This is a genomic window from Pantoea sp. GCM10028869, assembly GCF_042666835.1.
Lineage (GTDB): Bacteria > Pseudomonadota > Gammaproteobacteria > Enterobacterales > Enterobacteriaceae > Pantoea > Pantoea leporis.
This window is the reverse complement of sequence record NZ_JBHTGO010000007.1, coordinates 1-230,686: the sequence shown is the minus strand read 5'-3', so window position 1 is coordinate 230,686 and position 230,686 is coordinate 1. Positions and strand designations below refer to the sequence as shown.

Genomic DNA, 230,686 nt, shown 5'->3' with positions numbered 1-230,686 from the left:
TGGTCCGTCTGCCAGGCTTGCCAGATCATAAAAGACACGAACAGAAAAGCGATGAGAAAGAGATTGCGTTGCGAATCCATCGTTAATGTTCTCTGGTATCAAAGGTTTTTGGCGGCACAGGATCGTCACCACCCGGGTTCAAAGGGTGGCATTTTAATACGCGTTTTATCGTCAACCAACTGCCTTTTACAACGCCAAAGCGGCGCAAGGCCTCAATCCCATACTGCGAACAGGTGGGATGGAACCGGCAATGAGGTCCCAGCAGTGGGCTGATGGCGCGTTGATAAACGCGTATCAGGGCAATCAGGAGCCGCGAGCCAGGCGACAGTGACGACGCCATAGTTTCTCCAACGCTTCCGTCAGCGCACGGTTATCCAGGTCAGCAATCCCTTTTTTAGCCACGATCACAAAATCCATTGCAGGGAGCTCATGTTGACGCAGACGAAAGCTTTCGCGGGTCAATCGCTTGATCCGGTTGCGTTCATGGGCGCGTTTTACATGTTTTTTTGCGACGGTGAGACCGATGCGGGGATGCCCCAGCGCGTTAAGTCGGCCGAGTATGGTGATTTGCGGCGTACCGGCTCGTTGTGGCTGCTGGAAGACGAAAGTGAAATGAGTGGGAGTTAACAAACGTAACTCCCTGGGAAATGCGAGCTTAACCACGAGGGTTAGCTTTATTACTTAGAAACGGTCAGACGAGAACGGCCTTTAGCACGACGACGTGCCAGAACCTGACGACCATTTTTTGTTGCCATACGAGCACGGAAACCGTGTGAACGGTTGCGCTTCAGTACGGACGGTTGAAAAGTGCGTTTCATGGCGATTTCTACCTAAACTTGAAAATTTTCACTGGGTGACGCGTTTTCGGGCCAGTAAATCGACCAACGCCTCAATGTGTCTTTAATAAAGAGGCGGGATTGTAATAATTGTACAGTCCAGAGTCAATTCACTTCGCTGGTCGCGGCACCTGGAAACCCAGATACAGCCCGCTGATTCCGGGCATCAAGGCTTCACGCAATAATGCCGGGTGGGGAATTATACGGGCTGTGGGTTAAAGCGCAAGGATCGCGCAGGATCTTCTTGCGATCAGTTTGCAGATTTGCTGCACGGAAACGAGAGCTTGCCAGAAAAATTAACGCTTTCAGCCACATTAACGCTGGCTTTTTTCGCAGAAAGCGTAAACTCATTATCACTTCAGTAGCCTGTGGATAAATTGGATCAAAACTGTGTAGAAAGGGAAGATCTCTGTGCAGCTTTACGTTATGATCCGCCCTTCCGCTGACGATCCTCGCTGCGATCGCCGGGGAAGACTACCGCGAATAGCGGTCGCAGGCGCTTTCCAACCGTCTGTGTCTAAAAATTACGTTTCTATTTATTAGCGCCTAAAATTCTTATCGATTTTGTACGAGTGGAGTCCGCCGTGTCACTTACGCTTTGGCAACAGTGTCTTGCCCGTTTGCAGGATGAGCTTCCTGCCACCGAATTCAGCATGTGGATTCGTCCGCTGCAAGCTGAATTAAACGACAATACGCTGACCTTGTATGCACCAAATCGGTTTGTACTCGACTGGGTTAGAGATAAATATCTCAATAGTATCAATGGGCTGCTGAATGAATTCTGCGGTGCAAATGTGCCGTTACTGCGTTTCGAAGTCGGTACGCGCCCTGCAGCACAGGTCACCACTAACCAACCGGCGATGGCCAGTTACAATGCGCCCGCGCCGATCGAAAATCGTCCGGCACCCGCGCAAATTTTGCGTCCAAGTTGGGATTCCGTTCCCGCACCGGCCGATGTGACTTACCGCTCCAATGTGAATAACCGTCATAACTTCGACAACTTCGTTGAAGGTAAATCGAACCAGCTGGCGCGCGCGGCGGCACGTCAGGTGGCGGATAATCCTGGCGGCGCTTATAACCCACTGTTCCTTTATGGCGGCACCGGCCTGGGTAAAACTCACCTGTTGCACGCGGTGGGTAACGGCATTATTGCGCGCAAGCCCAATGCCAAAGTGGTGTACATGCACTCTGAGCGTTTTGTGCAGGACATGGTTAAAGCCTTGCAGAACAACGCCATTGAAGAGTTTAAGCGTTACTACCGCTCGGTTGATGCGCTGCTGATCGATGACATTCAATTCTTTGCTAATAAAGAGCGCTCGCAGGAAGAGTTCTTCCATACCTTCAACGCGCTGCTGGAAGGCAATCAACAGATCATCCTGACCTCGGATCGCTATCCAAAAGAGATCAACGGCGTCGAAGATCGCCTGAAATCACGTTTTGGTTGGGGATTAACTGTGGCGATCGAGCCGCCTGAACTGGAAACGCGTGTCGCGATCCTGATGAAGAAAGCCGATGAAAACGATATTCGCCTGCCGGGTGAAGTCGCCTTCTTTATTGCTAAGCGTTTGCGTTCTAATGTCCGCGAGCTGGAAGGCGCGCTGAACCGCGTGATTGCCAACGCGAACTTTACCGGTCGCGCGATTACCATCGATTTCGTGCGCGAAGCGCTGCGCGATCTGCTGGCGCTGCAGGAAAAGCTGGTCACCATCGATAATATTCAGAAAACGGTGGCCGAGTATTACAAAATTAAAGTGGCGGATTTGCTGTCGAAACGCCGTTCGCGTTCGGTAGCGCGTCCGCGCCAGATGGCGATGGCGATGGCGAAAGAGCTCACCAATCACAGCTTGCCGGAGATTGGCGATGCGTTTGGTGGTCGCGACCATACCACCGTGCTTCACGCTTGCCGTAAAATTGAGCAGCTGCGTGAAGAAAGCCACGACATTAAAGAAGATTTCTCTAACCTCATTCGAACACTATCTTCCTGACGCATATGAAATTTATTGTAGAACGTGAGCAGTTACTGAAGCCACTGCAACAGGTTAGCGGCCCACTTGGCGGACGCCCGACGCTGCCAATCCTCGGAAATTTACTGCTGCAAGTAAGCGAAGGCTCGCTGCGCTTGACCGGTACCGATCTGGAAATGGAAATGGTAGCCCGTGTTGCGCTGACGCAGCCACACGAGCCGGGCGCCACCACGGTTCCTGCGCGTAAATTCCTCGATATTTGCCGCGGTTTGCCGGAAGGCGCTGAAATCAGCCTGACGCTGGAAGGCGACAGAATGCTGGTGCGTTCTGGCCGCAGCCGTTTCTCGCTGTCAACGCTGCCCGCCAGCGACTTCCCGAATCTGGATGACTGGCAGAGCGAGGTGGAATTCACCTTGCCGCAGGCGACGCTAAAACGCCTGATTGAAGCCACGCAGTTCTCAATGGCGCATCAGGATGTGCGTTATTACCTCAACGGTATGCTGTTCGAAACCGAAGGCGAAGAGTTGCGTACCGTCGCTACCGATGGTCACCGCCTTGCCGTATGCTCCATGCCGATTGGTCAGGCGCTGCCAAACCATTCGGTGATCGTGCCGCGTAAAGGGGTGATTGAGTTGATGCGTTTGCTCGACGGTGGCGAAACGCCGCTGCAGGTGCAAATCGGCAGCAGCAACATCCGCGCACACGTTGGCGACTTTATCTTTACGTCGAAGCTGGTTGATGGCCGTTTCCCGGATTATCGCCGCGTATTGCCGAAGAATCCCGACAAAGCGCTGGAAGCTGGCTGTGATATTTTAAAACAGGCGTTTGCGCGTGCGGCGATTCTCTCGAATGAGAAATTCCGCGGTGTTCGCATCTATATCACCGAAAATCAGCTTAAAATCACGGCGAATAACCCAGAGCAGGAAGAAGCGGAAGAGATGCTGGATGTCTCTTACAACGGCACCGATCTGGAGATTGGCTTCAACGTCAGTTACGTGCTGGATGTGTTGAATGCGCTCAAGTGCGAGAACGTGCGTTTGCTGCTGACTGATGGCGTATCGAGCGTGCAGATTGAGGATGTGGCCAGTCCGGCTGCAGCCTACGTCGTGATGCCAATGCGTTTATAAATATCGGCCTGGCTTACTTGCCATTCTGGTCCCGGGCAGTGCTCGCCCTTGGTCACATACTTCAGTATGCTCCCAAGTTCTGCGCGCTGGCCGTAACCAGACTGGCTGCGCCGCCGACGGCCTGGATCTCAAATGTTAGGTAAAATCCCCTTCTCGCTGGATTCGTTATGGCTTTAACCCGCCTCCTGATTAAAGATTTTCGCAATATCGAGCAGGCCGATCTGGCTTTGGCGCCGGGGTTTAATTTCCTTGTCGGTGCCAACGGCAGCGGTAAAACCAGCGTGCTGGAGGCGATTTACACGCTGGGGCACGGTCGTGCATTTCGCAGTTTGCAAGCGGGCCGCGTGATTCGTCACGATCAGGACGCCTTTGTGCTGCACGGCCGCATTGAAGGCAGCGAACGTGAAATGTCGGTCGGTCTGACCAAGAATCGCGCTGGCGACAGCAAAGTGCGTATTGATGGCAGCGATGGTCACAAAGTCGCCGAGTTGGCGCAGCTGCTGCCGATGCAACTGATTACGCCGGAAGGATTTACCCTGCTCAATGGCGGTCCAAAATACCGTCGAGCCTACATCGATTGGGGCTGCTTTCACGCCTCGCCTGGTTTTTTCCATGCCTGGAGCAATTTGCGTCGCCTGCTGAAACAGCGCAATGCGGCGCTGCGTCAGGTCTCGCGCTATAGCCAGATTCGTCCGTGGGATCAGGAACTGGTGCCGCTGGCCGAGCAAATCAGCGCCTGGCGCGCCGAATACAGCGCGGCGATTTCCCGCGAGATCATCGCCACCTGCGGTCAGTTTTTACCGGAGTTTGCGTTGACGTTCTCTTTCCAGCGCGGCTGGGATAAAGAGAGCGACTACGCCGAACTGCTGGAACGCAATTTCGAGCGCGACCGCGCGCTCACGTATACCGCCAGCGGCCCGCATAAAGCCGATTTTCGCATTCGTGCTGAGGGCACGCCGGTGGAAGATTTACTCTCACGCGGCCAGTTAAAACTGCTGATGTGCGCGCTGCGCTTAGCGCAGGGCGAATACCTTACGCGCAGCAGCGGACAACGCTGTTTGTATTTGATTGATGACTTTGCCTCAGAGCTGGATGACACCCGTCGTCGGCTGTTAGCTGAACGCCTAAAAGCCACGCAGGCTCAAGTATTTGTCAGCGCCATTGGTGTCGAGCATGTAATCGACATGAGTGATGAAAAGGGCAAGATGTTCCGCGTGGAACAGGGTAAAATAGTGGTTCAACCTGAAGATTAAATGAGCGAGAAACGTTGATGTCGAATTCTTATGACTCCTCAAGTATCAAAGTCCTGAAAGGGCTTGATGCGGTACGCAAACGCCCGGGTATGTACATCGGCGATACGGATGACGGCACCGGTCTGCATCACATGGTATTCGAAGTCGTGGATAACGCAATCGACGAAGCGCTCGCCGGTCACTGTAGTGATATTACCGTTACTATTCATGCAGATAACTCTGTCTCGGTGCAAGATGATGGTCGTGGTATTCCTACCGGCATTCACCCGGAAGAGGGCGTCTCTGCTGCTGAAGTGATCATGACCGTCCTGCACGCAGGCGGTAAATTTGATGATAACTCATATAAAGTTTCCGGTGGTCTGCACGGCGTTGGCGTTTCAGTCGTAAACGCCCTGTCACAGAAGCTGGAGCTGACCATTCGCCGTGAAGGCAAAGTGCATCAGCAGGTTTATCAGCACGGTGTGCCGCAGGCACCGCTGGCGGTGTCCGGTGATACCGATGCAACCGGTACTCGCGTGCGTTTCTGGCCGAGCTACGAAACCTTCACCAATGTGATTGAGTTTGAGTACGAAATCCTGGCGAAACGCCTGCGTGAACTGTCGTTCCTGAACTCTGGCGTTTCGATTCGTCTGGAAGACAAACGCGACGGCAAGAACGATCACTTCCACTACGAAGGCGGCATCAAGGCGTTCGTAGAGTATCTCAACAAGAACAAAACCCCGATTCACCCAACGGTGTTCTACTTCTCGACGGAGAAAGATGGCATTGGCGTGGAAGTGGCGCTGCAGTGGAACGATGGTTTCCAGGAAAACATCTACTGCTTCACCAACAACATTCCACAGCGCGACGGCGGTACGCACCTGGCGGGCTTCCGTGCGGCAATGACGCGTACGCTGAATGCCTACATGGATAAAGAAGGCTACAGCAAAAAAGCCAAAGTCAGTGCGACCGGTGACGATGCGCGTGAAGGCCTGATTGCAGTGGTTTCCGTGAAAGTGCCGGATCCGAAATTCTCTTCTCAGACCAAAGATAAGCTGGTCTCTTCAGAGGTGAAATCGGCGGTTGAGCAGCAGATGAACGAACTGCTGGCGGAATACCTGCTGGAAAACCCGTCTGACGCGAAAATCGTGGTTGGCAAAATCATCGATGCGGCGCGTGCGCGTGAAGCTGCCCGCCGTGCTCGTGAGATGACGCGCCGCAAAGGCGCGCTGGATTTGGCCGGTCTGCCGGGCAAACTGGCCGACTGTCAGGAGCGCGATCCGGCGCTGTCTGAAATCTACCTGGTGGAGGGTGACTCTGCAGGCGGATCAGCCAAACAGGGGCGTAACCGTAAGAATCAGGCGATTCTGCCGCTGAAGGGTAAAATCCTGAACGTGGAGAAAGCGCGTTTCGACAAGATGCTCGCTTCGCAGGAAGTTGCCACGCTGATCACCGCGCTGGGCTGTGGTATCGGCCGTGACGAATACAATCCGGACAAACTGCGTTATCACAGCATCATCATCATGACCGATGCGGACGTCGACGGCTCGCACATTCGTACGCTGCTGTTGACCTTCTTCTACCGTCAGATGCCAGAAATCGTGGAACGTGGTCACGTCTATATTGCGCAGCCGCCGCTGTACAAAGTGAAGAAAGGCAAGCAAGAACAGTATATTAAAGACGACGAAGCGATGGATCAGTATCAGATTTCCATCGCCCTCGACGGCGCAACGCTGCACACCAACGCCAGCGCACCGGCGTTAGGTGGCCAGCCGCTGGAAACGCTGGTGGCGGATTTCAACGGCACGCAGCGCATGATCAAACGTATGGAGCGCCGTTTCCCTACGGCTCTGCTGCGCGGCCTGATCTACCATCCGACCTTAAGCGACCTCAGTGATGAAGCCGCTGTGAAAGGCTGGATCGACGGTTTAGTGGCGTATCTGACTGAGCGTGAAGCGCACGGCAGCAGCTATCTGGCCCATGTCCGCGCCAACCATGAGCAGAAGTTTGAACCGGTGCTGCGTGTGCGCACGCACGGCGTTGATACCGATTATCCGCTGGATAGCGAATTCATTGATGGACCGGAATACCGCAAAATCTGTGCGCTGGGCGAGCAGCTGCGCGGCCTGATCGAAGAAGATGCCTATATCGAACGTGGCGAACGTCGTCAGCCGGTCACCAGCTTCGAGCAGGCGATTGAGTGGCTGGTGAAAGAGTCGCGTCGCGGTCTGTCAGTCCAGCGTTATAAAGGTTTGGGTGAGATGAACCCAGAGCAGCTGTGGGAAACCACCATGGATCCCGATAGCCGCCGCATGTTGCGCGTGACCATCAAGGATGCGATTGCTGCCGATCAGCTGTTCACCACCTTGATGGGCGATGCGGTAGAACCGCGCCGCGCCTTCATCGAAGAGAATGCGCTGAAAGCCGCCAACATCGATATCTAATCGACACGGCAACACGTAAAAACCCTTCCCTGGTGGAAGGGTTTTTTGTTTTCCGCCCGGCAAAACGCGCAAAGCCCGCTGCGGTAAAAAATCTGAATGGGGCGCGAAACTGGTCAATGTGAGCTGAATCGCGCTAGCATTGATCAAAACCCTGACTCAATGAGGACGTTATGGCTATAAAACTGGTTGCAATCGATATGGACGGCACGCTGCTCAATCCGCAGCACGAGATCACGCCTGCCGTTAAATCGGCCATTGAACGCGCGCATAAAAAAGGTGTGATGGTGGTGCTCACCACCGGCCGTCCGTTTGTCGGTATTCAGCGCTATCTGATGGAGCTGAATCTGGTTGATGAAGGCCAATATTGCATCAGCTATAACGGTGCGCTGGTGCATCGCGCTAATGATGGCGAGTGCGTCGCGGAAATCACCTTGGGTTTTGACGACTATCTGTATATCGAACAGCTGGCGCGCGATCTTGGCGTCCACTTCCAGGCCTTCGATAAATCTTTCCTCTATACGCCGAACAAAGACATCAGTGAGTTCACCATCCACGAAGCGAGCCTGACCGGCATTCCGCTGCGCTATCGTTCTGTGGAAGAGATGGATCGCGCCACGCGTTTCCCTAAGCTGATGATGATCGATAAGCCCGATCTGCTGGATTCTGCCATTCAGCGCTTGCCGCAGCAGGCGCGTGACAACTACACCATTCTCAAAAGCGCACCTTATTACCTCGAAATCCTCGATGCCCGCGTGAATAAAGGACAAGGCGTGAAAATGTTGGCTGAGAAGCTCGGCCTGGCGCGTGAAGAGGTGATGGCGATTGGCGATCAGGAAAACGATCTGGCGATGATTGAGTATGCAGGAACCGGCGTAGCAATGGGCAATGCGATTGATTCCGTGAAGAAAATCGCGCAGTTCATTACCAAAACCAACATGGAACACGGCGTAGCGCACGCCATTGAAGAGCTGGTGCTGTAAACCCTCGTTATTCCTCGTCACGCTGTTTTTAGGTCGCCATACATGGCGACACTTCAAATCTCACCAAGCCTTCATAAGGTCGCCATTTATGGCGACCTTATCGCGTTATGACACATGACTTGTCTATTTTGTGATCCGCATTGTAGTACAACTTGTATTAATGGTACTACAATCGACAACGCAGGTCAGGGCGGCCGTTAGGCTTCGCCAGGCGAAAGCAGTAATCTGATGCGTACCTGTCTTTCACTGAATGGAACATCATGACGCAAGAACAACTAAGCAAAACAGAGCGCATCATCCTGACGCTGGGTGAAGAGATTGTGGCCGGCAAGTTTGTGCCGGGCGCGGCGTTACCCGCGGAAGCTGAGCTGTGTGAACGCTTCGGCACCTCGCGCAATATCATCCGCGAAGTGTTTCGCTCGCTGATGGCGAAACGCTTGATGGAGATGAAACGCTATCGCGGCGCGTTCGTCACGCCGCGCAATCACTGGAACTATCTGGATAGCGACGTATTGCAGTGGGCGCTGGCGCACGATCAGGACCCGCGTCTGATTGCCGCCATGAACGAAGTGCGTGTGCTGGTCGAGCCGCAGATTGCACGCTGGTCTGCCGAGCGCGCTACCTCAAGCGATCTGGCTGCGATTGAACTGGCGTACAACGACATGGTGGCCAACCATCTCAATCGTGATGCCTTTAATGAAGCGGATATCCGCTATCACGAAGCGGTGCTGAATTCGGTACACAATCCGGTGCTGCAGCAACTCAACGTGGCGATCAGCCAGCTGCAAAAAGCGGTGTTCGCGCAAACCTACATGGCGGACGAAGGCAACATGCCGCGTACGCTTGCCGAACATAAAGCGCTGTTTGATGCCATTCGTCATCAGGATGGCGATGCTGCCGAGCAGGCGGCGAAAGCGATGATTGCCAGCTCAACGGCGCGACTCAAGGAGATTATGTGACCAGCTATATCGCGATTGATTGGGGCTCAACCAACCTGCGCGCCTGGCATTATCAAGCCGGCGTTTGCATCGATGAACGTCGTTCGGAAGCCGGCGTCACGCGCCTGGGCGATCGCACGCCAGCCGAAGTGTTTGCCAGCGTCACCGCAGGTTGGCCAGTCGATGACGTGCCGGTGGTGATGGCGGGCATGGTAGGCAGCAATGCCGGCTGGCTGTCGGTGCCCTATCTCTCCTGTCCGGTGGCGCTGGGTGACATCGCTAGCCGCCTGACGCGCGTCGAGGATAAAGCGTGGATCGTGCCGGGATTGAGCGTCGAACGTGCCGACAATTATAACGTGATGCGCGGTGAAGAGACGCAGCTGCTTGGCGCGCTGGAGCTGCAATCTGCGCCGCTCTATGTGATGCCAGGCACGCACGCCAAATGGGTGCAGATGGAACAGGATCGCGTGCTGGCTTTTCGCACCGTGATGACCGGCGAACTGCATCATCTGCTGCTCAAACAGTCGCTGGTTGGCGCAGGTTTACCCGAACAGCAAGAGAACGCGGCGGCTTTCCGCGCAGGTGTGCAAGTCGGCAGCAACGATGCCTCGATTCTGGCGCGCCTGTTTGAAGTGCGTGCTTCACACGTACTCGGCGCGCGCGATCGCCGCCATATCAGCGACTTTCTTTCAGGCTTGCTGATTGGTCACGAAGTGGCGCTGATGACGCAACAGGCCGACGCCGCAAGCCAACCGATCACCATTATTGCCGGTAGTGCGCTGGCGCAACGTTATCAGCAGGCGCTGCAGTTTATCGGCATGGATTCAGTCACGCTGGAAGGCGATCGTGCTTTCCAGCACGGAATAAGGAGTATTGCGAATGTCCTGGCAAACTAAAGTCCCGCTGATCGCCATTCTGCGCGGCATTACGCCGGATGAAGCCGAAGCGCATGTCGGCGCGCTGATTGAAGCGGGTTTCGATGCGATTGAAATCCCGCTCAACTCACCGGAGTGGGCGAAAAGCATCGGCGCGATGGTGAAAACCTTCGGCGATAAAGCGCTGATTGGTGCCGGTACGGTGCTGAATCCGGCGCAGGTTGATGAGCTGGCGACGCTGAACAGCAAATTGGTCGTCACGCCGAATACCGATGCTGCGGTGATCCGCCAGGCGGTCGCCAAAGGGATGATCGTTGCCGCCGGTTGCGCTACCGCGACAGAAGCGTTCACCGCCTTACAGGCCGGTGCGCAGGCGCTGAAAATTTTCCCATCGTCAGCCTTTGGTCCGGGCTACATCAAAGCGCTGAAAGCGGTGCTGCCGCCAGAGGTGCCGGTGTTTGCCGTGGGCGGCGTGACGCCGGAAAACCTGCATGAATTTATGGCCGCAGGCTGCATTGGCGCGGGCTTAGGCAGCGATCTCTATCGCGCCGGTCAACCGCTGTCACGCACTGTGGAACAAGCTCGCGCATTTATTGCTGCATATAAGGACGCTGTACGATGAAAATTACCAAACTGACCACTTACCGCCTGCCGCCGCGCTGGATGTTCCTGAAAATCGAAACTGACGAAGGCATCGTTGGCTGGGGCGAACCGGTGATTGAAGGCCGCGCGCGCAGCGTGGAAGCGGCGGTGCATGAGCTGTCGGAATACCTGATTGGTCAGGATCCGGCGCGCATCAACGACTTATGGCAGGTGATGTATCGCGGCGGCTTCTATCGCGGCGGCCCGATCCTGATGAGCGCCATCGCCGGTATCGATCAGGCGTTGTGGGATATCAAAGGCAAAGCGCTCGGCGTGCCGGTTTATCAACTGCTTGGCGGATTAGTACGTGACAGCATTAAAGCCTACAGCTGGGTGGGCGGCGATCGTCCGGCCGACGTGATTGATGGCATTAAGAAACTGCGCACCATCGGTTTTGATACCTTCAAACTCAACGGCTGCGAAGAGATGGGCATTATCGATAACGCGCGCAAAGTCGATGAGGCGGTGAATACCGTAGCGCAAATTCGTGAAGCCTTCGGTAAAGAGATTGAATTTGGCCTCGATTTCCACGGCCGCGTCAGTGCGCCAATGGCAAAAGTGCTGATTAAAGAGCTGGAGCCGTATCGCCCGCTGTTTATCGAAGAGCCGGTGCTGGCGGAGCAGGCGGAATATTATCCGCGTCTGGCGGCGCAGACTCATATTCCGATCGCCGCTGGCGAACGCATGTTCTCGCGCTTCGAGTTCAAACGCGTGCTGGAAGCGGGTGGACTGGCGATTCTGCAACCGGATCTGTCACACGCGGGCGGTATCACCGAGTGCTACAAAATTGCCGCGATGGCCGAATCTTACGATGTGGCGCTGGCGCCTCACTGTCCGCTCGGCCCAATTGCGCTGGCTGCGTGCCTGCACGTTGACTTCGTGTCACGCAATGCGGTGTTCCAGGAACAGAGCATGGGCATTCACTATAATCAGGGCGCTGAACTGCTCGATTATGTGATCAATAAAGACGATTTCAAAATGGATGACGGTCATTTCTATCCGTTAAATAAACCGGGCCTCGGCGTGGAAATTAACGAAGAGCTGGTGATTGAACGCAGTAAAAATGCTCCTGACTGGCGTAATCCATTATGGCGATTCCCGGACGGTTCAGTCGCTGAATGGTAAATACCCGTCATAATTCAAGCTGCAGATGCGTTGGCTGCGCTCATTCACCCCAGTCACTTACTAGTGTAAGCTCCGGGGGATTCATTCGTTTGCCGCCTTTCTGCAACTCGAATTCTTTAGGGTATTAAATTTTATTAAATCTCGATAATTATATGCCGGTGAAATAAGGCATAGGGCTGCGTTCAGCCTGTTTCCCGGCACAGCTTATTTACCGCTGACGTGGTTTTACCTTTGATATCGCTACCCTATATTTGCCGGGGCGTGCTCTGTCGTGCCCAAACGGCAAAACCGATTACGGAGAAACACCATGGATCTCTCTGCTGTTCACGCCAAACCGACGCGCCGTCGTTATATCACGCTGCTGATGATATTTATTACGGTGGTCATTTGTTATGTCGATCGCGCTAATTTAGCCGTCGCTTCCGCGCATATTCAGGAAGAGTTCGGTATTACTAAAGCGCAAATGGGTTATGTATTTTCAGCCTTTGCCTGGTTATATACGTTATGCCAGATTCCCGGCGGCTGGTTCCTCGATCGCGTGGGTTCACGCTTAACCTATTTTATTGCCATCTTTGGCTGGTCGGTTGCGACGTTATTGCAGGGTTTTGCCACCGGCTTATTATCATTAATTGGTCTGCGTGCGATTACCGGCATATTTGAAGCGCCGGCTTTCCCGACCAATAACCGGCTGGTGACCAGCTGGTTCCCGGAGCAGGAGCGCGCTTCCGCCGTCGGCTTCTACACGTCCGGTCAGTTTGTTGGTCTGGCGTTCCTCACGCCCTTGCTGATCTGGATTCAGGAACTGCTGAGCTGGCATTGGGTATTTATTATTACCGGCGGCATCGGCATCATCTGGTCGTTCATCTGGATTAAGTTCTATCAGGCACCCAGCCAGAGCCGAGGCATCAATAAAGCCGAGCTGGATTACATCCGTGAAGGTGGCGCGATGGTGGATGGCGATGCGCCGAGCGAAAAGAAAGCCCGCACCAAACTTACCGCCGCCGACTGGAAACTGGTGTTCCACCGCAAGCTGTGCGGCGTCTATCTTGGCCAGTTCGCCGTCACATCCACGCTGTGGTTCTTCCTGACCTGGTTCCCGAACTATCTGACGCAGGAAAAACACATCGCGGCGCTCACCGCGGGCTTCATGACCACCGTGCCCTTCCTCGCGGCATTCGTTGGCGTGATTCTCTCGGGTATCGTCGCCGATCGTCTGGTGCGCAGTGGTCGTTCGCTGGGCTTTGCGCGCAAAACGCCGATCATCTGCGGTCTGCTGATCTCCACCTGCATCATGGGCGCGAACTACACCAACGATCCGATATGGATTATGACGCTGATGGCGATCGCCTTCTTCGGCAACGGCTTCGCCTCAATTACCTGGTCGCTGGTCTCCTCGCTGGCACCGGTGCGCCTGATTGGTTTGACCGGCGGCATGTTCAACTTTGTTGGCGGCTTGGGTGGCATCACCGTGCCGCTGGTGGTGGGTTATCTGGCGCAGGACTACGGCTTTGCACCGGCGCTGGTGTATATCTCGGCGGTGGCGCTGATTGGCGCGCTCTCCTACATCCTGCTGGTCGGTGATGTAAAACGCGTAGGTGAATAAATTCGCGCGATGAATCGCGCCGCTACAAATACGGGCACAATCCGTAGCGGCGCCGTTCATTGCGCAATCAACCGCGGCGAAATTGCTGCTTCTCACTGCAGAATCACGTAATTTATCCGGCAACTGTTAGATGGAAGGTTGCCTCATGTCAGAAAAACAAATCACCTTTGCCGCGCGTCATCATCAACTTACCAACATCAACGTCTGGACCGGCGACAGCCAGTGGCTGGTATTTGATGTGCGACCTTCCGGCGCCTCTTTTACCAGCCTGACTATCGAGCGCGTCAACGTGGCGAGCGGTGCCGTTGAAGTGTTGTATCAGGCTCGCGATGGCGCGCACGTTGGCGTGGTCACCGTCAGTTCGGATTTGCCGCCGCGTTACGTTTGCATTCATGGTCCGGAACATCCGGATGCGCACTGGCGCTACGATTTTCATCACCGACGCGGCGTGATCGTGCAGCATGGCATCGCTGAGAACCTCGATGCCTGCGATATCACCGCGCCTTACACGCCTGGCGCGCTGCGCGGTGGCTCGCATGTCCACGTATTCAGCCCGGATGGTTCGCGCCTGAGCTTTACCTACAACGATCATGTGATGCATGAAAAGGATGCCGGCGAAGACCTGCGTAACGTCGGCGTGGCCGTGCCGCTGCATCCGGTGTGTCCGCCTAAACAGCATCCGCGTGAATATGAGGGCAGCCATTATTGCGTGCTGGTTAGCCAGACGCAGCGCGATCCTCAGCCGGGCAGCGACCAGATTGACCGCGCCTATGAAGAGTGCTGGATCGGGAATCAAGGCTATCAGAAAGCGGATGGCAGCTGGCAGCGCTGGGCCATCGCCTTTATCGGTGATACGCGCGCCGCCAACGGCGACAAAGTGCCGGAAGTGTTTGTGGTGGATCTGCCCGCCGCGTTAGCCGATTACGCCAAAGCGGGCGCTTCGCCCTTACAGGGCACGGCGGATAAATTGCCTGCGCCGCCAGCTGGCGTGCAGCAGCGACGCATCACGCACACCCATGGCCTGGCACTGCAACCGCGCCACTGGCTGCGCGCCTCCGCGGATGGCAGCGCCATCGCCTTTTTGCTGGCGGACGAACAGGGCGTGATTCAGCTGTGGACGGTTTCACCGAATGGCGGCCAGCCACGCCAGGTGACGCAGCTGGCGAGCAGCATTCAGTCGGCCTTTAGCTGGCATCCACAAGGCGGCGCGATATGCTTTATCTGTGATAACAGTGTGATGCGCTGTGAAATGGCGACGGGAGCCTGTACGCGCTTAACGCCACGCAGCGATCATGCGCCATCCGGTGATGCAGTGGTCTGGTCGCCGGATGGAGAAAAGATCGCTTATATGCGGGAAGTGGACGGCTGGCGGCAGCTGTTTTGCGTCAGTGCGGCTGCGCGGGCATAGACGCGGCGGTCGCCAGGCTGGCTTGCGTGCCGGCCATTTTTTCGCTCTGCATCACGCGCTCGTGAATCGAATCCTTACTTTTATCGTCGTCAGAACGGAAGTAATCCCACGGCAGCAGCACGGTGTCCATCACCGCTGAGAACGGGAGATCGATCAGCGCCAGCGGCTTGATCGCCCAGCTGGTGTTGTCGTCAGTGATCATCTCTGCGCTGGCGCGCGTGCCGGGATAGTAGCCCTGACTGGCGCCAGTGTGAGACATAACGCTGGAGCAACCTGAAGTAACAAAGGTACTGCAAACCAGCACAGCTGTGAGTGGAAAGCGTTTCATCATATTCATCATCATCATCCCTTCAGTCATGGCATGGCCCTGGCTGGAGTGTGTCACCTGACGTTAAGCAAAGCTCTGTGGCTGCGTCTTGGATCTCAGGCGATTGGTCCCCTGAGTGTATGTCATATCGTCAGATTTGCTGTAAAAAAATACGCATCAGCCCTTGAAAGCGACCAGGCTGCACCCACTTTTAAGGAACGGTCTTGTTGCTGTTGCCGGAAGGGACAGCAACGGACTGCACAACCTGTCCATGGTGGAAGGTTGCCTAAACTTGCTGAATATCAGGAGTCTTATTATGCGTAACTTTGATCTCACCCCACTTTATCGTTCTGCCATTGGTTTCGATCGCCTGTTTAACCTGCTTGAGTCCAACCAAAACCAGGCCAATGGTGGCTACCCTCCGTATAACGTTGAGCTGGTGGATGAGAATTTCTACCGTATCACCATTGCCGTGGCGGGCTTTGCCCAGAGCGAGTTAGATATCACCTCGCATGACAACGTGCTGGTGGTGCGCGGCGCACATCCTGAAGAGCAGCCGGAGCGTAAATACCTGTATCAGGGTATCGCCGAGCGCAACTTCGAGCGCAAATTCCAGCTGGCCGATCACATCACGGTGCGCGATGCGCGTCTGGAAAATGGTCTGCTGAGCATCGATCTGATTCGCATTGTCCCGGAAGAGGCGAAACCGCGTCGTATCGAAATTCTGTAATCAGGATGTGAGTTAAAAAAACGCCGCTGAAAAGCGGCGTTTTTGTTTAGGTGCGTACCAATAATCGCTGACTGACCATGCCGCCAAACACATTCACCAGCAGGCCGAGGATGATCACTGAAACGCCGATCATCTGCTGAATCGACAAGGTTTCACCGAGGATCAGCGCCGCGCTGAGAATCCCCACCACCGGCACCAGCAGCGACAGCGGTGCCACGCGCCAGGTTTCATAGCGGCTCAGCAAATTACCCCATATCGCGTAGCCGACAATGGTGGCGATAAAGGCGAGATAGATCAGCGCCAACACCGTTTGCAGTGAAATGTGCAGCAGGCTGGTGATAATCGCCGCTTCGCCATCAAACAGCCATGAGCAGGCAAAGAACGGCACGATCGGCACCAGCGCACTCCACACCACCAGCGACATCACCGGCACTTTGCGGTTACGCAAAATGATTTTGTTGGTGATATTGCCGAGGCCCCACGACAGCGCCGCAGCCAGCGTCAGCATCATGGTAGTGAGCGTAATGCCCGCTGTGGTTTGGCCTGCCATGCCTGCGGTTGCCAGCATAAACATGCCGAGCGTCGCCACCAAAATGCCGACGATATGATTCCAGCGTAACTTCTCCGCCAGGAACAGCGCCCCCAACAGCAGCGTGAAGAAGGCCTGCGCCTGTAACACCAGCGACGCCAATCCTGCCGGCATGCCCAGCTTGATGGCGAGGAACAGAAAGGCGAACTGGCCAAAGCTGATGGTCATGCCGTAGACGATCAGCCAGCGCAGCGGAATCGCCGGACGCTTCACAAACAAGATCGCCGGAAACGCCACCAGGCTAAACCGCAATCCCGCCAGTAAAAAAGGCGGCATATCCTGCAGGCCCAGCTTAATCACCACAAAATTCACGCCCCACGCCACCACAACCAGCAGGGCTAACAACATATCTTTCACTGACATACACAGTCCTTACTGCCGCGATCAGGCGGTTGCCGTCACCGGTGTTGCGATCTCGGCACAACATTCATCACCGACAACCTTAAAGAAATCATCCACCTGTAAAGCCACGGAGCGATCCAGCGCCCCTGCGTTAAACCATAGCGTGCCGACGTCGCGCAGGCGCACATCGACGCGCAGCGCCAGCCGATCATCAAAACTAAACGGCGGCACCGCGCCCATCACGCACTGGGTTAACTCCTGCGCTTTCTCTGGCGCCGCAAAGCTCGACTTCTTGCCGCCAATGGCGCGTGCGGCGCTCTTGAAGTTGATCTTGCAGTCGCCCGGCACAATCGCCAGCAGATAGCGCGCATCCGCGCCATCCGGCATCGTCACTTCCAGCACCATCGCTTTGGCCGCCTGATTGAGATCGTTACCGCGAATCTCGCTAATCAGGTCGGTCTGGCCGATGGCTTCATGCTCCACCACGCGATAACGCGCCTGATGGTGATCCAGCAGGGCCGCTACTTTTTCATAGGTATTCATGTTCGTCTCCTCGTCGAAAACCTGGCGTTAACTCCAGGCGATGGCGTGTTTCATTTTTTTGTCGGTCAGGCCAAAGAAGAAGCCCATGGTGATGCGCGTGTCGCCTTCCACGCGATCAATTTCGTGATAAAACGCCGGATTAAACAGATAGATATCGCCACTGCGCGGTGAGAACTCGCATACCTCGCTGTGTTCGATGACGCCGGTTTGATAACCCAGTTCGCCCGGCGTTTTGTACCATTCATCCACCGGCTGCCACTTCTTGTTGAAGATGCGCAGCGCGCCGCCGGCGTTGCACTCTTGCAAACAAACCACGCAACTCAGCTGGTGCAAGATGCGGGTCACCGCCAATCCGCTGCCGGCGGCATCGCGCACGATGTTGTCGTTATGCAGGGGATTGGCGACGCCGTCAGCGTGGAAGCGCACAATCGAACCGGCGTAATCGCCCAGCTCGGGTTCGTTGGCGGTTTGCAGGCTTTCCAGGCGCAGCGCGTGCTGCACCCAGTTGTAGATCTGATCGCGCAGGCAGTGCAGCGACGACGGCAGCGCGTGCTGAATATCGCGCAGCTCGGTGAAGTAGTTTTCCGGCGCGGCGGTGTGCTTCGCCAGATAAGGGCCGAGCGTGGTCAGCGCGCCGTTTGGATAGTGCGATACCCGCACCTGTTCGCGGCACTGCTGCAAATCCTCCACTACCGCTGCGCGCACGTCCGGCTTGAGGAAGTTACGTAACACCAGCAGCGGCACGCGCGCCGTCACGATGTCATCCAGCCAGGTGCTCTCCACAAACATGTTTGGATGAATAACGCGGATCTGATTGAAAATCGCCATGTTGATCACTCCCCAATTGGAAATTCATGAAGTTCATGGTTGTTCATACGACGCCATTCAGACGCCGTGCCCAGTGCTGAAATAGGTTCAGAAGAGATGAAAGTGGTGTCGTTTTTCTGTAAGCGGTGCAGCGTGAAATAGTTGGGATAGGGCGTGTCGTCGGGATGCCATTGCCACGCCCAGGCTTTATCGCGGGTGACAAAAATGGCGTTGGCCGAACTGCCGCCCGGCGCGACCTGCGCCATCTTGTCGCGCAGATAATCGCGGGTGAAATCGGCGGGCGTGGCGCGATCCACCATATATTCGAGATACTCCGCGGAATCGAAACGCGACTCCGCCATGCCCAATTGCTGATAAACGGTGGGCAAAAAACCGTTATGCATCATGTACCACTGCGTGTCGCCGCTGGTGCGCCACAGCGGATGGGAAAATTCGATACCGTGATTTTTGCTCAGCGTGGCGTGGCGCACATGTACCGCCAGAAAGCGGCCGCGCAGGCGATCAACATCAATGGTCGGCAGCGCATCGGCGAACGTGCCGGTGCCGTGCAGCGTGCGAATGTGCCCTTGCTCCAGCCATAAACAGCCCCAACCGTTAGGATGCTGTTTAATCGGACCTTCGTGCGTGGCGGTTTCGCCGCAGCTCATGGCACGCGCGGCGTCCAGCACTGCGGCGGCATCAAATTGGCCGTGCGCCACAATCATTCTGCACATAGTAAATCTCTCCGAATGGTGAGCGATGAGGCCTCAAGGATCTGATGGAACACCGCCAGAATGTCGTCGCGGCTGGTCGCTGCGAGGCGCAAGGTGGCGAGAATGCCGGCGTGGCGGGTTAAATCGGCATACAGCGAAGAGCGTGGCGAAACTGCCAGCGCGGGCAGATTGAGCGGCGGCAACAGCTGACCGCGCTGATGCTGTGCGATCCAGCGCTCAGCCGCGTCATACTGCAGGCGCTGACGCAAACGCACGCGGCCCACCGCCTGCGGCTGCGCCGGAAAATGCAGCGGCGGCATGCCGTGACCGGCTTCGATGTGGAACGCCACTTCCGCCCAGTTGATGCCGGTGACTTCCTGCACCAGATTCACCACGCCCATGCCGGAAAGGCGGAAGCCCATTTCAAGGAAATGCGGTTCGCCGTTGACCAAAATGAAGTCGATGTGAAATGCGCCCTGACGATAGCCGAAGGTTTCGCAGCAGAAGCTCATCAGGCTGCTAAAGCTGGCGGGCAGTTGCTGCGCGGCGACCGCTACATGGCCGGATTCGTAAAAACTGACGCAGTCGTCGGCATCGCTATGGTGTTCGATCACCTTTTGGCAGCAGGTCAGCGCCACCGCATGGCCGTTCGCCACCACGCCTTGCAGCGAATACTCATCGCCCGCCAGCCAGCTCTCCACGATAAAACCGCTGAAGCCGCGCCCGCCGTAATTCATGGTGTCGACCAGCTTGCCGATCACCGCATCAAGCTGGCTGGCCTGTTTCACCAGCCAGACGCCAAGACCGCCGCCGCCGTCAACCGGCTTGATCACGCAGGGATAGAGCAACGCGTCTCGCGCATCCCGAATGCTGAGCGGCGAGGCAAAAAAGCGAAACTCCGGCTGCGGAAAGCGCTGCCAGGCTTTGCGCAACGCCATACGCTGCGCGTACTTATCCGGCGGAATAAAGCTGGCACCAGCGTCGGGCCCCGCCAGCAGTTCGCGTACGCGACCGGCGCTGGCGTTGTAAGCTTCAAAGCCCGCCAGCACCACGTGAGGATGCTCCATCAACCCGGCATGCAAACAGGCTTGCAGTACATCCCACGGATTTTCCGGGCGATCGAGCCGCACAATCAGATCGAACGGCAACGGAATGCTCAGCGATTGGTAATCGACGAAATCGCCCATCTCCGCCAGCACGGTAAAGTAGCCCTCGCGTTTGGCCACCGCGCAGTAAGGATTTTGTCCGTCGCGGGTGGCCCCAATCTGCAGGAAAATCTTTCTCATCGCGTTGCCTTACCGGGTTAACGCCCGGAGATCACTTCAGTGACGACGTCGTGCATGACCCCGTTATTCACCTGAATCACTGCTTTGTGCGGGTCAAAACGCAGCACGCGCGAAAGCGCATCGCCGCGCTGATCGTCCAGCAGTGAACTCACCTGCTTGCTACGCCAGCAGTGACGCATCTGCGCCACGGTCAAACCAGAGCGTTGCTCCAGCTGCTGCGCCAGCCCCAGGTCGTCGCTTTCGCCGCGCAGCAAGGCGCGCACCGCCGCTTCGTCCGGCGCATCGACTAGCTGCTGCAGCCAGCTTTTCAGCTGATTGCCTTCGGCGATAAACGGCGAATAGATCATGCAAACCAGTTGGGTTTCATTGAGGCCAAATGCCTGTTCGGCGAACTGCGCGGCACGCTGGCGGGCGCGCTTAATCGCTTCATCGTCCTGATAACGTGCCGCCATCTCATCAATCAGCTGCGGCGGGAAATCTTTTTTCACCATCAGCCCGAGCGCAAAGCGCACATATTCGCGAATGCCTTCGGCGTAGCTGCGCTGCAACAGCGTCTCCGCACGCAGACCGCGAATATGTGCCATTAACGTCGGGTTACCGCAGTCCGATTCGGAGAAGCTGAACATCAGTTCATCAAAGCGGAAATGCATAAATTCAGTCAGCAGCGCCCAGTGCGCGCCCGCTTCATAGGCGGTGTCCTGATAGATATTGAAGAACAGCGGATCGCGTTCCAGCTGCCAGGTAATGCGGTGCGCGGGCGTCACCTGATCGGCACCGTAGATATTGGCGAAATAGCGCTCGGCCACGCCATCCAGCGTCTGCAGGAAGCCGCTAAAGCCGCGCGATTTATCCGCCACCGGAGCCGCAAACAGCCGTGAAAGGTGGCGCGCCCACGCCAGATAAGCGGTTTGCTCCTGCGGCGAATCGCCGGTGATGATCACATCAACGCCGCCGTCGTAATGCGCCGCCAGGCCAAACGAGTTCACCATGCTGAGATTACAGGCGTTACAAAACGTCGAGCGCGCATCGGCGCGGAAGCGATGGCCATTCATCAGCACATCGTTGCGATTCTGCTGGCGCACGCTGTCTGGCATCGGTAAATGGCGATCGAAGTGGCGGATTTGCAAGCCGTCAGTCACCAGACATTCGGTAAAGTCATCATCGTGGATGTGCAACGCGCGATACACGCGATCGATATTCTCCATTACGCTGTCGTTCATTGCCGCATGGCGGTTGGTGCTAATGCGCAGCTGAAAGGTGCTGCCATGTTGCTGCCAGATCAGCCCCTGAATGTAGCGCACGTACGCCACCATATAGCTGCTGTCTTTGCCGCCGCCGTAGGCCAGCAGCACGCGGTTATTCTCCGGGTGAGTGGCATCCGGGAGCGCGGCAAGTAAACGGCGTGAACAGTGTTGCGCGGAATCAATAATCGTGGGGGTGAGATATCCACTAATCTCTCGCATCAGGGTGGACAGATTATTCATTTTTCACTTCATCCTTTGGCTAAAAAGTCGCTGCTGCCGTGCTGGCGGCATCAGACGGGAAATGGGCCACGAAGGTGCTACGGAATGAATGCCTTAAAGACGATTGCGCGGGTTATCAATTAACTAATGCAGCCTAAAGTACTTTGAATGTAATCTGGTGAAAACGCACAGATCCGGACGAAATAGGGTGGAACAGATGGCGGGTGAAACGGAACAGGGCAGTCGTTACCGTCAAATCGCAGAGCAGATAAAACAAGCCATTCACAGCGGCTCGCTGCCGCCCGACAGCCGTTTACCGTCGGTGCGCACGCTGGCGACGCAGTACAGCGTCAGCATGACCACCGCGCTGAAAACATTACGCACGCTTGAGGATGAGCACTATGCGGTGGCGCGTCCCAAGTCCGGTTTTTTTGTCGCCCCGCGGCCTGTTAATAAAACCTTTCCCACGGTCATCAACGAGCAAGCGCGCGAAGTGGCGCCGCTCGACGAGCAGACCGAGCTGCATCTGGCGATGCTCGGCTCAGACTGCCGCGTGCGGCTGGATCTGGCCAACGGCGACCTTTCACTCTATCCGGTGAAGAAGATTGGTTTGCTGATGCGCCAGATGGGTTACAGCAAACCGGCGCTGCTGGGGAATACTGTGAAAGGCACCGGCTACGCGCCGCTGAAAAATGAAATTGCACGCCGCGCGGTGGATTATGGCTGCAATATCAATGCGGATGACATCCTGATCACCAACGGCTGCATCGAAGCGATTTCGCTGGCGCTACGCGCCACCACGCGGCCAGGCGATATCGTTGCGGTGGAATCGCCGTGCTATTTCGTGTTGCTGCAGATGCTGCATAACCTCAATCTGCGGGTGATTGAGGTGGAAGCCGGGCCGGAAGGTTACGTTAATGTGGAGAAACTCACGTCACTGTTCCAGCGCAAAGCGGTGCAGGCGTATCTCACCATCAACAACATCAATAATCCGCTCGGCAAAAGCATTCCCAACGAGCAGAAAGCCTATATCGCGCGTCAGGCCGACGAGAACGATGTGGTGATCATTGAGGATGATATCTTCGGTGATACCGCGTTTGGCGAGCGTCGTCCGTTTCCAATGCGTGCCTTCAGCCCGAACGCTATTTTGTGCAGCGGCTTCTCGAAAACCGTCGCGCCGGGCATTCGCATTGGCTGGGTGCACAGCAGCAACTACATGCGCAAAATCGCCTCGCTGAAATACACCACCAGCATGGGCACGTCGGTGTTGTCGCAAGCAGCGATTGCCGAACTGCTGCGCAGCGGCGGCTATGATGCGCATCTGCGTAAGCTACGGCGCGAGTTAAAGAATCAAATTCAGCATATGCGTCAGGCGGTGCTGCGCTACTTCCCGCCGGGCACGCGGGTGTCTGATCCTGAAGGCGGCTATGTGTTATGGGTAGAAATGCCGATCGGTGCGCTGAATGTGCGCGCGCTGTTTCTCAAGGCGCGCAACGCGGGTATCGGCATCGCGCCGGGCCATATTTTCGCTACCGATCACCGCTACGATCACTGTTTTCGACTCAATGCCGGTTTTGGCTGGAATGCCGAAGTGGAGCAGGCGATTCAGCAGCTGGCGCAGTGGTGCCAGCTATCTATAACGCAGGGATAGCGCAATAGATTGCGCCGCTACGGAATGTGCACACAATCGTAGCGGCGCGATTCATCGCGCGACGTTGAAGCTTTAATTCTTAAACGCGGCTTCCAGCTCTTCCGCCAATATCTGCACCGCGCGCTCAATCTTCTCTGCATCCGGCACATAGTTCATGCGCATGCATTGATGGGTGTGCGGCCATTCGTGCTCCAAACCGGGGAAGAAGAAGTGGCCGGGCACCATCAGCACGCCACGCGCTTTCAGGCGCTGATACAGCGTTTCGGTGCTGATCGGCAGATCGCGGAACCACAGCCAGAGGAAAATCGCGCCTTCGGGTTTATGAATCAGGCAGCGATCTTCCGGCAAATAGCGGCGCAGAATCGCAATCGTCTCGCTGACTTTGGCCTGATAGAACGGCTTAATCACCTCTTGCGACAGCCGCAGCAGATCCCCGCGTACGATCATCTCATTGGCAATCGCAGGACCGATGCTGCCCGGCGCCAGGCTGATAATGCCGTTCATGTTACCAATGGCGGTGATAGTGCTCTCATCGGCGACGATAATGCCGCAACGTGCGCCGGGCAGGCCGAGTTTCGACAGGCTCATGCACAGAATGGTATTGGGATTCCACAGCGGGCGCGCTTCGCTAAAGATGATGCCGGGGAACGGCACGCCGTACGCGTTATCAATCAGCAGCGGTACGCCGTGCTGCTGCGCCAGCGCATCCAGCTGCAGCAGTTCATCATCGGTGATCACGTTGCCGGTTGGGTTGGTCGGGCGCGATACGCAGATCAGGCCGACATCGTCATTCAGCGGCAGATGATCGAAATCGACGTGATATTTGAACTGGCCTTCCGGCAGCAGCTCAATGTTTGGCTTGGCGGAGACAAACAGATCTTCTTCCAGACCGGCATCGGCGTAGCCGAGATATTCCGGTGCCAGCGGGAACAGCACGCGCTTTTTGCTGCCGTCGGCGCGACGTCCGGCGAACAGGTTGAAGAGATAGAAGAACGCGCTCTGGCTGCCGTTGGTCAGCGCGATGTTTTGCGCGGTTAATGGCCAGCCAAGTTCTTCACGCAGCATCTTCGCCAGCGCATCCAGCAGCAGCGCTTTGCCGCGCGGACCATCGTAGTTGCACAGCGCTTCGCTCAGTTTGCCGTCCTGATGCATCTGCATCAGCAACTGGTTGAAATAGTCATTCATCGCCGGGATCTGCGCCGGATTACCGCCGCCAAGCATGATGGTGCCGGGCGTGCGCAGGCCTTCACCCATGTCTTCCATCAGACGTGAGATGCCGGAGTTTTGAGTAAATTTGTCGCCGAACTGAGAAAAGGACATAGGAAGTTAAAACGTTGTGAAATCGAATGGGGAACCACCATAGCGCCCGCCGCTGGCAGGCGCAATGGGTAAAGCGGCCGCTTAGCCTTGGATCTGCGAGTTAACGCAGTTTTTCTCGACTTTGCCGCTCAGGGCGGCGATCAGGTTATCTACCGCGTCGCGCGCCATGCCGTAACGGGTTTCATGGGTGGCGGAACCGATGTGCGGCAGCGCGACCACGTTCGGTAGCGTCAAAATTTCGGCATCGGCAGGCACCGGCTCAACTTCGAACACATCCAGACCGGCGGCGTGGATAGTGCCGTCTTTCAGCGCCGCCGTCAGCGCCTGCTCATCGACCACCGGACCGCGACCGGCGTTGATCAGAATTGCGCTTGGCTTCATCAACTTGAGCTGCGCCGCGCCAATCATATGGTGCGTCTGTTCGGTTAGCGGCAGGCTGATGCAGACAAAATCACTCTCTTTCAGCAAGGTTTCCAGATCGCAGGCACGCGCACCAAAGCGGGTTTCCGCCTCTTCATGCTGACGACGCGCGTTGTAGAGAATGTTCATGCCGAAGCCAAAGTGCGCACGCTGCGCCAGCGCCAGGCCGATGCGGCCCATGCCGAGAATGCCGAGAGTTTTGTGGTGCACATCAATGCCGAAATGATCCGGTCCGATGCTCTTTTTCCACTCGCCGTTTTTGACCCACTTATCCAGCTCGGTCACGCGACGTGCGGTGCTCAGAACCAGCGCCATCATGGTATCGGCGACAGTCTCGGTCAGCACGGTTGGTGTGTGCATCAGCAGCACTTTGCGTTGATTCAGCGCATCAACGTTGAAGTTATCGTAACCCACCGACACGGTGGAGCAGGCGCGCAGCGCGGGCATTTTTGCCAGCAGCTCGCCATCCACTTTGCCGCCAGAGCCGAGCAAACCTTGCGCCTGTTCGAACTGTGCCGCGTGCTTTTCGATAGTTTCCGGGGAAATGTCATGCACTTCAGTGACGGTGAAATGGGCATCCAGTTTGGTGCGCAGGTCATCTGGCAGGCTCTTATAAAGAATCACAGCAGGTTTCATCTTTTGCTCCCTTTAAAATGTAGGGGAGGCTTTAAGGCCTCCCGAATCGATTACGCGTGCTTCGCCCCGTGAACGGGCGGCGGCGTTTTGTTCTGGGCTGGTTTGACGATCAACGTCAGCCAAACCGAAGCCAGCAGCGCAGCACCCATGAAAATGTAGGAGGCGGCAGGCGAACCGGTCGCGCCATTAAGATAGCCTACAATCCACGATCCGACGAAGGAACCCAGTGCGCCCATGCTGTTGATTAATGCCATCGCACCACCGGCGACGTTGCGCGGCAACATCTCCGGAATGATGGCGAAGAACGGACCGTAAGGCGCATACATCGCCCCACCGGCAATTACCAGCAGCGTATACGACAGCCAGAAGTTGCTGGAGCCCACCAGGTACGAACCGAGGAACGCCAGCGCGCCAATCAGCAGCAGCGGCCAGACAAACAGTTTACGGTTCTGAGTTTTATCCGACGCCCACGACACCACGATCATCGCAATGGTCGCCACCAGATACGGCACCGCAGACAGCCAACCGGCTTCCACCATGCCCATCTGCGAACCGTTACGCAGAATGGACGGCAGCCACAGCACGAAACCGTACACGCCGATGCTCCAGGCAAAATATTGCAGGCACAGCAGGATCACGTTGCGATTACGGAACGCTTCACCGTAGTTACGTACCGCTTTAATCCCTTCCTGCTCTTTTTGCAGCTGCGCCTGCAGCGCGGCTTTCTCGCTTTCGCTCATCCATTTGGCCTGGGCAGGTTTGTCCTGCACCAGGAACCACCAGGCCACCGCCCAGATCACTGCCGGGATGCCTTCAATGATAAACATCTCGCGCCAGCCAAAGGACTCAATCAGATAGCCGGAAACCACCGACATCCACAGCACCGTCACCGGATTACCGAGGATCAGGAAGGTATTGGCGCGCGAACGTTCGGATTTGGTAAACCAGTTGCTGATATAGATCAGCATCGCCGGCATTACCGCCGCTTCCACCACGCCGAGCACAAAGCGGATCGCCGCCAGCATCGGAATGTTGCTGACCACGCCGGTCAGCGAGGCGCAGCCGCCCCATAAAATCAGGCACCAGAAAATCAGCTTCTTCACGCTGCGACGTTCGGCGTACAGCGCGCCGGGGATCTGGAAGAAGAAGTAGCCGAGGAAGAACAGGGCGCCCAGCAGCGATGACATGCCTTTGGTGATGCCGAGATCGTCATTTATCCCTGCGGCAGAGGCGAAGCTGAAGTTCGCCCGGTCCAGATACGCCAGACTGTAGGTGATAAACACGATGGGCATGATAAACCACCAGCGTTTTGGCGCGATTGTCTGCGATTTCATGGGTGACTCCTCTGGTTGAGGTGGACGCATTCAGTGGATGCGCCTCGCGATATTGTTGTAGTGGGTACAGCTATTTGGTTTCGTACGGACCCGTAGCGGCGCAATTTATTGCGCTTCTGGCAGCGAAGCCGCTGCGAAAAGCGCGCGATGCATCGCGCCGCTACGGGATTGTGCTGTTATCAGTAATCGCCCAATGCCGCGCGCGTCGGCAGGCCTTCGCTGTCGCCAGCGACCTGAATCGCCAGCGAACCGATCTTATTACCGCGCAGAATCGCCTGCGGCAGGGATTTTCCTTCCAGCAAAGCGCTGATCAGCCCAACCGCAAAGCCGTCGCCGGCACCCACGGTATCGACCACATTCTCGACGCGAATCGGTGCGACCTGGCCTTGCTGGCCGTCGGCGGTTTTGTACCAGGCGCCGTCGCTACCGGTTTTGATCACCACCGCTTTCACCCCTTTATCGAGGTAGAAATCGGCGATGGCTTCCGGCTGGCGGTAGCCGGTGAGAATCAAACCCTCTTTCTCGCCCGGCAGCACCCAATCGGCGTATTCCGCCAGATGATTGAGTTGCTTGCGCATCTCCTCTTCGCTGCGCCATAACACCGGACGCAGATTAGGATCGAAGGAGATGGTTTTGCCCCGCGCGCGCATCTCTTTTGCCGCGTGTTGCGCCAGGGCAAGCGAGCTGTCAGAGATTGCCGCCGCCACGCCGCTTAAATGCAGATGGCGCGCGCTGCCAAAGTAGTCGTCGTTGAAATCGTCGGGCGACAGATGGCTGGCGGCGGAGCCTTTGCGGAAATATTCGACTTCCGGATCGGAGCCGTCATCGACGCGGGATTTGAGCTGGAAGCCGGTGCGATAGCGCGCGTCCGTGGTGACGCAGCGGTGATCGACGCCCTCTTTTTCCAGCTGTTGCAGTGTGAAGCGACCAAAACTGTCGTCGCCGACGCGGCTCACCCAACCGACCTGCAAACCGAGGCGCGCCAGGCCAATCGCCACGTTGAGTTCGGCCCCAGCAATGCGTTTGACGAAGCCTTCTGCTGCGGCGAGATCGCCGGTTTGCTGGGCGATAAACATCGCCATCGCTTCACCAATCGTCACCACATCCAGCGTTTTTTGCGTCATCATCGGCTCCTTACGCTGCACGCAGCAGGTCAACGTAATGGCGCGTGACCGCCAGCAAATCCCCGCCTTCCAGCGGGAATTCGATGCCGCGCGGTGCGTCGGTTGGCAGCGCGTTCAGCAGCGTGCGCCAGCTATCGTCGGCCTGATCCAGCGCGATCGCGCGGAAAGTAGCGCCGTGTGGCACCGCCGCTTTAACGTGGATGTAGCTAACGTAGCGACTGAGTTGCGCGGCGGCCTGCAAACCGTCTTCGCCGGTCCACTGCCAGTTGCCCATATCGAAGGTCATATCCAGCGGCAATGCGGCATCGCAAGCCTGATGGAAGAAGCGCAGCATCGGCGCCAGTTTGCTGTCTGGCGTTTGATCGTTCTCAACCACCAGCGTCACCGTTGATGCTTTAAGTACATCGAGCAGCGCGCGCGCATCAAGTTCAACGAAATGGCCAAGCGCCACTTTCAGGCGCTGAGCGCCGATTTGTTCGGCTTCCTGCAGGAACTGCGCCAGACGCGGATTCAGCGCACCATCATCCAGCCACAACGCTTCCGGCACGGAATAACTGGCGCTCAGCTGATGCTGGGAAATCGCATTGCCCAGCGCATGCAGCAGGCAGAGTTCATTTTCGTTGAACAGCTCGCGACGAATTTCGACGCCATCCGCGCCGGCCTGTTTGATCAGCGGCAACAGCGCGGCCTGGCCACCCAATTCCGCTACTTTCTGCGCGCCGTATGCGGCAGTTACAACAATAATTTCTGGTTTCATCACGTTTCTCCGGGCATGACCACATCCCATTCGTTATAAAAAAACTAAATGGAACCGGTTCCAAAGGAAAGGCGCAGACCGTGAAATTATGATCATGCTCACGAAGTGAGCCATAAAAGGCCGGCTTAGCGCAGCGGCTGGCTGGAGCCGCGCACAATCAGTTCGCCGGAGAAGAGCTGTTCGCTGACCGATTGCTCGCTGCCCTCAATGCGCGCGATAACCTGCTCCAGCGCGGCGTAACCAATCTGCCAGGTGGGCTGCTTCAAGGTGGTGATGCCGACGCCCGCCAGCGCCGCCCATTCCAGTTCGTCAAAGCCCAGCAGGCCAATCGCTTCGCCCCAGCGCAGCGCAAGGCGCTGCAGCGCGCGCGCCACTTGCAAGGTCAGCGCGCCGTTGGCGGCGATCACCGCACAGCGTTTGTCGGGATGGCGCTGGTGGAATTCCCGCAGCTGTTTTTCCAGCGCGTCGGGCTGATGCAGCGCTACCTCGGCATTCTCTGCCGCAATCTCTGGCGCGTTTTTTACCGTGTCGTAGAAGGCGCGCAGACGTTCACGGCGCGTATTAACGCTGCCGAGCGGCTCGCTAAGGAAGAGCAGGGCTTGATAGCCGTTATCCAGCAAATGTTGGGTCGCAACCGTGGAGGCTTCAACGTTGTTGAGCCCCACCATATCGCAGGCGAAATCGGGGATTTTCCGGTCAATCAATACCATCGGCAGCATCGACTGTTGCAGGCGATTGAGCACTTCTTCATGCATGCCCACGGCATTAACCACAATGCCTTCCACCTGATAGCTGCTAAGCAGTTGCAGGTAATGTTGTTCGAGATCGACTTCGTTGTTGGTGTTACACATCAGCAGGGTAAAGCCCTGCGCACGACACGCCGCTTCGATGCCGCTCAGCACGTCAACCGAGTAAGGATTGGTGATGTCGGCAATGATCAGGCCAATCAAACGCGTGCGGCCGCGTTTCAGTCCGCGCGCCATCTGGCTGGGACGATAGTTGAGTTCGGCGATGGCCTGTTCGATACGGGCTTTGAGATCGGGCGAGAGCAGATTCACTTCGCCATTCAGATAGCGGGAAACGCTGGTTTTACCGGTTTTTGCCGTACGGGCAACGTCACTGATTGTGGCTCGTGGCTGCCTGGTTTTCATTGCTTACACCTGCTGAAAAGAAACAGGCGAAGACTAACACAGCTCGCGCCAGGCGCAATCATTGCGCGTCAGAAGTGAGTCGCAGCACCGGCTGCCAGAGCGTTTGCAGATCGCCAGGCGGCACATCATCGAGCAGTTGCAGCACCATTTCGGCGATGCGCTCGCCAATGTGCTGCTGCGATGATTGCAGAATGGTGTTCACTGGCTGATCGACAATCGAATCGGGCGGCAATCCATCATACACATACAGCGGAATCGCCTGCGCGCCCTTGAGGCGGGCCGCCTGCTGCAGCGCAATCGCGGCACCTTCACCCAGCGTGCTGCAATCGGTGATGATCGCCTGCGGCGCGTCGCCTTGTGCCAGCCAGGCATTGGTTTGCTGATAGCCGGAGCGGCGCGTGGCGGGTAGCGCGGCCATCAGGGATTGATCGACCGGCGCCTGATGCCGAATCAGCGCATCAATAAATCCCTGACGGCGATCGAGGATGTACGTTGCCGTTTCGTTACTGCCGAGATAGGCCAGACGCGGCCATCCTTGTTGCAGGCAGTGTTCTGCCGCCAGGAAGGTACCGGCGTGATTATCGTAATCGATCCACGCGTACGGCAGCGGCAGCTCGCTGCGGCCGAGCGTCAGGAAGCGGAAACCCTTCTGCTGCAAGCGTTGCAGTCGCGCATCCTGCGGCAGGGTGTGGGTTAAAATCAGCGCATCGATGGCGCCGCTGCGCAGCATGCGGATCAGCTTACGCTGTTGCCCTTGCGGTTTGTCAGGCAGCAACAACAAATCAATATCGTGCTGGGCGAGGCGTTGATCGAGCATCAGCAGCATTTGGCTGTAATAGCTGTCATTGAGCGAGGCGTGGCTGATGGGAAAGAGCAGACCGACCGCATTGGCGCGCCCGGTTTTCAGGCGGCGGGCAGCGTCGTTGGGGCGATAGCCGCGCGCATTCGCTTCGTCTTCAATGCGTTTACGCGTGACGGCCGCTACATCGTCATAGCCATTTAGCGCCCGGCTCACGGTAGTAACAGAGAGGCCAAGGGTAGCGGCGATGGCTTTGAGTGACATGATAGCGTCCCACTGATCAATTTTTGATCACACTAGCATAAAGGAAAAGGCGGCTCTATCGGTTACGAATTTTTTAGCTTTTTCTAACAAAGATGGTGTCAAAAGAGGCGAAAAAATGTGACAAAAGCCGATCTGTTCGTGCAGATCGGCTCTTTACTTTTAGCCCAGCGGGCTGAGGGTGATCTCAACGCGACGGTTCTGCGCTTTACCGTCTTCGGTGCTGTTGCTGGCAACCGGATTATCCGGGCCTAAACCCTGGGTGCGCAGACGGTTTTGCGCCACGCCTTGCAGAATCAGACCGCTGGCCACGCTGTCGGCGCGCTGCTGTGACAGGCGCATATTCAGCGCGCGCGTGCCGGTACTATCGGTGTAGCCCACCACATTCACGGCGGTTTTTGGATACTCTTTCAGCACCATCGCCACGCCGGTCAGGGTGTTGGCGCCCGCCGGTTTCAGGTTGCTGCTGTTGGAATCAAAGGTGACGTTATTCGGCATGTTGAGCACGATGTTGTCGCCCTGACGCGTCACGCTGACGCCGGTGCCGCGCATTTTGTCGCGCAGTTTCGCTTCCTGCACATCCATGTAATAACCCGCGCCGCCGCCCAGTGCGGCACCGGATGCTGCACCAATCAGCGCACCTTTACCGCGATCTTTCTTCGACGACGACAGCACGCCCACGCCCGCACCCAGCACCGCGCCCAAACCGGCGCCGATACCCGATTTGCCCGCCTGCGATTCGCCGGTATAGGGATTGGTGGTACAACCCGACAGCGCGAGGCTGCCGCTCAGTAACAAGGTCAGCGCCAAAATACGCTTATTCATGAAAAACCCCTCACAGATTTAAACGGGGAAAAGCCCCAAAACGGCACTATTATGCCGTTCAATTATGGGGAAATGCGTGAGGGTCAGTCTTAATTTGTAAACTTTTGCTTTAAAGATTATCAGGATGGCAAAAACAGCTGGTTTGATGATCATTAATTAAGCCGCAGGCCTGTAGAAATGAGTGGCAGGTTGTGGGGCCGACGAATTTAAAACCACGCTTCTTAAGTGCTTTCGACAGCGCAATCGCGGGCTCGGAGGTCGTTGGCGCGTCTTTGTAATTCGCGTATCGGTGCAAAATCGGCGTATGGTCGACAAAAGACCAGATAAAGCGTGAAAACTCCTCTCCGGTGGCTTCCAGCGCTAGAAAGGCACGCGCATTGTTGATGATCGCTTCCAGCTTGCCGCGATGGCGAATCAGTCCCGCATTTTGCATCAACCGTGCCATGTCGCTTTCATCCATCAACGCCACGGCTGCGGGATCAAATTCATGGAACGCGCGGCGGTAGTTTTCGCGTTTTTTCAGTACCGTAATCCATGAAAGTCCGGCCTGTTGGCCTTCAAGACAGACCATTTCAAATAAGACTCGCTTATCGGTTTGCGGCACGCCCCACTCTTTATCGTGGTACGCCAGATACAGTGGATCCTCAGTTACCCAGCCACAACGTTGCATTGCATCACTCCCTTAGCCTATGAAATAGCGGTAGTTCCCTTGACGAATGGCAAAAGCGATTAATAGTTATACAAGGGGCGCCGATATAGATCTTATAAAACCTAAACGCCCATCTCTTCCCGGCTCGTCAGGAGTCCTTCATGTTGCAGAAAAGTCAGCGGACAGGCCAGCATATAATCGCGCTGGCTTTTGGCAGTGTATGGCTATTTTTTCTGGCCGGGAATACCTATGCCTTTGATCAATCGAGCCAGAATAGCGCACCCGATTACAACGCCATACTTGCTGAAAAAATTTCCAGTAATCACCTGATGTTGACAGAAAACCCCGATGCAAACCTGTTTGACGCCGCGCTTAACTCGCCAAATGACTACGCGCTGGTGATGCACAGTGAAACCGCCAGCGTCGGCGCTACGCCTTTTGTTAATCGCTACTCTGCCGGCTGGTCGATGCCGATGAGTAAAGCGGTGAGCACCGGGCCGGTGGCGCAGTTTGCGGTAGATGATTCGACTTTGAGCTGTCCGAAGTGCGCAGGAGTGGATAGCAACAACGCCGAGCACATTGCCTCCGTTGGCTGGCGCGTGGATTCTAGCTTTAGTGGGATATCGCCGTGGGCGCAGGTAAGTTACAGCCATCTGGTAAATGAAGAGTTGCCATCGCCCACCCGCGAACGAGCCGAGGATATCAACGGACGGGAAAATAATTGGGTGGATGTCAGCGTCGGCGCAAATATGCCGCTGGGGCAAAATATGGCGGCCTTTGCTTCTTTTGCGCAAACCGGCGCAGTGACCAGCGGTGAGCAGTTTATTTATAGCCTGGGCGTCAGCGCCAGCTTCTAATCGGCATAAAAAGAGAAGTGACAAAACCTGAGGTCCATATACTAAGCGCGCTAATCATTACTTTGGTCACAATATGCGCAACAATATTATTCTTATTAGCCGTGAAGTTACGGCCTTTCTCATCAGTGGATTGGTACTCGTTTTCTGTATGGCGATGGTCTACATCGACGTCAACTGGATGAACGATGCCCTGCACGAAACCTCCTTCACCGAAATCACCCAGGAGCTGATGCTCTTGCTCATCGCCACCTTCTATTTCCTCTCGGCCTGGCAGCGGCCATCACAACGCAGCGTGCTGATCCTGGTCGGCGGTTTTTACAGCTGCATGCTGATTCGTGAGATGGACTTCCTGTTCGATTTCATCAGGCACGGCGCATGGCTGTGGTTTGCGCTGGCGACGACGGCGGCCTGTCTGGCGATGGCCTTCCGCCAGCCGCGCCAAATCCTGCCCGGGCTGGCGTCGCTGGTTCAGCATCGCAGCTGGCAGATGATGGCCGCAGGTTTACTGGCTATTTTGGTGTTTTCGCGCCTGTTTGGCATGCATCAGCTGTGGGAACATCTGATGCTCGATGGTTATAACCGCGTGGTAAAAAACATGGCGGAAGAGGGCAGCGAGATGTTTGGCTACAGCCTGTGCCTGATCGCATCGGCTCGCTATCTTTGGCAAACCCGGCCGCAGCCTGTCGCGGTTCGGGTGCCGCACGCGTCACGCCATGTGGATCGCGCCGAACCGCTGACGATGCCACGCTAATCGCTGCGACCTTTTTGACGATCACTTGTCCTAAAACAGGTACACTTACCGCATAACGCCGGGCTGAATTTGCCGCCCGGCGCACCATGCTGGTTAACGTCAGGTTTCTTCATGTCAGTCAAAATCTTATCTTCAACGTTGGTGGGGCTGGATGGCTTCTGCCATGACCCGCTCGCCGTGCTGCAGCAGGCCGATAACGGCACGCTGGCGGTGCTGCATAACAATACGCCGGCGTTTTATGCGCTCACGCCGCAGCGTCTGGCGCAGCTGCTGGCGCTGGAAGCCGCCGCGCAGCAGCCCAATGATGTCACGCTGGATGAGAGTCTGTTTCAGACCGAAAGCGCGCCCATCGCCACGCCGGTGGGCAAGTTCGCGATGTATGAAGGCTGGCAGCCCGATAGCGATTTTCAGCGTCAGGCCGCCATCTGGGGCGTGGCGTTGAGTGAACCGGTTACCGCCGCCGAGCTGGCCACGTTTGTGGCGTACTGGCAGGCGGAAGGCCGTTTGTTCCATCATGTGCAGTGGCAGCAGAAGTTAGCGCGCAGCGTGCAGATGAATCGCGCCGCCAATGGCGGACAGCCAAAGCGCGATCTCACGCAAATCAGCAATACTGATTACGATATTCCCGATGGATTCCGAGGTGAGTAATGAAAACGCCGAACGATCTTTTTAGTCGCCTGAAAAAGATGATGCCGTCCGAAGTGCAGCCGAAATTCAAAAGCGGCGCGGAGCTGCTGGCCTGGAACCAGGAACAGGGCCGCTTGCGCTCGGAAGCGATTGTGCGAGAAAACCGCGCGATGAAAATGCAGCGCATCATGGGGCGCTCGGGCATCCGCGAGCTGCACATGAACTGCTCGTTCGACAACTATCGCGTGGAAAATGATGGGCAGCGCAAAGCGCTGGCCATGGCGCGCGAATACGCCGCCGGATTTGAAAACAGCATCTCCAGTTTTGTTTTTTCCGGTCGTCCCGGCACCGGTAAAAACCACCTTGCCGCAGCGATTGGTAACGATCTGATTATTCGCGGTAAAAGCGTGCTGATTGTGACCGTGGCCGACTTGATGTCGAGCATGAAGGGCACTTTCAGCGGCGGCAGCGATTTAACTGAAGAGCGCCTGCTGCACGATCTCAGCCATGTGGATCTGCTGGTGATCGATGAGATCGGCATGCAGAGTGAATCGCGCTATGAAAAAGTGATCATCAATCAGATTGTTGATCGCCGCTCATCGTCGAAACGCCCAACGGGCATGTTATCGAACCTCGATCCCGCCGGCATGAATTCGCTGCTGGGTGAACGCGTGATGGACCGTATGCGCCTCGGCAACAGCTTGTGGGTGCGCTTTGACTGGGAAAGTTATCGCAGCCGTGTGCGCGGTGATGAGTATTGAGGAGTGCTATGAAAGCAGCCGGTAAAGGTCCAGCACTACTTCGCCTGAACAACCTGAAGCGGGTGATGATGCAACTGCGCACCACCCGCATCACCTCCCGCCAGGATCTGGCTTTAGCGCTCGAGCTGAGCAAAAACACCGTTTCACTGATTGTCGATGATTTGCTGGAAGCCGGGCTGATCAATGAGCTCGGCCCGGTTAGCGTGGCGTCAGCAGGACGACCGAAAATCGAAATCTCGTTGCGCGCCGAAAAGCTGAAAAGCGCGGGCATCATGGTGGAGCGCCAGGCAATTCACTGGCGCGTGTGCGACTATTTCTCGCAGGTGATTGCCGAGCAAACCTGGCGCACCGAAACCAGCGATCCCGAGCAGTTGCTGCATGAGCTGGTGGAAGTGTGCCAGACCTTGCACGCGGCGCATCCCGAGCTGCTCGGCGTGGCGATTGGTTTCCCTGGCATCATCGATCCGCATCGCGGCTGGGTGCATTTTTCCGCGCATCTGGGCTGGCAGGATGTGGATGTGATGACCATCCTCAGCCACGAGATGCCGCTGCCGCTGCGCATCATGAATAACGTCAAAGCGGCGGCGCTGCTTTCGGTGCAGCAACTCGAACTGAATAAGTCGCAAAGCCATTTCTATCTGCGAATTTCTGAAGGATTAGGCGGCGCGCTGGTGGAACACGGCGAAGTGTTTACCGGCAGCAGCTGGACGGCGGGCGAGATCGGCCATCTTATCGTGCAACCCAACGGCGAACGCTGTAGCTGCGGTCGCTTAGGTTGTCTGGAAACGCTGGTGAGCAAACCGGCCATTCAGCAGCAGCTGGCAAAACGCAAACCGGGCCTGCGCTGGCAGAATGGCGAGAGCGAACCGGAAATCCTGAAAGAGGTGATGACGCAGGCGGGCACCCACTTGGGCAACGCGTTGAGTCAGGTGATGCAGCTGGTGAATCCGGCCAGCATCATTATTGATGGGCCGTGGAATGCGCAGCCAGCGTTTGTGCAGGCGGTGCAGCAGGCGGCGCAGGCCGGCGCGCTGGCCTTTACCTTCGCCCATACCGCGCTGCATTTCCTGCCGCTGCGTATCGATCCGGCCAACGGCTTAGCGCTGGCGGTGATTGAGCAGTACGAACGCCTGAGTTAACAAGGGCGCCATAAAGGGCGCCCTGCAGATCCCTATCCTTACCGATTAATGCCGTGGAATATCAAATGATTCGCTCGCCTTCACGGTGGACGTCGTCTCAGGCAACTCTGCTTCGACGTTAAATTTACGCAGCACCAGCGCATGAATCTTCTCAAGCGACACGCCGGCCGTTTCTGGCAGATAGCGGAAGGTGAAGAAGTACATACCCAGCGAGAAGATTGCGAACAGCAACAGTGGGAAGCCACCGTGGAACATATCCAGCAGCATCGGGCTGCTGTTCATGATCGGGAAGGTGCTGCTGATAACAAAGTTGGCCATCGACATCGCGCAGATGGAAATCCCCACGCAAATCGAACGAATCTCGGTTGGGAACACTTCGCCCAGCACCGTCCAGACGATCTGCCCCCACGTCATACCGAAGAAAATCATGTAAGCGAACAGGCCAATAACCGCCAGCATACCCGGCAAGTGGTAATAGAAGGCGATGAAGGAGTAGGTCAGGCACACGCAAGAGGTGATTGCGCCCAGCAGCAGCAGCTTACGACGACCGACTTTATCGATCAGCATCATCCCCGCCAGCACGCCAATAAACTGACAAATCGACAGCCAGAAGGTTTGCAGCAGCGCTGAGTCAGTGCTGCCCGCGACGTTTTTCAGCAAGGTTGGCCCAAAGTACTGAATGACGTTGATACCGCTGATCTGGTTACCCACCGCCAAACCGATGCCGACAATCAGCAATGGAATGGTGGTTTTATCCAGACGCAGACGCGATTTGTGCTGCTGCGCGGTTTTATCAGAAAACGAATGTTTGATTTCGTTGAACACGCTCTCGGCATGTTCGCGGTTAGAGATTTTGGTCAGCGTATCCAGCGCTTCATCGTACTTGCCTTTCAGCACGTTCCAGCGCGGTGATTCCGGGATAAAGGCGATGAACAAAATAAACAGCGCGCACGGCACCAGCGCGGTGGCGAGGATGTAGCGCCAGCCCATGTTGATCATCACATCCGGCAAGGTGGATTTGGTGATGAAGTAGTTGGTCAGCAACACTACCGATTGTCCGCCGACGCAGCACACCGCATAGAGCGCGGTGGTACGGCCACGAAACTTCGAAGGCGACAGCTCGGCCAGATAGATAGGCGAAATTACCGACGCCAGGCCAATCGCTAATCCGCCAATCATGCGGAAGATGACGAACACGGTGAAGTTATGCGCCAGCGCCGTGCCGATCACCGAAACGGTAAACAGCAGGGCGGTGATGGCGAGGGATTTTTTACGTCCCAGCTTGTCACTGAGGCGCGGTGCCATAAAGCAGCCGATCAAACTGCCGAGCAGGATATTGGAAACGGCCCAGCCGGTTTCAGCGGGCGTTAACTGGAAATATTCACTTAAGGGTTCGATTGCACCGGAGATAATGGAAGAGTCATATCCCATCAGCAGACCGCCGAATGCCGCGACAGTACAGCAGAGAATGACATACTTCATGTTGTAGCGTTTTTGCCTGGTATCCATTGTTATAGCCCCTTGTCTCTACGGCCTGAACGTTACTTGTCCAGAAAGAGGGTGGTGTAGGTTTCGATGTTCAACTTTTATTCACGCGAGGTCTTCGTGTTGGAATATATGTTCTAAATGATGGTATTTGGATCATTTTTTCCGAAAAGTGTGAAGGGGGTGGCGAAAATTGCCGAATAAGTCGTCAGGGGTATGCTTATAGCCCAATGAAATGATAGGTTTTTCATCAATTCACTTTGTAAGGGCATTGCAAAATTTGCTTTTTATTGGAATTTTCATTCTGTTAAATACGCGGGTTTACCGAGTTTATTTCACCCGACGGAGCGCACGGGTGCGTTTCATTTTTTAACAGGCAACGGGCATAATACGTTGATTATCAGCCCCTCTTTGCGGACGCCGTAATGAAAACGCAGCGCATCACTCTGGACGATATTGCTACCCTGGCGGGCGTCACCAAAATGACGGTAAGTCGCTATCTGCGCACGCCGGAAAAGGTCAAAACGGAAACGGCGGAGAAAATCGCCAGCGTGATTGCCGAAATTGGCTACGTCGCGGATAGCGAAAATGTCGCAGCGACCAAACAGAACCCACCGCGCATCGGCGTGTTAATTCCTTCTTTTAATAATCAAATCTTTGCCGACTTGCTGGCGGGCATTGAATCGGTGACCAGCGCGCACGGTTATCAAACGCTGGTGGTCAATTACGACTACAACGCCCAGCGTGAAGAGGAGCAGATCGCCACGGTGCTGGCCTTTAACATCAAAGGGCTGATCCTGACCGAATCTGTGCACACCGTGCGCGCAGAAAAATACCTAAACGCCGCCAACATTCCGGTGGCGGAAGTGATGGGGCTGACCGAGGCGCGTGGACGCATCAATGTGGGCTTCGACAACTATCGCGCCGGCTACGACATGACGGCGATGCTGCTGGCCAGCGGCAAACAGCGCGTTATCTATTTTGGTTCGATGTCCGATCGCCGTGATGAGCAACGCTACGCCGGTTATCGCGATGCGGTTGAAGCGGCCGGGTTGCCTGCGGGCCGGATTGTGCCGAACAAGGTCTCTTCGGTATCGATTGGCACCGGCATGATGACGCTGGCGCGCCAGCTCTATCCGGAGATGGATGCGATTCTTTGTACCAATGACGATCTGGCGGTTGGCGTGCTGCAGGAGTGTCAGGCGGCGCGCATTGCCGTGCCACAAGCGATGGCGATTGCCGGTTTTCACGGGCTGGAAATTGGTCAGGCAACCACGCCACGCTTAGCTAGCGTGATCACGCCGCGCTTTGAGATGGGAAAAGTGGCGACGGAGATCATCCTGAAAAAGATCAACCAGCAGCCCACCATCGAGCAGGTCGACCTGCATTATCGCCTTTCAATGGGCGCGACCATTTAAATCACGGCGCATAGCGCAGATGAAGCAGCGGAAAAGGATTTCCCTGACCATCCAGCGGCGAGCGGCCGGTGATGACAAATCCCTCTCGTTTTGACAACTATCGAACTGGATGTGGCGCAGCCATAAATTGGCGAGTTATCGTTATTTATTGGCTTTTGCCCATCACATAGCCAGCTAACGTCTTCTTATAATGCTTATCAGTTAATCGCTGACACCGAAATTTCAGAGCGCACTGATCGTAGCGGCGCAATTTATTGCGCGATAAATCGCGCCGCTACGGGATGTGCGACGATTTATCGGTATCACGGTATTCATTTCGACATCAGGAGGAAAGATGGATTTGCACGCCGCCTTTATGCAACAACTGATGCTCTGGATTGAGGACAACATTGAGCAGAAACTCATTCTGGAAACCGTGGCGCGCCGCGCCGGATATTCGCAGTGGCATCTGCAGCGACTGTTTCGCAGTTACACCGGCGTCGCGCTGGGTACCTATATTCGCGAGCGCAAGTTAACGGCTTCGGTGATTGCGCTGTTGAACAGCAATATGCCGCTGATGGATATCGCCATCAAATATGGCTTCGACTCGCAGCAAACTTACTGCCGCACCTTCCGCCGCATGTTCGACCTGCCGCCAGGCGCGTTCCGTCGCAAATATCAGCACAGTTTGCCGGACATTGACGGGCCCGCTAGTTTGCTGTTTTTGCATCCGCAGAGTCGGCTGGCGGCGTAAAGTATTTGCCGGGCGTTGAGCCAAACGCGCTGCGAAAAGCGCTGATATAGCTGCTAACACTGTCGAATCCGACCTGCCACGCCACTTGCTGCACACTTTTGCCCGCCGCCAATCCTTCCAGTGATTTGAGTAAACGTGAAACCTGGCGATAGCGCGTCAAGCTCATGCCGACCGCGCTGGCCCAATGACGGCTCAGACTGCGCGGGCTGAGTCCCGCCCAGCGCGCCAGTTCGGGCCCGGTACGCGTATCGGCGGGGTCGTCCATTAACAGGCGCGCAATCTGCAGCAAGCGCGGTTCCGCCGGCAGCGGTAACGTCAATGGATGTTCGGTCGATTCATACAACTCATCCAGGAACACCTCGCACAGGCGATGGTAGCGCGCGCTGCCCCAGTGATCGGGCGATAAGGTTGCCAGCCTTTCCGCCAGCGGCTCCAGCACCGACGGGCAGGAAAGCAGGACGGGATGATCCGGCAAGGGCGCGGCCAGCGCATCGTCCACCAATACTGTCCAGCCAAGCACCGGGCCCGGCCCGATGATCGCATGTTCAAAGTAGGGCGGAATCCAGCCCACCAGTCGCGGCGGATTGGCGAAAATACCGGACGGCGTTTTCACCGTCATCAACCCCTGCTTCAAACAGAAGAGTTGCCCCGCAGCGTGGCGATGGGTGAAGGTTTCACGGTCCAGCTGTTTCGCTAACGCAGCGGCAATCACTTTCGGCGCATCCGGCTGCAGCAGGCGCTGACGCAGCTCAGCCTGACGCGGATTGCCGGAAAAAGTCAGAGTATCGGTTGGATGGATTAGCATGCCTGGCTCCACAATGCGATGAAGGAGCAAAGTGGCGGAGATAGGTGGGGAAGTAAAGCGTAGGTGTGTATAAGTTGGGAGGGCCTTCCTAAACTTCCTTTCTATTGAACTTGTAACTAAAACTTACAGGTTACGCTTTGTTCACACTCACCTTTATTTTGCAGTTTTAGAGTGCCATGTGATGGATTGAGACGAAATCCTGAGAGATTACTGACCAAATGCGTCTACAGTTAACCTATCCACCTTCCTTCACTAAGCCTCTGACACCATGAGCCTTTCTCTGATGCATTACCTTCGCGCGCGTCTGCGTTTGCTGATTTCGATTGTGGCTGGCGTGGCCTGTTATTTCTTCCTGCCTGCGCACCTGGGCATGTTGCAGCGTCTGCTGATTGGCTGGAACGTGCTGGCATGGCTCTATCTCGCTTTTCTGTGGCTGCGCATGCTAGGCACCGAGGCCAAAGATATTCCGCATATTGCTAAAATCGAGGATGAAAGCGCGACGCTGGTGTTGAGTATGGTAACGCTCACCTGCCTGGTCAGCATTCTGGCGATTCTGATGGAACTCACCACGCTGAAGAGCCTGACGGGAACGCCGCGCGTGCTGCATCTGCTGCTGACCGCGGCAACCTTGGTGGTTTCCTGGGCGCTGCTTCCGACGTCATTCGCCATGCATTACGCGCATCATCACTATCTGCGGCGCAGCAAGGATGTCACGCCGATGATCTTTCCTGAAAAGCCCGAACAGCCGGGATACTGGGATTTTCTCTACTTCTCTTTCACCATCGCGGTAGCTTCGCAAACCGCCGATGTGGCAACGGGCACCACGGATATGCGGCAAATCGCTCTGTTACAGTCGGTGATTTCGTTTGTATTCAATCTGGCGATTTTGGGATTGTCGGTGAATGTGGGGGCGGGGTTATTGAGTTAACGGGGATGAACGGGAAGTGGCGGAAGATCACAGGAGTCGAACCTGCCCAGGACCGCTGGCGGCCCCAACCGGATTTGAAATCCGGCCGCCTCACCGGAGACGACGATCTTCCTTTGAAGATGCCGCAGGAGTATAGCGACAATCGCGGCGGAATTCTTGATCTCAGCCGTGCGTCACAGCACGTTTTCACCGTGAAGTTGCCGATACTCCTTCGGCGTATTGGCGTAACTCTTTTTAAACACCGAATAGAAATATTGCAGCGACGGGTAACCACACATTTGTGAGATCTCATTGATGCTCAGCGAAGAACACGCCAGCAGCTCGCGTGCTTTCTCCAGTTTTTCGCGGTGAATCATGGCGTGAATGGTGTCGCCGGTTTCATCACGGAAGCGTTTTTCCAGATTCGATCTTGAGATGCCGATGGCATCCAGCACCTGTTCAACCTTAATACCTTTGCAGGCGTTAAAGCGGATGTAATGCATCGCCTGAATCACTGCGGGATCGTGCAAGGAGCGGAAATCGGTGGAGCGGCGCGCAATAACTTTCACCGGTGGAACCAGAATTCGTTGCAGTTGCAGAGGCTGATTATCCAGCAGGCGATGCAGCAGTTTTGCCGCCTGATAACCCATCTGGCGTGAACCCTGCGCCACGGACGAGAGCGCCACGCGCGACAGATAACGCGTCAGTTCCTCGTTATCAATCCCGATCACCGTGAGCTTCTCCGGCACCGGAATTTTGAGGTATTCACAGGCCTGCAGCAGATGGCGCGCACGGGCATCGGTGACGGCGATGATGCCGGTTTGCTGCGGCAGGGTTTGCAGCCAGTCAGCCAGACGGTTTTGAGCGTGCTGCCAATTTTCCGGCGCGGTTTCCATGCCCTGATAGACCACGCCTTGATAACGCTCGCGCGCCACCAGCTGGCGAAACGCATGTTCACGCTCTTGCGCCCAGCGTTTGCCGCTGGCTGCGGGCAAGCCATAGAATGCAAAGCGGTTCACGCCTTTCTCTTTCAAATGCAAAAAGGCGCTCTCGACCAGCGCGGCGTTGTCGGTGGCGATGTAATGCACCGGCGGATAGTCCTGCGGCTGATGGTACGATCCGCCAACGCCAACTATCGGCACCGACACGTTCGCCAGCAGTTTTTCAATCGAGGGATCGTCGTAATCCGCGATAACCCCGTCGCCCAGCCATTCACGGATATTGTCGATGCGGCAACGAAAATCCTCTTCAATGAAAATGTCCCAATCCGTTTGTGATGCCTGTAAATACTCACCGACGCCCTCAACCACCTGGCGGTCATAGACCTTATTGGCGTTGAACAGCAACGTAATGCGATAGCGTTTCTCATGCATCGTGGCGCACTCTCCTAAATCGACAGCACCTTGCATAGCATGGCACGACGGACAGCAGAAAGAATTTGCGCCACAATGTGATCCCCCACGCGATTACACCCGGCGGCGCGTCGCGGTATCCATCCACACCGCCAGCAGCAGAATGGCGCCCTTGACGATGTACTGCCAAAAGGTCGGGACATCCATCATGCTCATGCCGTTATCCAGCGACGCCATGATAAAGGCGCCGATGACCGCGCCCGCCACCGAGCCAACGCCGCCCGCCAGGCTGGTGCCGCCAATCACACAGGCGGCGATAGCATCCAGCTCGGCAATGTTGCCTGCCGAAGGCGAACCCGCGCCAAGGCGTGAGCTCAGGATCAGGCCAGCAATCGCCACCATCACGCCATTGATGGCGAAAACCGCCAGCTTGGTGCGGGCCACATTAATGCCGGAAAGGCGCGCGGCATCCAGGTTGCCACCGATGGCATAAATCCGGCGACCAAAGGCCGTGCGCGTCGCCATAAACATGCCGCCGAGCAGCAGCAGCGCCAGCAGCAAGACCGGCGTTGGCACGCCGCGATAATCGTTGAGCAGCCAGATCGCGCCCAGTACCAGAATGGCGGTGACGACCTGTCGCACCAGCGCACCGCTGACGGAAGTTTGCGCCAGACCAAGCTGTTGGCGACGCAGACGCAAGCGCCATTGCCAGAGGATAAACAGCGCCAGGCCAGCAAAGCCGAAGCCAAATCCGATCCCGCCAGGCAGATAGCTTTGGCCAATCTGCGACATCGCCGGGCTGGTAGGCGCTACCGTGGTGCCATCGGTGATGCCGACCAGAATGCCGCGAAACGCCAGCATCCCCGCCAGTGTGACAATAAACGACGGAACTTTGCGATAAGCCACCCACCAGCCGTTCCAGGTGCCGAGCAGCAAACCCATCACCAAAGTCACGACGATGGTGAGCGGTAGCGGCCAACCGAGCCAGACGTCAAAGATAGCTGCAGCACCGCCGAGCAACCCCATCATCGAACCCACCGAGAGATCGATCTCCGCAGAGATAATGACGAACACCATGCCGACCGCAAGAATGCCGGTGATGGCGGTCTGGCGCAGCAGGTTGGAAACATTACGTGCGCTGAGCCAGGCACCGTCGGTGGTCCAGGTGAAGAACAGGGCGATTAGCACAATTGCCCCCAGCATCACCAGCACCTGCAGATTTGGCAGCGAGAATTTACCTGGCGCACCTTTACCCGGCGTAGTGAGGCCGCGTTGCGTACTTTCGGTCTTAAACATAGTGTTCACTCCGCAGGGCGGCTTCCATCACCTGCTCCTGAGTCAGGTTATCGTTAATCAGATCGGCTTTGATTTTGCCTTCATGCATCACCAAAACCCGATCGCTCAGGCCCAGCACTTCGGGCAACTCAGACGAAATGACAATCACGGCAATCCCTTGCTGCACTAGCGAATTGATCAGCAGATAGATTTCCTGGCGCGCGCCCACATCAATGCCGCGTGTAGGCTCATCAAGAATTAAGATTTTTGGATTGAGCAGCAGGCATTTAGCGAGGATCGCTTTCTGTTGATTGCCGCCGCTCAGGCGACTAATCGGCAGTTCCGCCGACGAGGTTTTCACCCGCAGGCGCGCAATGGCCTGATTAATTGCCTGTTGTTCCTGCGCGTCATCCAGCAGCGAAAGTCGGGGGCTAAATTGGTCCAGCGCGGCTAGCGTGATGTTTTTGCCCACGCCCATTAGCGGCACGATGCCATCCTTTTTGCGATCTTCCGGCACCATCGCGATGCCGTGCGCGATGGCGGCGCGGCAGTCCTTGATACGGACTTTCTTGCCGTTAATATGAATATCGCCCTGCCAGCGTCCCGGCCAAACGCCAAACAGACACTGCACGGTTTCGGTTCGCCCGGCACCAACCAGCCCGGCAATGCCAAGAATTTCGCCGCGCTTCAGGCTAAAAGAGACGTTATCCACCCGGCGGATATGGCGGTTGATGGGATGCCACGCCGTGAGGTTCTCTACCTGCAACAGGGTTTCGCCAATCTCGTGTGGGCTATGCGGATAGAGCGCCGTCAGCTCGCGCCCGACCATCATGGTGATGATGTCATCCTCACTCAGCCCGGCGGCCGCGCGGGTCGCGATATGCTGACCGTCGCGGATCACGCAGACGGTGTCCGAAATCGCTTTTACCTCGTTGAGTTTGTGCGAAATGTAGATGCAGGCGATGCCATGTTCGCGCAGGTTTTTGATGATGCTAAGCAGCACCTCCGTTTCCTGTTCGGTGAGCGAAGAGGTGGGTTCGTCGAGGATCAGCAGGCGCACCTGTTTATTCAAGGCGCGTGCAATCTCCACCAGCTGTTGCTGGCCTAATCCCAGTTCGCCGACGCGCGTATCCGGCGATACCTGCAGCTTGACCCGCTCCAGCAGCTGCTGGCAACGCAACGTCATGGTTTCGTCATCCACCATGCCGAAACGTCCCAGCTCTGCGCCGAGGAAAATGTTCTCCATCACCGTCAGCTGCCGCACCAGCGCCAGCTCTTGATGGATGATCACGATCCCTTTGCGTTCGGTATCACGAATGGTCTGCGCCTGAATCTCGTCGCCCGCAAAATGGATACTGCCTTCAAAGTCACCGTGCGGATACAGCCCGCACAGGATCTTCATCAGGGTCGATTTCCCCGAGCCGTTTTCGCCGCACAGCGACATCACTTCACCGGCTTCCAGCTGCAGGCTCACGTCATCCAGAGCTTTCACCGCGCCGAAACGCTTGGTGATATGGTTCATTTCCAGCAACATCGGCCTCTCTCCTTTACGGGCTCGCGCCTCAGAGTTCGCTCTGCTTGTGGAAGCCGTCTTTGACTACCGTGCTTTCAATGTTGTCTTTGTTCACCGGAATAGGATTCAGCAGGCGCGATGGCACATCTTTCAGGCCATTATTCAGCTTGCTGTTGCTGGCGGGTTGTTTGTCGTCACCGAGTTCCACCGCGATTTTGGCTGCTTCAGTCGCCAGTTCGGTGATGGGTTTGTAAACCGTCATGGTTTGCGTGCCGTTCATAATGCGTTTGATGGCGGCAAGATCGGCATCCTGGCCGGAGATCGCAACTTTGCCGGAAAGTCCCTGCGCGCTTAATGCCTGAATCGCACCGCCTGCGGTGGCATCATTCGACGCCACAACGGCATCAATGTGGTTGCTGTTTGCCGTTAAGGCGTTCTCCATTATTTTCAGCGCATTTTCCGGCAGCCACGCATCAACCCACTGATCGCCGACCACTTTAATGCTGCCATTATCAATATAAGGTTTTAACACTTTCATCTGACCGGCACGGAACAGGCGCGCGTTATTATCCACCGGCGAGCCACCCATCAGGAAGTAATTACCTTTTGGTACTTGCTTCACAATACTTTCGGCCTGTAATTCGCCCACTTTTTCATTATCAAAGGAGATATAAAAATCAATATCGGCGTTATTTATCATGCGGTCATACGCCAGCACTTTAATGCCTTCACGTTTCGCTTCTGCCACCACGTTACTTAAAACCTGGCCGTTATAAGGAATGATGACCAATACATCGACGCCGCGATTAATCATATTTTCAATTTGCGACATCTGCGTTTCTTCGTTGCCGTTGGCCGATTGCACAAACACTTTGGCGCCCAGTGATTCGGCTTGTTTAACAAAGATATCGCGATCTTTTTGCCAGCGTTCCAGACGTAAATCATCAATAGCCATACCGATTTTGACTTCTTTAGCGCTACCCGCGTGACTAAACAGGGCCAGAGCCGCGCAGGCGGCCAACAGTGATTTTTTCATGTTCATGGTATTAATCCTGTAGGTTGAGGCTGTTGTCGTTGTAAGGCTGATAACCAGGCCGATGAATTGTTGCCCTGAGTTTCAGATGACATCAATTACTGATTTTTATCCGGCTATTACGTTTTTTGGTTTATTTGCGATTTTATGAGCGCGATCGATATTTCAACGCTTTCAGAAAAAACGACGTGAGAGAGGCTGAATGAAAATAACGACATTATTTTGCGAGCTGGCGCACAAATAATAATTATCTTACGTTGAGTGTTAAATATCGTAATTGAGCAGCAGTAAATTACATCATCACAATAACCGCTCAAAGCTGACCATTCGGGTCCTCATGCTAAGGAGCTAACTATGCACGCCTATTTCGACCAGCTTGATCGCGTTCGTTATGAAGGGAGTAATACCCGCAATCCTCTGGCGTTTCGTCATTACAACCCGGACGAGGTGATTCTCGGTAAAACCATGGCGGAGCATCTGCGCTTTGCAGCCTGTTACTGGCATACCTTCTGCTGGAACGGCGCGGATATGTTTGGCGTTGGCGCGTTTGATCGTCCGTGGCAGAAGCCGGGTGATGCGCTTGAGCTGGCGAAGCAAAAGGCCGATGTCGCCTTTGAGTTCTTCCATAAACTGAATGTGCCTTATTACTGCTTCCACGATGTGGATGTCTCACCGGAAGGGGATTCGCTGAAAAGCTATCGTGAAAACTTCGCGGTGATGACCGATAAATTACTGGAAAAACAGCAGGAAACCGGCGTGAAACTGCTGTGGGGAACCGCCAACTGCTTTACCCATCCGCGTTACGGTGCGGGTGCGGCGACCAATCCGGATCCGGAAATTTTTGCCTGGGCCGCCAGCCAGGTGTGCAGCGCCATGCAGGCCACGCAAACTCTGGGCGGCGAGAACTATGTGCTGTGGGGCGGGCGTGAAGGGTATGAAACCCTGCTGAATACCGACCTGCGTCAGGAGCGCGAGCAGATTGGCCGGTTTATGCAGATGGTGGTGGAGCACAAACATAAGATCGGTTTCCACGGCATGTTGCTGATTGAACCCAAGCCACAGGAGCCGACGAAACATCAGTATGACTATGATGTCGCGACAGTTTATGGCTTCCTGAAGCAGTTCGGGCTGGAGAAAGAGATCAAAGTGAATGTGGAAGCCAACCATGCGACGCTGGCGGGTCACTCTTTCCATCATGAGATCGCAACGGCCATCGCGCTGGGCATTTTCGGCTCGGTGGATGCTAACCGCGGCGATATGCAGTGTGGCTGGGATACCGACCAGTTCCCGGTCAGCGTGGAAGAGAATGCGCTGGTGCTGTACGAAATCATCAAAGCGGGCGGATTCACCACCGGCGGCTTAAACTTTGATGCCAAAGTCCGCCGTCAGAGCACCGATAAATATGACCTGTTCTACGGCCATATCGGCGCGATGGATACCATGGCGCTGGCGTTAAAAGTCGCGGCCCGTATGGTGGCGGATGGCGAGCTGGATAAGCGTGTGGCGCAGCGCTACAGCGGCTGGAACGGCGAGTTCGGACAGCAGATCCTGAAGGGAGAATTTTCCCTTGCCGCGCTGGCGGAACAGGCGCAGCAACAGCAATTTAATCCACAGCATCGTAGTGGACGCCAGGAACAGCTGGAGAATCTGGTGAATCACTACTTGTTTGATTTTTAACTTTTCAGGAGCGCAGCATGGTTATCGGCATCGATTTAGGCACCTCCGGCGTGAAAGTGGTATTGCTGGATGCGCACGGCAAAGTGATTGCAGTGGAGAGTGCGCCGCTGGAGGTGTCGCGGCCGCAGCCGTTATGGAGCGAGCAAGATGCCGAAAGCTGGTGGCGGGCGACCGATCGTGCCATGCAGGCGCTGGCCCAGCAGCACGATCTCAGCGGCGTGAAGGCGATTGGCCTGAGCGGGCAGATGCACGGTGCCACCTTGCTGGATAGCGAGAGTCGGGTGCTGCGTCCGGCAATTTTATGGAATGACGGGCGCAGCGGCGAGCAGTGTCAGGAACTGGAGAAGCGCGTGCCGGATTCGCGTCGCATCACAGGCAATCTGATGATGCCCGGCTTTACCGCACCTAAGCTGCTGTGGGTAAAACAGCATGAGCCGCAGGTTTTTGCTCAGGTGGCTAAAGTGCTGCTGCCAAAGGATTATCTGCGCTTGCGCATGAGCGGTGAGTTCGCCAGCGACATGTCGGACGCGGCGGGAACGATGTGGCTGGATGTGGCGCAGCGCGACTGGAGCGATGAGATGCTCAACGCCTGCGATTTGCAACGCAGCCAGATGCCGCAACTGTTTGAAGGCAATCAGATCACCGGCACCTTGTTGCCAGATGTCGCCGCGCGTTGGGGCATGCAAAGTGTGCCGCTGGTGGCGGGCGGTGGCGATAACGCGGCGGGCGCGGTGGGTGTCGGCATGGTTGAGCCGGGACAAGGCATGCTGTCGCTCGGCACGTCGGGCGTCTATTTCCTGGTGAGCGACGGCTATCTCAGCAATCCACAGCGTGCGGTGCACAGCTTTTGCCACGCGCTGCCGCAGCGCTGGCATCTGATGTCGGTGATTCTCAGCGCGGCTTCCTGCCTCGATTGGGCGGCGGCGCTAACCGGCTGTGCGGATGTGCCGCAACTGTTAGATGAGGCGGAAAAAGCGCGCAGCGATGTGCCGCCAGTGTGGTTCCTGCCCTATCTTTCTGGCGAGCGCACGCCGCATAACAATCCGCAGGCGCAGGGCGCGTTCTTTGGTTTAACGCATCAGCATGGCCGACCAGAACTGGCGCGCGCGGTGCTGGAGGGCGTGGGCTTCGCGCTGGCCGAAGGCATGGATGCGGTGCATGAGTGCGGCGTGCAGCCGAAAACCGTGATGCTGATTGGCGGCGGTGCGCGAAGTGCGTACTGGCGTCAGATGCTGGCGGATATCAGCGGGCAAACGCTGGATTATTGTCATGGCGGCGAAGTCGGTCCGGCGCTGGGTGCGGCGCGACTGGCGCAGCTGGCGGTTGATCCGGCGAGCGAATGGCCGTCGCTGGAACTGGCGCAGCGGCATCAACCGGATGCGGCGCGGCATCAGGCGTATCAGCCACAGCGCGAGGTGTTTGCGCGCTTGTATCAGCAGTTGCAGCCGTTGATGTCTTGATGTGGGAGGGTGATGGCTGGATTTGGCAGGGTTTTGGGGTTTTTATCGGGTATAATTGGGGTTTTGTGTTAAATGTAGTGGCCTGATTTGCCCTCACCCTAGCCCTCTCCCGCAAGCAGGAGAGGGAACCGATCAAGAGTATACGCACGATCAGCTCCCTCGCCCGTTTACGGGAGAGGGTTGGGGTGAGGGGGAAAAAAACACACCAAACCCAACCGGAGCTCACCATGCCGCAGTCCGTCTTCTTTCTCGTGCTTCCCGGCGTGATGGCGCTGGATCTCACTGGCCCCGCTGAAACCCTGCAGCTGGCCGACGGCCACTTCGCGCTGCACTACATCGGCCCGCAGCCAAGCGTGCTGTGCTCCACCGGCATGACCCTCGCCGACATCGCGCCCTTGCCCGCGCAACTGCCGGCAAACAGCCTGCTGGTGGTGCCTGGCGTACACGATTCGCGCGTCTGTTTTGACACCGCACCGGCCGCGATAGCGCGTGACTGGCTGCGCCAGCAGAAGGCGGCGATTACCGATCAGCGCATCACGCTGGTGTGCATCTGTTCCGGCGCACTGCTCTCAGCGCAGGCGGGATTGCTGGATGGCATCCAATGCACCACGCATCATGATGTGTTACCGCGCCTGAAAGCGGCAGCGCCGGCGGCGTTAGTAAAAGATAACCGGGTTTTCGTCGAAGATGGCGGCATCTGGACCAGCGCGGGCATTACTGCGGGCATCGATCTGGCGCTGCATCTCATCAATCGGCTGTGCGGCGCGCCGCAGGCATTGAAAGTGGCGCGCGAAATGGTGGTGTGGTTCCGCCGTTCCGGCGACGATCCGCAACTGTCGCCGTGGCTGCGCTATCGCAATCACATGCATCCGGCGATTCATCGCGCGCAGGATGTGATGATTGCCCATCCCGAACATGATTGGTCGCTTGCCGCGCTGGCCGAACGGGCGCACGTCAGCGAGCGTCATCTGACGCGCCTGTTCCGCCAGCATCTGGGCATCAGCGTGCGCGAATACCACGAACAGCTGCGCTTAGTGATTGCGCGGCAACGCCAGCAGCAGGGCGAAGCGGCGGAGAAAGCGGCGCTGGCCGCCGGATTCTCCTCGGCACGCCAGCTGCGCCGCGCGCACCAGCGCTGGGACGATCAGCTCACCAGATGACGCTTATCCACGCGTTGTAATCCCATCGCCAGCAGCAGGCTGCCGATCAGCGACGCGCCCATCACCCACGGCAAATCGAGCCACGGGCGCGACATGTCGTCGTAGTGATGGGTACGCAGAAAGTGGATAAACAGCGCGTGAAAACCGTAGATCGGCAGGGAATAGCGCGAGAGGGTGGCGAGCCCCGGCAGCGCGCGCTGATTCAGGGTGTTTTTGAACAGAATCAACAGGCTGATGGCGGCAATAAAAACCAGCGGCCCGCAGTAGAGATACCAGGTATCGTTGAACGCGCCGTTGATTTTCAGCATCTGTTTGGTGCCGAGCGCAATGCCAATCACGCAGGCCACAAAGCCCAATCCCGCCAGCCAGCTGATGCTGCGCTTGTCGGTCTCCATACAGCCAATCGCGCGCCCGAGTAGCGCATACAGCAGGTAGTAAATGCTGTCGCCGCTGACATACAGATTCACCGGCAGCCAGTGGAACGGTCCCAGCGATTGGCTCACGGTATTCGGATTCGCCAGCACCGCCAGCACGATCACCTGTATCGCGACATAGCGCGGTGCCACGCTTTTCACCTGAATCAGCGGGGATAACAGGTAGATGCCGATAATGGCGAAGAAGAACCACAGGTGATAGAACACCGGTCTTTGCAGCAGTTTGAGCAGCGATCGACCTTCGCTGATCGGCGTCAGCCAGGTGATATAGGCCAGCGCCACCGCGCTGTAGAACAGCAGGCACAGCACGATGCGCAGCAGATGCCGCCCTTGTGCGCTGCGTTCGCCGAAAAACAGATAGCCTGAAATCATAAAGAACAGCGGCACACAGACGCGTGACGCTGAGTTAAGTAGGTTCGCCACATCCCAGCTCAGGCCTGTTACCGCCATCGGCCCGGTGATGTACCAGGTTGTGGTGTGAATGACGATCACCATCAGGCAGGCAACCGCACGTAAGTTGTCGATCCAGTAAATTTTTTGCTGCATGGCACCCTCTTGCATTGGCTGCGAAGAAGGGTAGCCAGTGAGCCGCGCGCCAACAACCTTTAGCGTTGTAATTCAGATCACTCTGTTATTCGACACTCGACACCAGAATCAATTCGCGCGCACTGCGTAGCGGCGCGATTCATCGCGCAATAAATTGCGCCGCTACAATGTGTGCTTCGTTGTTAGGCGGTGACAGCCGTTAATCACGCACCAAAAACGTCTCGATCACCGCTTCGTCGGGTTCAACGCCGAGGCCCGGCTCGCTCGGCAGCCACGCGTAACCGTCGGCGATGCGCACCGGATTCTTCGCCAGCGAGCGGCTGATTTCGCCCGGCTCGACGCAATACTCCATCACCAGCGCATTCTCAATCGCGCAGAGGAAATGCAGCGAGGCGGCGGTATTGATGTCGGTGGTGAAGTTGTGGTTGCACACTTTGCGTCCACGGCTGTGCGCGTAGCTGGCGATCTCCATTGCCTGCGTAAAGCCAGTGCGCGTCAGGTCGATCTGCACGATATCGATGCCGCCTTCATCTATCAGGCGCTGGAAACCCGTTACCGAACACTCTTGCTCACCGGCGGCGATATGCTGCTGGCAGGCGGCGGAAACCTGGCCGTAACCGGCGTAGTTATCGGGATGCAGCGGCTCTTCAATCCAGAACAGATTGAGGTGTTCATAGCGCTGGCTGCGGCGAATGGTGGTTTTGGCATCCCACACGTGGCCGACATCCAGCATCAGATCCACATCGTCGCCCATCGCTTTACGCAGGGCGTCGAGATAGCGCAGATCCAGCGCTTCGTCAGTGCCAAACGGCTCCCAGCCAAACTTCACGCCGCTATGGCCGGTATCCATCGCATGCTGCGCGCGCGCGACCGTCTCTTCCACGCTGAACTGGAACATGTTGGAGGAGTAAACGCGCATTTTATCGCGCATGGCGCCGCCCAGCAGTTCAACAATCGGCTTGCCGAGTGCTTTACCTTTGATGTCCCACAAGGCGATGTCGATGCCGGCCATCGCCTGTAGTACCGCGCCGCTGCGGCCGTAATAGAGGGTGGCTTTGTGCATCTTCTTCCATAAACGGCCGGTTTCCAGCGGGTTTTCGCCGATTAACAGCGACTTCAGGCCGGTGACCATGGTGTGCGAATAGGGCGCTTCAATGATGGCTTTGGTGACATACGGGCTGCCATCCACTTCGCCCCAGCCGGTGATGCCGGCATCGGTGGTGATTTTGATCAGCAGCGCATCCTGAGAGCTGTCGGTGCGCTGCTCAATCACTGGCAGGCGCAGGTAAAACGCCTCAACGTTAATGATTTTCATGGTGTTTTCCCTGGTGTAAAGGCAAGGCGAAATTAGCCGAGAGCGGAACGGTGCTGTCGGCGCTGTGTTATCAGGGTTTCGTAATCCACGTCCAGCGCCTGAATGCGGATGTGGTTCTCAACCTCGTCGGTCATTTTGGCGATGTCGCCATCGGCAAAGACATTAATCAGCCGCTGATGCTCCTCAATGATGTCGCTCATCGATTTGCCCATGGTGGAGAGGCCGAAAATCACCGTCAGCTGACGGGCAATCGACTCCCACAAATTGCTCAGCACCGGGTTGTGCGCGAAGCTGCACAGCGTGCGGTGAAAATCGGTATCGGCGGAGGCAAAACCGTAAACGTTATCGCTTTGCATCATCGCCTGCATCTGCGCCACGCCCTGATAGAGCTGATTAAGCTGCTCAGCGCTGTTGCGTCCGGCCTCAATCGCCCGGCGACAGGCCAGCGTCTCCAGCGGGATGCGCACATCGATAATCTGCTCCAGCCGCTGATGCGAAATCTCCATCAGGCGGATACCTTTATACGGCTCGCTGGTGACAATGCCCTGGCTCTCTAGAATGCGCAGCGCTTCGCGGATCGGCACGCGGCTCATGCCGAGTTTCGCCACCAGCTCGGGTTCTGCGATGCGATCGCCGGGCAGGATCAGGCCGCGCGAGGCGGCGCTGAGAATGGCATCCACGGCGTGATCGACCAGCGTGCGCGGACGCGCACTATTCCAGCTGTTATCGGTGGCCGCGTCCTGCGCCAGCGGGGCGCTGTTTTTACGACGAGCGGTAGAGGGTTTTCCTGCCATGTTGTTTGTCCTGTTTAAACCTGTCGGGTCACGAATTGACCGAAGCCGGGTTCAACCTGCATCTGGTCATCCTGGAATACCGTGACGCCACGAATCAATGTGCGCACCACTCTACCCTGACAGCGCATCCCTTCAAATGCGCTCCACTTGCCGAGTCCCTGAAAATTGGCGCCGCGCACCGTCCAGCTTTGGCTGGCGTCGTAGAACACCAAATCGGCGTCGAAGCCGGGCGCAATCGCCCCTTTTTTGCCCCACAGCTGGAAGGCTTTGGCCGGGCTGCTGGCGGTCATGCGCGCAAACTCGCTGAGCGCCACGCCACGTTCAATATGGGCCGCGCTGAAGAACATCGGGCTGAGGGTTTCCACGCCGGTCAGGCCCATGCCCGCCTCCCAGATGCTGGCTTCACCCGCCTGTTTTTGTGCGGGCGTGTACGGACAATGGTCAGACGCGATCATGTCGATATCGCCGCGCAGCAGCACCTGCCACAGCGCATCCACCACCGGACGTGGGCGGATTGGCGGGCCGCAGCGCGCGTTGGGGCCGATGCGCACCAGATCGTCTTCGTCGAGCAGTAAATAGTGTGGACAGGTTTCGAAGCTGGCACGTACGCGGGTTTTGGCAGCGACAATGGTTTCCGCCGCGCGCGCCGAGCTGACGTGCACGATATGGCAGCGCGCGCCGGTCTCTTCGGCAATGGCTAACACGCGTCCCACCGCTTCGATCTCGGCGATTTCCGGCCCCGCCAGCGCATGAGCGCGCGCATCTTTGCGTCCGGCGCGGCGCTGTTCGCTGCCAGCACCGATCAAAATCTCGTGATTCTCAGCGTGCACGCCAATCAGCCCGTCGAACGTGGCCAGCTCGCGCATGGCGCGCAGCAGGCCGTCATCGTCGAGACGCGGCAAACCTTTCTCGTCGGTGGCGTCGCCGTTGGGGGCGCCGCTGCACAGGAAGGCTTTGAAGGCCAGCGCACCGGCCTGATTCAGCGCCGCCAGTTCATGCACGTTATTTCCGTCTAACCCAGCCCACAGGGCGTAATCCACCGAGCAGTTGTCTGCCAGCCAGCTTTTTTTGGCGCTGAAGTTAGCCAGCGATGTCGCCGGTGGCAGAGAATGCGGCATCTCGACGATGGTGGTAACGCCGTGCGCCGCCGCACCGCGCGTGCCTTCACGCAGCTCCTGTTCGGGGAAATCGTGCGAGCCGGTGAAATGGGTATGCACGTCAATGGCGCCGGGCACGATGATCAAGCCACGTGCATCGATCACCTCGTCAACGCCGTCGGTAAGCGCGCCAGGCGTCAGCAGGCCGCTGATTTTGCCGTTTTCCAGTAACAAATCGGCAGGCGCCGCGCCATTTTCACCGACCACCAAACCATTAATAATCAGCTGTTTCATCATTCTGCTCCTGCCTGCGTCACCAGCGCCGCATACGGCACCGGCTGTGAAGAGTCGAGCCAGCCGATAGCAGTTAACAGCTGGCTGAAATGCGCAAACTCAGCGCGCGGAATCACGCAATCTGGCGCAAACACGCCAGCCTGTTGATAGGCCGCGAGGCCGCGCACCAGCGCCTCGCGCGGATAATCGGGGTAAAACGCCTGCACCTGTTGCGCCAGCGCAGTGGCGTCATGGTTGGCGATCCACGTCAGCGCCTGGGCAATGGCGCGGGAGAAGGCGGCGAAAGCGGTGGCTTTCTCCTGCAATACATCGGTGCGGGCGATGTAGGCGCTCCAGGGTACGTGGCCGCACACGCTGGCGAGGCTGCTGATGTTGTGGAGTTGTCCGGCGGCGATGGCGGGCGCCAGCATATGCATGGCGTGCAGCGCATAATCGGCTGCACCCTGGGCCACGGCGGTGAAATCCCGCGCCTGATCGCCGCTGCCAGCGATCAGCTCAACGTCATCCTGCAAACCGTGACGCGCCAGCAGCCAGCGGAACGTCAGCGTGGCGGTGCCGACATTGCCGACATCCAGCACACGTTTGCCGCGCAGATCGCTGAGCTGAAAATCGGGCTGCGCCTGCGCCGCCGCAAGAAACCACGGATTGGCCGCCACCGAGGCGCAGAAACACTGCAACTCTGCACCGTGCTGCTGAAAATGCTTCATCACCACCATCGGGCCGCCCAGCGTGAGATCGGCGTCGCGATTCAGCACTGCGGGAACCTGGCCGCCTTGTACCGTATGCCCGCCTGATTCACTGGTGGTGAAGATCACCTGCAGCTGCTGTGCGGCGAACAGGCCGAGGCTGTGCGCCAGATAGTGCGCGCAGTAATAGATGCGGGATTCGCTGGCATCGCCTTGGTTGAAAATCAGTGTCTGCATCAGTGGCGCTCCTCGGTGATAAAGCTGCCGTTCAGCGCCGCCATATCGCTGACGCCGCACCAATGACTAATGGCCGTAACTTCATTGATCCAGCCGGAAAGCAGATCGAACACCGCGCTCTCGCCACCGGCGACTAAAGCACTGATGATCGGGCGCACGCTGAGCGACAGCGACGCGCCAAGACAGCGCGCCACCACCGCATCGCTGCCGCAGCGTACGCCGCCATCCAGCAGCAGCGGCAATCGCGTCACCGCCTGCAAATCGGGCAGCTGATCGACCGGCGTAGCCCAGCGCGCGCTCTGGCGCAGGCCGATGTTTGAGGCAATCACTCCGCTGACGCCGTGCTGCGCGGCCTGCGCCGCATCGTCATGATGCAGAACGCCTTTCAGCCACAGCGGCAGTTGATGATTAGCGCAGTGCGCCGCTACCTCGTCAATTTCCTGCCAGCGCCACACCGGAAAAGCCGGCAGCGGCGCAACACCCGGCTGCGTGCCGCCGATGGTGTGCCAGCCGCGCTGTTTCAGGGCGTCGCCGATAGAGAAGCCGCCGGGCTGTAACCCGGCCACCGGATGCACCGGCGCCAGCACCGTGAGCACGATATTTCTAAATCCGGCCTGCGCGGCCTGGTCGATCAAAGCGTTGATGCGGTCGACATCGCCCGCCGCACGCAGTTGCAGCCAGCAGCGGTCGTATTCGGCACCAATCTGCTCCAGCGGCGTGACGCTCTCTTCGGAGATCACCAGCGGCAGTTGCAGACGTTTGCAGGCGCGAGCAATCGGCAGCACCCCTTCTTCGTGAAAAATTCGGTCACCGGCAAACGCGCCGACGCCAATCGGCGCGGACCAGTTTTGCTGGTGCAGGGAAATCTGCGTGTCGATGCTTTCATTGCCCTGCAGCACGCGCGGTAACAGACGAAAGCGGCGTAGCGCCTGCTGATTGGCATCGGGTTCATTACCCAGCGCATCGGCCGGTTGGCCCTGCATATAGCGGAACAGCGCATCGCCGAGGCGCTCGCGTGCCGTGAGTTCAAAGCGCGTTGGCATGTGGCGCCTCCGCAGCATTTTCATGTTCAAGGAAGGTGGCAAACGCTGGCGTTTGCGGATTTTGCAGAATCGTCGGCGGGCCTTCTTCAATCAGCGCGCCATCCTGCAGGAACACCACCCGATCGGCAACGCCCGCCGCAAACGCGATGTCGTGGGTGCTGATGATCATGGTGATGCCGGTCTGTGCCAGGCTGCGCATGGTTTGGTTCACTTCGCGCACCAGTTCGGGATCGAGCGCGGAAGTCGGTTCATCAAACAGCAGGATTTGCGGTTCTGCCGCCAGCGCGCGCGCAATGCCGACGCGCTGTTTCTGTCCGCCAGAGAGTTCGTGCGGCAGCGAGGCGGCGAAATCACCGAGTCCTACCATTTTCAACGCGCGCATCGCTTTGCCGCGCGCGATTTCCGGCTGTGCGCCCTGCACGCGCAGCAGAATGCTCATCACGTTTTCCAGCGCGGTGAGGTGATCAAACAACGCGAAGTGCTGGAACACGATGCCAATGCCCGACTTGGCGCGGTTCACCGGCAGATGTCGCTGCGCCAGCGCGCGACCGTTTTCGTCGCTGCCCATGAAGTGGCCTTCGGTCTGAATGGTGCCGCTGCTGCGTGGCGTCAGCGCCAGAATCGATTTCAGCAGCGTACTTTTGCCCGAACCGGAGCGACCAAGCAGCACCACCACTTCGCCGCGACGGACGGTTAACGACAGCGATTTCAGTACCGCTTTACCGGCGTAGTCGACGCACAGCTGATTCACTTCCAGCACCGGCGCAGCGGTTTGCGTATCCCAGCGCCGTTTTGGTAGCTGCATCGGCATCACGTCTGCTTCCGGCGGCAGTTTCGCCAGGCGCGCGCGTGCCCGACGTGCACGTTCATCAAGGTTGTAGAACTTCTCCAGCCACCACTGACCGCCCGCCAGCAGCGTGGAAAGAATCAGGTAGATGCCGCCCGACGCGACCAGCACCGGAATAAACAGGAAGTTTTGCGACACAATCGCCTGGCCGCGCATCGTCAGCTCATTGACGCCCACCACCGAAGCCAGCGAGGTGGATTTCAGCAGCCCGACAGTTTCATTGCCCATGGTGGGCAGAATGGCGCGCAGCGCCTGCGGGATCACCACGTGAATCATCTCTTTGCTGCGCGAATAACCGAACGCCTGCGCCGCCATGCTTTGATCGCGATCGGTCGCCATAATGCCGCCGCGAATGATTTCGGCGCAGAAGGCGGTTTCGTTGATCATCAGGGCGATAAGCGCGCTGGTGAACGGGCTCAAACGCAGGCCAAATTCCGGCAGCACGTTGTACAGCAAAATCAGCTGCAGCAGCACCGGCGTGCCGCGCAGCGTATAGATGTAGATTTTCACCGGCACGCGAATAAACCCGTGCTTTGAGCTGCTGGCTAACGCCAGGAAAAAGCCAATCACAATGCCGCCCGCCAGCGCGCCAATCAGCAGCTGCACGGCGATAACAGCGCCTTCCCACAAGTAGGGGAAAGTCAGGTACTTAAGAAAATCATCCAAGGCGTTATCCTCCTCAACGCCTCGGTTAAGTCACCGAGGCGGCTGAGTTTATGCATTAACCACGCGCAACCACTGGACGCTCGGCAGCGCTGCCCTGGCCCCAGTAATCCAGCAGTTTTTTCTGTGCACCGCTCGCCTGAATCACCTTCATCGCGTCCAGCACCGCCGCGCGCAGCGTGACGTTGTCTTTGGCGATCGGGAAGCCCACCATGATCGGCAGATCCACGGTGAAGCCGCTTTGCAGCGATTTGTCCGCTTTGGCGATGGCAACGGCGGAACCGGCTTCGGTCAGATAGACGTCCGCGCGACCGCTTTTCACCGCCTGAATGCTGTTGTCGGTGTTCTGCACCATCAACATGCTGACTTCGGGCTTACCGGCGGCGCTGCATTTGGCGCTTTGTTCCGGCACCAGTTTGTTGGCTTCGTACGAACCCGCAGCGGCGGCGACGGTTTTGCCGCACAGATCATCGACGCTGTTGATTTTCTTCGGGTTGCCTTGCGCCAGCACCGAGCCGTCCTGCACCTGCATCGAGGCGACGAAGGCGATCTGCTTCATGCGTTCTTCGGTGACGTATAGCATCGGACCGATATCCGCGCGTCCGCTGGCGATCGAGGTGAGCAGCACGTTGAACGAGCCACTTTGGTAACTGTGTTTCGCGCCGAGGCAGCTGCTGATGCGCTCGAACAGGGAAGGATCGAGACCTTCAATGATGCTGGGATCTTTTTCCGATGGCGCTTCAAAGCCTTTGGTGTAGCCGCCGAGGCCGACGACTAGATCTTTGCCTTTCAGCGACGGATATTTGGTTTGCAGCGCTTTGCACTGCGCCATCGCCGCGAAGTCACTGGCGGTTGGCGTGATGGGATCGGTGCTGGCTGCGTGGGCGCTGGAGAGGCCCGCCAGTAAGCTGCCGCTGAGACCAGAGATTAATAAAGCAGTGCGTGCGAATTTCATAATAAGGTTCCCCTGATGGTGGTGAATGAGAAAGCGATGACCTTGTGATTTATGAACGTCTTTGGTGTTTGGGTGCTGCTGGTCCCTCACCCCAGCCCTCTTCCAAGCATGAGAGGGGGCCGATAGTGCGGGCTGAAAATCTCTTCATCCCCTCTCCCATTTATGGGAGAGGGTTAGGGTGAGGGGAAAAGCGCACCCTTAATAACCTCGTGCCGGATCAACCTGATTACGCAGCGGTTGTCCGTGGCGGAAGCGCGCCAGGTTATCGATAAACACGTCAAGGCAACCGGCGAGGTAGGCGCTGTGATCGTCAAGGCTGCAGTGCGGTGTCATCACCACGCCGGGCGTGTGCCACAGCGGGTCGTCGGCCGGTAGCGGCTCTTGCGGATAGACATCCAGCACCGCGCCGGCCAGTTCGCCTACGTCGAGTTTTTCGCGCATCGCGCTGTAATCAAACACATCGGCGCGTCCAACAATCACGATACCAGCGCGTGCGGGCAGCAGATCGAGACGGCGGCGATCGAACAGATTGCGGGTTTGTGGCGTCAGCGGCAGCGTCGATACCACCACATCCACCTGCGGCAATACCTCGTCTAGCGCATCAATACGGATGCAGCGCGCCACGTTGGCATCGCACTGGCCGCTGCGCGTCACGCCAATCACGCGATAGCCTTGCGCCGTCAGCAGAGTTGCCGCTGCGGCGCCAATGCCGCCCACGCCCAGCAGCAGCACGATTTTGCCGCGTGCGCAGCCGCCAAAGGTCGGACGCCACACACGCTGCGCCTGATCCTGCAGAAAACCGGGAATGCCGAAGTTGAACATCAGCGCCGCCATCAAAATGAACTCGGCACCTTTATCGCCGTGTACGCCAGAAGCATTGGTGAGCGTCACGCCTTGCGGCCAGTGCGCCAGCCACTGCTCAACGCCAGCGGACATCACCTGCACCCAACCCAGACGCGGCGTGCTGAACTGATCGAGCGCCAGCTTGCGGCCGCTCCACAGAATGTCGCAGCGGGCGAGGAAGTCGGCGGTCTGCGCCGGATCGCGGTTTTCGCTCAGCGTAAAGTGGCTGCGCAACGGCGGATGCGCGTCGAGTTGCAGTTGCAGCTGCTCGACAGAGAGATGGAGTGCGCGCGGTGCGCTGGCGTCGTTCTCGATATGAATATGCATCAGCGCATCGCTGTCACTTCCATCTCGACCAGCAGGTCAGGATGGTTGAGTTGAATGCCCACGGTGGCGCGCGCCGGGAAGGGGAACCGGAAGAATTCACTGTAAGCGGCATTCATCGCGCTGAACGTGCTGAGATCGGTCAGGTAAACAGTGACGCGGACCACGTTGTCGAAGGTCATGTTCGCTTCACTCAGCAGATCGCCGACGTTTTTCAACACCTGACGCGTCTGGCTGGCGATGTCGTTGCCCATAATCTCGCCGCTGTAGGGATCAATCGCCACCTGGCCGGAAATGAACAACATTGGTTCATGCAGCACGGCGGCGGAGAGCGGCGCAGGCCCCATTGGGCGGTCGCTGGCGTTCATGCCGGGATAACTCAACGCAATCTTCATGGTGAAATCTCAAGCAAAACTGTTTCACCGCAATTTCGTATACGATTATACGAGTGTCAACGCGCGATTTTTAACCATTGGGTCAAAAAGGTGATATTCATCACGTAATAGGATTTGCTGATATATCGATCAAGCTTATGATATGTAAGATTTTAATGAAAATTTTATGTTGAGTGCTCGCGATGAGTGTGAATCGTATACGATTTTCTTATTGTTCTGTTTTTGCCCGCTAAACCTTGCCGTAATCGCCTGCGCATTGGCCTGGATTTCCGGCTGCACAATCCGCGGTCAAAGGGTATACTGGCGCACTCTTTTTTTAACCGATCCGTATCGCGTGCGAATTCAACATGCAAAAGTTTGATACCAAGACCTTTCAGGGCCTGATCCTGACCTTGCAGGATTACTGGGCGCGCCAAGGCTGCACCATTGTCCAACCGTTGGACATGGAAGTGGGCGCCGGCACCTCACACCCGATGACCTGTCTGCGTGCCTTAGGCCCAGAGCCGATGGCGACCGCTTACGTGCAGCCATCTCGTCGTCCAACCGATGGACGTTACGGTGAAAACCCGAACCGTTTACAGCACTATTACCAGTTCCAGGTGGTGATTAAGCCCAACCCGGACAACCTTCAGGAGCTGTACCTTGGGTCGCTGAAAGAGCTGGGTATGGATCCCACCATCCACGACATTCGCTTTGTCGAAGACAACTGGGAAAACCCAACGCTGGGCGCGTGGGGACTCGGTTGGGAAGTGTGGCTGAACGGCATGGAAGTGACGCAGTTCACTTACTTCCAGCAGGTTGGCGGCCTCGAGTGCAAGCCGGTAACCGGCGAGATCACGTACGGCTTGGAGCGTCTGGCGATGTACATTCAGGGCGTAGACAGCGTTTACGATCTGGTGTGGAGCGACGGTCCGTTCGGTAAAACCACCTACGGCGAAGTGTTCCATCAGAACGAAGTGGAGCAGTCGACCTATAACTTTGAATACGCTGACGTTGACTTCCTTTTCACCTGCTTCGAGCAGTATGAGAAAGAAGTGCAGCAGCTGCTGGCGCTGGAAAAACCGCTGCCGCTGCCGGCTTACGAGCGCATTCTGAAAGCGGCGCACAGCTTTAACCTGCTGGATGCCCGCAAAGCGATTTCGGTTACCGAACGCCAGCGCTATATCCTGCGTATCCGCACCCTGACGAAAGCCGTGGCGGAAGCCTATTATGCGTCCCGTGAGGCGCTTGGCTTCCCGATGTGCAATAAAAACAAGTAAGAGGCAGCCATGACCGATAAAACTTTCCTGGTGGAAATTGGCACCGAAGAGTTGCCTCCGAAAGCGCTGCGCAGCCTGGCAGAAGCCTTTGCTGCGCATTTCACCGCTGAACTTGATAGCGCCGGTCTGGCGCATGGCGAAGTGAGCTGGTTTGCTGCTCCGCGTCGTCTGGCGCTGAAAGTGGCCCAGTTGGCTGCCGCGCAGCCAGATCGCGAAGTTGAAAAACGTGGCCCGGCAATCGCCGCCGCGTTTGATGCCGATGGCAACGCCACCAAAGCGGCCGAAGGTTGGGCGCGTGGTAACGGCATCACCGTGGCGCAGGCTGAACGTCTGAGCACGGATAAAGGTGAATGGCTGGTGCATCGCGCTGCCATCACCGGCGAAAGCGCGCAGGCGCTGCTGCCCGCTATGGTGGCTACCGCGCTGAGCAAGCTGCCAATTCCTAAGCTGATGCGCTGGGGCGCGAGCGACGTGCAGTTTGTGCGTCCGGTGCACACCGTTACGCTGCTGCTGGGTGACGAGCTGATTCCCGCGAAGATTCTCGGTATTGAGTCCGATCGCGTGATTCGCGGTCATCGCTTTATGGGCGAGCCAGAATTCACCATCGACCACGCCGATCAGTATCCGCAGCTGCTGCTGGAGCGCGGTAAAGTGGTGGCGGATTACGCTGCGCGTAAAGCCAAAATCAAAGCGGATGCGGAAGCGGCAGCGCAGAAAATTGGCGGCATCGCCGATCTGAGCGAAAGCCTGCTGGAAGAAGTGACCTCGCTGGTGGAGTGGCCGGTGGTGCTGACGGCGAAATTCGAAGAGAAGTTCCTCGCAGTGCCAGCTGAAGCGCTGGTTTACACCATGAAAGGTGACCAGAAGTACTTCCCGGTGTACGACGCGGCGGGCAAGCTGCTGCCGAATTTCATCTTCGTCACCAACATCGAATCCAAAGATCCACAGCAGATTATCGCCGGTAACGAGAAGGTGGTGCGCCCGCGTCTGGCGGATGCCGAGTTCTTCTTCAACACCGACCGCAAAAAGCGTCTGGAAGATAATCTGCCGCGTCTGGAAACCGTACTGTTCCAGAAAGAGCTGGGTACGCTGCGTGATAAAACCGATCGCATTCAGGCGCTGGCTGGCTGGATTGCCGCGCAGATTGGTGCTGATGTGAATCACGCTACCCGCGCGGGCTTGCTGTCGAAATGTGACCTGATGACCAACATGGTCTTCGAGTTCACCGACACACAGGGCGTGATGGGCATGCACTACGCGCGCCACGATGGCGAAGCGGAAGATGTGGCGGTGGCGCTGAATGAGCAATATCAGCCGCGCTTTGCCGGCGACGATCTGCCGTCAAATCCTGTGGCCTGCGCCGTGGCGATTGCCGACAAAATGGACACCCTCGCGGGTATTTTCGGTATCGGTCAGCATCCGAAAGGCGACAAAGATCCGTTCGCACTGCGCCGTGCTGCGCTGGGCGTGCTGCGTATCATCGTGGAGAAAAACCTGCCGCTCGATCTGCAAACGCTGACCGAAGAAGCGGTGCGGTTGTACGGCAGCAAGCTGAGCAACGCCAAAGTGGTCGATGAAGTAATCGACTTTATGCTGGGCCGTTTCCGTACCTGGTATCAGGAAGAGGGCCACAGCGTTGACACCATTCAGGCGGTGCTGGCGCGTCGTCCAACCCGTCCGGCTGATTTCGATGCGCGCATGAAGGCGGTTTCGCACTTCCGTACGCTGGAAGCGGCCGCCACGCTGGCTGCTGCCAACAAACGTGTGTCGAACATCCTGGCGAAATCGACCGAAACCCTGAACGACAGCGTGCAGGCTTCCCTGCTGAAAGAGAACGAAGAGATCCAGCTGGCGACCTTCGTGACCGCGCTCGGCGACAAGCTGCAGCCGTACTTTGCAGAAGGTCGCTATCAGGATGCGCTGGTTGAACTGGCGCAGCTGCGTGAAGCGGTAGATAACTTCTTCGATAAAGTGATGGTGAACGCTGACGATCAGGCGGTGCGAATTAACCGTCTGACGCTGCTGGCACAGCTGCGCCAGCTGTTCCTGCAGGTGGCGGATATTTCGCTGCTGCAGTAATTGGCGTGGTCGCCATGAATGGCGATGCTACGAAACAAAGGGGACGAGAGATCGTCCCTTTTTTGTTTTCAAAACTCGGCGCTAACGTCCTGCGAGTGGTGCAAGATACGCCCGATGAAAATTTCATCCACTTCAGCGCGGTAGATCACAATATGCTGTTCGAAAGGCAGCGAATAGATCTGCTGACCTAAATCCGGTCGTTTACGACCTAAATCAAACATGGCGAGTTTGTCGAAGAGCTGAGCGAATCTGGCGCTATAGTCATCAGCTAACTGCTCTCCATAATTCCAGTAGCCATAAATCCAGATCTTCATTAGATCTGCATCAGCTTCCGGTTTTATCGTGATGGTCCTTTTCATAAATGCCTACCCTGGCTTTTGCTCGTCTTAGAAAATCTTCATGATCCCACTCTTTACCCGGGCCGCTTTCAAAGCCCTCTCTGACCAACTCTCTGAGCTTTTCCAGCTTTGATTCAGCCTGCTTCTCACGCAGCAAGCGCAGCGAGTCGCGCACCACTTCGCTTTGCGTACGGTAGTCGCCGGATTCAACCAGAGATTCAACAAACTCGCGCAGTTCATCGCCTAAATCGATCGTCATGGTGCGTGCCATCATCGTCATCCAATGTAAGAGTATTTCTTACATTCTTGCACTTTTTTGCGCAACAGGGAATGCGCGTTGCAGCGCAGTTACAGGCTGAACTGCGAGGCAACGCGAGAGATTTTATGCAGATGAGGCGGGAAACAGGCGGTCGTCGCGCAACAGATGATCGTTACCACGGCGGCGGGTGAAGCCGCTGCGGTCGAAGAATTCCAGAATCTGTATCGCCACTTTGCGCCCGGTGCCAAGCTGGTTGCGGAAGTCGGCGGCGCTGGTGCTGCCCTCTTGCGCGGCACGTTGGCGAATCAGATCGGCGAAGATCTGGATCTGGTCGCTGCGATAGTAGCGATCGCGTACGATCGCGGTGATATGTCCGAGCCGCGCAGCAGTGAGCAGCAGCGAGCGAATCGCCTGTTCATCCTGCTGCAGCGCCAGCGCGATATCGCGCACCCACAGCGGCTGATCGCCAAACAGCGGGCCGACCTGCTGCCAAAGAGCTTCTTCCTGCGGATTAAAGCGCGGTTCGAAGTCGGGCAGATGCAGCCAGCCTTGTCGCTGTTGCAGCTGACCTTGCGCCAGCAGCTGATCAATCAGCGCTAATACCCATTCCGCAGGCTGATGCGGCATTGCCACACGACGCAAACGATCGTGGCCGATGCCCGGCACCTCGGGATGCTGCTGATGAAAATGCGCCAGTGATTCCAGCAGCTTTTGCCGCCATTGTGCTGCCTGCGCGGCACTCATTAGCGCGTTATCAAGCTGCACCGGCGCTGCATGCTTGATCAGTGCATCCAGCGCGGGCTCGGTAAGCTGGCGCGCCCACGCCAGGTCACGCCGTTCTGTCGGTTGATAGGCCAGATGCGCCTGCAGGCTGGCGTCATCATCTTGTGCGGCGGCCAGCTGCTGCAGCCAGGCAAGATACTCCGCCTGACGTTTGCCGCGCTTTTTACTGTTGAGCAGCAGCACGCGCGCGCCGCCCAGCGTGTGCTGTGCGTTGCTGTCGCGGATAATCAGCCGATCGTTTTCGGCCAGCCACAGCGGCTGATTCAGCACCAGTTCCGCGACATCATCCGCCAGCAGCGTAATGCGTCCAGTGACGTGGCTGGCGGCGTGGTGGAGATGAATCGGCTGCGACGCGCTCTTCAGCGGCTGCAGCAAGCGCAGCGCCACGGTTAAGCGCGTGGTGCCTTCCGCTCTGGCCTGTGACAGCAGCCAGTCGCCGCGCGCGATCTGCGCTTTTTCCACATCGCCGACGATATTCAATGCGATACGTTCACCGTCCTGCGCGCGCGTCACCGATTGGTTCTGCGCATGCAGCGCGCGCACGCGCAGCGGCAGATTCAGGCTGCTAAGCCAAAGAGTATCGCCGACGTTCACTTCGCCCGACAGCGCGGTGCCGGTGACCACCAATCCGCTGCCTTTCAGCGTGAAGGCGCGATCGATAGCGAGACGGAAACGGTAACGAGAGTCGAAGGCCGGTTCCGCCAGCGTGCTGAGATGCTGGCGCAGCGCGTCGATGCCTTGCTGGGTGTGGCTGCTGGTGACAAATTGCGGCACCGCCGGCCAGCCGAGTTGCTGCGTGAGCTGCGCCACCTGCCGCTGGACTTCCGCGATGCGCGCTTCGTCCACGCGATCGGCTTTGGTCAGCGCCACGCTGAGCGGCGGCTGTCCGGCCAGGCTCAGCAACTGCAGATGTTCGCGGGTTTGCGGCATCACGCCATCGTCGCAGGCCACCACCAGCAGCGCATGATGAATGCCGCCAATGCCCGCCAGCATATTGGCGAGAAATTTCTCGTGGCCCGGCACATCAATAAAGCCGAGCACGCGACCATCCGGCTGCGGCCAGTACGCGTAGCCGAGATCGATGGTCATGCCGCGCCGTTTCTCTTCCGGCAGGCGATCGGCATCCACGCCGGTTAATGCCTGTAGCAGCGCGGTTTTGCCGTGATCGACGTGTCCAGCGGTGGCAATAATCATGACGCTAAGGCCTGAATCAGCGCGCTTTCATCATCAAGGCAGCGCAGATCCAGCCACAGTTTGCCTTCCTGAACGCGGCCAATCACCGGGCGCGCTAAGCTGCGCCAACGCTGTGACAGATTGACGAGCTGGCTACCGCGCCCATCGCGTGGCGTGAAGGTGAGGGCGAAACTGGGAAGGCGTTCAACCGGTAGCGATCCGCTGCCGATTTGGGATGAACAGGGCGCAATCGCCAGCGAAAAGTCATCTCGATAAATCTGTTGTAACGCGGGCAGCAATCGTTCAGCTTGTTGCTGAATATCCTGCGCTGGACGGGTGAGCAGCCGCAGCGTCGGCAGGGCTTCACGCAGCGTTTCCGGCTGACGATAGAGCTGTAGCGTGGCTTCCAGCGCCGCGAGCGTCATTTTGTCGACGCGCAGCGCGCGTTTCAGCGGATGCGACTGGAGCTGATCAATCAGCGTCTGCTTGCCGACGATAATCCCCGCCTGCGGACCGCCGAGCAGTTTGTCGCCGGAGAAACTTACCAGACTGACGCCTGCGGCGATCAGCTGCTGCGGCATCGGTTCAGCCGGCAGACCAAATTCGGTCATATCGATCAGCGATCCGCTGCCAAGGTCGGTGATCACCGGCAATTGATAAGCGTCACCCAGCGCAACCAGCTCTGCTTCCGTTACCGCATGGGTAAAGCCCTGAATCTGATAATTGCTGGTGTGCACCTTCATCAGCAGGCCGCTGTTTTCCGCGATGGCGGCGCGATAATCTTTCAGGTGCGTGCGGTTGGTGGTGCCTACTTCCACCAGTTTGCAGCCCGCCTGGCGCATCACGTCAGGAATGCGGAAGGCGCCGCCAATTTCCACCAGCTCGCCGCGCGAGACAATCACTTCGCGCCCCGGCGCTAACGCGGCCAGCATCAATAACACGGCGGCGGCATTGTTGTTAACGATACAGGCCGCTTCCGCGCCGGTTAACTCGCTCAGCAGCGCGCTAACCGCACGATCGCGGTGGCCACGCGCCGCTTCATCCAGCGCGTATTCCAGCGTGACCGGCTGACGCAGGCAATTCACCACCGCGTCGATAGCGCGATCGCTCAGCTGTGCGCGGCCAAGATTGGTGTGCAGTACGGTGCCGGTGAGATTGAACACCGGACGCAGCGCACTTTGCTGCTGTTGCTGGCTGCGGCGCAGCGCTTCATCCGGCCAGTTCAGGTGCCACTCTGGCAAGGTTTGGTGCTGCTGAATGTGGTCGCGCGCTTCCTGCTGCATGCTGCGCAGCTGGCGCGTGGCGAAGGCGGTTCCGTGATGCGCCAGCAGCGGCTGCAGCGCGGGATCGCGCAGCAGGCTGTCGATAGCAGGTAATTGACTGTACAGGGTTTTCATCGGGTGACTTACAGAGAGGGCGGAACGGTGCGGGCAAAGCTTTCGCGCGCAAACAGGTTTTCGGCCAGCTTCACCAGCGCCGGGCGATTTACGCACCAGTTTGGCAGCACGCGGCGGAAGTTGAGGTAACCAATCATGCAGCCGGTGGCGATATCGGCCAGATTGAGCGTGCCGCTATTGAGCCATTCGCCTTGGGCGGCGGCGGTTTCTAGCGCATCGAGGCCGCGTTGGATTTTATCACGGTTGCGCAGCAGCACCTCTTCGGATTGCTGATCGCCGGGACGCATCTGCTCGCGCACGATCATCACCGCCGCATCGTTAATGCCGTCGGCCAGTTTTTCCAGCTGACGGATGTGCAACGCGTGCAGCGCATCATCGGGCAGCAGCGCAGGCGCATCGCCGCGTAGTTCAATGACTTGCGCGATGATCGAAGAGTCGAACCAGGTGAGCTGGTTGTCGTCAATCAGCGCCGGTACTTTGCCCAGCGGATTGTACTGCGGTACATCGCTGTCATCGATCCACGGAGAGTGATTAACGAATTCGAAAACCAGGCCTTTTTCCAGCAATATCACTGATATTTTGCGGACAAAAGGGCTGGTGTAGCTGCCAATCAGTTTCATCGTGGGCCTCCGTGTTGAATGAAAATACGCGATAACAAACCGCACATATCCCTGGCGGCGCGCTGGCACAATACGCGATAAATCGCGCCGCTGCGGACCGCAGAAACATGGGAAAAGCTAATCGCCGGGGAACATAAACGGATTTAGACTGCTGCGGGCGAATCCTTCTTGCTCCATGCGGGCATCCAGCACCAGCGAGGCCAAATCATCGGCCACCGGCTCCACGGCGGGATCCTTCTCCTGATACAACATCTTCAGGTAGGTACCGCAATCGCCGCAGCTCTCTGCTTTCACCGCCGCTTTTTCGCTGTCCAGCGACCAGTAATGCAGATCGCCGGTTTGTTCACAGTTGGAGCACTTGCTGCGCACTACATACCATTCGCTTTCACACAGATTGCAGTGCAGATAGCGCAGCCCTTGCTGGCCTACGCTCATGTGCACCACGCTGGTGACCGGCACGCTGGCGCATACCGGGCAGAACTGGCGATGCTCACCGTATTCGGCGCGCGCTTTGCCGGGAATTAATGCCGCCATCTGCGCCCAGTAAATCGACAACGCCGCCCAGATGAACGGCGATTTGTCGCTGCTCACCTGTGCGAAATCGCCTTCCAGCAGCGCATGTGCCAGATTTTCCAGTTCGGTAGTGGAGGATTTTTCCAGATTCTCCAGCACTGCCAGCGCCTGGCCGCTCATCTCTGGCTTCAGCTCGGCGATCAGCGAATGCAGCAAACGCTGCCAGTGCGCATCGCGCGGATAGGTGTGGATATCGAGCGGCGGTTTGCCCTGCTCGGCGCTCTGCGTCAGCCGCTGCTGCAGATCGAGCTGCAGCGGATGGTCATACAGCACGATCTCCTGCGCCTCGGCGATCACCGCGGCAAAGCGCAGGTAATCACCCAGCGGATTCTTCGCGGCCAGGTCACGCAAACGTGCCGCACGGCGGCTATACAGATTTTTCAGCCGAGGGAAAAGTAACGGCGGAACGTGCTCCGCCGTGTGCTTTTCGCTTTTCTCCAGCTGGTCCTGCGGGATGATGCGAATACTCATCAGGGACGTTTTTCCTGTTGTGTTTGGCGTTGGCGCTGCTCGCGATACCAACGTGGGTGATGTTTCTTCGCCCACGCGGCCGGAACCCAGCCCTCAACCATGGCGGTAATGGTGCCTTTTACCCACAAGGCGGCGTAAATGTGCACCATAATCACCACGATCAGCGCCACAGCTGAGACCGAATGCACCACTAGCGCGATGCGAATCAGCGGAATAGTGAAGGCACCGGCAAAGTACGGGCGCCAGATAACAATTCCGCTCACCAGCAGCAAGACTAAGCTGATGATAGCAGCCCAGAACACACACTTCTGCCCGAAGTTGTATTTGCCGGTATCGCCGACCTCTTCGTTTTGCACGATTTTGTGGATGTTTTTCGCCCAAACCAGGTCTTCGCGATTGATCAGATTATGTTTCCAATAGCGTAAGAACATGATGATAAAGGCGGCAAACATCACCGTGCCAACAAACGGATGCAGGATACGCGCCAACTGCGGCGTGCCGAGCACGTGCATCAGCCAGTTAAATGACGGGAAAAAGAAACCCAGTCCGCTCAGCGCGGCGAGCACAAAACAGAACGCCACAATCCAGTGATTGATGCGTTCCGGTGCGCTGTAGCGCACCAGACGATCGCGTTTTTTCATTATTCGCGCTCCTCTTTTTCGTGCAGATTCTCGTCCTCATCCTCTTCCACGCGGTTTGGCCCTACGCCAACGTAGTGGAACACGGATGCAGCAAAGGTAGCGGCAAAACCGATCGCCGCCAGCGGTTTCCAGATCCCTTTCCAGAACGTTACCGCCGGGCTGATGCTCGGATTATCCGGCAAACCGTGATAGAGCTGCGGTTTGTTGGCGTGATGCAGCACGTACATCACGTGTGTGCCGCCGACGCCTTCCGGATCGTACAAGCCGGCGTTGGCATAGCCGCGCGTGTTGAGCTCGGCCACGCGTTCACCGGCCAGCGCCTGCATATCGCTTTTGCTGCCGAAGTGAATCGCGCCGGTCGGGCAGGTTTTCACGCACGCCGGTTCCTGACCGACATTGACACGATCGACGCACAGCGTGCATTTATACACGCGGTTGTCCTCTTTATTCAGACGCGGCACATCGAACGGACAGCCCGCAATGCAGTAGCCGCAGCCAATGCACTGTTCTGACTGAAAATCGACGATGCCGTTGGCGTACTGAATAATCGCGCCTTCAGATGGGCAGGCTTTCAGGCAGCCGGGATCGGCGCAGTGCATGCAGCCATCCTTGCGGATCAGCCACTCTAACTTGCCGTTCTCCTCCACTTCTGAGAAGCGCATCACCGTCCAGGATTTGGCGGTCAAATCGGCGGGATTGTCGTACACCCCAACGTTATGTCCCACTTCATCGCGGATATCGTTCCACTCCGAACACGCCACCTGACACGCTTTGCAGCCGATGCAGGTGGTCACGTCGATCAGTTTCGCCACTTCCTGCTGATGGTTACGTGCCTGCGGGGCAGGCGTGAGTCCATTGGTGGCGGAGCGGCGGATAATGTCTTGAGATTGATAAGCCATATTCGTTCTCCTTACACCTTCTCGACGTTGACCAGGAACGCCTTAAATTCTGGCGTCTGCGTGTTGGCATCACCGACAAACGGCGTCAGGGTATTAGCGATAAAGCCTTTTTTCGCCACGCCCTGATAACCCCAGTGAATCGGAATGCCGATGGTATCGACGATTTTGCCGTCGACGTTGAGTGGACGGATGCGCTTAGTGACCACCGCTTTGGCTTTGATGTAGCCGCGATTGGAGCTCACTTTCACCGTGTCGCCCTGCGCGATGCCGAGCTTGTTGGCCAGCTTCTCGCCGATTTCAATAAACTGTTCCGGCTGCGCGATGGCATTGAGCCGCGCGTGTTTGGTCCAGTAATGGAAATGCTCGGTGAGACGATAAGTGGTGCCGACATACGGGAACTGCTCCGCCTGGCCCATCGATGCCAAATCGTCCTTGAACACGCGCGCCGCCGGGTTGGATACCACGTTCGGATGCAGCGGGTTGGTGCCGATTGGCGTTTCAAACGGCTCGTAGTGTTCCGGGAACGGACCTTCGGCCATTTTATCGAGCGCAAACAGGCGGCCCATGCCTTCCGGCTGCATGATGAACGGCCCGACATCGCTGCCGGGTGCGGCGGCGCTGTAGTCCGGCACATCCATGCCCCCCCATTTGCTGCCATCCCACTTCAGGATCTGACGTTTCGGATCCCACGGATTGCCTTGCGGATCAGCCGAGGCGCGGTTGTAGAGAATGCGGCGGTTGAGCGGCCACGCCCAGCTCCAGTTCAGCGTGTTGCCCAAACCGGTAGGATCGGTGTTGTCGCGGCGCGCCATCTGGTTGCCGTCCGGCGTCCAGCTGCCGGCGAAAATCCAGCAACCGCTGCTGGTGCTGCCGTCATCTTTCAGATGGGCAAAGGTGCTGAGCTGTTGGCCTTTTTTCACCAGCAGCGTGCCTTTGTCATCGTATACATCCGCCAGCGCTTTGCCGTTGTTCTCCATCGCCACTTCTTCCGGCGCCGGATTTTCTGGCGTCAGGTAGTTCCAGCTCATGTTCAGCACTTGCTCAGGCAATGCACCGCCTTCACTGGCGTACATTTTGCGCAGGCGTGAATAGATGCCGGAAAGAATCTCGCCGTCATTGAGCGCTTCGCCCGGTGCATCCTGACCTTTCCAGTGCCACTGCAGCCAGCGGCCGGAGTTAACGATCGAACCGTTCTCTTCGGCGAAGCAGGTGGAAGGCAAACGGAACACTTCGGTCTGAATTTTTGACGGATCGACATCGTTAAACTCGTCGTGATTCTCCCAGAAGGTGGCGGTTTCGGTGTTGAGCGGATCGATGGTGACGAGGAACTTCAGCTTCGACAGCGATGCGATCACTTTGCGCTTGTTCGGGAACGACGCCACCGGGTTGAAGCCCTGGCACAGATAGCCATTGACCTTGCCTTGCGACATCATCTCGAAGTACTGCAGCACGTCGTAACCTTTATCCCACTTCGGCAACCAGTCGAAGCCCCAGCTGTTTTCCGCCTGGGCTTTGTCGCCGAAAAAGGCTTTCATCTGGCTGACAAAGAATTTCGGGTAGTTGCTCCAGTAGTTTACCTGGCCCGGCAGCAGCGCTTTCGGCGTGTTGGCAGCAAGATAACTCTGCAGATCGGTGTGTTTTTCCGACGGCAAAGTCATGTAACCCGGCAAACTTTGCGACAGCAAACCGAGATCGGTCAGACCCTGAATATTCGAGTGGCCGCGCAGCGCATTGATGCCGCCGCCAATCATGCCCATGTTGCCGAGCAGCAGCTGAATCATCGCCATGGTGCGGATGTTCTGCGCACCGACCGAGTGCTGCGTCCAGCCGAGCGCATACAGGAACGAGGTGGTGCGATCGCGCGCGCTGGTTTCGCCAATCAGTTCACACACGTGCAGGAAGTCCGCTTTTGGCGTGCCGCAGATGCGTTCAACAATTTCTGGCGTGTAACGGCTAACGTGCTGCTTCAGCAGGTTCCATACGCAGCGCGGATGCGTGAGCGTGGTGTCGCGTTTGGCGAAGCCGTCGGCGTCCAGCTCGTAGTTCCAGCTGGTTTTGTCGTATTTGCGATTCTCTTCGTCGTAGCCGCTGAACAGGCCATCTTCAAAATGATAATCCTCGCGCACGATCAGGCTGGCATTGGTGTACGCCTGCACATATTCATGCTGGATTTTGTCGTTTTGTATCAGCCACAGCAGTACGCCCGACAGGAAAGTGATGTCGGTGCCCGAACGAATCGGCGTATAGAAATCGGCTACCGATGCCGTACGCGTGAAGCGCGGATCGATAACAATCAGTTTGGCTTTGTTGTGAATCTTGGCTTCCATCGCCCAGCGGAATCCCACCGGATGCGCTTCAGCGGCGTTCCCGCCCATCACAACGATCAGATTGGCATTACGGATGTCGACCCAGTGATTGGTCATCGCACCGCGACCAAATGTTGGAGCAAGACTTGCTACCGTTGGTCCGTGTCAAACGCGTGCCTGGTTGTCGACCGCTAACATGCCGAGCGATCGGGTAAATTTCTGGGTTAAGTAGCCGGTTTCGTTGCTGGAAGCGGAAGCACACAGCATGCCGGTGGAGAGCCAACGGTTTACCGTCACGCCCGCAGCGTTTTGCGCCACAAAGTTAGCGTCGCGGTCCGCTTTCATCAGCCTGGCGATGCGATCAAAGGCATCGTCCCAGCTAATGCGCTGCCATTTATCGGAGCCTGGCGCGCGGTATTCCGGGTATTGCAGGCGACTTTCACTGTGGATGAAGTCGAGCAGGCCTGCGCCTTTCGGGCACAATGCGCCGCGGCTCACCGGATGATCCGGATCCCCTTCGATGTGGAAAATGGTCTCTTTGGCGTTTTTCGCGCCGTCACCGAGGCTGTACATTAACAAGCCACAGCCAACTGAGCAGTAAGTGCAGGTGTTACGGGTTTCGCGTGCGCGCAGCAGTTTATACTGTCGCGTTTCCGCCAGCGCTACCTCTGGCGCAAAGCCAAGCAGCGCTGCCGTTGTCCCTGCCATACCGCCAGCACAGACCTTGAAGAATTTTCTTCGGCTGACGTTCATGGATTATCCTTTCAACATGAATGATTTTTACTTTTGCAGAGCAGTGAATCGGGCGTCACAATAACCCGACGAATATTGCGGCAATAGCGACCTAATATTACCACTACTTTAGTAAGGTTGTTATGTGAGGCGAAAAAAGTGACAGAGAATGAGCAGGAAAGTCACATTAATGTGAATAAGATCTCAGGTGCGGTGCAGGCGCAGGTGCATCAGCGGCGTGATATCAGCCTTGCGGAAACAGACTGGCTGGCGCAGGAAGTGCCGGTGGCGCTGGTCTATAACGGCATTTCGCACGTTGTGATGATGGCGACACCCAATGATTTGGAAGCTTTTGCGATAGGTTTCTCGCTCTCGGAAGGCATTATTGCGCGCCCGGATGAAATCTACGGTATCGATGTGGTTCCGGGCTGTAATGGCATTGAAGTACAGATTGAACTCTCCAGCCGCCGCTTTATGGCGCTGAAAGAGCAGCGCCGCGCCATGGCTGGCCGTACCGGCTGCGGCGTGTGTGGCGTGGAGCAACTTGATCAAATCGGTAAGCCATTACAGCCGCTGCCGTTCAGCCAAACCTTTGATTTAGCCAATCTGGATAAAGGCCTGGCGCAGCTGCGCGACTACCAGCCGATCGGCAACCTCACCGGCTGCACGCACGCGGCGGCGTGGATGTCACCGCAAGGCGAATTGCAGGGCGGGTATGAAGATGTCGGTCGCCATGTGGCGCTGGATAAACTGCTGGGGAATCGCAGCCAGCAGCCGTGGCAACAGGGCGCGGTGCTGGTTTCCAGTCGCGCCAGCTATGAGATGGTGCAGAAATCCGCCATGTGCGGCGTGGAGATTCTGTTCGCGGTGTCGGCTGCGACACAGCTCGCAGTTGAGGTAGCCGAACGTTGCAATTTAACTCTAATCGGGTTTAGTAAGCCGGGACGCGCCACGGTTTACAGCCACTCGCGGCGTTTGTTTTAATTTTTTCCTTCAGCACAAGGAAGTAATCATGCGCCAGCCTTATCGCATTGAAAGTGTCACACTCAAAGACATCGGAGTGTTTGAGCACACGCATTTTGATTTTCCGCCGATTCAAAGTGAACTGCGTGACGGAGAAAAAGCCGAGATCCACATTTTTACCGGGCCGAATGGCTGTGGGAAAAGTACGGTTTTATATGCATTAGCTGCGATATTTGATCCCTTTAACAATAAACATCCCATATCTAAAAGGTTTTTAAATGGTTACAGCTTAGTAGATTTTAAATTTGGAAACGGTCATGGGTTTTATTGTGTGAACAAAATTGATACAAGTTTGTTTATTGATCAAGACTATTTAATTAATCCTGTTGGGAAAACACATTATTATGGAGACAAAAATTTTAGAGATTTAATAAAAAACTATGCATACTATTTTGATATAGAAAGAATGCTCAATGATACAGATTTCCAATTTGCTGCATTTGCTTACTCTGGAAATACCAGCCATCAAGATGAATTCGTTTTTGATTCAATTAAGGAAATTGAATATTCTCCTTTTGAAAATGCTTTATCATTTTACAAAACAATCCGTTCGGATGTTATTGCTCAATGGATTGCTAATAACTTAACTAAATATGCATTGGCTAAAATAGAACAAGAAGATGAAGAGGCAAATAAATATCAAGAGTCTCTTGGGAAGATAAAGGCTTTTATATTTAACTTGAGTGGCATTAAAATTGATTTTAAGCTAAGTAGAAGTCCATTGTCGATTGTTTTCAATATTGATGATAAATGTATGGCTTTTGATTCTTTGCCTGAGGGACTAAAATCAATTATTGGTTGGGTATGTGATTTGGCTATAAGATTAGAATATCTTAAATTCGAAGAAAAAAAAGACATATTCTCTCAGCCTCTAATACTATTTCTCGACGAAATAGATATTCATTTACACCCTAAATGGCAACGTCGCATTTTACCCGCAATCCAAAAGTTGTTACCCAACTCCCAGGTTTTTGTATCAACGCATTCGCCTTTTGTCGTTGGTTCGGTAGAGGATGCGTGGGTTTATCGTCTGCCTGATCCACAGCGCAATGTGATGCGGGATGCTTCTATGCAGGATCAGATCGTACCTACTGAATCCGGAGCAGGAAAAAGTATTCAACTTATTCTTGAAGAGATTTTTGATGTCGACGAACGTTTCGATGTCGAAACTGAACAACTCTTGAAATCATTCAAAAAGGTTCGTAATCGCTATTTGCAGAATCCTACTGATGACAGTGAATTAATGGATTTGGCGCAAACTATACGTGAGCGCGGTGAAGAATTAGAAACCATTATTGAGATGGAGTTACGACAAATAGCACGCCGTTCAAAAAAATAAGGAGAACAGGGAATGTTCAAATCATATCGAGGACCATGGCCGCCATGTCTTAAAATGCATTATCCTGAGTGGACCGACCGCTATATTTCAGCGCGTGAGGGGAATCCGGCAGCAACATTCCGCTGGTTTTCTATCACTTGTTATCAAGCAGTGCGTCGAGAGTTATTAGTAATGACGCATCACCATTGTGCATTTTGTGATGGTTTCATTGGTAGTGAAAGCCGGGAAACACTGGAGCATTTCAGACCGAAAAGCCAGTATCCGGCTTTGGCATTTCATTGGGAAAATTTGTTTCCATGCTGCGATATGTGTCAGAGCCAAAAGCGTGAAAAATTTGATGAAGTTTTAATTAAACCTGATCGTCCTGATTATCAATTTGAAGATTACTTCATCTGTAATTATGACAATGGTGAAATTGAGGTAGCACCGGAATGTTCAGCTGAGTTCCAAAAGGCCGCCGCAGTTACGCTTGAAATTTATGGACTTAATTTACCGGTGCGCAAAAAAGAACGTTTACGCCAGTTTCGCGTCTGGCATGCAATGGGCGATGAAACATCGTTACATGAGTTTGCTTACCGCTATTTTCTCATCGGTTAAACCACCTGCACCTGCGGCAGCGCTTGTTGCAGCGCCGTCAGCGCGCCGGGTTTTGCCGCGCCGCTGTCGCAGATCAGCAGATCGATTTCCGCAATCGCTGCATAAACGGTGCGGCTCATCACGCCGAGTTTGCTGTGATCCGCCAGTAAAATGGTGCGGTTTGCCTGCTGTACCATGGCGCGGGCAATCGCCGCTTCGTGGGGATGAAAACTGCTGGCACCGTTTTTAGCGTCGATGCCGACCGGCGAAAGCAGCGCCACATCGGCGCGATAACGATAAATTTCCCCAATCGTCATCTCCCCGCGCGTTTGCTGTGCGCCTGCCATCATCATGCCGCCAATTAAAATCACCTGATTATTCAGCGTCTCATGCTCTTCCGCTGCGCTCAGCGCCAGCGCGGCCTGCAGGCTGTTAGTGATGATGGTTAAACCCGACATGGTGCGCAGTTGTTCGGCCAGCATGGTGGTGGTGGTGCCGGCATCAAGGAACAGCGTTTGGCCGGGCTGGAGATGTTGCGCGGCAGCAACCGCAATTGCGCGTTTCTCTTTCGCCTGCGCGTTACGGCGCACCTGCAGCGGCGGCTCTGGCTGGCTATCGACGGCGACCAAACCGCCATGCACCCGCCGCGCCAATCCCTGCGCTTCCAGCTCAATAATGTCGCGCCGCGCGGTTTCGCGCGAGATGCCAAGCTCATTGATGATGCGTTCGGTGCTGAGCTGATGTTGCGTGGTCAGCAGCGCGCGAATGCGGTGTAAGCGGGTTTCCTGCAGCATGACTTTTCCCTGTGGCGTGTTCAACCTGGGCCTAAGCTTACCTGAGTGTCATGACGCCGTCATGTGTATTTGGTTGTATTTGTGTATTTGGTTGCATTTGTCGCCAAAGCAGGCATGATATGGGCAAACGGCGATTTCGCATGCACCCCTTTCACCTTCGCAACGGGAGTTACCATGGCTACACGTTCTACCATCATGGATACCAACAGTTTTCGTGCTGAGCACGCCGACGGACTGGATGCGGCAACCCGCAAGCTAACCGACAAGCGCAGCAAAGTGTTGGGCGAGTCGTATCGCCTGTTTTACCGCAAGCCAGTGCATTTAGTGCGCGGCGAAGGGCAGTATGTGTGGGATGCCGCCGGTGATAAATATCTTGATGTGTACAACAACGTGGCGAGCATTGGTCACTGCCATCCGGCGGTGATTGAGGCGGTGAATCAGCAGATGAAGATGCTGAACACCCACACGCGCTATCTGCACGAACGCATTCTCGATTACACCGAAGAGCTGCTGGCGACCACGCCAGATGCCATCGATCGCGCCATGTACATGTGTACCGGTTCGGAAGCCAACGATTTGGCGATCCGCGTGGCGCGGGCTTTCAGCGGCGGCACCGGCATTATCGTGTCGCAGGAGGCGTATCACGGCACCAGCGATCTCACGTCAGGTGTGTCGCCCGCCCTCGGCAGCGGACAGCCGTTGGCGGCAACCACGCGTCTGGTTTCACCGCCGGATGCCTATCGCGTGAATGCGCCCGATCTCGGCGAGTGGTTTGCCAATGAAATCCAGCAGCAGATTGACGATATGAAAGCGCACGGCATTAAGTTTGCCGGCTTCCTCGCTGACTCGATCTTCTCATCCGATGGCGTATTGCCGAACCCGCGCGGTTTCCTGCAAAAAGCGGTCGATGTGGTGCATGCCAACGGCGGGATTTTCATTGCCGATGAAGTGCAGCCGGGCTTTGGTCGTACCGGCGATGCGTTCTGGGGCTTTGCGCGTCACGGCGTGGTGCCCGATGTGATCACCACCGGCAAGCCAATGGGCAACGGCATTCCGGTTTCAGGTTTGCTGGCGAAAAGCGATGTGCTAGCGGCATTTAGTGACGAGATTCCTTACTTCAACACCTTTGGCGGTAATCCGGTGGCGATGGCCGCCGCGCAAGCGGTGCTGACGGTAATTAAAGAAGAGGGCTTGCAGGAGCACAGCCGCGTGGTGGGCGCCAAACTGTTGAGTGAACTGCAGAAACTGATGGATCGTCACGAGTCGATCGGCGACGTGCGCGGTGCGGGCCTGTTTATTGGTTTCGAACTGGTGCAGGATCGCGCCAGTAAAACGCCGGATAAAGCGCTGGCGCTGGATTTGATCGAGAAACTGCGCGAACACCGCGTGCTGACGTCAGTGGCGGGACCTTACGGCAACGTGCTGAAGTTGCGTCCGCCGTTGGCGTTCCAGGAAGCGGATATCGACTGGCTGGTAGGCGCGCTGGATAAATCGCTGAGTGAGCTGGGGCGTTAACAGATCATTGATTGTGCACATTTTGTCGCGGCGCGATTTATCGCGCAATAAATTGCGCCGCTACGATATGTGCAGGTTTACGCAGCTGCGGTTTCCTCGGCGAAAATGCTCTCCATCTTCTGCCACGCCTGCGCGACATCGTCATCCAGATTAAACAAACCCGACGTGCCCACAATAAACACATCCACGCCTGAAGCAGCAATCTGCCGGAAGGTGCGTGCGTTGCATGAACCATCAATTTCGGTCAGATAGTGATAACCGTGCTCTTCGCGCATGGCGATCAGCTGGCGAATCTTATTCAGCGTTTGCGGGATAAATGTTTGCCCGGCGAAACCCGGATCCACTGACATCACCGTGACTTTATCCAGCAGGTGCGCATATTCACGAATAGTTTCTGCCGGTGTGGCCGGATTTAACACCACGCCGCAGCGACGGCCTGCGTCTTTAATTTGCGTCAGCAGGCGGAAAATTTTGTTATTAGCGGTTTCCGGGTGGAAGCTAATAATATCTGCGCCGGCCTCAATGCACATTGGGATAATATCTTCCGGATGATTTACCATTAAATGCACATCAATTGGTACATCAGTAATTTTACGCAGGTTCTCAATAAAGAACGGCGACAGCGTAATATTCTTCACATAGCTGCCATCCATAATATCGACATGATAAAAGGCAGCGGTGCTATTCATCGCTTCAACCTGCTCGCGAAAACGCGTGAGATCCATGCACATTAAGGAGGGGGAGAATTTGGCTTGCATAACTTATTTCCTCATTACAACAACAGCGCCCGCAGGCGCTGTTGATGACATCAATGGAAGAACGAAATAATGTGGCCGAGCACGATACCAACAATGCCGAAGTCGGCATCACCGAAGGTGGTGGAAGCGAAGCCGAGGTCGCCCATCAGCGGCAGCAGAATCGCTGGCAGGAAGGAGATCAGCAAGCCTTGCACAAAGGCACCGATCACAGCGCCGCGACGTCCGCCGGTGATATTGCCGTAGACGCCAGCGGTCGCACCGCAGAAGAAATGCGGTACCAGACCCGGAACGATTACGCTCAGACCAAACAGCGGACACAGGAACATGCTAATCAAGCCGGCGGAGAAGCTCGACAGGAAGCCGATGATCACCGCATTCGGCGCGAACGGGAACACGGTTGGGCAATCCAGCGCCGGTTTGGCGTTGGGTACCAGCTTATCGGCGATACCTTTAAAGGCCGGCACGATTTCGGCAATCACCATGCGCACACCGGCGAGGATGATATAGACGCCCGCAGCAAAGGTGATCGACTGAATGATGGCGAACACAATGTAGTTTTGGCCGCCACTGATGCTTTCGGTGAATTCTTTACCGGCAACCAGAACCAGCGCGATAAAAAGAATCATCATGGTCAGCGAAATCGCTACCGATGAGTCGCGCAGGAAGTTGAGGGTTTTCGGCACCTTAAGCTCTTCAATCGACGGGCTGCCTTTACCGACCATTTTGCCCACTAACGCGGAGAGCAGATAGCCGGTTGAGCCAAAGTGGCCGAGCGCCAGATCGTCCGAGTTGGTGATTTTGCGGGTGAACGGCTGCAGAATCGCCGGGCAAACCACCATCATGGTGCCGAGAATCAGCGAACCAATCAGCACCAGCCAGAAGCCGTGAATGCCGCCTACCGACAGAATTACCGCCAGCATCGCCGACATATACAGCGTGTGGTGACCGGTCAGGAAGATGTATTTCAACGGGGTAATGCGCGCCAGCAAGATGTTCACCAGCATACCAAACACCATAATCATGGCGGTTTCGGTGCCGTAACTTTTCTGCGCCAGCGCGGCCATTGCATCCGTATTTGGCACTACGCCCTGAATATTAAAAGAGTGCTCAAACAGCTGACTGAAGATGGTCAATGTGGCCGCAATTAAATTGGCCCCGGCGATGAGAATAACAAAACCCATGATGGTTTTAAGCGTACCGGAAATAACATCAGAAACCGGTTTCTTTTGCAGTAATAAACCAAACAGGGAAAAAAGGCCGACAAGTATAGCGGGTGTTCCAAGAACATCCTTAATTATAAACTGCAGCATAACTTACTCCATAGTGAGTAAAGTTTTTCGGGATAAACTGTTGTTAGATATTTTCAGCCAAAATTTCTTTAATCTTTGCATTATCCAGCAGGTTTGTCAGACCAACGACTTTCGCGCTGTGCCCGGCTAGTTGGTCGGCAATATCTTTTGCGGCAATGATTAAATCAGCCTGTTCAGATTTCGCAGAGGTTAAATCGGTGTGGCCCACTTCTGCCTCTTTGCCTAATTCCGCCACAATCTTCTTCACGTTCATTTCAACAATAAAGCTGCTACCTAAACCATTTCCACACACAATCAGGACTTTTTTCATCATAGGGTTCTCTGGTTATTTATTTTCAATGACAGCTTCAATCGCTGACAGGGTAGAAGCCGACAGCAACTGCTGCAGGCGGGATTCGTCGCTGAACACGTCCGCTAAGGCGGTGATCATCTGAATGTGATCGTCACCAGATACCGCGCACAGCATGATGACCACATAAACCGGATCGTTTTCATCGGCCTGAAAATTCACGCCATTTTTCACATGCAGCAACGACAGGCCGTTTTTGCGCGCGCCTTGTTCCGGGCGGGCATGCGGCATCGCCAGGCCCGGCGCCAGCACGTAGTAAGGGCCGAGTTCGGCATGCGAAGTGAAGATGGCATCGAGATAAGCCGGGCTGATCGCCCCAGCGGCCAGCAGCGGTTCGGCAGATAATCGCACTGCTTCCTGCCAGTCGCTAACCTGCTCGACTACCCGAATATGTTGCGGCGTTAGCCATTGAGTGAGCATCAGTCATTCCTGTTTATTCGTCGATGGAGTGCAATGTAGGTTATTTTCTCAGCGGTTTTCTGTGATGATTGTCGCAAAAGTTAGCGCTAACACCGTTATTGTTAAAAAACGTGTTATCGCTAACATTTCCTTGCTGTGCGTTTGTCTTGGTTGCAAGCACCTGACATGCTCAATCATTCTGAAAAGATCGCGGGGTGAGGCATGCCCGAAACTGTGGTTTTTCACATGGCGCGTTAACAGATTTGGTTTTAAGCTGCGTCCTGGCAAAAAAGTAGCGAGTAATGCAGGAGATCGCATGACAGAAAAAAAACGGCGCGGTACCGGTAAAAGCACTTTAGCCGATGTTGCCCGTTTGGTGGGCGTAAGCACCATGACAGCGTCGCGCGCGCTACGCATGCCGGAGAAAGTGTCGCCTGAAATTCGCGCCAAAATCGATGCGGCAGTGATTGAGCTCTCCTATGTGCCGAATGTGCAGGCGAGCAATCTGGCATCTGCCACATCACGCCTGATCACCATGGTGGTGCCATCGTTTGCCACGCCGGGCAGTGCAATTGTTTCCGAAGCGCTACAGGAAGTGCTGCGGCCGCAGGGCTATAACATGATGCTGGCTGAAGCCAACCATTCGGCGGCAGAAGAGAGCGAGCTGATCGAAATGTTGCTCTCCTATAATCCGGCGGCGATGGTGCATTTCAATTTTGATAACGCCGCCGAAGCGCATCGTCTGCTGAGCAATTCCGGGCTACCGGTCATGGATATTGGCGGCGTGCATCAGGATTCGGCGGGGATCAGCATTGGTGTCGATTACGCCAAAGCGATTCGCCAGTTGGTGCAAAGTCTGGTCGAGCGCGGCTATCGCAATCTCGGTTTGCTGTGCACGCAGAGTAATAACACCATCTTCCGCCAGCTGCTGAATGGCTGGCACAGCGGCATGCTGGCGATGAATCAGGCGCCGCATCGCGTGGTGACCTCGCCGAAAATGCCGACCTTTGCCGCCGGGCACAGCTTGCTGGCGGAAATTCGCCTGACCTGGCCGGAGCTGGATGTGCTGATTTGCACCAGCGACGAAGTGGCCTGCGGCGCTATCATGGCGTGCCATGCGGCGGGGATTGCGATTCCCAGCCAGTTGGCGATTGCCAGCATCGGCGGCGGTCCGCTAGCGGCCGTATGTTCGCCGCCGCTCACCAGCATTGTGCTGCCGTATGAAGAGATGGGGCGCATGGCGGGTAAACGTCTGCTGGCGGCGCTCAAAGGTGATGAGCCGCCAGCCATCAATGAACTGCCGGTGCAGCTAAAACTGCGCGCCAGCAGCCACAAGGTGTAGCCGTGCGTGCGCACCTTTTCCCAAATTCATCAAATCCTTATCAATTCTAAGGCATTGATAACCCTTTTACGGATCATGTTTTTAACTATAATGATCCGACTGCTTACGCGGCACGCCCAGTGAGGTGGTGCTGCAAAACACTAAAATGGAGAGGAAGAACATGAGTTATTCACTGCCATCCCTGCCGTATGCGTACGACGCACTGGAACCGCACTTCGACAAGCAGACGATGGAAATCCATCACACTAAACACCACCAGACCTACGTTAACAACGCTAACGCTGCGCTGGAAGGTACCGAATTCGCTGACCTGCCGGTAGAAGAGCTGATCACCAAACTGGATCAGCTGCCAGCAGACAAAAAAGGTCCACTGCGTAACAACGCAGGCGGCCACGCTAACCACAGCTTCTTCTGGAAAGGTCTGAAGCTGGGCACCTCGCTGCAGGGCGACCTGAAAGCCGCCATCGAAAAAGATTTCGGTAGCGTTGAAGCTTTCCAGGCTGAGTTTGAGAAAGCTGCGACTACTCGCTTCGGTTCAGGCTGGGCGTGGCTGGTGAAAAAAGGCGACAAACTGGCTGTGGTTTCAACCGCAAACCAGGATAGCCCGCTGATGGGTGAAGCCGTTGCTGGCGTTTCAGGCACGCCGATCATCGGTCTGGACGTGTGGGAACACGCTTACTACCTGAAGTATCAGAACAAACGTCCTGATTACATCAAAGCATTCTGGAACGTAGTGAACTGGGACGAAGCTGCAGCACGTTTCGCTGCTGCGAAGTAAGTTCAGGCTATAGCCGCAACGCACTAAACCGGTGATCTCTTCACCGGTTTTTTTTCGCCTTTATAAACCCTTGCTAAACGACCTGAATATTCCCGCACACGACTATTCCGCTGCGAAAGCTATTAACCTGCCGTTGATAATTTGGGGCATATAGTGGCGATAATTTGTCTCGCCAAGCCTAAATAATCATGTCTACTATCACAACTTCTGTGACGAATAATGATTCGTCAGCACCGCTATTTTTGCCGTTAATAAGCGGAAAGTTCAGGCCAAATAAATTATGGAATAGCGGAAGATTTCGCGCGAAATTTGCCTTAAGATCGCTGGTCTTTCCTGTAACTACCTTTAATTACCTGCACCAGTTGGCGCAATTATCTGCGTTACCACAGCTGCTGACCATGCAGGGTTTGCTGCCGGCGAAGCCACATCGTCCTTATCTGCGTGCGGGATTCAGCGTGGCGCAGCGCGCGCAGGCGATCATCGATCACTATACGTTGATGGATCAGTTAGACAATGCGGCGCTGCGTCAGCTGTTGCAGAGTCCGGGTGATAATTTACTGGCCAGCCTGAGCGGCAAAAATGATGAGACGTATGTGATTCACTGCTGTCCGGGCCGCTTTGACCGTGAAGGTGAAATTACTTTGGAATTGCGCTATGAAACGCAGTTAATTGCGTCGCTCTCTTTCTCAATTATTCGCGAACAGCAGAAGCGCACGTTATTAATTGGTGGATTGCAGGGGCCGCGTAAGCATATTTCTAACGATGTGATTCGCGATGCCACCAAAGCGGCGCACGGCGTATTCCCAAAACGCCTGCTGATGGAAGTAGTATTTAATCTGGCGGAACAGTGTGGCGTTGAGGCGATCACCGCCGTTGGCGATACCACGCACGTGTTTCGCAGCCTGCGCTACCGTCACAGTAAAGGTGATAAGTTCTTTGCCAGCTACAGCGAGTTTTGGTTGTCGTTGGGTGGCGTGGCGCGTGGCGATGAGCTATTTACGTTGCCGTTACGCGCGGAGCGTAAAGATTTGGAAGAGATTGCCAGCAAGAAGCGCGCCGAGTATCGCCGTCGTTATGCCTTGCTGGACAGTCTGAATGAACAAGTTCATCAGGCGGCGGGCATCCTACGCGACGTTTCACACGCCGCGTAAGTCAAGATTAGAACGGCTGCTTCGCGTAGCCGGTCATCACTTTCAGTCCCATCTCACGTCCGAGCGCGGTCATTGGGTGTACCACCACCAGGCCGCGCACGCTTTTCTTGAATGCGCCCATGTTGGCTTGTTCTTTTTTGGTGATTTCGCGGCTAAAGCCCAGCTTCTGCAGCTGTTGCGCTTCTTTGCTCAGCTTCTCGGTGCGCACACCGCGCAGGCGCTCAATTTCCAGCTCCAGCTTCTCTTTTTCACGCAGCAGTTCACCGAGCTTTTCGGCATCGCCAGAGGCTAACAGCGGGGCTTCTTTGCGGTTGAGCGCATCGAGCTGATCGCTCAGAAGTTTGATCTCGGCTTTTTCTTGTTCTTTCATTGGGGGAAAACTCGTTAAGGAAAACAGGCAAAGGATACATCAAATTCAGGCAACTTTGCAGCGCATGACTTCGCGCGATAAATCGCGCCGCGACAATGCGTGCTGATTTAAGACGTAGATGCCTCACGCGCACTTATCCGCAGCGGCACGGTTCATCGCGCTTGTTCATACGAAAACTACAGCGCCGGCTTTTTAAACACCTGCTTATGCGAAATCCGTGAAATCAGCTCGGTGAGCGACAGCACCATGGTTGAACGCACCATCTGCAGATAGCGCTGTTGCTGCATGGAGCGCAGTTGGTCGTCGTCGCGGTTGAAGTCTGGCTGCGGTGGCCAGGCGGCCACGCAGTGCAGTTCGCCAAACGGGCCGAGGATCTCATCGTCGGTAAAACGATAATCGCTGATATCGTGATTCAGCTCCTCACGCAGCGCCAGCAGCAGTTCACAATCTTCGTACTCATGCCGGTTGATCACGCCCAGGCCGTAAATCAGCTTGAGGCGAACCGAGAGTTCGCCCAGCGGACCATCACCCAGCAGCAGCGGTTCTACCGCGTATTTAACCGCGTAATCGTCCTTGCGAAACACTTGCAGCACCAGCAGGTTAACCGCTTCGGTCAGCAGCTCAACGGCGGCGATCAGGAAGCTTCTCACCGAACGACCGGCGTTCAGGCGCTCAAGCACCCGGTTTTCAAAAGCCTGCTTCTCTTCCATCATTGCCTGCATCGTTCAGCTACCGCCAGCGGGCACGCAAGCGCGCCCGAGTTAACCACTAAAGGGCGCGCATTATGCCATAGCGTTGTAAGCGCTCACCACTGAGGTGACCACTTCGCTGTTGGCATCCAGGCCAGAAATTTCCGCCAGCGTGGCTTGCGGGCCTTTTTCTGCCAGCAGCGCGACCAGTTCCTGCGCCTGCGGATCGGCTTCGCTGCGATAGTGCATCGCGGCGGCAATGCCCTGAACCAGATTATCGTGCGGCAGCTGATACTCCAGCGTGCCCAGCGTTGGCTTGATCAGGCGATCGCCCGCGCTGAGTTTACGCAGCGGCTGACGACCGACGCGCTCAACGTCATCTTTCAGGTACGGGTTTTCGAAGCGGGTGAGGATTTTCTGGATATAGGCAGCATGTTTATCGGCTTCAAAACCATAACGCTTGATCAGCACGGCGCCGCTCTCCTGCATCGCGCCTTGCACTACCGCACGCACGTTCTCATCGAGAATCGCGTCACGAATGGTAGCGTGACCAGCCAGCTGGCCGAGATACGCGGTGATGGCGTGACCGGTATTGAGAGTGAACAGCTTGCGCTCAACGAATGCCATCAGGTTGTCGGTCAATTCCATGCCAGGAATGTTCGGCAATTCCCCTTTGAACTGGGTTTTATCAACAATCCACTCGCTGAAGGTTTCCACGGTGACTTCCAGCGGATCGGTGGTGCCCGCTTCGGACGGCGGCACGATGCGGTCTACCGCGGAATCCACGAAGCCAACATGCGTTTCAACCCATGCGTGATACTGCTCTGGCAGCGCTTTTAGCACGTGCTGTTTCAGCTGGCTGGTACCGCGCACCATGTTTTCACAGGCGATGATGTTGAGTGGACGCACATTACCGCTGTCGCTGCGTTTGGCCAGACCTTTCGCGACGCCACCGGCGATGCGCTCCAGAATCTGCGGGCCAACCGCCGTGGTCACGATATCAACCTCAGCAATCAGCGTAACGATGTCATCGCTGGTGCTGTTAACGGCGCTCACGCCTGTTACGATTTCGACTTTTGCCTGTTCGCCAACCACATGAACCGGATACTCATGACGGGCGTTAAGGGCATCAAGTACCACCTGATTGACGTCAGCAAACACCAGCTCGATGCCGGCATCTGCCAGTAACTTACCGATAAAACCGCGACCGATGTTACCTGCTCCAAAATGTAACGCTTTCATAAATTTGACCCATATCAAATGACGAAAGGGCGGGCAAGTCCGCCCCGGAAATGTGGGACGGGCTTACCCGCCCCAGGGAAGGTAAAACGGGGTATTACGCTTTGACGGTGCTGCCCGAGAGCAGATCCAACACGTCCTGCACGCTGGTGGTATTGGCCAGCTTCTCAATCACGCTGTCATCATCCAGCGCGTTGGTCAGGCTGGTAATCACCTGAATGTGCTCGTTATTGCGAGCGGCGATACCAATCACCAAACGCGCCACGTCTTCTGGTTCATCACCAAACTGCACGCCCGCCGGATACTGGCAGAACACCACGCCGGTTTTCAGCACGCGGTCTTTCGCTTCTACAGTACCGTGTGGCACAGCAATGGATTCACCGAGGTAAGTTGGCGTCAGCTTTTCGCGTTCCAGCATCGCATCAACATATTCCGGCTGCACGTAGCCGCCTTTCACCAGCTGCTCACCCGCAAAGCGAATCGCCTGCTCTTTATGGGTGGCACTCAAACCGAGGAACACGTTGTCTGCACCCAGTTTGAACAGGTGCGCGTTGCCTTCGTCGTAGCTGTCAGCCAGCGTGGTCTGCACGGTTTCACGACGCGCTTCGCTGCGGTTAGCGGCCACCAGACGTTCGGTCAGGTTGCTGTACAGCGCGCTATCAAGGAAGTTGTTCAGCGAAATGTGCTGCGCCTGCGGCGCCTGACGCATTGCACGTTCGGTCAGATCGCGGTGGGTAATCACCAGATCAACGTCGCCCGGCAGCGAGTTAATCGCCGTGTTGGTGACAGAGATATTGCTCAGACCCGCGTCCTGCACTTTCTTACGCAGCACGCCCGCACCCATCGCACTTGAACCCATACCGGCGTCACAGGCTACGATGATTTTACGCACGTGGTTCAGGTCAACGCTCATCGCATCGCCAGCAACTGGCGAACCGGCAACAGCCTGACCTTTTGACTGCGCTTTCATATCCTGCATGCGCTGCGTCGCCGCTTCGATGTCGTCATCTTCTTTCACTTTGCTGGTTTTCAGCAGGATAGCTGAGACCACAAAGGAGACGGCAAATGCAGCGATAATGGCAGCGATATTCGCGAAGTAAGCGCCTTTTGGCGTCATCGCCAGCACCGCCAGGATGGAACCTGGAGAAGCCGGAGAGACCAGGCCGCCGTTCAGCAGTGTCAGGGTGAATACGCCAGTCATACCGCCGAGAATTACCGCCAGCAACAGACGCGGCGCCATCAGCACGTATGGGAAGTAAATTTCGTGGATACCACCAAGGAAGTGGATGATCGCTGCACCGCCTGCAGATTGTTTGGCGCTACCGCGGCCAAATACCATGTAGGCAACCAGCACGCCCATACCCGGACCAGGGTTGGCTTCAATCAGGAAGAAGATTGATTTGCCCGCCTCGCTCGCCTGCTGGATACCCAGCGGCGAGAAGATACCGTGGTTGATGGCGTTATTGAGAAACAGGATTTTCGCCGGTTCAACAAAGATTGAGGTCAGCGGCAGCAGGTTGTTCTGCACCATCAGATTCACGCCCGCGGCGAGAATGTGAGACAGGCCTTCAACCAGTGGACCGATAGCGACAAACGCCAGCAGCGCCAGCAGCATACCAATGATACCGGCCGAGAAATTGTTAACCAGCATCTCGAAGCCGCTTTTGATCTTGCCATCAACAACGCGGTCAAAGGATTTGATCGCCCAGCCGCCCAGCGGACCGGCAATCATGGAGCCGAGGAACATCGGCATATCGGCACCGACGATCACGCCCATGGTGGTGATCGCACCGACCACGCCACCGCGATCGCCGCCAACCAGACGTCCACCGGTGAAACCAATCAGCAGCGGCAGCAGGTAGGTGATCATTGGACCGACGAGTTTCGCCAGCGTTTCGTTTGGAATCCATCCGGTTGGGATGAACAGCGCAGTGATGATACCCCATGCGATAAACGCACCGATGTTAGGCATCACCATATTACTCAGAAAGCGACCAAAGCTCTGAACCTTGACCTTTACTGATGAGGACATAAACCCACCCCTTATTGAGACGCGCTGCAATAAGAGAGCGCGTTTGTTTTTGTTTGAACGTTACGGCGGGGGCCGTGGCATTACTGTATGCACGCGGACTCTAGCACTAGTTTATTACGCTGCGTAGAGCTGCACCTAAGTGTGATGCAGATCACGCTAAGTTGGGGTGATTGGGGGGCGATAAGGTGACATTGATCACAAAAAGGCGCTGTAAGAAAGCAACGGTGCCGAAAAATTAAGCAAAACAAGGCGATGAATGTGACTTAAGTCACCTTTTGAAGTGGGCGCTTTATTGTGTAAGTGTGATCAATGTCACAAACTATTTGTGGTCGAAAATGCGCCAGATCACAATATGCTGCAGCAGATAAGTGAGCTGTAAGGAAGTGACGAAATTCTGAAAAGGGACAACAGACTTTCAGGGTCGCCATTGATGGCGACCACTAAAATAGTTCGACTGTTACAACCCGCCTTGCACCGCATTTTGCGCTTGCGTCAGCGCTTGCGCGTTGCTGGAGAGATTGCTCATCAGCGTGTTGTATTGCGTTGCCTGATCCTGGGTTGGGAACTGTACGCCGCCATCGTTGAAGGTTACACGCGTGCCTTGCGATTGCAGATAGTCACCGGTTTGCACGGCTGCCTGGCTCAGCGCCTGCAGCTGTGGCAGCAGCGGAATCAGCGTGCTCGCTGGCTGCGTCACGACTTTGACGTAGGCCGCGTCATACACTTTCTTCAGGTCATCCGGCTGCTTCAGGGTGGCTTTGCTGCTGTCCGCCTGCATTTTGGCGCTCTGAATCTGCTGGGTCAGCACGCTCAGATTGCCGCTGGCCTGGCGCAAGCTATCGCGACGCGTGAGGTAATCCTGCGGTACACGAATCGCCGCTAACTCATCAACCACCGGGCGCATGCCTTGCTCAATCGCCTGATTGGTCTGCTGCGAGAAGCCATAAAGGATGGCGTAGTCGCTGGCGTAGTTGCCGAAGGTTTGCTTTTGGTTTTCACTCAGGCTTGGCAGATGTTCGCCACTGCGCATCACCGTGTTCTGAAGGAAGTCACTGAACGCTTTACGCTGATCGCCCTCTTTGTCACCGCAGGCTGTGAGTTGCAGCACCACTAACGCGCTGACCATCAGCATGCCGGTACGCATCCAGATGCGAGAAATTCCTGACGCCATGATGAACTCCTGTTATGGCTAATTCGATTCGATGGGAATGGTCCTAAAGAATAGTGCAATGGCCTGACGGGTACAACGGGCGGCGTTTGCCTGGTGCGCATAAATGCGCACCCGATAAGGAAATGGCGGAATTCCAGGGTCACCAATAATGGTGACCGTTTTAACACGTTAAATCAAAACACCAGCGCCTGACCATCCTTACGGCTTTCAGTGGCGGCGATATAGAAGCCTTGCGGATCGCGCACAATCGCCTGCGCACCGCCGAAGTTATAGCCGAGCAAAGGATCTTCCAGCGTGATCTGGTGCCCCATCTCGCGCAGCTTCGCCAGCACGTTACGGTCGATGCCGGGTTCAACCACCACCGCACGTCCTTGCTCAACGCGCCAGCGCGGTGCATCAATCGCTGCCTGCGGGTTTTGCTTATGCTGCATGATACGCAGCGCCATCTGCAAATGACCTTGCGCCTGCATCGGGCCGCCCATCACGCCAAACGACATCAGCGGCTGGCCGTCACCGTCGAGGGCAAACGCCGGAATGATGGTGTGGAACGGACGTTTGCCGCCGGCCACCACATTGGGATGCTGCGGATCGAGCGAGAAACCGCAGCCACGATTTTGCAGGCTAATGCCGGTGCCCGGCACCACTACGCCAGAACCGAAGCCCATGTAGTTTGACTGTATAAAGGACACCATCATGCCGCTGGCATCAGCGGTAGAAAGATAAACCGTGCCGCTCTGCTGCGGGGAGCCAAAGGTAAAATCTCCGGCCCGTTCGGGATTAATCAACTGCGCGCGCTGTTTTAAATACTCATCACTGAGAAGCAATTCTGCCGGGAACTCAAGGTGATCGTAATCGCTGACATAGCGATCCAGATCGGCCAGCGCCAGCTTCATCGCTTCAATCGACAGATGCAGCCACGGCACCGAATCCGGTTCATAGCGGCCGATATCCCACTGTTCGAGAATGCCCAGCGCAATCAGGGTGGCGATGCCCTGACCGTTCGGCGGCAGTTCCTGCACCGATCCGCCCGCAAACGGACGCGATAACAATTCTACCCAGTCGGCGCGATGATTTTTCAGATCATCAAGGCTCAGCGCCGCACCATGCTGCTCAGCAAACGCCACTATCTTTTCAGCCAGCTCGCCACGATAGAAGGTTTCACCGCGCGTTTCGGCGATTTTTTGCAGCGTTTCGGCTTGCGCCGGATTACGGAACAGCTCGCCGGCACGCGGCGGTCGTCCATCAGGCGCAAAGCACTCGACGAAGCCGGGCTGATCTTTCAGCTTGTGGTAGGCGCGCTGCCATAGATGACCAATCAGCGGTGAAACCGGGAAACCATCGCGCGCGTATTCAATGGCCGGTTGCGCTAGCGTGGTGAGCGGCAGCGTGCCAAAGCGTTCGGCCAGCTCGACCCACGCCGAAACCGCGCCCGGCACGGTGACCGCTTCCCAGCCAATTTCCGGCATGGCATCGCGTCCGGCAAAGCGTTCCGGGTTCCATGCGGTGGGCGAGCGGCCCGAGGCATTCAAACCGTGCAGCTGTTTGCCATCCCAGATAATCGCAAAGGCGTCACTGCCGAGTCCGTTGCCGCTAGGCTCCAGCACGGTCAATGCCATTGCACTGGCAATCGCCGCATCTACCGCATTGCCGCCCTGTTGCAACATACGCATCCCGGCTTGCGCCGCCAGCGGCTGCGAAGTGGCAACCGCGTTGCGTCCCATCATCGGTACGCGGTGTGAGGCATAGCTGACGTTAAAATCCAGTTCACTCATGATCGTTCCTTAGTGTGAGTCATCACGTGGGTCGAGCGCGTCGCGCAAACCGTCGCCCAGCAGGTTGAAGCCCTGCACGGTGAGAAAAATAGCCAGTCCGGGGAAAATCGACATCCACGGCGCCTGTTCGAGAAAGCCTTTGGCGGTATTCAGCATCGCGCCCCATGAAGGCGAGGGCGGTTGCTGGCCGAGGCCAAGGAATGAGAGGCTGGCTTCGGTAATGATCGCCGAAGCAATCGCCAGCGTGGCCTGCACCAGAATTGGCGACAGCACATTGGGCAGCACGTAACGCAGGATGATCCAGCGATCGGGCAGGCCAATCGCTCGCGCGCCGTCAATGTACTCTTCGTGGCGTATGGCGATCACCTGGCCGCGCGTCAAGCGCGCGAAAATCGGCATCGCAGATAAACCGATGGCAATCATAGCGTTTGATAAGCTCGGGCCGAGAAACGCTCCCAGCGCGATTGCCAGAATCAGAAACGGGCATGCCAGCAGCGCTTCGATAAAGCGCGAAATAATGCCGTCGCACCAGCCTTGCCAGTAACCGGCAATCAACCCAAGCGGCACACCAATCAGAATGGCGATCAGCACCGAAATGCAGCCCGCCAGCAGCGAAGTACGGGCGCCCCACACCAGGCGAGACAAAATATCGCGCCCCAGCTCATCGGTGCCAAACCAGTGCAGCACCGTAGGTGCTTTACGCACCGCAAGGAAATTGGCTTTGATGGGATCAAACGGTGCCAGCCACGGTGCCAGCAGCGCCACGGCGACAAACAGCAGCACAATCACCGCACCAATCAGCGCACTTTTATTACGCAGAAACTTTTTCAGCACCCGACGATTCGGCTTTGCCACTGCAGGCAGTGCGCCAGCGGTTAATACCTCGCTCATGGTCAGCCTCGCATTTTCGGGTTAATGATCATATAGAGCACATCAGCCAGCAGATTGAGCAGCAAGAAGCCAATCGCCACCACCAGCACCACGCCTTGCACCACGGCGTAATCACGGTTGAATACCGCATCGACAATCATCTTGCCAAAGCCGGGCAGCGTGAAGACCTGCTCGGTCAGCACCGCGCCACCCAGCAACTCGCCAAACAGCAGCGTGGTGAGAGTAACTATCGGCATCAGCGCATTACGCAACGCATGCTTGAGCACCACTTTCTTTGCCAGCAGCCCTTTGGCGCGTGCGGTGCGAATGTAATCCGCTTTCAGCACGGCGATCATTGAAGCGCGAGTGTGGCGCATTAACGTGGCGGCCAGTCCGGTACCAAGCACCAGCGCCGGCAGCAGCAGCGTTTTCAGGTTCTGCGCCACATCTTCGCTAACCGGCACAAAACCCGATGCCGGCAGCCATTGCAGGTGCACGGAAAACAGCAAAATCAGCAGAATACCGAGCCAGAAGTGAGGCACTGAAATCCCGGAAAGCGCGACAAAGTTGGTGGTGTGATCGACCCAACTGTCTTTGCGCACTGCGGCGATGATGCCCATGCTGATGCCAATCACCAGCGCGATAATCATCGCCAGCAATGACAATTCCAGCGTGACCGGCAATTTGCTGGCGATCAGCGCCGTCACCGGCTCTTTGGTGCGCAGCGACATGCCCAAATCGCCGGTTAGCGCATTACCCATCCAGGCGAAATATTGCGCGGGAATCGGATCGTCCAGATGATATTCCGCCCGCAGCTGGGCGATAACCGCTGGATCGCGCTCTTCGCCCGCCATCGCCAGCACCGGATCGCCCGGCAGCAGCTTTTGCAGTGCGAACACCATAATGCTCACCAGCAGCAGCGTCGGAATGGCCAGCAATAGCCGTTTTACAATCAGTTCCAGCATCCTCGCTCCTTAGCGGTTTACTGCGCCAGACTTACGCCAGCCAAACGTACCAATCCGTCCGGCCAGGCTTTGAAGCCCTGCAGTTTTTTCGACATGCCAAAAATGCGTGGCTCAAAGTAGAGGTATGCAATCGGCATATCGCTTTGCAGTTGGTTCACCACCTGGGTGTAGAGCGCCTGACGCTGTGCCTGGTCGTTGGTGAGACGCGCGGCATTCAGCCACTCATCGACCTGCGCATTGCTGTAGCGTCCGTCATTGAGCGTGCCTTTGCTGTTAATAAACGAATAGATGCTGCCGTCCGGATCCGGACGACCAGACCAACCCGACAAGCTAAGCTGATAATCCCCGCGCTGCTGGCGATCCAACAGGGTGGCGAACTCACTCATTTGCAGATTGAGGTTGAAACCGGCTTCACCGACCATCGCCTGAATCACCTGGCCCACCTGCTGCGCGGTCGGGTTATTGCTGACCAGCAGCGTCAGATTCAGCGGTGTGGTAACACCCGCAGCCTTCAGCAGTGCTTTGGCTTTCTCAACATCGCGCGGTGCGATCGGTGTTTTGACGTGATACGCGCTGACCGGTGAAAACGCCTGATTGGCTGGCGTATATAAGCCTTCAAACGCCACCTGATTCAGCGCATCACGGTCAATCGCCAGTGAGAACGCTTCACGCACCCGCGCATCTTTCAGCGGACTATTAGCATCGACTTTGCCGTTGTTGATATTGAAAGTGATGCCCTGATAACCAAGACCTGTGACTTTTGCCAGCGCCAGTTTGCTATCGGCTTCAACGGTTTTCACATCGCTGGCGGCCACGCCTTCGGTGAGATCCAAATCGCCCGCACGCAGGTTCGCGAGGCGCACTGAAGCATCCGGGATCGGCAGGAAAATCACCTTATCGAAGTGATAGGCGCCTTTATTCCAGTAATTGTCATAGCGCTTCAGCACGATGCGATCCTGCTGAACACGGCTGTCGAACTGATACGGGCCAGAGCAGACCGGATGAGCGGCGAAATCGGGCTTTTTCGCCGCTTCCGGTGCCAGCATGGCTCCGGCGCGGTCGGTCAGTTGGCTCAGCAGCGCCGCATCCGGGTTTTTCAGGTGGAACTTCACCTGCATCGGGCCGCTCACTTCCACGCTTTCAATCGAGGAGATTTCACTTTTACGCAGCGAACCCGGCAGCGTTTGCGCACGTTCGATATTGAATTTCACCGCTTGCGCATCAAATTTTTCGCCATCGTGGAAGGTCACGCCGCTGCGCAGATTCATGGTCAGCGTTTTGCCGTCCTCGCTCCACGCCCAATCGGTCGCGAGACCCGGTACCACTTTGAGGTTTTGGTCAACATCGACCAAACGATCGCACATGGCCGCAAAAACAAAACGGCCGTAATAGGTGCGCGCCAGATGCGGATCGAGCATGTCGGGATCGGCGCCCAGGCCGATGCGAATCACGCTGTCAGCCTGGCTGTGGGCGCTAGCCCCGAGCAGTAACAGACCGCTGAGGGCGGTTAATAACGTATGACGAGCTTGCTTCACGGTGTATCTCCAGAGGTTAGGCTTGCTGATTCACCGCCTGCTCAAACAGGGCGCGGCGACGTAAAAAAGCGGCGGAAGGTGGCGCAAGGGTGATGACGCTGCGATCGCGATTAATCTCCTGCCAGCGGTGACAGGCAATTTGACGGCCGCCGCTCAGCACCTGATTAATCGGTTCAAACTGGCGACATTCCGCTGTGGCATAGGGACAACGGGTATGAAAACGGCAGCCGCTAGGTGGATCTGCTGGGTTGGGCAAATCACCCTGCAGCATTGGGATGGTGCGACTGACGCCCGGCTGCATTTGTGGCGCGGAGGCAATCAACGCTTGCGTATAAGGATGGAGCGGCGCATCAAAAATCTCATCGACGCTGGCCAGTTCGACAATCTGACCGAGATACATCACCGCCACGCGATCGCTCATATGGCGGATTACCGCCAAACCGTGCGCCACGATCACCATCGTCAGGCCAAACTGCTGTTTCAGGCTCTCAAGCAGATTCACCACCTGCGCCTGCACGGACACATCCAGCGCTGAAACCGGCTCATCGCCGAGCAGTAATTTCGGCTGTGAGGCCAGCGCGCGGGCAATACCAATGCGCTGGCGCTGACCGCCTGAAAACTCGTGCGGGTAACGTTCGACCCAGGCCGCAGGCAGGCCAACGGTGTGCAGCAGTTCGGCGACGCGCGCGTGGCGCTGATCGCGGCTCATCTTTTCATGCAGCCACAAAGGTTCGCCAACAATCTGCTGCACCGTCATGCGCGGATTGAGCGAGGCAAACGGATCCTGAAAGATAATCTGCAATTCGCGACGCAGCTGATTGAGTCGCGCGCCGCTGGCATCGGTGATGCTTTCGCCCTGATAGAACACGTCGCCGGCGCTGGCGGCTAATAAACGCAGCAGCAAACGTCCCAGCGTCGATTTACCGGAACCGGATTCGCCGACAATCGCCAGCGTTTCGCCCGGCATCACCTGTAGCGCAACGCGATCGACCGCCGTCACGCCGCGATTGCGTGAAAACAGCCGGTTGCCCGTGGAGAAGGTTTTGCTTAAATCGCGGCACTCTAAAATCGGCTTCATGCACTTTCTCCCAGCGTGACGTGTTGCTCTAACGGCGCGCGGAAACAGGCCACATGATGATCGTTCACCAGTGCGCGCAACGCCGGACGATGCTGGTGGCAGCGTATTTCGGCGAAGGGGCAACGCGTGGCAAAGCGGCAGCCAGCCGGCATGTTTTCCGGCAACGGCACCTGGCCGGGAATGGTAGCTAACGCCCCTTCACGCGCGCTCAGGCTGGGAATTGAGCCCATCAGGCCAATGGTGTACGGATGCTGCGGATCGTTGAAAATACGCTCCACGCTGCCGCTCTCCACCACCTGACCGGCATACATCACCGCCACGCGCTGCGCCACTTCCGCTACCACGCCGAGATCATGCGTGATCATCAATACTGCGGTGCCAGTTTCCTGTTTTAGGGTGTTCAACAGCGCCAGAATTTGCGCCTGAATGGTGACATCGAGCGCGGTAGTGGGTTCATCGGCAATCAACAGTTTTGGCTGGTTGATCAGCGCCATGGCAATCATCACACGCTGGCGCATGCCGCCGGAGAGCTGATGCGGATAGGCTTTCAGCCGCTGTTCCGCTGCTGGAATTTGCACTTTTTGCAGAATCGCCAGCGCCGCGTCCATTGCCTGGCGCTTACTCACTTTGCGATGGCGCATCACCGCTTCGCTCAGCTGATCGCCAAGCGTGAAGGCTGGATTAAGCGAGGTCATCGGTTCCTGAAAAATCATCGCCAATTGGTTGCCACGCAGGCTGGCGTATTCACTGCTGCTGAGTTGGCGCAGATCGCGGCCATCAAACAGCATGTCGCCCTGCAAGATTTGCGCACTGTCAGGCTGCAAACCCATTAACGTGAGTGAGGTGATGCTTTTGCCGCAGCCCGATTCACCGACCAGCGCCAGCGTTTCTCCCGCCTGTAGCTCCAGAGAAATATCATCCAGTACCGTGACCGGCGAACCACGAAACTGCACGCGCAGATTGCGTAGCGATAAAACGGGATGTGCGGTCATGGCGCTTCCTCCTGACGGGAATAGAGCGTTTCCATCAGCGCCTGTTGCAGCGCAAGCAGATGCTCACGCATCGCCGCTGCCGCTTCATGGGGCTGGCGCTGGGCGATGTGCATCACCAGCCGCTGATGATGGGTGTCATAGTTATCCAGGCGTGCCGGGGTACGCGCCTGCACCCGCAAATGCTGCCAGCCGGGATCGCGGCGCACCGCATCGACGGCATCAAACAGCCCGAGCATCAAGCGATTGCCCGCCGCTTCGGCGATGGCGCGATGGAAGGCGCTGTCCCACAGTTCATGCTGATCGCCATCTTCAGGCGGCGTGATGGCGTGCATGCGCTCCAGCAGGCGTTTCATTAAGGCGATTTGTTCTTTGGTGGCGCGCAGGGCGGCAAGACGTGCCAGCCCCGGCTCCAGCTGTAAACGCGCTTCCATCACTTCAAGCAGATTCGATTGCTGTGGCAGATCCTGTAGCACCAGCGGCTGCACTGGCGCGGAGGGCCCAACAAAGGTGCCTTTGCCCTGTTTACGCCAGATGCGGCCCTCTTCTTCCAGCACATCTAATGCCCGGCGAATTTCACGACGACCGATGCCAAACCGCTCGGCTAACTCACGTTCGGTGGGCAGCGCGCGATCGGGCGTGTGCTCCTGTTGCTGAATCAGCTGGCGCAGTTGCTCAAGTGCGGTGCTGGAGTTGCGGCTGGTTTCTGGCGTGTCATTCATAATTGGTTCGCCTGCTTATGCATCAGAAAAAGATCGGTAATCGCCGCGTATCCAGCACTTTTCCTGATGAAAGGCGAATTCGGCAGCTTTCTTAGCGTAGGCAAGAAGTGAACCAATATTTAATTGGTTCGGATTGGCGTGTCATCAATGTGTAATAACCACATGATCGCAAAGTAAAAGTTTTTTCAGTGCCGGTTGAGAATTGCGAGAAGCGTCAACGTCCTCACCGGCATGCTGCTTCACGGTGGTGCGCGCACGCTGCTTATCTGTGCAATGCCAGCAGTGCGGCGACGCGCGGTGAGTTAATAACCGATGGTTTTCAGCGGGATATAACCTTGGCATCTATTTTGTATGTGTTAACGCAGATGCAGGAGCGATAGCGGGCAACCGAGGTCGCCAGACAATTTGCAATGGGTCACTAGGGTTCCGGTCGAAAGATGCTGGTCCGAGAGTGACCGACCGTCCTCTGACGGTTACACGGCGGGAAAAAAGCCCGGGAGGAAAGCGAGAACGTTGCTCGCCGCCTCCTGCTTTTTTTTCGTCCGTTAACGCCAGAGGAACCATCATGATCAAAGCCTGCCTTCGCCTGCTGTTGCTTTGCACCATCACGCTGTTCAGCGTCAACACGCTGGCCGCCGACAAACCCTCCTTTAAGATTTGCTGGTCGATCTACGCGGGCTGGATGCCGTGGGATTACGCGCAGCAGAGCGGCATCGTCAAAAAATGGGCTGACAAATACGGCATCGATATCCAGTTTGTGCAGGTTAACGACTATATCGAGTCGGTGAATCAATACACCGCCGGGGGTTTTGCTGGTTGCACCATGACCAACATGGATGCGCTGACCATTCCGGCCACCGGCGGCGTGGATAGCACGGCGCTGATCGTCGGCGATTACTCCAACGGTAACGACGGCATTCTGCTAAAAGGCGCGGGCAACCTCTCAGCGCTGAAAGGCAAGCCGATAAATCTGGTCGAACTCTCGGTTTCGCATTACCTGCTGGCGCGGGCGCTGGAGAAATCCGGCATGAGCGAGAAAGACGTCAAAGTGGTGAACACCGCCGATGCCGATTTGGTGGCGGCGTTCGGCACCGCCGACGTCAACGCTATCGTTACCTGGAATCCGCTGCTCGCCGAAGCGGAGAAGCAGCCGAACAGCCATCTGATTTTCTCTTCCGCGCAAATTCCGGGCGAAATCCTCGATCTGCTGGTGGTCAACAGCGCCACGCTGCAGAAGTATCCGCAGCTCGGCAAAGCGCTGACCGGCGCATGGTATGAAACGTTGAAAACCATGTCCGGCTCAACCGACAGCGCTAAAGCGGCACGTACACAAATGGCGCAGGCTTCCGGCACCGATCTGGCGGGCTTTGACCAGCAGCTGGCCGCCACGCATCTGTTTAGCGATGCCAAAACCACCCTCGATTTCGTCCAAAGCCCACAGCTCAAAGCCACCATGCAGATGGTCGCCGAGTTCTCGTTTAAGCACGGTTTGCTGGGCGAGGGCGCGCCGAGCGCCGATGTGGTTGGCGTGGCAACGCCTGCGGGCAATTGGGGCGATGTAGGTAACCTCAAACTGCGCTTCACCGATGAGTACACCAAAATGGCCGCCGCCGGGCAGCTGTAAGCGAGGCGATGCCGATGCGTAAGTTGATCAACTACCAACCGCTGCCGCTGGGGCGCTTGCTGCTGGGCATTCTGCCGCTGCTGGCGCTGCTGCTGGTGTATCTGTTCGCGTCGGAGGCGCGTCTCAGTCTGAATGCGGCAGACAAGCTGTTGCCGGGCTTTAACGCCATGGGCGACGCCATCAGCCGCATGGCATTTCAGCCCAGCCCGCGCACCGGCGAATATCTGTTGTGGAGCGATACCGCCGCCAGTCTGCTGCGTTTGCTGTGTGGTGTGGCGATCAGCGCGCTATTGGCGCTGGCGCTGGGTCTGTTCACCGGCGCGCTGCCGGTGGTGCGTGCGGTGCTGGCGCCGCTGGTGACGCTGTTTGCGTTGGTGCCGCCGCTGGCGATTCTGCCGATTCTGTTTATCTGTTTTGGTCTCGGCGAAGTATCGAAAGTGGTGCTGATTGTCATCGGCATTACGCCGCTGATTGCCCGCGATTTGCAGCTGCAGGTGCAGAAGATCCCGCGCGAGCAGCTGGTAAAAGCGCAGACGCTCGGCGCGCACAGCGCACAGATTTTGTGGCGCGTGATCCTGCCGCAGCTGATGCCGCGCCTATTGGATGCGGTACGGCTGTCGCTGGCATCGGCGTGGCTGTTTCTGATTGCCGCCGAAGCCATCGCCGCCACGGAAGGCCTGGGGTATCGCATCTTCCTGATGCGGCGTTATCTGGCAATGGATGTGATTCTGCCCTACGTGGCGTGGATCGCGCTGCTGGCCTTCCTGCTCGACCTGTTGCTGCGGCTGGTTAGCCGTCGCTGCTGGCCGTGGTATCACGCGAAATAAGGGGCGAGCGATGCCGTTACTGCAACTGAAAAACCTTGAGAAACATTACGGCCAGCAAGTGGTGCTGGAGCGCCTCAACATCGAGGTTGAAGAGGGCGAGTTTGTGGCGATTGTCGGTGCGTCCGGCTGCGGCAAAACCACCTTCCTGAATATGCTGCTCGGCACTGAAGCGCCCAGCAAAGGCCAGCTGTTGCTGGATGGCGAACCTATCCCCGACGAACCGGATGCGCATCGCGGCGTGGTGTTTCAGCGTTATTCCGTGTTTCCGCATCTGACGGTGCTGGGCAACGTGATGCTGGGCGACGAGTTCAGCAGTGCGCGTTGGCTGGGCCGCGTGTGGGGAAAGAAGCGTCAGACGATTCGCCAGCGCGCGCAGGCCATGCTGGCGCAGGTTGGGCTTGAACGGGCACAGAATAAATATCCGCATCAGCTGTCGGGCGGCATGCAGCAGCGTCTGGCGCTGGCGCAGGCGTTGATGAAGCAGCCGCGCATTTTGCTGCTCGATGAACCCTTCGGCGCACTCGATCCCGGCATCCGTAGCGAGATGCACCAGCTGATCACCCGTTTGTGGCAGCAGCATAACCTGACCATTTTCATGATCACCCACGATTTGAAAGAGGGATTTAGCCTTGCATCGCGTCTGCTGGTGTTCGACAAGCTGCGCCACGATCCGCACGCGCCTGAAGCCTGGGGCGCGACAATCACTTACGATCTGCCGCTGGATCGCGCACAGCCATCCGAACCGCAGGTCGCCTAAAGGAGAAAACCATGAAGCCTTATCAAACCTTGTTGCCGAGCGGCGCACACTGGTCGCTGATGATGCGCAGCGGCAGTGCGCTGACCCTCACCGATGTCGAAGGTGGCGCCAACGTCGGCCTGCTGTTTTACAACCCGGAAAACCTGCTGGAGCGCTATAACGCGCCCGACACCCTGAAGTGCCAGCACACTTTCCGCCTCACCGCCGGTCATTGTCTCTATTCAGATATGGGACGTATTTTCTGCGGCATCGAACACGACAGCTTCGGCTGGCACGAAAGCGTGTGCGGCACGCTGAATGCCGCACAAACCGCCGCGCGTTTTGGTGCCAGCACCTATCAGCAGGCGCGCAATCTGCGCCATCAAAATGGCTACGACAGTTTTCTTGTCGAGCTGGCCAAATATGGGCTCGGCCGGCGCGATATGGCGTCCTGCCTCAACCTGTTTGCGCAGGTGCGCGCCGACGACAGTGGCACTTTGCAGCTGGAACGTCAGGGCGCGGCGGGTGCCAGCGTGCGTTTACGTTTCGCGATGGACACGCTGGTGCTGCTGCACACTTGCCCGCATCCGCTCAGCGCATCGCAGGATTATCCGCGCCAGCCGGTGCAGATCGAACTGGATGCGCAGCACGCGCCGCTGCCGGCGATGTGTCTCGAGCGCGACGAGAATCAGCGTGGTCTGCGCAATAACGCGCTGTATCAACTGCAAGGAGAAATGTGATGATCATTGAAAGTCAGCGCAATCCAGCCGAAGCGCGCTTCCAGCAGCAAATTGATGCCGGTGATTACTGGCTGCAGCGCATCGAAGCGGGCCAAACGCTACGCATCACCGATCTTGAAGGCAATCAAGCCGCCGATACGCTGTTTTTCAATGCTGATGACACCGCCGAACGCTACAGCATGAGCGACACGCTGCGCGGGCAAAACAATGTGTTTCTGACGGCCGGCAGCGTGCTGCGCTCGAACTTTGATCGCCCAATGTTGACCATCACTGCCGATACCTGCGGCCGTCACGACACGCTCGGCGGCGCTTGTTCATGCGAGAGCAACACGGTGCGCTATGACCTGGAGAAGCGCCATATGCATTCGTGCCGCGATAGCTGGATGCTGGCGGTGGCGGAACAGCCGGAGTTTGGCCTGACGCGCCGCGACATCACTCACAACATCAACTTTTTCATGAACGTGCCGGTGACGCAGGATGGCGGATTAACCTTTGCCGACGGCATTTCTGCGCCGGGCAAATATGTCGAGATGCTGGCGCACATCAACGTGCTGGTGCTGATCTCCAACTGCCCGCAGCTCAACAATCCCTGCAACGGTTACAACCCAACGCCGATTTTAGTCAGCGTGTGGTGATTTTCTGACGCAACGGGACGACCCGTTTTCTGCCGTCAATGCTACGCAGGACGACCTGCCGCAACGAGAGTATTCAGTCATGATTGATCGCGTATTAATTGCCAACCGTGGCGCGATTGCCGTGCGCATTATTCGAACCCTGCAAGCCATGAATATCCGGGCGATTGCCGTATACGCCGAAGCCGACCGTCATGCGCGCCATGTGCGTCTGGCGGATGAAGCCTGGTCGCTCGGTGAAGGTCAGGTGCGAGACACTTATCTCAATCAGGATAAATTACTGGCGATAGCCGCGCAGAGTGGCGCGCAGGCGCTGCATCCCGGTTACGGTTTTCTTAGTGAAAATCCGGAGTTTGTCACGCGCTGCGAAGCGGCGGGCGTGCATTTTCTTGGGCCGAGCGCCGAGCAGATGGCGGCCTTTGGCCTGAAACATAGCGCGCGTGCGCTGGCTGAACAGAATAACGTGCCGCTGCTGCCGGGCAGCGGCTTACTGGCTTCGCTGGCCGAGGCGCAGCAGATGGCGGCGCAGATTGGCTATCCGGTCATGTTGAAAAGCACCGCGGGCGGCGGCGGCATTGGCATGCAGCGCTGTGACGATGCCGAACAGCTAGACGCCGCATTCACCCGCGTGAAGCGCCTGGCAGGCAACAACTTCGCCGACGATGGCGTGTTTTTAGAGAAGTTTATTGCGCGTGCGCGCCATATCGAAGTGCAGATTTTTGGCGACGGCGCAGGTGAAGTCATCGCGCTCGGCGAGCGTGATTGCTCGGCCCAGCGCCGCAATCAAAAGGTGCTGGAAGAGACGCCCGCACCGGGCTTGAGCGCTGCGGTGCGCGCGCAGTTGCAGGCCACCGCCGTAAGGCTGGCGCGGGCGGTGAACTATCGCAGCGCGGGCACGGTGGAATATGTTTATGACGATGCCAGCCAGCAGTTCTGGTTCCTCGAAGTGAACACGCGCTTGCAGGTGGAACATGGCGTCACCGAAATGGTGTATAGCGTTGATCTGGTGCGCTGGATGGTGGAACTGGCGCAGCAAAAATTGCCGCCGCTGGCCGATTTGCAGCCGGTCGCGCAAGGTCACGCCATTCAGGTACGGCTTTACGCCGAAGATCCGGCTAAGCAGTTCCAGCCCAGCGCGGGATTGCTCAGCCATGTGCAGTTCCCGACTACGATTGAGGGCGCTACGCTGCGCATCGACAGCAGCGTTGAGAGCGGCATGGAGGTTTCGCCATTTTACGATCCGATGCTGGCGAAACTTATTGTACATGCCGCAGACCGTGCCAGCGCGCTAGGCAGCATGGCGCAGGCGCTGTCCGCCACCGAACTGTACGGCATCGAAACCAATTTGCTATGGCTGCGCCAGCTGTGCACGCTGCCGGACGTGCAGCAGGGACGCATCATCACCGCCACGCTCGGCACCATGCAGTGGCAGCCGCCAACGCTGGATATTCTCAGCGGCGGCACCTTAACCACAGTGCAAGATGCGCCGGGCCGCATCGGTTATTGGCATGTGGGTGTGCCGCCTTCCGGTCCATTCGACAGCCGCGCGTTCCAGCTGGGTAATCGCCTGTTAGACAATGATGCGCAGGCCGCCGGGCTGGAGATCACCTTGCGTGGCCCGACGCTGCGCTTCAACCAGGCCTGCAGTTTTGTCCTGACCGGCGCGCCGATTGCCGCGCAGCTTGATCAACAAACGATACCGATGCATCAGCGGCTGACGGCGCAGGCCGGGCAAACGCTGACGCTAGGCGAAGTTCGAGACGGCAGCCGCAGCTATCTGCTGCTGGCCGGTGGCCTCGATACGCCGCGCTATCTGGGTAGCCGCAGCACTTTCACCCTCGGCAAATTTGGTGGTCATGCCGGACGCGCGCTGCGCGCCGGTGATGTGCTGCATCTCGCCGCGCCGCAGGTGCTGACAGCGGCCAGCTTGCCGGATAATTTGCTGCCGTCACTGAACGGCAGCTGGCAGCTGCGGGTGATTTACGGTCCGCATGGCGCGCCAACCTTCTTCACCGATGATGACATCGCGGAATTTTTTGCCGCTGAGTGGCAAGTGCACTACAACTCCAGCCGCACCGGCATTCGCCTGATTGGCCCCAAACCGACCTGGGCACGCAGCGATGGCGGCGAAGCGGGCATGCATCCCTCGAACATCCACGACAATGCGTACGCCTTCGGCACCGTGGATTTTACCGGCGATATGCCGGTGATCCTCGGCCCGGATGGCCCATCGCTGGGAGGATTTGTTTGTCCGGCAACGGTGATCGAAGCCGATCTGTGGAAGCTGGGGCAGCTGAAAGCTGGCGATCGCATCCAGTTCCAGCCGATCGAACTTGCCACCGCCGATCAACTGGCGCAGGCGCAGCGTGACGTGATCATCAAACTGCAATCTCAACCGATTACAGTGAACGCGGCGCTGCCCTTAATTGATCCGGTGCTGCACCATCATGCGGCAACGGAGCAACGTCCTTCGCTCAGTATTCGGGCGGCGGGCGACCGTTTTCTGCTGGTGGAATATGGCGATTTACAACTGGATATCGCGTTGCGTTTTCGCGTGCATGCGCTGATGCAATGGTTGGAAGCGCACCCGCTGCCGGGGCAACTGGAATTGACGCCTGGCATCCGCTCGCTACAAATTCATTATGACGCACAAATGTGTGCCAGAAGTGAGCGAGTGGCGCAAATATTGCACGCTGATTTAGCATTGGGTAGCCTGGCCGATGCGGCCGTGCCTGCGCGCACCGTCTGGCTGCCACTTAGCTGGGATGATGCGGCCTGTCGTGAAGCGATTGTGCGCTACGACCAATCCGTCAGACCGAATGCGCCGTGGTGCCCAAGCAATATTGAATTTATTCGCCGCATCAATGGGCTGGATAGCATTGAGTCGGTAAAAGAAATCGTATTTAGCGCCTCTTATTTGGTCATGGGATTGGGCGATGTCTATCTCGGTGCGCCGGTGGCTACGCCACTCGATCCGCGCCATCGCCTGGTGACCACCAAATACAATCCGGCGCGCACCTGGACGGCGGAAAATTCAGTCGGTATCGGTGGCGCTTATATGTGCGTGTACGGCATGGAAGGGCCGGGCGGCTATCAGTTTGTTGGACGCACTATGCAGATGTGGAACCGCGATCGCCCTACAGCTGCGTTTACCCAGCCCTGGTTACTGCGCTTCTTCGATCAAATACGCTTTTATCCGGTAGATGCCGACGAGTTGCTGCAGATTCGTGAGCGTTTCCCGTGGGGCGATTATCCGCTACGCGTGGAACAGGGTGAATTCCGCCTCGCCGACTATCAGGCGATGCTGACGCAGCACGCGCAGGAGATTGATGCCTTCCAGCAGCAGCGCCAGCAGGCGTTTGATGAGGAGTTAGCGCGCTGGCGAGCGGAAGGGCAGTTTACCTTTGATAGCCAGCTGCAAGCGCAGAGCAGCGAAAAGGGTGTGGTGCCAGCCGGTTGTCATCCCGTTGAGAGCCAGGTGGCGGGCAGCGTGTGGCAATGGCTGGTGGAGGAAGGCAGTGAAATCAGTGCGGGGGCCACGGTCGGCATCCTCGAATCAATGAAGATGGAAATTCCGATCGTCGCGCCCGTCAGTGGAAAAATCCATAGTCTGACGCGGCAGTCTGGGCAGCAAGTGCAGGCAGGTCAATTGCTTATGGTGATCGACCCAAAAGTGGCATAAGAAAGAATAAAAAATAATCAGGAATCTGGCAGCAAAGTCGGGGAAATGTCCCATACTTAGAAACCCGAACTATTGTTGCATTGCCCTGACATCTTTTGCAGTGCTCAACAGGCTGTGTCCCGCATCGGTTTGATAATAACTATGCGAAACCGCTTCGGGATACAGCCTGATCGTCCGGTTTCAGCGCCTGGTGGCGCTTACCTCTCTACTTTCACGTGCTTCATAGTGAGTTTTTAAGGAGTTCTCTATGGAATTAAAAGATCCCATGGTCGAGTTGCTCAGCAGCCTTGAGCAGATTGTTTTGACACGTGACGCGAAGCCATCCGTATCAGAAATTTCAATCAATCAGACTACAGTTCCCGAGCCGCAGCGTTTGCGCGAGATGACCGGCATGCAGGTTGACGAATTTGCCCGTGTGATGGGTGTCAGCGTTTCGTCAGTGAAAAGCTGGGAGGCGCAACGTACACGTCCTTCCGCTACGGCGCGTAAATTGATGAAGTTGTTGCAGGCCAACCCTTATTTAGGGCGTCAGCTGCTGGAGTAATCCCTTTTTCGGGATGATCCAACCCGCCTTGATGGCGGGTTTTTTAATTTATGGCGCCATACTTTGCTGCCTGTTTAACGAACCAGCTCTCCGGCACGCTGTACGGCGGTTGCGCTAACTGCGCAAGCCCTTGTTTGATGGTCTGCTCTGCCTGCCGCCAAAGATGGCTATCGCCCTGGCGCAACAGCTGAATCTGAATTTGCTTTTCCACCAGATAGACGCGCGCAAAGTCGGCATCGTACTGCACGATGGCGCGGGTGTTGTCGATGATGTCGGCCAGCTTGATGGTTTGCGCTTCGGGCGAGGCATCGGCGGTATGACGAAAATGCGCCAGCTTGCGTGCGGCGCGGTTTTTTGCCGCAGGCTGCGCGCTGTCGGTGAGCTGGTCCACCAGTTCCGCCACGCGCGGGCCGAAATGGCGTTCGATATCGTCAATGGTGCTGGGCGTGTCTTCTACCGTGTCATGCAGCCAGGCGGCGGCAATCATCTGTTCATCATCGGTAACGCTACGCACTAATTCGGCGACGGCCGCCGGATGCACAATGTAAGGCTCGTCAGTGTATTTGCGACGTTGACCCGCAGCGGCATGCGCCTCAGTGGCATAACGGCGCGCTTGCTCTTCCAGTGAATCTCGCATATTTCACTCTCCCAGAGAAAAGTCGCTTGCAATTATCTAGCGCGCTATTTATATTGAAACCCATGAACAGTAATCAAGATGACAAAAAAGTGAAGCAGGCGCCACTTCAGTTAGATCAGCAGCTCTGCTTTGCACTGTATTCGGCGAATCTCGCGATGCACAAAGTCTATCGCCAGCTGCTATCAAAGCTGGAGATTACCTATCCGCAATATCTGGTGATGCTGGTGCTGTGGAGTCAGGACGATGTGACGGTCTCTGAGATTGGCGAGCAGCTGTTTCTTGATTCAGCAACGCTGACGCCGCTGTTAAAACGTCTGGAGAGCGCGGGTTTATTGCATCGCCAGCGTTCCCGTCAGGATGAGCGTCAGGTTGTGGTAACGCTGACCGATGAAGGTCGTGCGTTGCGTGACAAAGCAGAAAGTATTCCGGAGGCCATTCAGTGCGCAACAGCCTGCGATGACCAGGTGATGGCATCTCTGAAAGCTCAGTTAGACGAGTTGCGCGATAGCCTTTACCGCGCCAATTAATAAACAGGGGAAGTCGCTGTCCCGACAACCCAAAAGATGACGTTCAGGTTTGCGCATAATAAGTAGTGCGCGATTATATAGCGAATTAATGAGGTTATTATGTCTTTAGAAAAAGTTGTTTACACTGCAAAAGCTAAAGCTACCGGCGGTCGTGATGGTCGTGCTACTTCTTCCGACAACGTGCTGGATGTAAAACTGGGCGTGCCAAAAGAGATGGGTGGCGCAGGCGGCGAAGTGACTAACCCGGAGCAGCTGTTTGCTGCAGGTTATTCAGCGTGTTTCCTCGGCGCGATGAAGTTTGTGGCTGGCCGCGACAAGATTTCGATGCCGAAAGATGCGTGGATTGAAGGCGAAGTTGGCATTGGCCCAATCCCGAACGGTTTCGGTATTGAAGCCAAACTGAATATTCATCTGCCAGAGATGGATGCAGCTGAAGCGCAGAAGCTGGTAGATGCGGCACACATCGTTTGCCCATACTCAAACGCAACGCGTGGCAATATCGACGTGACGCTGAACATCATCAACTAATTGATGTTATTCACGATAACAGGCTCCTGTGGGAGCCTTTTTCACATCTGAATAAAACGCTAACCGGTTCGATTAGAAAATTTATCTGGTCTTACCATTGGTTAAATGTTCTACTGCTCGGCTTCGCGCCATCGCCCTTTCGCCAGTCGGAATCGTCCCGATCCTGCATCTTGCGTCACGCTTTTAATGCGGTTTAGCGAACTCTGCTGTCTTTAAACAGTCACATAACGGTTGATACAACGACACCAGGTCGGGAATAGAAAATTTTCATGAATTATATTAAAAGTTTAACGCAGCAAAAGCTGTCTCTGCTGCTTGCGTTATATCTCGGTATCTTACTGAATTTACCGATATTTTATCGCCGCTTTGACGGCTTCTTAACGAAATCCAATATCTCTAACTGGCTCTCTGCAGCGGCGGAAGTGATGGCAGCGGTACTGCTGACTTTCTTCCTGATGCGCTTGCTGTCGCTGGGCGGCAAATGGGTTTACCGCATTCTCGCCACACTCACCGTGATCATCTCTGTTGCCGCCGCCTATTACATGGCGTTCTTCAACGTGGTGATTGGCTACGGCATTATCGCCTCGGTGATGACCACCGATATCGATCTCTCTAAAGAAGTGATTGGTCTGCATTTCGTGCTGTGGATGGTGCTGGTGAGTGCGCTGCCGCTGCTGCTTATCTGGCGCAATAAGCTTAGCCAGACACTGATTGAACAACTTAAAACGCCTGGCCAACGTCTTAAGCCGGTAGCCGTTATGCTGCTGAGCGTGGCGCTGGTCTGGCTGCCGATTCGCTATTTCGACAAGTTGCAGAAGGTGAATGAAGAGATCACCAACATCGATTTGCCGAGCTATGGCGGCGTGGTGGCGCACTCGTATCTGCCATCCAACTGGATTGCCGCGCTGGGCCTGTTCGCCTGGACCAAAGTTGATGAAGAGTGGGATGGCCAGAAGTTACTCGATCCGGCAAAAGAGTTTACTTACGTCGCGCCTGCGGGCCTCGACGATACCTATATGGTGTTTGTGATTGGCGAAACCACGCGCTGGGATCACATGGGCATGCTCGGCTACGATCGTGATACCACGCCGAAGCTGTCGAAAGAGAAGAACCTGGTCGCGTTCCGTGGTGAATCTTGTGATACCGCCACCAAGCTGTCGCTGCGCTGCATGTTCGTGCGCGAAGGCGGCACCATGGATAATCCGGGCCGCACGTTGAAAGAACAAAATGTTTTCGCCGTGTTGAAAGAGCTGGGCTTCACCTCTGAGCTGTTCGCGATGCAGAGCGAAGTGTGGTTCTACGATAACGCTGACACCAATAACTTCTCGTTCCGCGAGCAGATTGGTTCAGAGAAGCGTAATCAGGGCAAAGCGGTCGATGACATGCTGTTAGTGCCGGAGTTGCAGGCCTCGTTACAGCGCTTCCCGAAAGGCAAGCACGTGGTGATTCTGCACACCAAAGGCTCGCACTACCTTTATTCACAACGTTATCCGCGAGACTTCGCGCGCTATCAGCCGGAGTGCATGGGCGTTGATGAGAAGTGCAGTAAGGCGCAGTTGATTAACGCCTACGACAACTCGATTTTGTATGTTGATACCATGCTGGATAGCGTGCTCGATCAGTTGCGTGATAAGAAGGCGATTGTCTTCTACGCCTCCGATCACGGTGAATCAATCAGCGAGAATATGCACTTGCACGGTACGCCGCGCGAGATGGCGCCACCGGAGCAGTTCCGTGTACCGATGATGGTGTGGGCTTCTGATAAGTATCTTGAAGATCCAACCAACCGCAGCAACTTCGAACGTTTACAGGCGCAGCAGCGCGTGGGTAAAACCCATCGCCATGTTGAGCTGTTCGACACCATCATGGGTTGCCTCGGCTACACCTCGCCGGACGGCGGAATTAAAGACGCAAATAATTGGTGTTCAGCACCAGCGGCCGCGCCTGCTAAAGCGCTGTGATTTTTTTGGGGTTGTTGACCGCTGCTTGCTTTCCAGGCGATCAGTTGAGTTTTCAGTAAAAGGCATTGACGCTTTTTTAGCAGCGCAGTAATATGCGCCCCCATCGGCGAGTAGCGCAGCTTGGTAGCGCAACTGGTTTGGGACCAGTGGGTCGGAGGTTCGAATCCTCTCTCGCCGACCATCTTTGAAGAAACCTGCTTTTATAAGCAGGTTTTTTTTCGTCTGTAATTTGTTGGGTCTTGTGCCGATCAGGCTGAAATACAGGGCCGCTCCGTAAAGTCGCCGTGGACACATCCCTGTGGGCTCTGCCGGCGCATCCCTGCGCCGGAAGCTTTACTCCGCGGCCCTGTATTCCATCCTTCTTCAAACTCCTCTGCATTTTTTTAACAGCAAAACAGAAGCCAACCTGGCGATGGGAAGGCGGCTCGTTTAGCAAAGCGTCCGCCGCAGGGATGCGGCGGTCGAGGCTACAGGGACGTATTCACGCCGACTTTGCGTTCGAGCCGCCTTTCCTGAGCAACGCACCGAGCGAATAGCAAAACCCCTAAATATACCCATTCCATCCCCTAAACCAGCAATACTCACCATTATCTCCACTAACTCCCGCGTACCCCACGCCAAATCGAACCCGCGCGCTTAATTCGCGAAACATTCTTCTTATGACCGGTTTATGCATCATGCTGATTTCTTATACCATTTCCCTAGCACATTCCGCTGCCTGAACGTCATAACGCACGCAGAATCGTTCAGATATTCAACATTTACCAATAAGTTTTGTGTGTTTTTTAGCGGTGATAATCACTGCTATTTGACTACATAGCCAGATAATCACGCGGCATTGAGCGCTTTATCACCTTTTTTAATTTTGGCTTAGGCTGTGAAGGGTGTTTTTTATCGTTGCTTGCACTTAGTCACACTCTATGTAAATAACCCCACACTGTATTGACGTTCATTGCAACTGTTGACAAATTGATGCGTCAATAAAATGTAGAGAAGGACGTGTCTGACAGATTCCACGGTGCCAGCACAAAAAAATAACCGCTCACATTTTGCTTACTCTTAATTGACCTGCCCGAACCGCATAAAAAAATCAGAGGTCGGGCGACGCACACAACATCACATCACAATGGAGCAAAACATGATCAACTCCCTGGCTAAATCCAGGATGCTGAAGGTCGGTCTCAGCCTGATTGCTATGACCGTTGCCGCTGGTGTCCAGGCGAAAACCCTCGTTTATTGTTCAGAAGGTTCGCCGGAAGGCTTCAACCCGCAGCTCTTCACATCGGGCACCACCTACGACGCAAGCTCGGTACCGATCTACAACCGACTGGTTGAGTTCAAAACCGGTACCACCGAGCTGCAGCCAGGTCTGGCAGAAAAATGGGATGTCAGCGCGGACGGTAAAACTTATACCTTCCACCTGCGTCAGGGCGTGAAGTGGCAAACCACCAAAGACTTCAAGCCAACCCGCACCTTCAATGCCGATGACGTCGTGTTCTCCTTCGAGCGTCAGCTCGACAAAAACAACAAATATCACGGTGTTTCTGGCGGCAGCTACGAATACTTCGAAGGCATGGACATGCCTAAGCTGATCGCCAAAATCGAAAAAGTTGACGATTACACCGTACGCTTCACCCTGACGCGTCCTGAAGCGCCGTTCATTGCTGACCTCGGCATGGACTTCGCCTCAATCATTTCTAAAGAATATGCCGACAACATGCTGAAAGCGGGCACGCCTGAGAAGCTGGACCTCAATCCAGTGGGCACCGGTCCGTTTGTACTGCAGCAGTATCAGAAAGACTCGCGCATTCTGTATAAAGCTAACCCAGACTTCTGGGGCACCAAGCCGAAGATTGATCGCTTAGTGTTCTCCATCACGCCAGACGCCTCTGTGCGTTATGCGAAACTGCAGAAAGGCGAGTGCCAGGTCATGCCGTACCCGAACCCGGCCGACATCGCCAGCATGAAGAAAGACGATAAAATTAACCTGATGGAACAGCCTGGTTTGAACGTTGGTTACCTGTCGTTCAACACCGAGAAAAAGCCGCTGGATAACGTGAAGGTGCGTCAGGCACTGACCATGGCGGTGAACAAACAAGCCATCATTGATGCCGTTTATCAGGGCGCTGGCCAGGCCGCGAAAAACCTGATCCCACCCACCATGTGGGGCTACAACGACGACATCAAAGATTACGCTTACGATCCTGAGAAAGCCAAAGCGCTGCTGAAAGAGGCAGGCATGGCGGATGGTTTCTCCATCGACCTGTGGGCAATGCCGGTTCAGCGTCCATACAATCCGAACGCACGTCGCATGGCGGAAATGGTTCAGGCTGACTGGGCGAAAATTGGCGTGAAAGCCAAAATCGTCACCTTCGAATGGGGCGAGTACCTGAAACGCGCGAAAGCCGGTGAACACCAGACGGTGATGATGGGCTGGACCGGTGATAATGGGGATCCGGATAACTTCTTCGCCACGCTGTTCAGCTGTGCAGCGGCGAAAGACGGTTCTAACTACTCACGTTGGTGCTACAAGCCGTTTGAAGATTTGATTCAGCCAGCCCGTGCTGAAGCCGATCACAACAAACGTATTGAACTGTACAAACAGGCTCAGGTAGTGATGCATGACCAGGCTCCAGCGCTGATCATCGCTCACTCAACCGTCTACGAGCCAGTGAGTAAGAAAGTCTCTGGTTATGTGGTTGATCCATTAGGTAAACATCACTTCGAAAACGTCGATATCCAGGAATAACCTTTCGGATTATCGCGGTCAGGGCCAGCATTGCTGGCCCTCGGGCGGCACCTTCGCCGCCCGTATTCCGCTCTTTTTTTCCGGCAAATTCTACTAATGAAGCGCTTCTTGCGTCGCGTCCGCCTTTGGCTGGCTGCGAGTGTTGAGCAATGTTGTCCCCGGCGGTAACGCTGTGGGAAATGTCAGAGAACCAGGCTTATGCTGCAATTCATACTCCGACGTTTGGGCCTTGTCATCCCAACGTTCATCGGTATCACGTTATTGACCTTCGCGTTTGTCCACTTGATCCCCGGCGATCCGGTACTGATCATGGCTGGCGAACGCGGTATCTCTCCTGAACGTCACGCGCAATTGATGGCGCAGTTTGGCCTCGATCAGCCGATGTGGAAGCAATACATCACCTACATCAACGGCGTCTTACACGGTGACCTCGGCATCTCGCTGAAAAGCCGTATCCCGGTTTGGGACGAATTCGTACCACGCTTCAAAGCTACGCTGGAACTGGGCATCTGCGCCATGTTGTTCGCGGTCGCTGTCGGCATTCCTGTTGGCGTGCTGGCCGCGGTGAAACGCGGCTCGATCTTCGATCACACCGCCGTGGGCATCTCGCTCACCGGTTACTCGATGCCGATTTTCTGGTGGGGCATCATGCTGATCATGCTGGTCTCGGTGCAGTGGAACCTCACGCCGGTCTCCGGGCGCGTCAGCGACACCATCTTCCTCGACGACAGTCATCCGCTCACCGGCTTTATGCTGATCGATACGCTGTTCTGGGGCGAAGAGGGCGATTTTAAAGATGCGGTGATGCACATGATTCTGCCGGCCATCGTGCTCGGCACCATTCCGCTGGCGGTGATCGTGCGTATGACGCGCTCCTCGATGCTGGAAGTGCTGGGTGAAGATTACATCCGCACCGCGCGCGCCAAAGGGCTGACGCGTATGCGTGTGATTGTGGTGCATGCGCTGCGTAACGCCATGCTGCCGGTCGTCACCGTGATTGGTTTGCAGGTTGGTACGCTGCTGGCCGGTGCGATTCTGACCGAAACCATCTTCTCGTGGCCGGGACTCGGTCGCTGGCTGATCGAAGCGCTGCAACGCCGTGACTATCCGGTGGTGCAGGGTGGCGTGTTGCTGGTGGCGATTCTGATCATCGTGGTCAACCTGCTGGTTGATCTGTTGTACGGCGTGGCCAATCCACGTATCCGTCATAAGAAATAAGGGGGAATCATGTCTGCTGTTGATCCCGCAAGCGTAACTGCTGCACCCAAGCCGATGACCCCGTTGCAGGAATTCTGGCACTACTTCAGGCGTAACAAAGGCGCGGTTATCGGCCTGGTTTACATCGTTCTGATGCTGTTAATCGCTATCTTTGCTGATGTGTTGGCACCGCACGCACCGGCTGAGCAATTCCGTGATGCCTTGCTGCATCCGCCGGTTTGGCAGGAAGGCGGCAGTTGGAGCTACATCCTCGGTACCGATGACGTGGGCCGCGATGTGCTGTCGCGCCTGATGTACGGCGCGCGCCTGTCGCTGCTGGTTGGCTGCATGGTCGTCGTGCTGTCGCTGATTCTCGGCGTGATATTTGGCCTGATGGCTGGCTACCTTGGCGGCGTGGTTGACGCCATCATTATGCGTGTGGTCGATATCATGCTGGCGCTGCCAAGCCTGCTGCTGGCATTGGTGCTGGTGGCAATCTTCGGTCCGTCGATCGTTAATGCCTCGCTGGCGATTACCTTCGTCGCCTTGCCGCACTATATCCGTCTGACGCGTGCTGCGGTGCTGGTTGAAGTTAACCGCGACTACGTTACCGCCTCAAGCGTGGCGGGTGCCGGTACGCTGCGCCAGATGTTCATCAATATTCTGCCTAACTGCCTGGCACCGCTGATCGTGCAGGCATCATTAGGTTTCTCCAACGCCATCCTCGATATGGCGGCGTTGGGCTTTCTCGGTATGGGGGCGCAGCCGCCAACGCCGGAGTGGGGCACCATGCTCTCCGACGTGTTGCAGTATGCGCAAAGTGCCTGGTGGGTGGTGACATTCCCTGGAGTGACCATTCTGCTAACGGTTCTGGCATTCAACCTCATGGGCGATGGTTTGCGTGATGCACTCGACCCGAAACTCAAGCAGTAAAGAGGCACCGAGATGGCGTTATTAAATGTAGACAAATTATCGGTGCATTTCGGCGACGAAAAAACACCGTTCCGTGCGGTTGACCGCATCAGCTATCAGGTCGAGCAAGGCCAGGTAGTCGGCATCGTCGGGGAATCCGGTTCCGGTAAATCGGTCAGCTCGCTGGCGATTATGGGCCTGATTGATTATCCCGGCCGCGTGATGGCCGAGAAACTGGAATTCAATCAGCGCGACCTGCAGAAAATCTCCGAAAAAGAGCGCCGCCAGTTGGTGGGCGCCGAAGTAGCGATGATCTTCCAGGACCCGATGACCAGCCTCAACCCTTGCTACACCGTGGGTTTCCAGATCATGGAAGCGCTCAAGGTGCATCAGGGCGGCAGCAAACGTACCCGTCGTCAGCGCGCGATTGATCTGCTCGATCAGGTGGGCATTCCAGACCCGGCTTCTCGCCTGGATGTGTATCCGCATCAGCTGTCGGGCGGGATGAGCCAGCGCGTAATGATCGCGATGGCGATTGCCTGCAAACCGAAGCTGCTGATCGCCGATGAGCCGACCACCGCGCTCGACGTGACCATTCAGGCGCAAATCATCGAACTGCTGCTGGAGTTGCAGAAGCAGGAGAATATGGCGCTGATCCTGATTACCCACGATCTGGCGCTGGTGGCCGAAGCGGCTCAGCACATCATCGTGATGTATGCCGGACAAGTGGTGGAGAGCGGTAAAGCAGTGGATATCTTCAAAGCGCCGCGTCATCCCTACACGCAAGCCTTGCTGCGCGCGCTGCCGGAGTTTGCTGCCGACAAAGCGCGTCTGGCCTCGCTGCCTGGCGTGGTGCCGGGTAAATACGACCGCCCAACCGGCTGCCTGTTAAATCCGCGCTGCCCGTATGTGACCGATCGCTGCCGCCGCGAAGAGCCGGAGCTGCGCGACATTCCTGGCCGCCAGGCCAAATGTCACTTCCCACTGGATGATGCCGGGAGACCGACTTATGAGTCTTGATAACGATAAGCAGGATTACCTGCTGCAGGCGATTGACCTGAAAAAACACTACCCGGTGAAGAAAGGTCTGTTTGGCCAGGAACGTCTGGTCAAAGCGCTGGATGGCGTCTCGTTCAACCTCGAACGCGGCAAAACGCTGGCGGTGGTCGGCGAGTCTGGCTGTGGTAAATCCACGCTGGGCCGCTTGCTGACGATGATTGAAACGCCGACCGAAGGCCAGCTGTTCTGGCACGGTCAGGATCTGTTGAAACACGATCCGCAGGCGCAGAAACTGCGTCGCCAGAAAATTCAGATCGTGTTCCAGAACCCGTATGGCTCGCTCAATCCGCGTAAGAAAATCAGCCAAATTCTGGAAGAGCCGCTGGTGATCAACACCTCGCTGACCAAAGCGGAGCGCAAGGAAAAAACGCTGGAGATGATGGCGAAGGTTGGCCTGAAAACCGAGCATTACGATCGCTATCCGCACATGTTCTCGGGCGGCCAGCGTCAGCGTATCGCTATCGCGCGTGGTTTGATGCTCGATCCTGATGTGCTGATCGCCGATGAGCCGGTCTCGGCGCTCGACGTGTCGGTGCGAGCGCAGGTGTTGAATCTGATGATGGATTTGCAGCAGGATTTAGGTTTGTCCTACGTCTTCATCTCGCACGATCTCTCCGTGGTGGAACACATCGCCGATGAGGTGATGGTGATGTATCTCGGCCGCTGTGTTGAGAAGGGCAGCAAAGAGGCGATCTTCAGCAATCCGCGTCATCCTTACACGCAGGCACTGCTGTCGGCGACACCACGCCTCAACCCGGACGATCGCCGCGAGCGCATCAAACTGACGGGCGAGTTGCCAAGCCCGCTCAATCCGCCGCCGGGCTGTGCGTTTAACGCACGCTGCCGTCGTCGTTTTGGCACCTGCGTTCAGCTGCAGCCAAAACTGAAGCAATATGGCGATCAGCAAATCGCCTGCTTCGCGGTGGATCAGGATGAAAATCAGCCGGTAGGCGTGTCATAAATTACTGCCATAAATGAATCAAGGCTCCTGCGGGAGCCTTTCTTTTTGCTGATTAATACATGAGATAAATTAACGACAAAAAGGGTTACTGCCAAAGCCCTGACAAAAGCATTACGCCACTGCATCTGTGAACAATTGGTCCTGATTTAGATATATAGCGTAAAGGCAAATTCCTATTTTCATCATCATTGTGTGAGCAATGTCACTGCAGAATAAAATCCATAACTTGCAGCGCAGTAGAGGTTTTTCAGTAGCTTAGGTTAAAATCCCCTGCGTGATTATTTCTGTTAATTGATACTAATTAATCTCCGTCCATAAATAACTGCATGCTTTTTGCATTCCCGCTTTTTCAATCTTAAAGATAGAATTGTTTTATTGAATGCGCTGTTTTAGTAATCAGATTTGTCTCACCGTCTTTTAATGTGTGTGATATATTCGCGGAAAATTCTCTCCCGCTTTTACAGGCTCTGATCATGAAGAATTACGACGATCTGCAGCGTTTTAAAGAGAAAACGCAGACGCTTGACATCGCTTTTAAGGATATGTCCGGTCAATCGCAGGAAGCCGATCAAAGTCAGTGGGCGTTACTGCGTCAATTGACCACCGAACAAGAGCCTGAATTAGGCAGCGGTCAGCGCATTGATATGCCGCAACCACAGCCGATTCGCGGGGATGAATTCAGCGCACCGCCGGAACCGGCTCAGGCTGCACCAGCCAGCCCGACGCGCGCATCGATTCTCGATAGCCTGAACGCACCTGCCGCCGCGCAACCGGAGAGCGGCTCATCGCTGTTTCCGCCCGCGCCGTCGGTTAAGCCGCTCTCCTCTGCGACGCCATTAGCGCCGAAAGCCACGCTGGTCGAGCGCCAGGCGACAACCTCACTGTTTCCACCAGCAAAACCTGCCGCCGCGCCAGCCGCTCAGCCTGCTGCTGTTGCCGCACCGGCAGCTCCCGCGCCAATCGCGCCAGTGCCTGTGCCAACCCTGGCCGCTGCGGTTGAACCGGCACGTCCGGCTGCGCCGGCCCCGTCTCGCTTTGGTGCGCTGTTCCGCTCGCGTCCAGCCGAGCCGGCTAACCTGTCAAAAGAAACACCGTTAAAACCGCTACTGGAGAAGATTGCGCTATGCCGTTAGTTTGTGTGTGCTCGCCAAAAGGGGGAGTAGGGAAAACCACCATGGCGGCCAACCTTGCGTGGAGTCTGGCTCGCGCTGGCAGCAAGGTATTGGCAATCGATTTCGATGTTCAGAACGCCTTGCGCCTGCATTTCGGTGTACCGCTGAATGATGGTCGCGGCTTTGTGGCACGCTCTGAAGATCAGGCTGACTGGAGCCAATCGATTCTGACCACCGGCGGCAATATTTTCGTCATGCCGTATGGCGAGGTGAGCGAAGAGCAGCGTGAACGCTTTGAAGAGAACCTGGTAAAAGATCCGCATTTCCTGAAACGCGGGCTGGATACGGTGCTGAATTATCCGGGACTGGTGATTATCGCCGATTTTCCCCCCGGTCCGGGTCCGGCGCTTAAAGCAATGCAGGCACTTGCCGATATGCATTTAGTGGTGATGTTAGCGGATACCGCATCGGTCTCGTTGCTGCCGCAAATAGAAAATGACCGCATGATCGGTCGGCCGCTGAATAATAAACGTGGTCACTATTTTGTCCTTAACCAGAGCGATAACCGCCGCAATATTAGCCGTGAAGTCACCGCTTTTATGCAGCAGCGGTTGGGTGAGAACTTATTAGGCGTGGTTCATCGTGATGAAAGCGTCGCGGAAGCCAATGCCTCGCAACAATCGGTTTATGATTTCAGCCCAGCGTCTGCAGCTGCGTTTGATATCGAATTAGTGGCAAAACGCGTAGCCAATATCCTGGATATCACCGTGGGTAACGGCGAAGTTCAGGCACCTTTTCGCAGCCACTATTAATAATGAGGCCGACTCCGGCCACATAATAACAACACAGCTTCTTCAGGGTGAATCATGAGTAAACTCGGGTTTTACCTGCTGCTGCTGGTGCTTGCACCGGTGGCGGCGGTAATTGTCATCACGCCTATGGACAGCCAGAAGCAATATATATTTGGCTTAATCAGCATCGGGATGATGTTTTTACTGGGCTTCAGCAAAAGCCGCAAAATAACCATCGTTATGGTTATCTTATCCGCGCTGATGTCGACCCGATATATCTGGTGGCGTACTACGGAGACGCTGCAATTTAATTCTGAGATTGAAGCGATTCTCGGTATCGGCTTATATCTGGCCGAACTCTATGTCTGGCTGATCTTAATTCTCGGCTTCCTGCAAACCACCTGGCCATTAAAACGCACCATCGAACCTTTGCCGGATGATACCAGCCTGTGGCCGACGGTGGATGTCTATGTTCCGACCTACAACGAAAGCCTCGATGTGGTGCGTGATACCGTGCTGGCGGCGCAGTGTATTGATTACCCGCGTGACAAGCTGAAGGTCTATTTGCTGGATGACGGTAAGCGCAGTGAGTTTGCGGTATTTGCCGCCGATGTTGGCGTGGGTTACATCACCCGTGACGACAATAATCACGCTAAAGCCGGTAACCTCAACCACGCGATGAAGATCACCAAAGGTGAGCTGATTTGCATCTTCGACTGCGATCACGTGGCCACGCGCACCTTCCTGCAGGCGACGGTCGGTCCGTTCCTGAAAGATCCAAAGCTGGCGCTGCTGCAAACCCCGCACTACTTCTATTCACCGGATCCGTTCGAGCGTAACCTGCGCGCGGCGCGCAGCATCCCGAACGAAGGTTCACTGTTCTACGGCCCGGTGCAGCAGGGTAACGATAACTGGAACGCCACCTTCTTCTGCGGTTCTTGTGCGGTGATTCGCCGTAGCGCGCTGGAAGAGATCGGTGGTTTTGCGGTGGAAACCGTGACCGAAGATGCGCATACCGCGCTGAAAATGCAGCGTCGCGGTTGGGGATCGGCCTTCCTGGCAATTCCGCTGGCGGCCGGTCTGGCGACCGAGCGTCTTGGCCTGCACGTCGTGCAGCGTAACCGCTGGGCGCGTGGCATGACGCAGATCTTCCGCGTTGATAATCCGCTGTTTGGCCGTGGATTGAAGTGGCAGCAGCGTCTGTGCTACCTCAACGCCATGCTGCACTTCCAGTTTGGCTTGCCGCGCGTGGCGTTCCTGACGGCACCGCTGGCCTACCTGCTGTTTAACCTGAATATCATTCATTCGTCAGCCTCGCTGATTTTCGCCTACGTCCTGCCGCATCTGGTGATGTCGCTCTACGTCAACTCGCGAATGAACGGCAAGTTCCGTTACACCTTCTGGGGCGAAATCTACGAAACCGTGATGTGCTTCCACCTCGTCATCCCAACGCTGCTCACCATGCTGGCGCCGAAGCGCGGTAAGTTTAACGTAACGGATAAAGGCGGCCTGCTCGATCAGGGCTTCTTCGACTTCCACATCGTGCGTCCACATGTGATTGTCGCGGTGCTGCTGTCGATCGGCATCATCGCGGGCGTGGTGCGCGCCACCGCGCATGACTACTTTGGCGTTGATCCTTACGTTATTGCGCTCAACGTCGGCTGGGCGGTATTCAGCCTGGTTATCCTGATGGCGGCGATTGCCGTGGCGCGCGAAACCAAGCAGGTGCGTAAAACCATTCGTATTGAGGTGCAGATCCCGGCGGTGATTCACTACGCTAGCGGCATCTCGTCACGCACGAAAACCAGCGATCTGTCGATGGGCGGCGCGCAGCTGGATGCGCCGGACAATCGTCATGAGCACGATGAAATTGAAGAGATCGATCTGCTGCTGAAGTCGGGCACCATCACCATTCCGGTGAACAAAATCTCCGGCGATGAGGAGAGCATCCGTCTGCGCTTTGGCGATATGCCGCTGTCGCGCCGCCGTGAGCTGGTGCGCGTGGTACTAGCGCGTGCCGATGCGTGGATTCAGCCGGAGTATAAGCAAGACAATCCACTGGTTTCGCTTGGCACCATTATTCGTACCGTCTTTGAGCTGTTCTGGCTGACCTGGAAAGATCGCCGTGAGAAGCGTAAGCGTGACAACCAGCCCGCAGTAAAAGAGGACAGCGCTGCATGAAGAATTTGACGCAAAGGTTGCTGGCAAGCTCGCTGGCAACGGCGCTGCTGCTCGCGCCAGCGTGGGCCGAAACCCCGCCAGTCACTCAGGATAGCGCTGCACTTTCAGACGTGCCGCCGCCGCAAGGCATCGAAAGCGCTGCCGATCCGCAGCTGCAACAGGCAGCGGGCGCCGCACCTTATGCGCCAGCGGAAACCGCACAGCAAACTGCTCCCGAAACCGCACCGGAAGCCGCATCGACAACGGAAAACAACGCGCCCGCTGAACCTGCGGCCAGCGAACCTGCTGCCGCACCAGAAATGGTGCTGCCAACGGTAGCGCCAACCGCACCGGCGATGATGCCAGAAACGTCTTCCGTGACGCTTAACCAGCCAATCAGCAGCACCGTTTCGGTGGCGCAGATGGGCCAGCCGCGCGGCATTACGTTGACCGGCGGCCAGCTGCAATCCGGCATCATGTTCACGCTGCCCAGCGATGAAGTGATCACCAACGCGCGTCTTAATCTGTCGCTGCGCGTCTCGGCGGCGCTGGCCGCGCGTAACACCTCGCTGCAGCTGATGCTGAACGGTCAGCCGCTGGGTACCTTGCCTTTGGGCGCCAGCGACAGCGATGTCAGCGATTACCAGCTGGATATTCCGGCGGCGATGGTGGTCTCCAGCAATAACCTCAGCTTCAAGATTAACGATGCCGACAAGCTGCTGTGCGAGAAAGAGAGCGCGCAGCAGTATCAGGTGTCGATTTTGCCGAAGACCACGCTGAGCCTCGAAGGCCAGCAGCTGAACATCGGCACCAGCCTGCGTAACTTCCCGCGTCCGTTTATTGATGCGCAGCGCATGACGCCCGCCAGCGTCACCTTTGGCTTTGCCGCCAATGTCGCGCCGGACAGCATCAGCGCCGCTGCGCTGGTGGCATCGTGGATGGGCATTCAGTCGGATTATCGTGGCATCCGTTTCCCGGTGGTGCGCGGCGATCTGCCTGAACACAACGGCATTCTGGTCGGCCATCCGGGCGACAAAATTGGTACCGTAACCTTGCCAGCCACCAGTGGTCCGCTGCTGCAGGTGATCGATAACCCGAACAATCCGGTCTACAAACTGCTGCTGGTGGTGGGCGCAAATGACGATCAGCTACGTCAGGCCGCTAACCGTTTAACCACTCAGCCGCTGGCGACCGATGCCAGCAGCCTTAACGTGCAGCCGCAGCCGATAGGTGAACGTAAGCCGTACGATGCGCCGCGCTGGATCAACACCACGCGCCCGGTGCGTTTGAGCGAACTGCTGCGCAAAGATCAGAGCCTGACCACCACCGGCATCTGGCACGATGCGCTAAGCGTCAACTTCCGCGCGGCGCCAGACCTGTTCCTGTGGGATGGCGACACCATTCCGGTGGAGCTGCACTATCGCTTCCCATCCGAAAGCTGGATTGATGAGGACAACTCGTTCCTCAACGTCATGATTAACGGCACGTTCCTGCGCAATCTTACGGTGAATAAAGTCGGTTTGCTGGAGAGCGCCTGGCATCGGCTGGGCGGCGACGCGCGTCAGGAGCATTACACCCTGAAGCTCGAACCGTACCTGATTTACGGTGACAACCAGCTGGCGCTTTACTTCAACATCAAGCCGAAAGCGGATGCGCCGTGTGGCGTGCTGCTGAACAACAACATTAAGAGCCGCATCGAAGAGGATTCGTGGATCGATCTGAGCCATACGCGCCACTTCACCATGCTGCCAAATCTCTCTTACTTTGTTGGCGCTTCGTTCCCGTTCTCGCGTCTGGCGGACTTCTCGCAGACCACGCTGCTGTTGCCGGAACAACCAAGCGATGCGGAGATCGCCACGCTGCTGGATATGGCCTCACGCGCCGGTAACGCTACCGGCGTACCGCTGCTGCAAAATCAGGTGCTGTTTGGCCTGCCAAACGGCGGCACCAACATGACGCGCCTGCAGCAGAGCGATCTGCTGGCGGTCAGCACCACGCAGAACAACGAGTTCAACCAGGCAATGCTGGCGAACACGCCGTTCGATACCAGCGGCAACACGCTGGGCGTGAAAGAGCCCACCACCTGGGACAAACTGCGTGGCTGGCTGACCGGCGACTGGTATCGCCAGCCGCTGGATGCCGATCGTTACTTCTCCTCCAATGAAGCGTGGCGCGGCTTTGTCAGCTATCGCTCGCCGTGGAACCCGGATCGCTTAGTGGTGATGACGGTGGCGACCAGCGATCAGCAACTGCTGCGCCTGCATGAAGACCTGAATTCTGCACGCATCAACGCCGGGATTCGCGGCGATACCGCCATCATCACCGATGAGAACGGCATTCGCAGTTTCCGCGTTGGCCCGCAATTCCCGAGCGGCGAAATGCCGTGGTACATGATGGTGGTGTGGTATGCCAACCAGCACTCGGTGCTGATGGCGCTGGCGGCGCTGCTGCTTTCAGCGTTGGTCGGCGGCGGTGCGTGGGTGATGCTGAAACGTCATGCGTGGCGTCGTCTCAACCCAAAAGTTGATAGCAAGTCCGGCAAGAAGTAAGGATAAAAACAATGAAAAAACATCTGTTAAGTGCCGGTATTCGCCATGCCTTAATTCTGGGTGGCGCGCTGACGCTCTCGCAGCCGCTGCTGGCGGCGGAGAGCAGTAATCCTGCGTTACAGGCGCTGTTCGATCAGGCGGCTTACTGGCACCAGAAAGCGCATGACGATTTGGCCAAAGCCTCGCTGCAGAAAGTGCTGATGGTTGAGCCCAACAACACGCAGGCGCTCTATCTGCTGGCGCTCTATTCACAGCAGAGCGGCGGCACAGCGGAAGCAGCGCAGTGGCGTGCGCGCCTGAGCGCGGCCTCGCCAAACGATCCGCATCTCACCGAGCTGGATAACGCCCGCCAGCTGCAAACCATTCCGCAGGCGCAGCTGCAGTTAGCGCGCCAGCAGGCACGCAGCGGCAACATCGCGGCGTCGCTGCAAACCTGGCGTAACACCTTCAGTGGCAACGAGCCGCCGCCGAGCGTGGCAGCAGAATATTATCTGACCATGGCGGGTGATCGTTCGCTGCTGCCGCAGGCGGTTGAAGCGCTGCGTCAGTTCTCCGCCGATCATCCGCAGGATACCGGTGCCAAACTGGCGCTGGGTAAAGCGCTGACCTATCAGGAAGCAACGCGTCGTCAGGGTATCGATGTGCTCGCCAGCCTGGCAGACGGCAACAAAGAAGCGGACCGTTCGCTGCGTCAGGCGCTGTTGTGGCTGGGTCCGCAGGCGTCCGATGCGTCACTGTATCAAACCTGGCAGCAGCGCCATCCGCAAGACAACGCGGTGCTGGATTACTACCGTAAAAACGTTGGCGGTGCGGAGAAGGGCGCGGGCTTTACCGCGCTGAACAGCGGCGACGTCAGCAACGCGCAGAACAACTTTGAGAAAGTACTGCAAGCTAACCCGCAAGATGCGGATGCGCTGGCCGGTATGGGCTATGTGGCCCAGCGCGCCGGGCGTTATGCCGAAGCGGCGGATTACCTGACGCGCGCGGCGCAGATGGGTGGTGATCAGAGCGACACGCGCCAGAAGCAGGCCGCCGATGCACGTTTCTACGCGCAGCTGGCCTCCGCGCAGCAGGCGCTGAAAAATGGCGACAGCGCGCAGGCGTTGGCGCTGAGCGAACCGCTGGCGCAGGCCGACGGTGAGAAAGGCGTCTCCGCCAAACTGTTCCGCGCCGATGTGCAGCGTCGCAGCAATCAGCTCGATCAAGCGGAGCAAACCTATCGCGCCATCCTGCAAAGCGATGCCAATAACCGCAACGCCAAAGAAGGCTTGTTTTATGTGCTGCGTCAGCAGAACCGGGGCGCAGAAGCCAACACGCTGCTGGCATCACTGCCCGACAGCGTGCGTCAAAGCGTGGCACCGCGCGGCAGCAGCACCGATCCAATTCGTGCCCAGGCCAAACGTGAAGTGGCGGCGGGCAATAACAGCGCCGCCATCGCCACCTTGACCTCGGGTATTCAGCGCTATCCCAACGATGGCTGGCTGCGTCTCGATCTGGCACGTCTCTACCGCGCGCAGGGCAATAACATGATGGCGGCCAATATCATGCAGCCCACTATGCGCAGCGGCGCCAGCACCACCGAACTCTATGCAGGTGCGTTAAACGCCAGCGAAAGCAGCGCGTGGCAGCAGGCGAGTCAGTTGCTGTCTCGCATTCCCAACAGCAGCAAAAACAGCGATATGCGCGAGCTGGCGCAGCGCGTCAACTTCAACCTGCAGATGGCTACCGCCGATCAGTATCTGGCGCAGGGCTCGAACGCGGCAGCGGCCAACACCCTGCGCGCGCTGGCCTCTACGCCGCCCGCCAATCCGGTGGATGCCGGTAACCTGGCGCAGAAGCTGGCGAAAGCCGGCGATCTCACCAGCGCGGTGTCCGTGGTGCGCAGCAATATGCAGCGCGGCATTCAGGGCAACGCCGGTGATTACGCCGCGCAGGTGGCGGTGCTGAATCAGGCCGGGCTGAATACCGAAGCGCAGAGCTTCCTCAGCAGCCCGGAACTGCAGGCACGCAGCACGCCAACCCAGCTGGCGGGCATCCGCAACGGCTACGTGATCAACGAAGTGGATCGTCTGCGCGAGCAGAAACAGTACGCCGCCGCTTACGACAAGCTGGTGGGCGCGCTGCAGCACGATCCGCAGAACCGCGATCTGATGTTCGCCATGGCGCGACTCTACCAGTCCGGCAAGATGAACAAAGAAGCGGGCGTGGTATACGACTACCTGATGACTCAGGATACCCCAACGCAAGACGCGCGCACCGGCGCCATCAACGTGGCGCTGGCACAAAATGACGTCAACAAAGCCAATACCTTAGCGCGCGGCCTGCGCAACGAGCAGTCGCCGGATCGCTTGCTGCTGTTAGCCCGCGTGGCCGAAGCCAACGGCGAACACAGCCAGGCGATGAGCTACCTGCGCACCGCGCGCGGTCAGCTGATTGGTCTGCAGGGCGCAGAAACCGGCAGCGTGCCAAACGTCGGTGGTCTGGCGCTGGCTGACAATCCGTTTATCAATCGCGGCACCTCGCCGGTGGGGCGTACGCCTTCCAGCTATGGCGCGGTGATGCCGTGGCAGTCGGCACCGGCGGCTACCAGCAGCGCCGAAGGCGTGACGCTGGCGAGCAACACACCGGCGGTTCAGCAGAGCCAGACGCTGCGCCAAATCGACAACATGATGGATGACCTGCAAGAGAAAACCGGAACCTGGGTGCAGGGTGAAATGCAGGTACGCGGTCGTGATGGCGAATCAGGCTTGAGCAAACTCACCGAAGCCAAAGCGCCGCTCACCTTCTCCACCGTGCCGTTTGGCGAGTCGCGCTTCGACTTCACCATGACGCCGGTTTCCCTCACCGCCGGCAGCGCCGGTGGCGACGCATGGCGTCGATTCGGCACCAACGCGCTGGTGCAGGGCAACGTGGTTGCCTCCGGTGCGGCGAAAATTGATGATACGCCCAACTCCACCACCGATTCGCAATCCGCGACCGGCGTAGAGCTGAACATGGCGCTGAAGGGCGACAGCTACAAGATTGACCTCGGCAGCACGCCGCTGGGTCAGGACTTGAGTACGCTGGTTGGCGGCGTGCAGTGGTCGCCGAAGCTGACCGACTTCCTGACGCTGATCCTTACCGGTGAACGCCGCGCGATGACCGACAGCTTGCTGTCGTATGTCGGCGTCGAAGACAAAACCAGCGGTAAACGCTGGGGCCGCGTGACTAAAAACGGCGGTAACGCCTTGCTGAGTTACGACAACGGCGATGCCGGTTTTTATGTCGGCGGCGGCGCGTACAGCTACATCGGCGAAAACGTGGCGAGCAACAACAGCGTGCAGGCGACCGCAGGCGCGTATGTGCGTCCGTATCACCTCGACGATCGCGAGCTGAAAGTCGGCATGAGCTTGTCGTGGATGGATTACTCGAAAAACCTCAGCTACTTCAGTTACGGTCAGGGCGGTTACTTCAGCCCGCAGAACTATGCGTCGGTGTCGTTCCCTATCGAATTCAGCCGCAAGTTTGACGATCTGAAAGTGAACGTCGGTGGTTCGGTGGGTTATCAATCCTACAGCCAGGATAAGAGCGCCTACTTCCCGAATAATCCGTCGTTGCAGGCGCAGCTGCAAAGTCTGGCCGATCAAGGCTACGTGAAGGATGCGTTCTACAGCGGCGACAGCAAAAACGGCATCGGCTACAACCTGCATGCTGGTGCGGATTATAAAATCAACAAAGATGTCACCGTGGGCGGTCAGCTAGGCTACGACACCTTTGGCGATTACAACGAAAGCACAGCCAATCTGTACTTCCGTTACATGTTCGGAGATTACTAATGAGTGAGCAAGTAACCGCACGCGTCAGCCATCCGCATCAGCCGGGCTGGTTTGATTTGGTGAGCGCGATGATTGAGAGCATGCTGGACAACGCGGGCGAGGAAGCGGAAGGCTTTCTCAACGGCGTCGGCGTATCGCTGGCAACACGCTATCCTTTACCCGACGCGCGCACCGTGCAGGATCTGGAGCGTGAAATGAATTTGCAGCTGGCGCGCTTTAACTGGGGCTTTGTGCAATTACAGCCGCAGGAGAATGCCATTCTGATTCAGCACCACGCGCTGCCGCAGGGCGACAGCAACGTCGGTGTTGAGCGTTGGCAACTGGCGTTGAGCGCGGTGCTGGCGGGCGTGTATGCGCAGTGGCTCCAGGCACAAGGCGGCAGCGCGGCGGTGCCGGTGACGCTGGAGAACAACGACGGCGGCACGCTGCACTATCGATATCAATAGGATGCTGTAATGAGAGTGATGCGGTTCTGGCGTCAATGGATGCTGTGTTTCATGGTGATGTTTTTTAGCGCTCAGGCGGCCGCAGATGGCTGGAGTACCTATAAAAGCCGTTTTATGGGCAGCGATGGCCGAATCAGCGATACGGCCAACAACAACGTTAGCCATACCGAAGGGCAAGGCTACGGCATGTTGCTGGCGGTGGCGCATGACGATCGCGCCACTTTCGATCTGCTGTGGCAGTGGACGCGCAGCCATCTGCGTAATACGCAAAACGATCTGTTCTACTGGCGCTACACGCCAGGCGCCGCCGATCCGATTGCCGACAAAAACAATGCATCCGATGGTGATGTGCTGATTGCCTGGGCGCTGCAACGTGCGGCACAGAAGTGGGGCGGCGATTATCAGCAGGCCTCCGACCGCATTCAGCGTGCGATCGTGAAGCTGAATGTGATCAGCTACGGCGGACATAAAGTGATGCTGCCGGGCGCGCAGGGTTTCAACAAAACCAGCTATGTGGTGCTTAATCCCTCCTATTTCCTGTTTGATGCCTGGCGCGAGTTTGCGGAACACAGCCATCTGCGTATCTGGAATGAGCTGATTGATGACGGCATGGATTTGCTGGGTGAGATGCACTTCGGCAAAACCGGCCTGCCGCTCGATTGGGTGGCGCTGAATGCTGATGGTTCTGTGGCACCGGCGGTCGGCTATTCCAATCGCTTCAGCTATGACGCGATCCGTATTCCGCTAAATATCTGGTGGTACGACCCGCAAAGCCTGCGTCTGGTGCCGTTCCAGCGTGTCTGGCAAGGTTCGGCGCGCATGACCACGCCCGCCTGGTATGATGTGTTGGGCAACACGCCAGCGCCGTACAACATGGAGGGGGGATTGATTGCGGTGCGCGATTTAACCCTGGGCCAAACCCAGTATCTCAATGACACGCTGGCAGCGGATCAAAACTACTTTTCCGCCAGCCTGCAGCTGCTGACCTGGCTGGCATATCAGGAAAAGCGCTAAATCTCATTTTTGGCCTGGTCGCTATAAATGGCGACTTCAGGACGGCGGAGCTGTTGATTAATGTGACGCAAGCTCGTGGAAGAATTTTGGATTGGCTTGAATCATTGCCAGCACCTTTGCGGCCAGTCCGGTCGGATTGCGCCGCCCCGTTTCCCAACTTTTAATGGTATCAAGGCTGGTGCCGAGGACCTGCGCCATTTCGCTTTGCGAGACGTTCAGCTGCATCCTAATGGCTTTTACATCAGCCAACTCATAACGGGTAACGCGAGCAGGCTCGCTTGTACCGTTTTTAATTTCTACAGCTTCTTCAAGCGATGCTTTCAGCTCGTCAAAAAAACTCATGTTATACCTCGTCTTTTAATCGTTGGGTCAACTTCTTCAACTCGGCTTTTTCCGCATGCGTGAGGCTCTCTTTGATATTTTTCGGGTAGGCCATTACCAGGTAAATCACTTCAACGGTGGCGAGGAAATAAATCACCCTTGCACTGCCACTTTTTCCCTGATTACCCGTTGCCATCCTGATTTTTCGCAGGCCACCAGTATGTTGAATGAGATCACCTTTCTCAGGTGACTCGATAAGCGTTTTTTGTAACTCCCTGAGTTCGTCATCCGTGGCGATTTGCTTTATCTGGCGAGTAAATATTGGAGTTTCAATAAACTCAATCGCATGACTCATCGGCTATCTCCTTTGCCTTCAAGGAGTACATTGTACACTAAAATGTGTGCCGTTAAAGACTCTCAGGCGTCAGAGTTAATGTGAGCTACGTCCGAAGTGTTATTTAAAATCCGCATACGGCGTCAGCGGTTGTGGCGGCATATCCATATCGCCATTCCAGCCGGACATTGAGTAGCGCATGAAAATCAAACCGTGGCTTGGGGTGTAATCTTTCGCTTGCTGTATATCCATCGCCAGGCCCACCGACCAATGCGGCGTAATGCGTCGCTCCACCAGCGCCTGCAGCGTGTAGCCAAAACCTCTACCCGAACTGCTGTCTGAGGTGGGATTCGACGCCAGCGTAAAGCCAGGATTGACCGGATAGCGCTGCTGCCCGTCGGTATGCGATTGCGACCAGGAAACCGAGCCGCCGAGATCAAACGACCAGTTCTCTGTGCGCTGGCGATAGGTCACCGGCAGCGACAGCGAGAAATATTGCTGCGGGCTGTAATAGCCGCCCTGACCGAAGGTGTAGTCGCTGAGATCCTTCTGGTAATGCCACAGCATGCTGTTCAGGCCCACGGTGGCGCGGCGATTATTTTCATTAATCAGCTTGTAGTAATAGCCCGCCATCAGGCGCTCGCGGCTGTTATCCGCCACGTTATCACCGCTGAGTTGATGCGCACTGATATCGCCCCACACGCCATGCGCGCCGCCCTGATCATAACTCAGTCCGAGCGAGCCGCCGGTTGCCACCACGCCGCCCCAGGTTTTGCCGCCGTTTGCCGCGGGATCGCGCGCGCCTGCGTACGCCAGCAGCGAGCTGGAGATCGGTCGGCGTGATGCGGTGAACGTCAGGCCAATGTCTTTGACGTCGGTTTTCCAACTGACGCCGCCGACCCAGTTGCGGGTCTCGAAGCCGAGCGGCGTGGTGCCGAAGTCTGCCGACCAGCGATCGTTATGCCAGCCCACGCCCAGCGCGGTACCTTCATCGCGCTGAGTAAAGTCGCGGCTGCATCCGCCGGAATTGTCATCGTTACAGCTGCCGAACTGCTCGCTGTGGCTGCCGTTGCTGGTGGAGAAAGTGCCGGCTGAAACCCGCACATGATCGACACGCACAAAGCTGCGGCCATCGGCCAGCGGCGTTTCAGCCTGCATCATGGTGGTATGGGCGGTGAAATCGGATGTGCCGCCGTTGCCTTTGTTGCGCGAGTAATCCTGCTCCAGCGTGAACGTGGTGTCCTGCTGACGATAAAGATCGGCGGCGTCGCTGCGGATGCTGCGTTTCAGCCAGTTATCCTGCGCCTGATTGCGGGTTAATTGCGTATAACGATCGTTATCCTCTGGCACATCCGGGCTGATGCCGCTCGCGGCCATCGCCCGTTGATAATCCTGCTGCGCTTGTGCGGGTTGTTGCAGCTGCGTTTCCAGCCGCGCCGCATCGCGAAACACCAACGCTTTTTCCTGTGACGCGGCCTGTTGCGCCGCGCGGGTTTTCAGCTCAGCAAACATCTGTTGAGCACGCACCGCATCGCCACTGTTTTGCCAGGCGAGCGCCACGCGTCGACCGCTGTTCACACTTTGCTGCGCCACGCCTGGCGGCAAGGCTTGTAACGCGCGTTGCGCTTCAGCAGGGCGTTTTAAGGCGATCAAGGCTTCGATACGACCCAGCGCCGCATCGCCGTTTTTACGGTCTTGCTGCTGCACCTGTTGATAGCTCGCCAGCGCACTGCGGGCGTCGCCGCGCTCCAGCGCCCAATCGGCCAGCGTGATATCGCGGCGGATGGACGCGGGTTGCTGTTGCAGTAGCGCAATCGCCGCCGTTTCATCGCCGCGCGTGCGTAAATCACTGGCGCGGGTAAACACCTTGTCCTGCTCGAGACGATCGGCCAGCTCGTGCATGTTGCTGTCCCAGCGCGCAGCGGGCAGGCGATGCAAGGTGGCCAGCGCCGCGTCATCGCGGTCGCCAGAAGCCAGCCACAGCGCCGACGCATACAGCGCTGTGGGTTCCTGTGGATGCTGGCGCACCATCGCGTCCATCACCTGCGCGCCCTGAGTTTCTTCGCCGCCGTTGCGCAGCGCGCCAGCCAGTCGATAAACCAGCCAGATATCATCGGGATTCGCCTGCGCCAGCTGGCGATACTTCTCCGCCGCCTGATGCCATTGGCCTTGCTGCGCCAGCGCATCGGCTTCGGCCATCAGCGCATCGGTGCGCAGCTGTAGCAGACGACGTTTCGCCGTGCTATTGCTGCGATCTAAGCGCAGCGCCTGCTGCCAATAACGCTCTGCCTGCGCAGAATTTTTACGCGCCAGCGCGGCATCACCCAAGCCAATCAGCGCCCAGCTATCGCGATTATCCAACCCTTGCGCGCTGCGGTAATAGCCTTCCGCCGCGGCGATATCGCCTTTTTTCAGCGCCGCATCACCGTTGTTGATCGCCAGCCAGTAACGGTTGGTTTGCAGCAGCGACTGCCATTTGCCGATCTGCGTGCTGGCCTGACCGGCCTGTATCGCTTTCTCCAGCCAGCGAATGGCGGCGGCGCGATTGTTGGCTCGCGCCTGCGCCTGGCCCATCGCGCCCATCAATTCAGCATCGTTGGGATTGGCGGTTAGCGCGGCATTGAGCGCGGCAATCGCATTGGCGCCGCCACCGGCATCCACCAGCGCTAAGCCACGCATCCGCTGGCGATACGCCGGATCGGCGAGCAGTTGTTGCTGACGCGCCAGCTCTTGCTGACCGCGCTGCTGGGCATCGCCCTCGGTAAAGGTTTGCAGATATTGCTGCAGGCTGGCGACGCTGCTTTCGCTCACCGGCTGATTCTGGATCTGCTGTAGCCACAGCTCGGAAGCGGCATCGCGCCCGCCGTTGCGGTTGGCGAGACGACGCAACTGGGTGAAGGCTTCGGCCGGCTGATTATTATCAAACGCCATGCGCGCCAGCTGCAGTTCTACGCCGATGTTGCCGGGATAGCGCTGCTCCAGCGCCTGCAACTGTTGATACGCTTGTGGCTGCTGGCCGGGTAAACGCGCCACCAGCCGCCAATACTCCAGCTCGGTATTCACATCGGGGAACACGCCGTGGAACAGCGCGTCCCACGCGGCTTTGGCTTCGACAACATGCCCGGCAGTGGCCAGCAGTCGCGCCTGCTGCAGCTGCTGACGCCCTTCCGCAGTCACCAGACGCAATCCGGCTGCTGATTCACGCGTGGCGGCGGCATTCGGTGCCACGCGCTTCAGTTCATCCAGCAGTTTTTGCGCTTTGGCCTGGTCGCCCTGGCGCAGTGCCATGCGGATTTGCGCCGCCAGCACCTGCGGATTATCAGGATCGATTTTTTCCAGTCGATAGAGCGATTGCTGTACCAGATCGATTTTGTTGGTCGATTCGCCGGTACGAATCTGCATCAGCAGCCACTCAACCGGCGAAACCTGGGGACCGATCGGGGCGGCAGTCGCGCCTGCCAACACCCCGAGCGTGCTACTGATCAGCAATCCCAGCTGCAGCTTATTCATCGTCATCCAGCTCGGCCAGACGGCGACGGCTGACCATGCGCATTAAACGCCACGCCATCAGCGCAAACAGAACCACGACCACCACCGCGCAAATCGCCAGCCACACCGGATGGGTGGCCAGCAGATTCCACAGGCGTTCCCACCACGGCAGGTGACCTACGTAATAGGTATCGCCGACGCGGATGCTGTTAACGCCCGATTCACGGATCACCGTGGCGGTACCGAACACTGCCGTGCGTTTGCCGCTGTCGAGCAGCGCGTTATTCAGCAATTCCCAGCCGCGCGGGCTGTCGGCCAGCAATGCCACGACGCTGCGTTGATCGTTAAACGGTGACTGGAACCCGACAATCGCGCCCATCGGCCCGCGTGAGCTAATAGTGGTTTGGCTTTCTACCGCGCGTTCACTGTCAGAAATCGGTACGTTAGCTGCTGCGTTGCTGCGTGCGGGCATGCTGATCCAGCTGCGGGCGGCATCGGCCAGCAGCGGGATCTTCGTGTCGTCCTGCAGATCCTGCGGAATGCCGCCGATCATCAACATATCCGCATCCGCCGATTTCGCTTTGCTCCAGTCATCGCTCATCTGCACGCGCAGCGCCGGATAACCGGTTTGTGCGCCGATGCTGCCGAGCGCATTCAGCAGCGTGCTGACTTCGTCATTGCTCGGCCTGGATGGCACCAGCACCAGCGTTTGCGCCAGATCGGCGTAGCGGCTGTACGGGAAACCGGCGTTGGCGAAGGCGCCCAGCGACGGCATTTCGATGTAGTGACGATAGCCGGAGAAATCGATGCTCGAGGTATCGTCAATCACCACGTGATGTCCGACGGCGGTGACGGTTTCACAGCGGCCATCGGCGGTACCGCCAATAAAGGTGTTGGCGTAATCAAAGTTAAAACGCAGCTGATTTACCACGCCGAGGCGCAGCGCCGGAATGGTCAACTGGCGATTGCTGTCCTGCAAACCCTGCATCAGCGGGATGCGCATCAGCTGCTGACCGGCGGTATCTTTCTGCGTCAGCGGATAATCCTGCATGAACTGATTGTTGAGATGCACCGCGAGACGCGAGCCATCCTGCTGAATCGGCGAGGTGTAGCGGTAGCGCAGATCCATATCGATGCCGCGCGCACGCACCAGGAACAGATCCGGCGGCAGATTCAGCGTCAGGCTGATCGGATTCGGCTGCAATCCGTTGCCCTGTAGCTGGTTTTGATACTGCGTTAGCTCGGCAAAGGTGGTGCGGCGATCGGTGCGCACCCAGTTCGGCGCGTCGTACGGCTGGCGTGCGGCCAACAGTTTTACGCTGTCGATGGTTGAGCTGTCGCCGCGCAGCAGCAGCTCGCCTTGCGCAATGCCTTCGACGGCGGTCAGCAGGTCATTATCGTCACGGCCGAGGATCAGCAGCATCTTCTCGTACGGATTGTCCGGCTGATTCACCATCTCCACCGTCGGTTTCTCCACTGGCGGCAGATCTTTCAGGAAGTCGGGTCGATGATCGTTGGTGGCAAACACCACCGCATGCTGCTCTTTGGGCAGCTGGTTATACAGCACCGGGAAAGATTGTCCGCGCCACTGCGCTTTGCTGCCAAACCAGGAAGCCAGAATCCCGGCCGCACGCTGTTGCAGCAGATTCGGCTGGGCGTTGAAGACCATCGGCAGCTGCAACGGACGGCTGTCGCGCGTATCTAAGAACGGCTCCGGGAAATGCGACAGATCGTTCTTCAGCGGCAGCTTCTGCAGCGTCAAATCGAGTTTGCTGGCTTTGCCGATATCCAGCCAGATGGTGCTGTTGGCCGGGTTTTCACATACGTTGGCATAGTGACCTACCAGCTCAAGCCGCACGCGGTTGAAGTCGCTGATAAAGCGCGGATCGATAGGGATTTGCGTTTGGTTCTCTTTGCCGAGCTGCTCGGCGGTGACCGTCACCAATCCCACCAGTTCATCGTTGAGATAGACTTTGAGCTGCGACAGCGTCGGAATCAGCGCCGGCGAGGGACGATAGCTCAGATTCAGCAGCGCGCGCGTCACCACTTCATCGCTGCGCACGCCGAACTCAATCTGGCTGCTCGGTTCGGTACCGCGTAGCGTCATGCTACCGGGCGGCGGAGCGACCTGATTAAACACCAGATGGCTGTCACGCAGCGGCGCGTTGGCGTCGACCCGCGCGTTCACCTCCGGTAACGGCTGCGGCGCAGTCATGGCGCCAGAAGTCAGCGGCGCGGCCTGCACCACAGAGACGCAGCCCAGCAGCAGGGCGGTGAACCAACTCAGTTTTTTCGTCATGGTCATATCATCAACTTAAGTAAAATCGGTTTTGATCGTCGCAGGCTGGCGGTCAATACGCTGCGGTAGCAGTGTCGCCAGCCAACTCACCAACGCGGTGAGGCCACGGAATAAGCGGCGCAGCGGCGCAGGTCCATACTCGGCCAGACGCAGATAGCCTTTAAAACCCAGCACCATAATGTCGGCCAGACTTTGCACCGGTTTATCTTCCGGGAAGCCGTCCTGCCACAGCGCCCAGGTATCGGCGCGAGCGAAGGTGCACTGAATAAATTCAATGTGTTGGCGCGTCGTGAGTTGATGCAGGCGAATCCCGGCGCGACGGCCAAACACGCGCTGCACCTGACACGGGAAGCTGAACTCTTGCTGACCACGGCGCAGCAGCAGCGACACGGTTTCGTCCTCTTTTAGCGCATCGGCTTCGCGCAGCTCAACGCCCACGCCGCCGTCGGAATAGTCACGCAGCGTGCACGGCACCATGTGTCCATCTTCACGCGCGATGGCGGCAGGCATGGCGATTTCCACACGATGCGCTTCGCGGATCTGGCGCGCTTCAACCGATACCGCCACCGCGCCGCCGAGGATAATCATGTTGTAAATCACCCACACTAAACTGACCCAAATGGTGAGCATTTCGTTGGCCGGACCGTACGCCATGCGCCAGAAGGCCATGCCGATACCGGCGATATTCAGCAGCACCAGCATCATGTACGGCTTGGTAATCACCCAATCGAGATGACGTTCGGCGACCAAACCACCTTTGGCGGTAACGTTGAATTTGCCTTTGTGCGGATTAAACAGCGCCACCGTGGTTGGCCGCGCGATGTACCACGCCAGCACGGTTTCATACACTTCGCTCCAGAACGAATGTCGCCAGCGGCCCTGAATGCGCGAGTTGGTCAAACTGGTGTGCAGCATATGCGGCAGCACGTAGATGGCGATCGCCAGCGCGGGCGCGTAGATGATGTAGGCGTGGAACAGCAGAAACGCCAGCGGTGCCAGCAGGAAGATCAGGCGCGGAATCCCGGCGAGAAAGTGCAGCATGGCGTTGGCGTAACACAGGCGCTGCACCAGCTTTAATCCTTTGCCGAACAGCGGGTTATCGAGGCGGAAAATCTGCACCATCCCGCGCGCCCAGCGGATACGCTGGCCGATATGCGCGGACAAACTCTCGGTGGCCAGACCGGCAGCCTGCGGAATACGGATATACGCCGAGGTGTAACCCTGACGATGCAGGCGCAGCGAGGTGTGCGCATCTTCGGTGACGGTTTCTACCGCAATGCCGCCGATCTGATCCAGCGCAGTTCGGCGCAATATGGCGCAAGAGCCGCAGAAGAACGCTGCGTCCCAGGTATCGTTGCCATCCTGCACCAAACCGTAAAACAGCGAGCCTTCGTTAGGCGTCTGGCGGAAGCGACCGAGGTTACGTTCAAACGGATCGGGTGAGAAGAAGTGGTGCGGCGTTTGCAGCATCGCCAGCCGATGATCTTTCAGGAACCAGCCCATCGTCAGCTGCAGGAACGAGCGCGTCGGCACATGGTCGCAGTCAAAAATGGCAACATATTCGCTGCGGCACACGGCTTTCAAAGCATGGTTGATGTTACCCGCTTTGGCGTGTTCGTGGGTGGGACGCACCACGTAATTGACGCCGACGCTGGCGGCAAACTCGCGGAACTCTTCGCGCGTGCCGTCGTCCAGCAGGTAGATATTGAGCTTGTCCTGCGGCCAGTCGATGCCCATCGCCGCGTAGAGGGTCGGTTTCACGACGCTCAGCGGTTCGTTGTAGGTCGGCACCAGAATATCGACGCTCGGCCACGAGGTGATTTCCGGCGGCATCGAGACCGGCTGACGATTGAGCGGCCACAGCGTCTGGAAATAACCCAGCACTAATACCGCCCACGCATAGGTTTCCGCACCTATCAGCAGCAGACCAAACGTCAGGCTGATCGGGTCATCCCAGTTGAGAGTTTCGGTGTAGCGCCACCACAGATAACGGCAGGAAATCGTCAGCGATAACACGATCAGCATGATGGTGGACAAGCGGCCCGGCACGCGACGCACCAGCATCGCCAATCCCCACAACAGCAGTACGAAGACAAACTGCGTGGTGATGCCGAAGGGCTGCGAGATGCACAGCAGCGCCAGCAGGCTGGCGACAATCGCTGCCACGATAAACAGCAGCTGCCGCAACCACGCGGGCAGCGCCTGAATACGTTGTTCGCTGCGCTGGGCGAACCGGTTTTGTTCCAGCCGTGCCGGCAGCGCACCGAGCCACTGATAGAGCGGCTCGCGCCAGCGGAACAGCGGTTTGACGCTGAAACTTTTACGCGTGCGTTTATCCAGCGGCAATACCAGCATCAGCCACAGGCTTTGCAGTGCATAGCGCAGCGGGTCAAGCGGACGTGGGCGCAGCGGCGAAATTTGCGGGTAGTAACGTTGACGATGTTGCAGGATGCGCTGCCATCCCGGTGTTTCCAGCCGCAACAGCGACCACGCGAGTACGCACCACATTAAATGCAGCGCGATGGTGAAACGGCCCGCGCCATGCTGATGCGCCAGCTGAGCGCGGCGTTGCAGCGCCTGCCACGCTTGCGGCATCAGCAGCCAGCGTAATGGATTCACGCCGCGCCTCCCGGCACATGCAGCAGCAGCCAGTTAGCCAGCGTGTTGATCTCTTCGCTGGCCAGCGCATGCGGCCGATATTCGCCCACCGGCTGTTTCATCATCAGCGCTTCCGCCAGCGCTTCATCGCGGTGAATCACTTGGGGAATCAGTTTTTTCAGCGAGCTGATCCACAGCTGATGCAGATCCTGCTGTAGCTGGCTGTTGGCGTTGAACTGGTTGATCAGAAACAGCGTGTGCGCAGGAAAACGCGCGTGATGCAGACGCAACTGACAGTTGGCATCCAGCGTTAGCACCTGCAGCAGACGATCGGCCGCGGTAACCAGGGATCGCTGCCACGGCAACAGATCCGCTGGCATGTCGAAAATAATCCAGTCATAGTGCGATTTCAGGGCCGGTAGCGCGTGTAGCAGCGGTGCGGCAAATTCTGCGTTGATAGCGCTGATGCTGGCGTACTGTTGCGACGTGAGTGCGCCAAACGGCAGAAAATCCAGCCCTGCCTGATAGCGCTGAGCGCACTGCTGCCACGCTTGCTGTTCGAGCAGCGCGGGCGCCCAGCCCTGAGAGCGGTCGAGCGGTATATTAAAATGGGCAGCTAGCTGATTTACCGGGGAAAAATCGATAACCAGCACCGATTGCTGCAGCGCGTTAAACGCCCAGCCGAGTGCGGCGCTCAGCGAAGTGGCGCCACAACCGCCACGCAATCCTTGTAATGCAATAACAGGCATTAACGTTCTGACTCCTGTGCGGCGCTTATTTCACGCAGCAATGGCCAGCGCGTCATAATGGTATTCAGTCGCGCTTCGCGGGCAATATCAATGTAGCGAAATGCCTGAAGGGAAAAGGCATCACTTAAGGCTGTAATGTCATCGTGCTCTTCGCTGCTAGTCGCATTCAGCGAAAATGCATTCTCTGTTTTCATTATTTTTTTGCCACCGAAAAATCGACAACGGATGAATTGTGGTTTTATTTTTTGTAAAGTTTAAACCTGAAGTAAAGACAAATGCTATCCACAGATCAATATGATTTGCGCTAATACGCTATTTTTTATTTCACCCGTTCCAATTGCGGCTGTCTCGATTAAACTAGCCTGGATTGTATCGATCGCGAATCAAATATGAAAAAACATTATGCGCTTGGCCTGCAGCAGATTCAGCAGGAATTAAATACTCTGCAGAATCCGGGGTTTTACTGGATTACCAGCCAGCGTCAGGAAGATGCGCGAACGCTGCTGCGTCAGGTAGTTAGCCAACAAAAGGCGGCTACGCTCATCAGTGCGGATGAGAAACCGCAGGCGCTTTTGACGCCCGATCCCATCGGCGGTCCAGCGCGTATGCCGTTATTTTCACTGCCGGCTAATAAACGCAGCCTAAAGCAGCTGGAAAGTGATTTTTCCCGTGTGCTGAATAGTCGCAGTGGCCTGGTGATTTTTTATAGTAATGCCGCGCTGTGGGGAAAATTATCGCCCGATGAGTTAACCTTCTGGCTTAAGCGCATGCGCCGTTTGTTATCTAAAAAACAAATTACGTTGTTAATGATCACCTCCGGTACGTCAATAATTCACCTGCGTAATCATCTGCAAGGTTATTTTCGCCAGCTTGATGGTCTCGCACATTTGGAGTTTCAGCAGGACAGTTGGCATTATCGAATTAACTGGTGGTATGCGGCAGATAAATTACTGGCCGACCGCGCTATCCGTTTGAGTTATGTCGATAATCAATTTATTGCCGTTAATCAAGCGGAACAAAATATTCCCTTAAGCCGCAATGATGAAAACCAATTCCTTGCGCAGGAAGGTGTGCTGGAAGGCGCGCCGCCGCTTTCGACGCAGTGGCAATTGTTTAGCGATAACGAAAGCGTGTTCTCGCGTGCGCAGCAGGCGAACGCCGCCACGGTCATCTTTAGTCTGGTTCATAATCAAGACGTTAATTCTTTAGCAACGATGGTCCATAGTTTGCGTCGCTCACGCGGTAGTGCGCTTAAGATTGTGGTGCGCGAAATCAGTACCATGCTGCGCTACAGTGATGAGCGTTTGCTGCTGGCCTGCGGCGTGAATGCCATTGTACCGACCGCGGCCAGCCTGTCGCGCTTTCTTACCACGCTGGAAGGGATTCAGGGGCAGCAGTTCTCGCGCCATGTGCCTGCCAATCTCCATGCCCTGATGCAGGCGCTGCAGCCGCTACAGCAGAAAGGCTTTTTACCGCTGGATGCCTTTTGCGCGGCGGTGCAGCAGTTGATGAGCAATACGCTGCTGCCGGAAAATGACAAAGGCTTGATGGTGGCGCTGCGCGCGGTGCCGCAGCTGAAACCCGAACAGATTCTGACGCTGTGTAAACCGCGCCGCTTCGGCGATCTCGTGACGCTGGTGAACGACCGCATTTATCTGTTCCTCTCTTCATGCCGATTCAATGATTTGGATATCGCGCTGAAGTCGATCTTCTCGCTGCCGCACGACGAGCTGTTTAGCAATCGTATCGTCTGGTTTGAAGACAATCAGATCGTGTCGGAGGCGGACAAAATTCGTCAGCTGACGCCGGTGGCACAGCGCGACCGGCAGGCCACGCCGCTGGCCGCTGCGCCAGTCAGCACGCAAACCGCCGCGCCTGAGCGCGGGGCACAAACGCCGCAGCCGATTACCCTCAACCTCGATGGAGTAAGCCACCAATGACGCTGATGGATTGGGTGCAGGTGGCGATCCTGCTGTTATTGATTTTGCTGTTCCTGACATCACTGTTTGGGCGCGGACGAGCGCGCAGCGGCTCTAATCCGCTGCTGCGTTTGTTACCGACGCGCGCACTGAAATCAGAAGGACAGTGGCAACGCAAAACCCATAAAACGGATAAACATGAATAACAGATTCACGATGCACGGCTCGTGGTGGCGCGGCCTCGGTGGCTGGAACTTTTACTTCCTGATCAAATTTGCGCTGCTGTGGTACGGCTACCTTAATTTTCACGCGCTAAGTAACCTGGTGTTTCTGGCGTGGCTGCTGTTCCCACTGCCGGGCGCGCGGCTGCATCGCTTGCGTCAGTGGATTTCGCTGCCAATTGGCGTGGCGCTGTTCTGGCACGATACCTGGCTGCCGGGACTCCATTCGATTATGAGCCAGGGCAGCCAGCTGGCAGGCTTCTCGCCCAGCTATCTGCTCGATCTTGCCAATCGCTTTATCAACTGGGAGATGATTGGCGCGGGCTTTGTACTGCTGGTGCTGTATCTGTTTATCGCGCAGTGGATTCGCGTCACCGTGCTGGTGTCGCTGATGCTGATCTGGCTCAACGTGCTGACGATCGCCGGACCGGCAATGAATTTACTGCCGAACAGCGCCGCCACGCCGACGGTGAAGCTCAACGATACGCCAGCGGCGAAAGCGCCAGATGGCCTCGATCAATCCGCGCCGCCAACCAGCGCCAACCTCACCGCGTGGCTCAACCGTTTTTACGATGCCGAGCGCCAGCGTGCGACCCATTTCCCGGACGCCTTGCCAGCTGATTCGCAGCCGTTCGATATTCTGGTGATCAACATCTGTTCGCTGTCGTGGTCGGATTTGAACGTCGCGCAGCTGCGTAATCATCCGCTGTGGCAGCACTTCGATATTCTGCTTAACAACTACAACTCTGCCACCGGTTACAGCGGCCCGGCGGGGATTCGTCTGCTGCGCGCCAGCTGCGGCCAGAGCTCGCACAGCGATCTGTACAAAGCCACCGATCAGCGTTGCTATCTGTTTGATAATCTGGCGAAGCTGGGCTTTAAACAGCAGTTGATGATGGATCACACCGGCGTGTTTGGTAACTATCTCAAGGAACTGCGTGAAGAGGGCAATCTGCAGGCGCCGCTGATGTCGCAGGCGGGCATCTCGCCGGAGGTGACGTCATTTGATGGCTCGCCGGTATTTAATGATGCGCAGCTGATGCAGCGCTGGCTCGACGATCGCACCAAGAGCAGCGATGCGCGCTCCGCGACCTTCTATAACCTGATTCCGCTGCATGACGGTACGCGCGAGTTGGGCAGTACGCGCAGCGCAGACTGGCAGCCGCGCGCCAAAGTGCTGTTTGATCAGCTCGATGCCTTCCTGACCAATCTGGAGAAGTCGGGCCGTCGCGTGATGGTGCTGGTGGTGCCGGAACACGGCGCGGCGCTGCAGGGCGACAAGATGCAGATGTCAGGATTGCGTGATATCCCCAGTCCGGATATCACCCATGTGCCGGTCGGCATTAAGTTTGTTGGCATGAAAGCACCGCATCAGGGCCAGCCGCTTAGCGTGGAGACGCCTACCAGCCTGATGGCGATCTCGGAAATCGTGTCGCGCGTGGTGGATGGCCAGGTATTTAACGCGCCGAACGTTAATATGTCGGTGCTGACCGATAATTTGCCGCAGACGCCGGTGGTGTCTGAGAACGATAACGCGGTGGTGATGATGTATCAGGGTAAACCGTGGATCCGCCTGAACGGCGGCGATTGGGTGCCGTATCCGCAGTAGGTCGCCATTAATGGTGTGATGCCGCTCAGTTAAGCGCGGAGCGACTTTCGTTCGCCATGTGCTGAGGCAGTTGCAGCACCTACGTGCGGCGACCGAGCAGAGGACGCCTGGCCGCGCCCTCTGCACTCCCGGGCCTTGCGCCAGCCCAACCCGCCGCTTCGCGGTGCCTTCACTCATTCACGATTCCTGACGGACCGGTGGCGATTCGCTCCTGCTCAGCGCCACCTCTCGCCGCATCCATGCGGCTCGCCCTGGAATCCCTCATTCGCTCAGCGGCTCGGGATGTCGCCTCAACACCCGCGCTGCAGCATTAACGCGAATTTTTCACTCGCAATCGCTACAAATCTCATGGGGTTGTCATCCATGACGGCCAGGCGCGCTTGAATGCGCGTCAAAACCTGCATAATTCCGAATCACTTCATAAATAACCAAACTTGCTTATTTTTCGCCTTTATCCCGGCGAAAAAAACGCGTGACCTGGGATATACTCGCTGCGAATTTCATCTCATTACACGCCTTTGGTGGCCTGGAGAAGTTTTGTTGCGCGTCAGTCGTTCTCTAACGATAAAGCAGATGGCGACGGTTTCCGCCGTGGCGATGGTGACCATCTGCATCTTTATTGTCATCCAGCTCTTTCACTTTGTGCAGCAGCGCAGGATTGACTACGCCCAGCAAATGGAAAATGTGGCGCACACCGTGCGTCAGCCACTCTCCGAAGCGGTACTCAAAGCCGATATTCCGCAAGCCGAACGCATCCTTAATACCCTGAAACCGGCCGGTATTTTATCGCGCGCCGATGTGGTGTTGCCAAATGCCTTCCAGGCGCTGCACGCCGATTTTGCGCCGGAAAAACCGGTGCCGCGCTGGGTCGCACGCCTGTTTGAGCTGCCGGTACAAATCACGCTGCCGCTCTATTCCGTGGAGCGTTCCGGTTTGCCGAAGCCGATTGCCTATCTGGTGCTACAGGCTGATTCCTCCCGCGTCTATCAGTTCCTGCTCAGCACGTTATCCACCATGATCACCACCTACCTGCTGCTGGCGCTGATTCTCTCGATCGCCATTAGCTGGTGTATCAACCGCTTGATTGTGCATCCGCTGCGCGATCTTTCGCGTGATTTACAGGAGCTGCCGCCGCAGGCGATTCTGACCCACAAAATGAAGCTGCCGAATAATCATCGCGATGATGAAATCGGCATGTTGATCCGCAGCTACAACCGCAACCAGCAGGTGCTGGAGTCGATTCACGACGAAATGAGCCGCATGACCACGCATTTTGCCGTTACGGATCTGCCCAATCGCGCGCTGTTCCTTGCGCTGCTCGAACAGCACATCAGCCATCGCCACAATCGTCAGGCGTGGGGCTTGATGGTGATTCGCATTGAAACGCTGCAGGAAGCCAACGGCGTGCTGAGCGATGAGCAGCGCGATACGCTGATGCTGACGCTGGTGGAGAAGATTCGCAGCACCGTTGACGATCACTCACTGCTGGCGCAAACCGGGCCCAGCGACTTCGCCTTGCTGATGAAACGCGCGCACAATCCGTTCCGCGCCATGCGCCTGGCGCGTAACCTGATGATTCGCATTAATCAGCCGGTGAACCTGCAACAGCTGCAGCTGCGTCCGAACGCCAGCATTGGCCTGGCGCTGCACGAAGAGAGCAGCATCTCGGCCAGCGAACAGCTCGATCGCGCCACCTCGGCGATGATGTCGGCGCGGCATCAGGGCAAAAACCAGATTCTGTTTTTCGATCCGGCGCTCACCGAGCGGGCGCAAAAGCGTTTAACGCAGGAACACGACATCTTGCAAGGTCTGCAGGACGAGCAGTTTGCTCTTTATCTCCAGCCGCAAATCAATATGGAAACCGGCGAGCTGGCCGGTGCCGAAGCGCTGCTGCGCATGCGCATGCCGGATGGCAGCTACGGATTATCGGAAGAGTTTATTGCCAGCGCCGAAGAGATTGGCGTGATCTCGGCCATTGGCCGCTGGGTGTTTGAAGAAGCCTGCCGCATTCTGGCCGGCTGGCAGAAGCAGGGCATTAACATCCCGCTCAGCGTCAATATCTCGGCGGTGCAGCTGCGTGATGCCAGCATGGTCAGCCATTTGCAGGGCTTGCTGGAGCGCCATCGCATCGCGCCGGGCAACTTCGTATTGGAAATCACCGAAACCGCGCAGATTGGCGATGCCGAACAGGCGATTGCGCTGCTGCGCTTGCTGCAGCAAACCGGCGTGGCGGTAGCGCTCGATGATTTCGGAATGGGCTACTCCAACCTCAACTATCTGCATCAGTTCAAAGCGCTGCCGGTAAATAAGCTGAAAATGGATCGCAGCTTCGTCGCCGCGCTGCCGGATGACGACACCATGGTGCGCATCGTGGCGGCGATTGCCGACATCATTCACCTCGACGTCATCGCCGAAGGTGTGGAAACCGCCGAGCAGCGCGACTGGCTGCTGGCGCGCGGAATTACTATAGGGCAAGGCTACTTATACGCTGAAGCGCTGCCGCTCCACGTCTTTAACCACCGCTGGCTCAATAGCTCGCAACTCCCTGAATAATCACCTTGGTTATTGATTTTCCTTACAAAATTGTAGCGAAGCGCTGTGCTGAAGCGTTTCAGTTCATAGTTAGAGTTTTGTAACTTTTGTAAGGAATAGTAGGGGATATTAATCTTGTTAACAGGGTGTTATTTTCCTCGCCATCGGTAAGGTTTTACGCTTCTGGCGGCTTGCCGCATGCGTTCTCCACAACAATGGCGGTGCGAACCGTCTTACTGGACACCTGTTATGAAAATCTTAAAAAGCCTCTATTTTCAGGTACTGGTTGCCATCGGCATCGGCGTCCTGTTGGGCCACTTCTATCCTGAGTTAGGCGCGCAAATGAAGCCGCTTGGCGATGGTTTCGTTAAGTTGATCAAGATGATCATCGCCCCCGTGATTTTCTGTACGGTGGTGACCGGTATTGCCGGCATGGAGAGCATGAAAGCCGTTGGACGTACGGGCGCAGTGGCGCTGCTGTACTTTGAAGTGGTCAGCACCATCGCGTTGATCATCGGTTTGGTGGTGGTTAACGTGGTGCAGCCTGGCGTGGGCATGAACGTTGATCCAGCCACGCTGGATGCTAAAGCAGTCGCGGTTTACGCGCAGCAGGCGGAGCAGCAAGGCGTGGTCGCCTTCCTGCTGGATGTGATCCCGAATAGCGTCATTGGTGCCTTTGCCAGCGGCAACATTCTGCAAGTGCTGCTGTTCGCTATCCTGTTCGGCTTCGCCCTGCATCGTCTGGGCAGCGCCGGCACCGTGATGTTCAACGTCATTGAGAGCTTCTCGAAAGTGATCTTCGGCGTGATCAACATGATTATGCGTCTCGCGCCAATCGGTGCCTTCGGCGCGATGGCCTTCACCATCGGTAAATATGGCGTCGGCTCGCTGGTGCAGTTGGGCCAGCTGATCATCTGCTTCTATATCACCTGCGTGCTGTTCGTGGTGGTGGTGTTGGGGCTGATTGCACGCTTCGCTGGCTTCAACATCTTTAAATTTGTCGCCTACATCAAAGAAGAGCTGCTGATTGTGCTGGGCACGTCATCTTCCGAGTCTGCGCTGCCGCGCATGCTGGATAAGATGGAGAAGCTGGGCTGTAAGAAATCGGTGGTGGGGCTGGTGATTCCAACCGGCTACTCCTTCAACCTGGATGGCACCTCGATTTACCTCACCATGGCGGCGGTGTTTATCGCTCAGGCGACCAACGCGCATATGGACGTGTTCCACCAAATCACGCTGTTAGTGGTGCTGCTGCTCTCCTCGAAAGGCGCAGCGGGTGTAACCGGCAGTGGCTTTATCGTGCTGGCGGCGACCTTGTCAGCGGTGGGCCATTTACCGGTTGCGGGCCTGGCGCTGATTCTCGGTATCGACCGCTTTATGTCCGAAGCGCGTGCGCTGACCAATCTGGTGGGCAACGGCGTGGCGACCATCGTGGTGGCGAAGTGGGTCGGCCAGCTGGATGAGAAACAATTGAATGCGACGCTTTCTGCCGGGAAAAAGGTGGATAACGCACCAGAAACCGCCGCATAACCTGCTATTTGCGTTAATTTGCCGAGAAATGCCCGCTGTCGCTTGCCCTGACAGCGGGCATTTGCATAATAAACCCCATTGATTTTTTTCCCGATTTTTTGCCTCGTTGCGCGACATCCTGACCTTCTCGTGGTCAAAGAGTCTGTTATTAAATAAACGTGGCGGCACAATGCCGCGCCGGTCACCCCAGATGTGACCGAACATGCCGCGCTAACGAGCGTTGATCTGTTTGAGTAGGGGTTCACATGCAGGGCACCAGAATTCGGCTTTTGGTTGGCGGATTGCTACTGGCAGCGTCCGGTTTTGGCGTGCACGCCGAGACGCTCCAACCCGATCCCGCCTGGCAGGAAGGCAAACTGGACAATGGTTTTAGCTGGCAGCTGCTAACCACACCACAACGTCCAAGCGATCGTATTGAGCTGCGCCTGATTGTTAACACCGGTTCGCTGGTGGAGAGTGCGCAACAAACCGGCTATAGCCATCTTTTACCGCGTTTAGCGATGGTGCATAACGCCACGCTGGACACCAATCAGCAACGTGCGCTGTGGCAGCAAGCCATGGATCCGCAACGTCCGCTGCCACCCGCTATTTCGTCGTACGATTACACCCAATACAACCTGAGCTTGCCGAACAACCGCCCTGATTTGCTGAAAGAAGCGCTCAGCTGGCTGGCGGCGACCGCCGGGAAAATGACGATTAATGAGCAGGTGGTTTCTACCGCATTAATGGCGACCGATCCGATTGCCACCTGGCCTGCCAATACGCAGGATGTGTGGTGGCGCTATCGCCTGAAAGGCTCGGCGATGCTGGCGCACGATCCCGGCGAGCAACCGCGCGCGCCGGTGGATATCGCACAGCTCAACAGCTTCTATCAGCAGTGGTACACGCCCGACGGCATGACGCTGTACGTGGTAGGTAACGTCGATAGCCGCAGCATGGCGGAGCAGATCAACAAAGCTTTTGCGCCGCTGAAAGGTAAGCGTGTCGCACCTGCCGCGCTACCGACGCTGTCACCGCTGCCGCATCAGCCGGTGAATCTGGTGAATGGCGGCATGAATCAGGATCGCCTGTCGCTGGTGTGGGACACCGCATGGCAGCCGATTCGTGATTCGCAAAATTTGCAGCGCTACTGGCAGAGCGATTTAGCGCGTGAAGCGCTGTTCTGGCATGTGCAGCGCGCGCTGGCTGACAGCAAAGCGCAAAGCGTGCAGGTTGGCTTCGATTGCCGCGTGCTCTATCAACGTGCGCAGTGCTCGATCAACATGGACAGCCCGAATGCCTCTTTGCCGCAGAATATGAATCAGGTAGCGAAAGAGCTGGCGGCGGTGCGCGACAAAGGGTTACCGCAGGAAGAGTTTGATGCGCTGATGGCGCAGAAGCTGCTGGAGCTCAATAAGCTGTTTGCCACATACGCCCGTACCGACACCGATATTCTGATGGGCCAGCGTCTGCGCTCGCAGCAAAACGCGGTGGTGGACATTGCGCCTGAGCAGTATCAGAAGCTGCGTCAAACCTTCCTCAGCGAGATGACGCGCGATCAGCTAAATCAGGAACTGCGCCAGCAACTGTCGCAGGAGCTGACCATGGTGCTGATTCAGCCGCAGGGTGAAGCCGAGACCAACGTGAAGATGCTGCAGGAAAGCTGGGATAAAGTGATGAAGCTACCCGAACCGCCAGCGGTACCCGCGAGTCCGGAAGAAGTGAAACCGGATAACAGCGCAGGCGCGGCGGATCAGACCGCGCCATCATCCTGAACATTAGGTCTTAGCACGTAGCCACTCGGTTACCAGCATCGGCCAACTGGCGAGCGGTAAATCTGCCACGCCACGGATACCAAATCCGTGGCCGCCTTTCTGGTAGAAGTGAATCTCCACCGGCACTTTGTGCTCACGCAGCGCGCTGAAGAACACCATGCTGTTGTTCACCGAAACCGATTCATCATCGGACGCGTGAATCAGCAGCGTCGGTGGCGTGTGTGCGTGCACGCGCGTCTCCAGCGAATAAGCATCAACCATCTTCTGATCCGGCCATGCGCCGAGCAAGCGGGTGCGTGCACCTTCATGCGCCAGACCTTCACGCATGCTGATCACCGGATAGAGCAGTACCATCGCATCCGGGCGCGGTGTGAAGCTGTCGGCTTGGTCCTGCACCGGATAGAGTTTCTCGCCAAAGCGGGTGCCGAGGCTGGCGGCAACGTGTCCGCCCGCCGAGAAGCCCATCATCACGATATATTTGCCGTTCAGCCCGCGCTGCGCACGTTCACGCAGCACGCGCACCGCACGCTGCGCATCGGCCAGCGGCGCGTCTGGACCTTCGTGGTGACCGTCATACGGCAGGCGATAGGTCATCACCGCCAGCGTGTAGCCCATTGACGTGAAGAAGGTGGCGAGCGCGCTGCCTTCGCGGTCGATCAAGACCCGCTGATAACCGCCGCCCGGCGCGACCAGCAGCGTGATGCCGTTCGAGGTTTCCGGATGCCAGATGGCAATTTCCGGGCAGCGCACGCCGGTGGCGGCGCGGTCATAAGGTTCATACTCTTTGGCGAGATCGACGATCTGCGGCTGAGCGCGCGAATCGCTCGCGCCTGGCGCATCACCGTGTGGCCAGATATTGATGATTTCTGTGTGCATAAGTCAGTCCTGAGCGAGTCATGTTGTCGTTATTTTTTTCGCGGCCGGAGTAACAGCGTCCTGCTGTTGTTGATTAAAACATGGTCTTTTTTGCTGCTGGCGTCCAGCCGAAAACCGCCGATTTCGCCAGTTTCGGACTATGCCTGGCGGCCAGATTTCCTGCCATAACACATTGAATTTAAATCGATCTGATTAGCGCGAGTGAAGAAGTAATACCGTTTTTGTTACAGAAGTGGATGAGTCAGGTCGTTAGCGGAAATTGGCAGGGAAAAATGCTGCGTTAAGGCAAACTGCGCGGGCGGGTTGGTTAGCACAGGTAATGAATGGCGCAGAGATTTGTAGCGGCGCGATTCATCGCGCAATCAATTGCGCCGCTACGGTTGGTGCAGGTGGTTAAGTCATTTCGGCATCGCGCTGAGCGGGATAATCGCCCCGCGATACTGGATCACCGTGCTGGCGGTGAGATGACCGCGTGCGGCGGCATCTTCGGCGCTTCCTCCGGCTAAACGCACCGCCAGATAACCAGCGCTGAAGGAGTCGCCAGCCGCGGTGGTATCGATCACTTTCTCTTTCGCCAGCTTGATGGCGGCGACCTCGCGCAGCGGCTCATCGCCAACCGCCACCAGACAGGAGTCCGCACCGCGTTTGATGGCAATTTCCTGCACGCCCGCAGCGCGTGTGCGAGCAATCACCGCATCCAGCGGCTGCTCGCCCCACAGCAAATCTTCGTCGTCGAGCGTCAGAAATGCCATGTCGGTATGACGCAGCATCTCGGCATACGCCTGCTGAGCGCTGGCTTTATCGGCCCACAGACGCGGACGATAGTTGTTATCGAAAATCACCTTGCCACCGTTCTGACGACAGGCGCTGAGCAGCGTCATCAGTTTTTCGCGACTGGCCGCAGGCAGAATCGCCAGGCTGATGCCGCTCAAATAGAGATAATCATAGTGCGCCAGCTGCTGGCAAATCGCGTCCGCTTGCGCGCTGTCCAGCCAGAAACGGGCGGCGGCGTCGTTGCGCCAGTACCAGAAGGTCCGCTCGCCGTGGTCGTCGGTTTCGATGAAGTACAAACCCGGCATTTTATTATCGAGGCGCTGAACCAGCGCGGTTTCGACCTTTTCCTGCTGCCAGGCGGCGATCATCTGGTCACTGAAACTGTCGGTGCCGAGTGCGGTGACATAATCGACACGCAGCTGTTTATCTGACTGACGCGCCAGATACACCGCCGTGTTCAGCGTATCGCCGCCAAAACCGCGTTTGATGTTCTCACCTTTCTCGGACAGTTCAATCATGCATTCGCCAATAATGGCGATTTTCTTCTGCGTCATGGTCTTCAGCCTGTAGTGAATTCTGCCTTAGTCTCGCGTCTGGTATGGCAGTCGTCAATGGTTTTTAAAACGATGTTTTGATTTAACTTAAGGCAGCAAACCGCCTGCGCCACGGTGATTTAGCGGCCAAAGCGCGTTTTGTTTTGCCGATTAAGTGCGAAGCACGCTGTTACACTCAACTCTTCATGGGACTAACGAGATTGATAAAGTTATCCCGGCGATCGCCGATACTTGCCGCTGAGATGCTATTTGCAGGCACTCAACACCAACCAGGAAAAAACCATGGTGATGAAGAATTTGAGTCATCGGCTGCCTGTTTCAAATGAATTGGAGCAACAACAGGAAACGCGTCTCTTCTGGCAGCAGTGCCAACGATTCTATACTTTCCAGCCGATTTACCAGGTCTCAGGCCGCATGCTGGCTATTGAATTACTGACGGCGGTTACCCATCCCTCCGCGCCAGAAAAAAGGCTGTCGCCCGAAGACTATTTTGAAGCACTGACTATCGCGCAGCGGCTTGGTGTCGTCCAGGAACAACTCGAGCTGCTGATAACATGGTCAACGTTTTTCAATCAGCGTCAGCTGGTGGCGTCGGTTAATATCGACGGTCCAACGTTGATGGAGATTGAGAAGCATGAGTCGATTCGCACGCTGATTGCGCAGCTGCCGTGGGTGCGCTTCGAGCTAACGGAGCATCATGCGCTGCCGCAGGAAGAGATGGTGGCGAAGATGCCGGAACTCGGGCCGCTGTGGCTGGATGATTTTGGCTCTGGCATGGCGAACTTCTCCGCGCTGACCGAACTGCGTTACGACTACATCAAACTCTCGCGCGAGCTGTTTATGCTGCTGCGCGCCAGCGATGAAGGCCGCTCGATGTTCTCGATGCTGCTGGCGTTGATTAACCGTTATTGCAACGGCGTCATCGTTGAAGGCGTGGAAACCGAAGAGGAGTGGCAACAGGTGCGTAGCTCGCCAGCGATGGCGGCGCAGGGCTACTTCTTCTCGCGCCCGGTGCCGTTTAGCGAGCTGGAACGTATGGCTCTTGAGCTTCCCTGATCCCGTTCCACGGCGTCTCGACTATCCTTAGTCAGACGTGGAAGGGCAAGGAGGAAGCAATATGTCACGTACTCGAAAGATCCTGAGCTGGGTGTTCGGGATTTTTTTGTTATTGGTTGTAGTGATTGTGGTGCTCATCGCCACCTTTGACTGGAACCGCTTGAAACCAACGATTAATCAAAAAGTTTCAGCCGAACTGAACCGACCTTTCGCGATTCGCGGCGATCTCGGCGTGGCCTGGGTTCGCAACCGTGAAGAACCTGGCTGGCGCAGTTGGGTGCCGTGGCCGCAGGTGCATGCCGATGATGTGATGCTCGGCAATCCGCCCTCTATTCCTGATGTCACCATGGTGCATCTGCAGCGGGTTGAAGCCACCATTGCACCGCTGTCGCTGCTGCATCAGCAGATCTACCTGCCGTGGATCAAGATGCAAAAGCCGGATGCGCGGCTGGTGCAAACCGCAGATAAGAAGAATAACTGGACCTTTGATCTCGCCAGCAGCCAGAACAGCGATGCTAACGCCGCGCCTTCTGCCTGGTCCTTCCGCCTCGACAACATCCTGTTCGATCAGGGACAAGTGCGCTATCGCGACGCCGTCAATAAAGCCGATGTCACAGTGACCATCAATCCGCTGGGCAAACCGGTGCCCTACGCCCAAGTGGCGGGCGGTGACGATCAGCAGAAAGGCGCGGGTGATTTTGTCTTTGGCTGGCAGGCGAACGGCACCTACAACAATCAGAAGCTGGATGGCGACGGCAAAATTGGCGGCATGCTATCGCTGCGCAGTAAAACCACGCCGTTCCCGCTGCAGGTGGATGTGCGTAATGGCACCACGCGTGTACGTATTGACGGTACCTTGCAGGATCCGCTCAATCTAGGCGGACTCGATGTGCGTCTGCGCTTCGCGGGCGATACGCTGGCCAATCTGTATGGCCTGACCGGCGTGTTGCTGCCCGATACGCCGCCCTATGAAACCGACGGCCATTTGATTGCGCGTTTCAATGAGGCGAAAGGGCCGTTATTCCGCTACGAGAAGTTTAACGGCCACATCGGCGACAGCGATATTCACGGCTCGCTCACCTATCGTCAGGGCAAACCGCGTCCAACGCTGACCGGTGAATTGACCTCGAACCAATTGCGGATGGAAGATTTGGGGCCGCTGATTGGCGTCAACTCCGGCAAAGGCAGCGAGAAAACGCAGCAGGCCAAAGCGCAGCGCGGCGAAGCCTCATCGCAGCCCGCCGATCGCGTGTTGCCACACGACAAGTTTGATACCAAGAGCTGGGACGTGATGGATGCGGATGTGAAGTTCAGCGGCAAACGCATTGAACACAGCAGCAAGCTGCCGCTCAGCGATCTCTATACGCATCTGCAGCTGAAAAACGGCGACCTGTTGCTCGATCCGCTGCGCTTCGGTATGGCCGGCGGCAGCATCAACTCCACCATTCATCTGGAGGGCGACCGCAGCCCGATGCGCGGACGTGCCGATTTGCACGCGCGTAAGCTGCGTCTGCGTCAGCTGTTCCCGGATGTTACGGCGATGCAGAACAGTTTGGGCCAGCTCAACGGCGATGCCTCGCTGAGCGGCACCGGCAATTCGGTGGCGGATCTGCTCGGCACCAGCAATGGCGAACTGAAGCTACTGATGAATGATGGCCTGATCAGCCGTAGCCTGATGGAGATTGCCGGACTGAACGTCGGTAACTATGTGGTGGGTAAGCTGTTCGGCGATGATGAAGTGAAGATCAACTGCGCGGCGACCGATATGAATATTCGTCAAGGCTTAGCGACGCCGAAACTGTTCCTGCTGGATACCGAGAATGCGGTGATCAACGTGACGGGCAACGTCAACTTCGCGAATGAACGCATGGACTTGTCGATCAATCCGGAGAGTAAAGGGATTCGCATCATCACGCTGCGTTCGCCGCTGTATGTGCGCGGCACCTTTAAAAATCCGGATGCGGGGGTGAAAGCCGGACCGCTGATTGCACGCGGTGCCGCAGCGGTGGCGCTCGGGGCGGTGGTTGCTCCCGCCGCCGCGTTGATCGCACTGATTTCCCCTAGCGATACTGACGACAATCAGTGCAGTAATGTGCTGCAGCAGATGAAGAATCAGAAGTGATCAGTTACGCCACAGCACTTTGATGATGTGGTAACCAAAGGCGGTTTTCACCGGTCCGTAAGGCTGTAGCAGCGGACAGGAGAAGACCGCCTTATCAAATGCCGGTACCATTTGTCCTTTACGGAACTCACCCAAATCACCGCCGTTGCGTCCGGATGGGCAGGTAGAGTGTTTCTTTGCCAGCTGCTGGAAGTTCGCCCCTTTCTCAAGTTGCGCCAGCAGGGATTTGGCCTGCGCTTCCTCTTTCACGAGGATATGTAAAGCCGCCGCGGTTTTCGCCATGATGAAGTCCTAATGTGTATAATCCGGCCATTATAACCTCCTTTCTTTTGATTCAACTGAGCGAATTCCGTTATGCGTTTAAACCCCGGCCAACAACGAGCTGTCGAATTTGTCACCGGTCCTTGTCTGGTGCTGGCCGGTGCTGGCTCGGGTAAAACCCGCGTGATCACCAACAAAATCGCCCACCTGATCCGCGAATGTGGCTATCAGGCGCGCCATATCGCCGCCGTAACCTTTACCAATAAAGCCTCGCGCGAGATGAAAGAGCGCGTGGCGCAGACGTTGGGGCGTAAAGAGGCACGCGGCCTGATGATTTCTACCTTTCATACGCTGGGACTGGAGATCATTAAACGCGAATACAAGGCGCTGGGAATGAAAGCCAGCTTCTCGCTGTTCGACGATCAGGATCAGCTGGCCTTGCTTAAAGACCTGACCAAACAGTGGCTGGAAGAGGACAAGACGCTGTTACAGCAGCTGATTTCCACCATCTCCAACTGGAAGAACGATCTGGTCGATCCGCAGGGCGCAGCGGGTTTGGCGCAATCGCAGCGTGACCAGATTTTTGCTCACTGTTATCAGCTGTATGACCAACACCTGAAATCCTGCAACGTGCTGGATTTCGACGACTTAATCGCGCTGCCCACGCTGCTGCTGCAGCGCAATCAGGAAGTGCGCGAACGCTGGCAGCAGCGCATCCGCTATCTGCTGGTGGATGAGTATCAGGACACTAATACCAGCCAATATGAGCTGGTGAAGCTGCTGGTGGGTGCGCGCGCGCGCTTTACCGTAGTGGGCGATGACGATCAGTCGATTTACTCATGGCGTGGCGCGCGTCCGCAAAACCTGGTGCTGCTGCAGCAGGATTTCCCGGCGCTGGAAGTGGTGAAGCTGGAGCAAAATTATCGCTCGACGCAGCGCATCCTGAAATCGGCCAACATCCTCATCGCCAACAATCCGCACGTATTTGAGAAGCGCCTGTTCTCAGAGTTGGGGCAGGGCAGCGAGCTGAAGGTGCTGAGCGCGAATAACGAAGACCACGAAGCGGAACGCGTGGCGGGCGAATTGATCGCGCATCACTTCATCAACAAAACCGCCTATAAAGATTACGCCATTCTCTATCGCGGCAATCATCAGTCGCGCGTGTTCGAGAAGCAACTGATGCAGAACCGTATTCCGTATCGTATTTCGGGCGGTACGTCGTTCTTCTCACGCCCGGAAATCAAAGATTTGCTGGCTTATCTGCGCGTGCTGACCAATCAGGAAGATGACAGCGCGTTTCTGCGTATCGTGAATACGCCGCGCCGTGAGATTGGTCCGGCAACGCTGCAGAAGCTGGGCGAATGGGCCAACCTGCGCAATAAAAGCCTGTATAACGCCAGCTTCGATATGGGGCTGGAGCAAACGCTGAGCGGGCGCGGACTGGAGCATCTGCAGCGCTTTACGCACTGGCTGAGTGAAATCGTCCAGCTGACCGAACGCGAGCCGGTGAATGCGGTGCGTGATCTGATTCGCGGCATCGACTACGAAAGCTGGCTGTTTGAAACCTCGCCCAGCCCGAAAGCCGCTGAGATGCGCATGAAGAACGTTAATCTGCTGTTCCAGTGGATGACTGAGATGCTGGAAGGCGATGAGCTGAACGAACCGATGACGCTGGCGCAGGTGGTGACGCGCTTTACGCTGCGCGACATGATGGAGCGCGGTGAAAGCGACGAGGAGCTCGATCAGGTGCAGCTGATGACGTTGCACGCCTCAAAAGGGCTGGAGTTCCCGTATGTCTATCTGGTTGGCATGGAAGAGGGATTATTGCCGCACCAGAGCAGTATCGATGAGAACAACATCGAGGAAGAGCGGCGTCTGGCTTACGTGGGGATTACGCGAGCGCAGAAAGAGCTGACCTTTACGTTGTGCCGTGAACGCCGCCAGTACGGCGAGCTGATGCGCCCGGAACCGAGTCGCTTCCTGCTGGAGTTGCCGCAGGACGATGTGGTGTGGGAACGCGAGAAAAAAGTGGTGAGCGCAGAAGAGCGCGTGAAGACCGGACAGACGCGCGTCGCTGGATTGAGAGCGATGCTGGAGAATGCGAAGAAGGGTTGAGTTCCCGGTCCGTGCTCGCAGTCCCCCTCCTCGGTCCGTGCCCGTAGTCCCCCTCCTCGGTCCTCCCCCATGAATGGGGGAGGAAGATGCTGCAAAATGTAAGTGTTGAAGCAGCCTGTGGCAGCATCTCCTTCCCCCGCGGGCGGGGGAAGGTCGGGATGGGGGACAGCCAGCGCAATCCCAATCAGGAAATCGTCAGTAACCAGTGCACGTAGGACTGATAATGACTCTCCTGCTCTAACAGCTCAGAACGCAGCGGATGCGCTTCGCGCCAGCCGGCCGGCAACGTCAAATGCAGTGCATCATCATCCGCCTGTAAACGCACGGCAGGCAAAGTGTCATCGCGACGACGACTTGAGAAGATAATCGCTAAGCGTAGCAAACGACTTAAACGCTCCGCCATGCGCGGCGGTACGGCGTTTTGCTGGGTCAGCAAGGCTAAATCGATGCTGCCGCTTTGGTTCTGCAGCAGGCAAGCCAGCATTTTTTTCTGCGCGGGAGTGAAGCCAGGAAGATCGAGATGACGAATCAGGTAAGCGGCGTGTTGCGGTGCCTGGCGGAAATCGACGCTCAGGCCAATTTCGTGGATAGAACAGGCGCTAAGGAGTAGATCGCGACATCGGTTATCCAGCTTCCAACTGCTGCTCACCTGACGGAAGAAACTCTCCGCCAACTGACGTACGCGACCGGCCTGGTCAATATCAATGGCAAAACGACGCTGCACGTTCTGCAATGTGCGGCTGCGGATATCACGATCCACCGGCAGATGCAGCATGCCATACACTAAACCTTCGCGCAGTGCGCCGCCGGCTAGCGTCATGCCTTCAATGCTGAGTTCCTGGAAGATAGCGATGAGAATCGATAAACCGCTCGGGAACACTAAGGCGCGCTCCAGCGTCAATCCTTCAATTTCCAGCTCTTCCAACTTGCCGCACTGAATCGCGCGCTGTTTCAGCTGTTGCAGTTTGCTTAGGGTGATGCGCTCATCCATGCCCTGCGCCATCATAATTTCCTGCAACGCTTGTACGGTGCCCGACGCTCCGACGCAGATTTGCCAGCCTTTTTCGCGCAGCGCAGCGGCCACCGGACGGATCATCTCGCGCGCGGCCAGTTCGGCCTGCTCGAAATTCTCTTTGGCCAGATGACGGTCGCTGAAGTAGCGTTCAAGCCAGGTTACGCAACCCATCGACAAGCTGAACAGCGTGGTGGCATGTGAACCTTCGCCAGTCACCAGTTCGGTGCTGCCACCGCCGATATCGACCACTAAACGCTGATCGGAACCGCCGGTGGTATGCGCTACGCCCTGATAAATCAGGCGTGCTTCCTCTTCGCCGCTGATGACATTCACCGCGCAGCCAAGAATGTGTTCAGCCGTTGTTAGGAAATCCTGCGCATTTTCGGCAAGGCGCAGCGTGGCGGTTGCCACCACGCGGATTTGTTCCGGAGGAATATCCTGCAGCTGTTCGGAGAACAACCTCAGGCACTGCCAGCCGCGTTGCATCGCCTCAGCGGAGAGGTGATTCGCTTTGTCGAGGCCAGCCGCCAGACGCACTTTGCGCTTTATCCGCGCGACGGTCTGAATGCTGCCAGACACCTCGCGCACCACCAACATATGAAAGCTGTTAGAACCTAAATCAATCGCTGCATAAAGTGACGATGCGCTTAGCATGGTGTGCTTAACCCGAACGTTTACGGTTGCTATTGCGCGGCGCGCCGCTCCGACGGTTACTGTTGTTCCCGCCACGGCGTGGGCCGTTACCCGAGCGGCTGCGTTGCAGACGTTTCGGCGGTGGCAGTTCGCTCATCAGCGCATCGCTGTTGTACTTGCTGACCGGAATACCGTGACCAATATACTCTTCGATTGCCGGCAGGTTCAGCGCGTACTCTTCGCACGCCAGGCTGATGGAGTGACCGCTGGCACCCGCGCGGCCAGTACGACCGATACGGTGAACGTAGTCTTCGCGATCGTCAGGCAGATCGTAGTTGAACACATGCGTGACGGCAGGAATGTGCAAACCCCGTGCCGCGACGTCGGTGGCAACCAGGATATCCACATCGCCTTTGGTGAAGTCATCGAGGATACGCAGACGTTTTTTCTGCGCCACATCACCCGTCAGCAGACCCACGCGATGACCATCGGCAGCCAGATGGCCCCAAATGTCTTCACAGCGGTGCTTGGTGTTCGCAAAGATAATGGCGCGATCTGGCCACTCTTCTTCTACCAGCGTCTGCAGCAAGCGCATTTTCTCTTCATTTGAAGGGTAGAAAAGCTCTTCTTTAATACGGTGGCCGGTTTTCTGCTCGGGTTCCACTTCCACGTATTCGGCGTTGTTCATGTGCTCAAACGCCAGTTCACGCACGCGGTAAGACAAGGTTGCAGAGAACAGCATACTCAGGCGTTGGGTGGCCGGCGGCATGCGGCGGAACAGCCAACGAATGTCTTTAATAAAACCGAGATCGAACATGCGATCGGCTTCATCCAGCACAACAACCTGAATCGCGCCCAGGTTGACATGGTTCTGCTTGGCGTAGTCGATCAGACGTCCGGTGGTGCCCACCAGAATATCGACACCATCAGCCAGCACTTTCAGCTGTTTATCGTAGCCGTCGCCACCATAAGCCAGGCCCAGCTTTAAGCCAGTGACCTTGGCTAACGGTTCTGCATCGGCATGAATTTGTACGGCGAGCTCACGCGTCGGGGCCATGATCAGCGCACGTGGCTGATTGATCTGGCGACCTTCTGCGGCAGGATGAGAAAGAAGATAATGAAACGTTGACGTCAGGAACGCCATCGTTTTGCCGGTACCGGTTTGCGCCTGACCCGCAACATCACGCCCTGAAAGCGTAAAAGGCAATGCGAGCGCCTGGATAGGCGTGCAGTTAGAAAAGCCTTTGGTATCAAGGGCTTCTACCACCTGAGGGTGCAGGGCGAAGTCGGAAAACTTCTGTTCAGTTAAGTGTGTTTTGCTCATAGTGTGGTAGAATATCAGCTTACTAGCGCTTTACGAAAGCGTATCCGATGAAATAAAGTCAACCTACGTTGGTATCATTTCCGCCAATTCGCCAGGCGCAATCTTTTGGAGTTAAACATGAGCAGCGATAAGATCGTTCACTTGACCGATGACAGTTTCGACACAGACGTACTGAAAGCAGACGGTGTCACTCTGGTAGATTTCTGGGCTGAATGGTGTGGTCCTTGCAAAATGATCGCCCCAATTCTCGACGAAGTCGCAGAAGAGTACGAAGGTAAACTTACCATCGCTAAGTTGAATATTGATGACAACCCGGGTACAGCGCCAAAATATGGCATCCGCGGTATTCCAACTCTACTGCTGTTCAAGAACGGTGAAGTGGCGGCAACCAAGGTTGGCGCACTGTCTAAAGGACAGTTGAAAGAGTTCCTGAACGCCAACCTGGCCTAAGCCCGGCGCGGTGTTTGTTCGGCAGTGGTGAATTTTTTCGCCACTGCTGGACGTCTCACTTTAAGCGTGTTAAGTTAATTTCACTGCATTACGCTCTTACCTTGTAGTTTGCATCTAAGTTTTCCCTTGTCAGACCCTACTCGCAATGAACGTTATCGTGGTTTGGCAATCTGATGACTAGCACATTCGGCATCATCTTTCGACTGTCTCCTCGTTTCCTATCGCCACATCTGACGATAATCGTCGAGCTGAGTTGAAAAAGAGCCATTAACAGGCATGGAATTTTTGCCATACCACTCACGACAATCATTTCGAGAATTACCCCGAGTTTAAGAACCCATCACTATGAATCTTACCGAATTAAAGAATACGCCGGTTTCTGAGCTGATTACCCTCGGCGAAAATATGGGGCTGGAAAACCAGGCGCGTATGCGCAAGCAGGATATTATTTTCTCTATCCTGAAACAGCACGCAAAAAGCGGCGAAGACATCTTTGGTGATGGTGTGCTGGAGATATTGCAGGACGGATTTGGTTTCCTCCGTTCTGGAGATAGTTCCTACCTCGCCGGTCCCGATGATATCTACGTCTCTCCCAGCCAAATCCGCCGCTTCAACCTCCGCACTGGTGACACCATTTCTGGCAAGATTCGCCCGCCAAAAGAGGGTGAACGCTACTTTGCGCTGTTGAAAGTTAATGAAGTTAACTATGACAAGCCGGAAAACGCGCGTAACAAGATTCTGTTCGAAAACCTTACGCCGTTGCACGCCAGCAAGCGTATGCGTATGGAACGCGGTAATGGCTCGACTGAAGATCTGACCGCACGCGTGCTGGATCTGGCTTCTCCGATTGGTCGTGGTCAACGTGGTCTGATTGTGGCGCCGCCGAAAGCGGGTAAAACCATGCTGCTGCAGAACATCGCGCAGAGCATCGCCTACAACTATCCAGATTGCCTGCTGATGGTGCTGCTGATTGACGAACGTCCGGAAGAAGTGACCGAGATGCAGCGTCTGGTTAAAGGTGAAGTGATCGCTTCGACCTTTGATGAGCCAGCGTCACGTCACGTGCAGGTTGCTGAGATGGTGATCGAGAAGGCCAAGCGCCTGGTTGAGCACAAGAAAGATGTGATCATCCTGCTTGACTCCATCACGCGTCTGGCGCGTGCCTACAACACCGTGGTTCCAGCATCAGGTAAAGTGCTGACCGGTGGTGTGGATGCTAACGCCCTGCATCGTCCGAAGCGTTTCTTCGGTGCGGCACGTAACGTGGAAGAGGGCGGCAGCCTGACCATCATCGCGACCGCGCTGGTTGATACCGGTTCGAAGATGGACGAAGTGATTTACGAAGAGTTTAAAGGTACAGGTAACATGGAATTGCACCTCTCGCGCAAAATCGCCGAGAAGCGTGTATTCCCAGCGATTGACTACAATCGTTCCGGTACCCGTAAAGAAGAGCTGCTCACTACGCAGGAAGAGCTGCAGAAGATGTGGATTCTGCGCAAAATCATCCATCCAATGGGTGAAATCGACGCGATGGAGTTCCTCATCAACAAACTGGCCATGACGAAAACCAACGACGAATTCTTCGATATGATGAAGCGTTCCTAAGTTGCGATCGGCGAGTCGCTAAGCCAAGCGGTGATTCGCACAATATGCCAGGAAATATCGCTAACGCCACGTCTTAACGTGGCGTTTTTTATTTATGGGCATTAGGATTAGCGCAGTCAGGAAGCTTTTATATTGACTGTGACAGAGATTCGTTTGTTTTTTCAGCAATCAGACTTTTCTGTAGCAGAATTCGGAATAGGGATATACGGCAATGGCGGATGTTTTGCATATTGTTGTCCACGATTTTAGCTGAGAGCATTAACGTGAATTTACTCACTATGAGTACTGAGCTTGGTTTAGTTTTTCTTTTTACTTTAGTGTTCCTGTTTTTTGCTCGCAAAGCAGCTAAAAAAATTGGGCTTGTGGACACACCAAACTCCAGAAAAAGGCACCATGGCGCCATTCCGTTAGTTGGCGGCATTTCCGTGTACGCGGGAATCTGCTTCGCTTTTGCCATCTCAAATTATTATTTGCCGCACGCGATGCTGTATCTGAGTTGTGCGGGCGTATTGGTGCTGGTTGGCGCACTGGACGATCGCTTCGATATCAGCGTTAAAATTCGTGCGCTGGTGCAGGCGGCGGTTGCCATCGTGATGATGGTCGGCGCCAAACTCTATTTGCTCAGTCTGGGCTTCATTATCGGGCCGGTTGAGTTAATTGTCGGTCCCTTTGGCTACGTATTGACGCTATTCGCCGTATGGGCCGCCATCAACGCGTTCAATATGGTGGATGGGATTGATGGCCTGCTTGGCGGCCTCTCCAGCGTCACTTTCGCCGCCATGGGCATCATTCTCTATTTCGACGGCCAGACCAGCCTCGCCATGTGGTGCTTCGCGATGATCGCCGCCACCATTCCTTATATCCTGCTTAATCTCGGCTTGATTGGCCGTCGCTACAAAGTGTTTATGGGCGATGCCGGCAGCACCATGATCGGTTTCACCATCATCTGGATTCTGCTGGAAACCACCCAAGGCCTGAGCCATCCGATCACGCCCGTCACCGCGCTGTGGCTGATCGCGATTCCGCTGATGGATATGGTGGCGATTATGTATCGCCGTTTGCGCAAAGGCATGAGCCCGTTTTCCGCTGACCGCCAGCACATCCACCATTTAATTATGCGCGCTGGATTCACGTCACGTCAGGCGTTCCTGCTGATTACCGTCGCCGCCGCGCTTCTGGCGGGTATTGGTGTGCTCGGCGAGTATCTGGCTTTCATCCCGGAATGGGTGATGCTGGTGCTGTTCATGATGGCATTCCTCCTTTATGGCTATTGCCTGAAACACGCATGGCGCGTGGCGCGCAAAATCCGTCGCATTAAACGTCGCTGGCAAAGCAGCGAAGATAAAAAATAAATTACCCAGAAAGTACCCTGATAAGGATTTTGTTATGACCTCTGTCGTTGTGGAGAACGAACTGGATATACGTGGCCTTGGCTGCACACTCTGGCGTGGTAAACGCTGGATTATCGGTCTGGCGCTGCTGTTTGCGCTGGTTGCCTGGTTAGCATCGATGTTAATGAAGCAGGCGTGGAGCACCACGGCGGTGACCGATCGTCCAACGGTCAATATGCTCGGTGATTTCTTCGTACAGCAGCAATTCCTCAATAATCTGGATGTGCGCACCAATACGCTCAATCTCAGTTCGCCAGCGCCGACCGTGATGGATGAGGTTTATCAGGAGTTCACCATGCAGCTGGCATCATGGGATACGCGCCGTGATTTCTGGCAGCAGACCGAATACTTCAAAAGCCGCAAAAGCGGTAACGCGCACAACGATGCGGCGCTGCTCGACGACCTGATCACCAACATTCAGTTCACCGCTGCCGACCCGGCGCGCAATATCTTAGATAACATTAAGCTGGTGGCCGAAACCGCCAGCGATGCTAACAATCTGCTGCGTCAATATATCGCCTACGCCAGCGAGCGTGCGGCGCGTCATCTTAATGCGGAGCTGAAAGGCGCCTGGCAGGCGCGCAGCGTGCAGCTGGCGTCGCAGGTCAACCGCCAGCAGGAAGTGGCGCAGGCGGTATTTGAACGTCAACGTCAGCGCATCGAACAGGCGCTGAAAGTGGCGAGCGAGCAGGGGATTAAAGAGAACCGCGCGCCGGCAACCGGCGAAGCGCTGCCAGACAGCGATCGTTTCCTGCTGGGTCAGCAAATGCTGCAGGCGCAACTCGACACCTTGCAAGCCAGCGGGCCTGCTTACGATTTAAGCTATGATCAAAACAAAGCGATGCTGAGTACGCTGCAGGCCGGTCCGCGTCTGGATAAACAATTCCAGACTTACCGCTATTTGCGCACCCCGGAAGAGCCGGTGTCGCGCGATAGTCCGCGCCGCCTGTTTATGATGATCATGTGGGGCGTAATTGGCGCGCTGGTCGGTGCGGGAGTGGCGCTGGTGCGTCGTCCGCGTTCAACGTTAGCAACGAGCCATTAAGAGAAGCCACGTGAAAGTTCTGACGGTATTTGGCACGCGTCCTGAAGCGATCAAAATGGCTCCGCTGGTGCAGGCGCTGGCGCAGGATGCTGCGTTCGAGTCACGCCTATGCGTCACCGCACAACATCGTGAAATGCTCGACCAGGTGCTGCGTTTGTTCCAGCTGCAGCCTGATTATGATCTGAATATCATGCGCCCGGAGCAAGGGCTGACGGAGATCACCAGCCGCATACTGCAGGGCATGAAAACCGTACTCGCTGATTTCCAGCCGGATGTGGTGTTAGTGCACGGCGATACCACCACCACGTTTGCGGCCAGCCTGGCGGCGTTTTATCACCAGATTCCGGTGGGTCACGTAGAAGCGGGATTGCGTACCGGCAACCTGATGTCGCCGTGGCCGGAAGAGGCCAATCGCACGCTCACCGGCCATCTCGCCAGTTATCACTTCACGCCCACGCAAAATTCGCGACAAAATCTGCTGCGCGAGAATCTGCCGGATGCGCGCATTTTCGTGACGGGCAACACGGTGATTGATGCGCTGCTGTGGGTGCGTGATCGCGTGCTGGACGATGCCGATCTCAATGCCCGCCTCGCCGCGCGCTATCCGTTCCTCGACGCTGACAAAAAACTCATTCTGGTTACGGGACATCGCCGCGAAAGTTTTGGCGACGGCTTTGAACGCATTTGCAGTGCGCTGGCGCAAATCGCGCGCCAGCATCCGCAGGTGCAAATTGTCTATCCCGTGCACCTCAATCCCAACGTCAGCGAGCCGGTTAATCGCATTCTCAGTGGCATCGAGAATATCATCCTGATTGAGCCGCAAGAGTATCTGCCGTTTGTCTGGCTGATGAATCGCTCATGGCTGATTCTCACCGACTCCGGTGGCATTCAGGAAGAAGCGCCGTCATTAGGCAAACCGGTGCTGGTGATGCGCGATACCACCGAGCGTCCGGAAGCGGTGGACGCAGGCACGGTGAAACTGGTCGGCACCGATATCAGTAAAATTGTCGCTGAAGTCAGCCTGCTGTTGCAGGACGATGAAGCCTGGCAGGCAATGAGTCGCGCGCACAATCCGTATGGCGATGGCCATGCCTGCGCGCGCATCTTGCAGGCCCTAAAACAACACAGAGTGTAACCATGCGTTTTGAAACCATTTCCGTTATCGGACTGGGCTACATTGGGCTGCCAACGGCGGCCGTTTTTGCCTCAAAGGGAAAGAAAGTCGTTGGGGTGGATATTAATGTCCGCGCCGTTGAAACCATCAATCGTGGCGATATCCATATCGTGGAACCCGAGTTGGGTGATGTGGTGCGCGAAGCCGTGCGTGCCGGTCATCTACGTGCGACTACACAGGCCGAAGCCGCCGATGCATTCCTGATCGCCGTGCCCACGCCGTTTATCGGCGACCATCAGCCGGATCTCAGCTATGTGCAGGCCGCGGCGCTGTCGATTGCACCCGTGTTAAAAGCGGGCGATCTGGTGATCCTCGAATCGACGTCGCCGGTGGGCGCCACCGAGCAAATGGCGGAATGGCTGGCGGCGGCGCGTCCCGATTTGCGTTTCCCGCAGCACGGTGATGCGTGCGATGTGTTTATCGCTTACTGCCCGGAGCGCGTGTTGCCCGGCAAAGTGATGGTTGAACTGCTGGAAAACGATCGCGTCATTGGTGGCATGACGCCAGCCTGTTCCGCACGCGCCAGCGAGCTGTACCGCATTTTCCTGCGCGGCGCGTGTGTGGAAACCAATGCGCGTACCGCCGAGATGTGCAAATTGACAGAAAACAGCTTCCGCGATGTGAATATCGCCTTTGCCAATGAGCTTTCGCTGATTTGCGCCGAGCAGGGCATCAACGTGTGGGAACTGATTGCGCTCGCGAATCGCCATCCGCGCGTCAACATCCTGCAACCCGGACCGGGCGTCGGCGGGCACTGTATCGCCGTCGATCCGTGGTTTATCGTGGCGCAGAATCCAGAACAGGCGCGACTGATTCGCACCGCACGTGAAGTGAATGATGCCAAACCGGGCTGGGTGCTGGATCAGGTAAAGCAGGCGTTAGCAGAGTGCCTCACCGCCAGCGGCAAACGCGCCAGCGATGTCACCATTGCCTGCTTTGGTCTGGCCTTCAAACCGAATATTGACGATCTGCGCGAAAGTCCGGCGATGAGCGTCGCCCATCGTATTGCCGAGTGGCACAGCGGCGCAACCTGGGTGGTTGAACCGCATGTGGAAGACATTCCGCAACGTCTGGCGCACGAAGCCACGCTGGTTGCTACGGATGTAGCGCTGCAGCAGGCGGATATTCTGGTGATGCTGGTTGATCACGCACAGTTCCGCGCGATTGATGCGGCCCAGATTGCCCAGCCGTGGATTGTTGATACCAAAGGCGTGTGGCGATGAAACAGTTTCTGGTGACCGGCGGGGCAGGATTTATCGGTTCTGCGCTGGTACGTTTTCTGCTTGAAAACACCGAACACCGCGTGGTGGTGGTCGATAAGCTGAGCTATGCCGGCAATCTGGCGTCGCTGGCGCCGGTGCAACAGAATGCACGTTTCGCCTTCGAACAGGTGGATATTTGCCATCGCGCTGAGCTGGATCGCGTCATGGCACACTATCAACCGGATTGCATTATGCATCTGGCGGCAGAAAGTCATGTTGACCGCTCGATCGATGGACCTATCGCCTTCATCGAAACCAATATTGTCGGCACCTATCAGCTGCTGGAAGCGGCGCGTCATTACTGGAATGGCATGGCAGATGAACGCAAAAAAGGCTTCATTCTGCATCATATCTCCACTGATGAAGTGTTTGGTGACCTGCACGGTAGCGACGATTTCTTTACCGAAACCACGCCGTATGCGCCGAGCAGCCCCTATTCGGCGACCAAAGCCAGCAGCGATCATCTGGTGCGCGCCTGGCTGCGCACCTACGGTTTGCCGGTCATCATCACTAACTGCTCCAACAATTACGGACCGTATCATTTCCCGGAGAAGCTGATCCCACTCACCATCATTAATGCGCTGGCGGGCAAACCGCTGCCAGTGTATGGCAACGGCAGCCAGATACGCGACTGGCTATATGTAGAGGATCACGCGCGGGCGCTGTATAGCGTGGTGAGCAGCGGCAAAGTAGGGGAAACCTACAATATTGGTGGTCATAACGAGCGACGTAATCTTGAAGTGGTGGAAACGCTGTGCGATCTGCTGGATGAGTTGGCGCCGCAGCAGCGTGCACCGCACCTGAGCCACTACCGTGACCTGATTACCTTTGTTAGCGATCGTCCCGGCCACGACCAGCGCTACGCCATCGACGCCAGTAAAATTGAGCGTGAGCTGGGTTGGACGCCGCAGGAAACCTTTGAGAGCGGCATTCGTAAAACCGTGCACTGGTATCTGGCAAACCCGCAATGGTGGCAGGCAATTCTTAACGGCAGCTATCGCGGTGAGCGTCTGGGATTAGCCACGCCGCGTTAAACGCACTTCAGAAGGAGCAGCGATGAAAGGCATTATTTTAGCCGGAGGTTCGGGCACGCGTTTGCATCCGATTACCCGCGCCATCTCGAAACAGCTGTTGCCGGTATATGACAAACCCATGATTTACTATCCGCTGTCGGTACTGATGCTGGCAGGGATTCGCGAAATTTTGATCATCACCACGCCAGAAGATCGCGCCCATTTTGAACGCTTACTGGGCGACGGCAGTGAATTTGGGATTCAGCTAACCTATGCAGAACAACCCAGTCCTGATGGGTTGGCGCAGGCATTTATCATTGGCGAAAGTTTTATTGGTGACGATCACTGTTGTCTGGTGCTGGGCGACAATCTCTATTTCGGCCAGGGTTTCAGCCCCAAGCTGAAGAAAGTGGCCGCGCGCAGCAGCGGCGCGACCGTCTTTGCTTATCAGGTGATGGATCCGGAGCGTTTTGGCGTGGTGGAGTTTGATGACGACTTTAACGCGCTCTCCATTGAGGAAAAACCGCAGCAGCCGAAATCGCGCTGGGCGGTCACCGGCCTCTATTTTTACGATAATCGCGTGGTGGAGTTTGCCAAACAGGTGAAACCTTCCGAGCGCGGTGAGCTGGAAATCACCGCCATCAACCAAATGTATCTCGATCAGGGCGAGCTGGCGGTGGAGTTGCTAGGGCGCGGATTTGCCTGGCTGGATACCGGCACGCACGACAGCCTGATTGAGGCGAGTATGTTTGTGCAGACGGTGGAAAAACGTCAGGGCTTTAAAATTGCCTGCCTGGAAGAGATTGCATGGCGTAACGGCTGGCTGAGCGATGCCCAGCTTTTAGCCGCGGCTCAGGCGCTAACCAAAACCGGCTACGGCCAGTATCTGCTGGATGTTCACAATGCCCGTCCGCGTCAATATTGATCCCCTTACATGGGAAAATGAGTTCTTCGGTCAGAACAGCGTGCGCTTATCGCTGGATGGCGATTTGGTGCTGGCCGAGGCCCTTCAGCAGCCGTATGCGCTGTGGCAAGTGAAGGTGCCCGCTGAACGCGTTGATGCCATCGATGCGCTGAGCCAGCATGGTTTTCAGTTAGTGGAAGGCGAAGCTGACCTTTCCCTCAGCATCAAACATACCGAGCGGCAAGTTGGCGTGCGCATTGCGCGGGAAGCACAAATCCCGGCACTGCGTGAAGCGGCTGCGCAGGCGTTTAGCCTAAGTCGCTTCCGCGCGCCGTGGTTTGCTGCGGCGGACAGCGGACGTTTCTACGCGCAGTGGATTGAAAATGCGGTGCGCGGCACCTTTGATAATCAATGTCTGGTGGCCTGCGATGAGCAGGGCGCGCTGCAAGGTTTCGTCTCGATGCGCGAAGTGGACGGCGACATGCGCATCGGTCTGCTGGCGGTATTGCCCGCCGCACAAGGTTGCGGCGTCGGCCAGCGCTTACTGCTCGCCGCCGCCGACTGGGGCCGCGTACGTCAGCTAACGCATCTGCGCGTGGCGACCCAGCTCAGCAATCTCACGGCGTTGCGCCTCTATTTACGCAGCGGTGCGCGGCTGGAAAGCACCGCTTACTGGTTCTACAGGAAAGCCTCATGATCCCATTTAATGCGCCGCCGATTGTCGGCAGCGAAGTTGAATATATGCAGTCGGCGATGGCCAGCGGCAAGCTGTGCGGCGATGGCGGCTTTACTCGCCGCTGCCAGCAGTGGATGGAACAGCATTTCGGCAGCAAAAAAGTGCTGCTGACGCCATCCTGCACCGCGTCGCTGGAGATGGCGGCGCTGCTGATTGACCTGCAGCCTGGCGATGAAGTGATCATGCCGAGCTACACCTTCGTCTCCACCGCCAACGCCTTTGTGCTGCGCGGCGCGACCATTGTGTTTGTCGATGTGCGCCCCGATACGCTAAATATCGATGAAACGCTGATTGAAGCGGCGATCACGCCGAAAACCCGCGCCATCGTGCCAGTGCATTACGCGGGCGTGGCCTGCGAGATGGACAGCATCATGGCGCTGGCGGCGAAGCATAAACTCTATGTTATCGAGGATGCCGCGCAAGGCGTGATGTCGCGGTACAAAGGACGCGCGCTCGGCACCATTGGTCACATTGGCTGCTTTAGCTTTCACGAAACTAAAAATTACACCGCCGGCGGTGAAGGCGGCGCAACGCTAATCAATGACGCGAAGCTGGTGGATCGTGCCGAGATCATTCGTGAAAAAGGCACCAACCGCAGCCAGTTTTTCCGTGGTCAGGTAGATAAATATACCTGGCGCGATATTGGCTCCAGCTATTTGATGGCGGATTTGCAGGCGGCCTATTTGTGGGCGCAGCTGGAAGCGGCGGAGCAAATTAATCAGCAGCGTTTGCGTTTGTGGCAACGCTACTACGATGCGCTGCAGCCGCTGGCTGCTGCCGGCCGTATTGAGCTGCCGGTAGTGCCAAAAAATTGCCGCCACAATGCACATATGTTCTACATCAAGCTGCGCGACAGCGACGATCGTCAGGCGCTGATCAACTGGATGAAAGAGGCGGAAATCCTCACGGTGTTCCATTACATCCCGCTGCACTCGTCGCCAGCGGGTGAACGTTTTGGCCGCTTCCACGGTGATGATGCCTTTACCACGCGTGAAAGCGAGCGCCTGCTGCGCCTGCCGCTGTTCTACAACTTATCGGATAACAACCAGCGTACGGTGATCAGTTCGCTGCTGAGTTTCTTTGCCTGATGTCATTAGCAAAAGCATCAGTCTGGACCGCGTCTTCCACGCTGGTAAAAATCGTTGCTGGCCTGCTGGTGGTGAAACTGTTAGCGATAAGCTTCGGACCCGAAGGGATCGGGCAAGCCGGTAACTTCCGCCAGTTGATTACTGTACTCGGCGTATTGGCGGGCGCGGGCATCTTTAACGGCGTCACTACGTTAGTCGCGCAACATCAGCAACAGCCACAACAACTGCGCGCGGTGACCGGCACGGCTTCGGCGATTGTGCTCGGTTTTTCAACGCTGCTGGCGCTGGTGTTTTTGCTGGCGGCAACGCCCATCAGCACGGCGCTGTTTGGTCATGCTGAATATGCCAACGTGGTGCGCATTGTTGCCTTTCTACAGCTCGGTATTGCCTGGGCCAATCTGACGCTGGCGTTGCTGAAGGGCTTCCGCGATGCGCGCGGCAATGCGCTGGCGCTGATTGCCGGAAGTATCGTCGGCGTGCTGGGTTATGTGCTGTGCTGGTGGCTGGGCGGCTATGCTGGTGCGTTAGTGGGATTGGCGCTGGTGCCGGCGCTGCTGGTGTTTCCGGCGTTGCTGATGCTACGTCGCCATCGCGATCGGCTGCCGCTGAGCTGGCTGATGCCAGGCTGGCATCCTGACCTGGCGCGCAATCTGGCGAAGTTTACGCTGATGGCGCTGATCACCTCATTCACCTTGCCGGTGGCGTGGGTGATGATGCGAAATCTGCTGGCCGAGCAGCAAGGCTGGGCGCAGGTTGGTTTATGGCAGGGCGTGACCAGTATTTCCGATGCCTACCTGCAATTTATCACCGCCACCTTTAGCGTCTGGCTGCTGCCCACGCTGGCGCGGCTGGAGCAGAAACCGCAAGTCGCCCGTGAGATTGGGCGTGCGCTGCGCTTTGTGTTACCTGCCGTCGCAGCGGCCAGTTTCTGCGTATGGCTGCTGCGCGATGTCGCTATCTGGCTGCTGTTTTCGCCGCAGTTCAGCGCGATGCGTGACCTTTTCATCTGGCAGTTGTGTGGTGATGTGTTTAAAGTCGGCGCCTATGTTTTCGGATATCTGGTGATCGCCAAAGCGTCACTGCGCTTCTATATTCTGACGGAAATCAGCCAGTTTGCGCTGCTGACCGGTTTTTCCCATTGGCTGATTCCGCTGCACGGTACCGCTGGAGCCGCGCAGGCTTACATGGCAACCTACGTTCTCTATTTCGCCCTGTGTTGTGGCGCCTTCATGATTTATTGCCGGAAAAAATGACGACTTTTCACGTATTGGGATCGGATATCCCGCATCACAATCATACGGTGCTGCGCTTCTTTAATGACGTAATGAGCGCCGAGCTGCCAGGCGCTGCCCCGCGTCAGTTTATGGTGGTATCCAGCGCGCCCGAAACGCTGCAAGCGTATGCTTCATTGCAGATTGAAACCTTTGCCAGCAAGCATGCGCTGGCGCAAGCGGTGGTGACGCGTGCTGCCGATCGCTCGCAGCGCTTCTTCTTTCACGGCCAGTTTAATCCCAGTATTTGGTTGGCCTTGCTGAGCGGCAAACTGCGTCGTCAGCAGGCGTTCTGGCATGTATGGGGCGCGGATCTCTACGAAGAAGGGCGCGGCCTTAAGTATCAGCTGTTTTATCTGCTGCGCAGAATGGCGCAAGGGCGCGTGGCGCGCGTGTTTGCGACGCGCGGTGATTTGCACCATTTCCAGCAGCGTCATCCGCGCGTTCCCGCCTCGCTGCTCTATTTCCCGACGCGCATGCCGGACGTGGCGCTGCCTGCGCCAGTGGAAAGCCCCGATTTCACTATTCTGCTCGGTAACTCCGGCGATCGCAGTAATCGTCACATTGCCGGTTTAGAGGCGATTCGAGCCCAGTTTGGTGAACAGGTGAAAATCGTCGTGCCGCTCGGTTATCCGCAGAATAATCACGCTTATATCGATGAGATTGCCGCCGCCGCACAGCGCCTGTTCCCGGCGGGGCAAGTGACGCTGCTGCGCGACAAGATCGACTTTGATGCCTATCTGACATTGCTTAGCCGCTGCCAGCTCGGCTATTTTATGTTCGAGCGCCAGCAAGGCATTGGTACGCTTTGCTTGCTGATTCAGGCCAATATTCCGTTTGTGCTGAACCGCAAAAATCCGTTCTGGCGCGATCTTAGCGAGCAAGGTTTGCCGGTGCTGTTTAGCGAAGATGCGCTGGATAGCGCCAGCGTGGCCGAAGCGCAACGGCAATTAGCGCAATGCGATCACTCTTCGATTGCCTTTTTTGCCCCCGGCTATCTGGCAGGCTGGCGCGACGCGCTAACCCTGAGTGAAAGGGAGAGAACATGAGCCTGATGCAGTTTAGTGGTCTGCTGGTGGTTTATCTGTGTTCGCTGGGTTTCATTCTGACCCTAACCTGGCGGGAATTTAAACGGGTGCGCTTCAACTTCCACCTGTTCTTCACCATTCTGTTTTTGTTGACCTTCTATTTCGGCTTCCCGCTGACCAGCGTGCTGGTATTCCGCTTTAACGTGGCGGTGGTGCCGCCGGAATATCTGCTGCAGGCGCTGCTGGCCGCTACCAGCTTTTATGCCATCTATTACGTTAGCTACAAGGTGCGGCTGCGGCCGGCCAATGCGCCTGCGCGCAAACCCTGGCTGCAGATGAACCGGGTTGAAACCCATCTGACCTGTCTGCTGCTGGCGCTGGTGGCAATTGGCACCGTGACGGTGTTCTTTATGCACAACGGCCTGCTGCTGTTCCGGCTTTCGGCTTACAACCAGATCTTCTCCAGCGAAGTGTCCGGCGTGGCGCTTAAACGCTTCTTCTACTTCTTTATTCCGGCGATGCTGATTCGCTACTTCCTCAAGCCAACCCAGCGTCAGTGGCTGTGGTTTTTGCTGGTGTCGGTGGCATTTGGCTTGCTGACCTACGCGCTGGTGGGCGGCACGCGCGCCAATATCATTATCGCGTTCGCGCTGTTCTTGTTTATTGGCATTACGCGCGGCTGGATCACGCTGTGGATGCTGGTTGGCGCCGGTGTGATGGCGATTGGCGGTATGTTCTGGCTGGCGTTGCGTCGCTATAACCTCGACGTAGTGGGCGATGAAGCGTTTTATACCTTCCTTTATCTGACGCGCGACACCTTCTCGCCGTGGGAAAATCTGGCGCTGTTGCTGCAAAACTACGACAAAATCGATTTTCAGGGGCTGGCACCGATTTGGCGCGATTTCTACGTGTTCATTCCTAGTTGGATGTGGCCGGGACGTCCAACAGCCATTCTCAACAGCGCTAACTACTTTACCTGGGAAGTGCTGAACAACCATTCCGGCTTGGCGATCTCGCCCACGCTGTTGGGTTCGCTGGTGGTGATGGGCGGCGTGTGGTTTATCCCAATCGGTGCGGTGGCTGTCGGACTGCTGATGAAAGGCTTCGATAACCTTTATCTTTATGGCCGCGATACCAGCAATCGTTACAGCGGGGCGATTTTGCAGAGTTTCTGCTTCGGCGCGGTGTTTAATATGATCGTGCTGGCGCGTGAAGGGCTGGATGCTTTCGGCTCGCGCGTGGTGTTCTTTTGTCTGATTTTTGCGGCCTGTATGTGGGCGGCTAAATTGCTTTACTGGCTGTTGGCGCGCGCGGGGTTGATTCGTCCGCGCAGCGAGCCGGTTTTACACAGCCCTTCTTAACCTTTGGGCACAACGGGAAATTCATACCATGGAAACCGATAAGCCGCGCTATAGCCTGCGCGGAGTCGATCTTCACGCCTTCAACGATATGGCGAGCTTTCTGCGCTTTCTGCTGCCCGAGGGTAAACCGCGTTGCGGCACGCTGGTGGCGATGAATGCCGAGAAAATGCTCACGCTGGAAGAAGATGCGCAGCTACGCGCACTGATCGCTGAGGCTGAGTTCAAATATCCGGATGGCATCAGCATCGTCCGTTCGCTACGTAAGAAGTATCCTCAGCTGCAGGTGAACCGCATTGCAGGCGCGGATTTATGGGAAGCGTTGATGGAGAGTGCAGGGCGTAGCGGCATTCCGGTGTTTCTGATTGGTGGACGTCAGGCGGTGCTGCAGGAAACCTGCGACAAGCTGCGCCGACAGTGGAATGTGAATATCGTTGGCAGTCAGGATGGTTACTTTGCGCCTGAAGCGCGCGACGCGCTGTTTGCCCGCATCGCCGCGAGTGGTGCGCAGATTGTCACGGTGGCGCAAGGTTCGCCGCGCCAGGAGCTGTTGATGCGTGATTGCCGCGCCCATTGGCCGCATGCGCTCTATATGGGCGTTGGTGGCACTTACGATGTGTTTACTGGGCACGTTAAGCGCGCGCCCGTTTGGTGGCAAAAGTCCGGACTGGAATGGCTTTATCGCCTTATTCGTCAGCCTTCGCGTCTGCGTCGCCAATTAAAGCTGCTGAAATACTTACGCTACCATTGGCGGGGCGACCTCTGAAATTGCTGGTTTTTCCAGCGAAAATGAGAGGGTAAGCGCCTCAAACTGCTGTAATTATCGATGGAATGCACAAAGCGTAATCAAACGCGTTTTTTTTCTAAAAAAGGGCTGGACAGTATGAGGTCAAGCCCGTAGTATGCCCATCCGCAACGGCGCTACGCGCCCGTAGCTCAGCTGGATAGAGCGCTGCCCTCCGGAGGCAGAGGTCTCAGGTTCGAATCCTGTCGGGCGCGCCATTTAGTTTGTGCGCAAGAGCTTCGGTGGTTGGTTAGACCGCGTTATGCAGTGAATTAGTAAGCGAAACACGCTTACGCACCAGAATTATGGTGGCTATAGCTCAGTTGGTAGAGCCCTGGATTGTGATTCCAGTTGTCGTGGGTTCGAGTCCCATTAGCCACCCCAGATTTTGCTCGGTCACGCGATGGTGGCGGAATTGGTAGACGCGCTAGCTTCAGGTGTTAGTGTTCTTACGGACGTGAGGGTTCAAGTCCCTCCCTTCGCACCAGGCAAAATTACGCTGTAGCGTTAAAGAAGTAAAAAATCGGCGAGTAGCGCAGCTTGGTAGCGCAACTGGTTTGGGACCAGTGGGTCGGAGGTTCGAATCCTCTCTCGCCGACCATATTCGAAAAGCCTGCTTGAAAAAGCAGGCTTTTTTCGTTTGTATCCGCCATTCATATTCTCAACTCTTCCCATCATTTCCTTTGAGCGTAATTCCGCACATTGTCGCTATTTAGATACATATAAATCATTGATTTATATGGGCATGACAATTCCTTGCATAGCTTGTCGTTCTGCGGAGACAGCTTATTGAATGATCGTCGCGTTTTACCGACAGTGGCTAACACCGGGATTGTGGCAGGGACTATATCCTGTTGATATTAATTAGCTTATTGCACGTGCTGCAACTTTGGCACGTCTTGTGCAATAATCTACCTGTAGATGCTCATTCCACCTCTTATGTTTGCTGATGCTACATAAACCTGGGAATGATGCAGAGCCCCTTACGGCATCCGTTGTCCAGCCTGGCAGTATTTGCGCACGCTTTACTGCAGTAAGAAGGACATTACGTTGAGTCGGATGCCATCAGTTGTCTTAACGACCTGATCTTACACCTGCTTATGGCAGGTGTTTTTTTGTCTGTAATATGGCGAAGGGTAGATTCGGCTTCGGAACGCAAGGTTCAGTTAAGCCGCTTCGGGTTTTGCGATGAGTTCACTGGTCACGCGTATATCGAACTCAGTGAAAAGTGCGGTAGGAATTTTTTTTTTGCCTATCTTCTTCAGGCTCACAAAGCCGTGACCTTCCAACGTTTTCAGTGTCGCAGACAGATTACTGACTCGACGTCCCGAAAGCTCCGCCAGCTCTGTAACGGTCTGAGGTTTGCGCTCGTGCATAAGCTTGAGAAGTAGGATGTTCTCATTGCTAAGCACCTGCGCAATCGCGTTCACGGACGCAAACCAAACTTTGGGTTCATCAGCCTCAGGTTTGTACTGCCCACTCGCAATGCTCATTATTCGATTACGCATATTCTCTGGAGAAATAATGCCGATGAGCGCTTTCATGATTTACCCTCTTTTTCACCAATGATTTTGTCTACATTTTCCAGAAAGTCTTCGAGCAGTTGGCTGGCCGAAACAAAGAAATAGGGCTGCCCAGAATCAACAGAGGTTTTATGCAAATGGTCATAAACCGTCCATTTACCTGAAAAACCTCTCTTCGGCGGCTTAATGGCATGAGCGTTATCTATGCCGAAGATGCGGGTGTTGTAATTGTTATGGAAGGTAAGATTGTACCTTATGCCATGCGGCCTGAACTTCGACGGTGCTTCTTTACGAACCTCAATTTTCCACCAATATCCGCTCTCATAAGTAAATCGATATCCATCCATGTCGATCAGCGTATTTAATCCGTAGTCTTCATCATCCATATACTTATGACCCAATCATAACAAATCAATGTTGCTGTGTAAAATTTCATCAGACCCACACGGTAATGATCGAAACAGATCAGGATATTGATTAGCGATAAATTGCAGGCAAAAAAAAGCCGGGACAAGCCCGGCGTGCACAAAAGTAACAATCGTAAAATCAGGCGCTGGGATTGGTCTTCAGCGTAAGTAGCAGGCCTTCACGACGCATTTTGGCAGCGTCTTCCGGACGATGCAGGCGGTCGTAAACATCGGCCAGCCAGGCATAATCAAACGCATCCGGACGCTGCGCCAGCGCTTGCTGGAACGCTTCTGCTGCCTGCTGCCATTCCCCATGACGCATCAGCAGCTGACCCAGCGTGCTATGGAGCAGCGGCGTGGCGCCATGCTGTTTAATCTGCTGACGCAATGCTTTCTCCAGAGATTGCGGATCGCCACTTTTGATGCGCGGCATCAGCAATACCAGACGATCGTCATATTGACGTTTCAGACCTTCCAGCACGATGCTCTGTGCGGTATCCGGGTCGTCACACTCAATCAGATGTTCTGCCATAGCCACCTGCAAGGCGGTTTCCTGACGCGTTTTGCGGCTCTGGTTTTGCCACCATTTCTTCAAACCGTCGCTGCCTTGATCGGCCATCGCCTGGTTCATCAGGCCCAGCCAGGCTTGCTGCTGCAAGGCATCGCGCTGTGCTTCATCATTGATCTGCACTTTCTGCATCGCAGGCAGAATGTCGAGCAATGCGCCCCATGCGCCGGTACGAATATAGGCTTGTTCTGCCAGACGCAACACTTCCGGATGGCGCGGCGCGACTTCCAGCAGGCGATCAACGCCATGGCGTGCCGCATGATCTTCGTTGCGCGCCAGTTGCAGACGTACGCGTGTGATTTCAACCGGAATCGTGTCATTCACCGACAGCTCAGAAGCGCGCTCCAGATGCTGATTAGCACGGATTTCGTCACCGCGTTGCTGTGCCGCTTCGGCAGCCAGCAAGTAGTTTGCCACTGGCTGATCGGCGTGGTCGGCATTTTTCGACAGCAGTTTTTCGGCCTGTTTAAAGTCACCTTCCGCCAGTTTCATCAGCGCGCTTTGCGTGTGACGCTGCGCGCTACGGCGCTTGCGGCCGGTGAACCAGCCGCGTGTGCGTGCGCCGGTACGGAATAGGCGACGCAGAATCCATTCCACCAACAAAATCACCAGCAGGCTGAGGATCAAGATGATCGCCAGGCCGGTTACGCTGGTTTCAATGTTCCAGTTGTCGGTTTGGATCAGCACGTAGCCCTGATGGCCGGCTACCATCGGTCCAACCACAATGCCCGCAATCAGCAGCAGGAAAAGCACCAATACTTTCAGCATGGTTAGCCTCCTTGTTGATCAGCAGCAACCGATGGCTGAGCCAGCAAATTACGTACGCGAGTTTGCATCAGTTTTTCCAGCAGCGGCTGGCTTTCCAGCGTATCCGGCACATCCATTGAAATGCTTTGCTGGCTCAATTCATCCAGCTGTGCAAGGAAGGCTTTGGTGGCGGCATCGTTGGTGTCATACCAGGCGCGAACCCAGGTTGATACCGCATCGATAGACTGTTTGTAGATCTCATCCTGATGACGCGGTACGGCCTGAGCCGCAATCAGCAGGCGCGAACGAATGTTTTCGCGCAGGTAAACGTCCTGATTCGGTGCCAGCAGCGGCTGTGCGGTGTTGTCGCGGCGGCGGATGGTGATGAAATCATCCATAAAGTTATGCCAGCTTTTCACCAGATTTTGACGCCACTCGTGCAGCGAACTGGAGAGTTCACCACCATCGGCGTCCATAGGCGAATCATCGCTGTCGTTGTCGGCCAGGCGTAGATTATCGACGCCGTTCGACAGCTGATTAAGCTTGAGGATGGTGCCGTCATAATCAACCTGGCTGACGGCGGAGAGTGAACTGATGTCCTGCGTTAGCGCACGACGCACATTCATCACGCTCGGATCGTTCATGTCGGCCAGGCTGGAATCAGCACTTTTCAGTAACGCTGCCGCGGTAGTGACATCCTGATCGCTCCACAGTTTGCGGCCCGCCAGTTTGACGAGGTAGTCCGCTTGCGCCAGTAGCCAGGTACGCGTGTCGTTTCCAGAGATGGTAGCGACTTTATCACGCAGGGTTTCCAGCTCTTTTGCGCTGTTATCCTGCTGCGTGCGCGCCTGCTGTAAGGCGCTGTTGGCGCTATCCAGCTGTTGCGTCAGCTGCTGTTTGTCGCTGCCCAGTTGCTGCTGCAAGGCGCTCAGCTGCTCACTGAGATTCTGGTTAGTTTGAGCCTGTAAATCGGCCTGGTGTTTCCCATTAAGGTAAAGTCCCGCCCCAATCGCCAGCGCAATCACAATCGCCACGGCACTCAGCACCTTGCCATCGCCTTTTTTATCGCGAGGTGGTTTGGTTGCTGGCGAGGGAGAATTGTCCGCTGGGGTGGTTTCTTCAACCATGGCGGAGGAGGCTTTTTGTTCCGTCATTATGGCTCATCCCATTGTTAAGTTCAGCGTAACGCGCGCAGCAGCGCATCGTTATCGGCACCATCGGCTACATCAATGTCCTGCCAGCCTAATTCAGCGGCTTGCGTAGCCAAACGTTCACTGACGACCACAAGCCGACAGTGCAGTAACCATTCCCGACGATCAATTGGCGGAAACAGAGAAAAGAGTTGTTGTAACATTTCGCCGCTGGTTACCACCAGCGTTGTAATGCCGCGATCGCGCCAGCGTCGGCCTTCAGTCGCGCCGTTGTAGTGCTTTTCACAGCGCTGATAGCACTCGCAGTATTGCACCTCAACGCCGCGTTCAATCAGCGTTTCTGCCAACAACTCGCGCCCCGGACTGCCGCGCAGAATCAGCGCGCGTTTGCCACTCACCTGCTGCAGACGGTTCAGGCGCACCAGCTCTTCGCTGGTCTCCCGCGCATGAGGATAGTCTACTTTGAGATTACTGACGGTATGCAGGGCTAAAGCGGTGCTGCGACCAATAGCATAATAGTTGAGGGCTTCAGGCCATGTTGTCGCGCTTTGCTGTAAAGCGGGCTCGGCGAAAGTAACGACCTGCTGCGACAGTAAAAACACCAGATCGCCTGGCTGTAACGCCGCAAGTTGGCTTGGCAAATGGATAAGATCGCGACCCGGCGTAAATTCAATCAGCGGGAAGCCCCATGCCAGCTTGCCCAGGCTGCGCAAACGCGAGACCAGTTCAGTGGCGGCCGGTTCCGGGCGGGTCACGAGGATGGTCATACTGGCGGTTGACCTTGATACACTTCACGCAGAATGTCGCGCGCGCCGCCATCCAACAGCTCTTCGGCCAGCGAAACCCCCATTCTTTCGGCGTGATCGCGTGGACCGCGACGCTCGCCGACCACCATTTGACTGCCGTCCGGTGAGCCAACTAATCCGCGCAGCCACAGCTGATCGTCTTCCAGCACCGCGAAGCTGCCGATAGGCACCTGACAACCGCCTTCCAGCCGCGTGTTCATTGCGCGTTCGGCGCGCACGCATACGGCGGTATCGTCGTGATTCAACGCCTGTAGCAGCGTAATCAATTGCTCATCATCTGCGCGGCATTCAATGCCGACGGCGCCCTGACCCACGGCGGGCAGGGAGATCTCGGCAGGCATTGCCTGACGGATGCGATCTTCCAGACCTAAACGCTTCAAACCGGCCGCCGCCAGAATGATGGCGTCATATTCACCGGCATCGAGTTTGCCGAGACGCGTGCCGACGTTGCCGCGCAGCGAGCGAATCACTAAATCCGGACGACGGGCGCTCAGCTGGCACTGGCGACGCAGGCTGGACGTCCCGACAACCGCGCCTTGCGGCAGCTCATCAACACTGTTGTAACGATTGGAGACGAAAGCATCGCGCGGATCTTCACGCTCGCAAATGGTCACCAGACCGAGGCCTTGTGGAAAATCGATCGGCACATCTTTCATTGAGTGCACGGCGAGATCGGCGCGGCCTTCCAGCATTGCCAGCTCAAGCTCTTTAACGAACAGCCCTTTGCCGCCAACCTTTGCCAGTGGCGTATCAAGGATGACATCACCTTTGGTGACCATCGGCAGCAACTCAACTTGCAGACCCGGATGAGCCGCCATCAGACGCTGTTGGACATATTGTGCCTGCCACAAAGCAAGGGGACTTTGTCTGGTAGCAATTCTGAAAATTTTGTTTAACATGCTGTTAACCATTTTGATCGTTCATCGAATATCCTATCATTGATAGGGGAATGCTGTCAGTTTCAACGGATTGAAAAGGCCGCGATGTCAGACTGCGCCTGGATCTTGCGGGTCGCAGTTTTGTGTCGAAGTCTGAAAAAAGCAGGGCTACGGTCGGAACATGCTAAACTGTTAAGTAGCGCAACTTTCTTTACGGTCAATCCTCCGGGTGTTAGATTGATCACGTTTCCAGTAATTAATTGCCCGATATCTTTATTATTAAGCGGCAGAATGCGGAAACAGGGTGCTTAACACTGGGACAATCAGGCGAAACGTCTTGTACCTCTACATTGAGACACTGAAACAGAGACTGGATGCGATTAACCAGCTGCGTGTAGATCGCGCACTGGCTGCCATGGGGCCTGCTTTCCAGCAAGTCTACAGTCTGCTGCCAACATTATTGCACTACCATCATCCGCTGATGCCGGGCTACCTCGAAGGTAGCGTTCCGCATGGCGTCTGCCTTTACACGCCCGATGAAAATCAATTCCAGCTGCTGCAGAACTTAGCGGGCGGACAACCACTCGATCTCACCGCCGCCGTCGCGGGCGAACGTCCAATTACCGGCATTTACTCAATGGGCAGCACCTCGTCGGTTGGGCAAAACAGCATTTCCGATCTCGACATCTGGGTATGCCACCAATCGTGGCTGGATAATGAAGAGCGCCTCAATCTGCAGCGTAAGTGTACGCTGTTGCAGAAATGGTGTGTGTCGATGGGTGTGGAAGTCAGCTTCTTCCTGATTGACGAGAACCGTTTCCGCCATAACGAAAGCGGTAGCCTCGGCGGTGAAGACTGCGGTTCTACCCAACATATTTTGCTGCTGGATGAGTTCTACCGTACCGCCGTGCGTATGGCGGGTAAACGCATCCTGTGGAATATGGTGCCTGGCGAAGAGGAGCACCATTACGACGATTACGTCATGTCGCTCTATTCACAAGGCGTGCTGACGCCGAATGAGTGGCTGGATCTCGGCGGCCTTGGCACGCTGTCAGCGGAAGAGTACTTCGGTGCCAGCTTGTGGCAGCTGTATAAAAGTATCGACTCGCCGTATAAAGCGGTGCTGAAAACCCTGCTGCTGGAAGCCTACAGCTGGGAATATCCTGACACGCAGCTCTTGTCGATGGACATCAAGCAGCGCCTGCACGACGGCGAAATTGTCTCCTTCGGTCTCGATCCTTACTGCATGATGCTGGAGCGCGTGACGCGCTATCTCACCAGCGTTGATGACATGGCGCGCCTCGATTTAGTGCGTCGATGTTTCTATTTAAAAGTGTGTGAAAAGCTCTCGAGCGAAGATCACCATCATCAGCGCACCGGCTGGCGGCGCGAGATCTTATCGCAGCTGGTTAAAGAGTGGGGCTGGGATGAAGAGAAGTTAGCGGTACTGGATAACCGCGCGCAGTGGAAAATCGAACGGGTACGCGAAGCGCACAACGAGCTGCTGGATGCGATGATGCAGAGCTATCGCAACCTGATTCGCTTTGCGCGTCGCAACAATTTAAGCGTCAGCGCCAGCCCGCAGGATATCGGCGTGCTGACGCGTAAACTGTATGCCGCGTTCGAGGCGCTGCCGGGTAAAGTCACTTTAGTGAACCCGCAGATTTCGCCCGATCTCTCGGAAGAGAATCTGACCTTTATTCATGTCCCGGCGGGCCGCGCTAATCGCGCCGGTTGGTATCTGTATAACCAATCGCCGGACATGAGTTCCATCATCAGCCATCAGCCGCTGGAATATAATCGCTATCTGAACAAGCTGGTGGCGTGGGCGTGGTTTAACGGTTTGCTGACCAGCAAAACGCGTCTGCATATGAAGGGCAACGATCTGTGCGATCTACCGCGTCTGCAGGAACTGGTTAACGATGTGTCGAGCCACTTCCCGCTGCGCGTGCCAGCACCGACGCCCAAAGCGCTCTACAGCCCGTGCGAAATTCGTCACTTAGCGATTATCGTTAACCTGGAACACGATCCTACCTCCGCATTCCGCAATCAGGTGGTGCATTTTGATTTCCGTAAGCTGGATGTGTTCAGCTTCGGTCAGCAGCAGCAATGTCTGATTGGCAGCATCGATCTGCTCTATCGCAACTCGTGGAATGAAGTGCGTACGCTGCACTTCAATGGCGAGCAGGCGATGATTGAGGCGCTGAAAACCATTCTCGGCAAAATGCATCAGGATGCAGCGCCGCCGGATACGGTAGAAGTATTCTGCTACAGCCAGCATCTGCGCGGTTTAATTCGTACTCGCGTGCAGCAGCTGGTTTCGGAATGCATTGAGCTGCGTCTGTCGAGCACGCGTCAGGAACCGGGCCGCTTTAAAGCGTTACGCATGGCGGGCCAAACCTGGGGCTTATTCTTCGAACGCATGAGCGTGTCAGTGCAGAAGCTGGAAAACGCCGTGGAATTTTATGGCGCGATTTCTAACAACAAGCTGCATGGCTTGTCGATTAAAGTGGAATCGAACCAGACGCCGCTGCCGCCGGTGGTGAACGGCTACGCCAGCGAAGGCATCATTCAGTTCTTCTTTGAAGATACTAATGACGATCGCGGCTTCAACATCTATATCCTCGACGAAACCAATCGCGTTGAGGTTTATCACCATTGCGAAGGCAGTAAAGAAGAGCTGGTGCGTGACGTGAGTCGATTCTACTCATCGTCGCATGACCGTTTTACTTACGGCTCCAGCTTTATCAACTTTAACCTGCCGCAGTTCTACCAAATTGTGAACACTGGCGAACGTTTCCAGGTGATTCCTTTCCGCAGCCAAACGCTGACGCAGCTCTGCGCTACCCAGCCTGACAACGACAACGGCGACTTCCAGCCGCGCTACCAAATGCATTGATCCCGCCCGCGTTCGCGCGGCGGGATGCGCTGTTACTCTGACCTGCCGCAGGAAATGCGGCTATTTCCTGTTGCTTTTACAACGTCAACTGCGATGATAAGCAACCATGGCTTTAGGACAGAAGAGCAGACAGAATGATACGAGTGATGAGTCAACTGGGTATGGCGCTGGCACTGGTCAGCCTGGTAGGCTGTGGCCTAAAAGGACCGCTGTATTTCCCGCCGAAAGATCAGCCAAACAAGCCGAAACAGCAGGTCACCGCGCAGCAGCAAAAAGCGGCTCAGGATGCTGATGTCGGTGGTTTGGTCACCAGCAAGCCTGGTTCGCAGGCCAACTAAACTCTATGAGTAATCCGGCGGAGCAGAAAATGCAGTTCTCAAAAATGCACGGTCTCGGCAACGACTTTATGGTTGTGGATGCTGTGACGCAAAACGTCTTTTTTTCGCCGGAACTGATTCGCCGCCTGGCGGACAGAAATCAGGGGATCGGTTTTGATCAGCTACTGATCGTTGAACCGCCTTACGATCCGGATCTCGATTTCCATTACCGCATTTTCAACGCTGATGGCAGCGAAGTCGCGCAGTGCGGCAACGGCGCACGCTGCTTTGCCCGCTTTGTGCGTCTGAAAGGTTTGACCAATAAAAGCGACATTCGTGTCAGCACGCAAACTGGCCGCATGGTGCTCAGCGTCACCAATGATGAGCTGGTGCGCGTCAATATGGGTCAACCCAACTTCGAACCGCAAAGCGTGCCGCTCCGCGCGAATAAAGCAGAGAACCTATATTTGCAGCGTGTGGCCGAGCAAACCGTGATGTTTGGTGCGGTATCGATGGGCAATCCGCACTGCGTGATTCAGGTAGAAAGCGTGAAAACCGCGCAGGTGGAAACGCTGGGCCCAGAGCTGGAGAGCCACGAGCGATTCCCGGAGCGCGTCAATGTCGGCTTTATGGAAGTGGTCAATCGTGAACACATCCGTCTGCGCGTGTATGAACGTGGCGCAGGCGAAACCCAGGCATGCGGCAGCGGCGCCTGCGCGGCGGTCGCCTGCGGTGTTCAGCAGGGCATTCTGGCGGAAAATGTCCGCGTCGATTTGCCGGGCGGCACGCTGCACATTGCCTGGAAAGGGGAAGGGCAACCGCTGTTTATGACCGGTCCAGCCACACACGTCTACGATGGGTTTATTCATCTATGAAAAATGTCGAAGAGCAAACCGAAAGCGAGGTTTTGCTGGACGATCAATCGGTAAGCGCATTTCTGCGTCAAAACCCCGATTTTTTTATTCGCAATGCGCGCCAGGTTGAACAGATGATGGTGCCGCATCCGGTACGCGGCAGCGTTTCGCTGGTGGAGTGGCATATGGCGCGGCAGCGCAACCACATCCAGCAGTTAGAAGAGGAGATCACGCTGCTGATGGAGCAGGCTACCGCCAACCATCAGCTGTTTGATCGCCTGCTGGCGCTGCAAGGTCATCTCGCCGCCGCCGACAGCTTGCAAGAGATGCTAACGCGTCTGCACCGCTGGGCGCGCGAACTGGGTCTGGCCGGCGCACACGTACGCGTGTTCAATGACAAGTGGCACATCGGCGCACCCTCTGATTTCACCCAGCTCGGCTTGTCACGTCAGGCATTCGAACCGCTGCGCATTCAGCGCTTCGGCAATGAACATCACTATCTCGGCAGCCTGAACGGTCCGGAATTGCTACTGCTGTTGCCGCAGGCCAAAGCGATTGGCTCGGTAGCGATGTCGCTGATGGGCGAACGCGGCGAGCTGGGCATATTAATGTTCACCAGCCGCGATAATCAGCATTATCAGGCGGGCATGGGCACGCTGCTGCTGCAGCATCTGGCGCAAATGTTGCCGGATCTGCTGTCACGCTGGATTGAACGCGCATGAGTCACGTCAGTCCGCTGCTGCCGGCCGTGGATGGCTTTCTGCGTTATCTCAAGGTCGAACGCCAGCTGAGTCCGCTGACGCAAAAGAATTACCAACGGCAATTGCAGGCGATTATAGCAATGGCCGATGAGATGAAGCTGACGAGCTGGTCGCAGCTGGAACCGGCGCAGGTGCGCAGCCTGGCGGCACGCAGCCGGCGGGGCGGTTTAGGCGCCAGCAGTCTGGCGCTGCGCATGTCGGCGCTGCGCAGTTTTCTCGACTGGCAAGTGCATCAGGGCATGCTGAGCGCCAATCCCGCCAAAGGCATATCCACGCCGCGTAATGCGCGCCATCTGCCGAAAAACATGGATGTCGACGAAGTTAACCAACTGCTGGAGATCGATCTCAACGATCCGCTGGCGGTACGCGACCGCGCGATGCTGGAAACCATGTACGGCGGCGGTTTGCGTCTGTCTGAGCTGGTGAATATGGATTGTCGCCACATGGATTTGGAGGCAGGTGAAGTGCGGGTGCTGGGTAAAGGCAGCAAAGAGCGCCGCGTACCGATTGGCGGCACGGCGGTTACCTGGATTCAGCACTGGTTACCGCTGCGTGCTAGCTTTGCGCCGCAGGATGATGCGGTGTTTGTCTCCAGCCGCGGCAGCCGGATTTCGACGCGCAACGTGCAGAAGCGTTTTGCCGAATGGGGCATCAAGCAAGGCGTTGCCAGCCATATTCATCCGCATAAACTGCGCCACTCTTTTGCCACGCATTTGCTGGAATCAAGCGGCGATCTGCGCGCGGTACAGGAACTGCTCGGTCACGCCAATCTGGCGACCACGCAAATCTACACCCATCTGGATTTCCAGCATCTGGCGACGGTTTACGATGCGGCCCATCCGCGTGCCAAACGAGGAAAGTCTTAATGAAGTTTTATCGTCCGCTCGGCCCGATCAAAGCAATCACCTTTGATCTCGACGACACGCTGTATGACAACCATCCCGTCATCCGCAAAACCACTGCCGAATCGCACGCTGCGCTGCAGGCGTATCATCCGGCGCTGCGAGAATTCACCCCGGCGGATTATCAGGCGCTGCGCAATGAGTTGCTGGCGCGCGAGCCGGAAATTTATCACGACGTGTCTGAATGGCGTCGTCGCTCGGTGGAGCTGGCGCTGCTCAATGTCGGCTTATCCAAAGCGGAAGCCGCCGCCGGTGCCAGCGACGTGATGAGCGTCTTCCATCAGTGGCGTAGTGAAGTCGATATGCCGGAAGAGACGCATCAAACGCTGACGTGGCTGGGCGAGCGTGTGCCGCTGGTGGCGATCACCAACGGCAATGCCTGTCCGGAAAAGCTCGGCATCCATCATCACTTCCAGTTCGCGCTGCGTGCCGGTCCGCACGGTCGCGCCAAGCCGTGGCAGGATATGTATCATCTGGCCGCTGAGCGTTTGAACATCGCACCGCAGCACATTCTGCACGTCGGCGACGATCTCACCACCGATGTTGCCGGTTCGCTGCGTGCCGGCATGCAAGCCTGCTGGATCAATTTGCGTGAAGGCAATCTGATGAAGATCGACGATGCGCGTTTGCTGCCGCACGTTGAAATTGATCGGTTGGCATCTCTGACCTCGCTGCTATAATCCACACATGTAAATATATACAGCTCTATCCGCAGCAGTGTGGATTTGAGTTCATTTTCTTTCGCGAACGGTGCTTATGGACGTTTCTGATCTGCTTGACGGCTTGAATGACAAACAGCGCGAGGCGGTCGCCGCACCGCGCAGCAACCTGCTGGTGCTGGCCGGAGCAGGCAGTGGCAAAACCCGTGTGCTGGTGCATCGCATCGCCTGGCTGCTGTCGGTAGAGAACTGCTCGCCGTATTCGATTATGGCGGTGACCTTTACCAACAAAGCGGCGGCGGAAATGCGGCATCGTATCGATCAGCTGATCGGCACCAGCCAGGGCGGCATGTGGATTGGTACTTTCCACGGCCTGGCGCACCGTTTACTGCGCGCGCATCACCTTGATGCCGGTTTGCCGCAGGATTTCCAGATCCTCGACAGCGACGATCAGCTGCGTCTGCTGAAGCGCCTGATCAAAGCGATGAACCTTGATGAGAAACAGTGGCCTGCGCGTCAGGGCATGTGGTACATCAACGGCAAAAAAGATGAAGGCCTGCGGCCAAAACACATCGAAAGCTACGGCAATCCGGTTGAGCAAACCTGGCTGCGCATCTATCAGGCGTATCAGGAAGCCTGCGATCGCGCCGGATTAGTGGATTTCGCCGAGCTGCTGCTGCGCGCCCACGAACTCTGGCTTAACAAGCCGCATATCCTGAACCATTACCGTGAGCGTTTCAGCAACGTGCTGGTGGATGAGTTCCAGGATACCAACAATATTCAGTACGCATGGATTCGCATGCTGGCGGGTGATAGCGGCCGCGTGATTATTGTTGGCGATGACGATCAGTCGATTTACGGCTGGCGCGGTGCGCAGGTGGAGAACATCCAGCGCTTCCTGCAGGATTTTCCCGGCGCGGAAACCATTCGCCTGGAGCAGAACTATCGCTCGACCAACAACATTCTGAAAGCGGCGAACACGCTGATCGCCAACAACAATGGCCGCCTCGGTAAAGAGCTGTGGACCGACGGCAGCGATGGTGAAAAGATCTCACTCTACTGCGCATTCAACGAGCTGGATGAAGCGCGCTTTGTGGTCAATCGCATCAAAAGCTGGCACGAGAACGGCAATGCGCTGCAGGATTGCGCCATTCTCTACCGCAGCAACGCCCAATCGCGCGTGCTGGAAGAGGCGCTGTTGCAAGGCAGCATGCCGTATCGCATTTATGGCGGCATGCGCTTCTTCGAGCGTCAGGAGATTAAAGATGCGCTGGCCTATCTGCGTTTAATGGCCAATCGCAACGACGATGCAGCCTTTGAGCGTGTGGTGAACACGCCGGTGCGCGGCGTCGGCGATCGTACCCTCGATGTGGTGCGCCAGACCGCGCGCGATCAGCAACTCACCTTGTGGCAGGCTACGCGCGAGCTGTTGCAGAACAAAGCCTTAGCCGGACGCGCCGCGTCGGCGCTACAACGCTTCTGCGAGTTGGTCGATTCACTGGCCAGCGAAACCGCCGAGATGCCGCTGCATGTGCAAACCGATCGCGTAATTAAAGACTCCGGTTTATGGGTGATGTACGAGCAGGAGAAGGGCGAGAAAGGCCAGGCGCGTATTGAAAACCTTGAGGAACTGGTCACGGCAACGCGCCAGTTCAGCTATCAGGACGAAGACGAAGATTTGATGCCGCTGCAGGCGTTCTTGTCGCATGCGGCGCTGGAGGCAGGCGAAGGCCAGGCCGACAAATGGCAGGACGCGGTGCAGCTGATGACCATGCACTCGGCGAAAGGGCTGGAGTTCAGCCAGGTATTTATCGTCGGCATGGAAGAGGGCATGTTCCCGAGCCAGATGTCGCTGGATGAAGGCGGTCGTCTGGAAGAGGAGCGCCGTCTGGCTTACGTTGGCGTGACGCGTGCCATGGTCAAGCTGACGCTCACCTATGCTGAAAGCCGTCGTCTTTATGGTAAGGAAGTGTATCACCGTCCATCACGCTTCATCGGTGAGCTGCCGGAAGAGTGCGTGGAAGAGGTGCGTTTGCGCGCCAGCGTCAGCCGTCCGGTGAGCCATCAGCGCATGGGCACGCCCATCGCGCAAAACGACAGCGGCTTCACGCTCGGCCAGCGCGTGCGCCATGCCAAGTTCGGCGAGGGCACCATCATCAACCTCGAAGGCAGCGGTGAACACAGCCGTTTGCAAGTGGCGTTTCAGGGCCAGGGCATCAAGTGGCTGGTGGCGGCTTACGCCCGTCTGGAAACGGTGTAGCGCGGTTGCGCTACCTTGACGACTTTTTCGTCTCAGCGTAACATGCGCGCACTATTATCATGAGAGGACAATGCCTTGGACGCGCCCAGTCGATGCTGGCTCAATCACCTGTTTAACAGGAACTCCTAAGGTTACCTCTTTTAGCTGGTAGCCTTAGCGGTTAACAGCGACCTCCCTTTTTTACTCTCGTCGCGTGAGTTAGCACTGATTTACCCTTGAAGCGAAAGTTTCCGTGTTCAGGCTTCGCCGTGCCCGTAATTTACCGTGGTCACCGCCTTGTCCCATTCCGAAAAAATGGGGAGTTATTGCTATGCTGAGCGCATTTAAACTCGATCGTAATCGCCTGACGCGCATCGAGCTGGAAGAAGATAACGACAAACTCAACACGTCTGTTTGGGTCGATCTGATCGAACCTGACGACAGCGAACGCGATCGCGTGCAATGCGAGCTCGGCCAGAGCCTGGCGACGCGTCCGGAGCTGGAAGACATCGAAGCCTCGGCGCGTTTCTTCGAAGACGAAGACGGCCTGCACATTCACTCCTTCTTCTTCTTTGAAGATGCCGAAGACCACGCTGGCAACTCCACCGTGGCATTCACCATCCGCGAAGATCGCCTGTATACGCTGCGCGAACGCGAACTGCCTGCTTTCCGTCTCTATCGCATGCGTGCGCGCAATCAGATGCTGACCGATGGCAACGCCTATGAGCTGCTGCTGGATCTGTTTGAGACCAAAATCGAACAGCTGGCGGATGAGATCGAGAACATCTATAGCGCGCTGGAGAAACTCAGCCGCGTGATCATGGAAGGCCAGCAGGGCGAAGAGTACGATCAGGCGCTGTCACGTCTGGCGGAGCTGGAAGATATCGGCTGGAAAGTGCGGTTATGTCTGATGGATACCCAGCGTGCCCTCAACTTCCTGGTGCGCAAAGCGCGTCTGCCGGGCAACCAGCTGGAGCAGGCGCGTGAAATCCTGCGCGATATCGAATCGCTGTTGCCGCATAACGAATCGCTGTTCCAGAAGGTCAATTTCCTGATGCAGGCGGCAATGGGCTTTATCAACATCGAGCAGAACCGCATCATCAAGATCTTCTCGGTGGTTTCGGTGGTATTCCTGCCGCCCACGCTGGTGGCATCCAGCTACGGCATGAACTTCGAGTTTATGCCGGAGCTGAAATGGAGCTTTGGTTATCCGGGCGCGATTAGCCTGATGATTCTCGCTGGCCTGGCGCCGTATCTCTATTTCAAACGCAAGAACTGGTTGTAACCGTTCTTAAGTCCAGGTCGTCATGAATGACGACCCTACAAAACCGCTCATGCCAAATGTAGGGGCGCCATTTATGGCGACCTGGTAGATAAACTTAAATTTTCTGCGTAACCTGTTGGCTCTGCTCACTATCTGATTCTCTCCTATGGCGCGCTTCTCATTGCGACTTCAGTGGACACTGCTGCTGATTGCTTCGTTAGTGCTGGGGATTATCCTCCAGCTGTTCCATCTTCCTGCGGCCTTGCTGCTTGGCCCGATGATCGTCGGCACCTTTATGGGCTTGTCCGGCGCGACTGTTCGCATCGATAAACGTTTCTTCGTGCTGGCACAAGCGGTGCTTGGTTGCATGATTGGCCAGAGCTTATCGCCGGGCATTCTTACGCCGCTGATTCAGGATTGGCCGGTGGTGTTGGCGGTGCTGATGCTGACGTTGGCGGCCAGCGGCCTGTCCGGTTTTCTTCTGGTACGCTTCAGTAGTTTGCCCGGCCCAACCGGCGCATGGGGATCGTCGCCCGGCGGCGCTTCGGCGATGGTGGCGATGGCCGGTGATTTCGGGGCGGATGTGCGGCTGGTGGCGTTTATGCAGTATCTGCGCGTGCTGTTTGTCGCCACCGCTGCGGCCGTGGTGGCGCGCATTGGCCTCGGCACCCACGGCGGTGCAGCTGAACTGGTGTGGTTTCCCGCGCTGCACAGCAGCTTTCTGCTGACGCTGCTGGTGATGGTCGCCGGTGCGTGGCTCGGCCAGAGGCTGCGAATTCCTTCTGGTGCCTTGCTGCTACCCGCGCTGATCGGTGCGGTATTGCACGGCACCGATGTGGCGACTTTGCAGGTTCCGGAATGGCTGCTGGCGCTAGCCTATGCACTGATTGGCTGGAGCGTGGGATTGCGTTTCACCCGACCGATTTTCAAACTTGCGCTGCGAACGCTGCCGCAAATGTTGCTGTCGATTTTTGGTTTGATGCTGTTGTGCGGCGGATTAGCCTGGATGCTAACGCGCGTGCTACACGTCGATCTGATGACCGCCTATCTGGCAACCAGCCCGGGTGGGCTGGATACCGTGGCGATTATTGCGGCCGGCACGCGCGTCGATATGGCTTTTGTCATGGCGCTGCAGACGCTGCGTCTGTTCACCATTCTGCTTACCGGTCCGGCGCTGGCGCGTTTTATTTCACGCTACGCGCATGCGCGCCCGAGCTGAGAACGCAACCGCATCAATAATGAACACGGCGAGCGCCAGCCAGATAAAGCCGAAGGTCACCATTTTATCCGGCGTCAGGCGCTCGCCGTAGAACAGCACCGCCAGCAGGAACATCAGCGTCGGACCCAGATACTGGAAGAAACCGACGGTCGATAAGCGCAGACGCGCGCAGGCGGCAGCAAAAAACATCAGCGGAATGGTGGTGATAATGCCCGCTGCGACCAGCTTGAGATTGAGGCTCATGGCGTTGGCGCTGAGATGGCTGGTGGCGCTATCGGCAAAACCAAACAGGTAAATCGCCGCCAGCGGGAATAGCCACAGCGTTTCGATCAACATGCCACTTTGCGCATCGACCTGAATTTTTTTGCGCACCAAACCGTACAAAGCAAAACTCAACGCCAGGCCAAGGCCGATAATCGGCAGCGATCCAAACTGCCACAGCTGCACCAGCACGCCGGTGGTCGCCAGCAGTACCGCCAGCCACTGCAAGCGGCGGAAGCGTTCGCGCAGGAACAGCATGCCAAACACCACATTAATCAGCGGGTTGATAAAGTAGCCGAGGCTGGCTTCCAGCATGTGCTGATTGTTCACTGCCCAGATAAACAGCATCCAGTTGCCGCCAATGGTGATGGCGGTCAGCGCCAGCAGCAGCACCTTTTTCGGCTGAGCCAATACGCTACGTACCTGCGCCCAGCTGCGCGTCAATGTGATCAACAACAGCATAAACAGTGCGGACCAAATCACGCGATGCGTCATGATCTCGGTAGCGGGCACCTCTTTGACCAGTTTGAAGTAGGCGGGGGCAATGCCCCAAATGAAGTAAGCGCCGAGCGCATAGCCAATACCCTGGCGAGTTTGTTGCGAATCCATCATGTCATTCCAAAAATACTGATTAGCCAATCATGTAGGTGGCGGTAGCGGTGGCGATGTAATCGCCTTGCTGGTTATGTAACTCCACGCGCGCCACAGCGACTTTGTTGCCGCCGCGCAGCAGGCTGCTGGTGGCGACAAAGCGCTCGCCACGGCCAGGGCGCAGATAATCCACGCGCATATCGATGGTGCCCATGCGCGACAGGCGCTGACGCAGATCTTCCTCGGTAATGCTCTCCTGACGCGTCAGCGCATAGCTGACACACACCAGCCCGGCCGCGACATCGAGCACTGAAGCGATCACGCCGCCGTGCAGAATCTGCTGCGCTGCGTTGCCGACCAGCATGGTTTTATTGGCGAAGCCGAGTTCGGCGTAATCCGCTTCCAGTCGATCCAGCTCTAATCCGAGCGCCTGATTGAAGGGCATGTGATAAACAAAGATTTCGCCAATCAGACGACGCGCTTCCTGCTGTGTCAGCAACGGGGATGACATAATGCCTGCCTTAAAATGTTAACGAGTTGTGTATATTATGCCGCGTTCGAGCCGCTTTCCAGTTTCGGAAATCGGCGCTGATCAACCGCAGGTTTTGCGTGTAGAATGGCCTGCTTTTTGAACCGTCACTTGACGATTACGACACGCAGTTCTCTGGAGAATTCTATGCGTAAGCATTACGCCTTGCTGGCCGCGGCGCTGATCCTTCCTGGCCTGGCGCAGGCTGAAGAAGCCACGATAAAAGAGGTTCATGATGCACCGGCAGTGAAGGGCAGCATTATCGCTAACCTGCTGGAGAAACACGATAACCCGTTCGTGCTTTATCCTTACGAAAACAACTATCTGCTCTACACCTACACCAGCGACATGAACAAAGAGGCGATCTCTTCGTACAACTGGGCAGACAAAGCTAAAAATGATGAAGTAAAATTCCAGCTCAGCCTGGCGTTTCCGCTGTGGCGCGGCATTTTAGGCGATAACTCGGTGCTGGCGGCGTCCTATACTCAGCGCTCGTGGTGGCAGCTCTCGAACCGTGGTGCGTCATCACCGTTCCGTGAAACCGATTATGAGCCACAAATTTTCCTCGGCTGGGCCACCGATTACACCTTCGCAGGCTGGACCTTACGCGATGTGGAAACCGGCTTAGTGCATCAGTCGAACGGCCGCAGCGAGCCGACCTCACGCAGCTGGAACCGCGTTTACGCGCGCTTCATGGCGCAGAACGGCAATCTGCTCGCAGAGATCAAACCCTGGTATCGTCTGCCTGAAAGTGAAAGCAATGACGATAACCCGGACATCACCAAATACATGGGTTACTACCGCGCCAAGCTCGGCTACATGATGGGCGAGAACATTTTCAGCGTGGAAGGTAACTACAACTGGAACAGCGGCTTTGGCGGTGCAACCTTCGCCTGGAGCTACCCGATCTCTGAACACGTGCGCTTTTACACGCAGGTCTTCAGCGGTTATGGTGAATCATTGATCGACTATAACCATCGCCAGACGCGCTTCGGCGTGGGCGTGACGCTCAACGATCTGTTCTAACCCGCAACAAAGACAGGATTACCGTGGCAACATCGGCAGTGCTTAATCAGGAAATGCTGGCGCAGCAGGTATTACAAGATACCTTCGGCTATCAGCAGTTCCGCCCAGGTCAGCAAAACATCATCGAAACCGCCCTGTCAGGACGCGATTGTCTGGTGGTGATGCCGACTGGCGGCGGCAAATCGCTGTGCTATCAAATCCCGGCGCTGGTGCGCGAAGGGCTGACGCTGGTGGTTTCACCGCTGATTTCACTGATGAAAGATCAGGTCGATCAGCTGCTGGCCAACGGCGTGGCTGCAGCGTGCCTCAACTCGACGCAGACGCGTGAGCAGCAGCAGCAGGTGTTTGCGGATTGTCGTACCGGCAAGCTCAAGCTGCTGTATATCGCGCCTGAACGTCTGATGATGGACAATTTCCTCGACAGCCTGCACCAGTGGAATCCGGTGATGCTGGCGGTGGATGAAGCGCACTGTATTTCGCAGTGGGGCCACGATTTCCGTCCGGAATATGGCTCGATCGGCCAGTTGCGTCAGCACTTCCCTGATTTGCCGGTCATGGCATTGACCGCCACCGCCGATGAAACCACGCGTAACGATATCGTCCATCTGCTGCAGATGGACGATCCGCTGATTCAAATCAGCAGCTTTGACCGCCCCAATATTCGCTACACGCTGGTGGAGAAATTCAAACCCACCGAGCAACTTCTGCGTTATGTGCAGGATCAGCGCGGCAAAAGCGGCATCATTTACTGTAACAGCCGCGCCAAAGTGGAAGACACCGCCGCGCGCCTGCAGAGCCGTGGTTTGAGCGTTGGCGCGTATCACGCCGGCATTGATAGCGCGCAGCGTGCCAGCGTGCAGGAAGCCTTCCAGCGTGACGATCTGCAAATCGTGGTCGCTACCGTGGCGTTCGGTATGGGCATCAACAAACCCAACGTGCGCTTTGTGGTGCACTTCGATATTCCGCGCAACATCGAATCCTATTATCAGGAAACCGGCCGCGCCGGGCGCGATGGTCTGCCTGCCGAAGCGATGATGCTTTACGATCCGGCCGACATGGCGTGGCTGCGTAAATGTCTGGAAGAGAAAGTGCCTGGCCCGTTGCAGGATATTGAACGCCACAAACTCAATGCGATGGGCGCGTTTGCTGAAGCGCAAACCTGTCGTCGTCTGGTATTGCTGAACTATTTCGGCGAGGGTCGCCAGCAGCAGTGCGATAACTGCGATATCTGCCTCGATCCGCCGCGTCGCTACGACGGTTTGCTGGAGGCGCAAAAGGCGCTGTCGAGCATCTATCGTACCGGCCAACGCTTTGGGATGGGCTATATTGTTGAAGTTCTGCGCGGCGCCAGTAATCAGCGTATTCGCGACAACGGCCACGACAAACTGCCGGTGTACGGCTTAGGCCGCGAGCACAGCCACGAACACTGGATCAGCGTGCTGCGTCAGCTGATTCACCTCGGGATGGTAACGCAAAACATCGCCATGCATTCGGCGCTGCAACTCACCGAAGCGGCGCGTCCGGTATTACGTGCGGAAGTGCCGCTGATGCTGGCGGTGCCGCGTATCGTGACGGTGAAAACGCGCGGCAGCAGTTCGCCGAAAGTGCACAGCGGCAATTATGATCGCCAGCTGTTTGCCAAGCTGCGTAAGCTGCGCAAAGCGATTGCCGATGAAGAGAATATTCCGCCGTACGTGGTGTTTAACGATGCCACGCTGATTGAAATGGCAGAACAAATGCCGATTAGCGCGTCAGAAATGCTCAGCGTGAACGGCGTCGGTCATCGCAAACTGGAGCGTTTTGGTAAGCCGTTCCTGGTGATGATCAAAGAACATGTTGATGAAGGTTAAAGGAAAAAATTCATGCTGATGTTATTCGCCACCGTCGCGCTGGTGCATCTGGTTGCGCTGATGAGTCCCGGCCCGGACTTCTTCTTTGTGTCGCAAACGGCGGCGAGCCGCTCACGCAAAGAGGCGATGATGGGCGTTCTGGGCATTACGTTGGGCATTGTGATCTGGGCTGGAGTGGCGCTGATGGGCCTGCATCTGATCCTGGAAAAAATGGCCTGGCTGCATGAAATCATTATGGTCGGCGGCGGATTGTATCTGCTGTGGATGGGCTGGCAGCTGATGCGCTCAGCGCGTCAACGTCATAAGCAGCCACAATCGGAAGCTCCGATGGTTGAGCTGCCGAAAAAGGGCATGAGCTTCCTGAAAGGTTTCCTGACTAACCTGTCGAACCCAAAAGCGATCATCTACTTCGGTAGCGTATTCTCATTGTTTGTTGGCAACGACGTTGGCGCGATGGAGCGCTGGGGGTTGTTCCTGCTGATTATTGGAGAGACGTTCGCGTGGTTTACGCTGGTGGCGGCGATTTTCGCTATGCCGTGGATGCGTGATAAGTATCAGCGAATGGCGAAATGGGTGGATGGTATGGCGGGCGTGTTGTTCGCCGGTTTTGGCATTCACCTCATCATTTCACGTTAAGCCTGGTTTACTTGCCATTTCGGCACCGGGCAGTGCTCGCCCTCCTCACGTACGACGTGTACGCTCCGGGGGCTGCGCGCTGGCCGGCACCGAACTGACTGCGCCACCGACGGCTTTGAAGTGGGTGCGATTTTCTTTTACGCCATTCTGCGTGCGCTGGCTAGCAGCGCGCCTACTGCCATAAACAATCCACCAAAGGTGCGGTTCAGCAGCTTCATCTGCTTCGGTCCTTTAATCCAGCCGGCGATACGCGTTGCCAGCGTGGCGTAACCAATCATTACGATGATATCGACCACAATGGTGGTCACGCCCAGCACCAGATATTGCATGAGCTGCGGCTGGTGCGGCTGAATAAACTGCGGAAACAGCGCAGCGAGAAACACGATGCTTTTCGGGTTGGTGAGGTTTACCAACACGGCACGCTTAAACAGGCGGCGACGCGGCATGGCTTTGGCAACGGCGTCGAGGTCGATGCCACCCGCCGAGCGCCACTGCTGAATGCCCAGCCATACCAGATAGGCTGCGCCGGCCCACTTCAGGACTTCAAACGCCAGAATCGATTGGGAAAACAGCGCACCTAAACCAGCGCCGACCAGCACAATATGAATGGCCAGACCCAGCTGCAAGCCGGTAATCGATGCCGCTGCGCCGCGATAGCCGTGACTGATGCCGGTGCTCATAGTGTTGATCGCGCCGGAACCAGGTGAAAGGCTAAGGATGGTTGTGGTCAGCAGATAGGTTAACCACCATTCAATGGTCATGTGTGACATTCCCTGAAGTTAGCGAAGTGTGACACAATACGACAGAAAATCGCCGCACGCTACGCAGCACAGGCGCGCAAATCACGTTTTTTTCAGGGGGACGGATGCAGCAGCATAAACAGAGTTGGCTCGGACGTGAGCGAGGCTTTTCGGCCTTTGCCACCGGTCCGCTGCTCGACTTCTGGCGTCGCCGTGAAGAGTGTGAATTTACCGGCGTCGGCAACCTGAAGATTCGTTACGTCCGTTTCACCTCACCGCAACATCGCCGTGTCATTCTGGTCGTGCCTGGCCGCATTGAGAGCTACATCAAGTATCCCGAACTGGCTTACGACCTGTTCATGTGCGGCTACGATGTGGTGATTCTCGACCATCGCGGTCAGGGACGTTCCGAGCGTCTGCTGGAAGATTCGCATCGCGGCCATGTAGTGGAATTTGGCGACTACGTTGACGATCTGGAAACGCTGTATCTGAAAGAGATCGTGAATCCACATTATCAGCAGCGCTACGTGCTGGCCCACTCGATGGGCGGCGCGATTTTAGCGCTGTTTCTGGCGCGTCAGCCGCAGGCGTTTCATGCTGCGGTATTCTCCGCGCCGATGTTTGGCATTGTGCTGCCGCTGCCCGACTGGATGGCGCACCGCATTCTGGACTGGACCGAGAAACTGCCGGCGCTGCGTGAAGGTTACGCGCTGGGCACCGGGCGCTGGCGCGCCAATCCGTTTGGCATCAACCGCCTGACGCATAGCCGCGAACGCTATCGCCGTAACCTGCGTTTTTACGCCGACGATCCGGCAATTCGCGTCGGTGGCCCCACTTATCACTGGGTGCGCGAAGGCGTGCAGGCCGGGCGGGACATCTTCAATCAGGTAGCGAACATCACCACGCCGACCTTGCTGCTGCAGGCCAGTGAAGATGATGTGGTGGATAACCGCTCACAAAATCTATTTTGTACGGCGATGGCCGCAGCAGGACATCCCTGCGCGGGCAACGCGCCGTATGTGATCAAAGGAGCGCGTCATGAGATCTTGTTTGAAACAGACGCGATGCGTGCCGAAGCGCTAAACGCGGTGGTCGATTTCTTTGAACGCCACGCTTAATCAATTTTACTTTCCGATATCAACACCCGAGGTTTACATGTATCACATCGTCGCATCCGACCTGGATGGCACGCTGCTCTCTCCGGACCACCGCCTGACGCCGTTCGCGCGCACCACGCTGCAGGAACTGGTGGCGCGTGATATCCACTTTGTCTTTGCCACCGGCCGTCACTACATCGACGTCGGACAGATGCGCGATAAGCTCGGCATTCCGGCTTACATGATCACGTCTAATGGCGCACGCGTGCACAACGCCGCAGGTGAACTGGTGTTCAGCCACAATCTTGACGCCGACATCGCCAGCGATCTGTATGGCCTGCAATATCATGACGAGCATATCCTGACGCACGTCTATCGCGACGATGAGTGGTTCATGAGCCGTCATCGTCCGGATGAGCAGGACTATTTCCGTGAATCGGTGTTTAACTATCAGGTCTACCAGCCGGGCATGCTGCCGACTGATGGCATCAGCAAAGTGTTCTTCACCTGCGAAGATCCGGAGCGGTTGATTCCCATGGAGCAGGCGATTGAAGCGCGCTGGGGCGATCGCGTGAATGTCAGCTTCTCGCTGCCAACGTGTCTGGAAGTGATGGCGGGCGGCGTTTCCAAAGGCCACGCGCTGGAAGCGGTAGCGAAACAGCTCGGCCACTCGCTGAAAGCGTGCATCGCCTTCGGCGACGGCATGAATGATGTGGAGATGCTCAGCATGTCGGGCAAAGGCTGCATCATGCGCAATGCGCAGCAGCGTTTGAAAGATACCTTGCCGACGCTGGAAGTGATTGGCAGCAACGCGGATGACGCCGTGCCGCACACGCTGCGTAAACTGTTCCTCGCCTAGAAAAAAGGGCCGGTCATCACCGGCCTTTTTAGTTATGCCAACTGTTTCTTGTGCTTGTGCTCACTGACCATGGTGAGCAGCAGCAGAATCACTGCCAGCACCGATCCGCCAATCATCACAATGAATCCGCCGTCCCAGCCGAAATAATCCACGGTGTAACCGACAATCGCACTCGCCGCAACCGATCCGCCGAGATAGCCAAACAGCCCGGTAAAGCCCGCTGCCGTTCCGGCCGCTTTTTTCGGTGCCAGTTCCAGCGCGTGCAAGCCAATCAGCATCACAGGACCGTAAATCAGGAAGCCGATCACAATCATGCACAGCATGTCGATGCCTGGATTGCCTGGAGGATTCAGCCAGTACACCACGGTGGCGATGGTCACCAGCGTCATAAAGAACACGCCGGTTGCGCCACGGTTGCCGCGGAACACTTTGTCCGACATCCAGCCGCACAGCAGCGTGCCGGGAATACCGGCATATTCGTAAAAGAAGTAGGCCCACGAGGATTTATCCAGCGTGAAGTGCTTCACCTCTTTCAGGTAGGTCGGCGACCAGTCGAGAATGCCGTAACGCAGCAGGTACACAAACACGTTCGCCAGTGCGATGTACCACAGCAGCTTGTTGGGCAGAATGTACTGCATGAAAATCTGCTTAGCCGTCAGCTCCTGCTCGTGATCCTCGTTGTAATCCGGCGGATAATCATTTTTCCACGCTTCAATCGGCGGTAAACCGCAAGATTGTGGTGTGTCACGCATCAAGGCGAAGGCGATAATCGCGATGAGGATGGCGCCAAACGCCGGCATATACAGCGCGGCTTTCCAGTCGTTAAACCACGCCATGCCGAGCAGGAACAGCAGCGGAGGAATACCGCCACCGACATTATGCGCGCAGTTCCACACCGACACAATTCCGCCGCGCTCTTTCTGCGACCACCAGTGCACCATGGTGCGCCCGCACGGCGGCCAGCCCATGCCCTGGAACCAGCCGCACAGGAACAGCAGCACAAACATCACCATGATGCTGGAGGTGGCCCACGGCACGAACCCCATCACCAGCATCACCGCTGCGGCAAGGATCAATCCGGCGGGCAAAAACACGCGCGGATTCGAGCGGTCTGAGACCGAGCCCATAATGAATTTCGAGAAGCCGTAAGCGATGGAAATGCCCGATAGCGCAAAGCCGAGATCGCCGCGCGAGAAGCCTTGTTCCACCAGATAAGGCATTGCCAGCGCAAAGTTTTTACGCACCAAATAGTAGGCGGCATAGCCAAAAAATATTCCCAGGAAAATCTGCCAGCGCAGACGACGATAAAGCGGATCAACACGATCATCGGCCACTTGTGGGCGATGCGGTGCAGGTTTGAAAATACTCAACATGAGTGTGGCCCTCCAGGGCGCGATATAGTTATGAGTTCCCAGCAGGTTGGGGCAAAAACAGGCAGTAAAAATGGCAAAGCGAAGTTTCCATTTCGCGCAAAGGATAGTGATGGTCACGCGCAGTTACTGTGACATGTGACACATATGTTGCAGTTTTATGACAATTGAGAGCGAAAAAAACCAGGAAATGTTGTATTTCGCGCATTTTTACCCGAGCGTAAAAATGAGAAATAAAAATTATTCGTCGTTATTTTATCCGCTTGTAAACCAGATAGTTCACCCCGATTTCGACAGTTTGTTTACACTACCGCCACTGTTCATTTTGAGATCGTTACCGTGCCGTTACTGATCGTTACCACCATTCTGTGGGCCTTTTCCTTCAGTTTGATCGGGGAATACCTCGCAGGTCAGGTGGATTCCTGGTTCTCTGTTTTGATGCGTCTGGCGCTCGCCGCCATCGTTTTCCTGCCGTTCCTGCGCTGGCGCGGTTACCGTGCTTCCACCATCCTGCTGTATATGCTGGTGGGCATGCTGCAGCTTGGCATCATGTATTTATTAAGCTTTGAGGCTTATCTGTATCTCAGCGTGACCGAGTTCCTGCTGTTCACCGTGATGACGCCGCTGTATGTCACGCTGATCTACGATTTGCTCAGCCGACGTCCGCTGCGTATCGGCTATGCCTTCAGCGCGCTACTGGCGGTAATCGGTGCGGCGATTATTCGTTACGACAAAGTCAGCGACCATTTCTGGTTCGGCTTGCTGCTGGTACAGGCGGCAAACATCTGCTTCGCCATCGGCATGGTGGGCTACAAACGCCTGCAGGAAACTCGCCCGATGCCGCAGCACACCGCATTTTCGTGGTTCTATCTGGGCGCGGTGATAATCGCGGTGATCGCCTGGAGCTTGTGGGGCAATCCGAACAAACTGCCGACCACGTCGCTGCAGTGGGGCATTCTGGTGTGGCTGGGCGTGGCGGCTTCAGGTTTGGGCTATTTCATGTGGAACTATGGCGCTACGCAGGTGGATGCTGGCACGCTGGGTATTATGAACAACATGCATGTGCCAGCGGGCTTGCTGGTGAATCTGGCGATCTGGCAGGAGAAACCGCATTGGCCAAGTTTTCTCGCCGGTGCCGCCGTGATTTTCGCATCCCTTTATGTGCACAAACGCTGGGTATTAGGTAAGAAAAGCAACGCATAGGCTAAAAGGGAAGGGATAGCGCGGCAGTGGAGCAAAGCATCCGAGCCATGGATGGCGAGGCTGATCCACAAGGAAGTGGTTTCCCTTTGCGATCTGCCGCGCTATCCCTGACCCGGCTCGAACAAAGAAGCGATTAACCCTTCTTAGCCGGCCCCGGACGATGAATCATCGTCAACCCTTTCAGGAAATTACGCAGAATCTGATCGCCGCATTCGCGGAAATTCTTATGATCTGGGTTGCGGAAAATCGCGCCAACCTCAGCCTGTGAAATCTTGAAGTTCGCTTTCAGCAGCACATCAGGAATATCGGTGGTCTTCAGCTCAAAGGCGATACGCAATTTCTTCATGAAAATGTTGTTATTCATGCGGCGCTCAATCGAAGGCGCGGGCGCATCTTCACTCTTACCGCGACGGTAAAAAATCAGACCGTTAAGGAAATAGCCCATCAATACATCTGGCAGCTTGCGAAACGCGGCATCGTCATCTTTCTTCATCCACGCCTGCACGTCTTCCAGCGGCACTTCACTTCCTGCCAGGGCAAAAATCTCCACCACTTTGCTATCGCTCAAATCCAGCATGTAGCGCACGCTGCGCAGAACATCGTTACTCATCATGGTGAAACTCTCTTGGTCGCGGGTTGAGGCGGCGCATTATAGAGCAGGCGGGGCAGGGATAACAGCGCGGGCGACTTTCGCCGCCCAACAACATCAGGATGAGGTGGTTTGAAGTGAGCCGGGACGCGCGGCATCGCGCACAAAGGGCAGATGTTCACAGGCGTGCTGACGGGCAAACCGCACAAAGGCTTCCATTACCGGCTGACGCTGCTCGCCTTCGCGTACGGCGGCATACAAGCGGCTCCACAAACCATTGCCTAAGGTTTTGGTCACCACCAACCCCTGCTGCTCAAAATTCTCTACCACCCAATGTGGCAGCGCGGCGATGCCCATACGCGCCGACACCATCTGAATCAGCAGCAGCGTGTTATCCACGCTCTTCAAGGCTGGACTGACGCCCGCAGGCTGCAGGAAATGGCGCCACACATCCAAACGCTGACGCTGCACCGGATAAATCATCAGCACTTCATCGGCCATATCTTCCGGAGCAATGTGCTCAAGCTGCGCCAAAGGATGATCCGGCGCCATCACCAAACGCACTTCAAAATCGAACATCGGTGAATAAAACAACCCGCTGCGCGGCAAAATATCGGAGGTCAACACCACATCCAGCTCGCCCTGTTGCAACGCGGGTTGCGGATCAAAGGTCACGCCGGATTTGAAATCCATCACCACCTGCGGCCAGCTCTGGCGGAAATTATTTAGCGCGGGCGTCAGCCACTGAATACAGCTGTGACACTCAATGGCGATACGCAACGTGGCCTGATGCGGCTCATGACACGCCTGCAAAGCCTGCTGAATTTGCGGTAAAACCTGCTCAGCCAACTGCAGCAAAATCTCTCCCTGCGGGGTAAAACGCAGCGGCTGGCTTTTACGCACAAACAGGCGAAAACCCAGCCGCTGCTCCAGATCGCTGAACTGGTGGGATAACGCCGATTGCGTCTGATGAAGCTGGGAGGCGGCGGCAGCTAACGAGCCGGTGTTCCGTAACGCCTGCAGCGTCCGCAGGTGTTTGAGTTCGATCATGAGAATCCTTCACATCGAGATTGAACAAATTGCGCTTGAGGAACATACAGTACCTGCAGATTATGGCGGTGTAAACATCTGGACGGCTAAACATCTCTGCCCCCTATTCAGTTAAGAATATCTGGAGAACAGAAAATGACCATTCTGAACCACACTCTCGGTTTCCCTCGCGTTGGATTGCGTCGTGAATTGAAAAAAGCACAGGAAAGCTATTGGGCAGGTAAAAGCTCACAGGAAGAGCTACTGGCGGTGGGGCGTGAACTGCGCGCCCGTCACTGGCAACAGCAGAAAGAGGCGGGCGTGGATCTGCTGCCAGTCGGCGATTTCGCCTGGTACGATCACGTGCTCACCACCAGCCTGCTGCTGGGTAACGTGCCAGCTCGTCACCAAAATCAGGATGGCTCGGTCGATCTCGACACGCTGTTCCGCCTTGGCCGTGGCCGCGCACCAAGCGGTGAACCGGCGGCAGCGGCGGAAATGACCAAATGGTTCAACACCAATTATCACTACATGGTGCCGGAATTCACTCAAGGGCAGCAGTTCAAACTGACCTGGACTCAGTTGCTGGATGAGGTTGATGAAGCGCTGGCGCTCGGGCACAAGATTAAACCGGTGCTGCTGGGTCCGGTTACCTATTTGTGGCTGGGTAAAGTGAAAGGTACGTCGTTCGACCGCCTGTCACTGCTCAAAGACATTCTGCCGGTTTACCAACAGGTGCTGGCTGAACTGAAAAAACGCGGCATCGAATGGGTACAAATCGATGAGCCAGCACTGGCGCTGGAACTGCCGCAAGCGTGGCGCGATGCCTTCAAACCGGCTTACGACGCGCTGCAGGGCGAAAGCAAATTGCTGCTCACCACCTATTTCGACAGCATCGGTCAGAATCTCGACGTGATCAAAGCGCTGCCGGTGCAAGGTCTGCATGTTGACCTGGTCCACGGCAAAGACGACATCCAACAGGTGAACCAGCAGATTCCCGCGGATTGGCTGCTCTCCGTCGGCGTAATCAATGGCCGTAACGTCTGGCGTGCCGATCTCAGCAGCTGGTTTGCACGTCTGCAGCCGCTGGTGGGGCAGCGTCAACAATTGTGGATTGGATCATCCTGCTCACTGCTGCACAGCCCAATCGACCTCAGCGTGGAAACGCGCCTCGATGAGGAAGTGAAAAGCTGGTTCGCCTTTGCTCTGCAGAAGTGCGCTGAGCTTGCACTGCTAAGTCATGCGCTGAACAACAACGATGCCGCTTCGCTGGTGGAGTGGAGCGCACCGATTCGTGCGCGTGCCAACTCCACGCGCGTTCACAATGCCGCAGTCGGCGAGCGTCTGGCGAAAATTCAGGCCAAAGACGTTGAACGTGCCAGCAGCTATACCGAGCGTGCCAAAGCGCAGCGTCACCGCTTTAACCTGCCAGCGTGGCCGACCACCACCATAGGTTCATTCCCGCAAACCACCGAAATTCGCGGCCTGCGCCTCGACTTTAAAAAAGGCAACATTGATGGTGGAAACTATCGCACTGGCATCGCCGAACACATCAAACAGGCGATTGTGGAGCAGGAACGTTTGGGCCTCGACGTGCTGGTGCATGGCGAAGCAGAACGCAACGACATGGTGGAATACTTCGGCGAAAACCTCGACGGCTTCGTATTCACCCAAAACGGCTGGGTACAGAGCTACGGCTCACGCTGCGTTAAACCGCCGATCATCATCGGCGACGTAAGCCGTCCGCAAGCCATCACCGTTGAGTGGGCGAAGTACGCGCAGTCGCTGACCGACAAACCGGTGAAAGGCATGCTGACTGGTCCGGTGACGATTCTCTGCTGGTCGTTCCCGCGTGAAGATGTAAGCCGTGAAACCATCGCTAAACAGATTGCGCTGGCGCTGCGTGACGAAGTGGAAGATCTGGAAAAAGCCGGTATTGGCATTATTCAGATTGATGAACCGGCACTGCGCGAAGGCCTGCCGCTGCATCAGTCCGATTGGGCGGCGTACCTGACCTGGGCGGTGGATGCGTTCCGTCTCAATGCCGCCGTGGCGCAGAATGAAACCCAGATCCATACCCACATGTGTTACTGCGAGTTCAATGACATCATGGACTCGATTGCCGCGCTGGATGCGGACGTTATCACCATCGAAACCTCACGTTCCGATATGGATCTGCTGGATACCTTTAAGGAGTTCGACTATCCCAACGAAATCGGTCCGGGCGTGTATGACATTCACTCACCAAACGTGCCAAGCGTGGAGTGGATGGAAGAGTTGCTGCGTAAAGCGGCGCAGAGCATCCCGGCAGAGCGTCTGTGGGTTAACCCGGATTGTGGCCTAAAAACGCGTGGCTGGACGGAAACCCGTCAGGCGCTGGCGAACATGGTAAAAGCGGCGCAAAACCTGCGGGGTGAAACGGCTTAGTCGCTGTAAATGAGATTGGGGCGCAAATGCGCCCCTTATTATTACGCGTTTGGCGCTACGCCATACTGCGCGAACCACGCCAGCATGCGTTGCCAGCCATCTTTGGCGGAATCGGCGTGATAACTGGCACGATAATCCGCATTGAAAGCATGTCCTGCATCCGGATACACCACGATTTCCGCCTTGGCATTGGCGGCATGCAGCGCCTGACGCATCTTATCAATGCTCTCCAGCGGGATGCTCTCATCCTGACCACCGTAAAGGCCCAGCACCGGTGCGTTGAGATCCACCGCGATATCGATCGGATGCTTCTGCTGCTTCAGCGTCTTCTCACCGTCTAAGCGTCCATACCACGCCACCGCTGCACGCACCTGCGGATTGTGCGCGGCAAACAGCCAGCTAATACGTCCGCCCCAGCAGAAACCGGTAATCGCCAGGCGACGGATATCACCATCGTGGCGCGTGGCCCAGTTGGCCACATGATCGAGATCGGACAACACTTGCGAATCCGGAACTTTACTCACCAGCTCTTTAAACAGCGTGGGAATGTCGTGGTAATCGTTGGGATCGCCCTCGCGGAAATAGAGTTCCGGAGCGATGGCCAGATAACCTTCCAGCGCCAGACGGCGGCAGACATCGCGGATATGCTCGTGCACGCCGAAAATCTCCTGCACCACCAACACCACCGGCAAGGTGCCTTGATACTCTTTTGGTCGTGCGTAATAGGCAGGCAGGTTTTCGCCCTGGCTCGGAACTGAGGTCTCGCCAGCATGAATCGCGTCGCTGCCGGTAATAATGGTGCTGCTTGCGGTGGGCTGAACGGCCGGTGCAAAGCCACCGGGTGCCGTTTTTTGTGCCATATTGTCTTCGGTTTTCATTGTTCTCTCCGTGCTAGCAAATGCGCAATCACGTAACTATAGCCTGGCGAAGTGAAGCAAGGCTGGCGTAGGGTGCAGAGGGATTTTTTCACGTGTGCTGCTTCTCTATTAACATTGCCACCAACACTTACACAGCACCGCTTGTAGCAATTCAGAATTGCACAGCGTGAATGTGTGATTTATGTCACATAATGTTTTTCTGATAATGTAAGTTTCATTATCGATGGTGAATTGAGTCACATATTTATGCCGCCTGCTCACGTAGAGTGGCGCGCTCATCCCCAATTATCAGGAGTCTGTTATGGCCCAGTCTGACGTTTTCCACCTTGGCATTACTAAAGCTGATTTGAAAGGAGCCACGTTGGCCATCGTGCCTGGCGATCCTGAGCGCGTGAAGAAAATCGCCGCGTTGATGGACAATCCACAGCATCTGGCTTCACACCGTGAATTCACTACCTATCTGGCTGAAGTGGATGGCAAACCGGTTGTGGTGTGCTCCACTGGTATCGGCGGACCTTCAACGTCAATTGCGGTTGAAGAGCTGGCGCAACTGGGTGTGCGCACCTTCCTGCGGGTTGGCACCACTGGCGCTATTCAGCCGCATATTAATGTGGGCGATGTGCTGGTCACTACCGCTTCGGTACGCCTCGACGGTGCCAGCCTGCACTTTGCGCCGATGGAATTCCCGGCCGTAGCTGATTTCACCTGCACCACCGCGCTGGTGGCAGCGGCAGAAGCGTGCGGCGCGAAAACCCACATTGGTATTACCGCCTCATCTGACACCTTCTATCCAGGCCAGGAACGCTACGACACTTTCTCCGGTCGCGTGGTGAATCGCTTCCAGGGCTCAATGGAAGAGTGGCAGCAAATGGGTGTCCTCAACTATGAGATGGAATCCGCTACACTGTTAACCATGTGCGCCAGTCAGGGACTGCGTGCCGGCATGGTGGCTGGCGTCATCGTGAACCGTACGCAAAAAGAGATCCCGGATGCCGCGACCATGAAGCAGACCGAAAGTGATGCGGTGAAAATTGTGGTTGAAGCCGCGCGTCGCTTAATTTAGTGCGCCAGTCAGGGATGAATTCGAGACCAGGCTTATAAGGAATCCCGCTATTTCCTGATTAGAATGCGCGCAATTTCAGCAGCTACTGAGAAATTTCTTATGCGCAAAATGGTTTCTGTCTCACGTCCCAATTTCATGAATAATCCCGCTACTGCACAATCACGCGTTGAAGGTGCAGCAGCGAGATTTCGCCAGGCGATGGCGGCGAATAACTATCCTCTTGCGCGTCAATGCTGTGAAGAAGTGCTGCGCGTCTTGCCCCATCATATGCAGGTGCTTAGCGACTACGCGCTCACCCTGATGCGCGTCGGCGAATACAAAAAATCTTATAAAATTTACCAGAAGATCTACCAGGCTCCGGCCGCGCAGCGTGCGCAGGCATCGGAAACCTGGCTGGATGGATTAACCGAAGTGTGCGGCTGGTTGAATAAAGAAGATGAAGCGGCACGTTACGGCCTCGAATCGCTGCAAAAATCTGATGTGACTTTCAGTAAAGGGGCGAAAGTCGCCTTCCCTTCTGAGACACCACCGCCGATCAACCGCAGTAATCCGGCAGAAAATATCATCTCCTTTAGCCTGTATGGCAGTCAGCCACGCTACTGCGAAACCTTGATTAAAAACATCGAAGTGGCGCGCGAGCTTTATCCCGACTGGATCTGCCGCATCTATCTCGACGACAGCGTGCCGCAGCACGTCTGGCAGCGCCTGACGCAGCCAAACACCCAACTGGTGGATATGTCGCATGAGAAAACTATCTTCCCAACGCTGTGGCGTTTCCTGGTGATGGACGATGACAGCGTCAAACGCTACATCGTGCGTGATGCGGATTCGTTGCTGTCCGAGCGCGAAGTGGTGGCGGTAGAAGCCTGGCTGACTTCGCCTTACTGGTTCCATCATATGCGTGATTACTTCTCGCATACCGAGCTGCTGCTGGCGGGCATGTGGGGCGGCTGCCACGGCGTGTTCCATAACGTTGAGCAGCAAATGCGTGACTTTATTGCGCAATATGAAGGCAGCGAACGCTTTACCGATCAGTACTTCCTAAAAGTGGCGCTGTGGCCGACGGTACGTGAGAGCATCTTGAATCATGACGATATTTTCCGCTTCCATCATGCACAACCGTGGCCGGCGCATCAGCCGATTCGCTGGCAAACCGACAGCTTCCACGTCGGTAGTAACGCCGGTTTTGCCAGCATGGCGGGCCAGGTCGAAAACGCTGAGAACGGCTGGCAGCAGGTTGAGATCACCTACGACGGGAAAAGCTGGACCTATCCGGCCAAAATCCAGGGTGAAACCGAATGGGTGTTGCCGATGCCCTTCTTCCTGATTGATGCGTGGAAAGCGGGCGATCTCACCGTAAAAGCCCTCTAATTAGAGAACGTTTTCCCTAAATAATTCGAGTCGCAGGAAGGCGGCAAGCGAGCGAATCCCCGGGAGCTTACATCAGTAAGTGACTGGGGTGAGAACGTGCAGCCAACGCATCTGCGGCTTGAAGTATGAAGGGAAAAAAATCTGGACATTCATACAGTAGAGCTCTACCTTTTCCCTCAGCAAGTCGATCCGCGGGGGGATTATGGATCAGCAACTTATCATTAGCGGCGCGCTGGCGCTGGCCGGTTTGGGCATTGGCTGGATCATTGCTCAACTGCGCGCCGGTCATCAGCACGCCAGCTTCACCACCGAGCGTCGCCTGCTGGAAGAGGCGCAGCAGCGTCAGCAGCAGCAGCTCGAACAGTTACAGCAGCAAATCCAACAACGCGAACAGGAGATGCGCCAGCTACACGGTGCACTGAGCGGTGCGCAGGAACGTTTGCAGCAGCTTGATTACTGGCGCGGCGAAAGTGAACAACTCAGCCGTGAACTGCGAAATCAGCTGGAAGTGAACAGCGCGCAGGAAGCCGAACTGCGCGAAGTGACCATTCGTCTTGAAGAGACGCGCTACGGTGCAGAAGAGAAGCAGCGACTACTGACCAACAGCGAACAGCGCCTCAGCGCGCAGTTTGAAAATCTCGCCAATCGCATCTTCGAAAACAGCGGGCGGCGCGTCGATGAACAAAACCGTCAAAGCCTGAATAGTCTGATTGGTCCGCTGCGCGAACAGCTGGACGGTTTCCGCCGTCAGGTCACCGACAGCTTTGGCCTGGAAGCGCGTGAACGTCACACGCTGACCCACGAAATTCGCCAGCTACAGCAACTCAACGCACAGATGGCGCAGGAAGCGGTCAATCTTACTAAAGCGCTAAAAGGCGACAATAAAATTCAGGGAAACTGGGGCGAAGTGGTATTGGCCCGCGTGCTGGAAGCATCGGGCCTGCGTGAAGGCTACGAATACCAAACGCAGGTTAGCGTGCAGCTGGAACAGCAGGGCAGGATGCAACCGGATGTGATCGTGCGTTTGCCGCAGGGTAAAGATGTGGTGATTGACGCCAAAATGACGCTGGTTGCCTACGAACGCTACTTCAATGCCGACGATGAAGCCACGCGTGAGCAGGCGATTCAGGAACACATTAGCGCCATGCGCGGACACATTCGCCTGCTGAGCCGTAAAGATTACCAACAATTGCCCGGTTTACGCTCTCTGGATTATGTGTTGATGTTTATCCCGGTGGAACCGGCGTTTCTGCTGGCGATTGATCGTCAGCCCGAGCTGATCAGCGAAGCGTTACAGCAGAACATCATGCTGGTTAGTCCCACCACGTTGCTGGTGGCGCTGCGTACTATCAATAATCTCTGGCGTTATGAGCATCAAAGCCGCAACGCACAGCGCATCGCCGACCGGGCAACGCGGCTGTACGACAAAATGCGGCTGTTTGTCGATGACATGAGTGGCATCGGGCACAATCTCGACAAAGCGCAGCAAAGTTATCATCAGGCGATGAAAAAGCTGTCTGAAGGGCGCGGCAATCTGATCGCACAAAGTGAAGCGTTCCGTTCGCTTGGCGTGGAGATCAAACGTCCGATTAATCCGCAACTGGTTGAACAAGCGCAGCCGGAAGAAGCGGATGAAGATTGGGCAGACGATCGCACCGAGGATGAAAACGTTGCAGAACCAACAACAGACTCGCTGCGCCGCATCAACGAATAGCACGGTGGTCGCGTGCTCGTGTAGCGCGACTCTGATACACTTCGGCAAGAATTGTTTGTGGAACAGGTAAAACCGATGGCAGATGAATCACAGCAGGAAACTACCCATTTTGGCTTCCAGACCGTCGCGAAAAGCGAAAAGGCCGATAAAGTTGCGGACGTGTTTCACTCCGTCGCGGCAAAATATGACCTGATGAACGATTTGATGTCGTTTGGCATCCATCGTGTCTGGAAGCGTTTTACCATTGACAGCAGCGGCGTGCGCCGCGGTCAGCGCGTGTTGGATCTGGCGGGTGGTACCGGCGATCTCACGGCAAAATTCTCACGTCTGGTGGGCGAAACCGGCCAGGTTGTGCTGGCAGACATCAACAGCTCGATGCTGAAGATGGGCCGCGAAAAGCTGCGTAATCTCGGCGTGTCGGGCAATGTCAGCTATGTGCAGGCGAATGCCGAAGCGCTGCCGTTCCCGGATAACTACTTCGATTGCATCACCATCTCATTCGGCTTGCGTAACGTGACCGAAAAAGAGAAAGCGCTGGCATCAATGTTCCGCGTGCTGAAGCCAGGCGGACGTCTGCTGGTGCTGGAGTTCTCGAAGCCGTTGCTGGAGCCGCTCAGCAAAGCCTACGATACCTATTCATTCCACATTCTGCCGCGTATTGGTCAGCTGGTGGCGCAAGACGCTGAAAGCTATCGCTATCTGGCGGAGTCGATTCGTATGCATCCCGATCAGGAAACCCTGAAAGCGATGATGAACGATGCGGGCTTTGAAAATACCACCTACTTCAACATGACTGGCGGTATTGTCGCGCTGCATCGCGGATTTAAATTCTAATCCATCATGACTTTAACTCCTCTCATCACCGGCGGTCTTGAGACCGCCCTGAACCGTGTTCTCTATCGCGATCGCAGCCTGAAAGCCGCACGCCAGCGTTTGGCTGGTAAGGTATTGATGCTGCGTCTGCAAGAGCTCGATTTTCCTTTGGTGCTGGTGTTTAGCGAATCGCAACTCGATGTGCTGAGTGATTGGCAAGACAACAGCGACTGCACGGTGAGTTTGCGTGTCAGTACTTTGCCGAAACTGCGCGATCGCCAGCAGCTCACCAGCCTGATTCGTAGCGGTGAACTGGAGGTGGACGGCGATTTGCAGGTGGTACAGCAATTCTCCGCACTGATGGATCTCGCCGAGCTGGATCCGGCGGAATATCTTGCACCGTGGATTGGCGATATCGCTGCGCAAGGCGTAAGCCAGGCCGCACAGCAGGCGCTGAAGTTCGTGCAGCAGCAGTTCATCCGCCGCCAGGATTATCTTGGTCAGGTGCTGACGGAAGAGTGGCGCGTTGCGCCGGGCGCACTGGAACTGGCATGGTTTTGCGAGGAAGTGGAAGCGATAGAACGTTCGCTCAATGCGTTTGAAACGCGTTTGGCACAGCTGGAGGCGAAATGACGCTGGGAGAAATTCGGCGCTTATACTTCATCATCAAGATCTTTCTGACTTACGGCCTTGATGAACTGATTCCCCGCATGCGCTTCACGCTGCTTTTACGCTTGTGGCGGCGTTGCATCTTCTGGATCCCTAACCAACATAAAGACGCTTCCGCCGGCGTGCGCATCCGTTTAGCGATGGAGCAGTTGGGGCCGGTGTGGATCAAATTCGGTCAAATGCTCTCGACGCGTCGCGATCTGTTCCCACCGGCGATTGCCGATGAACTGGCGGTGCTGCAGGACCGAGTTGCGCCATTTGATGGCGTGAAAGCCAAGCAGCAGATTGAAAAGTCGATTGGCGGCCCGGTGGAAACCTGGTTTGAAGACTTCGATATCAAACCGCTGGCCTCGGCTTCTATCGCGCAGGTGCATACCGCGACGCTGAAATCCAATGGCCGCGCGGTGGTGATCAAAGTGATTCGTCCCGACATCCTGCCGGTGATCAGAGCCGATATGCGACTGATTTACCGTCTGGCGCGGTGGGTGCCGCGTTTGTTGCCGGATGGTCGTCGTCTGCGTCCGGTGGAAGTGGTGCGCGATTACGAAAAGACCTTAATTGATGAGCTGAATCTGCTGCGTGAAGCGGCGAACGCCATCCAGCTGCGTCGTAATTTTGACCAAAGCCGCATGCTGTATGTGCCGGAAGTGTTCTCTGATTATTGCAGCGAATCGATGATGGTGATGGAGCGCATTTACGGCATTCCGATCTCAGATATCGCCACGCTGGAGCAGCACGGCGTTAACATGAAACTGCTGGCCGAGCGCGGTGTGCAAGTGTTCTTCACCCAGGTGTTCCGCGACAGCTTCTTCCATGCCGATATGCATCCCGGCAATATCTTCGTCAGCTACGATCACCCGGAAGATCCGCAATATATCGGCATCGACTGCGGTATCGTCGGTTCGCTGAACAAAGAAGATAAGCGCTATCTGGCCGAGAACTTCATCGCCTTCTTTAACCGCGATTACCGCAAAGTGGCCGAGCTGCACGTGGATTCTGGCTGGGTACCGGCCGATACCAACGTCGAAGACTTTGAGTTTGCCATTCGTACCGTGTGTGAGCCGATTTTCGAAAAACCGCTGGCTGAGATTTCGTTTGGCCACGTGCTGCTGAACCTGTTCAACACCGCGCGTCGCTTTAATATGGAAGTGCAGCCGCAGCTGGTGCTGTTGCAGAAGACGCTGCTGTATATCGAAGGGATTGGCCGCCAGCTCTATCCGCAGCTTGACCTGTGGAAAACGGCCAAGCCTTTCCTCGAAGATTGGATCAAAGATCAAATTGGTATCCCGGCGATTTTGCGGGCGGTGAAAGAGAAAGCGCCGTACTGGGCGGAAAAATTGCCGGAGTTGCCGGAGCTATTTTACGACAGCATGCGCCAGCACAAATTATTGAAGCACAGCGTCGATAAACTCGTCACCGATTTAAACGTACAGCGAACACGCAATCATCAGGCGCGCTATCTGTTTGGTGTAGGCGCTACACTGTTATTAAGTGGCACCGCCGTGCTGTTAAGTCGACCGGATGGGGATTTCTTCCCGGCGCTATTAATGGCCGCTGGCATCGTCACCTGGCTTATTGGCTGGCGCAAGACAAACTGATTGTCTGCCTGGTGCAAATCGCGTAATGTCGCAAGCTAAAGCCCGAAATCATACGGGCTTTCTGTGCGTTACAGTCAACAGTTTTTCACAGAATATTAGAGGCATATCTCATGGGCGGTATCAGTATTTGGCAATTGTTAATCATTGCCGTCATTGTTGTTCTTCTGTTCGGTACCAACAAACTTCGTAACCTGGGTTCGGATTTAGGATCTTCCATTCGTGGCTTCAAAAAAGCCATGGGCGATGAAGACGATAAAAAGGATCAACCGAAAGAGCAGGACGCTGACTTCAACGCCAAAACTCTGGCAGACAAACAGCAAACCACGGCGACTAAAGACGACGCCCGGAACGACAAGCAGGTATAACTGTGTTCGACATTGGTTTTAGTGAACTGGTATTAGTGTTCGTGATCGGGCTGATTGTGCTTGGCCCGCAGCGGTTACCGGTTGCGGTGAAAACCGTCGTCGGCTGGATCAGAGCCATCCGCTCGCTGGCCGCGAATGTACAAAACGAACTGGCGCAAGAGTTGAAACTGCAGGAATTGCAGGACAGCCTGAAAAAGGTGGAAGAAGCGGGCCGTGGCACGTTGTCACCCGAGCTAAAAGAGTCGATGGAGGAACTGCGTAAAACCGCCGACTCCATGAAGCGTTCGGTGCAGCAGAGTATCGATCTCGAAAAAGAGGAAGATGAAGCCAACACTATTCATCAGACTCCGCCAGCCGCCGTGCAGCCCGTGACTTCACCTGCGGTCACGCCCGCAGCAGCAGAACATCAAACCAGTGCGCCTGCACAGACTCCGCAGCCTACTGACGAAATCTCTGCCGCAGAAACCCCTCCCGTCGCCAGTGCTCCTGAAAGCACCGCGAAGACTTCTCTCGTAAAAGATGAACGATAAACATGGCCGTTGAAGATACCCAACCGCTCATTAGCCATTTGATTGAGCTGCGCAAGCGTTTGTTGAATTGCATCATCGCTGTTTTAGTCATCTTTCTGTGTCTGGTCTATTTTGCGAATGATATTTACCATCTGGTCGCGTCGCCGCTGATCAGCCAGATGCCAGCCGGGGCGAGCATGATCGCTACCGACGTCGCATCGCCATTCTTCACGCCGATCAAGCTGACCATCATCGTTTCGGTGTTTCTGGCCGTGCCGGTGATTTTGTATCAGGTGTGGGCCTTTGTGGCGCCCGCGCTCTATCGCCACGAACGCAAACTGGTGATGCCGCTGCTGTTCTCCAGTACGCTGCTGTTTTACGTCGGCGTGGCGTTTGCTTACTTCATCGTGTTCCCGCTGGCGTTTGGCTTCTTCGCCAAAACCGCGCCGCAAGGCGTGACCATCGCAACGGATATCACCAACTACCTCGACTTCGTCATGACGATTTTCATGGCCTTCGGCGTGGCGTTTGAGGTGCCGATTGCAATTGTGCTGCTGTGCTGGACCGGCATAACTTCACCAGAAGATCTGAAAAAGAAACGTCCTTATATGTTGGTTGGCGCGTTCGTGGTTGGGATGTTGCTCACACCGCCGGATGTTTTCTCGCAAACTTTGCTCGCTATTCCGATGTACTGCCTGTTTGAAGTCGGCGTATTCTTCTCCCGCTACTATGTGGGTAAAGGACGTCAGTCTTCGGATGAGGAACACAACACCGAATCCTGATGTCCTTAATGCAGGGCATCCCGCAGCGCGCGGGAATATGAATCTAAACCGCCCCGTTGGGCGGTTTTTTATTGGGGAGAAGACATGTTTGATATCGGTGTAAACCTGACCAGCACGCAATTCGCAAAAGATCGCGAGCAGGTGGTAAAACGTGCGCGCGAAGCAGGCGTCACCGGCCTGTTAATTACCGGCACCAACGCGCTGGAGAGCCAGCAGGCGCGGCAGCTGGCGGCATTGCACGCGGGCTATTGCTGGTCAACCGCCGGCGTCCATCCGCACCATGCCAGTGAATGGTCGGCGGAAACCGCGAATACCTTGCGTCGCCTGGCGGAAAGTGAGCAGGTGGTTGCGATTGGCGAATGTGGGCTGGATTTCAATCGCAATCTTTCGGCCCACGATCAGCAGGAATACGCTTTCGATGCGCAGCTGGCGTTGGCCGCTGAGCTGCAGCTGCCGGTGTTTTTGCATTGCCGTGAAGCGCACGACCGTTTTGTTGCGGTACTTGAGCCGTGGCTACCGAAGCTGGTTGGTGCAGTCGTGCACTGCTTTACCGGTACGCGTGACGAGCTGCAAGCGTGCCTGGCGCTGGGATTGTCGGTGGGCATTACCGGTTGGGTATGCGACGAGCGTCGCGGTATGGAACTGCGTGAATTGCTGCCGCTGATTCCGGCTGAGCGCCTGTTACTGGAAACCGACGCACCGTATTTACTGCCGCGCGATATGCATCCGCGTCCCACTTCGCGCCGCAATGAGCCATGCTTCCTGCCGCATATTGTGCAGCAGGTGGCGAACTGGCGTGGCGAGGAGGCGGAAGCGCTGGGCGCGCAGGTTAATCTCAACGCGCGTCAGCTGTTTAAACTCGCTTAGAGTTTACGGAACTGTTTGTTATCCACGCTGCGCATCACCTGTTTGTTCAGCATGTTGAGCAGCAGAACGGAGCGCGTTTCACCATCCGGCTCGGCAAAAATGGCGCGCAATCCTTCGAACGTGCCATCGGTGATGATCACTTCATCACCGCTTTGCGGGGTTTCCGCATCGAGCACGATCTGCGGCGCGTCGGTTTGCAGCGCTTCGATCACATCATTTGATACGGTGGCCGGCATGGTGCCAAAGCGCACGAAGTGGCTGACGCCGCGCGTGCTGCTGATGGTGGTGGTGTGAATCGCTTCGGGATCGAATTCAATAAACAGATAGTTGGGAAACAGCGGCTCACTCACGGTGGTGCGTTTACCGCGCACAATCTTCTCCAGAGCGATCATCGGGCTGAGGCAATTCACCTCTTGCCGCTCAAGATGCTCTTTCGCGCGCAACAGTTGTCCACGTTTGCAATAGAGTAAGTACCAGGATTCCATAACCGCTCCCAAATAATGGACGCTAAGAATATCAAATCAGTTGTCAGAGTTATAGCGCATCGGCGGGTGGAAACCGGGCGCTGAAAACAATTTCACTACGATTTATCCGATTGATGCGGCTTATTTACGCTTTCTTGCAAGAAAATTGACGGCCGGCGACCATCTGTATCAGACTCCCTCCCCATCTTTCGATTGAAAAGGAGTGGCTGATGGAACTGTTCCTGTTGAGTAACGGTAAAGTGGCTGACGATGCGCCGCTGTTAAGTTACGCCCACCCGCAGCTGCATGCGATGATCGCCCAGCGCGGCATCACTTCGGCGGTGCTGGTACCGTACGCGATTATTCGTGGCGATCACGCGCAGCGCGCGCAGGAGTTATCCGCGTCGTTGGGCATTGACGTGCGCACCGTGCACGAGTTTGCATCGCCCGTTGCGGCGATTGAACAAGCTGAGCTGATTCTGGTGAGCGGCGGAAATACCTGGTTCCTCAATCAAATGCTGCACGAGCACGGCTTGATCGTCGCTATCCAACGCGCGGTGCGCGAGCGTGATGTGCCGTACGTCGGCTGGAGCGCCGGTTGCAATGTGGCAACGCCTTCCATTCGCACCACCAATGATATGCCGGTGCGCAGCAGCGTAGTGTTGCCCGCGCTGGGTTTGTTCCCGGTGCAGATCAATCCGCATTATCTTGATGCGCACGTCAGCGGCCATATGGGCGAAACGCGTGATGAACGACTGACCGAGTTCTGTGCCGTTAACCCGCATGAATCGGTGATTGCGCTGCGTGAAGCCAGCTTCCTGCACGTGAGCGAAAATCGCCTGCGTTACTACAGCGCACGCGGTGAAGACTTCAAAGTGTTCCGTCACGGCGAGCCGATTACTGCTTATCACGATGTATTGGCGATTCAGTCGCTGGTGCCGTTTTCCTGTCAGCCTGCCTGACGCAAAACCTCAACATGTCAGCGTAAAACGCCTCTATAATGGCGTTTCACTCTGGCCGGAAAGCTAAAGCCGCATGAAATATCAGGATTTACGAGACTTCCTCGCATTGCTGGAACAGCGTGGCGAGTTAAAGCGCATCACTCAGGAGATCGATCCTGAGTTAGAGATGACGGAAATTGCCGACCGCACGCTGCGCGCTGGCGGCCCAGCGCTGCTGTTCGAAAACCCGAAAGGGTACGACATGCCGGTGCTGTGTAATCTGTTTGGCACACCAAAACGCGTGGCGATGGGCATGGGCCAGGAAGAGGTCAGTGCGCTGCGTGAAGTGGGCAAGCTGCTGGCGTTCCTGAAAGAGCCGGAGCCGCCAAAAGGCTTCCGCGATCTGTTCGATAAGATGCCGCAGTTCAAGCAAGTGCTGAACATGCCAACCAAGCGCCTGCGCAATGCGCCGTGCCAGGAAGAGATTTTCAGCGGCGATGACGTCGATCTGTCGCGCATTCCGGTGATGAAATGCTGGCCGGGCGATGCTGCGCCGCTGATTACGTGGGGATTGACCGTTACGCGCGGCCCGCATAAAGAGCGACAAAATCTGGGTATCTATCGCCAGCAGGTGATCGGCAAGAACCGCGTGATTATGCGCTGGCTGTCGCATCGCGGCGGCGCGCTGGATTTCCAGGAGTGGTGTAAAGCGCATCCGGGCGAACGTTTCCCGGTGTCGGTGGCGCTGGGCGCCGATCCTGCCACCATTCTCGGCGCGGTAACGCCGGTGCCGGATACACTCTCCGAATACGCCTTTGCCGGTTTGCTGCGCGGTAACAAAACCGAAGTGGTGAAGTGCGTTTCGAACGAACTCGAAGTGCCGGCCAGCGCGGAAATCGTGCTGGAAGGTTATATCGAGCCGGGCGATGTCGCGCCGGAAGGTCCGTACGGCGACCACACAGGCTACTACAATGAAGTAGATAGCTTCCCGGTGTTTACCGTGACGCACGTAACGCAACGTCGCAACCCGATTTATCATTCAACCTACACCGGACGTCCACCGGATGAACCGGCGGTGCTGGGCGTGGCGCTCAATGAAGTGCTGGTGCCGATTCTGATCAAGCAATTCCCGGAGATCGTTGATTTCTATCTGCCGCCGGAAGGCTGCTCTTATCGCCTCGCGGTAGTAACGATTAAGAAACAGTACGCGGGTCACGCCAAGCGCGTGATGTTCGGCGTGTGGTCGTTCCTGCGTCAGTTCATGTACACCAAGTTCGTGATTGTATGCGATGACGACGTCAACGCGCGTGACTGGAATGATGTGATTTGGGCGATTACCACACGCATGGATCCGGCACGCGATACGGTGCTGGTTGAGAACACGCCCATCGATTATCTCGACTTCGCCTCGCCGGTTTCCGGCTTAGGCTCGAAGATGGGACTTGATGCGACCAATAAGTGGCCGGGTGAAACCACGCGCGAGTGGGGCACGCCGATTGTGAAAGATCCGGCGGTGACCGCGCGCATTGACGCCATTTGGGATGAGTTAGCTATCTTTGCCGAGCCGCCGCAGCGCTAACGGCGGCAGACCAATTAGACCCGAAGAAAAAGGGAACGCATGACAACGTTAAGCTGCAAAGTGACTTCGGTTGAAGCGATTACGGACACGGTTTACCGCGTTCGTTTAATTCCGGCGGCGGATTTTAACTTCCGCGCCGGACAGTATTTGATGGTGGTGATGGATGAGCGCGATAAGCGCCCGTTTTCGCTGGCTTCTACGCCAATGGAAAAGGACATCATTGAGCTGCACATCGGCGCGTCGGATCTCAATCTCTACGCGATGGCGGTGATGGACCGCATCAAGAACGATCGCCAGATTACGGTTGATATGCCGCACGGCGATGCCTGGCTGCGTGAAGATAGCGAGCGTCCGATCATTCTGATCGCGGGCGGTACCGGCTTCTCCTATGCGCGTTCTATTCTGCTGACCGCGCTGGCACAGCAACCCGATCGCGAGATCGCGATTTACTGGGGCGGCCGTGAGCTGATGCATCTGTACGATCTGGATGAGCTGAATGCGCTGGCGGTGAAGCATCCGAACCTGAAAGTGATTCCGGTGGTTGAACAACCGGCGGATGACTGGACCGGACGCAGCGGCACGGTGCTGACGGCGGTGATGCAGGATTTCGTGTCGCTCAGCGAGCACGATATCTATATTGCCGGTCGTTTTGAGATGGCGAAGATTGCGCGTGAGCGTTTCTGCGCCGAGCGCGGTGCGCTGGAAGCGCAGATGTTTGGCGATGCGTTTGCCTTTATTTAAGGTCAACAGAACGCGATAAATCGCGTCGCTACGATGATGTGCACGGATTCGTCGCGGCGCAATGTATTGCGTAAAAAACCGCCCGAAAGGGCGGTAACACGTGCAACATTAACGTATTAAACCCGTTCGAATACCGTGGCGATGCCCTGGCCTAAGCCAATGCACATGGTCGCCAGACCAAATTGCGCATCGCGACGTTCCATCAGATTCAGCAGCGTAGTACTGATACGCGCACCGGAACATCCCAGCGGATGACCGAGCGCAATCGCGCCGCCGTTCAAATTCACTTTCTCATCCAGCTGTTCCAGCAAGCCCATGTCTTTAATGCATGGCAGCGCCTGTGCGGCAAAAGCCTCGTTGAACTCGAACAGGTCGATATCCTGCACGCTCAATCCGGCGCGCTTAAGCGCCAGCTTGCTGGCGGGAACCGGACCGTAACCCATAATCGACGGATCGCAGCCAACCACCGCCATGCTGCGAATGCGCGCGCGCGCTGTCAGACCGAGTTCGCGTGCGCGGCTTTCACTCATGATCAACATCGCGGCTGCGCCGTCGGAAAGCGCGGATGAGCTGCCTGCGGTCACGGTGCCGTTGACCGGATCGAATGCTGGGCGCAGCGCAGCCAATCCTTCGAGGCTGGTCTCTTCGCGGATCACTTCGTCGCTCTCAAAGCGCTTCAACACGCCGTCGGCGTCGTGGCCGTAGGTCGCCACAATTTCACGCTTGAAGTCGCCGCGCTGGGTTGCTGCCCAGGCGCGCTGGTGCGAACGCAGCGCAAAAGCATCCTGCTGCTCACGCGTAATGTGATGCATGCGCGCCAGCATCTCGGCTGTTAAACCCATCATGCCCGCCGCCTTCGCCACCGTGCGACCCAGGCCCGGATGGAAATCCACGCCGTGGCTCATCGGCACGTGGCCCATATGTTCTACACCGCCAATCAGGCAGCTGTGCGCATCGCCAACCATAATCGCGCGTGCCGCGTCGTGCAGCGCCTGCATCGACGAACCGCACAGGCGGTTGACGGTGCTGGCAGGTACGCGATGCGGGATCTCCGCCAGCAGCGCGGCGTTACGTGCAATGTTGAAGCCTTGCTCCAGCGTCTGCTGCACGCAGCCCCAGATAATGTCGTCCAGCGTGGCGGGATCAACCGCCGGGTTGCGGCTCAGCAGCTCACGCATCAAATGCGCCGAGAGATCTTCCGCCCGCACCTGACGAAACGCACCGCCTTTGGAGCGGCCCATCGGCGTGCGGACCGCATCAACAATTACCACTTTTTCCATTTTCATTACCTCAGGCACTTTGCAGCGCCGCTTCGTCAATCGGTTGCACCGCGGGATACCAGCTCTGATGCTGATGGGCTTTTTGCAACAGCAGCTCCGGCAGCGCGTACAGCGGGCCGAGCGCGGTATAACGTTTGGCCTGGTCGACCACGTTGCTGTTGCCCAGCGTATCCATGTAGCGGAACGCGCCGCCACGGAACGGCGGGAAGCCTAAACCGTACACCAGCGCCATATCAGCTTCGGCCGGTGAAGCGATGATCTTCTCTTCGAGGCAGCGCACCACTTCGTTGAGCATCGGCAGCATCATGCGGTTGGCGATCTCGTCATCGCTGAACACGCGCGTCGGCTGGCAAATCGGTTCCAGCAGCGCATCGACAGCCGCATCGGCTCTCTTCTGCGCTTTGCCTTTTTTATCCTGCTCCCAGCGGTAAAAGCCCTGACCGTTTTTCTGGCCGTAACGTTTGGCGTCAAACAGCACGTCGATCGCGTCGCGATAATCTTTCTGCATGCGAGACGGGAAACCTTGCGCCATCACCTGTTGAGCGTGATGCGCGGTATCAATGCCGACCACATCCAGCAGCCACGCGGGGCCCATCGGCCAGCCGAACTGTTTTTCCATCACTTTATCGATCTGACGGAAATCCGCGCCGTCGCGCAGCAGCAGGCTGAAGGCGGCGAAGTAGGGGAACAGCACGCGATTCACAAAGAAGCCGGGACAGTCATTCACCACAATCGGCGTCTTGCCCATTTTGCTCGCCCAGGCCACCACTTTACTGAGGGTCGCTTCTGAGGTTTTCTCACCGCGAATCACTTCAACCAGCGGCATACGCGGTACCGGATTGAAAAAGTGCATGCCGCAGAAGTTTTCCGGACGTTTCAGGGCTTGCGCCAGCTGGCTGATCGGAATGGTTGAGGTGTTGGAGGCGAGAATGGCGTCCTCGCGTAGATGCTGTTCGGTCTCTGCCAGCACTTTGGCTTTGATCTGCGGATTCTCTACTACCGCTTCTACTACTACGTCGGTGCGTTCAAATCCGGCGTAATCCAGCGTGGGCTGAATGGTGGTGAGTACGCTCGCCAGTTTCGCGCCGTCAATTTTGCCGCGCTCAAGCTGTTTGTTCAGCAGCTTGCTGGCTTCGGTCATGCCCAGCGTTAACGCCTGCAGATTGATATCTTTCATCATCACCGGCACGCCTTTCCATGCCGATTGATAAGCAATGCCGCCGCCCATAATGCCTGCGCCTAATACTGCTGCTTGCTGCGGCGCACCGGCCGCACTGCTGTGCTTTTTCGCCAGGCCTTTGACGTACTGATCGTTCAGGAAGATACCGACCAGCGCGCGTGCCACATCGCTCTGCGCCAGCGGCACAAACGCGGCGGTTTCCAGCTTCAGCGCATCATCACGTCCGAGGCTGGCGGCAGCTTCAATGGTTTTAATGGCGGTGATCGGTGCCGGATAGTGTTTGCCCGCGGTTTGCAGCACCATGCTTTTGGCGATGGTGAAGCTCATGGCAGCTTCAATCGGGCTGAGTTTCAGCGGTGCCAGCTTCGGCGCGCGGCGTGTCTGCCAGTTGCCCTGCACGATGGCGTCCTGCAATACGGTCAGCGCAGCGGCACGTAGTTTGTCGCTGCTGACTACCGCATCCACCAAACCGAGTTTCAGGGCGCTGCTGCCATCAACATCTTTACCGGCGGCGATAATCTCCATCGCGCTATCGGCGCCAAGCAGGCGTGGCAAGCGCACGCTGCCGCCAAAGCCCGGCATAATGCCCAGTTTGGTTTCCGGCAGGCCGATGCGTGCGGCCGGCGTGGCAATGCGGAAGTCGGTCGCCAGTATGCATTCACAGCCGCCGCCCAGCGCATAGCCGTCGATGGCGGCCACGGTGGGCACTGGCAAATCCTCTAAACGATTGAAGATGCTGTTGGCAAACGCTAGCCACTGGCTCAGCTTCTCTTCTGGCGCATCAAACAGCGACAGGAATTCTGTGATGTCGGCACCAACGATAAATGCCGGTTTGGCCGACGAGAGCAACAGGCCGCGCAGCGCGGGTTGCTGTTCCAATACGCTTAATGCCTCGCCCAACGAGGCAACGGTTTTGGTATCGAGTTTGTTCACCGAACCGGGCGCATCGAAAACCAGCTCGGCGATGCCGTCGTCAAGCCAGTGAACTGAAAGGGTATCGCCTTGGTAGAGCATGTCCGTCTCCTGAAACCGCGAAAGTTGATCTGGTCATACCAGATGAGTTGGAGTGTGAGTGTGATGTTAATTATTTGCAAACGAGAGTTTGATTATTTGATACAACGATCACAGCGCGCGCAGCACGGCATCGCTAACACGGCTGTGCTACACTGCGGCCACTTTCGCGACATCGGAGACTAGTCCATGGATTCACTGAAAACCCTGTATCACGCGCACATCAATACGCTGCAGCAGCGAGCGCAGCAGGTGCTGGCTCGCTTTAAGCTTGATGCCATGCTGATTCATTCCGGCGAGCTGTTGACCGTTTTTCTCGACGATCACGACTATCCGTTTAAGGTGAATCCCCAGTTCAAAGCGTGGGTGCCGGTGACGCAGGTGCCAAACTGCTGGTTATGGATTGATGGCGTGAATAAACCCAAGCTGTGGTTCTATTCGCCGGTTGATTACTGGCACAACGTTGAGCCGCTGCCAAACAGCTTCTGGACTAACGACGTGGAGGTGATTGGCCTGAAGAGTGCCGATGAGATCGCGCAGCTGCTGCCAGCACAGCGCGAGAACGTGGCCTATATCGGTCCGGTGCCGTCACGCGCTTCCCAGCTCGGTATTAACAGCGAGCAGGTGAACCCGAAAGGCGTGATCGATTTCCTGCATTATCATCGCAGTATCAAAACCGACTACGAACTGGCGTGTATGCGCGAAGCGCAAAAGCTGGCGGTGGCGGGCCATCGCGCTGCCAAAGAGGCGTTCTTCTCTGGCATGAGCGAGTTCGATATTAATATCGCCTATCTGACCGCAACCGGCCATCGCGATACCGATGTGCCTTATGGCAACATCATCGCGCTCAATGAACATGCCGCGGTGCTGCACTACACCAAACTGGATCATCAGCCGCCGGCCAAACGCCACAGCTTCCTGATTGACGCCGGTGCGGAATACCTCGGTTACGCCGCTGACCTGACGCGCAGCTACGCGGCGCAGAGCAAATCGCGCTATGCCGACATGGTTGCGGCGATGAACAAGGAAGAGCTGGCGCTGATCGCCACCTTGAAAGCCGGCGTGCGCTATACCGATTATCATCTGCAGATGCATCAGCGCATTGCGCGTCTGCTGCTGAAGTTCGAGTTGGTGAAAGGCCTGACTGAAGAGACGCTGGTGGCGGAAGATTTAACCGGTCCGTTTATGCCGCACGGCCTTGGACATCCGCTCGGCCTGCAGGTGCACGATGTGGCTGGCTTCATGCAGGATGACAACGGTACGCATCTGGCGGCACCGTCGCAGTATCCGTATTTGCGTTGTACGCGCGTGCTGGAACCTGGCATGGTGCTGACTATCGAACCGGGCTTCTATATTATCGATTCGCTGCTGACGAAGCTGCGCGGCGGCAAGTTCAGCCAATACTTTGACTGGGCGGCAATTGATGCACTGAAACCTTACGGCGGTATTCGTATCGAGGATAACGTGGTGGTTCACGCTAATCGCATTGAAAACATGACGCGCGACTTACACCTTGCCTGATGGATGCTTACGACATTCCCGCTCAGGCCGTAAGTCTCAGCGAGGAAACCATTAAGAAAAGCCGCTTCATCACCTTGCTGGCGCACACGGCCGGCGTGGAAGCGGCGCGCGCGTTTGTGCAGCAGGTGAAGCAGGAACATCCTACCGCGCGGCATCACTGCTGGGCGTGGGTGGCGGGTGCGCCGGATGATTCGCAGCAGCTGGGTTTCTCCGATGATGGCGAACCTTCTGGCACCGCGGGCAAACCGATGCTGGCCCAGCTGATGGGTAGCGGTGTCGGTGAGATCACCGCGGTGGTGGTGCGTTATTATGGCGGCATCATGCTGGGCACCGGCGGACTGGTAAAAGCTTATGGCGGCGGCGTGCAGCAAGGGCTGAAGCAACTGGCGCGTCAGCGTAAAGTGCCGATGGAATCTTTTACTCTGCAGTGCGATTACGCCCAACTCAGCGACATCGAACGCTTGCTGCAACGTTTTGACGGCATTATAGAAGAGAGCCATTATCAGGATCGTATTGCGCTGCGTTTAGCGTTGCCGCATGCGCAGATTGATGGCTTTCGCCAAAACCTCTCTGATTACAGCCGGGGCGCGCTGACGCTCATCCCGCTGACAAACTAAAAGCTTCTGTTTAAAGGAAACGGCTGAATGCATTTTCGCGCCATTACCCGCATCGTGGGCCTGCTGGTGATTCTGTTCTCGGTGACCATGATTTTACCGGGCCTCGTCGCCTTGATTTACCGTGATGGTGCCGGGCGCGCGTTCAGTCAGACCTTTATGATGGCGATCGTTATCGGTTCACTGCTGTGGTGGCCAAACCGCAAGCAGAAAACCGAACTCAAGCCGCGCGAAGGCTTCCTTATCGTGGTGCTGTTCTGGACCGTGTTGGGCAGCGTCGGTGCGATGCCGTTTATCTTCGCCGAGCAGCCGCATCTCTCAATCACTGATGCCTTCTTTGAGTCCTTCTCTGGCCTCACTACCACCGGCGCCACCACGCTGGTGGGACTGGATACGTTGCCTAAAGCGATTTTGTTCTATCGTCAGATGCTGCAGTGGCTCGGCGGGATGGGGATCATTGTGCTGGCGGTGGCGATTCTGCCCATTCTGGGCGTGGGTGGCATGCAGCTCTATCGAGCCGAAATGCCGGGACCGTTGAAAGATAACAAGATGCGCCCGCGTATCGCAGAAACAGCTAAAACGCTGTGGCTGATCTACGTATTGCTCACCGTGGCGTGCGCGGTGGCGCTGTGGCTGGCGGGCATGCCGATGTTTGATGCTATCGGCCATAGCTTCTCGACGATCGCGATTGGCGGGTTCTCAACCCATGATGCCAGCATCGGCTACTTTAATAGCCCAACTATCAATACCATTGTCGCGGTATTTCTGCTGATCTCGGGCTGTAACTATGGCCTGCACTTCTCTTTATTAAGTGGTCGCAACCTGAAAGTGTACTGGCGCGATCCCGAATTCCGCATGTTTATTGGCGTACAACTGACCTTAGTGCTGATCTGTACCATAGTGTTGTGGTTCCACAATGTGTACGCCAGCGGCTGGCAAACGCTGAATCAGGCGTTTTTCCAGGTGGTATCAATGGCGACCACGGCCGGTTTTACCACCGACAGCATTGCGCGCTGGCCGCTGTTCCTGCCGGTGCTGCTACTGTGCTCGGCTTTTATCGGCGGCATGGCGGGTTCAACCGGCGGCGGTTTGAAGGTGATTCGCATTCTTCTGCTGTTCAAACAGGGTTCGCGTGAACTGAAGCGATTGGTGCACCCGAATGCGGTTTACACCATCAAGTTGGGTAATCGCGCGCTGCCGGAACGTATCCTCGAAGCGGTGTGGGGTTTCTTCTCAGCTTATGCGCTGGTGTTCCTGCTCAGCATGTTGGCGATCATCGCCACCGGCGTGGATGACTTCTCGGCTTTTGCTGCCGTGGCCGCGACCCTGAATAACCTCGGGCCCGGTTTGGGTGTGGTAGCAGACAACTTCACTTCAATGAATGATGTCGCGAAGTGGATTTTGATTTTAACCATGCTGTTTGGACGCCTTGAAGTGTTCACGCTGCTGGTGCTGTTCACGCCGACCTTCTGGCGCGAATAATAAAATAGGATTGAGTAATGAAAGCGTTGATTCTGTATTCCAGCCGCGATGGGCAAACCCGTGACATTGCCGCGCGCATTGCACAGACGTTAGTGCCGCATCAACTGTGTGACGTGATCGATTTACTGCAGGCGCAGCAGATTGATTGGTTGCAGTATGATCGCGTGCTGATTGGTGCTTCGATCCGCTATGGCCATTTCAATCCGGCGTTGCTGAAATTTGTCACCCAGCACAAAGCAAAACTGCAGCAGCGGGTGAGCGGCTTCTTTAGTGTCAACCTGACGGCGCGTAAAGCAGATAAGTGTACGCCTGAGACCAATGCGTATACGCGCAAGTTCCTGGAGCAGTCACCGTGGCAACCCGATTGCTGTGCGGTTTTCGCCGGGGCGTTGCGTTATCCGCGTTATCGCTGGTTTGATCGCGTCATGATTCAATTCATTATGCGTATGACCGGCGGGGAAACCGATACATCGAAAGAAGTGGAGTACACCGATTGGAATAAAGTGGCGCTTTTTGCCCAGGGTTTTGCGCAGTTACCAGGCAAATCGTTGTGAAATACAGCGTTGTGGCGAAATTTAGGTCGAACAGTAATTTATTTGCAATTAACCCTTGTCAGCTCCGAATAACTCCCTATAATGCGCCACCACTGAGACGGCAAAGCGGCAACGCAGACGGCTCGGCAGGGAGTGAAAAAATTCATCCCGCCGGATGAAAATGCTGAAAAAAGTGTTTGACTCCGAAGGAGAGTAGCGTAGTATACGCCACCTCGCGACAGGCGGTTCAGCCGCTGTTCGCAACGCTCTTTAACAATTTATCAGACAATCTGTGTGGGCACTCGCAGGA

202 protein-coding genes, 6 tRNA genes and 1 riboswitch (1 of these 209 cut by a window edge) are annotated in these 230,686 nt (G+C 56.4%); of the genes, 116 read left to right on the top strand and 92 right to left on the bottom strand.

Going from position 1 to position 230,686, the window contains the following annotated elements; translation table 11 throughout:
• The 4 genes in view from yidC to rpmH are tightly spaced (at most 14 nt apart) and all read right to left on the bottom strand, a layout consistent with a single transcriptional unit that may run on beyond the window.
• Nucleotides 1-80: the beginning of a membrane protein insertase YidC gene (gene yidC, locus ACFQW4_RS18615; RefSeq protein WP_377726571.1), read on the bottom strand. Its footprint begins 1,567 nt before the window's first position; 80 of the gene's 1,647 nt are visible here — the first part of the coding sequence; it begins with the start codon at nucleotides 78-80; its stop codon lies beyond the left edge, outside the window.
• A 2-nt stretch (nucleotides 81-82) separates the two neighbouring features.
• The gene (gene yidD / locus ACFQW4_RS18610) at nucleotides 83-340 is read right to left on the bottom strand and encodes a membrane protein insertion efficiency factor YidD (RefSeq protein WP_007893564.1); all 258 of its coding nucleotides are present in this window, start codon (nucleotides 338-340) and stop codon (nucleotides 83-85) included.
• Nucleotides 304-663 carry a ribonuclease P protein component gene (gene rnpA, locus ACFQW4_RS18605; protein ID WP_036648555.1) on the bottom strand — a complete coding sequence of 120 codons (360 nt, stop codon included), beginning with the start codon at nucleotides 661-663 and terminating at the stop codon, nucleotides 304-306. The genes yidD and rnpA overlap by 37 nt, the downstream gene beginning before the upstream one ends.
• A 14-nt stretch (nucleotides 664-677) precedes the next feature.
• A complete protein-coding gene (gene rpmH, locus ACFQW4_RS18600) occupies nucleotides 678-818 on the bottom strand; it encodes a 50S ribosomal protein L34 (protein ID WP_003849659.1) in 141 nt (46 codons plus the stop codon).
• Nucleotides 819-1,420: 602 nt separating this feature from the next.
• Between rpmH and dnaA the strand changes: the two genes are divergently transcribed.
• The 11 genes from dnaA (at nucleotide 1,421) to ACFQW4_RS18545 (ending at nucleotide 15,174) form a co-directional block, all read left to right on the top strand.
• Nucleotides 1,421-2,821: a chromosomal replication initiator protein DnaA gene (dnaA, locus tag ACFQW4_RS18595; protein WP_101763897.1), complete on the top strand. Its 1,401-nt coding sequence runs from the start codon at nucleotides 1,421-1,423 to the stop codon at nucleotides 2,819-2,821.
• Between the two features lie 5 nt (nucleotides 2,822-2,826).
• Complete coding sequence (gene dnaN, locus ACFQW4_RS18590; RefSeq protein ID WP_008105300.1) at nucleotides 2,827-3,927, top strand: DNA polymerase III subunit beta; 1,101 nt, start codon at nucleotides 2,827-2,829, stop codon at nucleotides 3,925-3,927.
• A gap of 167 nt (nucleotides 3,928-4,094) precedes the next feature.
• Complete coding sequence (gene recF, locus ACFQW4_RS18585) at nucleotides 4,095-5,180, top strand: DNA replication/repair protein RecF (RefSeq protein ID WP_101763896.1); 1,086 nt, start codon at nucleotides 4,095-4,097, stop codon at nucleotides 5,178-5,180.
• 17 nt (nucleotides 5,181-5,197) lie between these two features.
• Nucleotides 5,198-7,603, top strand: a complete 2,406-nt coding sequence (gene gyrB, locus ACFQW4_RS18580; RefSeq protein WP_101763895.1) for a DNA topoisomerase (ATP-hydrolyzing) subunit B — start codon at nucleotides 5,198-5,200, stop codon at nucleotides 7,601-7,603.
• A 170-nt stretch (nucleotides 7,604-7,773) separates the two neighbouring features.
• On the top strand, nucleotides 7,774-8,583 hold the full coding sequence (gene yidA, locus ACFQW4_RS18575; protein ID WP_377726566.1) for a sugar-phosphatase: 810 nt from the start codon (nucleotides 7,774-7,776) through the stop codon (nucleotides 8,581-8,583).
• Nucleotides 8,584-8,843: 260 nt separating this feature from the next.
• Nucleotides 8,844-9,542 (top strand): FadR/GntR family transcriptional regulator, encoded by a 699-nt coding sequence (locus ACFQW4_RS18570; protein WP_101763893.1) that lies wholly within the window; start codon nucleotides 8,844-8,846, stop codon nucleotides 9,540-9,542.
• Entirely contained in the window at nucleotides 9,539-10,417 is an 879-nt protein-coding gene (locus ACFQW4_RS18565) for a 2-dehydro-3-deoxygalactonokinase (RefSeq protein WP_377726564.1), read from the top strand. The genes ACFQW4_RS18570 and ACFQW4_RS18565 overlap by 4 nt, the downstream gene beginning before the upstream one ends.
• Nucleotides 10,401-11,018 (top strand): 2-dehydro-3-deoxy-6-phosphogalactonate aldolase, encoded by a 618-nt coding sequence (locus tag ACFQW4_RS18560; RefSeq protein WP_061719996.1) that lies wholly within the window; start codon nucleotides 10,401-10,403, stop codon nucleotides 11,016-11,018. Before ACFQW4_RS18565 ends, ACFQW4_RS18560 begins: the two co-directional genes overlap by 17 nt.
• On the top strand, nucleotides 11,015-12,163 hold the full coding sequence (dgoD, locus tag ACFQW4_RS18555) for a galactonate dehydratase (protein ID WP_210081073.1): 1,149 nt from the start codon (nucleotides 11,015-11,017) through the stop codon (nucleotides 12,161-12,163). Before ACFQW4_RS18560 ends, dgoD begins: the two co-directional genes overlap by 4 nt.
• A 307-nt stretch (nucleotides 12,164-12,470) precedes the next feature.
• Complete coding sequence (locus ACFQW4_RS18550) at nucleotides 12,471-13,766, top strand: MFS transporter (RefSeq protein ID WP_280172266.1); 1,296 nt, start codon at nucleotides 12,471-12,473, stop codon at nucleotides 13,764-13,766.
• A gap of 145 nt (nucleotides 13,767-13,911) precedes the next feature.
• Nucleotides 13,912-15,174, top strand: coding sequence for a DUF3748 domain-containing protein (locus ACFQW4_RS18545; protein WP_377726561.1), 1,263 nt, complete (start codon nucleotides 13,912-13,914; stop codon nucleotides 15,172-15,174).
• Here the strand turns inward: ACFQW4_RS18545 and ACFQW4_RS18540 are convergent.
• Nucleotides 15,152-15,511 (bottom strand): YceK/YidQ family lipoprotein, encoded by a 360-nt coding sequence (locus ACFQW4_RS18540; protein WP_304622225.1) that lies wholly within the window; start codon nucleotides 15,509-15,511, stop codon nucleotides 15,152-15,154. The genes ACFQW4_RS18545 and ACFQW4_RS18540 overlap by 23 nt on opposite strands.
• A 286-nt stretch (nucleotides 15,512-15,797) precedes the next feature.
• Here ACFQW4_RS18540 and ibpA point away from each other — a divergent pair, with 286 nt between their 5' ends.
• Nucleotides 15,798-16,211, top strand: a complete 414-nt coding sequence (ibpA, locus tag ACFQW4_RS18535; protein ID WP_101763888.1) for a small heat shock chaperone IbpA — start codon at nucleotides 15,798-15,800, stop codon at nucleotides 16,209-16,211.
• 46 nt (nucleotides 16,212-16,257) lie between these two features.
• Here the strand turns inward: ibpA and ACFQW4_RS18530 are convergent, their stop codons facing one another.
• Genes ACFQW4_RS18530 through ACFQW4_RS18505 form a run of 6 tightly spaced genes read right to left on the bottom strand, consistent with a single transcriptional unit; the run spans nucleotide 16,258 to nucleotide 21,975 of the window.
• Complete coding sequence (locus ACFQW4_RS18530; RefSeq protein ID WP_110868246.1) at nucleotides 16,258-17,163, bottom strand: EamA family transporter; 906 nt, start codon at nucleotides 17,161-17,163, stop codon at nucleotides 16,258-16,260.
• 21 nt (nucleotides 17,164-17,184) lie between these two features.
• Nucleotides 17,185-17,685: a YbaK/EbsC family protein gene (locus tag ACFQW4_RS18525; protein WP_101763886.1), complete on the bottom strand. Its 501-nt coding sequence runs from the start codon at nucleotides 17,683-17,685 to the stop codon at nucleotides 17,185-17,187.
• A gap of 27 nt (nucleotides 17,686-17,712) precedes the next feature.
• Nucleotides 17,713-18,513 carry a hypothetical protein gene (locus ACFQW4_RS18520; RefSeq protein ID WP_192236807.1) on the bottom strand — a complete coding sequence of 267 codons (801 nt, stop codon included), beginning with the start codon at nucleotides 18,511-18,513 and terminating at the stop codon, nucleotides 17,713-17,715.
• Nucleotides 18,514-18,518: 5 nt separating this feature from the next.
• Complete coding sequence (locus ACFQW4_RS18515) at nucleotides 18,519-19,226, bottom strand: class II glutamine amidotransferase (RefSeq protein ID WP_110868247.1); 708 nt, start codon at nucleotides 19,224-19,226, stop codon at nucleotides 18,519-18,521.
• Nucleotides 19,214-20,491, bottom strand: coding sequence for an acetyl-CoA carboxylase biotin carboxylase subunit family protein (locus ACFQW4_RS18510; protein WP_377726557.1), 1,278 nt, complete (start codon nucleotides 20,489-20,491; stop codon nucleotides 19,214-19,216). Before ACFQW4_RS18510 ends, ACFQW4_RS18515 begins: the two co-directional genes overlap by 13 nt.
• Nucleotides 20,492-20,508: 17 nt before the next feature.
• Entirely contained in the window at nucleotides 20,509-21,975 is a 1,467-nt protein-coding gene (locus tag ACFQW4_RS18505; protein ID WP_377726555.1) for a hypothetical protein, read from the bottom strand.
• Nucleotides 21,976-22,171: 196 nt separating this feature from the next.
• Between ACFQW4_RS18505 and ACFQW4_RS18500 the strand changes: the two genes are divergently transcribed.
• Nucleotides 22,172-23,605 carry a PLP-dependent aminotransferase family protein gene (locus ACFQW4_RS18500; RefSeq protein WP_110868250.1) on the top strand — a complete coding sequence of 478 codons (1,434 nt, stop codon included), beginning with the start codon at nucleotides 22,172-22,174 and terminating at the stop codon, nucleotides 23,603-23,605.
• A gap of 72 nt (nucleotides 23,606-23,677) precedes the next feature.
• Here the strand turns inward: ACFQW4_RS18500 and ACFQW4_RS18495 are convergent, their stop codons facing one another.
• The 9 genes from ACFQW4_RS18495 to ACFQW4_RS18455 all read right to left on the bottom strand — a co-directional run bounded on the left by ACFQW4_RS18495 (nucleotide 23,678) and on the right by ACFQW4_RS18455 (nucleotide 32,902).
• Nucleotides 23,678-24,925, bottom strand: coding sequence for a valine--pyruvate transaminase (locus ACFQW4_RS18495; protein ID WP_377726553.1), 1,248 nt, complete (start codon nucleotides 24,923-24,925; stop codon nucleotides 23,678-23,680).
• An 81-nt stretch (nucleotides 24,926-25,006) separates the two neighbouring features.
• Complete coding sequence (gene ghrB, locus ACFQW4_RS18490) at nucleotides 25,007-25,981, bottom strand: glyoxylate/hydroxypyruvate reductase GhrB (RefSeq protein WP_377726551.1); 975 nt, start codon at nucleotides 25,979-25,981, stop codon at nucleotides 25,007-25,009.
• A 50-nt stretch (nucleotides 25,982-26,031) separates the two neighbouring features.
• The gene (locus ACFQW4_RS18485) at nucleotides 26,032-27,315 is read right to left on the bottom strand and encodes an MFS transporter (protein ID WP_101763879.1); all 1,284 of its coding nucleotides are present in this window, start codon (nucleotides 27,313-27,315) and stop codon (nucleotides 26,032-26,034) included.
• A 179-nt stretch (nucleotides 27,316-27,494) separates the two neighbouring features.
• On the bottom strand, nucleotides 27,495-28,439 hold the full coding sequence (locus ACFQW4_RS18480) for a sugar kinase (protein WP_377726612.1): 945 nt from the start codon (nucleotides 28,437-28,439) through the stop codon (nucleotides 27,495-27,497).
• Between the two features lie 10 nt (nucleotides 28,440-28,449).
• On the bottom strand, nucleotides 28,450-29,196 hold the full coding sequence (locus tag ACFQW4_RS18475; RefSeq protein ID WP_101763878.1) for a sugar phosphate isomerase/epimerase: 747 nt from the start codon (nucleotides 29,194-29,196) through the stop codon (nucleotides 28,450-28,452).
• A gap of 125 nt (nucleotides 29,197-29,321) precedes the next feature.
• On the bottom strand, nucleotides 29,322-30,347 hold the full coding sequence (locus ACFQW4_RS18470; protein WP_377726548.1) for a LacI family DNA-binding transcriptional regulator: 1,026 nt from the start codon (nucleotides 30,345-30,347) through the stop codon (nucleotides 29,322-29,324).
• Nucleotides 30,348-30,405: 58 nt separating this feature from the next.
• On the bottom strand, nucleotides 30,406-31,410 hold the full coding sequence (locus ACFQW4_RS18465; protein WP_277974318.1) for a LacI family DNA-binding transcriptional regulator: 1,005 nt from the start codon (nucleotides 31,408-31,410) through the stop codon (nucleotides 30,406-30,408).
• Nucleotides 31,411-31,569: 159 nt separating this feature from the next.
• Complete coding sequence (locus tag ACFQW4_RS18460; RefSeq protein WP_101763875.1) at nucleotides 31,570-32,232, bottom strand: OmpA family lipoprotein; 663 nt, start codon at nucleotides 32,230-32,232, stop codon at nucleotides 31,570-31,572.
• A 109-nt stretch (nucleotides 32,233-32,341) separates the two neighbouring features.
• Entirely contained in the window at nucleotides 32,342-32,902 is a 561-nt protein-coding gene (locus ACFQW4_RS18455) for a DNA-3-methyladenine glycosylase I (RefSeq protein WP_377726547.1), read from the bottom strand.
• 140 nt (nucleotides 32,903-33,042) lie between these two features.
• Between ACFQW4_RS18455 and ACFQW4_RS18450 the strand changes: the two genes are divergently transcribed.
• From ACFQW4_RS18450 to ACFQW4_RS18430, 5 genes are all read left to right on the top strand, one after another.
• Complete coding sequence (locus tag ACFQW4_RS18450; protein ID WP_137384840.1) at nucleotides 33,043-33,738, top strand: autotransporter; 696 nt, start codon at nucleotides 33,043-33,045, stop codon at nucleotides 33,736-33,738.
• A 73-nt stretch (nucleotides 33,739-33,811) separates the two neighbouring features.
• Entirely contained in the window at nucleotides 33,812-34,489 is a 678-nt protein-coding gene (locus tag ACFQW4_RS18445) for a hypothetical protein (RefSeq protein ID WP_192236815.1), read from the top strand.
• A gap of 111 nt (nucleotides 34,490-34,600) precedes the next feature.
• Entirely contained in the window at nucleotides 34,601-35,137 is a 537-nt protein-coding gene (gene dnaT, locus ACFQW4_RS18440) for a primosomal protein DnaT (protein WP_101763871.1), read from the top strand.
• Nucleotides 35,137-35,877, top strand: a complete 741-nt coding sequence (dnaC, locus tag ACFQW4_RS18435; protein ID WP_110868257.1) for a DNA replication protein DnaC — start codon at nucleotides 35,137-35,139, stop codon at nucleotides 35,875-35,877. The genes dnaT and dnaC overlap by 1 nt, the downstream gene beginning before the upstream one ends.
• Before the next feature lie 8 nt (nucleotides 35,878-35,885).
• Complete coding sequence (locus tag ACFQW4_RS18430) at nucleotides 35,886-37,016, top strand: ROK family protein (protein ID WP_101763869.1); 1,131 nt, start codon at nucleotides 35,886-35,888, stop codon at nucleotides 37,014-37,016.
• 45 nt (nucleotides 37,017-37,061) lie between these two features.
• Here the strand turns inward: ACFQW4_RS18430 and ACFQW4_RS18425 are convergent, their stop codons facing one another.
• Nucleotides 37,062-38,525: a sugar porter family MFS transporter gene (locus tag ACFQW4_RS18425; RefSeq protein ID WP_101763868.1), complete on the bottom strand. Its 1,464-nt coding sequence runs from the start codon at nucleotides 38,523-38,525 to the stop codon at nucleotides 37,062-37,064.
• Nucleotides 38,526-38,926: 401 nt separating this feature from the next.
• Here ACFQW4_RS18425 and ACFQW4_RS18420 point away from each other — a divergent pair, with 401 nt between their 5' ends.
• The gene (locus ACFQW4_RS18420; protein WP_101763867.1) at nucleotides 38,927-39,919 is read left to right on the top strand and encodes a LacI family DNA-binding transcriptional regulator; all 993 of its coding nucleotides are present in this window, start codon (nucleotides 38,927-38,929) and stop codon (nucleotides 39,917-39,919) included.
• Between the two features lie 334 nt (nucleotides 39,920-40,253).
• The gene (locus ACFQW4_RS18415; protein ID WP_377726544.1) at nucleotides 40,254-40,652 is read left to right on the top strand and encodes a helix-turn-helix domain-containing protein; all 399 of its coding nucleotides are present in this window, start codon (nucleotides 40,254-40,256) and stop codon (nucleotides 40,650-40,652) included.
• On the opposite strand, the gene ACFQW4_RS18410 is transcribed toward ACFQW4_RS18415, so the two are convergent.
• Nucleotides 40,609-41,457: an AraC family transcriptional regulator gene (locus ACFQW4_RS18410; protein ID WP_101763863.1), complete on the bottom strand. Its 849-nt coding sequence runs from the start codon at nucleotides 41,455-41,457 to the stop codon at nucleotides 40,609-40,611. The genes ACFQW4_RS18415 and ACFQW4_RS18410 overlap by 44 nt on opposite strands.
• A gap of 268 nt (nucleotides 41,458-41,725) precedes the next feature.
• Between ACFQW4_RS18410 and ACFQW4_RS18405 the strand changes: the two genes are divergently transcribed.
• The gene (locus ACFQW4_RS18405; protein ID WP_101763861.1) at nucleotides 41,726-42,385 is read left to right on the top strand and encodes a DUF1345 domain-containing protein; all 660 of its coding nucleotides are present in this window, start codon (nucleotides 41,726-41,728) and stop codon (nucleotides 42,383-42,385) included.
• A gap of 17 nt (nucleotides 42,386-42,402) precedes the next feature.
• On the opposite strand, the gene ACFQW4_RS18400 is transcribed toward ACFQW4_RS18405, so the two are convergent.
• From ACFQW4_RS18400 to xylF, 5 genes are all read right to left on the bottom strand, one after another.
• Nucleotides 42,403-42,497: transfer RNA gene (locus tag ACFQW4_RS18400), tRNA-Sec, on the bottom strand.
• 61 nt (nucleotides 42,498-42,558) lie between these two features.
• The gene (gene xylR, locus ACFQW4_RS18395; protein WP_377726541.1) at nucleotides 42,559-43,737 is read right to left on the bottom strand and encodes a D-xylose utilization transcriptional activator XylR; all 1,179 of its coding nucleotides are present in this window, start codon (nucleotides 43,735-43,737) and stop codon (nucleotides 42,559-42,561) included.
• A 93-nt stretch (nucleotides 43,738-43,830) separates the two neighbouring features.
• Nucleotides 43,831-45,012, bottom strand: coding sequence for a xylose ABC transporter permease XylH (gene xylH, locus ACFQW4_RS18390; RefSeq protein WP_192236832.1), 1,182 nt, complete (start codon nucleotides 45,010-45,012; stop codon nucleotides 43,831-43,833).
• A complete protein-coding gene (locus ACFQW4_RS18385; protein WP_377726539.1) occupies nucleotides 45,005-46,525 on the bottom strand; it encodes a xylose ABC transporter ATP-binding protein in 1,521 nt (506 codons plus the stop codon). Before ACFQW4_RS18385 ends, xylH begins: the two co-directional genes overlap by 8 nt.
• Before the next feature lie 28 nt (nucleotides 46,526-46,553).
• Nucleotides 46,554-47,546 (bottom strand): D-xylose ABC transporter substrate-binding protein, encoded by a 993-nt coding sequence (xylF, locus tag ACFQW4_RS18380; RefSeq protein ID WP_101763858.1) that lies wholly within the window; start codon nucleotides 47,544-47,546, stop codon nucleotides 46,554-46,556.
• 345 nt (nucleotides 47,547-47,891) lie between these two features.
• Between xylF and xylA the strand changes: the two genes are divergently transcribed.
• The 3 genes from xylA to ACFQW4_RS18365 all read left to right on the top strand — a co-directional run bounded on the left by xylA (nucleotide 47,892) and on the right by ACFQW4_RS18365 (nucleotide 51,834).
• A complete protein-coding gene (xylA, locus tag ACFQW4_RS18375) occupies nucleotides 47,892-49,214 on the top strand; it encodes a xylose isomerase (RefSeq protein ID WP_061719300.1) in 1,323 nt (440 codons plus the stop codon).
• A gap of 17 nt (nucleotides 49,215-49,231) precedes the next feature.
• Entirely contained in the window at nucleotides 49,232-50,674 is a 1,443-nt protein-coding gene (gene xylB / locus ACFQW4_RS18370; protein WP_377726536.1) for a xylulokinase, read from the top strand.
• A 227-nt stretch (nucleotides 50,675-50,901) separates the two neighbouring features.
• Complete coding sequence (locus ACFQW4_RS18365; protein ID WP_377726534.1) at nucleotides 50,902-51,834, top strand: GlxA family transcriptional regulator; 933 nt, start codon at nucleotides 50,902-50,904, stop codon at nucleotides 51,832-51,834.
• Here the strand turns inward: ACFQW4_RS18365 and ACFQW4_RS18360 are convergent.
• The 10 genes from ACFQW4_RS18360 to ACFQW4_RS18315 all read right to left on the bottom strand — a co-directional run bounded on the left by ACFQW4_RS18360 (nucleotide 51,819) and on the right by ACFQW4_RS18315 (nucleotide 62,307).
• Nucleotides 51,819-52,814, bottom strand: a complete 996-nt coding sequence (locus tag ACFQW4_RS18360) for an acyltransferase (protein ID WP_377726532.1) — start codon at nucleotides 52,812-52,814, stop codon at nucleotides 51,819-51,821. The two genes, ACFQW4_RS18365 and ACFQW4_RS18360, sit on opposite strands and share 16 nt — an antisense overlap.
• 199 nt (nucleotides 52,815-53,013) lie before the next feature.
• Nucleotides 53,014-54,129, bottom strand: coding sequence for a mandelate racemase/muconate lactonizing enzyme family protein (locus tag ACFQW4_RS18355; RefSeq protein ID WP_101763852.1), 1,116 nt, complete (start codon nucleotides 54,127-54,129; stop codon nucleotides 53,014-53,016).
• Nucleotides 54,130-54,161: 32 nt separating this feature from the next.
• Nucleotides 54,162-54,923, bottom strand: coding sequence for a GntR family transcriptional regulator (locus ACFQW4_RS18350; protein ID WP_101763851.1), 762 nt, complete (start codon nucleotides 54,921-54,923; stop codon nucleotides 54,162-54,164).
• A 14-nt stretch (nucleotides 54,924-54,937) separates the two neighbouring features.
• A complete protein-coding gene (locus ACFQW4_RS18345) occupies nucleotides 54,938-56,314 on the bottom strand; it encodes a dihydroorotase family protein (protein WP_377726609.1) in 1,377 nt (458 codons plus the stop codon).
• Nucleotides 56,314-57,237, bottom strand: a complete 924-nt coding sequence (locus ACFQW4_RS18340) for an ABC transporter substrate-binding protein (RefSeq protein ID WP_222234998.1) — start codon at nucleotides 57,235-57,237, stop codon at nucleotides 56,314-56,316. Before ACFQW4_RS18340 ends, ACFQW4_RS18345 begins: the two co-directional genes overlap by 1 nt.
• Nucleotides 57,237-58,280 (bottom strand): alpha-hydroxy acid oxidase, encoded by a 1,044-nt coding sequence (locus ACFQW4_RS18335; protein ID WP_377726529.1) that lies wholly within the window; start codon nucleotides 58,278-58,280, stop codon nucleotides 57,237-57,239. The genes ACFQW4_RS18340 and ACFQW4_RS18335 overlap by 1 nt, the downstream gene beginning before the upstream one ends.
• Complete coding sequence (locus tag ACFQW4_RS18330; RefSeq protein WP_110867864.1) at nucleotides 58,264-59,793, bottom strand: amino acid ABC transporter permease/ATP-binding protein; 1,530 nt, start codon at nucleotides 59,791-59,793, stop codon at nucleotides 58,264-58,266. Before ACFQW4_RS18330 ends, ACFQW4_RS18335 begins: the two co-directional genes overlap by 17 nt.
• Nucleotides 59,794-59,848: 55 nt before the next feature.
• Complete coding sequence (locus ACFQW4_RS18325) at nucleotides 59,849-60,745, bottom strand: transporter substrate-binding domain-containing protein (RefSeq protein WP_377726526.1); 897 nt, start codon at nucleotides 60,743-60,745, stop codon at nucleotides 59,849-59,851.
• Between the two features lie 198 nt (nucleotides 60,746-60,943).
• Complete coding sequence (locus ACFQW4_RS18320; protein WP_377726524.1) at nucleotides 60,944-61,915, bottom strand: D-2-hydroxyacid dehydrogenase; 972 nt, start codon at nucleotides 61,913-61,915, stop codon at nucleotides 60,944-60,946.
• Complete coding sequence (locus tag ACFQW4_RS18315) at nucleotides 61,915-62,307, bottom strand: RidA family protein (protein ID WP_101763844.1); 393 nt, start codon at nucleotides 62,305-62,307, stop codon at nucleotides 61,915-61,917. The genes ACFQW4_RS18320 and ACFQW4_RS18315 overlap by 1 nt, the downstream gene beginning before the upstream one ends.
• A gap of 347 nt (nucleotides 62,308-62,654) precedes the next feature.
• Between ACFQW4_RS18315 and glyQ the strand changes: the two genes are divergently transcribed.
• Both glyQ and glyS read left to right on the top strand, forming a co-directional pair.
• The gene (gene glyQ, locus ACFQW4_RS18310; RefSeq protein ID WP_377726522.1) at nucleotides 62,655-63,566 is read left to right on the top strand and encodes a glycine--tRNA ligase subunit alpha; all 912 of its coding nucleotides are present in this window, start codon (nucleotides 62,655-62,657) and stop codon (nucleotides 63,564-63,566) included.
• Between the two features lie 9 nt (nucleotides 63,567-63,575).
• Nucleotides 63,576-65,645, top strand: coding sequence for a glycine--tRNA ligase subunit beta (glyS, locus tag ACFQW4_RS18305; protein ID WP_101763843.1), 2,070 nt, complete (start codon nucleotides 63,576-63,578; stop codon nucleotides 65,643-65,645).
• 68 nt (nucleotides 65,646-65,713) lie between these two features.
• Here the strand turns inward: glyS and ACFQW4_RS18300 are convergent, their stop codons facing one another.
• The 9 genes from ACFQW4_RS18300 to fdnG form a co-directional block, all read right to left on the bottom strand.
• Nucleotides 65,714-65,959, bottom strand: a complete 246-nt coding sequence (locus tag ACFQW4_RS18300; RefSeq protein ID WP_233501802.1) for a type II toxin-antitoxin system RelE/ParE family toxin — start codon at nucleotides 65,957-65,959, stop codon at nucleotides 65,714-65,716.
• Nucleotides 65,960-65,969: 10 nt separating this feature from the next.
• On the bottom strand, nucleotides 65,970-66,254 hold the full coding sequence (locus ACFQW4_RS18295; RefSeq protein WP_061719305.1) for a type II toxin-antitoxin system ParD family antitoxin: 285 nt from the start codon (nucleotides 66,252-66,254) through the stop codon (nucleotides 65,970-65,972).
• A gap of 111 nt (nucleotides 66,255-66,365) precedes the next feature.
• A complete protein-coding gene (selB, locus tag ACFQW4_RS18290; RefSeq protein WP_377726519.1) occupies nucleotides 66,366-68,219 on the bottom strand; it encodes a selenocysteine-specific translation elongation factor in 1,854 nt (617 codons plus the stop codon).
• Nucleotides 68,216-69,595, bottom strand: a complete 1,380-nt coding sequence (gene selA, locus ACFQW4_RS18285) for an L-seryl-tRNA(Sec) selenium transferase (RefSeq protein ID WP_377726517.1) — start codon at nucleotides 69,593-69,595, stop codon at nucleotides 68,216-68,218. Before selA ends, selB begins: the two co-directional genes overlap by 4 nt.
• Before the next feature lie 8 nt (nucleotides 69,596-69,603).
• On the bottom strand, nucleotides 69,604-70,215 hold the full coding sequence (locus tag ACFQW4_RS18280; RefSeq protein WP_101763839.1) for a glutathione S-transferase: 612 nt from the start codon (nucleotides 70,213-70,215) through the stop codon (nucleotides 69,604-69,606).
• A 117-nt stretch (nucleotides 70,216-70,332) separates the two neighbouring features.
• Nucleotides 70,333-71,259 (bottom strand): formate dehydrogenase accessory protein FdhE, encoded by a 927-nt coding sequence (gene fdhE / locus ACFQW4_RS18275; protein ID WP_277974333.1) that lies wholly within the window; start codon nucleotides 71,257-71,259, stop codon nucleotides 70,333-70,335.
• The gene (fdoI, locus tag ACFQW4_RS18270; RefSeq protein WP_101763837.1) at nucleotides 71,259-71,900 is read right to left on the bottom strand and encodes a formate dehydrogenase cytochrome b556 subunit; all 642 of its coding nucleotides are present in this window, start codon (nucleotides 71,898-71,900) and stop codon (nucleotides 71,259-71,261) included. The genes fdhE and fdoI overlap by 1 nt, the downstream gene beginning before the upstream one ends.
• Nucleotides 71,900-72,799 (bottom strand): formate dehydrogenase subunit beta, encoded by a 900-nt coding sequence (fdxH, locus tag ACFQW4_RS18265; RefSeq protein ID WP_101763836.1) that lies wholly within the window; start codon nucleotides 72,797-72,799, stop codon nucleotides 71,900-71,902. Before fdxH ends, fdoI begins: the two co-directional genes overlap by 1 nt.
• An 11-nt stretch (nucleotides 72,800-72,810) precedes the next feature.
• On the bottom strand, nucleotides 72,811-75,858 hold the full coding sequence (fdnG, locus tag ACFQW4_RS18260) for a formate dehydrogenase-N subunit alpha (RefSeq protein WP_222234989.1): 3,048 nt from the start codon (nucleotides 75,856-75,858) through the stop codon (nucleotides 72,811-72,813).
• A gap of 171 nt (nucleotides 75,859-76,029) precedes the next feature.
• Between fdnG and fdhD the strand changes: the two genes are divergently transcribed.
• Genes fdhD through ACFQW4_RS18245 form a run of 3 tightly spaced genes read left to right on the top strand, consistent with a single transcriptional unit; the run spans nucleotide 76,030 to nucleotide 78,796 of the window.
• Nucleotides 76,030-76,821, top strand: coding sequence for a formate dehydrogenase accessory sulfurtransferase FdhD (gene fdhD / locus ACFQW4_RS18255; protein ID WP_271460935.1), 792 nt, complete (start codon nucleotides 76,030-76,032; stop codon nucleotides 76,819-76,821).
• Nucleotides 76,822-76,849: 28 nt separating this feature from the next.
• Nucleotides 76,850-78,199 carry an AAA family ATPase gene (locus ACFQW4_RS18250; RefSeq protein ID WP_377726513.1) on the top strand — a complete coding sequence of 450 codons (1,350 nt, stop codon included), beginning with the start codon at nucleotides 76,850-76,852 and terminating at the stop codon, nucleotides 78,197-78,199.
• Nucleotides 78,200-78,211: 12 nt separating this feature from the next.
• Nucleotides 78,212-78,796 (top strand): retron system putative HNH endonuclease, encoded by a 585-nt coding sequence (locus ACFQW4_RS18245; protein ID WP_271460933.1) that lies wholly within the window; start codon nucleotides 78,212-78,214, stop codon nucleotides 78,794-78,796.
• Here the strand turns inward: ACFQW4_RS18245 and ACFQW4_RS18240 are convergent.
• Nucleotides 78,793-79,569: a DeoR/GlpR family DNA-binding transcription regulator gene (locus ACFQW4_RS18240; RefSeq protein ID WP_222234988.1), complete on the bottom strand. Its 777-nt coding sequence runs from the start codon at nucleotides 79,567-79,569 to the stop codon at nucleotides 78,793-78,795. The two genes, ACFQW4_RS18245 and ACFQW4_RS18240, sit on opposite strands and share 4 nt — an antisense overlap.
• A 174-nt stretch (nucleotides 79,570-79,743) precedes the next feature.
• Between ACFQW4_RS18240 and ACFQW4_RS18235 the strand changes: the two genes are divergently transcribed.
• Nucleotides 79,744-81,084 carry an aspartate aminotransferase family protein gene (locus tag ACFQW4_RS18235; RefSeq protein ID WP_192236848.1) on the top strand — a complete coding sequence of 447 codons (1,341 nt, stop codon included), beginning with the start codon at nucleotides 79,744-79,746 and terminating at the stop codon, nucleotides 81,082-81,084.
• Nucleotides 81,085-81,161: 77 nt separating this feature from the next.
• On the opposite strand, the gene alsE is transcribed toward ACFQW4_RS18235, so the two are convergent.
• From alsE to ACFQW4_RS18215, 4 genes are read right to left on the bottom strand one after another with little or no spacing between them, the layout of a single operon-like run.
• The gene (gene alsE / locus ACFQW4_RS18230; protein WP_101763830.1) at nucleotides 81,162-81,842 is read right to left on the bottom strand and encodes a D-allulose 6-phosphate 3-epimerase; all 681 of its coding nucleotides are present in this window, start codon (nucleotides 81,840-81,842) and stop codon (nucleotides 81,162-81,164) included.
• A gap of 50 nt (nucleotides 81,843-81,892) precedes the next feature.
• Nucleotides 81,893-83,152, bottom strand: a complete 1,260-nt coding sequence (locus ACFQW4_RS18225) for a PTS ascorbate transporter subunit IIC (RefSeq protein WP_110867875.1) — start codon at nucleotides 83,150-83,152, stop codon at nucleotides 81,893-81,895.
• Between the two features lie 43 nt (nucleotides 83,153-83,195).
• Nucleotides 83,196-83,462: a PTS sugar transporter subunit IIB gene (locus tag ACFQW4_RS18220; RefSeq protein WP_101763934.1), complete on the bottom strand. Its 267-nt coding sequence runs from the start codon at nucleotides 83,460-83,462 to the stop codon at nucleotides 83,196-83,198.
• 15 nt (nucleotides 83,463-83,477) lie between these two features.
• Nucleotides 83,478-83,921: a PTS sugar transporter subunit IIA gene (locus ACFQW4_RS18215; RefSeq protein WP_137384868.1), complete on the bottom strand. Its 444-nt coding sequence runs from the start codon at nucleotides 83,919-83,921 to the stop codon at nucleotides 83,478-83,480.
• A 295-nt stretch (nucleotides 83,922-84,216) separates the two neighbouring features.
• Between ACFQW4_RS18215 and ACFQW4_RS18210 the strand changes: the two genes are divergently transcribed.
• The 3 genes from ACFQW4_RS18210 to ACFQW4_RS18200 all read left to right on the top strand — a co-directional run bounded on the left by ACFQW4_RS18210 (nucleotide 84,217) and on the right by ACFQW4_RS18200 (nucleotide 87,171).
• Complete coding sequence (locus tag ACFQW4_RS18210; protein ID WP_101763827.1) at nucleotides 84,217-85,242, top strand: LacI family DNA-binding transcriptional regulator; 1,026 nt, start codon at nucleotides 84,217-84,219, stop codon at nucleotides 85,240-85,242.
• Between the two features lie 160 nt (nucleotides 85,243-85,402).
• Nucleotides 85,403-86,020 (top strand): superoxide dismutase [Mn], encoded by a 618-nt coding sequence (sodA, locus tag ACFQW4_RS18205; RefSeq protein ID WP_101763826.1) that lies wholly within the window; start codon nucleotides 85,403-85,405, stop codon nucleotides 86,018-86,020.
• Nucleotides 86,021-86,208: 188 nt separating this feature from the next.
• Nucleotides 86,209-87,171, top strand: coding sequence for a VirK/YbjX family protein (locus ACFQW4_RS18200; RefSeq protein WP_101763825.1), 963 nt, complete (start codon nucleotides 86,209-86,211; stop codon nucleotides 87,169-87,171).
• Between the two features lie 7 nt (nucleotides 87,172-87,178).
• Here ACFQW4_RS18200 and ACFQW4_RS18195 read toward each other — a convergent pair whose 3' ends face one another.
• The 12 genes from ACFQW4_RS18195 to ACFQW4_RS18140 form a co-directional block, all read right to left on the bottom strand.
• Nucleotides 87,179-87,541 carry a YibL family ribosome-associated protein gene (locus ACFQW4_RS18195; protein ID WP_007893377.1) on the bottom strand — a complete coding sequence of 121 codons (363 nt, stop codon included), beginning with the start codon at nucleotides 87,539-87,541 and terminating at the stop codon, nucleotides 87,179-87,181.
• A 176-nt stretch (nucleotides 87,542-87,717) separates the two neighbouring features.
• Nucleotides 87,718-88,263, bottom strand: coding sequence for a mannitol operon repressor MtlR (gene mtlR / locus ACFQW4_RS18190; protein ID WP_192236852.1), 546 nt, complete (start codon nucleotides 88,261-88,263; stop codon nucleotides 87,718-87,720).
• 60 nt (nucleotides 88,264-88,323) lie between these two features.
• A complete protein-coding gene (gene mtlD, locus ACFQW4_RS18185; RefSeq protein ID WP_101763824.1) occupies nucleotides 88,324-89,472 on the bottom strand; it encodes a mannitol-1-phosphate 5-dehydrogenase in 1,149 nt (382 codons plus the stop codon).
• A gap of 94 nt (nucleotides 89,473-89,566) precedes the next feature.
• Entirely contained in the window at nucleotides 89,567-91,501 is a 1,935-nt protein-coding gene (locus ACFQW4_RS18180; RefSeq protein WP_101763823.1) for a PTS mannitol transporter subunit IICBA, read from the bottom strand.
• 457 nt (nucleotides 91,502-91,958) lie between these two features.
• Nucleotides 91,959-92,672 (bottom strand): DUF3053 domain-containing protein, encoded by a 714-nt coding sequence (locus ACFQW4_RS18175; protein ID WP_110867877.1) that lies wholly within the window; start codon nucleotides 92,670-92,672, stop codon nucleotides 91,959-91,961.
• A gap of 173 nt (nucleotides 92,673-92,845) precedes the next feature.
• Entirely contained in the window at nucleotides 92,846-94,444 is a 1,599-nt protein-coding gene (locus tag ACFQW4_RS18170) for a gamma-glutamyltransferase family protein (protein ID WP_377726508.1), read from the bottom strand.
• Between the two features lie 9 nt (nucleotides 94,445-94,453).
• The gene (locus ACFQW4_RS18165) at nucleotides 94,454-95,335 is read right to left on the bottom strand and encodes an ABC transporter permease (protein ID WP_101763820.1); all 882 of its coding nucleotides are present in this window, start codon (nucleotides 95,333-95,335) and stop codon (nucleotides 94,454-94,456) included.
• A 2-nt stretch (nucleotides 95,336-95,337) separates the two neighbouring features.
• Nucleotides 95,338-96,279: an ABC transporter permease gene (locus tag ACFQW4_RS18160; RefSeq protein WP_137384873.1), complete on the bottom strand. Its 942-nt coding sequence runs from the start codon at nucleotides 96,277-96,279 to the stop codon at nucleotides 95,338-95,340.
• A 17-nt stretch (nucleotides 96,280-96,296) separates the two neighbouring features.
• Complete coding sequence (locus ACFQW4_RS18155; protein WP_192236854.1) at nucleotides 96,297-97,814, bottom strand: ABC transporter substrate-binding protein; 1,518 nt, start codon at nucleotides 97,812-97,814, stop codon at nucleotides 96,297-96,299.
• A gap of 16 nt (nucleotides 97,815-97,830) precedes the next feature.
• Nucleotides 97,831-98,892 (bottom strand): ABC transporter ATP-binding protein, encoded by a 1,062-nt coding sequence (locus ACFQW4_RS18150; protein WP_192236855.1) that lies wholly within the window; start codon nucleotides 98,890-98,892, stop codon nucleotides 97,831-97,833.
• The gene (locus tag ACFQW4_RS18145; RefSeq protein ID WP_192236856.1) at nucleotides 98,889-99,884 is read right to left on the bottom strand and encodes an ABC transporter ATP-binding protein; all 996 of its coding nucleotides are present in this window, start codon (nucleotides 99,882-99,884) and stop codon (nucleotides 98,889-98,891) included. The genes ACFQW4_RS18150 and ACFQW4_RS18145 overlap by 4 nt, the downstream gene beginning before the upstream one ends.
• Nucleotides 99,881-100,603 (bottom strand): FadR/GntR family transcriptional regulator, encoded by a 723-nt coding sequence (locus ACFQW4_RS18140; RefSeq protein WP_192236857.1) that lies wholly within the window; start codon nucleotides 100,601-100,603, stop codon nucleotides 99,881-99,883. Before ACFQW4_RS18140 ends, ACFQW4_RS18145 begins: the two co-directional genes overlap by 4 nt.
• Before the next feature lie 407 nt (nucleotides 100,604-101,010).
• Nucleotides 101,011-101,105: riboswitch (guanidine-I (ykkC/yxkD leader) on the top strand.
• A gap of 63 nt (nucleotides 101,106-101,168) precedes the next feature.
• Here ACFQW4_RS18140 and ACFQW4_RS18135 point away from each other — a divergent pair.
• From ACFQW4_RS18135 to ACFQW4_RS18105, 7 genes are all read left to right on the top strand, one after another.
• On the top strand, nucleotides 101,169-102,227 hold the full coding sequence (locus ACFQW4_RS18135) for a putative urea ABC transporter substrate-binding protein (protein WP_377726504.1): 1,059 nt from the start codon (nucleotides 101,169-101,171) through the stop codon (nucleotides 102,225-102,227).
• Between the two features lie 14 nt (nucleotides 102,228-102,241).
• The gene (locus ACFQW4_RS18130) at nucleotides 102,242-103,054 is read left to right on the top strand and encodes an ABC transporter permease (protein WP_110867884.1); all 813 of its coding nucleotides are present in this window, start codon (nucleotides 102,242-102,244) and stop codon (nucleotides 103,052-103,054) included.
• Between the two features lie 10 nt (nucleotides 103,055-103,064).
• Nucleotides 103,065-103,811 carry an ABC transporter ATP-binding protein gene (locus ACFQW4_RS18125; RefSeq protein WP_217549597.1) on the top strand — a complete coding sequence of 249 codons (747 nt, stop codon included), beginning with the start codon at nucleotides 103,065-103,067 and terminating at the stop codon, nucleotides 103,809-103,811.
• Between the two features lie 11 nt (nucleotides 103,812-103,822).
• Nucleotides 103,823-104,530: an urea amidolyase associated protein UAAP1 gene (locus tag ACFQW4_RS18120; protein ID WP_101763811.1), complete on the top strand. Its 708-nt coding sequence runs from the start codon at nucleotides 103,823-103,825 to the stop codon at nucleotides 104,528-104,530.
• Entirely contained in the window at nucleotides 104,530-105,165 is a 636-nt protein-coding gene (locus tag ACFQW4_RS18115) for an urea amidolyase associated protein UAAP2 (RefSeq protein ID WP_101763810.1), read from the top strand. Before ACFQW4_RS18120 ends, ACFQW4_RS18115 begins: the two co-directional genes overlap by 1 nt.
• 79 nt (nucleotides 105,166-105,244) lie before the next feature.
• Nucleotides 105,245-108,844 carry an urea carboxylase gene (gene uca / locus ACFQW4_RS18110; RefSeq protein WP_377726501.1) on the top strand — a complete coding sequence of 1,200 codons (3,600 nt, stop codon included), beginning with the start codon at nucleotides 105,245-105,247 and terminating at the stop codon, nucleotides 108,842-108,844.
• A 247-nt stretch (nucleotides 108,845-109,091) separates the two neighbouring features.
• Nucleotides 109,092-109,388, top strand: a complete 297-nt coding sequence (locus ACFQW4_RS18105) for an HTH-type transcriptional regulator (RefSeq protein ID WP_008104629.1) — start codon at nucleotides 109,092-109,094, stop codon at nucleotides 109,386-109,388.
• Nucleotides 109,389-109,431: 43 nt separating this feature from the next.
• Here ACFQW4_RS18105 and ACFQW4_RS18100 read toward each other — a convergent pair whose 3' ends face one another.
• On the bottom strand, nucleotides 109,432-110,025 hold the full coding sequence (locus ACFQW4_RS18100) for an HD domain-containing protein (RefSeq protein ID WP_101763808.1): 594 nt from the start codon (nucleotides 110,023-110,025) through the stop codon (nucleotides 109,432-109,434).
• Nucleotides 110,026-110,087: 62 nt separating this feature from the next.
• On the opposite strand from ACFQW4_RS18100, the gene ACFQW4_RS18095 reads away from it, so the two are divergent.
• The 16 genes from ACFQW4_RS18095 (at nucleotide 110,088) to ACFQW4_RS18020 (ending at nucleotide 131,806) form a co-directional block, all read left to right on the top strand.
• Entirely contained in the window at nucleotides 110,088-110,552 is a 465-nt protein-coding gene (locus tag ACFQW4_RS18095; protein ID WP_101763807.1) for a MarR family winged helix-turn-helix transcriptional regulator, read from the top strand.
• A 99-nt stretch (nucleotides 110,553-110,651) separates the two neighbouring features.
• The gene (locus tag ACFQW4_RS18090; protein ID WP_101763806.1) at nucleotides 110,652-111,080 is read left to right on the top strand and encodes an organic hydroperoxide resistance protein; all 429 of its coding nucleotides are present in this window, start codon (nucleotides 110,652-110,654) and stop codon (nucleotides 111,078-111,080) included.
• 269 nt (nucleotides 111,081-111,349) lie between these two features.
• The gene (gene eptB, locus ACFQW4_RS18085; protein ID WP_377726497.1) at nucleotides 111,350-113,041 is read left to right on the top strand and encodes a kdo(2)-lipid A phosphoethanolamine 7''-transferase; all 1,692 of its coding nucleotides are present in this window, start codon (nucleotides 111,350-111,352) and stop codon (nucleotides 113,039-113,041) included.
• A 104-nt stretch (nucleotides 113,042-113,145) separates the two neighbouring features.
• A tRNA-Pro gene (locus ACFQW4_RS18080) sits at nucleotides 113,146-113,222 on the top strand.
• A 957-nt stretch (nucleotides 113,223-114,179) separates the two neighbouring features.
• A complete protein-coding gene (gene dppA / locus ACFQW4_RS18075) occupies nucleotides 114,180-115,790 on the top strand; it encodes a dipeptide ABC transporter periplasmic-binding protein DppA (protein WP_101763804.1) in 1,611 nt (536 codons plus the stop codon).
• Between the two features lie 198 nt (nucleotides 115,791-115,988).
• Nucleotides 115,989-117,008 carry a dipeptide ABC transporter permease DppB gene (gene dppB, locus ACFQW4_RS18070; protein WP_377726495.1) on the top strand — a complete coding sequence of 340 codons (1,020 nt, stop codon included), beginning with the start codon at nucleotides 115,989-115,991 and terminating at the stop codon, nucleotides 117,006-117,008.
• Between the two features lie 9 nt (nucleotides 117,009-117,017).
• Complete coding sequence (gene dppC, locus ACFQW4_RS18065) at nucleotides 117,018-117,920, top strand: dipeptide ABC transporter permease DppC (RefSeq protein ID WP_110867893.1); 903 nt, start codon at nucleotides 117,018-117,020, stop codon at nucleotides 117,918-117,920.
• Between the two features lie 12 nt (nucleotides 117,921-117,932).
• The gene (gene dppD / locus ACFQW4_RS18060) at nucleotides 117,933-118,919 is read left to right on the top strand and encodes a dipeptide ABC transporter ATP-binding protein (protein WP_008104610.1); all 987 of its coding nucleotides are present in this window, start codon (nucleotides 117,933-117,935) and stop codon (nucleotides 118,917-118,919) included.
• Entirely contained in the window at nucleotides 118,909-119,919 is a 1,011-nt protein-coding gene (gene dppF, locus ACFQW4_RS18055) for a dipeptide ABC transporter ATP-binding subunit DppF (protein ID WP_137384884.1), read from the top strand. Before dppD ends, dppF begins: the two co-directional genes overlap by 11 nt.
• 473 nt (nucleotides 119,920-120,392) lie before the next feature.
• Entirely contained in the window at nucleotides 120,393-121,052 is a 660-nt protein-coding gene (gene bcsO, locus ACFQW4_RS18050) for a cellulose biosynthesis protein BcsO (protein WP_101763800.1), read from the top strand.
• On the top strand, nucleotides 121,043-121,843 hold the full coding sequence (gene bcsQ / locus ACFQW4_RS18045; protein WP_101763799.1) for a cellulose biosynthesis protein BcsQ: 801 nt from the start codon (nucleotides 121,043-121,045) through the stop codon (nucleotides 121,841-121,843). Before bcsO ends, bcsQ (ACFQW4_RS18045) begins: the two co-directional genes overlap by 10 nt.
• 54 nt (nucleotides 121,844-121,897) lie before the next feature.
• On the top strand, nucleotides 121,898-124,003 hold the full coding sequence (gene bcsA, locus ACFQW4_RS18040; RefSeq protein WP_101763798.1) for a UDP-forming cellulose synthase catalytic subunit: 2,106 nt from the start codon (nucleotides 121,898-121,900) through the stop codon (nucleotides 124,001-124,003).
• Nucleotides 124,000-126,531, top strand: coding sequence for a cellulose biosynthesis cyclic di-GMP-binding regulatory protein BcsB (bcsB, locus tag ACFQW4_RS18035; RefSeq protein WP_377726491.1), 2,532 nt, complete (start codon nucleotides 124,000-124,002; stop codon nucleotides 126,529-126,531). The genes bcsA (ACFQW4_RS18040) and bcsB (ACFQW4_RS18035) overlap by 4 nt, the downstream gene beginning before the upstream one ends.
• A gap of 11 nt (nucleotides 126,532-126,542) precedes the next feature.
• Nucleotides 126,543-130,346, top strand: a complete 3,804-nt coding sequence (locus ACFQW4_RS18030; protein ID WP_377726489.1) for a cellulose synthase subunit BcsC-related outer membrane protein — start codon at nucleotides 126,543-126,545, stop codon at nucleotides 130,344-130,346.
• Nucleotides 130,346-130,792, top strand: a complete 447-nt coding sequence (gene bcsD / locus ACFQW4_RS18025) for a cellulose biosynthesis protein BcsD (RefSeq protein WP_008104594.1) — start codon at nucleotides 130,346-130,348, stop codon at nucleotides 130,790-130,792. Before ACFQW4_RS18030 ends, bcsD begins: the two co-directional genes overlap by 1 nt.
• A 9-nt stretch (nucleotides 130,793-130,801) precedes the next feature.
• Nucleotides 130,802-131,806 carry a glycosyl hydrolase family 8 gene (locus tag ACFQW4_RS18020; RefSeq protein ID WP_377726487.1) on the top strand — a complete coding sequence of 335 codons (1,005 nt, stop codon included), beginning with the start codon at nucleotides 130,802-130,804 and terminating at the stop codon, nucleotides 131,804-131,806.
• A 57-nt stretch (nucleotides 131,807-131,863) separates the two neighbouring features.
• On the opposite strand, the gene nadS is transcribed toward ACFQW4_RS18020, so the two are convergent.
• The 7 genes from nadS to bcsR form a co-directional block, all read right to left on the bottom strand.
• Entirely contained in the window at nucleotides 131,864-132,148 is a 285-nt protein-coding gene (nadS, locus tag ACFQW4_RS18015; RefSeq protein ID WP_222234973.1) for a NadS family protein, read from the bottom strand.
• 1 nt (nucleotide 132,149) lies between these two features.
• Nucleotides 132,150-132,482 (bottom strand): type II toxin-antitoxin system RelE/ParE family toxin, encoded by a 333-nt coding sequence (locus tag ACFQW4_RS18010; protein ID WP_222234972.1) that lies wholly within the window; start codon nucleotides 132,480-132,482, stop codon nucleotides 132,150-132,152.
• 99 nt (nucleotides 132,483-132,581) lie between these two features.
• On the bottom strand, nucleotides 132,582-135,971 hold the full coding sequence (gene bcsC / locus ACFQW4_RS18005) for a cellulose synthase complex outer membrane protein BcsC (RefSeq protein ID WP_377726484.1): 3,390 nt from the start codon (nucleotides 135,969-135,971) through the stop codon (nucleotides 132,582-132,584).
• Entirely contained in the window at nucleotides 135,964-138,249 is a 2,286-nt protein-coding gene (gene bcsB, locus ACFQW4_RS18000) for a cellulose biosynthesis cyclic di-GMP-binding regulatory protein BcsB (protein ID WP_377726482.1), read from the bottom strand. The genes bcsC and bcsB (ACFQW4_RS18000) overlap by 8 nt, the downstream gene beginning before the upstream one ends.
• 15 nt (nucleotides 138,250-138,264) lie before the next feature.
• Nucleotides 138,265-140,868, bottom strand: a complete 2,604-nt coding sequence (gene bcsA / locus ACFQW4_RS17995; protein WP_336768738.1) for a UDP-forming cellulose synthase catalytic subunit — start codon at nucleotides 140,866-140,868, stop codon at nucleotides 138,265-138,267.
• Nucleotides 140,865-141,596, bottom strand: coding sequence for a cellulose biosynthesis protein BcsQ (bcsQ, locus tag ACFQW4_RS17990; protein WP_336768737.1), 732 nt, complete (start codon nucleotides 141,594-141,596; stop codon nucleotides 140,865-140,867). The genes bcsA (ACFQW4_RS17995) and bcsQ (ACFQW4_RS17990) overlap by 4 nt, the downstream gene beginning before the upstream one ends.
• Complete coding sequence (bcsR, locus tag ACFQW4_RS17985) at nucleotides 141,596-141,790, bottom strand: cellulose biosynthesis protein BcsR (protein WP_377726480.1); 195 nt, start codon at nucleotides 141,788-141,790, stop codon at nucleotides 141,596-141,598. Before bcsR ends, bcsQ (ACFQW4_RS17990) begins: the two co-directional genes overlap by 1 nt.
• 195 nt (nucleotides 141,791-141,985) lie before the next feature.
• Between bcsR and bcsE the strand changes: the two genes are divergently transcribed.
• The 6 genes from bcsE to ACFQW4_RS17955 all read left to right on the top strand — a co-directional run bounded on the left by bcsE (nucleotide 141,986) and on the right by ACFQW4_RS17955 (nucleotide 151,161).
• Nucleotides 141,986-143,536: a cellulose biosynthesis protein BcsE gene (gene bcsE, locus ACFQW4_RS17980; protein ID WP_377726478.1), complete on the top strand. Its 1,551-nt coding sequence runs from the start codon at nucleotides 141,986-141,988 to the stop codon at nucleotides 143,534-143,536.
• Nucleotides 143,533-143,721: a cellulose biosynthesis protein BcsF gene (locus tag ACFQW4_RS17975; protein ID WP_192414390.1), complete on the top strand. Its 189-nt coding sequence runs from the start codon at nucleotides 143,533-143,535 to the stop codon at nucleotides 143,719-143,721. The genes bcsE and ACFQW4_RS17975 overlap by 4 nt, the downstream gene beginning before the upstream one ends.
• Entirely contained in the window at nucleotides 143,714-145,345 is a 1,632-nt protein-coding gene (gene bcsG, locus ACFQW4_RS17970; RefSeq protein WP_309836443.1) for a cellulose biosynthesis protein BcsG, read from the top strand. Before ACFQW4_RS17975 ends, bcsG begins: the two co-directional genes overlap by 8 nt.
• 540 nt (nucleotides 145,346-145,885) lie before the next feature.
• A complete protein-coding gene (gene hmsP / locus ACFQW4_RS17965) occupies nucleotides 145,886-147,898 on the top strand; it encodes a biofilm formation regulator HmsP (protein WP_377726606.1) in 2,013 nt (670 codons plus the stop codon).
• Nucleotides 147,899-148,126: 228 nt separating this feature from the next.
• Nucleotides 148,127-149,407, top strand: a complete 1,281-nt coding sequence (locus ACFQW4_RS17960; RefSeq protein WP_377726475.1) for a dicarboxylate/amino acid:cation symporter — start codon at nucleotides 148,127-148,129, stop codon at nucleotides 149,405-149,407.
• 245 nt (nucleotides 149,408-149,652) lie between these two features.
• Complete coding sequence (locus ACFQW4_RS17955) at nucleotides 149,653-151,161, top strand: pitrilysin family protein (RefSeq protein WP_101763783.1); 1,509 nt, start codon at nucleotides 149,653-149,655, stop codon at nucleotides 151,159-151,161.
• 3 nt (nucleotides 151,162-151,164) lie between these two features.
• On the opposite strand, the gene ACFQW4_RS17950 is transcribed toward ACFQW4_RS17955, so the two are convergent.
• On the bottom strand, nucleotides 151,165-152,037 hold the full coding sequence (locus ACFQW4_RS17950) for an alpha/beta hydrolase (RefSeq protein ID WP_101763782.1): 873 nt from the start codon (nucleotides 152,035-152,037) through the stop codon (nucleotides 151,165-151,167).
• A gap of 398 nt (nucleotides 152,038-152,435) precedes the next feature.
• Entirely contained in the window at nucleotides 152,436-153,365 is a 930-nt protein-coding gene (locus tag ACFQW4_RS17945; protein WP_280172301.1) for a sugar kinase, read from the bottom strand.
• A 282-nt stretch (nucleotides 153,366-153,647) separates the two neighbouring features.
• Between ACFQW4_RS17945 and pdeH the strand changes: the two genes are divergently transcribed.
• Together pdeH and ACFQW4_RS17935 are read left to right on the top strand one after the other, a co-directional pair.
• The gene (gene pdeH, locus ACFQW4_RS17940) at nucleotides 153,648-154,421 is read left to right on the top strand and encodes a cyclic-guanylate-specific phosphodiesterase (RefSeq protein WP_277974357.1); all 774 of its coding nucleotides are present in this window, start codon (nucleotides 153,648-153,650) and stop codon (nucleotides 154,419-154,421) included.
• A gap of 61 nt (nucleotides 154,422-154,482) precedes the next feature.
• A complete protein-coding gene (locus ACFQW4_RS17935; RefSeq protein WP_210081011.1) occupies nucleotides 154,483-156,543 on the top strand; it encodes an AsmA family protein in 2,061 nt (686 codons plus the stop codon).
• Here the strand turns inward: ACFQW4_RS17935 and ppiC are convergent, their stop codons facing one another.
• On the bottom strand, nucleotides 156,544-156,825 hold the full coding sequence (gene ppiC, locus ACFQW4_RS17930) for a peptidylprolyl isomerase PpiC (protein WP_008105734.1): 282 nt from the start codon (nucleotides 156,823-156,825) through the stop codon (nucleotides 156,544-156,546). It lies immediately after the preceding gene.
• A gap of 72 nt (nucleotides 156,826-156,897) precedes the next feature.
• Here ppiC and rep point away from each other — a divergent pair, with 72 nt between their 5' ends.
• On the top strand, nucleotides 156,898-158,919 hold the full coding sequence (gene rep, locus ACFQW4_RS17925; RefSeq protein ID WP_137384900.1) for a DNA helicase Rep: 2,022 nt from the start codon (nucleotides 156,898-156,900) through the stop codon (nucleotides 158,917-158,919).
• Nucleotides 158,920-159,103: 184 nt separating this feature from the next.
• On the opposite strand, the gene gppA is transcribed toward rep, so the two are convergent.
• Nucleotides 159,104-160,588, bottom strand: a complete 1,485-nt coding sequence (gene gppA / locus ACFQW4_RS17920) for a guanosine-5'-triphosphate,3'-diphosphate diphosphatase (protein WP_110867908.1) — start codon at nucleotides 160,586-160,588, stop codon at nucleotides 159,104-159,106.
• A 7-nt stretch (nucleotides 160,589-160,595) separates the two neighbouring features.
• On the bottom strand, nucleotides 160,596-161,891 hold the full coding sequence (rhlB, locus tag ACFQW4_RS17915; RefSeq protein WP_110867909.1) for an ATP-dependent RNA helicase RhlB: 1,296 nt from the start codon (nucleotides 161,889-161,891) through the stop codon (nucleotides 160,596-160,598).
• A gap of 117 nt (nucleotides 161,892-162,008) precedes the next feature.
• Here rhlB and trxA point away from each other — a divergent pair, with 117 nt between their 5' ends.
• The 18 genes from trxA (at nucleotide 162,009) to ACFQW4_RS17825 (ending at nucleotide 177,601) form a co-directional block, all read left to right on the top strand.
• Nucleotides 162,009-162,341, top strand: coding sequence for a thioredoxin TrxA (gene trxA / locus ACFQW4_RS17910; protein ID WP_008105741.1), 333 nt, complete (start codon nucleotides 162,009-162,011; stop codon nucleotides 162,339-162,341).
• A 345-nt stretch (nucleotides 162,342-162,686) separates the two neighbouring features.
• A complete protein-coding gene (gene rho / locus ACFQW4_RS17905) occupies nucleotides 162,687-163,946 on the top strand; it encodes a transcription termination factor Rho (RefSeq protein WP_008105744.1) in 1,260 nt (419 codons plus the stop codon).
• 278 nt (nucleotides 163,947-164,224) lie between these two features.
• Entirely contained in the window at nucleotides 164,225-165,298 is a 1,074-nt protein-coding gene (gene wecA, locus ACFQW4_RS17900) for a UDP-N-acetylglucosamine--undecaprenyl-phosphate N-acetylglucosaminephosphotransferase (protein WP_110867910.1), read from the top strand.
• A gap of 34 nt (nucleotides 165,299-165,332) precedes the next feature.
• Nucleotides 165,333-166,382, top strand: coding sequence for an ECA polysaccharide chain length modulation protein (wzzE, locus tag ACFQW4_RS17895; RefSeq protein ID WP_137384901.1), 1,050 nt, complete (start codon nucleotides 165,333-165,335; stop codon nucleotides 166,380-166,382).
• 10 nt (nucleotides 166,383-166,392) lie between these two features.
• Entirely contained in the window at nucleotides 166,393-167,517 is a 1,125-nt protein-coding gene (gene wecB / locus ACFQW4_RS17890) for a non-hydrolyzing UDP-N-acetylglucosamine 2-epimerase (protein WP_008105750.1), read from the top strand.
• Between the two features lie 2 nt (nucleotides 167,518-167,519).
• Nucleotides 167,520-168,779: a UDP-N-acetyl-D-mannosamine dehydrogenase gene (wecC, locus tag ACFQW4_RS17885; RefSeq protein WP_101763772.1), complete on the top strand. Its 1,260-nt coding sequence runs from the start codon at nucleotides 167,520-167,522 to the stop codon at nucleotides 168,777-168,779.
• The gene (gene rfbB, locus ACFQW4_RS17880) at nucleotides 168,776-169,852 is read left to right on the top strand and encodes a dTDP-glucose 4,6-dehydratase (RefSeq protein ID WP_377726470.1); all 1,077 of its coding nucleotides are present in this window, start codon (nucleotides 168,776-168,778) and stop codon (nucleotides 169,850-169,852) included. The genes wecC and rfbB overlap by 4 nt, the downstream gene beginning before the upstream one ends.
• Nucleotides 169,853-169,874: 22 nt before the next feature.
• Nucleotides 169,875-170,756: a glucose-1-phosphate thymidylyltransferase RfbA gene (gene rfbA / locus ACFQW4_RS17875; RefSeq protein WP_137384905.1), complete on the top strand. Its 882-nt coding sequence runs from the start codon at nucleotides 169,875-169,877 to the stop codon at nucleotides 170,754-170,756.
• On the top strand, nucleotides 170,734-171,432 hold the full coding sequence (rffC, locus tag ACFQW4_RS17870; protein WP_377726469.1) for a dTDP-4-amino-4,6-dideoxy-D-galactose acyltransferase: 699 nt from the start codon (nucleotides 170,734-170,736) through the stop codon (nucleotides 171,430-171,432). The genes rfbA and rffC overlap by 23 nt, the downstream gene beginning before the upstream one ends.
• Complete coding sequence (gene rffA / locus ACFQW4_RS17865) at nucleotides 171,429-172,559, top strand: dTDP-4-amino-4,6-dideoxygalactose transaminase (RefSeq protein ID WP_377726467.1); 1,131 nt, start codon at nucleotides 171,429-171,431, stop codon at nucleotides 172,557-172,559. The genes rffC and rffA overlap by 4 nt, the downstream gene beginning before the upstream one ends.
• On the top strand, nucleotides 172,559-173,812 hold the full coding sequence (gene wzxE / locus ACFQW4_RS17860; RefSeq protein WP_377726465.1) for a lipid III flippase WzxE: 1,254 nt from the start codon (nucleotides 172,559-172,561) through the stop codon (nucleotides 173,810-173,812). The genes rffA and wzxE overlap by 1 nt, the downstream gene beginning before the upstream one ends.
• Nucleotides 173,809-174,879 (top strand): TDP-N-acetylfucosamine:lipid II N-acetylfucosaminyltransferase, encoded by a 1,071-nt coding sequence (locus ACFQW4_RS17855; protein WP_377726463.1) that lies wholly within the window; start codon nucleotides 173,809-173,811, stop codon nucleotides 174,877-174,879. The genes wzxE and ACFQW4_RS17855 overlap by 4 nt, the downstream gene beginning before the upstream one ends.
• Entirely contained in the window at nucleotides 174,876-176,219 is a 1,344-nt protein-coding gene (wzyE, locus tag ACFQW4_RS17850) for an ECA oligosaccharide polymerase (protein WP_192236885.1), read from the top strand. Before ACFQW4_RS17855 ends, wzyE begins: the two co-directional genes overlap by 4 nt.
• Nucleotides 176,220-176,247: 28 nt before the next feature.
• Nucleotides 176,248-176,982, top strand: a complete 735-nt coding sequence (gene wecG / locus ACFQW4_RS17845) for a lipopolysaccharide N-acetylmannosaminouronosyltransferase (protein ID WP_101763764.1) — start codon at nucleotides 176,248-176,250, stop codon at nucleotides 176,980-176,982.
• A gap of 159 nt (nucleotides 176,983-177,141) precedes the next feature.
• Nucleotides 177,142-177,218 (top strand) — tRNA-Arg (locus ACFQW4_RS17840).
• Nucleotides 177,219-177,308: 90 nt separating this feature from the next.
• Nucleotides 177,309-177,384 (top strand) — tRNA-His (locus ACFQW4_RS17835).
• Nucleotides 177,385-177,400: 16 nt separating this feature from the next.
• Nucleotides 177,401-177,487: transfer RNA gene (locus tag ACFQW4_RS17830), tRNA-Leu, on the top strand.
• Nucleotides 177,488-177,524: 37 nt separating this feature from the next.
• Nucleotides 177,525-177,601 (top strand) — tRNA-Pro (locus ACFQW4_RS17825).
• Nucleotides 177,602-178,166: 565 nt separating this feature from the next.
• Here ACFQW4_RS17825 and ACFQW4_RS17820 read toward each other — a convergent pair.
• The 6 genes from ACFQW4_RS17820 to hemC form a co-directional block, all read right to left on the bottom strand.
• Nucleotides 178,167-178,544 carry a MarR family transcriptional regulator gene (locus ACFQW4_RS17820; protein ID WP_101763763.1) on the bottom strand — a complete coding sequence of 126 codons (378 nt, stop codon included), beginning with the start codon at nucleotides 178,542-178,544 and terminating at the stop codon, nucleotides 178,167-178,169.
• Nucleotides 178,541-178,909 (bottom strand): DUF6516 family protein, encoded by a 369-nt coding sequence (locus ACFQW4_RS17815; RefSeq protein ID WP_101763762.1) that lies wholly within the window; start codon nucleotides 178,907-178,909, stop codon nucleotides 178,541-178,543. The genes ACFQW4_RS17820 and ACFQW4_RS17815 overlap by 4 nt, the downstream gene beginning before the upstream one ends.
• Before the next feature lie 160 nt (nucleotides 178,910-179,069).
• Nucleotides 179,070-180,266, bottom strand: coding sequence for a protoheme IX biogenesis protein HemY (gene hemY / locus ACFQW4_RS17810; RefSeq protein WP_192236887.1), 1,197 nt, complete (start codon nucleotides 180,264-180,266; stop codon nucleotides 179,070-179,072).
• 2 nt (nucleotides 180,267-180,268) lie between these two features.
• Nucleotides 180,269-181,399 (bottom strand): uroporphyrinogen-III C-methyltransferase, encoded by a 1,131-nt coding sequence (gene hemX / locus ACFQW4_RS17805; RefSeq protein ID WP_101763760.1) that lies wholly within the window; start codon nucleotides 181,397-181,399, stop codon nucleotides 180,269-180,271.
• Between the two features lie 23 nt (nucleotides 181,400-181,422).
• Nucleotides 181,423-182,163 (bottom strand): uroporphyrinogen-III synthase, encoded by a 741-nt coding sequence (gene hemD, locus ACFQW4_RS17800; RefSeq protein ID WP_101763759.1) that lies wholly within the window; start codon nucleotides 182,161-182,163, stop codon nucleotides 181,423-181,425.
• A complete protein-coding gene (hemC, locus tag ACFQW4_RS17795) occupies nucleotides 182,160-183,101 on the bottom strand; it encodes a hydroxymethylbilane synthase (RefSeq protein WP_101763931.1) in 942 nt (313 codons plus the stop codon). Before hemC ends, hemD begins: the two co-directional genes overlap by 4 nt.
• 316 nt (nucleotides 183,102-183,417) lie before the next feature.
• Here hemC and ACFQW4_RS17790 point away from each other — a divergent pair, with 316 nt between their 5' ends.
• The 9 genes from ACFQW4_RS17790 (at nucleotide 183,418) to ACFQW4_RS17750 (ending at nucleotide 194,194) form a co-directional block, all read left to right on the top strand.
• A complete protein-coding gene (locus ACFQW4_RS17790; protein WP_101763758.1) occupies nucleotides 183,418-185,979 on the top strand; it encodes a class I adenylate cyclase in 2,562 nt (853 codons plus the stop codon).
• Between the two features lie 134 nt (nucleotides 185,980-186,113).
• Nucleotides 186,114-186,317 (top strand): lipoprotein, encoded by a 204-nt coding sequence (locus tag ACFQW4_RS17785; RefSeq protein ID WP_101763757.1) that lies wholly within the window; start codon nucleotides 186,114-186,116, stop codon nucleotides 186,315-186,317.
• Between the two features lie 29 nt (nucleotides 186,318-186,346).
• Nucleotides 186,347-187,171, top strand: coding sequence for a diaminopimelate epimerase (gene dapF, locus ACFQW4_RS17780; RefSeq protein WP_377726457.1), 825 nt, complete (start codon nucleotides 186,347-186,349; stop codon nucleotides 187,169-187,171).
• Complete coding sequence (locus ACFQW4_RS17775; protein ID WP_101763756.1) at nucleotides 187,168-187,872, top strand: DUF484 domain-containing protein; 705 nt, start codon at nucleotides 187,168-187,170, stop codon at nucleotides 187,870-187,872. Before dapF ends, ACFQW4_RS17775 begins: the two co-directional genes overlap by 4 nt.
• On the top strand, nucleotides 187,869-188,777 hold the full coding sequence (gene xerC / locus ACFQW4_RS17770; RefSeq protein WP_110867922.1) for a tyrosine recombinase XerC: 909 nt from the start codon (nucleotides 187,869-187,871) through the stop codon (nucleotides 188,775-188,777). The genes ACFQW4_RS17775 and xerC overlap by 4 nt, the downstream gene beginning before the upstream one ends.
• Complete coding sequence (yigB, locus tag ACFQW4_RS17765) at nucleotides 188,777-189,493, top strand: 5-amino-6-(5-phospho-D-ribitylamino)uracil phosphatase YigB (protein ID WP_377726455.1); 717 nt, start codon at nucleotides 188,777-188,779, stop codon at nucleotides 189,491-189,493. The genes xerC and yigB overlap by 1 nt, the downstream gene beginning before the upstream one ends.
• A gap of 76 nt (nucleotides 189,494-189,569) precedes the next feature.
• Nucleotides 189,570-191,732: a DNA helicase II gene (gene uvrD, locus ACFQW4_RS17760; RefSeq protein ID WP_101763753.1), complete on the top strand. Its 2,163-nt coding sequence runs from the start codon at nucleotides 189,570-189,572 to the stop codon at nucleotides 191,730-191,732.
• Nucleotides 191,733-192,042: 310 nt separating this feature from the next.
• The gene (gene corA, locus ACFQW4_RS17755; RefSeq protein WP_008105777.1) at nucleotides 192,043-192,996 is read left to right on the top strand and encodes a magnesium/cobalt transporter CorA; all 954 of its coding nucleotides are present in this window, start codon (nucleotides 192,043-192,045) and stop codon (nucleotides 192,994-192,996) included.
• Nucleotides 192,997-193,141: 145 nt separating this feature from the next.
• Nucleotides 193,142-194,194 (top strand): AbrB family transcriptional regulator, encoded by a 1,053-nt coding sequence (locus tag ACFQW4_RS17750; protein WP_377726453.1) that lies wholly within the window; start codon nucleotides 193,142-193,144, stop codon nucleotides 194,192-194,194.
• Here ACFQW4_RS17750 and rarD read toward each other — a convergent pair.
• Together rarD and ACFQW4_RS17740 are read right to left on the bottom strand one after the other, a co-directional pair.
• Complete coding sequence (gene rarD / locus ACFQW4_RS17745) at nucleotides 194,165-195,064, bottom strand: EamA family transporter RarD (RefSeq protein ID WP_377726604.1); 900 nt, start codon at nucleotides 195,062-195,064, stop codon at nucleotides 194,165-194,167. The genes ACFQW4_RS17750 and rarD overlap by 30 nt on opposite strands.
• 22 nt (nucleotides 195,065-195,086) lie before the next feature.
• A complete protein-coding gene (locus ACFQW4_RS17740) occupies nucleotides 195,087-195,557 on the bottom strand; it encodes a thioesterase family protein (RefSeq protein WP_377726452.1) in 471 nt (156 codons plus the stop codon).
• Nucleotides 195,558-195,722: 165 nt separating this feature from the next.
• Between ACFQW4_RS17740 and pldA the strand changes: the two genes are divergently transcribed.
• The 3 genes from pldA to rhtC are packed head-to-tail and all read left to right on the top strand — an operon-like array spanning nucleotide 195,723 to nucleotide 199,087.
• Nucleotides 195,723-196,601, top strand: coding sequence for a phospholipase A (gene pldA, locus ACFQW4_RS17735; RefSeq protein ID WP_101763749.1), 879 nt, complete (start codon nucleotides 195,723-195,725; stop codon nucleotides 196,599-196,601).
• A gap of 23 nt (nucleotides 196,602-196,624) precedes the next feature.
• Nucleotides 196,625-198,451, top strand: coding sequence for an ATP-dependent DNA helicase RecQ (recQ, locus tag ACFQW4_RS17730; protein ID WP_101763748.1), 1,827 nt, complete (start codon nucleotides 196,625-196,627; stop codon nucleotides 198,449-198,451).
• Nucleotides 198,452-198,463: 12 nt separating this feature from the next.
• Complete coding sequence (gene rhtC, locus ACFQW4_RS17725; protein ID WP_271460900.1) at nucleotides 198,464-199,087, top strand: threonine export protein RhtC; 624 nt, start codon at nucleotides 198,464-198,466, stop codon at nucleotides 199,085-199,087.
• Nucleotides 199,088-199,224: 137 nt separating this feature from the next.
• Here rhtC and rhtB read toward each other — a convergent pair whose 3' ends face one another.
• Nucleotides 199,225-199,848: a homoserine/homoserine lactone efflux protein gene (gene rhtB / locus ACFQW4_RS17720; protein ID WP_101763746.1), complete on the bottom strand. Its 624-nt coding sequence runs from the start codon at nucleotides 199,846-199,848 to the stop codon at nucleotides 199,225-199,227.
• 104 nt (nucleotides 199,849-199,952) lie between these two features.
• Between rhtB and pldB the strand changes: the two genes are divergently transcribed.
• Both pldB and yigL read left to right on the top strand, forming a co-directional pair.
• The gene (gene pldB / locus ACFQW4_RS17715; RefSeq protein ID WP_377726449.1) at nucleotides 199,953-200,945 is read left to right on the top strand and encodes a lysophospholipase L2; all 993 of its coding nucleotides are present in this window, start codon (nucleotides 199,953-199,955) and stop codon (nucleotides 200,943-200,945) included.
• 37 nt (nucleotides 200,946-200,982) lie between these two features.
• Nucleotides 200,983-201,783: a sugar/pyridoxal phosphate phosphatase YigL gene (gene yigL, locus ACFQW4_RS17710; RefSeq protein ID WP_101763744.1), complete on the top strand. Its 801-nt coding sequence runs from the start codon at nucleotides 200,983-200,985 to the stop codon at nucleotides 201,781-201,783.
• Between the two features lie 32 nt (nucleotides 201,784-201,815).
• Here the strand turns inward: yigL and glpT are convergent, their stop codons facing one another.
• Complete coding sequence (glpT, locus tag ACFQW4_RS17705) at nucleotides 201,816-203,156, bottom strand: glycerol-3-phosphate transporter (protein WP_110867929.1); 1,341 nt, start codon at nucleotides 203,154-203,156, stop codon at nucleotides 201,816-201,818.
• A 336-nt stretch (nucleotides 203,157-203,492) separates the two neighbouring features.
• Between glpT and ACFQW4_RS17700 the strand changes: the two genes are divergently transcribed.
• Nucleotides 203,493-204,356: a carboxylate/amino acid/amine transporter gene (locus tag ACFQW4_RS17700; protein WP_377726447.1), complete on the top strand. Its 864-nt coding sequence runs from the start codon at nucleotides 203,493-203,495 to the stop codon at nucleotides 204,354-204,356.
• A 133-nt stretch (nucleotides 204,357-204,489) separates the two neighbouring features.
• On the opposite strand, the gene ACFQW4_RS17695 is transcribed toward ACFQW4_RS17700, so the two are convergent.
• Complete coding sequence (locus ACFQW4_RS17695) at nucleotides 204,490-204,969, bottom strand: DUF1456 family protein (RefSeq protein WP_101763741.1); 480 nt, start codon at nucleotides 204,967-204,969, stop codon at nucleotides 204,490-204,492.
• A gap of 93 nt (nucleotides 204,970-205,062) precedes the next feature.
• The gene (gene metR, locus ACFQW4_RS17690) at nucleotides 205,063-205,995 is read right to left on the bottom strand and encodes an HTH-type transcriptional regulator MetR (protein WP_192236893.1); all 933 of its coding nucleotides are present in this window, start codon (nucleotides 205,993-205,995) and stop codon (nucleotides 205,063-205,065) included.
• A 135-nt stretch (nucleotides 205,996-206,130) separates the two neighbouring features.
• On the opposite strand from metR, the gene metE reads away from it, so the two are divergent.
• Nucleotides 206,131-208,401, top strand: a complete 2,271-nt coding sequence (metE, locus tag ACFQW4_RS17685) for a 5-methyltetrahydropteroyltriglutamate--homocysteine S-methyltransferase (protein ID WP_377726444.1) — start codon at nucleotides 206,131-206,133, stop codon at nucleotides 208,399-208,401.
• Nucleotides 208,402-208,442: 41 nt separating this feature from the next.
• On the opposite strand, the gene ACFQW4_RS17680 is transcribed toward metE, so the two are convergent.
• Nucleotides 208,443-209,279: a dienelactone hydrolase family protein gene (locus tag ACFQW4_RS17680; protein WP_222185723.1), complete on the bottom strand. Its 837-nt coding sequence runs from the start codon at nucleotides 209,277-209,279 to the stop codon at nucleotides 208,443-208,445.
• A gap of 301 nt (nucleotides 209,280-209,580) precedes the next feature.
• On the opposite strand from ACFQW4_RS17680, the gene udp reads away from it, so the two are divergent.
• From udp to tatD, 10 genes are all read left to right on the top strand, one after another.
• Nucleotides 209,581-210,342 carry a uridine phosphorylase gene (gene udp, locus ACFQW4_RS17675; RefSeq protein WP_008105797.1) on the top strand — a complete coding sequence of 254 codons (762 nt, stop codon included), beginning with the start codon at nucleotides 209,581-209,583 and terminating at the stop codon, nucleotides 210,340-210,342.
• Between the two features lie 99 nt (nucleotides 210,343-210,441).
• Nucleotides 210,442-211,713, top strand: a complete 1,272-nt coding sequence (locus ACFQW4_RS17670) for a tetratricopeptide repeat protein (RefSeq protein ID WP_101763929.1) — start codon at nucleotides 210,442-210,444, stop codon at nucleotides 211,711-211,713.
• A gap of 202 nt (nucleotides 211,714-211,915) precedes the next feature.
• Nucleotides 211,916-213,427 carry a DNA recombination protein RmuC gene (gene rmuC, locus ACFQW4_RS17665; RefSeq protein WP_101763736.1) on the top strand — a complete coding sequence of 504 codons (1,512 nt, stop codon included), beginning with the start codon at nucleotides 211,916-211,918 and terminating at the stop codon, nucleotides 213,425-213,427.
• Nucleotides 213,428-213,502: 75 nt separating this feature from the next.
• Nucleotides 213,503-214,261: a bifunctional demethylmenaquinone methyltransferase/2-methoxy-6-polyprenyl-1,4-benzoquinol methylase UbiE gene (gene ubiE / locus ACFQW4_RS17660; RefSeq protein ID WP_008105805.1), complete on the top strand. Its 759-nt coding sequence runs from the start codon at nucleotides 213,503-213,505 to the stop codon at nucleotides 214,259-214,261.
• A gap of 6 nt (nucleotides 214,262-214,267) precedes the next feature.
• Nucleotides 214,268-214,873: an SCP2 domain-containing protein gene (locus ACFQW4_RS17655; protein WP_110867936.1), complete on the top strand. Its 606-nt coding sequence runs from the start codon at nucleotides 214,268-214,270 to the stop codon at nucleotides 214,871-214,873.
• Complete coding sequence (gene ubiB, locus ACFQW4_RS17650) at nucleotides 214,870-216,507, top strand: ubiquinone biosynthesis regulatory protein kinase UbiB (protein WP_377726440.1); 1,638 nt, start codon at nucleotides 214,870-214,872, stop codon at nucleotides 216,505-216,507. The genes ACFQW4_RS17655 and ubiB overlap by 4 nt, the downstream gene beginning before the upstream one ends.
• Before the next feature lie 110 nt (nucleotides 216,508-216,617).
• A complete protein-coding gene (tatA, locus tag ACFQW4_RS17645; RefSeq protein ID WP_008105810.1) occupies nucleotides 216,618-216,872 on the top strand; it encodes a Sec-independent protein translocase subunit TatA in 255 nt (84 codons plus the stop codon).
• Between the two features lie 2 nt (nucleotides 216,873-216,874).
• Nucleotides 216,875-217,402 (top strand): Sec-independent protein translocase protein TatB, encoded by a 528-nt coding sequence (gene tatB / locus ACFQW4_RS17640; RefSeq protein WP_101763733.1) that lies wholly within the window; start codon nucleotides 216,875-216,877, stop codon nucleotides 217,400-217,402.
• Between the two features lie 2 nt (nucleotides 217,403-217,404).
• On the top strand, nucleotides 217,405-218,163 hold the full coding sequence (gene tatC / locus ACFQW4_RS17635; RefSeq protein ID WP_101763732.1) for a Sec-independent protein translocase subunit TatC: 759 nt from the start codon (nucleotides 217,405-217,407) through the stop codon (nucleotides 218,161-218,163).
• Nucleotides 218,164-218,247: 84 nt separating this feature from the next.
• Complete coding sequence (gene tatD / locus ACFQW4_RS17630; protein ID WP_137384920.1) at nucleotides 218,248-219,030, top strand: 3'-5' ssDNA/RNA exonuclease TatD; 783 nt, start codon at nucleotides 218,248-218,250, stop codon at nucleotides 219,028-219,030.
• On the opposite strand, the gene rfaH is transcribed toward tatD, so the two are convergent.
• On the bottom strand, nucleotides 219,027-219,515 hold the full coding sequence (gene rfaH / locus ACFQW4_RS17625; RefSeq protein ID WP_336768715.1) for a transcription/translation regulatory transformer protein RfaH: 489 nt from the start codon (nucleotides 219,513-219,515) through the stop codon (nucleotides 219,027-219,029). The genes tatD and rfaH overlap by 4 nt on opposite strands.
• Before the next feature lie 209 nt (nucleotides 219,516-219,724).
• On the opposite strand from rfaH, the gene pepE reads away from it, so the two are divergent.
• The 3 genes from pepE to fre all read left to right on the top strand — a co-directional run bounded on the left by pepE (nucleotide 219,725) and on the right by fre (nucleotide 222,755).
• On the top strand, nucleotides 219,725-220,456 hold the full coding sequence (gene pepE, locus ACFQW4_RS17620; protein WP_377726436.1) for a dipeptidase PepE: 732 nt from the start codon (nucleotides 219,725-219,727) through the stop codon (nucleotides 220,454-220,456).
• 73 nt (nucleotides 220,457-220,529) lie between these two features.
• Nucleotides 220,530-222,014 carry a 4-hydroxy-3-polyprenylbenzoate decarboxylase gene (gene ubiD, locus ACFQW4_RS17615; RefSeq protein WP_101763728.1) on the top strand — a complete coding sequence of 495 codons (1,485 nt, stop codon included), beginning with the start codon at nucleotides 220,530-220,532 and terminating at the stop codon, nucleotides 222,012-222,014.
• A gap of 39 nt (nucleotides 222,015-222,053) precedes the next feature.
• Nucleotides 222,054-222,755 (top strand): NAD(P)H-flavin reductase, encoded by a 702-nt coding sequence (fre, locus tag ACFQW4_RS17610; protein WP_377726434.1) that lies wholly within the window; start codon nucleotides 222,054-222,056, stop codon nucleotides 222,753-222,755.
• A 116-nt stretch (nucleotides 222,756-222,871) separates the two neighbouring features.
• Here fre and fadA read toward each other — a convergent pair whose 3' ends face one another.
• Together fadA and fadB are read right to left on the bottom strand one after the other, a co-directional pair.
• A complete protein-coding gene (gene fadA / locus ACFQW4_RS17605) occupies nucleotides 222,872-224,035 on the bottom strand; it encodes an acetyl-CoA C-acyltransferase FadA (RefSeq protein WP_137386834.1) in 1,164 nt (387 codons plus the stop codon).
• Between the two features lie 10 nt (nucleotides 224,036-224,045).
• Nucleotides 224,046-226,229: a fatty acid oxidation complex subunit alpha FadB gene (gene fadB, locus ACFQW4_RS17600; protein ID WP_377726431.1), complete on the bottom strand. Its 2,184-nt coding sequence runs from the start codon at nucleotides 226,227-226,229 to the stop codon at nucleotides 224,046-224,048.
• A 186-nt stretch (nucleotides 226,230-226,415) separates the two neighbouring features.
• Here fadB and pepQ point away from each other — a divergent pair, with 186 nt between their 5' ends.
• From pepQ to hemG, 4 genes are read left to right on the top strand one after another with little or no spacing between them, the layout of a single operon-like run.
• The gene (gene pepQ / locus ACFQW4_RS17595) at nucleotides 226,416-227,747 is read left to right on the top strand and encodes a Xaa-Pro dipeptidase (RefSeq protein WP_192414452.1); all 1,332 of its coding nucleotides are present in this window, start codon (nucleotides 226,416-226,418) and stop codon (nucleotides 227,745-227,747) included.
• Complete coding sequence (locus ACFQW4_RS17590) at nucleotides 227,747-228,364, top strand: IMPACT family protein (RefSeq protein ID WP_137384924.1); 618 nt, start codon at nucleotides 227,747-227,749, stop codon at nucleotides 228,362-228,364. The genes pepQ and ACFQW4_RS17590 overlap by 1 nt, the downstream gene beginning before the upstream one ends.
• 27 nt (nucleotides 228,365-228,391) lie before the next feature.
• Entirely contained in the window at nucleotides 228,392-229,843 is a 1,452-nt protein-coding gene (trkH, locus tag ACFQW4_RS17585) for a Trk system potassium transporter TrkH (protein WP_101763723.1), read from the top strand.
• Nucleotides 229,844-229,860: 17 nt separating this feature from the next.
• Nucleotides 229,861-230,397, top strand: coding sequence for a menaquinone-dependent protoporphyrinogen IX dehydrogenase (gene hemG / locus ACFQW4_RS17580; protein ID WP_192414454.1), 537 nt, complete (start codon nucleotides 229,861-229,863; stop codon nucleotides 230,395-230,397).
• The last annotated feature ends 289 nt before the right edge of the window (nucleotides 230,398-230,686 follow it).

Coding starts and splice junctions, on each gene's coding strand:
- hemD (WP_101763759.1), bottom strand. CDS start 182,163: ATGACCATCCTCGTGACCCGCCCGGAACCGGCCGCCACTGAACTGGTC.
- rho (WP_008105744.1), top strand. CDS start 162,687: ATGAATCTTACCGAATTAAAGAATACGCCGGTTTCTGAGCTGATTACC.
- ACFQW4_RS18495 (WP_377726553.1), bottom strand. CDS start 24,925: ATGTCCTTTTCTCAGTTCGGCGACAAATTTACTCAAAACTCCGGCATC.
- ACFQW4_RS17680 (WP_222185723.1), bottom strand. CDS start 209,279: ATGAAAACCGAAGACAATATGGCACAAAAAACGGCACCCGGTGGCTTT.
- ACFQW4_RS18020 (WP_377726487.1), top strand. CDS start 130,802: ATGAGAGTGATGCGGTTCTGGCGTCAATGGATGCTGTGTTTCATGGTG.
- ACFQW4_RS18385 (WP_377726539.1), bottom strand. CDS start 46,525: ATGTTGCTGGAAATGAACCATATCACCAAGCGTTTCGGCGCGGTGAAA.
- ACFQW4_RS18180 (WP_101763823.1), bottom strand. CDS start 91,501: ATGTCCTCATCAGTAAAGGTCAAGGTTCAGAGCTTTGGTCGCTTTCTG.
- dnaN (WP_008105300.1), top strand. CDS start 2,827: ATGAAATTTATTGTAGAACGTGAGCAGTTACTGAAGCCACTGCAACAG.
- pepQ (WP_192414452.1), top strand. CDS start 226,416: ATGGATTCACTGAAAACCCTGTATCACGCGCACATCAATACGCTGCAG.
- rfbA (WP_137384905.1), top strand. CDS start 169,875: ATGAAAGGCATTATTTTAGCCGGAGGTTCGGGCACGCGTTTGCATCCG.
- fadA (WP_137386834.1), bottom strand. CDS start 224,035: ATGGAAAAAGTGGTAATTGTTGATGCGGTCCGCACGCCGATGGGCCGC.
- bcsB (WP_377726491.1), top strand. CDS start 124,000: ATGAAGAATTTGACGCAAAGGTTGCTGGCAAGCTCGCTGGCAACGGCG.
- ACFQW4_RS18250 (WP_377726513.1), top strand. CDS start 76,850: ATGCGCCAGCCTTATCGCATTGAAAGTGTCACACTCAAAGACATCGGA.
- ACFQW4_RS18405 (WP_101763861.1), top strand. CDS start 41,726: ATGAGCCTTTCTCTGATGCATTACCTTCGCGCGCGTCTGCGTTTGCTG.
- rfaH (WP_336768715.1), bottom strand. CDS start 219,515: ATGGAATCCTGGTACTTACTCTATTGCAAACGTGGACAACTGTTGCGC.
- ACFQW4_RS18245 (WP_271460933.1), top strand. CDS start 78,212: ATGTTCAAATCATATCGAGGACCATGGCCGCCATGTCTTAAAATGCAT.
- ACFQW4_RS18315 (WP_101763844.1), bottom strand. CDS start 62,307: ATGAAGATTGCGTTGAGTTATCCCGGCATGAACGCCAGCGACCGCCCA.
- ACFQW4_RS17955 (WP_101763783.1), top strand. CDS start 149,653: ATGCAGGGCACCAGAATTCGGCTTTTGGTTGGCGGATTGCTACTGGCA.
- glyS (WP_101763843.1), top strand. CDS start 63,576: ATGACCGATAAAACTTTCCTGGTGGAAATTGGCACCGAAGAGTTGCCT.
- ACFQW4_RS18415 (WP_377726544.1), top strand. CDS start 40,254: ATGGATTTGCACGCCGCCTTTATGCAACAACTGATGCTCTGGATTGAG.
- rhtC (WP_271460900.1), top strand. CDS start 198,464: ATGCTGATGTTATTCGCCACCGTCGCGCTGGTGCATCTGGTTGCGCTG.
- ACFQW4_RS17695 (WP_101763741.1), bottom strand. CDS start 204,969: ATGATGAGTAACGATGTTCTGCGCAGCGTGCGCTACATGCTGGATTTG.
- ACFQW4_RS18470 (WP_377726548.1), bottom strand. CDS start 30,347: ATGAAAACCAGGCAGCCACGAGCCACAATCAGTGACGTTGCCCGTACG.
- ACFQW4_RS17750 (WP_377726453.1), top strand. CDS start 193,142: ATGGCGCGCTTCTCATTGCGACTTCAGTGGACACTGCTGCTGATTGCT.
- rpmH (WP_003849659.1), bottom strand. CDS start 818: ATGAAACGCACTTTTCAACCGTCCGTACTGAAGCGCAACCGTTCACAC.
- pepE (WP_377726436.1), top strand. CDS start 219,725: ATGGAACTGTTCCTGTTGAGTAACGGTAAAGTGGCTGACGATGCGCCG.
- bcsR (WP_377726480.1), bottom strand. CDS start 141,790: ATGAAAACAGAGAATGCATTTTCGCTGAATGCGACTAGCAGCGAAGAG.
- dnaC (WP_110868257.1), top strand. CDS start 35,137: ATGAAAACGCCGAACGATCTTTTTAGTCGCCTGAAAAAGATGATGCCG.
- pdeH (WP_277974357.1), top strand. CDS start 153,648: ATGGTGATGAAGAATTTGAGTCATCGGCTGCCTGTTTCAAATGAATTG.
- ACFQW4_RS18100 (WP_101763808.1), bottom strand. CDS start 110,025: ATGCGAGATTCACTGGAAGAGCAAGCGCGCCGTTATGCCACTGAGGCG.
- ACFQW4_RS18120 (WP_101763811.1), top strand. CDS start 103,823: ATGAAGCCTTATCAAACCTTGTTGCCGAGCGGCGCACACTGGTCGCTG.
- ACFQW4_RS18295 (WP_061719305.1), bottom strand. CDS start 66,254: ATGGCACGCACCATGACGATCGATTTAGGCGATGAACTGCGCGAGTTT.
- ACFQW4_RS18450 (WP_137384840.1), top strand. CDS start 33,043: ATGTTGCAGAAAAGTCAGCGGACAGGCCAGCATATAATCGCGCTGGCT.
- rhtB (WP_101763746.1), bottom strand. CDS start 199,848: ATGACCATTGAATGGTGGTTAACCTATCTGCTGACCACAACCATCCTT.
- ACFQW4_RS18505 (WP_377726555.1), bottom strand. CDS start 21,975: ATGAATAATCTGTCCACCCTGATGCGAGAGATTAGTGGATATCTCACC.
- nadS (WP_222234973.1), bottom strand. CDS start 132,148: ATGAGTTTTTTTGACGAGCTGAAAGCATCGCTTGAAGAAGCTGTAGAA.
- ACFQW4_RS18350 (WP_101763851.1), bottom strand. CDS start 54,923: ATGGCAGGAAAACCCTCTACCGCTCGTCGTAAAAACAGCGCCCCGCTG.
- ACFQW4_RS18545 (WP_377726561.1), top strand. CDS start 13,912: ATGTCAGAAAAACAAATCACCTTTGCCGCGCGTCATCATCAACTTACC.
- sodA (WP_101763826.1), top strand. CDS start 85,403: ATGAGTTATTCACTGCCATCCCTGCCGTATGCGTACGACGCACTGGAA.
- xylA (WP_061719300.1), top strand. CDS start 47,892: ATGCACGCCTATTTCGACCAGCTTGATCGCGTTCGTTATGAAGGGAGT.
- ACFQW4_RS17950 (WP_101763782.1), bottom strand. CDS start 152,037: ATGCACACAGAAATCATCAATATCTGGCCACACGGTGATGCGCCAGGC.
- dppC (WP_110867893.1), top strand. CDS start 117,018: ATGTCTGCTGTTGATCCCGCAAGCGTAACTGCTGCACCCAAGCCGATG.
- hemX (WP_101763760.1), bottom strand. CDS start 181,399: ATGACGGAACAAAAAGCCTCCTCCGCCATGGTTGAAGAAACCACCCCA.
- bcsC (WP_377726484.1), bottom strand. CDS start 135,971: ATGAATAAGCTGCAGCTGGGATTGCTGATCAGTAGCACGCTCGGGGTG.
- selB (WP_377726519.1), bottom strand. CDS start 68,219: ATGATTATTGCCACCGCTGGACACGTCGATCACGGCAAAACCGCGCTG.
- ACFQW4_RS18225 (WP_110867875.1), bottom strand. CDS start 83,152: ATGCTGCAGTTTATAATTAAGGATGTTCTTGGAACACCCGCTATACTT.
- ACFQW4_RS18125 (WP_217549597.1), top strand. CDS start 103,065: ATGCCGTTACTGCAACTGAAAAACCTTGAGAAACATTACGGCCAGCAA.
- xylH (WP_192236832.1), bottom strand. CDS start 45,012: ATGTTTAAGACCGAAAGTACGCAACGCGGCCTCACTACGCCGGGTAAA.
- tatD (WP_137384920.1), top strand. CDS start 218,248: ATGTTTGATATCGGTGTAAACCTGACCAGCACGCAATTCGCAAAAGAT.
- ACFQW4_RS17975 (WP_192414390.1), top strand. CDS start 143,533: ATGACGCTGATGGATTGGGTGCAGGTGGCGATCCTGCTGTTATTGATT.
- dapF (WP_377726457.1), top strand. CDS start 186,347: ATGCAGTTCTCAAAAATGCACGGTCTCGGCAACGACTTTATGGTTGTG.
- metE (WP_377726444.1), top strand. CDS start 206,131: ATGACCATTCTGAACCACACTCTCGGTTTCCCTCGCGTTGGATTGCGT.
- ACFQW4_RS17775 (WP_101763756.1), top strand. CDS start 187,168: ATGAAAAATGTCGAAGAGCAAACCGAAAGCGAGGTTTTGCTGGACGAT.
- pldA (WP_101763749.1), top strand. CDS start 195,723: ATGCGTAAGCATTACGCCTTGCTGGCCGCGGCGCTGATCCTTCCTGGC.
- ACFQW4_RS18410 (WP_101763863.1), bottom strand. CDS start 41,457: ATGCTAATCCATCCAACCGATACTCTGACTTTTTCCGGCAATCCGCGT.
- wzyE (WP_192236885.1), top strand. CDS start 174,876: ATGAGCCTGATGCAGTTTAGTGGTCTGCTGGTGGTTTATCTGTGTTCG.
- ppiC (WP_008105734.1), bottom strand. CDS start 156,825: ATGGCGAAAACCGCGGCGGCTTTACATATCCTCGTGAAAGAGGAAGCG.
- ACFQW4_RS18540 (WP_304622225.1), bottom strand. CDS start 15,511: ATGAATATGATGAAACGCTTTCCACTCACAGCTGTGCTGGTTTGCAGT.
- ACFQW4_RS18200 (WP_101763825.1), top strand. CDS start 86,209: ATGTCTACTATCACAACTTCTGTGACGAATAATGATTCGTCAGCACCG.
- ACFQW4_RS18550 (WP_280172266.1), top strand. CDS start 12,471: ATGGATCTCTCTGCTGTTCACGCCAAACCGACGCGCCGTCGTTATATC.
- wecC (WP_101763772.1), top strand. CDS start 167,520: ATGCGTTTTGAAACCATTTCCGTTATCGGACTGGGCTACATTGGGCTG.
- ACFQW4_RS17820 (WP_101763763.1), bottom strand. CDS start 178,544: ATGAAAGCGCTCATCGGCATTATTTCTCCAGAGAATATGCGTAATCGA.
- ACFQW4_RS18210 (WP_101763827.1), top strand. CDS start 84,217: ATGACAGAAAAAAAACGGCGCGGTACCGGTAAAAGCACTTTAGCCGAT.
- dppF (WP_137384884.1), top strand. CDS start 118,909: ATGAGTCTTGATAACGATAAGCAGGATTACCTGCTGCAGGCGATTGAC.
- trkH (WP_101763723.1), top strand. CDS start 228,392: ATGCATTTTCGCGCCATTACCCGCATCGTGGGCCTGCTGGTGATTCTG.
- ACFQW4_RS18510 (WP_377726557.1), bottom strand. CDS start 20,491: ATGAGAAAGATTTTCCTGCAGATTGGGGCCACCCGCGACGGACAAAAT.
- ACFQW4_RS18220 (WP_101763934.1), bottom strand. CDS start 83,462: ATGAAAAAAGTCCTGATTGTGTGTGGAAATGGTTTAGGTAGCAGCTTT.
- ACFQW4_RS18160 (WP_137384873.1), bottom strand. CDS start 96,279: ATGCTGGAACTGATTGTAAAACGGCTATTGCTGGCCATTCCGACGCTG.
- mtlD (WP_101763824.1), bottom strand. CDS start 89,472: ATGAAAGCGTTACATTTTGGAGCAGGTAACATCGGTCGCGGTTTTATC.
- ACFQW4_RS18240 (WP_222234988.1), bottom strand. CDS start 79,569: ATGCTGCAGGAAACCCGCTTACACCGCATTCGCGCGCTGCTGACCACG.
- wecA (WP_110867910.1), top strand. CDS start 164,225: ATGAGTACTGAGCTTGGTTTAGTTTTTCTTTTTACTTTAGTGTTCCTG.
- yigB (WP_377726455.1), top strand. CDS start 188,777: ATGAAGTTTTATCGTCCGCTCGGCCCGATCAAAGCAATCACCTTTGAT.
- ACFQW4_RS18335 (WP_377726529.1), bottom strand. CDS start 58,280: ATGCCAACGCGCTTTGAACTCACGGCACGCGAGCGCCTCGGCGATGCG.
- ACFQW4_RS18355 (WP_101763852.1), bottom strand. CDS start 54,129: ATGAAAATCATTAACGTTGAGGCGTTTTACCTGCGCCTGCCAGTGATT.
- ACFQW4_RS18215 (WP_137384868.1), bottom strand. CDS start 83,921: ATGCTCACTCAATGGCTAACGCCGCAACATATTCGGGTAGTCGAGCAG.
- ACFQW4_RS17590 (WP_137384924.1), top strand. CDS start 227,747: ATGGATGCTTACGACATTCCCGCTCAGGCCGTAAGTCTCAGCGAGGAA.
- ACFQW4_RS18095 (WP_101763807.1), top strand. CDS start 110,088: ATGAACAGTAATCAAGATGACAAAAAAGTGAAGCAGGCGCCACTTCAG.
- dppB (WP_377726495.1), top strand. CDS start 115,989: ATGCTGCAATTCATACTCCGACGTTTGGGCCTTGTCATCCCAACGTTC.
- ACFQW4_RS18430 (WP_101763869.1), top strand. CDS start 35,886: ATGAAAGCAGCCGGTAAAGGTCCAGCACTACTTCGCCTGAACAACCTG.
- ACFQW4_RS18145 (WP_192236856.1), bottom strand. CDS start 99,884: ATGACCGCACATCCCGTTTTATCGCTACGCAATCTGCGCGTGCAGTTT.
- ACFQW4_RS17655 (WP_110867936.1), top strand. CDS start 214,268: ATGACTTTAACTCCTCTCATCACCGGCGGTCTTGAGACCGCCCTGAAC.
- yidD (WP_007893564.1), bottom strand. CDS start 340: ATGGCGTCGTCACTGTCGCCTGGCTCGCGGCTCCTGATTGCCCTGATA.
- wecG (WP_101763764.1), top strand. CDS start 176,248: ATGGAAACCGATAAGCCGCGCTATAGCCTGCGCGGAGTCGATCTTCAC.
- ACFQW4_RS18475 (WP_101763878.1), bottom strand. CDS start 29,196: ATGAAACCAGAAATTATTGTTGTAACTGCCGCATACGGCGCGCAGAAA.
- xylB (WP_377726536.1), top strand. CDS start 49,232: ATGGTTATCGGCATCGATTTAGGCACCTCCGGCGTGAAAGTGGTATTG.
- ACFQW4_RS18345 (WP_377726609.1), bottom strand. CDS start 56,314: ATGAAACAGCTGATTATTAATGGTTTGGTGGTCGGTGAAAATGGCGCG.
- fdhE (WP_277974333.1), bottom strand. CDS start 71,259: ATGAGTATTCGCATCATCCCGCAGGACCAGCTGGAGAAAAGCGAAAAG.
- ACFQW4_RS18325 (WP_377726526.1), bottom strand. CDS start 60,745: ATGAAATTCGCACGCACTGCTTTATTAATCTCTGGTCTCAGCGGCAGC.
- fdoI (WP_101763837.1), bottom strand. CDS start 71,900: ATGAAAAAACGCGATCGTCTGGTGCGCTACAGCGCACCGGAACGCATC.
- bcsB (WP_377726482.1), bottom strand. CDS start 138,249: ATGACGAAAAAACTGAGTTGGTTCACCGCCCTGCTGCTGGGCTGCGTC.
- selA (WP_377726517.1), bottom strand. CDS start 69,595: ATGAAAACCCTGTACAGTCAATTACCTGCTATCGACAGCCTGCTGCGC.
- bcsD (WP_008104594.1), top strand. CDS start 130,346: ATGAGTGAGCAAGTAACCGCACGCGTCAGCCATCCGCATCAGCCGGGC.
- dppA (WP_101763804.1), top strand. CDS start 114,180: ATGATCAACTCCCTGGCTAAATCCAGGATGCTGAAGGTCGGTCTCAGC.
- xylR (WP_377726541.1), bottom strand. CDS start 43,737: ATGCATGAGAAACGCTATCGCATTACGTTGCTGTTCAACGCCAATAAG.
- bcsQ (WP_336768737.1), bottom strand. CDS start 141,596: ATGCCTGTTATTGCATTACAAGGATTGCGTGGCGGTTGTGGCGCCACT.
- ACFQW4_RS18170 (WP_377726508.1), bottom strand. CDS start 94,444: ATGAGTGAACTGGATTTTAACGTCAGCTATGCCTCACACCGCGTACCG.
- dgoD (WP_210081073.1), top strand. CDS start 11,015: ATGAAAATTACCAAACTGACCACTTACCGCCTGCCGCCGCGCTGGATG.
- recF (WP_101763896.1), top strand. CDS start 4,095: ATGGCTTTAACCCGCCTCCTGATTAAAGATTTTCGCAATATCGAGCAG.
- ACFQW4_RS17670 (WP_101763929.1), top strand. CDS start 210,442: ATGCGCAAAATGGTTTCTGTCTCACGTCCCAATTTCATGAATAATCCC.
- ACFQW4_RS18320 (WP_377726524.1), bottom strand. CDS start 61,915: ATGCATATTCATATCGAGAACGACGCCAGCGCACCGCGCGCACTCCAT.
- ACFQW4_RS18165 (WP_101763820.1), bottom strand. CDS start 95,335: ATGAGCGAGGTATTAACCGCTGGCGCACTGCCTGCAGTGGCAAAGCCG.
- ubiB (WP_377726440.1), top strand. CDS start 214,870: ATGACGCTGGGAGAAATTCGGCGCTTATACTTCATCATCAAGATCTTT.
- tatC (WP_101763732.1), top strand. CDS start 217,405: ATGGCCGTTGAAGATACCCAACCGCTCATTAGCCATTTGATTGAGCTG.
- ACFQW4_RS18150 (WP_192236855.1), bottom strand. CDS start 98,892: ATGAAGCCGATTTTAGAGTGCCGCGATTTAAGCAAAACCTTCTCCACG.
- rmuC (WP_101763736.1), top strand. CDS start 211,916: ATGGATCAGCAACTTATCATTAGCGGCGCGCTGGCGCTGGCCGGTTTG.
- bcsO (WP_101763800.1), top strand. CDS start 120,393: ATGAAGAATTACGACGATCTGCAGCGTTTTAAAGAGAAAACGCAGACG.
- uca (WP_377726501.1), top strand. CDS start 105,245: ATGATTGATCGCGTATTAATTGCCAACCGTGGCGCGATTGCCGTGCGC.
- udp (WP_008105797.1), top strand. CDS start 209,581: ATGGCCCAGTCTGACGTTTTCCACCTTGGCATTACTAAAGCTGATTTG.
- ubiD (WP_101763728.1), top strand. CDS start 220,530: ATGAAATATCAGGATTTACGAGACTTCCTCGCATTGCTGGAACAGCGT.
- ACFQW4_RS18130 (WP_110867884.1), top strand. CDS start 102,242: ATGCGTAAGTTGATCAACTACCAACCGCTGCCGCTGGGGCGCTTGCTG.
- bcsG (WP_309836443.1), top strand. CDS start 143,714: ATGAATAACAGATTCACGATGCACGGCTCGTGGTGGCGCGGCCTCGGT.
- rep (WP_137384900.1), top strand. CDS start 156,898: ATGCGTTTAAACCCCGGCCAACAACGAGCTGTCGAATTTGTCACCGGT.
- wzxE (WP_377726465.1), top strand. CDS start 172,559: ATGTCATTAGCAAAAGCATCAGTCTGGACCGCGTCTTCCACGCTGGTA.
- trxA (WP_008105741.1), top strand. CDS start 162,009: ATGAGCAGCGATAAGATCGTTCACTTGACCGATGACAGTTTCGACACA.
- ACFQW4_RS18420 (WP_101763867.1), top strand. CDS start 38,927: ATGAAAACGCAGCGCATCACTCTGGACGATATTGCTACCCTGGCGGGC.
- ACFQW4_RS17855 (WP_377726463.1), top strand. CDS start 173,809: ATGACGACTTTTCACGTATTGGGATCGGATATCCCGCATCACAATCAT.
- alsE (WP_101763830.1), bottom strand. CDS start 81,842: ATGCAAGCCAAATTCTCCCCCTCCTTAATGTGCATGGATCTCACGCGT.
- ACFQW4_RS18500 (WP_110868250.1), top strand. CDS start 22,172: ATGGCGGGTGAAACGGAACAGGGCAGTCGTTACCGTCAAATCGCAGAG.
- rarD (WP_377726604.1), bottom strand. CDS start 195,064: ATGGATTCGCAACAAACTCGCCAGGGTATTGGCTATGCGCTCGGCGCT.
- ACFQW4_RS18560 (WP_061719996.1), top strand. CDS start 10,401: ATGTCCTGGCAAACTAAAGTCCCGCTGATCGCCATTCTGCGCGGCATT.
- ACFQW4_RS18175 (WP_110867877.1), bottom strand. CDS start 92,672: ATGGCGTCAGGAATTTCTCGCATCTGGATGCGTACCGGCATGCTGATG.
- ACFQW4_RS17740 (WP_377726452.1), bottom strand. CDS start 195,557: ATGTCATCCCCGTTGCTGACACAGCAGGAAGCGCGTCGTCTGATTGGC.
- gyrB (WP_101763895.1), top strand. CDS start 5,198: ATGTCGAATTCTTATGACTCCTCAAGTATCAAAGTCCTGAAAGGGCTT.
- ACFQW4_RS18115 (WP_101763810.1), top strand. CDS start 104,530: ATGATCATTGAAAGTCAGCGCAATCCAGCCGAAGCGCGCTTCCAGCAG.
- dppD (WP_008104610.1), top strand. CDS start 117,933: ATGGCGTTATTAAATGTAGACAAATTATCGGTGCATTTCGGCGACGAA.
- xerC (WP_110867922.1), top strand. CDS start 187,869: ATGAGTCACGTCAGTCCGCTGCTGCCGGCCGTGGATGGCTTTCTGCGT.
- ACFQW4_RS17785 (WP_101763757.1), top strand. CDS start 186,114: ATGATACGAGTGATGAGTCAACTGGGTATGGCGCTGGCACTGGTCAGC.
- rffA (WP_377726467.1), top strand. CDS start 171,429: ATGATCCCATTTAATGCGCCGCCGATTGTCGGCAGCGAAGTTGAATAT.
- ACFQW4_RS18480 (WP_377726612.1), bottom strand. CDS start 28,439: ATGACGCAAAAAACGCTGGATGTGGTGACGATTGGTGAAGCGATGGCG.
- corA (WP_008105777.1), top strand. CDS start 192,043: ATGCTGAGCGCATTTAAACTCGATCGTAATCGCCTGACGCGCATCGAG.
- fdxH (WP_101763836.1), bottom strand. CDS start 72,799: ATGGCTTATCAATCTCAAGACATTATCCGCCGCTCCGCCACCAATGGA.
- ibpA (WP_101763888.1), top strand. CDS start 15,798: ATGCGTAACTTTGATCTCACCCCACTTTATCGTTCTGCCATTGGTTTC.
- ACFQW4_RS18010 (WP_222234972.1), bottom strand. CDS start 132,482: ATGAGTCATGCGATTGAGTTTATTGAAACTCCAATATTTACTCGCCAG.
- ACFQW4_RS18280 (WP_101763839.1), bottom strand. CDS start 70,215: ATGAAACTGATTGGCAGCTACACCAGCCCTTTTGTCCGCAAAATATCA.
- xylF (WP_101763858.1), bottom strand. CDS start 47,546: ATGAACATGAAAAAATCACTGTTGGCCGCCTGCGCGGCTCTGGCCCTG.
- ACFQW4_RS18485 (WP_101763879.1), bottom strand. CDS start 27,315: ATGAAATCGCAGACAATCGCGCCAAAACGCTGGTGGTTTATCATGCCC.
- ACFQW4_RS18445 (WP_192236815.1), top strand. CDS start 33,812: ATGCGCAACAATATTATTCTTATTAGCCGTGAAGTTACGGCCTTTCTC.
- ghrB (WP_377726551.1), bottom strand. CDS start 25,981: ATGAAACCTGCTGTGATTCTTTATAAGAGCCTGCCAGATGACCTGCGC.
- fadB (WP_377726431.1), bottom strand. CDS start 226,229: ATGCTCTACCAAGGCGATACCCTTTCAGTTCACTGGCTTGACGACGGC.
- glpT (WP_110867929.1), bottom strand. CDS start 203,156: ATGTTGAGTATTTTCAAACCTGCACCGCATCGCCCACAAGTGGCCGAT.
- fre (WP_377726434.1), top strand. CDS start 222,054: ATGACAACGTTAAGCTGCAAAGTGACTTCGGTTGAAGCGATTACGGAC.
- uvrD (WP_101763753.1), top strand. CDS start 189,570: ATGGACGTTTCTGATCTGCTTGACGGCTTGAATGACAAACAGCGCGAG.
- mtlR (WP_192236852.1), bottom strand. CDS start 88,263: ATGCAGGCAATGATGGAAGAGAAGCAGGCTTTTGAAAACCGGGTGCTT.
- ACFQW4_RS18140 (WP_192236857.1), bottom strand. CDS start 100,603: ATGAATGACACGCCAGAAACCAGCCGCAACTCCAGCACCGCACTTGAG.
- metR (WP_192236893.1), bottom strand. CDS start 205,995: ATGATCGAACTCAAACACCTGCGGACGCTGCAGGCGTTACGGAACACC.
- bcsE (WP_377726478.1), top strand. CDS start 141,986: ATGAAAAAACATTATGCGCTTGGCCTGCAGCAGATTCAGCAGGAATTA.
- ACFQW4_RS18135 (WP_377726504.1), top strand. CDS start 101,169: ATGATCAAAGCCTGCCTTCGCCTGCTGTTGCTTTGCACCATCACGCTG.
- gppA (WP_110867908.1), bottom strand. CDS start 160,588: ATGCTAAGCGCATCGTCACTTTATGCAGCGATTGATTTAGGTTCTAAC.
- hemG (WP_192414454.1), top strand. CDS start 229,861: ATGAAAGCGTTGATTCTGTATTCCAGCCGCGATGGGCAAACCCGTGAC.
- rffC (WP_377726469.1), top strand. CDS start 170,734: ATGCCCGTCCGCGTCAATATTGATCCCCTTACATGGGAAAATGAGTTC.
- ACFQW4_RS18030 (WP_377726489.1), top strand. CDS start 126,543: ATGAAAAAACATCTGTTAAGTGCCGGTATTCGCCATGCCTTAATTCTG.
- ACFQW4_RS18515 (WP_110868247.1), bottom strand. CDS start 19,226: ATGTGCAGAATGATTGTGGCGCACGGCCAATTTGATGCCGCCGCAGTG.
- tatA (WP_008105810.1), top strand. CDS start 216,618: ATGGGCGGTATCAGTATTTGGCAATTGTTAATCATTGCCGTCATTGTT.
- yigL (WP_101763744.1), top strand. CDS start 200,983: ATGTATCACATCGTCGCATCCGACCTGGATGGCACGCTGCTCTCTCCG.
- ACFQW4_RS17960 (WP_377726475.1), top strand. CDS start 148,127: ATGAAAATCTTAAAAAGCCTCTATTTTCAGGTACTGGTTGCCATCGGC.
- ACFQW4_RS18090 (WP_101763806.1), top strand. CDS start 110,652: ATGTCTTTAGAAAAAGTTGTTTACACTGCAAAAGCTAAAGCTACCGGC.
- ACFQW4_RS18300 (WP_233501802.1), bottom strand. CDS start 65,959: ATGAAGATCTGGATTTATGGCTACTGGAATTATGGAGAGCAGTTAGCT.
- hemC (WP_101763931.1), bottom strand. CDS start 183,101: ATGTTAAACAAAATTTTCAGAATTGCTACCAGACAAAGTCCCCTTGCT.
- hemY (WP_192236887.1), bottom strand. CDS start 180,266: ATGCTGAAAGTATTGGTGCTTTTCCTGCTGCTGATTGCGGGCATTGTG.
- ACFQW4_RS17935 (WP_210081011.1), top strand. CDS start 154,483: ATGTCACGTACTCGAAAGATCCTGAGCTGGGTGTTCGGGATTTTTTTG.
- ACFQW4_RS18460 (WP_101763875.1), bottom strand. CDS start 32,232: ATGAATAAGCGTATTTTGGCGCTGACCTTGTTACTGAGCGGCAGCCTC.
- ACFQW4_RS18530 (WP_110868246.1), bottom strand. CDS start 17,163: ATGTCAGTGAAAGATATGTTGTTAGCCCTGCTGGTTGTGGTGGCGTGG.
- ACFQW4_RS18570 (WP_101763893.1), top strand. CDS start 8,844: ATGACGCAAGAACAACTAAGCAAAACAGAGCGCATCATCCTGACGCTG.
- eptB (WP_377726497.1), top strand. CDS start 111,350: ATGAATTATATTAAAAGTTTAACGCAGCAAAAGCTGTCTCTGCTGCTT.
- bcsA (WP_101763798.1), top strand. CDS start 121,898: ATGAGTAAACTCGGGTTTTACCTGCTGCTGCTGGTGCTTGCACCGGTG.
- rfbB (WP_377726470.1), top strand. CDS start 168,776: ATGAAACAGTTTCTGGTGACCGGCGGGGCAGGATTTATCGGTTCTGCG.
- glyQ (WP_377726522.1), top strand. CDS start 62,655: ATGCAAAAGTTTGATACCAAGACCTTTCAGGGCCTGATCCTGACCTTG.
- ACFQW4_RS17945 (WP_280172301.1), bottom strand. CDS start 153,365: ATGACGCAGAAGAAAATCGCCATTATTGGCGAATGCATGATTGAACTG.
- yidA (WP_377726566.1), top strand. CDS start 7,774: ATGGCTATAAAACTGGTTGCAATCGATATGGACGGCACGCTGCTCAAT.
- ACFQW4_RS18525 (WP_101763886.1), bottom strand. CDS start 17,685: ATGAATACCTATGAAAAAGTAGCGGCCCTGCTGGATCACCATCAGGCG.
- rhlB (WP_110867909.1), bottom strand. CDS start 161,891: ATGAGCAAAACACACTTAACTGAACAGAAGTTTTCCGACTTCGCCCTG.
- pldB (WP_377726449.1), top strand. CDS start 199,953: ATGCAGCAGCATAAACAGAGTTGGCTCGGACGTGAGCGAGGCTTTTCG.
- wzzE (WP_137384901.1), top strand. CDS start 165,333: ATGACCTCTGTCGTTGTGGAGAACGAACTGGATATACGTGGCCTTGGC.
- ACFQW4_RS18455 (WP_377726547.1), bottom strand. CDS start 32,902: ATGCAACGTTGTGGCTGGGTAACTGAGGATCCACTGTATCTGGCGTAC.
- ACFQW4_RS18520 (WP_192236807.1), bottom strand. CDS start 18,513: ATGGCGATTTTCAATCAGATCCGCGTTATTCATCCAAACATGTTTGTG.
- ACFQW4_RS18360 (WP_377726532.1), bottom strand. CDS start 52,814: ATGCAGCAAAAAATTTACTGGATCGACAACTTACGTGCGGTTGCCTGC.
- ACFQW4_RS18465 (WP_277974318.1), bottom strand. CDS start 31,410: ATGTCACTCAAAGCCATCGCCGCTACCCTTGGCCTCTCTGTTACTACC.
- ACFQW4_RS18195 (WP_007893377.1), bottom strand. CDS start 87,541: ATGAAAGAACAAGAAAAAGCCGAGATCAAACTTCTGAGCGATCAGCTC.
- ACFQW4_RS18235 (WP_192236848.1), top strand. CDS start 79,744: ATGGCTACACGTTCTACCATCATGGATACCAACAGTTTTCGTGCTGAG.
- ACFQW4_RS18340 (WP_222234998.1), bottom strand. CDS start 57,237: ATGCAGACACTGATTTTCAACCAAGGCGATGCCAGCGAATCCCGCATC.
- ubiE (WP_008105805.1), top strand. CDS start 213,503: ATGGCAGATGAATCACAGCAGGAAACTACCCATTTTGGCTTCCAGACC.
- ACFQW4_RS17815 (WP_101763762.1), bottom strand. CDS start 178,909: ATGGATGATGAAGACTACGGATTAAATACGCTGATCGACATGGATGGA.
- bcsQ (WP_101763799.1), top strand. CDS start 121,043: ATGCCGTTAGTTTGTGTGTGCTCGCCAAAAGGGGGAGTAGGGAAAACC.
- dnaT (WP_101763871.1), top strand. CDS start 34,601: ATGTCAGTCAAAATCTTATCTTCAACGTTGGTGGGGCTGGATGGCTTC.
- ACFQW4_RS18105 (WP_008104629.1), top strand. CDS start 109,092: ATGGAATTAAAAGATCCCATGGTCGAGTTGCTCAGCAGCCTTGAGCAG.
- ACFQW4_RS18365 (WP_377726534.1), top strand. CDS start 50,902: ATGCCGCAGTCCGTCTTCTTTCTCGTGCTTCCCGGCGTGATGGCGCTG.
- ACFQW4_RS18425 (WP_101763868.1), bottom strand. CDS start 38,525: ATGGATACCAGGCAAAAACGCTACAACATGAAGTATGTCATTCTCTGC.